The organism is Microbacterium sp. NPDC056044 (assembly GCF_042267145.1).
Taxonomy (GTDB): Bacteria; Actinomycetota; Actinomycetes; order Actinomycetales; family Microbacteriaceae; genus Microbacterium.
In genome coordinates this window covers 172,391-403,076 of the sequence record NZ_JBHJWZ010000005.1, presented here as the reverse complement: position 1 = coordinate 403,076, position 230,686 = coordinate 172,391, and the positions used below count along the sequence as shown (strand labels likewise).

The following is a 230,686-nucleotide window of genomic DNA, read 5'->3' as shown; positions in this document are numbered from 1 at the left end:
CGAACCCCGGCATCGGCTGCTCGGGGTCGAACTCGGGCGCCTCGAGCAGCACGTCGGGGTACTCCTCCACCCCGAACTCGCGTTCGGTGACGCCGGGCGCCTGCGCGAGCGGCGCCAGCGCACGGCGCGCGGCCTCTTCGTCGGTGCCGATCCACACCGCGGTGATCGAGGCGCCCGCGGGCGCGCTCGGGTCCATCGCGGGCACGTCCATGTACGTGACGGTGAGGTCGCGAGGGGCGTCGGCCATGAGGTCGCGCAGCGCGCGGATGACCGGCCGCGCGTCGCCGTCGATCCCGTACACCGCGAGGACGACGCCGTCGAGCGGATGCGCCTCGAAGTCGAACCTGGTGACGACGCCGAAGTTGCCCCCGCCGCCACGGAGCGCCCACAGCAGCTCGGGATGCGAGGCGTCCGTCGCCTCCACCACGTCGCCGCGCGCGGTGACGAGCTGCGCGCCCACCAGCTGGTCGCAGGCGAGGCCCCACGCGCGCACCATCCAGCCGATGCCGCCACCGAGGGTGAGGCCGCCGACGCCGACCGACGCGGTGTCGCCCGAGCTGATGCCGAGCCCGTGCTCGGAGAGGACGTGCGCGACCGAGCCCCACTGCGCTCCCCCGCCGACGCGCACCCGCGTGCCCTCGACCTCGACGCGATCGAGGGCCGAGATGTCGAGCGTGAGGCCGCCGGGCACCCCGCCCCATGCGCTGTGGCCGCCGCTGCGGATCATGATGTCGAGCCGCTCGGCCGAGGCGTAGCGGAGGGCGCCGCGCACGTCGTCGACGGTGGCGGCACGGATCACGGCGGCGGGCTCGCCGATGCCGGAGTGGAAGCGGCGGGCGGACTCCCACTCGGAATCGCCCGGACGGATGACGGTGCCGACGGAGCCGGCGCTGAGGTCGTCGTTGCTCATGACGGCCAGGCTAGGGGGCAGCGCCGACATCGGCCAGGGTCGCCCGCATCGGGTCCGCTCGCCGCGTCGGCATGTCGCCGGGCGGGCGTAGGCTCGCGACCGTGACGAGCATCCTCTACATCGGCGGCACCGGAACGATCAGCGCGGCGTGCGTACGCCGCTCCGTCCTGCTCGGGCACGACGTCGCGGTCCTCAACCGCGGCAGCGCCCGGCGCCCGCTTCCGCCGGAGGTCGAGCTCATCGAGGCCGACATCCGCGACCCCGCGGCCGTCCGCGCCGCGCTGGGTGATCGCCGCTTCGACGTGGTCGCCGAGTTCCTCGCGTTCGCGCCCGCGCACATCGCCACGGATCTCGCCCTTTTCGAGGGGCGCGCCGGGCAGTACGTCTTCATCAGCTCGGCCTCGGCGTACGAGAAGCCGCCGCGCCGGCTGCCGGTGACCGAGTCCACGCCGCTGCGCAATCCGTTCTGGCAGTACTCGCGAGACAAGATCGCCTGCGAGGATCTGCTCGTCGCGGCCCACCGCGAGCGCGGTCTGCCGGTGACGATCATCCGCCCCTCGCACACGTACGACGAACGGATGCTGCCCACCCTGGGCAAGTGGACCGACATCGCCCGCATGCGCTCGGGTCGCCCGGTCATCGTGCACGGCGACGGCACGAGCCTCTGGACGATCACGCACGCCGATGACTTCGCCGTCGCGTTCACCGGGCTGCTCGGCAACCCCGCCGCGATCGGCGAAGCCTTCACCATCACCGGCACGCACGCGCCGACCTGGAACCAGATCTACGGCGGGCTGGCCGAGGCCGCGGGCGTCTCGTCCCCCGACCTCGTGCACGTCGCGTCCGACACGATCGCCGCGTTCGAGCCCGAGCTCGGCCCGACGCTCACCGGCGACAAGGCACACTCCATGGTGTTCGACGTGTCGAAGGTGACGGGGCTCGTGCCCGAGTTCCGCACCACGATCACGTTCGACGAGGGCGCACGCCGCATCCTCGCTTACTACGACGCACACCCCGAAGCGCAGGTGGTCGACGAGGGCCGCGACGCGCTCTTCGATCGCATCGCGGCCCATGCGCGCTCGGCGGGCTGACCGCCCGCCGGAGTGACCGCAGCCGGGCTGACCGCCCAACGAATTGGCCGCTGCCCGGCTGACAGTCGACCCCAAGCCCGAGCCCGACCCCGACCCCGCGTCAGCGGGTGATGTCGCGCACCGTGCCCTTGTCGAGGCGCAGGCGGCGACGGGCGCGCCGCGCGACGGCCGAGTCGTGCGTCACGACGATGAGCGTGAGCCCCTCGTCGTTGAGCGCCTGCAGCACCGCGAGGATCTCGTCCCGCATGCTCTCGTCGAGGTTGCCCGTCGGTTCATCGGCCAGGAGTACGCGCGGGCGCTTGACGATCGCCCGCGCGATCGCGACGCGCTGCTGCTGACCGCCCGACAGCTCGCCGGGGCGGTGGTCGGCGCGTTCGGCGAGCCCCACGTGCGTCAGCGCCTCCGTCACCCGGGCCGCGCGCTCCTGCGTCGGCAACCCGAGCGGTTCGAGCGCCATGTCGACGTTCTCGTGCGCGGTCAGGGTCGGGATCAGGTTGAATCCCTGGAACACGAAGCCGATCTCGTGGGCGCGGATGCGGCCGAGCTCGCGGTTGTCCGCGGTCGCGATGTCGATCTCGCCGAGGTGCACGGATCCGGCGGTCGGACGGTCCAGCGCCCCGAGCAGCTGCAGCAGCGTCGACTTGCCGCCACCGGTCGGGCCCTGGATCGTGACGAAGTCGCCCGCGTCGATCGTGAGGTCGACGCCGGCGAGCGCCTTCACGACCCGGCCCTTCTGCGTGTAGGTGCGGGTGACGCCGGCGAGGCGGTACTGCGCCGGGGACGCAGCATCCGGAATCGAATTCGGCTCGGTGTGGATCATGGTCATGACGTGCTCTCCCGTCGGTGGGGTGGGTGCGGTCGGTGCGGTTCGAGTGGGACTGGTGTCGGACATCGGATGCCTCAGCCGACCGATCGCAGCGCTTCGGCGGGGCTGAGCCTGGCTGCGCGCCAGCCGCCGAAGGCGCCGGCGACCAGCCCGCCGAGGACGGCGATGCCGACCGCCGCGGCCACGACCCACAGCGTGACCGGCGCGGTGAGTACGATGTCGGCGCCTGCCGACTGCAGGGCGTTCCCGAAGACACCGCCGCCGCCCATCGGGCCGCCCTGGCCGCCGCCGGGGCGGAAGCTGTCGGCCGACGGCGCGGTCGAGATCGTCGGCGAGATGAGGTTGATCGCCACGATGCCGGCGAAGCCGATGACGAGGCCGATCACTCCGCCGATCGCGCCCTGCACGACGGACTCCCCCGCGACCTGGCCGACGACCCGGCCGTTCGACCAGCCGATGGCCTTCAGCGTGCCGAACTCGCGCGTGCGGCGCGAGACACCCGAGATCGTGAAGAGCACCGCGAGCACCAGCGCGACGGCCAGCACGATGAGCGAGAGCCACGTGCCGAGGTTCGTGATGAGCGCCGACGCGCTCGAGAGCGACCCCGACACGGTCGAGGCGAGATCGGCCTGCGAGCTCACGGTGGCGTCGGGCAGCTCCTCCTGGAGCGCGGCCTGGACCGACGCGATCGCGTCGGACGACTCCGCCTGCACGTACACGGTCGACACGACGTCGCCGGCGCCCGAGAGCTCCTGCGCGACGCCCAGCGGGATGTACACGTTCGAGGCGGTGTCGGCCTCGTCCGAGGTCGAGGCGACGATGCCGACGACCTCGAAGTCCTGCCCGCCGACGTCGATCGTGTCACCCACCGCCAGGCCGGCCGTCGAGGCGTAGGTCGCGTCGAGCACGGCCACGTGCTCGCCCTCGTCGGAGTCCGCGAGCGCGCGCCCCTCCGAGACCGAGACCGCCGACAGTGGACCGACGGCGTCCGCCGACGGGTCGATGCCCAGCACCGTGAACGAATCGACGCCGAACGAGCCGCCGCCGAAGCCGCCGCCCCCGCCCTCGCCCTGCTGCGGCGGCTGACCCTGCGTCGCCGCACCGGAGTCGCTCGACTCGTCGGGACGCTGCGGCAGCTCCCCCGAGAACGTCATGTTGGTGAGACTGAGAGCGGCGGATGCTGCGCCCACACCTTCGATGCCGGTCACCGTGTCGAGGGTCGAGGCGTCGAGCGTCGACCGCATCGGCTCGGTCACGAGCCGCGACTGACTGAGCTCGGTGGTGCCGTCGTCGGTCGTCGATCCGCCGTCCTCGCCGAAGTCGAAGCGGGCGGGGCCGCCCTCGCCCGTCTCCGCCTGGGCGCCGGTCACGGTGAGGTCGGTGCCGACGCCGTACACGGACTCGAGCGCCTGCGCCTGGGCGGCGCTCACCCCGGCGGCGAGCGAGTTCACGATCATCACGAGGGCGATCGCGATCGCGAGGCCGGCGGCCACGATGATCGTCTGCTTCTTGCGGCCGGCCAGCTCCCGCCGCAGATAGGTGAAGTACATGGGTCTCCTCTTGGCGGGCGGAATGCCGGCCGTCGCTGCGACGCTACGAAGCGGCGTGATGCGGCATCCCTGTGCGGACTATGAGTCCCTGATGACCGTGAGACGACAGACGGCGGACGAGACCCCGGGTGAACCCCACGGTCTCGTCCCGCAACTGTCGTCTCACCGAGGAGAGGTGGCCGATCTCACAGCCGGCGCATAGCGCGCTCCATAGGAATCGCATAGGTACGCGTCCACAATGGGACGCATGACCAATCCCGCACCCGCCCTGCTGCGTCCCGACGGCACGAACCTCCGCGTCCTCGTGGTGGACGACGAGCAGATGCTCACCGACCTGCTGTCGATGGCGTTGCGCATGGAGGGGTGGGACGTCCGCACCGCGGGCTCCGGCTTTGAGGCCCTGCAATCGGCGCGCGAGTTCGAGCCCGACGCGATGGTGCTCGACGTGATGATGCCCGATCTCGACGGCATGGCCGTGCTGCAGCGGCTGCGTCAGGCGGGCGACGACGTGCCGGTGCTCTTCCTCACCGCGAAGGACGCCGTCAGCGACCGCGTCGCCGGGCTCACCGCGGGCGGCGACGACTACGTCACCAAGCCGTTCAGCCTCGAAGAGGTCGTGGCGCGCCTGCGCGGACTCATGCGCCGTGCCGGCACCGCGCACGCCGCCGGCGCCGAGCCGATCCTCCGAGTCGGCGACCTGACCCTCAACGAGGACAGCCACGAGGTCGAGCGCGCGGGCACCGAGATCGAGCTCACCGCGACCGAGTTCGAGCTGCTCCGCTACCTCATGCGCAACCAGCGTCGCGTGGTCTCGAAGGCCCAGATCCTCGACCGCGTCTGGAACTACGACTTCGGCGGCCGCTCCAGCGTCGTCGAGCTCTACATCTCGTACCTCCGCAAGAAGATCGACGCCGGTCATGAGCCCCTCATCCACACCGTGCGCGGCGTCGGCTACATGATCAAGGCGCCGCAGTGACGCACGACACGACCACCCCCACGACGAGGGGGACGGATGCCTCGACCGGCGCGATCGCGCAGGTCGAGGCATCCGTCATCCCGGATCGGGAGGAAGAACTCCCCCGGCGCGCGCCGTGGACGCTGCAGCGCCGGCTCATCGTCACGGTGGTGGGGATCACGTCGTTCATCATGGTGCTCGTCGCGGTGGCGACCAGCGCGATCCTCGGCGGCGTGCTCGAGTCCCAGCTCGAGGCGGAGGTGAAGTCCGCGCAGCAGAGCGTGGAGTTCATGCGTGGCCCGATCGGAGCCGGCTACACGGCGGAGCAGGTGCTCGAGCAACAGCCCGCGCCCCGCCCCGGATTCTTCCTTGCCGTGGAATCGACGCCCGGTGAGCCCACGGCCGCTGTCGTCGATGCCCAGGGCGAGGTGGTCGCACTCACGGACGACCAGATCAGGTCGATCGCGGAGAGCATCAAGGGCCAGAACGGCCAGTTCGTCGTGACCGTCGATGGGCTCGGCACCTATCGCATCGAGGGTGTCCCGCTGGGCAGTGCCTTCGCGATCGTGGGACTGTCGCGCGCCGGCGTCACAGAGACCCTCACGCGCATGCTCATCACCATCGCGCTGCTCACCGTGGGAGGTCTGCTGCTGCTCTCGGTGGCCACCGCGTGGACGATCCGGCGAGGCCTCGCGCCGCTGCGCGCCGTCGCCGACACGGCGGGCCGGGTGTCGGTGCTTCAGCTCGACCAGGGCGAGGTGTCGATCGCCGAGCGCGTGCCGGTGCGGCAGGCCGACCCGCGCACCGAGGTCGGCCGTGTCGGCGCCGCGCTCAACACGCTGCTCGACCACGTCGATGAGTCGCTCACAGCGCGTCAGCGCAACGAGGAGCGCATGCGCAGCTTCGTCGCCGACGCCAGCCACGAGCTGCGGACGCCGCTCGCGTCGATCCGCGGCTACTCCGAGCTCTCGCTCACCGCGCTCAGCCGCGGCCAGGGCATGGCGCTCGAGACGACCGAGGCGTCGCTCGAGCGCATCCAGGCGCAGTCGCTGCGCATGACCTCGCTCGTGGAGGATCTGCTGCTGCTCGCCCGGCTCGACGAGGGCCAGGAGCTCGTCTACGGCACCGTCGACCTCACGCGCCTCGCGATCGACGCGGTCGGCGACGTCACGCCGACCGGTCCCGACCACGAGTGGGTGCTCGAGGTCGGCGATGAGCCCGTGCTCATCGCCGGCGACACCGGGCGCCTGCACCAGGTCGCCGCGAACCTGCTCGCCAACGCGCGCACGCACACACCGGCCGGCACGACGGTCACCGTGAGCGTGACGCGGGACGGCAAGGACGCGATCCTGCGCGTGCATGACGACGGCCCCGGCATCGATCCGTCGATCAAGGACGAGCTCTTCGAGCGCTTCTCCCGCGCCGACCGCTCGCGTGCGCGCCAGACCGGCGGCACCGGCCTCGGCCTCTCGATCGCCCGGGCCATCGTGGATGCGCATGGCGGCAGCATCCGTGTCGAAAGCAGCCCCGGCGACACGACCTTCGAGGTGCGGCTCCCCGCGCGCCCGGCCGACCCCGCGTCGTCCTGACCCCTTCCCGGTCGTCCCGCGGCACCTCCCCGTTTTCGCGAGAGTACAGCTGGTCGCCGAGAGGTAGGGAACCAACCACCCTCTCGTCCACCAGAAGTACTCTCGCCGGCGCGAGGCGCCAGTCCCGGGGCCAGGCCGCGGCGTCGGGCGAGACGCTGGGCCGTGACGCCCGGTCGTCCCGCGGCACCCCCGGTTTCGCCGAGAGTACAACTGGTCGCCGAGGGGTAGGGAACCAACCACCCTCTCGTCCACCAGAAGTACTCTCACCGGCGGGAGACGGCGGGCCGGGACGCCGGGCCCCGACGCTGGGCCGAGACGCAGGCGACGCCAGCGCGGGGCGGGTCAGTAGCCGCTGAAGGCGTCGGTCGTGATCGAGCGGGCCTTCTCGAGGGCGGGGGCGAGCTCGGCGATCAGGCCCGCAGGACCTGAGATGTACGCGTGGCGCGACGCGATGTCGGGGACCACGCGCACGAGCCCCTCGGCGTCCAGGCGCACGCCCTGCGCCCACACCCAGTGGGCGGGGAGGTCGGCGGGCCGGTCGCGCGTGAACACCACGACGCGGGCTCCGGATGCCTCGATCTCGTCGCGGTACGCCAGCTCCGACGAGTCCGACGCGACGTAGACCAGGACGACGTCGCGATCGATGCCCTTCGCCGTCGCCTGGCCGAGCTGCGACACGAACGGCGTCACGCCGATGCCGGCAGCGACCATCAGGATCGGCGCGGCGTCGCGCTTGGGGAGCAGGAAGTCGCCCCACACGCCGGTGATGGCGAGCTCGTCGCCCGGCGAGACCTGAGCGAGCGCCTTCTTGTACGAGCTCAGCGCCTTGGTGGTCTTGCCCTCCTTGAACGCGACCTTCACGAACGGCAGGTCGGCCGGCGCCGACGCGATGCTGAACTCGCGGCGCGTGCCGCGCGCGTCGGGGTGGCGGTGCGGCACCTCGAGCTCCAGGTACTGGCCCGGAAGGAACGCGAGCCGGTCATGCACGCGGAACGTGAGCTCCTGCACGGTGGGCGTCGGTTCGGAGCGCGCGACGAGCGTGAGCCGCACCGCCGTGCGGACGGCGAACGCGAAGGCGACGAGGTTGCCGACGAGGAGCGCGCGCTCCTGCCCCAGGGTGATGTCGCCGACGGCGATCGGCCAGCCGGCGAGCACCCCCACGACCCCCGCGACGACGAACTGCTGCCAGCGGCGGGGCGGCAGGGTCAGGGGCTCCGACAGCATGAACGCGCCGAGGAACAGGAACGGCGACGACCACAGCACCGGCCACAGCAGGTCGAGCACCTCGATCTCGAGCCCGGCGTCCTGGTACTGCGCCGACGTGCGGATGACCGCGACGGCCACGGCGACCACGAGGAACACGAGGATCACGCGCACCTTCTCGGTGCGCACCAGCACGGCGAGGCCCAGCAGGATCACGGGCGCGGCGAGCGCGGGCGTTCCCACCCACCATGCCGACGCCCCGAGGTCGGGCCACGCGAGGCTGAGCAGCGTCAGCACCGTCGCGCCGACGGCGGCGGGGTTGAAGATGTGCCGCCCGCGCCACGCCAGCACGTACTTCGACAGCGAGGCGACGGCCGCCGCGATCGCGATCCCCAAGAGCGGGAGCAGCTCGACCGTCGGCCGCAGCACGAACAGCAGGATGTGCGCCGTGATCAGCGACGATTCGAGGCGCCACGGGAGGTTGAGCACGCGCTGGGCCGCAGCATCCACTCCCACACACACCGCGGAGAGCACAGCCAGGGTCACGATCAACTGCAGGGGGTCGGGCCCGATGAGGCGCTGCTCGACGGGCAGGGCCAGATCGATGAGCGACAGCAGCAGCGCGACGCCGGCGAGCGCGGCGAGCGCGAAATACACGAGGCGGTACATCGACATGCGGCCGAGCACCGCGAAGACGCGGTTCCAGAGGGCAGTGAGGCCGGTCATCGGGTCACACCGCCTGGAGGGGCTCGAAGCGGCCCGCAGGCGGGAGGACGCGGATGCTGTCGCCGGGGCGTACGACGCCGCCCGCGAGCACGACCGACATGACGCCGGCCAAGCGTACGGTGGCACCGTTGTCGTCGGCGTAGACCAGTTCTTTCATGAGCCCTTCCGAGAGTCCGTTGATCTGCGCGCAGGGGTTGCGGAGCCCGGTGATCTCGATCACCGCGTCGTCGCCGAGCTCGAGCAGCGTGCCGCGTGCGAGGCCCAGCAGGTCGATGCCGGACGTCGTGATGTTCTCGCCCAGCGCGCCGGGCGTCACGGCGTGGCCGCGCTCGGCGATGTCGTCGAACAGCTCGGCGTGGATGAGGTGCACCTGCCGGAGGTTGGGCGTCGTCGGGTCCCGCTTGATGCGCGAGAGGTGCTGCACGGTGGCGCCGGCGTGCGCATCGCCTTCGACGCCGATCCCGGCGATCAGGGTGATGCTCTCGCGCGTCGGTTTGCTGAAGCGATGCGCGTCGTCGCGCGAGACGGCGACGACGTGTCCGGGGAGGGGCTCGGTCACCCCTAAACGCTATCTGCTCGCACGAACAGGTCGGCGCGGCAGCCGGGCGACCACTCGACGCGGCCGTCCGTGGTCATGCGCACCCACTCGGCGCCCCACTCGTGGGCGAGCCGCGGGCCGCCGTCGAAGAACAGCGCGGTCGCGATCGCGTCGGCCGTCATCGCGTCGGGCGCCACCGCCCACGTCGCCGCGATCGTGCGCACAGGCTGCCCGGTGCGCGCGTCGAGCACGTGATGCAGCGTCGCGCCCGTCGCCGAGGGCCACGCGCGCCGGTTGATCGCGGAGGCGCAGAGCGCCGCATCCGCCACCTCCCACACGCCGATCGCGCGACGCGGATCGAACGGATGCTCCAGCCCGATGCGCTGCGGACGCCCCCGCACGGCGAGGTCGCCGCCGGCGTCGACGGTGATGTCGCCCGCCTCGGTGTGCAGGAGCACGTCGAGCACGAGGTCGACGAGGCGCCCCTTGCCGAGCGCGCCGACGTCGATCAGGGCGGGCTCGCTGAGCGCGAGGCGACCGCCCTGCCAGGTGAGCCGCTCGCGCCAGTCGTCGGGCGCAGCGATCGGCCCCGCATCGTGGAACGTGTAGTGAGCGTCGTAGCCGAGCGACGCGAGCGATGCGCCGACGAGCGGATTCACCGCTCCCCCGGTCGCGTCCGCGAGGGTCGCGAGTGCGTCGAGCATCGCGACGGCGTCGGGCGGAGCCGGGATCGACCCGCCGGCGCGGGCGAGCGCGCTGACCTCGGAGTCCGGCCGGAACCGCGACCACGTCCGGTCGAACGCGTCGATCCGGGCCGTCACCTCGTCCTGCACGGGACCGGGCAGCTCCCGCTCGGTGACGATCTCCCACGTCGTGCCGATGGCGTCGAAGCGCCACGACGCCGCCGCGGTGCTCACGGGCTAGTTCGCCGCTTCGGTCTTGATCGCGTCGATGGCCTTGTTGAAGCCGCCGCTGGTGAGCGACGAGCCGGCGACGCGGCTGACCTGGATGTCGTCGATGTCCTGCCCGACGACCACGTCTGCGATGCCGCCGATGAACTGGCCCTGGTACTGCTCGGACTCGCGCTTCTGGGGGTCGCCCGTCACCTCGACGGCGGTGATGATGTCGTCCTGGAGGGTCACGGTGACGCTGATCGTCTCGACCGACTCGGGCGTCGCGTACGAGCCGTCGGCTGTGTACGTGCCGTCGGCGTAGGCGCCGGTGCTGGTCGAGCCGGTGTCGTTCGAGGAGGAGCCGGAGTCGCCCGACGACGATCCGGAGTCGGTCGTCGTCGGCTCCTCGGCCTCGGAGGCGGTCGCGGCGCAGCCGGAGAGGAGCGCGATGCCGGCGACGGCGGTGAGGGCCGCGCCGGCGCGGACGGGGCGGGAAGCGAGTGCGGTGCGGATCATGATGGTCCTCCTGGCTCGGGTCGGGCTCGTGACGTCGACGCGATTCATGCGCCTGACTGGATCCTTTCAACCGCTCCTATGAGCCGCCTTTGAGCGAGGCCGTAGACCGTGATGAGCCACGGCGCGCACGCAGCACCGCCTTCAGCACCTCGACGGCGAGGAAGATGCCGATCGACACGACGATCGGAAGGATCCAGGATGCTGCGGGCAGCGGTCGCGACTCGAACAGCACGTTCATGAACGGCACGTAGGTGTAGACCAGCTGCAGCACCACGAGCGCGAGCGCCGACCACCACACCACGCGGTTGCCGCGCAGCACGTCGATCGTGAGGCTCGAGCGCGTCAGGAACCGGCAGTTGAAGAGGAAGGCGAGCTGCCCGAAGGCAAGCATCAGAACGGCTTCTGTGCGGGCCACCTCGAGGTCGGCTCCCGCCGCATACACCCCGTAGAACACGCCCATCGCCGCGCCGCCGATGAGCAGCGACACGATGAGGATGAAGCCGAGCTCGCCCCGGTTGATGATCGGTCCGCCGGTGGCGCGCGGTGGGCGTCGCATGATGCCGCGCTCGGCCGGCTCGTAGGCGAGGGCGAGCGAGAGCGTGACGGCGGTGACCATGTTCACCCACAGCACCTGGACGCTCGTGAGCGGCAGCGCCAGGCCGAACACGACCGCGACCAGGATCACGAGCGACTGCGCGCCGTTCGTCGGCAGCAGGAACACGATCGACTTGCGCAGGTTGTCGTAGATGCGCCGGCCTTCGGCGATCGCGCTGCGGATCGTGGCGAAGTTGTCGTCGGCGAGCACGAACTCCGCCGCTTCCTTCGTGGCCTCGGTGCCCTTGATGCCCATGGCGATGCCGACGTCGGCGCGTGTCAGGGCCGGAGCGTCGTTGACGCCGTCGCCGGTCATCGCGACGACCTCGCCGTGCGACTGCAGCGCGCGGACGATGCGGATCTTGTGCTCGGGACTCGTGCGTGCGTAGACGTCGACGTCACGCACCACCTCGCGCAGCTGCTCCTGGCTGAGCGCCTCGAGCTCGGCACCGGTCAGCACCTCGGCGTCGGCGCCGGCCAGGCCCATCTCGTGCGCGATCGCGAGTGCGGTGCCCGCGTGGTCGCCCGTGATCATCTTCACGCGGATGCCCGCGGTGTGGCAGTCCGCGATCGCCTCGATCGCCTCGGGCCGGGGCGGATCGACGATCCCCCACAGGCCGATGAACTCGAGGTCGACAAGGTCGTCGAGCGCGAACTCCTCCGTCGTCGCGCGCACCGGCTTGCGGGCGGCCGCCAGGACGCGCAGGCCCTGCCCGCTGAGCGCCGCGACCGCGGCGTCCCACCGGGCGAGGTCGAGCGGCTCCGATCCGTCGGCGCCGCGCTGCGTCAGGGAGCGCTCCAGCAGCCGGTCGGGCGCGCCCTTGACGAGGATCGCGCGCGACACCTCGCCCGCATCGCCACCGGATCGCGCGCCCTCGTTGAGCGTCGCCATGAGCTTATTCGCTGAGTCGAACGGGATGACGGCGACCCGGCGCCCGCCGGCGCTGCCGACGCCGCCCTTGATCGCGACGGCCTTGAGCGCACCCTCGGTCGGCTCACCGACGAGGCTCCACGTGCCGTCATCACCGCGCACGATATGCGCGTCGTTGCACAGGGTCGCGATGGCGAGGATCGCGGCGAGATCGCCCCGGGGCGCAGCATCCATTTCCCCACTCGTCGGCACGATCTCGCCCTCGGGGGCGTAGCCGAGTCCCGTCACGTCGTAGTCGGCGAGCGGCGTGATGATGTGGCGCACGGTCATCTCGTTGCGCGTGAGCGTGCCGGTCTTGTCGGAGCAGACGGTGGTGACCGAGCCGAGCGCCTCGACCGCGGGGAGCTTGCGCGTGATGGCGTTGTGGCGGGCCATCTGCTGCACGCCGATCGCGAGGGTGATCGTCACCAGCGCGGGAAGGCCCTCTGGGATCGCCGCCACAGCGAAGCCGATGGCCGCCGAGACCAGCTCGTCGTACGGCATGCCGTGCAGGAAGCGTCCGATCATCATCATGACGGCCGCCATGCCGAGGATCACGACGGTGAGCACCCGGCCGAAGCTGTCGAGCTGGCGCGTGAGCGGCGTGGCCAGCGCGTCGGCCTCGTCGGCGAGGCTCTGGATGCGGCCGAGCTCGGTCGTCGGGCCGGTCGCGGTCACGACGCCCCGGCCCTGCCCGGCGCTCACGATGGTGCCCGAGAAGGCCATCGAGCCGCGGTCGCCCACCCCGGCGTCGGCGTCGACCGGGTCCGTCGTCTTCGACGACGGCACCGACTCACCGGTGAGCGCGGCCTCGTCGATCCGCAGCTGGTGCGCCTGCAGCAGCCGCAGGTCCGCCGGGACCTTGTCTCCGGGCATCAGGCGCACGACGTCGCCCGGCACGAGGTCGGCCGCCGGCACCGTCACCCAGCCGCCGTCGCGCCGCGCGCTGGCGTCGGCCGACAGCATCCCTCGGATCCCCGCGAGCGCCTTCTCGGCCCGCCCCTCCTGCACGTAGCCGATCACCGCGTTGATGATCGCGACCACCATGATCACCCAGAAGTCGAGCCAGTCCCCCATGAGCGCCTTGATGACGGCGGCGCCCAGCAGGATGTAGATCAGGGTGTCGTTGAAGTGCGACAGGAACCGCAGCCAGCCCGGCTTGCGCGCCGGTTCGGGCAGGCGGTTGGGGCCCGCGATGTCGAGCCGTTGCGCCGCGTCAGCGGTGGTGAGTCCGCCGGCGTCGGCGTCGAGATGCGTCAGCACGTCGTCCAGGGGCAGCGCCCACGGCCGCGCGACCGTCAGCCGCGCCTCATTCGGCGGTGCGGAATCCAGCGGCTGCGACATCCTTGCTCAGTCCCTCCGTCGCCGCCGAGCCGGTGTGTCGACCCGCTGCCGGCGTCAGGCGGCCCCGTCGAACATGCTGGTGACGGAGCCGTCCTCGAACACTTCGTGGATCGCACGTGCGAGCAGCGGTGCGATAGGCAGAATCGTAAGCGTCGGGAAGCGCTTCTCGGGCGGGATCGGCACCGTGTCGGTGACGACGACCTCGTCGATCGCCTCGCTCTGCAGGCGCTGCGCCGCGGGATCGCTGAAGATCGCGTGGGTCGCGGCCACGATGACCTTGACCGCGCCGTTCGCCTTGAGAGCCTCGGCGGCCTTGACGATGGTGCCGCCGGTGTCGATCATGTCGTCGACGAGGAGGCAGACGCGTCCGTCGACGGCGCCGACGATCTCGTTGACGGTGACCTGGTTCGCGACGTTCGGGTCGCGGCGCTTGTGGATGATCGCCAGCGGTGCGCCGAGGCTGTCGGACCACTGGTCGGCGACGCGCACGCGGCCGGTGTCGGGCGAGACGACGGTGAGGCGCTCGCGGTCCTCGGCGCTCAGGGTGTTCTCGAAGTACTCGAGCAGCACGGGCTTGGCGAACAGGTGGTCGACGGGGCCGTCGAAGAAGCCCTGGATCTGCGCGGCGTGGAGGTCCACGCTCATGACGCGGTCGGCACCGGCCGTCTTGAAGAGATCGGCAACCAGGCGGGCGCTGATCGGCTCGCGGCCGCGGCCCTTCTTGTCCTGCCGGGAGTACGGGAAGTACGGCGCGACCACGGTGATCCGCTTCGCCGACGCGCGCTTGGCGGCGTCGAGCATGATGAGCGTCTCCATCATCCACTCGTTGACCGGCGGGCCGAAGCTCTGGATGAGGAACAGGTCGCAGCCGCGGATCGACACCTCGAAGCGGGTGAGGATCTCACCCGACGCGAACGTGCGGTACTCGGTCGGCACGAGCTCCGTGCTCAGCTGTGCGGCGACCTCTGCCGCGAGCTCGGGGTGGGAGCTTCCTCGTGCGACCACGAGGCGCTTCTTCGTCTTCGCGACGAGTCCCGGGGCGATGTCGTTCGCCCGGTCGAGCTCAACGGTCTTCTTCTTGCGCGCCATCGTCCGCCTTCTGTGCGCTGCGGGCCTTGGCGGCGACATCCGCCGCTCCGGTACCCGGTCTGTTCTTCTCGACCCACCCCTCGACATTGCGCTGGGGGGCGACGCTGAGTGCGAGGGCGCCGGCGGGGACGTCCTTTCGGACGACCGCACCTGCACCGGTCTTCGCGCCGTCTCCGATCCTAACGGGCGCCACGAAGACGTTGTGCGAGCCGGTGTGCACCTCGTCGCCGATCTCGGTGCGGTGCTTCGCCAGGTCGTCGTAGTTCGCGGTGATGGCGCCGGCGCCGAGGTTGACGTGCTTGCCGATCGTGGTGTCGCCGATGTACGACAGGTGCGGCACCTTGCTGCCCTCGCCGATCGTGGAGTTCTTCGTCTCGACGAACGTGCCGATCTTGCCCTTGTCACCGAGGTAGGTGCCCGGGCGGAGGTAGGCGAACGGGCCCACGGTCGCCTTCGCGCCGATCACGGCGAGCGTCGCGTCGGTACGGGTGACGGTGGCGTCCTCCCCCACCTCGCAGTCCACCAGGCTCGTGTCGGGGCCGACGATGGCACCCGACGCGATCACCGTCGCGCGCAGGATGTGCGTGTTCGGCAGCACCGTGACGTCGGGCGCCAGCTTCGCGTCCACGTCGATCCACGTGGTCGCGGGGTCGAGGATCGTGACGCCCTCGAGCTGCCAGCGTCGCACGGTGCGCGCGTTGAGGATGCGGGCGGCCTCGGCGAGCTGCACCCTGTCGTTGACGCCCAGGGCGGCCGCGGCGTCCGGAGCCGTCTGCGCCGCCACGAGCAGGCCGTCGCCGCGCAGCAGCGCCACGACGTCCGTCAGGTACTTCTCGCCCTGCGCGTTCGCGGTGCCGACGAGTGCGAGCTCGGTGCGCAGCGCCTGCATCTGGAAGACGTACACCCCGGCGTTGATCTCGGTGACGGATGCCTCGTCCGCCGTCGCGTCCTTCTGCTCGACGATGCGCGACACGGCGCCGTCGGCGTCGCGGATCACACGGCCGTAGCCCGTGGCGTCGTCGAGCGCGGCGCTCAGGACCGTCGCCGCGACCGCGCGGTCGCGGTGCGTGCGCACGAGCGCCGCGAGCGTGTCGGCCTCGAGGAGCGGCACGTCGCCGCTCAGCACGAGCACGTCGCCGGCGAAGTCGCCGAGCGCGTCGAGCGCCACCTCGACCGCGCGGCCGGTGCCCGGGATCTCGTCCTGGTCGACCACGACCACGCCCGGCACGGCCTGCACCACGGCGTCCGCGACGAGGTCGCGCTCGTGGCGCACGACGACGACCACGCGCTCCGGCTCGAGCGCGATCGCGGTGTCGAGCACGTGCCCGACGAGCGGCCGGCCGCCGATGCGGTGCAGCACCTTCGGCGTAGAGGACTTCATGCGGGTGCCCTGCCCTGCGGCCAGGACGATGACGGCCAGAGCGTTGTCGCGGGTCGTATCGGTCATGCTCCGCCGCCAGGACTCGAACCTAGACCTCACAGCTCCAAAGGCTGTCGTGCTGCCATTACACCACGGCGGACCGCGGCGCTTCCGGGTGCCGGGCGCCGCCCGACAAGTCTGCCAGATGCCTCGTGCGCGCCCGCGCGCGGTCTCGCTCGCGCGCACGGATCGTGCGTTGTCTGCGAGGGCGCGGGGACGCAGCATCCATGTCGGAATAATGGGGGCATGACGGCGCAGAGCGACGAGGTGGACCGCATCGTCGAGGCGTGGACGACGCAGCGCCCCGACCTCGACTTCTCTCCCCTCGGCGTGCTGTCGCGCGTCGATCGGCTGTCGCGTCACCTCGACCGCGCGCGCCGCGACGCGTTCAAGCGCAGCGAGCTCGAGCCGTGGGAGTGGGACGTGCTGTCGGCCCTCCGCCGCGCGGGCGAGCCGTTCCAGCTGAGCCCGAAGCAGCTGCTGCAGCAGACTCTCGTCTCGAGCGGCACGATGACGAACCGCATCGACCGCCTCGTCGGGCGCCGGCTGGTGCGCCGCGAGTCCGACCCCGACGACGGCCGCAGCATCCTGGTGACCCTCACCGACGAGGGCAAGATCCGGGTGGATGCTGCGATCACACGTCTCGTCGATGCTGAGGCGCTGCTCCTCGACGCCCTGTCACGCGCCGACCGCGACCGCCTCGCCGCCCTGCTTCGCAAGCTCAGCCTCGGCTTCGACGCCGCGGACTGACGCGAGCTCAGCCGATCTGCTCGGTGAGCTCGAACCAGCGCTCCTCGACGCCGTCGCGCTCCTTCTCGAGCTCGCCGATGCGGGCCATCTCGGCGCCGAGGCCGACGTAGTCCGACTGGTCGTGGTCGGCGAGCGCCGTCTTCGCGGCGGCGATCTGCGTCTCGAGCTTCTCGAGGCGGCGCTCGAGCGACGCGACCTCCTTCTGCGCGGCGCGCAGCTCCTGCCCCGACAGCGCAGGCGTGCGGGATGAGACGGATGATGCGGCCGCAGCATCCGCCCCCTTCGACGTCGCGGGGCCGGCGGAGCGCTCACGTTCGCGCAGACGCAGGTACTCGTCGACACCGCCGGGGAGGTGGCGTAGGTGGCCGCCGAGGATCGCGAACTGCTGGTCGGTGACGCGCTCGATGAAGTAGCGGTCGTGCGAGACGACGAGGAGCGTGCCGGGCCACGAGTCGAGGAGGTCCTCGATGGCGGCGAGCATGTCGGTGTCGAGGTCGTTCGTGGGCTCGTCGAGGATCAGCACGTTCGGCTGCTCGAGGAGGATCAGCAGCAGCTGCAGGCGGCGCTTCTGACCGCCGGAGAGGTCCTTCACGGGCGTCGACAGCTGTGCCGAGGCGAAGCCCATGCTCTCGAGCAGCTGGCCGGGCGTGAGCTCCTGCGCCTTCGAACCGCTGCCGAAGGTGTAGGTGGTGCGCAGGCGCGAGATCACGACACGGACCGGGTCGTCGAGGTGCTCCTCGAGCTCGTCGAGACGCTGGGTGAGGGTGGCGACCTTCACGGTCTTGCCGCGCTTCACGCGACCGACGGTGGGCTCCACGTCGCCGGCGACGAGCCCCAGCAGGGTCGACTTGCCGGCGCCGTTCACGCCCAGGATGCCGGTGCGCTCGCCCGGCGCGATGCGCCACTCGACGGGGTGCAGCACCTCGCGGTCGCCGTACGAGACGCCGGCGTCGAGGAGGTCGACGACATCCTTGCCGAGGCGCGAGACGGCGAGCGAGCGCAGCTCGGTGGCATCGCGGATCTCGGGCACGTCGGCGATGAGCACGTTGGCGGCGTCGATGCGGAACTTGGGCTTCGAGGTGCGCGCCGGCGCCCCGCGGCGCAGCCACGCGAGCTCTTTGCGGGCGAGGTTCTGCCGGCGCTGCTCGATGACGGCGGCCTGGCGGTCGCGCTCGACGCGCTGCAGGATGTACGCCGCGTAGCCGCCCTCGAACGGCTCGACGATGCGGTCGTGCACCTCCCACGTGGTGTTGCACACCTCGTCGAGGAACCAGCGGTCGTGCGTCACGACCAGGAGTCCGCCCTGGTTCGCCGGCCAGCGGCGCTTGATGTGCTCGGCGAGCCAGGCGATCGCCTCGACGTCGAGGTGGTTGGTGGGCTCGTCGAGGAAGACGACGTCGTGGTCGCCGACGAGCAGTGCCGCGAGCGACACGCGACGGCGCTGCCCTCCGGAGAGCCCCGCGACGGGACCGTCCCACGCGAGATCGCCGAGGAGGCCCGCGATCACGTCGCGCGTACGCGCGTCGCCGGCCCACTCGTGATCGGGCCTGTCACCGACGACGGCCTCGCGGATCGTGAGCGCGTCGTCGAGAGTGTCGGCCTGGTCGAGCACTCCGACGCGCACCCCGCCGCGCACCGTCACACGGCCGCCGTCGGGCTCGAGGCGGCCGGCGAGCATCGCCAGCAGGCTCGACTTGCCGTCGCCGTTGCGACCGACGACGCCGATGCGGTCGCCCTCGTCGATACCGAGCGAGACGCGGTCGAAGACGACCTTCGTCGGGAACTCCAGGTGCAGGGCCTCGGCCCCCAGAAGATGTGCCATGTTCCCTCAAGGCTAGGCGACCCACTGCGCCACCCGGCGTCATACCGCGGACGCGATGAACGGCACAGGTTAGGCTAGGCATACCTAGCACGCGCGCGGACCCCACCTCTGCCGCATCGCCGCGCCAGGAGAAAGCCCCCCTCTATGACCGCGACTGCGCACGCCCTCGGCCTGTCCCTCCTCGGAGGGGCCCCCGACCACACCGCGCTGATCGCCGACGGCACGCGGATCGACTACGCGGAGCTGCGCGATCGGGTGCAGCGGCGCCGCGAGGAGCTCGGCGAGGTGCGCCGGCTCGTGATGATCGCCGCGGGCAACGCCGCCGAGCCGATCGTGACCTACCTCGCCGCGCTCGAGGGCGGGCACCCGGTGCTTCTGGTCTCGGGCGAGGACGACGGGGCATCGCGCGCCCATCGCGCCTCGCTCATCGCCCGGTTCGACCCCGACGTCGTCGCGCACGACGGCGGCTCGGGCTGGACGCTGGACGAACGCCGCCCCGGGAGCCGTCACGAGTTCCACCCCGACCTCGCCGTGCTCTCGAGCACGTCGGGCTCCACGGGCTCGCCGAAGCTCGTGCGGCTGTCGGCCGAGAACGTGCGCAGCAACGCGGCGGCGATCGCCGAGTATCTGCAACTCTCCCCCGCCGACCGTGCGGCGACGACCCTCCCCCTCCAGTACTGCTACGGGCTCTCGGTGGTCAACAGCCACCTGCTCAGCGGGGCGAGCCTGCTGCTCACCGACCGCTCCGTCGCCGACGAGGAGTTCTGGGTACGCGCACGCGCCCACGCCGTCACCTCGTTCGCGGGCGTGCCGTACACTTTCGAGCTGCTCGAGGCACGGGGCTTCGACGGCGACGACCTGCCGTCGCTGCGCTACCTCACGCAGGCGGGCGGACGGATGACGCCCGACGCCGTGCGGCGGTTCGCCCACCTCGGCCGCGAACGCGGGTTCGAGCTGTTCGTGATGTACGGGCAGACCGAAGCGACGGCGCGCATGGCCTACCTCCCGCCCGACCTCGCGATGACGCACGCCGGCGCCATCGGCCGGCCCATCCCCAGCGGCGCGTTCCGCATCGATGCGGAAGGCGGCGCCCAGTCGGGTGAGCTCGTGTACGAAGGCCCGAACGTCATGATGGGCTACGCGCACGGCCCCGAGGACTTCGCCCTCGGCCGCACCGTGACCGAGCTCCGCACCGGCGACGTCGCACGCCTCCGCACCGATGGGCTGTACGAGATCGTCGGCCGCATGAACCGCTTCGTGAAGGTGTTCGGACTGCGCCTCGACCTTGATCGCGTCGAGAGCCTCCTCGCCGACGAGGGGATCGAGGTGCGCGCGGCGAGCGCCGACGAGCGGCTGCTGCTCTTCGCGACCTCCGACCGCGCGGCCGCCCGGGCGCGGGAACGCGCCGCCGCTCTCACCGGCATGCCGGCACGGGTGATCGGCGCGTACGCGGTGACCGAGTTCCCCCGCACCTCCAGCGGCAAGCGCGACTACGCGGCGCTGGTGCGCTTCGCCGCGGTGCACGACCGCACCGCCACCGCGACCGAAGCGGCACCCGCCGAGCCGGCAGCGGTCACGCCTGAAACGGTGCGCGACCTGTACGCGACCCTCCTCGGCGAGCCCGACGCGGGCCTCGACGACACGTTCGCCGGCCTCGGCGGTGACTCCCTGAGCTACGTCGAGGTCTCGCTGCGCCTCGAAGACATGATCGGCGCGCTCCCCAGGGACTGGCCGACGCGCACCCCGCGCGAACTCGCACCACCGCCCTCGCACACTCCTGTCACGAACGGGGGGACGGATGCTGCGCCCGCAGGCGCTGCGGCGGCGCGTGCGGCACGTCCCTGGCGACGCCCCTTCACGTGGACGCGTCTCGAGACGCCGGTCGTGCTGCGAGCGGCGGCGATCTTCCTCATCGTCGCGACCCACGCCGACCTCCTCGCGCTGAAAGGCGGGGCGCATCTGCTCCTCGCGGTCGCCGGCTACAACCTGGCGCGATTCCAGCTCGCGCCCGTCGCGGGCACCGCGCGCCTCAAGCGCCTCGGACGCAGTGCCCTGCAGCTGGCCGTGCCGGCCGTGCTGTGGATCGGCGCGGTCGCGCTCGTCACCGGCCAGTACGCGCCCACGACCGTCGCGCTCGTGAACAACTTCGTCCCCGGCGACGGCCGGTGGAACGAGCAGTGGCAGTTCTGGTTCCTCGAGGCGATGCTCTGGTCGTTCGCAGGCGCGGCGGCCCTCTTCGGTATCCGCCGCATCGAGCGGCTCGAGCGCCGCGCGCCCTTCGGGTTCGCGTTCGTCGCGCTGGCGGTCGCGCTCGCCGCCCGCTTCGCCATCGCCGGCCCCACCGCGGAGTTCGTGGAGCGCTATTCGGCCCCGGTCGTGCTGTGGCTCGTCGCGCTCGGCTGGCTGGTGGCGCGCGCCGACACCACCGCCCGACGCGTGGTCGTGTCGGTGGTCGCGGTCGCGGCGACGTTCGGCTTCTTCGGCGAGCTATGGCGCGAGGCGATCGTGGCGGGCGGGGTCCTCGCCCTGATCTGGGTGCGGGCCATTCCGCTCCCCCGCCTCGCGGTGCCGCTCGTGGTCACCGTCGCGAGCGCGTCCCTGTTCGTGTACCTCACACACTGGCAGGTGTACCCGCCGTTCGAGCAGAGCGCGCCCTGGCTCGGGACGCTGCTGTCGTTCGTGGTCGGCGTAATCGCCTACCGGCTGTACGTGAGCGCCGGCGACCGCGTCGCCTCCGGCTGGGCGATGCTTCGCCGCGGGACGACCCCGCTCAGCCTGCGGCTGCGCCGCGCGTGACGATGCTGCCCGTCGCGGCGGACTCGCCCGACGCGGCGTAGAGCACCACGCCGCCCTCGACGATCACGCGCACGGCCGTGCCGGGCGCGAACGCGGCGGCGCGGTGCTGCGGCACCCGGTACATGAGCTCGGCCTCGAACTCGCCGGCGCCGACGCGCAGCCGCAGGTCGGCGGTGGATCCGGCGGGGCGCACCGCGACGACGGTGCCGTTGGCCACCGGAGCGAGTGTCGCCGCCGCCCCGTGCGCGGCGGCTGCCACGCGCAGCTGCGCCGGGCGCACCATCGCCCGCACGCGTTCCGCGCCGCCGGAGAGGTCGTGCCGCACGGCCAGCCGGCCGAACCCGCATTCCACGCCGTCGTCGTCGGACCGGGCGGGCACCACGAGCGCGTCGCCGAGGAACAGCGCGACGCTCGCATCGATCGGTGCGTCGTAGACCGCCATCGGGTCGCCGGACTGCACGAGGCGACCGCCGACGAGGACACCGACCTGGTGCCCGAACGACAGCGCCTCGTGCTGATCGTGCGTCACCAGCACGGCCGTCACGCCGCTGCGCTCCAGCACGTCGACCACCGCGTCGCGGGTCGCGGACCTCAGGCCCGTGTCGAGCGCGCTGAACGGCTCGTCGAGCAGGATCACGCCGGGGTTCTGGGCGAGCGCGCGCGCCAGGGCCACGCGCTGCTGCTGACCGCCCGACAGCTCGTGCGGCATGCGTGTGGCGAGGTCGGGGTGCAGCGACGCGAGCTCGAGCAGCTCGCGCACGCGGTCCGTGCGGCCCGCGCCGCGCGGAAGCCCGAACGCGATGTTGCGGGCGACCGACAGGTGCGGGAACAGTGCGCCGTCCTGCGCGACGTAGCCGATGCCCCGCCGGTGGGTGGGCACGGTCCGGCCGTGACCCGACAGCTCGCGGTCGCCGAGGCTGATCGTGCCGGCATCGGGGTCGACGAAACCGGCGACCAGCCGCAGCAGCGTGGTCTTGCCGCTGCCCGATGCGCCGACGAGGGCGAGGCGCGTGCCGCGGGGAACCTCGAGCGAGACGTCGCGCAGCACCTCGGTGCCGCCGTAGGCCTTCGACACGCCCTCCAGCCGCAGAGTCATCTGAGGGTCCTCCCCGTCGCGTGCGTGAACATGAGCGCGACCGCCGGCACCGACAGCAGCACCAGCAGCACCGCGTACGGCGCGGCGGCCGGGTAGTCGAGAGAGGATGCTGCGGACCAGAAGCTCGTCGCGACGGTGCTGGTGCCGGTCGGGGCGAGCAGCAGGGTGGCTGTGAGCTCGTTCGCCGCGCCGAGCGCCACGAGCGCCGCGCCCGCGCCGATCGCGGGGAGCAGCAGCGGCACGGTGACCCGCAGCCGCGCGGCGGCGGGCGGCACGGCGAGGGCGCGCGCGGCCTCCTCGAGAGACTCGGGCACCTGCGAGAGCCCCGCGCGCGGCGGGACGAGAGCCCGCGGCAGGAAGATCACGACGTAGGCCGCGACCACGGTGAACGCCGTCTGGTAGAGCGCCGGCGCAAACGCGAGCGTGACCGCGACGAACGCGAGCGCCACGATGATCGCAGGGAGACTGCTCGCGAGGTACGCCGCGCCCTCGAGCAGCCGCGACAGCCGGCCCGGGTAGCGCACCGCCAGCCACGCGAACGGTAGGGCGACGGCGATCGTGACGGCCGCGCCCGCCAGCGCGAGACCGAGCGTCTGCACCGCCGCGATGCCGACGTCGTCGAAGGCCGTGGCATCCGCCCTCATCAGCCACCGGACCACGCTCGTCAACGGCACCACGAGCGCGCCGGTCAGCACCGCCGCCACCGCTGCGAACGCCGGGACCGACAGCCGTCCGAGCGCGAGGGTCTCAGCGGGGTGCGGCGAACCGCCGCCGACGCGGGCGTAACGGGCGCGGCCCCGGGCCGCCGACTCGGCGCCCAGGAGGATCAGGCACAGCAGCGCCAGCACGAGGCCGAGGGCGGCCGCGTTGGGTCCGGCGAACATGCTCTCGTAGGCGACGACGATGGCCGTGGTGAACGTGTCGAACCGCAGGAAGGCGAAGGCGCCGTACTCCGCCAGCAGGTGCAGCGCGACCACGAGCGCCCCGCCGAGCACGGCGAGACGCAGCTGCGGCGCGACGACCCGGAAGAAGACCGCCCACGACCCCATGCCGAGCGAGCGCGCCGACTCTTCGAGCGCAGGGTCCAGGCCCCTGATCGCGGCGAGGGCGGGCAGGTACACGAGTGGGAAGTACGCCAGCGTCGCGACGAGCACCGCCGCCCACAGCCCGTTCATCGACGGGATGGCGCTGGCCCAGCCGTAGCTCGCGACGAACGCGGGGATCGCGAGCGGCGCGGCCAGCGCGGCCTTGAAGATCCCGCGCCCCGGGAGCGTCGTGCGCTCGACCAGCCAGGCTCCGCCCACGCCGAGGACGACCGTCGCGGGCACCCCGATCACCACGAGCAGCACCGTGTTGACCAGCAGCTCGGCGACCTTCGGACGGAAGACGAGGGCCGACAGCTGCTCCCACCCCATCGCGAACGCCGCCTGCACGACGTAGCCGATCGGGATCAGGGCCCCGAGGGCCAGCACCGCGACGACGACGACGAGCCCGGCGGGCGGGCGCTTCTCGTTCGTGCCGCGCGGGGGTGTCCGGGTCTGGAGCTGGGTCAGAGGAGTCCGGCTTCCGTCATCAGCTCGATGACCGCGGGACCGTTGAGGGTCGACGGGTCGATCACGGGCGCGTCGAGCTCCGCGAGCGGGGGCAGCTCGGGCTTGGCCGCCACGTCGGACGCGACCGGGTACTCGAAGCTGTAGCCCTCGCCGAGGATCTTCTGCCCCTGCTCCCCCGCGATGAACGCGAGGAACTGCTGCGCCTCGTCGGCGTGGGGCGCGTTCTTCAGCACGCCGCCGCCCGAGATGCTGACGAAGGCACCCGGGTCCTGGTTGCCGAAGTAGTGCAGCTTCGTGTTCGCGCTGTCTTCGGCCGCGGCATCCTGATCACGGAACCAGTAGTAGTGGTAGATGATGCCCATCGGCACCTCGCCGGCGTTGACCGCCTTCATGGTGACGATGTTGTTGCGGTACTCGACCGCGTTCTCTGCCATGCCGTTCAGCCAGTCCCGAGCGCCCTCCTCACCCTGGGTCGCGAGCACGGCCGACACGATCGCCTGGAAGTCGGCCTTCGCGGGCGCGGCGCCCCACTTGCCCTTCCACTCCGGATCGGCGAGATCGAGAAGGGATGCCGGGAGCTCGTCCTCCGAGATCAGCTCGGGGTTGTAGACCAGCACCGTCGAACGGGCGGCGATCCCCGTCCACAGACCCGACCCCGGACGGAACTGCTCGGGAACGAGGGCCAGGGTGGCCTCGTCCACGGGCGCGAACAGGTCCGCGTCTTCGACGAGCGACATCGCCGGCGAGTTCTCGGTGAGGAACACGTCGGCCTTGGAGGCTTGCCCCTCCTGCACCAGCTGGTTCGCGAGCTCGCTGTCGTCGCCGTTGCGGAGCACGACGTCGATGCCGGTCTCCTTCGTGAACGCGTCGGCCCACTCCTCGGTGAGCTGCTCGTGCTGCGCGTTGTACACGACGAGAGCGTCCGGATCGGCGGCCTTCTCACCGGCGGCGCCACCGGCGCACCCGGCGAGGGCGAGGCCCGCGAGCACGACGGGGACGACGAGGACGTGGCGCAGGCGCGCGGAAGGGCGAAGGCGTGAAGGCATGGGGAACCCCTCGAGAACAGACAGGTAAGGCTAGCCTAAAGCACCCGCCGTCCGTGTTTCGTCCGGTTCCCGTCCCCCCGTCGCTGCGGGCTGCTCAGTACCAGATGCTCAGGCGCGGCGCCGTGTGCCAGCCGAGCACGCGCGTCGCCATCGCGAGAGCATCGGATGCTGCGTCCGCGCCGCCGGTCACGCTCACGCGTCCGGCCGCGGCCAGGGTCGCGAGCGAGACCCCGCCCAGGTACGTGGCCGACAGCTCGGCGATGCCGAGCGTCACCGTCGCCGCGTCGGCGGCCTCGCCCTCACCGAGGAGCCGCACGCGGGCGGCGCCGCGCTCGTCGGCCTCGAGGAGATAGCGGCCCGCGGCGATGCCGAGCGGGTCGGAGACGTCGAGCACCAGCGTCCCGGGACCGCCGTAGCGACGGGTCTCGAGCGCCGCGACGACGTCGAGGATCCGCACGTACTGGTGGTCGCGCACGGTGACCTTGGCGGCACGCTGGTCGGCGATCATCCACAGCAGCGGCTCGGAGGTCGACAGCTCGCCCGCGTGCACCTCGGCGACGAGGTCGAGCTCGAGAAGGAAGCGCCACAGCGCCGCATACGCGTCGTCCGTCTCGGCGAGGAGGTAGTGGACCGAGACGGTCGCCTTCGTGAAGTCGTCGTGGTTCTCGCGGACGGCGTACACCGCGGCGCCGCGCACCTCGCCGTCGGCATCGGCATACTGCACGGCGCGCTTCTCACCGGTCTTCTCGGCCGCCGGGTTGGTGCCGGCGAAGCCGTCCCAGTGGCCTCCGGGCACGTCGATCTCGCCGGCCGTGCGGTGCCGTACCCGCTCGTGCAGGGCCGGCATCAGCTCGCGCACGCGGTCGCGGCCGATGAAGTCGATGCGCCCGGCCGGCTGCGGACCGATCCATGCGGCGCGCTTCGTCTCGATCGTCCACGAGGTGCCGGCCGCCGCCGGGGCGAAGCCGTAGCGGCCGTACAGCGGCGACTCGCTCACGGTGAGCATCGCCATCGGGATGCCCGACGCGTGGGCCGCGCGCAGTTCGCCCTCGAGCATCGCCCGCGCAATGCCCTTGCGGCGATGCGTCGGCGCGACGGTGACCGCCGAGATCGCGCACGACGGGATCATCGCCTCTCCCGGCACCGTCAGCTCGCCGAGCCACGACGCGATGGTCGCGACCGGCGCGTCCACCGGCGACTGCGGGTCGTACACGCCGGTGAGCCGGCGGTAGCCGCTGCGCTCGCGCGCTGCCGCGACCTGCTCCGCGGAGCGCTCGCCGTCCTGGAAGCCGCGCGCGACGGACTGCAGCCAGCCGACGTACTCGTCGCTGTCGACGGCGATGCGCTGGTACTCCAGTCCGTGGGCGGCCAGGCGCGCGGCGGATTCGCCGTCGACGGGTCCCGCGCGGAAGGCGCCGCGCTCGGTCTCGCCGACGCGGCCGTAGGTCTCGGTCGTGCTCATGGGATCTTCCTCTCCACGCCCGCGAGGGCTCAGGGCGGTATGCGGCCGACGGGCCGTGTCAGGTGACCACGCGGGCGCCGGAGACCGGCCCGTGCACATGGAGCGCCTCGTAGCCGGCGGCCGACAGCGTGATCTGCAGTTCGAGCGCCGACTCGGGGTCGACGGTCAGGAACGCCAGCGTAGGGCCGGACCCCGACACCATGCCCGCCAGCGCTCCGGACTCCTCGCCGAGCTCGAGCACGTCGCGCAGCTCGGGGCGCAGCGACAGCGCCGCGATCTGCAGGTCGTTGCGGGTGTGCTCGGCGAGTGCGATGGGGTCGGCGGCCCGGAGCGCGTGCAGTACGCCCGGCGCGACGGCGGGTACCCGGGCGCCCGACACGATGTCGGGCCGCGCACGCAGCTCGTCGAGGTGCGTGTACACCTCTGGCGTGGACAGCCCCGCCTCCGACGGCACGACGACCCAGTCGAAGCGTCCCTTCGCGAGCGCCGGACTCAGCTCGTCGCCGCGGCCGGTGCCCACGGCTGTCCCGCCCATCAACGCGAAGGGCACGTCGGCGCCGAGCCGGGCCGCGAGCTTTTGCAGCTCGGCGGTGCCGAGCTCGGCCCCCCACAGCGCGTCGCACGCGACGAGGGCGGCCGCAGCATCCGCCGATCCGCCGCCCATGCCGCCGGCGACCGGCACGTGCTTCACGATGTCGAGGTGCACGCCGCCCTCATGGCCGATGCGCTGCGCAACGAGCCGCGCCGCACGCACCGCGAGGTTGCGGTCGTCGGCGGGCACACCCGAGACGTCGACGGTGCCCGAGATCGACACCGTGAACTCGTCCGAAGGCGACGCCCAGACGTCCTCGTACAGCGACACCGCCTGGTACGCCGACGCCACGTCGTGGTAGCCGTCGTCCTGCACACCGCCGACCTCGAAGAAGAGGTTGAGCTTGCCGGGTGCCCGCACACGGACGCCGTCGGCGGCGAGGGCCTGGCTCACCGGTTCGCCGATTCCGCCCAGAGGTCCACGTCGATGCCGTCCGACAGCGCGTCGATGCGCTCCTCCTCCTCCATCGTGAAGGCCGGGCCCTCGAGCGCCTTGAGGTTCTCGTCGAGCTGCGCCGGGCGCGAGGCGCCGATGAGCGCCGACGCCACCACGGGGTCGCGCAGCACCCACTGGATCGCCATCTGCGCGAGCGTCTGCCCGCGCTCCTTGGCGATCACGTCGAGCGAACGCAGCGTCGCCAGGCCCTTCTCGCTCAGTGATCCGCTGGGCAGCGAGCCGCGCTGCTGCGCGCGCTGGGCCGAGCCGTCGCCGAGGTACTTGTCGGTGAGGAGCCCCTGCGCGAGGGGGGTGAACGCGATCGCGCCCATGCCCTCCTGCTTCAGCACGCCGGTCAGGCCGTCCTCGACCCAGCGGTTGAGGATCGAGTACGCCGGCTGGTGGATCACGAGCGGCGTGCCGAGGGAGCGAGCGACGGATGCTGCGACCGCCGTGCGCTCGGCGCTGTAGGACGAGATGCCGACGTAGAGCGCCTTGCCCTGCCGCACCAGGGTGTCGAGGGCGCTCACGGTCTCCTCGACCGGCACGTCGGGGTCGACGCGGTGCGAGTAGAAGATGTCGACGTAGTCGATGCTCATGCGCTTCAGGGACTGCTCGGCGCTCGAGATGAGGTACTTGCGCGAGCCGCCGTTGCCGTAGGGGCCGTGCCACATGTCGTAGCCGGCCTTCGACGAGATGATGAGCTCGTCGCGGTACGGCGCGAAGTCCTCGCGCATCATGCGCCCGAAGTTCGTCTCGGCGGTGCCGTAGGGCGGGCCGTAGTTGTTCGCGAGGTCGAAGTGGGTGATGCCGCGGTCGAACGCATGGCGCAGCAGCGCCCGCTGGTTGTCGAACGGGATGTTGTCGCCGAAGTTCCACCAGAGTCCGAGCGACACGGGCGGCAGCGTGAGGCCAGACGTGCCGACCCGACGGTAGTCGGCTCCGACGTAGCGGTCGGCGGCGGCGGTGTAGGGGCGGTGGAGGTCTCCGCCGCGGGACAGGTAGCGCTCGTCTTCGGTCACCGGTCCAGGCTAGCGAGGTCGGCCCATGCGCGCAGGAGGTGGAGGCGCGGCACACCGGCGAGCCCCGTGTCAAGGGTCTACGTCCGAAACGTCGCCGTAACGGACGCTCCTTATCGTGGCGACAGGCGCAGTCCGAGCGCGACGCCCACCGAGCGAGAAGGAGGACGGCATGACCCTGCTGTCTGTGCTGCCCCCGGCCACCGACCCGTGGAGCGTGCTCGTCGCGCGCACCGACGTGGTCCTCGAGCGGGGCATCCTCCACCTCGTGCACGACGACGTCTCGCCTCACGATGCGCGCGAGAGCGACCTGCTCCTCGTGGCCGACGCCCTCGAGGCCGCCGGCATCGCGTTCCTGCTCGTCCGGCACGACCGCACGGTGCCCGCGCTGGTCGTCGACGTGCGCCATCGCGCGGAGGTGCAGACGGCGCTGTCCACGGTGTGCACGCGCGAGCCGCTCTACGTCAAGGGCAAGGGGCGCGCGCCGCTGCTGGCGTGCGACGCGGCAGACGTGCCCGACGCGCCCGCGGCGGTGCGCGTCTACCGCCCGCGTCTCAGCCGCTCGGGCTCGCTGCGCTACGGCCCCTCGCTGGGCGTGCATCTGGAGTTCTGGCGCTTCGGCGACGACATGATCGAGGCACCGCGCGACAACGACTTGCTGCGCCGTCGCACCGCCACCGAGGACGTCGCGTACGCCACGGTCGAGCGCTACGGCCGCCGGTGGCGCACCGTCGAGGGCATGTTCGACCCGCACCCGCTCGAGGTCACCGAAGACATCGACATCGTCTTCTCGTGGGTGGACGGGTCGTCGAGCGACTTCCGGCGCCAGCGCGCGGCTCAGCTCTCGGAGTACGTGGTCGGCGAGGGCGATGACGGACCTGCTCGGTACCGGCACGTCGATGAGCTGCGTTACGCCCTGCGGAGCGTCCACATGTACGCGCCCTGGATCCGGCGCATCTTCATCGCCACCGACTCCCCCGCGCCCGCGTGGCTGATGGATCACCCGAAGGTGACGATCGTCCGCAGCGCGGAGTTCTTCGCCGACCCCTCGGTGCTGCCCACGCACAACTCGCACGCGGTCGAGGCTCAGCTGCACCGCATCCCCGGCATCGCCGAGCACTTCCTCTATTCGAACGACGACATGTTCTTCGGGCGGGCGGTGCAGCCCGAGCTGTTCTTCTCGCCGGGCGGGATCACGAAGTTCGTGGAGTGCGAGGTCCGCATCGGAGCCGGCGATCCCGCCCTCCACCGCAGCGGCCACGACAACGGACTGAGGGTCAACCGCGCGTTGCTCGGGGAGCGGTTCGGCCGCACGATCGTGCGCGACCTCGAGCACTGCGCGGCGCCGCTGCGCAGGAGCGTCATGGCCGAGCTCGAGCAGACCTTCCCCGACGACTTCGCCCGCACCGCGGCATCCCGTTTCCGGTCAGCGACCGACGTCTCGGTGACCAACAGCCTGTACCACTACTACGCGCTCCTCACCGGCCGGGCGATCGCGACGCGGGCGCCGCGTGTGCGGTACATCCAGACGACTGTCGCGGCGGGGCTGCGGCGGATGGAACGGCTCGAGGAGCGCTGCGACGTCGACATGTTCTGCCTCAACGACGGGGGCGAGGTCGAAGTCCCCGAAGAGGTGCGCGTGCGTGCGATCCGCAGCGCCCTGGAGCGCATGTTCCCGGTGCGGGCGCCGTGGGAGCGCGACGAGTTCAGCGCCGCACGGGAATCGGCTCGGTCGGCGCATCCTTCCGCACACCGCTGAAGGCCGCCACACCCGCCGCCAGCAGTCGCCGCTGCGCCTCTGCGGCGTCGATGTGCTCGAGCGTGCGGGGCGCGTCGACTGGCACGACCGAGTGCACGACCGTGTCGTCGTAGACGTGGACGAGGTTGAACGCCTGCGCGCCGTCCTGAGGGCGCGTGCCGCCCACGGGCACGGTGAGGTCCTGGGCGTAGCAGGTCGACGACGCCACCGACACCGGGATGCCGGCGAACGTCGCGAACGTCGAGTAGTGCAGGTGACCGGCGATGATCGCCCGCACGTCGCTGCCGCGCAGCACCGCCGCGAGCTTGCGCTGGTCGTGCAGCTCGACGCTCGCGGCGAGCGGCAGCACGCTCGGCACGGGCGGGTGGTGCATCGCGAGGATCGTCCCGAGCGGGGCGGGTGTCGCCAGCACCTCGGCGAGCCAGGCGAGCTGCTCGTCGCGCAGCTCACCGTGGTGGTGGCCGGGCACGCTGGTGTCGAGCGTGATCACGCGGAGGCCGTCCAGCTCGTCGACACGGTCGACGGGACGCGCGTCGGATGCTTCGTCGTAGAGGCCGGCCCGGAACGCCGCGCGATCGTCGTGGTTGCCCATCACCCACAGCACGCGCGTTCCGATGCGGTCAGCGAACGGCTCGACGAGCGCACGCAGCGCGGCGTAGGCGCCCGGTTCACCGAGGTCGGCGAGGTCGCCGGTGACGACGATCGCGTCGGGGCGGATGCCGCTCGCCTCGATCACGCCGATGGTGTCGGCGAGCCGGTTCGCGCCGTCGACCACGTCGAAGAGGCGCGGCGTCGAGGGCGCACGCAGGTGCGTGTCGCTGAGGTGCAGCAGGATGCGTTCGGGGGCCGGATACTCGGCGGTGCGCATGTCGGGTCACTCCGGTCCGCCGGGAGGCGAGGTGCCGTGTAACCGGACGGCGGACGCTCGAATGTTACCGGCATGTTTCGGGAGTTGCCCGACGACGCGGTGAAGATCCGCTGAATTTCAGCTGTCGGCGGCGCTCTGCGCCGCCTGCGCGATGCGCACGTAGTCCTCGATCGAGAGGTCCTCGCCGCGTGCGGTGGGCGCGACCCCCGCGCTCTCCAGAATCACGGATGCTGCCGCCGCCGTACCGCCGAGCACGCCGGCCGTCGCCTGCCGGAGCATCTTGCGCCGCTGCTGGAACGCAGCATCCACGATCGCGAAGGTGCGCTTGCGCAGCTCTTCGTCGCCGCGCGGCTCGGCGGCGCGATGGAAGCCGACCAGCACGCTGTCGACGTTCGGGACGGGCCAGAAGACCTGGCGCGACACCGTGCCCGCCAGGCGCCACGGCCCGTACCAGGCGGCCTTGACGCTCGGCGCGCCGTAGACCTTGGAACCGGGCGGGGCGGCGAGCCGCTCCCCCACCTCGGCCTGCACCATCACGACCCCGCGCTCGAGCGACGGGAAGTTCTCCAGGAAGTGCAGCAGCACCGGCACGCTGACGTTGTACGGCAGGTTGGCGACGAGCACTGTGGGGTCGCCGGGGAGCTCCGTGACGCGCAGCGCGTCGGCGTCGACGACGGTGAGCGCGCCCTCGGCGACGCCGTGCGCGGCCGCGGTGGCGGGAAGGCGCTCGGCGAGCCGGTGGTCGATCTCGACGGCGGTGACGGATGCCCCGGCCTCGAGGATCGCGAGGGTCAGCGACCCGAGACCCGGGCCGACCTCCACGACGCGATCGCCCGGCTGCACCTCGGCGACATGCACGATCTTGCGGACGGTGTTGGCGTCGACGACGAAGTTCTGCCCGAGCTTCTTGGTCGGCGTCACGTCGAGTTCGGCGGCCAGCGCGCGGATCTCGGCCGCACCGAGGAGTGTCACGGGCATGCGTTCACTGTACGGCGTGCGCGTGCGCAACCTCGGATCCGCAGGTGCGGATCTCCGGCGCGACACGCCGGTTCCGGATGCTGCCACCAGGCGTTTCTTCGCCCGGATCCGCTCCTGCGGATCCGATTCCGTGCGCCGCGCCCCCTGCCGCATTGGCGACCCGAACGCTAGCGTGACCAGCATGAACTCGACCGGATCGATTCCCGCAGACGCGTTCTCCCTCCGCAGTCCCTACGGACGACGAGCGATCGGCCTCTCGGTCGCGGCCGCCGTCGGCGGGTTCCTGTTCGGCTTCGACTCGTCAGTGATCAACGGCGCCGTCGACTCGATCTCGAAGGACTTCGGGCTCAACGACGTCATCACCGGGTTCGTCGTCGCGATCGCGCTGCTCGGCTGCGCGGTCGGTGCGATCATCGCCGGCAACCTGTCGGACCGGTGGGGGCGCCTGCGCGTCATGTTCATCGGCGCGATCATGTTCTTCGCGAGCTCCATCGGCGCCGGCCTCGCGTTCTCGGCGTGGGATCTCGCGTTCTGGCGGGTCATCGGCGGTCTGGGCATCGGCATCGCCTCGGTCGTGGCACCGGCCTACATCGCCGAGATCGCCCCGCGGCAGGTCCGCGGCGGACTCGCCTCGCTGCAGCAGCTCGCGATCACGATCGGCATCTTCGCGGCGCTCCTCTCGGACGCGCTCCTCGCGAACGCGGCCGGCGGCGCCGACAGCACGCTCTGGTTCGGGCTCGAGGCGTGGCGGTGGATGTTCCTCGTGGGCGTGATCCCGTCGGCCGTGTACGGCATCCTGTCGTTCACCGTCCCCGAGTCGCCGCGGTACCTGCTGTCGAAGGGCCGCGTCGACGAGGCCCGCACGATCTTCGCGCGACTCATGCCGCCCGCCGACCTCGACCAGACGATCCGGGAGCTCGAGACCGCGATCGAGACCGACCGCAAGAACTCCGGCGTCTCGATCCGCGGTCCGGTGCTCGGCCTTCAGCGCATCGTGTGGGTCGGCATCATCCTGTCGGTGTTCCAGCAGTTCGTCGGCATCAACGTGATCTTCTACTACTCGACGAGTCTCTGGCAGTCGGTCGGCTTCGACGAGAGCGACTCGTTCACGATCAGCGTGGTGACGTCCATCACGAACGTGCTCGTCACGCTCATCGCGATCTTCCTGGTCGACCGGGTCGGGCGGAAGCCCATCCTGCTCACCGGCTCCGTCATGATGACGCTGTCGCTCGGGCTCATGGCCATCTCGTTCCTGTTCTCGACGACCGACGCCGAGGGCGCGGTGGTGCTGCCGGCGCCGTGGGGCCCGATCGCGCTCGTCGCGGCGAACGTGTTCGTCGTCGGGTTCGGCGCCTCGTGGGGACCGCTCGTGTGGGTGCTCCTCGGCGAGATCTTCCCGAGCCGCATCCGCGGCAAGGCGCTCGGTGTCGCCGCCGGCGCGCAGTGGATCGCGAACTTCCTCATCACGATCTCGTTCCCCGCGATGTCGTCGTGGTCGCTGCCGCTCACGTACGGCATGTACGCGCTGTTCGCGGCGCTGTCGTTCATCTACGTCGCCTGGCGCGTGCCCGAGACGAAGGGCATGGACATCGAGCAGACCGAGACGCTGTTCACGCGCCCCGGACGCGGCAGAGGGGCCGCGGCCCCCGCTCCCGCCCCCGAGTGAGACGACAGTCGAGGGACGAGACCCCGGGTGAAGCCCAGGGTCTCGTCCCGCGTCTGTCGTCTCGCCCTCTGCCCTCTTAGGATGGCGGGATGCCTTCGCTCGGGGAATTGATCGCACCGCGGCGCCTCGGGACGGACTTCCGGTGGCTGCTCGCATCGTCGTGGACCAGCAACCTCGGCGACGGCATCGCCCTCGCCGCCGCGCCGCTGCTGATCGCGTCGCTCACGTCTTCTCCCGTGCTCGTCGCCGCCGGCGCCATGATGCAGTTCCTGCCCTGGCTCCTCTTCGGCCTTCTCGCGGGAGCCGTCGCCGACCACCACGACCGGCGCCGCCTCGTGATGCTCGCCAACGGGCTCCGGGCGGTGGTCGTGACCGTGCTGGTGGTGTTCCTCGTCACCGGGCAGGCCACCGTGTGGCTGGTGCTGGTCACGGCGTTCCTCTACGGCACGGCCGAGGTGTTCGCCGACTCGGCCGGCAGCACCCTGCTGCCGATGCTCGTGAAGCCGGCCGACCTCGGCATCGGCAACGCCCGCATGCAGGCGGGCTATCTCGTCGCGAACCAGCTCGCGGGGCCACCGCTCGGTGCCTTCCTCTTCGCGATGGGCTCGTTCTGGCCGTTCGTGCTGCAGGTGCTGTGCGTCGCGTTGGCGGTGCTGCTCATCTCGCGCATCGCTCGTACGCCGGTGCCCGAACACCCCGACTCCGGCCGCGGCACGAAGGCGCACGCCATCCGTGAGGGCCTGCAGTGGCTGCGCCACAACGCCCCGGTGCGCACGCTCGTCATCATCATCCTCGTCTTCAACGTCACGTGGGCGGCCCCCTGGGGCGTGCTCGTGCTGTACGCCACCGAGCACCTGGGCATGGGCCCCGTCGGCTACGGCGCCCTCACGACGGCCGCCGCGCTCGGCGGCATCATCGCGATCTTCAGCTTCGGCTGGCTCGAGAAGCACGTGTCGTTCTCGACGCTCATGCGGGTGTGCCTGTCGCTCGAGGTGCTCATGCATCTCGCCTTCGCGCTGACCACGGTGCCCGCGGTGGCCTTCGTCATCATGTTCGGCTTCGGCCTCTACGCGTTCGTCTGGGGCACGATCTCGACGACCGTGCGCCAGCGCCTCGTCCCGATGGAGCTCCAGGGCCGCATCGCCTCGGTCAACATGGTCGGCGTCTTCGGCGGCCTCGTGATCGGCCAGTTCATCGGCGGCGTCCTCGCCCAGCTCTTCGGGCTCACCGCCCCGTGGTGGTTCGCCTTCGGCGGCTCGCTCATCACGCTGCTGCTGGTGTGGCGCTCGATCTCGCACATCGCCGCCGCGAAGCCCGTGCTCGATGCGGACGAGGCCGAGCAGATCGCCGAAGAGGACGAGCCCGGCGCCGGCGGCAAGCCCCTCATCGACTGACCGTCGCCAGGACGGACGAATGGATGCTGCGGCTCAGGGCGGGGCGCTACGCCCGGACGAGCGCGGCCAGGCGGTCGCCGAGCTGCTCGAGCCGCGGGGTCCACGGGCCCGCCATCTCGCCCGCCGCGCCGCGCCGCAGCGCCTCGGCGAAGGGCACCCACGCGCTCTCGCACACCTCGGCGGGGTCGAGCGCGAGCACCGGGTCGCCGTCCACGCGTGCGATGTAGACGTCGAACAGCGCGGTGCGCTCCGTCAGCCGGCCGACGAGGCGGAGGTCGGAGGTGCCGACGAGGATGCCGGTCTCCTCGTGCAGCTCGCGCACCGCCGCCTGCGCGCTCGTCTCACCCGTCAGTGCGCTCCCCGCGGGGAACTCCCACGTGAGAGCCCAGTCCTTGACCGCGGCGCGGCGGGTCAGCAGCACGAGCCCGTCGCCGCGCACGACGCACACCGACGCGACGATGTGGAAGAGCCCCTCGGGGAACGTCGGGTCGCCCCGACGGTGCGTCCGCCCGATGGGTGTGCCCGCAGCATCCAACAGGTCCCACAGCTCGTCGTCCACCGCAGCCCCCGCGTCCGCTCAGTCCTCGAACGCCCCGTAGACCTCGAGCGTGTTCGCCGCGATCTGCGCGCACAGCTCGTCGACGTCGACACCGAGCTCGGCGGCCATGAAGCGCACCGTCACCGGGATCAGGTACGGCGCGTTGGGGCGGCCGCGATGCGGGGTGGGCGTGAGGAACGGGGCATCCGTCTCGACCAGAATGCGCTCGCGCGGGATCACCGCGAGCGCGTCGCGCAGGTTCTGCGCGTTGTTGAAGGTGACGTTGCCGGCGAACGAGAGGTAGTACCCGCGCTCTCCCGCGATACGCGCCATGTCGGCGTCGCCCGAGAAGCAGTGGAACACCGTGCGCTCGGGGGCCTCGACGCGTTCGAGCGTCTCGAGGACCGCCTCGTGCGCGTCGCGGTCGTGGATCTGCATCGCGACGCCGTGCTTCTTCGCGAGGGCGATATGCGCCTCGAAGCTCTCGAACTGCGCCGGCCGGCCGTCCTCGTCGGTCCGGAAGAAGTCGAGCCCCGTCTCGCCGATCGCACGCACGCGCGGCTGCGCGGCGAGCTCGTCGATGACGCTGATCGCCTCATCCAGCCGCCCGGCCGCCTGGTACGCGGGTGCCTCGTTGGGGTGGATGGCGACCGCCGCGAGCACGCGGGGATGGGATGCTGCGGCCCACGCCGACCAGCGGCTCGAGTCGATGTCGCCCCCGGCCTGCACGACGCCGATCACGCCGACCTCGCCCGCCCGCGAGAGCTGCTCGTCGAGCGACAGGCCGACGCCGTCCTCGATCTCGAGATGCGCGTGGTTGTCGTACACCGGCACTGCGAGCGGCTCGGGCGCCGCGGGATACGACACGTCGCGCGATCCCTTCTCGCGGGTGCGCACGTACTGCGACGGGTCGGAGCCCGCCGCGGGGTACGGCACCGGCGGTGTCGCCATCAGACCGACTGCTCGACGCGCGGGAACAGCGGCGCGAGGCCGTTGACGCTCGTGCCCGGCTTCAGCACGCCCCAGTCGCCCGCCTCGCGGATCGGCTGGTCCTGCAGACGCCCGATCGACTCGGCGGCGCCGAGTGCGATCCAGAGCTTCTCGGTCGACACCGGCATCACCGGCGAGAGCAGCACGGCGAGCGCGCGCAGGCCCTCGGCCGCCGTGTACAGCACGGTGCCCAGGCGCTCGCGCTGCGCGTCGTCCTTCGCGAGCGCCCACGGCGCGTTCTCCGTGATGTACAGGTTCAGCGCGTCGACGATGGTCCAGATCGCGTGGATCGCCTCATCGATGCGGAACCGCTCGATCGCGGCGTCGGCGTGGGACGCAGCATCCGCCACCGTCTTTTGGATGTGCAGATCGGCGTCGGTGTACGCGCCCGCCGGGGGCACGACGCCCTCGAAGTACTTCTCGATCATCGCGGTCGTGCGAGACGCGAGGTTGCCGAAGCCGTTCGCGAGCTCGGCCTGGTAGCGGGCCGAGAGGTCCTCCCACGAGAACGAGCCGTCCTGGCCGAACGCGATCGCCGACAGGAAGTAGAAGCGGTACGCGTCCGAGCCGAAGACGTCGGTGATCTCGGTCGGCGCGATGCCGGTGAGCTTCGACTTCGACATCTTCTCGCCGCCGACGAGCAGCCAGCCGTGGGCGAAGACGCCGCGCGGCACCTCGAGTCCCGCAGCCATCAGCATCGCGGGCCAGATGACGGCGTGGAAGCGCAGGATGTCTTTTCCGACGATGTGGTACGCCGGCCAGCGGCGGGCGAACTGCTCGGGGTCCTCGCCGTAGCCGATCGCGGTGGCGTAGTTGAGGAGCGCGTCGACCCACACGTAGATGACGTGCGACTCGTCCCACGGGAGCGGGATGCCCCAGTCGAACGCCGAGCGCGAGATCGACAGGTCCTTGAGGCCGTTCTTCACGAACGAGACGACCTCGTTGCGCGCCGACTCGGGGCGCACGAAGTCCGGCACCGTCGAATAGAGCTCGAGGAGCTTGTCCTGGAACTCGCTGAGCTTGAAGAAGTAGTTCTTCTCCTGGAGCAGCTCGAGCGGCTTCGAGTGGATCGCGCAGACCTTGAGGCCCTCGAAGGCACCGGTGCCGTCGACGATCTCGGACTCGGGCTTGAACTCCTCGCAGCCCACGCAGTACAGCGCCTCGTACTCGCCGGCGTAGATGTAGCCGCGGTCGTAGATCGCCTGCACGAACTGCTTCACGCGCTCCTCGTGGCGGGCCTGCGTCGTGCGGATGAAGTCATCGTTGGCGACATCCAGCGTCTTCAGCAGCGGGAACCACGCCTCGGTGACGAGCTTGTCGACCCACTCCTGCGGCGTGACGCCGTTCGCGGACGCGGCGCGCATCATCTTCTGGCCGTGCTCGTCGGTGCCCGTCAGCATCCAGGTGTCGTCGCCCGCCTGACGGTGCCAGCGCGCGAGCGTGTCGACCGCCACGGTCGTGTAGCCGTGGCCGATGTGGGGCACGTCGCTCGGGTAGTAGATCGGCGTCGTGATGTAGAAGGACGGGTGGCCGGAAGTCACCCGACGAGTCTAGTCAGCGCGGATGCCTCGGCCGCCGCTGTGACCGGACGCCGCCGTCCGCACGCCCGGAGGCGGCCGAACGTAACACTCGGGCGGGTTGTTTCGGACGCGCCGCCCCCGCAGTCCTCGCGCGTCAGGCGCTCTCGCGGACCACCAGCGTGGTCGGGAGCGTGAGCGGCGCGGGGCGACCGCCGTCGATGACCTCGAGCAGCAGCGAGACCATGCCGTCGCTGATGCGATCCCACGGCTGACGCATCGTCGTGAGTGCGGGTTCGTGGGTGGCGGCCAGCCCCGAGTCGTCGAATCCCGCGACGGCGATGTCGTCGGGGACGCGCAGGCCCGCCTTGCGGAGGGCGGTGACCGCGCCGGCGGCCATCAGGTCGCTGGCCGCGAAGACGGCGTCGATGTCGCGGCTGCGCTCGAGCAGGCGTGCCATCGCGAGCGCGCCGGACTCCTGGCTGTAGTCGCCCTCCTCGACGAGCACCGGGTCGAAGTCGTCGCCCATCGCCTCCTCGAAGCCGACGAGGCGGAACTTGCCGCCAGGCGTGTCGTGGGGGCCGGCGATCATCGCGATGCGCCGGTGCCCGCGCTCCTGCAGATACCGGGTCATCTCGCGGGCCGAGCCGATCTCGTCGACTGACACCGTCGGCACCTGCGCCTCATGGCCGAGGGGGATGCCGCAGCACACGGTGGGCACGCCGGCCTCGAGCAGTTCGTCGACCAGCGGATCGGACTCGTGCGACGAGATGAGGAGCACCCCATCGACATGACCGGCGCTCACGAAGTGTGCGACGTTCGCGCGTTCGGCCGGGGTGCCGGCGACCAGGAGCACCAGGGTCATCGAGCGCTGCGCAAGAGCCTCGGCGGCGCCGCGCAGCAGGAGTGCGAACGTCGGATCCTGGAAGAGCAGGTGCTGAGGCTCGGTGAGGAGGAACGCGAGCGAGCCCGCACGACCGGTGGCGAGGCTCCGGGCCGCGTGATTGGCGGTGTAGCCGGTGCGGCGGATGGCGTCCTCGACGGCGACGCGCGCGTCGGGCGAGACCCAATGCCCGCCGTTGATCACCCGAGAGACGGTTCCGCGTGAGACGCCCGCAGCCGCGGCGACATCGCGAATCGTCGGTTTGCGCCGCACGGACGTCGTCTCCTCCACGACGAGCGACTCTACCCCCGTGCGGACGCGAATGACGCGCCGACACGAAGGAAACTGTGACCGGTCACAGTTTCGTAACGCTTCCGGCCCGAGCCTGCGCCGAGGCATCCGTCCGGGTAAGACTGTGACCGGTCACAGCCGTTGCTGCGACCGACTCGCCGAGCAGGACGACCCTGCACCGACCCGATGGAGCGTCTATGACCTCGTCCGACCGCTGGCCCGAGATCCGGGGCATCGCCTACGGCGGCGACTACACCCCCGAGCAGTGGCCGCGAGAGGTGTGGCACGAGGACGTCGCCCTCATGCGCGAGGCCGGTGTCAATCTGGTCAGCGTCGGCATCTTCGCCTGGGCCCTCATCGAGACGAGCGAGGGAGTCTTCGACTTCGCGTGGCTCGACGAGCTGCTCGACCTGCTGCACGAGAACGGCATCTCGGCCGATCTCGGCACGCCCACCGCCTCTCCCCCGGCGTGGTTCTTCGCCGCGCACCCCGACGCCCGCGTGGTCTCGCGCGACGGTGTCACGATGGGCTTCGGCGCGCGCGGCATGGCCTCGCACGCGTCGCCCGCCTACCGGGAGGCGATCGTGCGCATCGCCTCGGCGCTCGCCGAGCGCTACGGCTCGCACCCCGCGGTCGTGATGTGGCACGTCCACAACGAGTACGGCGTACCGGTCGGCGAGGACTACTCCGCGCAGTCGGTGCGCGCCTTCCGCGGCTGGCTCCGCGAGAAGTACGGCACGCTCGACGCGCTCAACGCGGCGTGGGGCACCACGTTCTGGGGTCAGCGCTACGGCGAATGGGACCACATCGGCGCCCCGGCCGCGGCGCCTTCCGTCGTGAACCCCGCGCAGCGTCTGGACTTCGCGCGCTTCACCGACGCGCAGCTGCGCGGCTGCTTCGTCGCCGAGCGCGACGCGATCCGCGCCCACGCGACGCAGCCCATCACCACGAACTTCATGGCGAACCAGAGCTGGACGACCGACCTGTGGGCATGGGCCCGCGAGGTCGACATCGTGTCGGACGACCACTACCTGTGGGCGGCCGATCCCGAGGGCGAGATCGGCCTCGCGATCGCGGCCGACCTCTCCCGCTCGGTCGGTGGCGGCACACCGTGGATCCTCATGGAGCACTCCACGTCTGCGGTCAACTGGCAGCCGCGCAACGTCGCCAAGCGACCGGGCGAGATGGCCCGCAACTCCCTCACGCATCTCGCGCGCGGGGCCGACGCCATCCTCTTCTTCCAGTGGCGCGCGTCACGCTCGGGCGCCGAGAAGTTCCACTCGGCGATGATCCCGCACGCCGGAACCTCCTCCCGCGTCTGGCGCGAGGTCGTCGACCTCGGCGACGCGCTCGGACGCCTCGAAGAGGTGCGTGGCTCGCGGGTCGCGTCGGACGTCGCGATCCTGTGGGACTTCGAGTCGTTCTGGGCACAGGACCTCGAGTGGCGCCCGTCGGCCGACGTGTCGCACGCCGACCAGATCCGCGCGTTCTACGAGCAGCTGTGGCGCGACAACATCACGGTCGACTTCGCCCTGCCCGGCCAGGACCTCTCGGCGTACAAGCTCGTCGTGGCGCCGGCGCAGTACCTGCTGAGCGCCGCGGACGCCGCGAACCTCACCCGCTACGTCGAGGCCGGCGGCACGCTCGTCGTCTCGTTCTTCTCTGCCATCGTCGACGAGAACGACGCCGTGCACCCGGGCGGCTTCGTCGCACCGCTGCGCGACGCGCTCGGCGTCGTGGTCGAGGAGTTCCTTCCCCTCCGCGAGGGCGCTCGCCACACGGTCGGATGGACCGGCTCGACCGCGGAGACGCTCGTCGCGGACGCATGGCAGGAGGACCTCGTCCTGCACGGTGCCGACGTGAAGGCCACGTATGTCGACGGTCCGGGCGCCGGCAAGGCGGCGATCACGCGTCACGCGCACGGCACCGGGCACGGCTGGTACATCAGCACGCGATTGGATGCCGCGGGCCTCGGCACCGTCATGTCGGACGTGTACGCCGACGCCGGCGTCGCCCCCTCGGGCCACCCCGAAGGCCTCGAGGTCGTCATCCGCCGCGGCGACGACGCGGACTACGTCATCGCGATCAACCACCGCGACGCCGACGCCTCCCTCGCAGCATCCGGTGTCGAGCTCCTCAGCGGCGCGGACGTCGCCGGCGAGCTCGTCGTGCCCGCCGGCGGCGTCGCAGTCGTCCGCACGCCGCACACCCCCTGAACCACCCGAACCCTGCAACACCACATCACCGAAAGGGAAACCATGCGTAAGCAGATCGCACTCGGAGCGCTGGCGCTCACGGCAGCGGTCGTCCTCGCCGGCTGCGCCGGCGGAGGCTCGTCCGACACCTCCGACGACGCGGCCGACAGCAGCGCCGAGCTCGTCGTCTGGACCGACGAGGAGCGCCAGACGGCCGTCAAGGACGCGGCCAAGGCCTTCGAGGAGGAGACCGGCGCCACCGTCAAGATCGTCAAGAAGAACTTCGAGGACCTCCGCAACGACTTCATCGCGCAGGTGCCGACGGGCGAGGGCCCCGACATCACCGTCGGCGCCCACGACTGGCTGGGCGCGCTCGTCGCGGCCGGTGTCGTCGACACGATCGACCTCGGCGACAAGGCGTCGGAGTTCGAGCCCGTCGCTCTCGAGGCCATGACCTACGACGGTCAGCTGTACGCGCTCCCCTACTCGCTCGAGACGATCGCGCTCGTGCAGAACGTCGACCTCGTGGGCGCCGAGGCCCCCGCGACGTGGGACGACATGATCCAGAAGGGCCTGGCGTCCGGCGCCGAGCGCCCGTTCGTCATCAACACCGCCGGCGAGACCGGTGACGGCTACACGATGTACGGCTTCCAGACGTCGTTCGGCGCCCCTGTGTTCGTGCAGGACGCGTCGGGCTCCTACACGACCGAGGTCGGCATGGGCGGCGCCGCGGGCGAGGCCTTCGCGTCCTGGCTCGGTGCGAACGGCACCTCTGGCACCGGCTACATCTCGACCACCGTCGACTACGACATCAACAACGAGCTGTTCAACAGCGGCAAGGCGCCCTACACGATCCAGGGTCCGTGGGCGATCAGCGCCTACACCGACGTGAAGAACATCGCCGTGAACCCGATCCCCTCGGCGGGCGGCGAGACGGCCGCTCCGTTCGTGGGCGTGCAGGGCTTCTACCTCAGCTCGCAGTCGAAGAACGCGCTGCTCGCGCAGGAGTTCCTCGTGAACTACCTCGGCACCGAGGAGGCGCAGCGCGCCCTCTACGAGGCCGACCCCCGCATCCCGGCGTGGTCGACGCTGGCCACGGAGGTCTCGTCCGACCCGATCATCGCGGGCTTCCTCGCGTCGGCGCAGAACGGCGTCCCGATGCCGAGCATCCCCGAGATGGGCTCGGTGTGGGACCTCTGGAACGCGGCGCAGTCGCAGATCATCAGCGGCGCCGACCCCGTGTCGACGTGGAACACGATGGTCGCCGACGTCCAGGCCGCGGTCGAGGGCTGATCCCGGCCTGCTGAACCCGGCCACCGACGCGGTGGCCGACATGCTCCGGGAGGCGGGTGAGTGCCTCTCCCCGCCTCCCGGATCCCATCCTCTTCCCGGATCGACCCCGTCGATCCCCCTCACGCCCGGCGATGAGGCCCCGTGACAGGAGCAGACGCATGACGGTGGACGCCCCCACCCTCCCCCAGGCGCCGGCACAGACGCCGCCGCCCGAATCCCACGCCCGCCGCTGGCGCGGCCCGGGCTGGGGCTTCCTGGCGAAGCTCGCCCTGATGGCCCTCGTCAACGCCTTCGGCGTGATGACCCTGCTCAGCGCGTTCCGCGTCGAGTCGTGGGTCGTGTTCTCGGCGACGCTCGTGCTGCTCCTCGCCGCCGACATCGTCTACTTCACCAAGCGCGCGCTGCCGCTCAAGTACCTGCTGCCGGGCCTGGCGTTCCTGCTCGTCTTCCAGGTCTTCATCTTCGGCTACACCGCGTACATCGCCTTCACCAACTACGGCACCGGTCACGCGGGCACCCAGGAGCAGGCGGTCGAGGCCGCGCTCATCCAGGGCGAGCGCCGCATCGAGGACTCCCCCACGTACCCGCTCTCCGTCGTCGAACGCGTCGGCGAACTCGGCTTCGCGATCGTCGACGAGAACGGCGACGTGCTCGTCGGCTCGGCCGAGCAGCCTCTCGAGGAGGCCCGCGGCGGCGAGGTCGGCAGCGCCGGCGCTCCCACGGAGGTCCCCGGCTGGAACGTCGTGCCGCGCGCCACGGTCATCACCGACGCCGCCCTGCAGGAGCAGATCGCGAGCCTGCGCGTGCCCGTCTCCGAAGACCCCAACGACGGCTCGGTCCGCACGCGGGACGGCTCTTCGGGCGCCGTCTACGAATCGACGCTGGTGTGGGATGCCGCGGCCCAGACCATCACCGACACCACCACCGGCACGGTCTACACCGCGAACGACAAGGGCCTCTTCGTCGCCGAGGACGGCTCGGCGCTGCCCACCGGCTGGTACGTGAACGTCGGGTTCGACAACTTCGTCCGGCTGTTCACCGATCCCGCGCTCGCGCAGACGCTGCTGTCGGTCACGCTGTGGACGTTCGTGTTCGCGACGCTGTCGGTGGTGCTGCCGTTCGCGCTCGGGCTCCTGCTCGCGCTCATCTACAACGACGCCCGCCTCAAGGGCCGCCGATTCCTGAGGACGCTGTACATCCTCCCCTACGCCTTCCCCGCGTTCATGTCGGCGCTGCTCTTCCGCGGCATGTTCAACGCCGAGTTCGGCGTCATCAACGACCTGTTCTTCTTCGGCGCGAACATCAACTGGCTCGGGGACCCGTGGCTCGCGCGGGCGGCCGTCATCTGGGTGAACCTGTGGCTCACGTATCCGTACTACTTCCTGGTGTGCACCGGCGCGCTGCAGGCGCTCCCGCAGGACACCCTGGAAGCGGCATCCCTCGACGGCGCCGGCCGCTCGCGGCAGCTGCGCTCGATCATCCTGCCGCTCGTGCTCGTGGCCACCGCGCCCCTGCTGATCTCGTCGTTCGCCTTCAGCTTCAACAACTTCACCGTCATCTACATGTTCAACAACGGCGGCCCGGCGATCCCCGGCGCCCCGTACGCGCTCGGGGCCACCGACATCCTGATCTCCGCCATCTACGACATCTCCGGGGTGTCGGGCGGCGCCGCGGACTACGGCCTCGCGAGCGCGCTGTCGATCCTCGTGTTCGCCGTCGTCGGGGGCATCTCGGCGATCGCGTTCCGTCAGACCCGCAAGCTCGAGGAGTTCCAGTGATGTCCACCGCCACCGATGTCGCCACGGGACCGACCACCCGCACCCCCGGCGCGCCGCGCGACCGCCGCTCCGCGCGCCGACGCCGCTGGCTGCTCGACGTCGGCTGGAAGTACCTGCTCGCCGTCGTCGTGATCTTCTACGCGATCTTCCCGCTCGTGTACGTGCTGTCGGCGTCGCTGAACCCGAACGGCACGCTCGCCGCGAGCAACGCCCTCTTCAGCGTCGTGGACCTGTCGAACTACGCCGCCCTCGGCGAGACGAGCTTCTGGACGTGGGCGGGCAACACCCTCCTCATCGGCGGCATCGCCTCGGTGGGCGCCGTGCTCATGGGAGCGGCTGCCGCATACGCGTTCTCCCGCTTCCGGTTCTCGGGTCGCCGCGCGGGGCTCACCGGACTCCTCATCATCCAGATGTTCCCGCAGGCGCTCGCGTTCGTCGCGATCTTCCTGATGCTCCTGGGCCTCGGCGAGGTCGTGCCGGCCCTCGGCCTCAACTCCAAGATCGCGCTCATCTGCGTGTACCTCGGCGGCGCGCTCGGCGTGAACACGTTCCTCATGTACGGCTTCTTCAACACCGTGCCGATCGAGATCGACGAGTCCGCCAAGATCGACGGCGCCTCCCACGCGCAGATCTTCTGGCGGCTGATCTTCCCGCTCGTGACGCCGATCCTCGCGGTCGTCGCCCTGCTCGCCTTCATCGCGGCGTTCGGCGACTACATCATCGCCAAGATCGTGCTGGTCTCAGAGGAGAACTGGACCCTCGCGGTCGGCATGTACCAGTGGGTCTCGAACCAGCTCGCCTCCAACTGGGGTCTGTTCGCGGCGGGCGCCGTGATCGCCGCGATCCCCGTGCTCGTCCTGTTCCTGTCGCTGCAGCGCTACATCGTCGGCGGCCTCACTGCGGGGTCCGTCAAGGGCTGACCCTCAGCCCACCCCGCCAGATCAACGTCGATCGGAGAACTCACGTGTCTCACCACCCCCGACCCGCGCGCCTCGCGGCGGTCGCGGCATCCGTCGCCCTCGTCATCACCGGGTTCGCGGCGGCGCCTGCCGCCGCGAACGACGGCCCCGTCGAGGCCGGCATCACCGTGCCGAAGGTCGAGAACCTTCCCGCGGACTTCATCAGCGGCGTCGACGTGTCGTCGGCGATCGCGCTCGAGGAGTCCGGCGTCGTGTTCCGCGACGCGGCCGGGCAGCCCGCCGACCTGTTCGACGTCCTCGCCGCCGCCGGCGTCACCGATGTGCGCGTACGCGTGTGGAACGACCCGTTCGACGCGGCCGGCAACGGCTACGGCGGCGGTGACAACGACGTGGCTCACGCCGTCGAGATCGGGAAGCGGGCGACGGATGCCGGACTCGGCGTGCTCGTCGACTTCCACTACTCGGACTTCTGGGCCGACCCCGCGAAGCAGCAGGCTCCCAAGGCGTGGGCGTCGATGACCGTGGCCCAGAAGGCCGTCGCCGTGACGGACTTCACGACGGATGCGCTCGAGGAGCTCGAGACAGCCGGCGTCGACGTGCAGATGGTGCAGGTCGGCAACGAGACCAACAACGCCGTCGCCGGCGTCAGCGGGTGGGACGGCATGGCGCAGATCTTCTCCGCCGGATCGGCGGCGGTGCGCGCGGTGTTCCCCGACGCCCTCGTCGCGGTGCACTTCACGAACCCCGAGTCGAGCGGGCGCTACGCCGGCTACGCGGCGAACCTCGCGTCGCGCGGCGTCGACTACGACGTGTTCGCGTCGAGCTACTACCCGTACTGGCACGGGTCCGTCACGAACCTCACGGCGGTGCTGAAGAACGTCGCCGACACCTACGGCAAGAAGGTCATGGTGGCCGAGACCTCGTGGGCGTACACGCTCGAGGACGGCGACGGCCACGGCAACGTCATCGACCTCCCCGCGGAGGCCACGCAGTACCCGGTCAGCGTGCAGGGGCAGGCCGACGCCGTGCGCGATGTGATCCAGGCGGTCGCGAACGTCGGCGCCGCCGGCATCGGCGTCTTCTACTGGGAGCCCGCATGGCTGCCCGTCGGACCGCCGTCCGCCCTCGACGCGAACAAGGCCCTGTGGGAGGCGCACGGGTCGGGCTGGGCCTCGAGCTACGCCGGCGAGTACGACCCCGAGGACGCCGGCCAGTGGTACGGCGGCTCCGCGTGGGACAACCAGGCGCTGTTCGCGCACGACGGCACACCGCTCGAGTCGCTCAACGTCTTCGCCTACGCCCGCACCGGCGCCGTCGCGCCGCGCGAGGTCACGGCGGTCGGGCCGGTGAACCTGACGGTCGCCGAGGGCGATGCGGTCACCCTTCCCGCCAGCGTGACGGTGTCGTACAACGACGGCTCGTCCGAGACCCAGCCGGTCACGTGGTCCGACGCCGCGACCTGGATCGACGGCCCCGGCACCTACAAGGTCTCGGGCCTCACCGCGTCGGGCCTCGCGGCGACGGCAACGGTCGTGGTCGCGCAGAAGAACCTGCTGCGGAGCCCCGGCTTCGAGGGTGACAACGGCGCCTGGACGAAGACGGGCACGGGTCTCACCATCGGCGCGTGGGACGACCCGCGCACGGGCGAACGCTCCGCGCACTTCTGGGCCGCGAACGCCTACTCCTTCAACCTGTCGCAGCGCGTGGACGGCGTCCCCGCCGGATCGTACGTCGTGCGCGGCGCACTGCAGGGCGACGGAGAGGATGCCACGAGCAGCGTGCGCCTGAGCGTCTCGAGCGCGTCGGGCGAGGCATCCGCCCCATTCTCGATGGACGGGTGGCGCAACTGGTCGGTGCCGACCACCGCACCGATCGACGTCCCCGCGGGTGGCAGCGTGACCGTCACGGTCACCGCCGCCCTCCCCGGCGGCGCGTGGGGCACGATCGACGACGTCGAGCTGGTGCGCGCCACGCCGACCGGGGTCGACACCACCGCCCTCGCCGCGGCCCTCGCGGACGCCGAGTCCGTCGACCTGTCCGCTCACACGCCCGCGACCGCGGACGTGCTGCGGGCGGCGATCGAGCGGGCGCGGATCGTGCTGTCGGCGGACGCCCCGTCCGGCGCCGCCGTGGACGGTGCGACGACCGCCCTGGCCGAAGCGGTCGACGGGCTCCTGGTGCTCGACACCGCGAGCAGAGCTCCCGGACGCGGCGTCCTGTCGCACGACAACGGCTGGGACACCGGTCTCAAGGACGGTGCCTACGCCGTGCGCATGAACCTCTGGTGGGGTGAGAACGCGACGAAGCTGCGCGTGTTCGAGAACGGCGAGCGCATCGCCACGGTGGCGCTCGCGTACGGCGGTGTCGGCGCGCAGTCGGCCGAGATCCCGGTCAGCGGGAAGAAGAACGGCGTGTATGTCTACACCGGCGAGCTCGTGAACTCGAAGGGCACCACGGCGCTCCAGTCGGTCACCGTCACGGTGACCGACGCGTCTCCCGCGAAGCCCGTGCTGAGCCACGACAACCAGGACGGCGACGGCACGTACACCGTGACCGCCGACCTGTGGTGGGGCACGAACGCGACGAGCTACCGCTTCTTCGAAGGCGACACCCTCGTGAGCGAGGGCACGCTCGCCGCGGCGACGCCCGGCGCCCAGCGCGCGACGCTCGCCGTCACCGGCGCCGCGCGCGGCACGCACACCTACCGCGTCGTGTTCGCGAACGATGCGGGCGCGACGACGAGCAAGGACCTCGTGGTCACCGTGCGCAAGTGACCACGCGTCGGCAGCGCTACCCGCGGACGGAGAGCGCGGCCTGATAGAGCTCGCGGCTGGAGTGTCCGGTGAGCCCGGACACTTCGGCCGCGGCCTCCTTCAGCCGCATGCCGCCGCGCACCAGCTCGAGCACCTGCGTGACGGCGTCGGGGAACGCGACCCCGCGCGCGGGCGCCCCCTCCACGACGATCACGAGCTCGCCGCGTACGCCGGCCTCGGCCCACGCCGCGAGCTCGGCGAGCGGGCCCCGCGCGACCTCCTCGTGGAGCTTCGTCAGCTCACGGCACACCGCGGCCCGACGATCGGCGCCGAACCCGGCGGCCATGTCGGCGAGCGTGGCTGCGACACGCGACGGCGCCTCGAAGAACACCATCGTGCGCGGCTCGGAACCCAACGCGCGGAACGAGGCCGCCCGCTCCCCCGCCTTGCGCGGGACGAATCCCTCGAACGTGAAGCGGTCGGTCGGCAGCCCCGACACCGCGAGGGCCGTCACGACGGCGCTCGGGCCGGGGATCGCGGTGACGTCGACGCCGGCCGCGGCGGCCGCCGCGACGAGGCCGTAGCCGGGGTCGCTCACGGTCGGCATGCCGGCGTCGCTCATTACGAGCACGTCCTGTTCACGCGCGAGTTCGACGATCTCGGGCGCGCGCTCCTTCTCGTTGTGGTCGTGCAGCGCGATCAGGCGCGGCCGGTTGGCGATCCCGAGGGCGGTGAGCAGCCGCTGCGTCGTCCGGGTGTCTTCGGCGGCGACGATCGTCGCCTCTTCGAGGGCCTCGACGAGCCGCTTCGAGGCATCTCCCAGGTTGCCGATCGGGGTCGCCGCGAGGATGATCACGCCCTCAGCCTAAACTTGACCGGGTGACGGATGCCCCGCGCCTCGAGGCCGATCAGCCTGCCGCGCCGCTCCTGCGCCCCGAACGACCGAGCCTGTACGACCGGTTCGCCCGCCGGCTGAACGAGGACGCGCGCGCTCGACGGCTGTACCGGTGGCTCGGCCCCGCCATCGTCCTGGTCATCGCCGCCGTCCTGCGTCTGTGGAATCTGGCCGCGGCGCACGACCTGATGAACCAGTTCGACGAGACGTACTACGTCAAGGACGCCTGGACGCTGCTCAACCTCGGGTACGAGGCATCCTGGCCCACCGGCGCCAACGAGAGCTTCCTCTCGGGCGATGTGAACGTCTTCACCACCAACCCGTCGTTCGTGGTGCATCCGCCGCTCGGCAAGTGGATCATCGCGCTCGGCATGGCCGTGCTCGGCCCCGACTCGGGCTGGGGCTGGCGCATCACGACGGCGCTCCTCGGCATCGCGTCGGTGCTGGTGCTCATGCTCATCGCGAAGCGCCTCACCCGTTCGACGACGTTCGCCGTGGTCGCGGGCCTGCTCATGGCCGTCGACGGCCTCGCCATCTCGATGAGCCGCGTCGCACTGCTCGACACGTCGCTCACGTTCTTCGTGCTGCTCGCGTTCCTGTTCGTGCTCCGCGACCGCGAACGCACGATGACGCGCATCGCCGAGACCGTCGCCGCGCGCTACGACGGGGACGCACCGCCCTCCTGGGGACCGGTGCTGTGGAACCGGCCGTGGATCATCGCCGCGGGTGCCGCGCTCGGCGCAGCCAGCGCCGTGAAGTGGTCGGGCGCGTGGGTGCTCGCCGGTCTCGGTGTCTACCTGGTCGTCACGGACGCTCTCGCCCGCCGGCGCGCGGGGGTGCTGTTCTGGCCGACGGATGCGGTGCGCCAAGGCCTCGCGACCTTCACGCTGTTCGTCCCGGTCGCCCTCGTCGTCTACGTCGCGTCGTGGTCGGGGTGGCTGTTCACCTCAGGAGGCTACGGCCGCCAGGCCGGCAGCAACCCGCTCGAGAGCCTGTGGCTGTACCACGTCGCCATGTACAAGTCGACGGCGGGGATCACCTCGGGACACGCCTATGCCAGCCCGGCGTGGCAGTGGCCCCTGCTGTGGCGCCCCACCGGCGTCTACTACCACCACGATGCGCTGGGTGTGAACGGCTGCACGGCGCCGAGCGGCTGCGTCGACGTCATCTCGACGATGCCGAACCCGCTGATCTGGTACGCCGGCGTCGCTGCCGTGCTCTACCTCGCGTACCGCTTCGTGGTCGCCCGCGACTGGCGCTACGCGCTGGTGCTCACCGGGATCGCCGTCACCTACCTGCCGTGGCTGTTCCTGCCGCAGCGCACGATCTTCCAGTTCTACACGGTGCTCATCCTGCCGTTCATGCTGCTGGCGCTGACGTTCGCCCTGAAGGACATCGCGGGCCCGCCATCGGCCGGCTCCTATCGGCGGCTCACGGGGCAGCGTCTCGTGCTCGTGTTCCTCGGCGTCGCGCTCGCCCTGTCGGCGTTCTGGTACCCGATCATCTCGGCGATGACCGTGCCCTACGACTTCTGGCACATGCACATGTGGATCAACAGCTGGGTCTGACCCGTTCTCAGGCCTCGAGATCGGCGACCTCGGTGACCGGGAGCCGGCAGGCGAAGTCCCGGCAGTCGTACGCGGTCGGACGCCCGTCGCGCGCCGTCTTCTCGGCGAACAGCTCGAATCCGGCCCCGGCCCATTCGCGCGCCTGTTGAGGCGACACAATGCTGACGACATCGGAACGGATGCTGCGCGCCGCCGTCGCGAGCGCTGCCCGGGGGTCGTCGGTGACGACGACGACCTGCCGCGGCGGCCCGGCGAGGCCTGCCGCGACACGCAGCAGCGCGCCGTACGCGAGCGGCTGCGCGAGGGCCGCCGGAGCGTGGGCGGCGACGAGCCGCTCGGCGATCCCGCGGTAGGCATCCCCGGCGCCCAGCACCCAGAGCGCGGCGGCGGCCTCCGCGACCGATGCGGCCCCGGACGGCTCGTCGGCGTCGGAGGCGGCATCCGGTGCTCCGATCCCCTGCTGCGACAGCACGGGGTCGCCGCCGCCCGGCACGGCGATCCGGCCGTCGGCGCCGACGCAGGCGTCGACGAGCTCCCGCGCCCGCACCGCGTACGCGACGTCGCCCGTGGCGACGGCGAGGGCGAGGAGGCCCGCGGCGAGCTGGCCGTGGTCGGCGAGCGTGGCGTGCGCCCGCGACGGCACCTCGTCGAGCGAGGCGCGCAGCAGGCGGCCGTCGGCGGCGACGTTCGTCTCGAGCACGGCGTCCGCCGCCCATCGGGCCGCTTCGATCCAGGATGCCTCGCCCAGGCGCGCGCCGGCGCGCGCGAGCGATCCGATCGCGAGGCCGTTCCAGCCGCTGACCACCTTGCCGTCGACGGCCGGCGGCTCGAGACCGGCACGGTCCGCGGCATCCCGTGCGTAGTAGCCGCCCTCGCTGCGGGCCCCGTCGATCCAGGACTCCGAGTCCTGCGCGGCGCCGAAGCCGCCGGCCGGCTGCTGGAGCACGTCGCGCAGGAAGCCGGCGATGCCCCGAGCGACGTCTTCGCGGGCCGGTTCGGTGTCCATGGCGACGTCGAGGAGCTGGGCGTTGTCGGTCAGCATGCGCTCGTAGTGCGGAACGGTCCAGTCGGGCCGTGTGGCGTAGCGGAAGAACCCGCCCTCGACGGTATCCCTGAGCGGTGCCGCGGCCATCGCGGCGAGGGCGCGGTCGGCGGCGACGGATGCCTCGGCCGCATGCTCGCGGACGACCCGGGTCTGCAGGAAGCGCAGCGCCGTGGCCACCGGGAACTTCGGCGCGCCGGCGGCGGGATCGCCGAACCCGCCGTGGACCGGATCCTCCCGCGCGGCGAGCGCACGCGCGGCGTCGGCGAGGTCGGCGGTGGTCGGCGACGACGCGTCGGCGCCGGGCGCGGAGTCACGCACCTCCGCGAGCGCGCCGGCGACAGCATCCGCCGTCTCGTCGATCTGGTCACGCCGCTCGGTCCAGGCCTCGTGGACCGCCGCGAGCACCTGCCGGAACGCTGGCATGCCTGCGCGCGGCTGCGGCGGGAAGTAGGTGCCCGCGTAGAACGGCCTGCCCTCGGGCGTGACGAAGACGGTGAGCGGCCAGCCGAGGCTCGGCGAGAACGCCGACGCCGCCGCCATGTAGGCCGCGTCGACCTCGGGATGCTCCTCGCGGTCGACCTTGATCGACACGAAGTCCGCGTCGAGCTCAGCCGCCGTCGTCTGGTCCTCGAACGACTCCCGCGCCATCACATGGCACCAGTGGCACGTCGAGTAGCCGATCGACACCATGACCGGCACGTCACGGCGCCGCGCCTCGGCGAACGCCTCCTCGCCCCACGGAAACCACGCGACCGGATTGCCCGCGTGGGCTCTCAGGTACGGGCTCGTCGCTTCCGCGAGGCGAGGGTTCACGGCATCCGCTCCTCCCGCTCGTGAGCGGTCAGTTGACCTCGTCGGGGTGCGCGCTGACGCGACCCGTGCCGTCGCCCGGCTCCATCGCGTCGATGGCGGCGATCTCGTCGGCGCTCAGCTCGAAGTCGAAGACGTCGAGGTTCTCCTCGAGACGCTCGCGGCGCACCGACTTCGGGAAGACGATGAAGCCCTTCTGCAGGTGCCAGCGCAGCACGGCCTGCGCCGGCGTCTTGCCGTGCGCCTCGGCGGCGGCCGCCACCGGCGCCGCACCGAACAGGTCGTACTTGCCCTGGCCGAGCGGGCCCCACGACTCGATCTTCACGTCGTGGGCGGCGGCCCAGCCGGTGATGTCGCGCTGCTGGTGGGCGGGATGCAGCTCGATCTGGTTCACGGCCGGGACCACGCCGGTGGCCGACACGATCTTCTCGAGGTGCGGCACGAGGTGGTTCGAGACGCCGATGCTGCGCGTGAGGCCGGCGCCCCGCAGCTCGATGAGCTTCTCCCACGCGTGCAGGTAGTTGTCGCGCGCCGGGGTCGGCCAGTGCACGAGGTACAGGTCGACCTGCTCGAGCCCGAGCTTGGCGAGGCTCTCGGCGATCGCGGCGTTCGGCTCGTCGCCGTCGTGACGGTCGTTCCAGAGCTTCGTGGTGATGAACAGCTCGTCGCGTGCGATGCCGCTGGCCGCGATGGCCGCGCCGACGCCCTCTTCGTTGCCGTAGATCGCGGCGGTGTCGATGTGGCGGTAGCCGACCTCGAGCGCCTCGGCGACGGCCCGCTCGGTGTCGGCCGGCGGCACCTTGAAGACGCCGTAGCCGAGCTGAGGGATCGTGTTGCCGTCGTTCAGGGTCACGCTGGGGACTGTCATGGTCTCCAGCCTAGAAGTCGAAGTCGTCGTCCGGGTCATCGGCCGTCTCGAGGAGAGAGAAGGTGATCTCGATCGGCACGCGTGGCGGAGCGATGTCGTCTGGTGAAGCCAGCTGCGCGAAGACGGTCCGGGCTCCGCGCCGGCCCCGCCGCGGTGGTCGCCCCGGACCTTTGAAAGGAACCGCGCGATACTCCGGCAGCACGGCGAGCGGGTCGCGCTTCTCGCCGGCGTCGGCGTCCCAGCCGACGGCTCTCGAGACCTTGTGTATGAGATCGGCCACCACGCCCTCGAGCGTCTCGAACCCGCGACGGCTGAGGCGGTACCACCGCCAGCTCTCGTCGGCGCGGACGTCGACGCAGCCCGCGTCACGGAGGAGTCGAAGATGCTTCGATACCGCGGTGCGACTGATCCGGAACTCTCTGCCGACGACATCGGCCAGTTGGCCGGACGTGTGCTCGCCGCTCGCGAGAATCTCGATGATCCTTCGCCGCGCGGGTTCGGCGAGCGCTTCGAACGGGTGCATGTCTCGACGGTAGGTCCGCGAGGCGCTGACCGCGGGCGCCCTCGGGCGATCTGTCGATGACTCGGGTGCACCCGATGCATGTGGAGGAAGGGCCGGCGCGCGCGGCCGGCAGACATACTCTCCAGGGACCATTGAACTTCCGGTTCACACAGCCCATCGTCGGGTGCCGCTGCGCGTCTCATGTCATTCGCCGGAGAGGAGCGGGCGCGTCTCCACGTTCTGGCACGTCGGACCGGGGCAGGGTCGTGTGAACCGGAAGTTCAATGCCCTCTGGTGGACTCCGGTGTCCTGCGACACGACAGCCGCAAGGACTGTGTGAACCGGAAGTTCAACGCCTTTCTGAGAGTAGGTGTGCGCGGGGATCGCGTCCGGGGCGACGACAGGACGCGATACGATCGAAGGCTATGTCTGGGCCCGAACCTGTGATCTCGTACCCGCCGGAGCTCCCCGTCAGCGCCGCGCGCGACGAGATCGCGCGCGCCATCCGCGATCACCAGGTCGTGATCGTCGCCGGCGCGACCGGGTCGGGCAAGACGACGCAGCTGCCGAAGATCGCGCTCGAGCTCGGGCGCGCACGCATCGCGCACACCCAGCCCCGCCGCATCGCCGCCCGCACGATCGCCGAGCGCATCGCCGAAGAGCTGCAGGTGCCGCTCGGCTCGACCGTCGGCTACAAGGTGCGCTTCACCGACAAGGTGTCGGAGGACACCCGCATCGCGCTGATGACCGACGGCATCCTGCTCAACGAGATCCACCGCGACCGCCTGCTCCGCCGCTACGACATGGTGATCGTCGACGAGGCGCATGAGCGCTCGCTCAACGTCGACTTCCTCCTCGGGTATCTGCGGCGGATCCTGCCGAAGCGCCCGGACCTCAAGGTCGTCATCACGAGCGCGACGATCGACCCCGAGAGCTTCGCGAAGCACTTCGCGCAGCCCGACGGCACCCCCGCCCCGATCATCGAGGTGTCGGGCCGCACGTATCCGGTCGAGATCCGCTACCGCCCGCCGGCACGCCCGGCGAAGGGCGAGGACGAATCCGACGACGTCGACGGCATCACCTCGGCCCTGCGCGAACTCGACCGCGAATCGGCCGGCGACGTGCTCGTGTTCCTCCCCGGCGAGGCCGAGATCCGCGACGCCGCCGATGCCGTACGCGGCATGTATGCGAAGGATGCTGCCCCGACCGAGGTCCTCCCGCTCTACGGGCGTCTGTCGGCGGCCGAGCAGCACCGCGTGTTCGAACGGTCGCAGGTCGCCGGCATCCGTCGACGTGTCATCCTCGCGACGAACGTCGCCGAGACCAGCCTCACCGTGCCCGGGATCCGGTACGTCGTCGACACCGGCACGGCGCGTATCTCGCGCTACAGCAACCGCAGCAAGGTGCAGCGCCTGCCGATCGAGGCGGTCTCGCAGGCCTCCGCGCAGCAGCGGTCAGGGCGTGCCGGCCGCACGAGCGACGGCATCGCGATCCGGCTGTACTCCGAGGAGGACTTCGACACCCGTCCGGAGTTCACCGAGCCGGAGATCCTGCGCACGAGCCTCGCGTCGGTCATCCTGCAGATGCTGTCGCTCGGCTTCGGCGACATCTCGTCGTTCCCCTTCCTGACCCCGCCCGATTCGCGCGGCGTCAAGGCCGCGCTCGACCTTCTGGTCGAACTCGGGGCCGTCAAGACCGGTCGTGATCACCCGACCCTCACCGACCTCGGCCGCGAGATCTCGCGGCTGCCGATCGACCCGCGCTTCGCCCGCATGCTCGTCGAGGCCCGCCGCACGGGCGTGCTCCGCGACGTGCTCGCGATCGTCGCGGGGATGTCGATCCAGGATGTGCGCGAGCGCCCCGAAGACCGGCGCGACGAGGCCGACCGCCTGCACGCGCGGTTCACCGACCCGACGAGCGACTTCCTGAGCCTCCTGAACCTCTGGAATCACCTACAGGAGAAGCAGGCCGAGCTCGGCTCGAGCGCGTTCCGGCGCCTGTGCCGGGCCGAGCACCTCAACTACGTGCGGGTGCGCGAGTGGGCCGATGTGCACCGTCAGCTCAGCGCACTGGTGAACGCGCCGAGGAAGCCCGAGCCGGGCACCGCCGACCCCGACGAACTGCATAAGGCGATCCTGTCGGGCCTGCTCTCGCACCTCGGCATGCTCGACGAGCGCACCACGTCGAGTACAGCGGCCCGCGGTCGCACAGCCTCGGACCGCGCCGAGCAGCGGCGCGGCGCCGAGTACCTCGGCTCGCGCGGCACGCGGTTCGCGATCTTCCCGGGCTCGGGCCTCAAGAAGAAGCGGCCGACGGCCGTCATGGCCGCTGAGGTCGTCGAGACCAGCCGTCTGTTCGCCCGCACCGTCGCCGCGATCGACCCGGCGTGGGCCGAGCCCCTCGCGGGCGACCTCGCGAAGCGGTCGCTGAGCGAACCGCACTGGTCGAAGGCCTCGGGGGCGGCGTCCGCCTACGAGAAGGTCACGCTCTTCGGCCTCGAGATCGTGCCGAAGCGCCGGGTGCAGCTGGCCCGCTTCGACCGGCCCTTCGCGCGCGAACTGTTCGTGCGGCACGCGCTGGTCGAGGGCGAGTGGGACTCGTCGCACCTCGACAAGAAGCTCACGGCATTCGAGCGCCGCAACCTCGAGCTGCGGCGCCGGCTCGAGAAGATCGAGGAGCGCGAGCGCCGACGCGACATCCTCGTCGGCGACGAGGCCGTGTTCCGGTTCTACGACGCCCGGATCCCCCGCGACGTGTTCGACGCGCGCTCCTTCGAGGCGTGGTGGAAGGATGCCTCGTCCCGAACGCCGCGCCTCCTCGACATGACCGAGGCCGACCTCGTCGACGAGGCGTCGCGCGGCGACGAGCGCGACTTCCCCGCCCGCTGGACCCAGGGCGACCAGGTGCTCTCGCTCGCGTACCGCTTCGAGCCCGGCGCCGCCGACGACGGTGTGACGGCCGTCGTGCCGCTGGCGCTGCTCGCGCAGCTGCGCCCCGACGGCTTCGACTGGCAGGTGCCCGGCATGCGTGACGAGCTCATCACTGCGCTGCTGCGCTCGCTCCCCAAGTCCATCCGCCGTCACGTCGTGCCCGCCGCGGACTGGGCTGCCACGTTCTCCGCCGACCTCGCCGGCCAGGGCCCCGAGGGCAACAACGGGCTGCCGCCGACACCTCTGCGCGACGCTCTGGCCGCGCGCATCCAGCGCGTCGCGAGTCAGCCGGTGAGCGCCGCCGACTTCGAGATGGAGCGGGTCCCGGGGCACCTGCAGGTCTCGTTCCGCGCCGTCGACGAACGCGGACGCGCCGTGGGCTCCGACCGCGACCTCGCCGCGCTGCAGGCGCGGCTGGCCGACCGGGCACGGGCGTCGGTCTCGCGATCCCTCACCGCACCCGCGCGGGGCGGCCGTCCGTCGAACGCCCCCACGCCGCGCGGCACGCCTACGCCCGTGTCCGCCGACGGGGCGCGGCCCGAATCGACGTTCGCCGAGCGCACCGGCCTCACCGACTGGACGTTCGGCGACCTGCCCGACGTCGTCGACACGAAGGTCGCGGGCGGCGTCGTCCGCGGCTACCCCGCGATCGTCGACGAGGGCGCCTCGGTCGCACTGCGCATCGAGTCCACCCCCGATGCCGCGGCCCGTGCGACCACCGCCGGCGTCCGGCGTCTCGTGCTGCTGTCGGTCGCCTCGCCCTCGGCGTATGTGCTCGAACACCTGACGTCTGCCGAGAAGCTCGCGCTCGCAGCATCCCCGTATCCGTCCGCGAAGGCGCTCATCGAAGACAGCAGGGTCGCGGTCGCCGACGCCGTCATCGCGCGCACCGCTCCCGATGCGGTGGTGCGCACCCGCGCCGGCTTCGAGGCGGTGCGCGACGCCTTCTCGGGCGCGGTGGTCGACGAGCTGTTCCAGACGGTGTCGCTGACCGCCCGCATCCTCACCGCCGCGCGCGACGTGGAGCGCGCCATGCGCGACGCGAACTCGCTGACGCTGCTCGGCGCGCTGAACGACGTCAAGGGGCAGCTCGCCGGCCTGGTGTTCCCGGGCTTCGTGTCGCGCACCGGCACCGCGCGGCTCGCGCAGCTGCCCCGGTACCTGCGCGGCGCGCTCGACCGCGTGCGGACCCTCGCCGACAACCCCGGCCGCGACCGTCAGCGCATGACCGAGTTCGAGCGCGCGACGACGGTGTTCGCCGAGGCCGGCGGCGTGATCCCCCCGGCGGATGACGCCCCGGGACCGCTCGTGCACGCCCGGTGGCTGCTCGAGGAGTACCGTGTGAGCCTGTTCGCGCAGTCCCTCGGCACGGCCGAGCCGGTCTCGCTGCAGCGGATCCAGAAGTCCCTCAAGGAATAGCCGCCTCAACGACAGGAGTTGCCCCCGTCATGACCACCGCGATCGCGTATACCGAGTTCGGGGGCCCTGAGGTCCTGCACGAGATCCCCGTTCCCGAGCCGGTGGCGGGACCCGGCCGGCTCACGATCCGTGTCGCGGCGGCCGGGGTCAACCCGATCGACGGCAAGCTCCGCTCGGGCGTGCGCCCGTCGGCGGCGATCACCGAGCCACGGCGCGTGGGCGGCGACGGCGCCGGTGTGGTGACCGCCGTCGGTGACGGCGTCGACGGCTTCCGCGTCGGCGATTCCGTCGTCTTCGCGAGCGCCTTCGGCTCGTACGCGACAGACATCGCAGTGCCGGCGGAACACGTCTTCGCCCGCCCGCCGCAGGTGAGCGCGGCCGAAGGCGCGGCTCTCGGCATCCCCATCGGCACGGCGTACCAGGCGCTCCGCTCGCTCGCCGTGGGCAGCGGCGACACCGTGCTCGTGCACGCCGGATCGGGCGCCGTGGGCCAGGCCCTCATCCAGTTCGCCGTGCTGTGGGGCGCGACCGTCGTCGCGACCTCGTCGGAAGGCCGCTTCGACCGCGTACGCGAGCTCGGCGCGATCCCGGTCGCGTACGGCGAAGGGCTTGCCGAGCGCGTGCGCGCGGCGGCTCCGCACGGCGTGACCGTCGCCATCGACGCGGCCGGCACCGACGAAGCCCTCGACACCTCGCTCGAACTGGTCGCCGACCGTCAGCGGATCGCGACGCTGGTACGGGGACGGGATGCTGCAGCCCTCGGCATCCGCGCCTTCTCCGGCGGTTCCCCCGAGCCGCTCACCGCGCAGCAGCAGACCTGGCGCACCGAGGCGGTCCCCGTCGCGCTCGCCCTCATGGCGGCGGGACGCTTCGTGGTCGAACTCGGCCCGTCGTTCGCGCTCGCGGACGCCACCGAGGCGCATCGGCTGCTCGAGGCGGGCGTCTCCGGCAAGATCACCCTCGTCCCGTGACGGCGCCGCCGCGCCGGTCACACGGTGCCGGTGACCTCCGCAGGCGCCGAACCGGTCGCGATCGGGCGGCCCGGCGTGTTCGACCACTGGCTCCACGAGCCCGGGTAGATCCTCAGCTCCAGCCCGGCGAGTTCGGCCGCGAACACGGCCTGCGCGGCCGTCACCCCCGACCCGCAGTACGCCGCGGCGGTGACGCCGTCGCCGACGCCGACCGTGGCGAACAGCGCGCGCAGGGTCGCAGCATCCCGGAACCGCTCCCCGTCCATGTACGCGCCGGTCGCAAGGTTCACGGCGCCCGGGATGTGTCCGGCGACCGCATCGATCGGCTCGACCTCGCCGCGGAAGCGCTCGGCGGCGCGCACATCGATGAGCACGCCCGACGCGGCGAGCGCGGCGGCGTCGTCGATGGACAGCACGTGTTCGGCGATCGGAGTGAGCGAGACCTCGCCGGGCTCAGGGGTGACGGGTCCGGACTCGAGCGGCAGGCCGGCGGTGACCCAGGCGGCGAGGCCGCCGTCGAGGATGCGCACGTCGGCGACGCCGGAGCGGGTCAAGAGCCACCACGCGCGCGACGCGCCGAGCGCGCGGTCGTCGTCGTAGACGACAACGGTGTCGCCGTCGTCGATGCCCCAGCGACGCGCGGCCGCCTGCAGGGATTCGCGCGGCGGGAGCGGGTGCCGCCCCTCGTCGGCGCGGCCGTGCTGCGACAGCTCGGTCTCCATGTCGACGTACACGGCGCCGGGCACGTGGCCCGCGAGGTGCTCGGCGCTGCCGTCGGGTCGGTCGAGGCGGTAGCGCACATCGAGCACGTGCACGGCGGCGGTCCGGAGGAGTTCGTCGAGTTCTGCGGGGGTGATGAGCTGCGCCACCCGACCATTCTCGCGTGCCCGCGCGCTACTGCCTCCTGACCGGCGCGGGACCGCCCCCGCAACAGTTCGACACACGAAGCACCGCCCGAGGCACCGCGGCTCGACAATGGTGGGCATGCCTGAACAGACTCGTCCTGCTGCCCCTCGCTCCTTCGCGACGGCGCAGGTGCAGGCCGGGTACGACTCCGGCATCGCCGAGAACACCGCTGTCCCGTCGATCCACCAGTCGAACGGCTTCGAGTTCCGCTCGCTCGCCGAGGCCCGCGACCTGTTCGCGCTCCGCAAGGACGGCAACATCTACAGCCGTGCGGCGAACCCGACGGTGCTCGTGTTCGAGCGCCGGGTGGCCGAGCTCGAGGGCGGCATCGCTGCGGCGGGCGTGGCCTCGGGCCAGGCTGCCGTCGCCGTCGCTCTGCTTGCTCTCGCGAAGCAGGGCGAGCACATCGTCGCCGCACGGCAGCTCTACGGCGGCACGATCGACCTGCTCCAGGACACCTTCGCGGACTGGGGCATCGAGGTGACGTTCGTCGACCAGGACGACCTCGACGCGTGGCGCGCCGCCGTCAGGCCGACCACTCGTGCGCTGTTCGCCGAGTCGATCTCGAACCCGATCGCGCAGGTGCTCGATCTCGGCGCCGTCGCCGCCGTCGCCAGGGAGGCCGGCGTGCCCCTGGTGATCGACAACACCGTGGCGACCCCCTACCTGCAGCGCGCGAAGGACTTCGGCGCCGACATCGTGGTGCACTCCGCGACTAAGTTCCTCGGCGGTCACGGCACGTCGCTCGGCGGCGTCGTCGTCGACCTCGGAACGTTCGACTTCACCGCAGAGCCGGCGCGCTGGCCGCAGCTGACCGAGACCTACCCGCGCGTGCCGGACGGCAGCCTCGTGGAACGCTTCGGCAAGACCGGCTCGCCGTACATCGCGCTGGTCAAGACCAAGTACGTGCACGACCTCGGCCCGTCGCTGTCGGCGTTCAACGCCTTCCAGCTGCTGCAGGGCCTCGAGACGCTCGACCTGCGCATGGAGCGCCACACCGCGAGCGCGCTCACCGTCGCCCGGTTCCTCGAGACCCACCCCGCCGTCTCGCGCGTGCACCACCCCGGTCTCGAGTCGAGCCCGTGGCACGGGCAGGCGCAGACCTACCTTCCCGACGGCGCGAGCTCGGTGTTCGCGTTCGACCTGCCCGCGACGGGCGACGGCGAGGCCGACTTCCGGCTCGTCGAGGAGTTCATCTCCCGCCTCCAGGTGATCCGCCTCGTGGCCAACATCGGCGACGCGCGCAGCCTCGTCGCCCATCCGTCGTCGATGACGCACAGCCACATGTCGCCGACGCAGCTCGCCGAGGCGCACATCGGCCCGACGACGGTGCGCCTGTCGATCGGCCTCGAGGACGCCCGCGACCTCGTCGACGACCTGGCCCGCGCGCTCGACCACATCACGCTGACCGCCGACCGCGGCGAGCTCGCACAGGCCGCGACGGGCTAGTCGTTCGGGCGTCGGCGCCGTCACGCCGCTAGCCTCGTGTCATGACCTCGCCCTCCTCCCCTCGATGGGGGATCCTCGGACCGGGCGGCATCGCCCGAGCCTTCACCAGCGACCTGCGCACCGCCGGGCTCGACGTCGCCGCCGTGGGTTCACGGCGCCGCGAGACCGCCGAGGCGTTCGCCGCCGACTTCGCCATCCCGCACGCCCACGGTTCATACGAGGAGCTCGTCGCCGACCCCAACGTCGACATCGTCTACATCGCCACGCCTCATCCGGTGCACGCCGAGAACGCGCTCCTCGCCCTCGAGGCGGGCAAGCACGTGCTGGTCGAGAAGGCGTTCACCCTGAACGCCGCCGAGGCCGCGGCGGTGCGCGATGCCGCCGCCGAGCGGGGCCTGCTGGCGATGGAGGCGATGTGGACGCGCTACCTCCCCCACATGGTCCGCATCCGCGAGCTCGTGGAGTCCGGAGCTCTCGGCGAGATCCGCGCCGTCACGGCCGACCACACGCAGCGGCTGCCCTCCGACCCGGCGCACCGCATCAACGCGCTCGAGCTGGGCGGCGGCGCACTCCTCGACCTCGGGATCTACCCGGTCTCGTTCGCGTGGGACATCCTCGGCGAGCCGCTCTCGATCGCCGCGGCCGCCCGCATCGGCGATGCCGGGTCCGACACCGAGGTCGCGACGATCATGACGCACGCGTCGGGCGCGCTGTCGACGTCGATCTCGACCTCCCGCGGCGCGGGGCCCAACACCGCGACGATCATCGGCACCGACGCCCGCATCGACATCGACAGCGTCTGGTACCAGGCGACGTCGTTCCGCCTCGTCGGACCCGACGGCACGGTCATCGAGGAGTACCGCTCCGACATCGACGGCCGTGGCATGCAGTACGAAGCGCTCGCGGCCGAGCGGTACCTCGCCGAGGGCCGCACCGACTCCGATGTGCTGCCCATCGACGAGACCGTCGCGATCATGGCCACGCTCGACGAGATCCGCGATCTCGTCGGTGTCCGCTACCCCGGTGAGGAATGACATGCCCGACCTGCTGAGCCCCCGCGTGGCGGTGTACCTCGACTTCGACAACATCGTGATGTCGTGGTACGACCGCGTGCACGGCAAGAACTCGTACTCCCGCGACCGGCAGAAGATCGCGACGGATGCTGCGGACCCCGAGATCGCCGAGCGCCTGGCGGCCGCGACGATCGATGTGGGCGCCATCATCGACTACGCGACGTCGTTCGGCACCCTGGTGCTCACGCGGGCGTACGCGGACTGGTCGGCCCCGGTGAACGCCGAGTACCGGTCGCAGCTCGTGGCCCGTGCCGTCGACCTGGTGCAGCTCTTCCCCGCCGCGGCGTATGCGAAGAACGGCGCCGACATCCGTCTCGCGGTCGATGCCGTCGAGGACATGTTCCGTCTCCCCGACCTGACCCACGTCGTCATCGTGGCGGGCGACTCCGACTATGTGCCGCTGGCCCAGCGCTGCCGCCGCCTCGGCCGCTTCGTCGTGGGCGTCGGCGTGGCCGGGTCGACCGCGAAGTCGCTCGCGGCGGCCTGCGACCAGTTCGACTCGTACGACGCGCTCCCGGGCGTCGCGGCGCCGCCGTCGGGCAAGAAGGACGCCGAGCCGCAGCGCGCAACCGGAAGCCGGCGCGCGAAGCGCGTCACCGTCGACCCCACCGAGTCCCTGCTCGAGCGCGCGCTGCGCCTGGAGAGCGACAAGGAGGGCGTCGAGTGGCAGCACGCCTCGGCGGTGAAGAGCCTCATCAAGCGGCTCGACCCGTCGTTCAGCGAGAAGGCGCTCGGCCACAAGAGCTTCTCGGAGTTCGTGAAGGCCCACCCCGGCGTCGCCGAGGTCGACGAGTCGGGCAACATCGTGCTGATCCGCCTCGCCGCCGACCGGCGCTGAGTCAGGCGGGGGCGACGCGGGCGGGAGCCACGCGACCGAGGAACTCGAGGAGTCCGGCGTTGAAGGCGTTCGGCTGTTCGATGTTCGCGGCGTGCCCGTCGCGGGCGATCACCGCCGACTCGCCGTGGGGCGCGAGCGCCGCAGCGGCCGAGGCGTGCGAGCTCGGCCAGAACTCGCTCTCGGCCCCCGCGACGAACAGCACCGGCACCTCGGTAGCCGCGATCGCTGAGCGCCAGTCCGCTCTGGCGTGGTCGTTCAGCAGCGCGAGCTCACCGGGCGTGAGTTCCCGTTCGGCGCCCTTCATCGCTCGCAGCAGTCGTACGAGGCGCATCCCCCGCCGCCACAGCGGTATGCCCTGCCCGGTGCCGGGGATGCCCTCGGCGAAGTAGGTGTCGATGTTGTCGGCGGCGTAGCCGTAGAAGCCGTGCAGCCAATCGGGCGTGTTGAGCATCTGGGGCGTCTGGTCGACGCTCACCACCGCGGCGACCCGGTCCGCTCCCTCCTGCGCGAGGTACGACCAGATCGTGCTGGCGCCCATCGACCCGCCGACGAGCACCGCCTCGCGCAGGTCGAGCGTCTCCACGACGTCGCGCACGTCGCGTCCCCGCCGGGCCATGTCGACTCCGGATGCCGGTCGCTCGGCGTTTCCGTGACCGCGAAGATCGACGGCGACCACGCGGTACCCGGCGCCGGTGAGTGCGGGCAGCTGATACTGCCAGCTGGTGGCCGCAGCCTTGAACCCGGCGAGCAGCACCAGCGGGCGCCCGGCGGGATCACCGGACTCTTCGTACTCCAGCCGGACGCCGTCGTCGGCGCGGATCGCGGCCATGTCACTCTCCGTTCGGGAACGCCTTGCCGGGGTTGAGGATCGTGTCCGGGTCGAGCGCGTCCTTGATCGCACGATGCAGGCGCAGCACCGCGGGGCTGAGCTCTGCCGCCGCGCCCGGAAGCTTGAGCAGCCCGACGCCGTGCTCACCGGTCACGGTGCCGCCGAGCGCCCGGCAGTCGTCGACGATGCGGTCGAACGCGATCTTCGCGCGGGCCTTGGCGTCGTCGTCACCCTCCGGCGCGATGATCAGCGGATGCAGGTTGCCGTCGCCCGCGTGGGCGATGTTGGCGATCACGACCCCGGCGTCCGCGGCGGCCGCCTCGATGCGCGCGAGCATCTCGGGAACGGCCCCGCGGGGCACGCACACGTCCTCGGTCAGCACGGGACCGAGTCGTTCGAGCGCCGGATACGCGAGGCGACGTGCCGTGAAGAGCCGGTCGACCTCGTCGGGGTCGGCCGCCCGCTCGACGCGGCTGCCGCCGGCGGTGCGGAACAGCTCCGCGATCGCCGCGGCGAGCTCTTCGCCGCGGGCACCGGCATCGTCGACCTTGGCCAGCAGGAGCGCTGACGCCTCTTCGGGCAGCTCCCAGCCCTGCCACTCGGCGACGGCGTGCAGGCACGTGCGGTCGATGAGCTCCAGCGCCGAGGGCACGATGCCGGCCTCGGTGACGGCGGCCACCGCGCGCCCGGCATCCGTCAGTGTGCGGAAGTAGCCGACCACCGCGCGCTCCTCGCGTCCGCCGAGCGGACGGAGCTTCAGCGTCACGTCGACGACGATCCCGAGCGTCCCCTCGGAGCCGACGAAGAGTCCCGCCAGGTCGTAGCCGGTGACGCCCTTCGCCGTGGTGCTCCCGAGCTGCGCCACACTCCCATCGGCGAGCACGACGGTCATGCCGAGCACGTAGTCGCGGGTCACGCCGTACTTGACGCAGCAGATGCCGCCGGCGTTCGTCGCGACGTTGCCGCCGATGGTCGAGATCGCCTGGCTCGCGGGGTCCGGCGGGTACCAGAGTCCCGCTCCGGCGACGTGGCGGCGCAGATCGTCGTTGAGCACGCCCGCCTCGACCACGGCGTACCGCTCCGCGACGTTCACCTCGACGATCCTCGTCATCCGCTCGAGAGAGAGGACGAGGCATCCGTCCGTCGCATTCGCTCCCCCGGAGAGGCCGGTGCCGGCGCCGCGCGGCACGATGGGCACGCGGTGCGCGGCTGCGATGCGCACTGCCGCGACGACATCGTCGAGGGATGACGCGAACACGACGGCGGCGGGCAGCCCGTAGTCCGCCCACTCGGCGTCGTCGTGGCTCAGTCGCTCGCGGGTCTCGTGGTCGCTGGCGACGGCGTGCGGGGGCAGGGCGGCGCGGAGCGCCTCGACGACGGTGTGCATGGCGTACCGATGCTAGTGCGTGCCTCGAGCGGGCGGTCCGCGACGCCACGTGATCCCACAGCCGACCTGGGAAATCAGGGGTGGGATACAGTGTGAGCGTGGCACGCCGTCAAGCCCCGCCGGGCTCGCAGACCTCGCTCCGCGAGGCCAATCGCGCGCGTGTCATCGAGTCGCTCAAGCGCCACGGCCGTCTCACCCAGATCGAGCTCGCCGGCAGCACGGGCCTCTCGCCCGCCACGGTGTCGAACATCGTCAAGGAGCTGACGGCGTCGGGCCTCCTGCACACGTCGTTCACGACGAGCAGCGGCCGCCGGGCGACCCTCGTGTCGCTCGCCCGTCGCCTCGGCCTCGTCGCCGGCGTCCACTACAGCTCGCGGCACCTGCACCTCGCGATCGCCGACACCGCGCGCACCATCGTGACCCAGTCGTCGCTGCCGCTCCCCCTCGACCACCGCCACGACTCCGAGCTCGACCGCCTCGCGCTGCTGCTGGGCGACATGATGGAGTCCCTCGGCGGTTCCATCGGCGACCTGCTCGGCGTCGGGCTCGCGCTTCCGGCGCCCATCGATCCGCGCACCGGCATGGTGTCGACGCCCGGCCTGCTGCGCGGCTGGGAGAACGTCGATGTCGCCGAGAGCCTCGCGATCCGCATCGGGCGCCCGGTGCACGTCGACAGCGAGGCGAACCTCGGCGGCCTCGCCGAGGCGCGCGAGGGCAACGGGCGCTCCGCGGCGTCCTCCGTGTTCATCCGCGTCGGGCACACCATCAGCGCCGGGCTCGTCGTGAACGGCGACCTGTTCCGCGGGGTCAACGGCAAAGCCGGCCAGATCGGCCACGTCACCCTCGACGAGAACGGGCCCATCTGCCGCTGCAGCAACCGCGGATGCCTCGAGACCTACGCCGGCGGCCCCGCGCTGCTGTCGCTCTTCCCGCCGAGCGAGGGCATGCACCGCCTCGGCGACCTGCTGCACGCCGCCGAACTCGGTGACGGCGCCGCACGCCGCGTGATCGCCGACGCCGGCCGCCACATCGGCATCGCCGCCGCGAGCCTCTGCAACCTCTTCGACCCGGAGCTCATCGTGGTCGGCGGCGAGCTCGGCCAGGCCGGCGAGATCCTCATGGCCCCGATGCGCCATTCGCTCGAGCGCACCGCGCTCGCCTCCGCCGACGGACTGCCCGAGATCGTCGGCGCCTCGTTCGGTGAGTGGGCAGAGACGCGCGGGGCCATCGCGATCGCCCTCGACCACGTCACGGTCGACGCCCAGCTTCCGACGGCGCCGTCGCTGCCCATCACCGCATAGGCTCGTCCGATGCCCCGTACGCGACTGGATCGGCCGCGACGGCGCCCGAGCGGGCGTCGCGCGGCGGCCGCAGCATCCACCGTCCTTCTCATGGCAGCGGTGCTGTCGGCCTGCACCGGCGCTCCTGCGCCGGGCGCCACCCCCTCGGACGACACGATCGCCCTGCTGCTGCCCGACGCGAAGACCGCGCGCTACGAGACGTTCGACCGGCCGATGTTCGAGGCCCGCGTCGCGGAGCTCGGCGAGTACGACGTCCTTTACGCGAACGCCGACCAGGACGCCGCGAAGCAGCAGCAGCAGGCCGAGTCGGCGCTCGCCGCCGGGGCCGGGGTGCTCGTGCTCGACCCGGTCGACGCCAATGCGGCCGTGAGCATCGTGAACTCGGCCAACGCGAAGGGCGTGCCCGTCATCTCCTACGACCGGCTCATCGCCGGCGGCGACCTGGCCTACTACATCTCGTTCGACAACGAGAAGGTCGGCGTGCTGCAAGCCGCCGCGTTCGTCGAGGGCGTCGATGCCGAGCACGAGGGCAGCGGCATCCTGATGGTCAACGGATCCCCCACCGACAGCAACGCCGCGCTGTTCAAGCAGGGCGCGCACAGCATCATCGACGACAGCGGCCTGCGGGTGCTGGCCGAGTACGACACTCCCGGCTGGAGCCCCGAGAAGGCGCAGGAGTGGGTGTCGGGCCAGATCGCGCAGCACGGCGGCGCCATCGCGGGCGTGTACGCCGCGAACGACGCGACCGCCGGCGGCGCGATCGCGGCGCTCCGGGTCGCGAACGTGCAGCCCCTCCCGATCGTGACGGGCCAGGATGCCGAGCTCTCGGCGATCCAGCGCATCCTGACCGGCGACCAGTACATGACCGTCTACAAGGCGATCAAGCCGCAGGCGGAGCTCGCGGCCGAGGTCGCGGTGAAGCTCCTGCACGGCGAGAAGGTCACGGCCCCGCTCGAGATCCAGGGGACGCCGGCCACACTGCTCGACCCGGTGGCGGTCACGATCGACGACATCATGGACACGGTCGTCGCCGACGGCTTCTGGACGGTCGAAGACATCTGCACCCCGGCGTACGCGGATGCGTGCGAAGCGGCGGGCATCGGGTAGGGTCCTGACTCTGACAGGGGTCGGCTGGGGATCGATGAGGACGAGGCGAGGATGTCGATGACGCACCCGCGGGCGGGACGCCCGCGCGAACGCGTGCTGACGATGCGCGGCATCGGCAAGCGCTTCGGCGCCGTCAAGGCCCTCACCGACGTCGACTTCTGGGTCAACGAGGGCGAGGTCGTCGCCCTCGTCGGTGACAACGGCGCCGGCAAGTCCACGCTCGTGAAGGTGCTGGCGGGCGTGCACCCGCCCGACAGCGGCTCGATCGAGTTCGACGGCGAGCCTGTCGGCATCGACTCCCCCGCCGACGCGCAGGAGCTCGGGATCGAGACGATCTTCCAGGACCTCGCCCTGTGCGACAACCTCGACGTGGTCGCGAACCTGTGGCTGGGCCGCGAGCTGCGCGACGGCGCGACCCTCGACGAGGTCGACATGGAGCAGCGCACCTGGACGCTGCTGCGCGAGCTCTCGGCGAAGATCCCCTCGGTGCGCGTGCCCGTCGCCTCCCTCTCGGGCGGCCAGCGCCAGACCGTCGCGATCGCCCGGTCGCTCATCGGCGAGCCGCGCGTCGTGATCCTCGACGAGCCGACCGCCGCCCTCGGCGTCGCGCAGACCGCAGAGGTGCTGAACCTCATCGAGCGCCTCCGCGAGCGCGGCCACGGCGTGATCCTCATCAGCCACAACATGGCCGACGTCCTGGCCGTCGCCGACCGCGTCGTCGTGCTGCGCCTCGGCCGCAACAACGGCGTCTACAACGTCGCCGACGTCACGAGCGAGACGCTCATCGCGGCCATCACCGGTGCCGTCGACCACTCGACTCTGCGGCGTGCGCCGGAGCGGATGGATGCTGCGCCCCCGCCGCCGTCCGCAGAGCCGGCGGCCGACGAGCCGCCGCTGGACGAGCACACCGCCGGCGGCACCGTCATCCGCATGCCCCGCGCCGGCTCGCGCCGCACCCCTCGTCCCCGCGGGGACGGGGCCCGATGAGCCGCCACGGCGACGAGCGCCTCGTCGAGTCCGCACCGCAGGAGCGGCTGCTCAGCGGCAGCGGCATCCGTCACGCCGTCGAGGCGTTCGCAGCGCGCGTGCGCGGCGGCGATCTGGGGGCGATCCCCGTCGTGCTCGGCATCGCGGTCATCTGGACCGTGTTCTCCCTCCTCAACCCGGTGTTCCTCTCGAGCGAGATCCTCGTCAACCTGACCATGCAGTGCGCTGCCGTCGGCACGATCGCGCTCGGCGTCGTGCTCGTGCTGCTGGTCGGCGAGATCGACCTCTCGGTCGGCTCGGTCTCGGGCCTCGCTGCCGCGGTGCTCGCCGTGACGTTCGTGCAGCTGCAGTGGAACCTCGTGCTGGCGCTCGTCGCGGCGATCGGCATCGGCTGCCTCGTGGGCCTGGTGTACGGGTACCTGTACACCCGCTTCGGGCTGCCGAGCTTCGTGATCACGCTCGCGGGGCTCCTGGGTTTCCTCGGGCTTCAGCTCTGGGTGCTCGGAGAGACCGGATCGATCGCGATCCCGTTCGACTCATGGCTCGTGCAGTTCGCGCAGCAGATGTTCCTCCCGGCGTGGGCGTCGTACGTCGTGGCCGTGCTCGCGGTGGCGGCCTACGCGTGGTCGCTCGTGCGGCGGGCGCGGCGGCGGGCCGCCGCGAGCCTCGTCAGCCAGAGCTACGGCGAGATCGCGCTCAGAAGCAGCGTGCTGCTCGTGTTCCTGCTCGTGGCGACGTGGTACCTCAACCTCGACCGGGGTGTCGGCGTCATGTTCCTGTTCTTCCTCGCGCTCGTCGTGGCGATGAACTTCGCGCTCACCCGCACCCGCTGGGGGCGCGCCGTCTACGCGGTCGGCGGGTCCGAAGAGGCCGCGCGTCGGGCGGGGATCCGGGTGGACCGCATCTACCTCTCCGTCTTCGTGATGTGCTCGACGCTCGCCGCCGTGGGCGGCATCCTCGCCGCCGCACGACTCGCGTCGGCCAATCAGAGCTCGGGCACCGGCGACGTCAACCTCAATGCGATCGCAGCGGCCGTCATCGGCGGCACGAGCCTGTTCGGCGGCCGCGGATCCGCGTTCTCGGCCCTCATCGGGATCGTGGTGATCCAATCGATCTCGTCGGGGCTGACGCTTCTGCGTCTCGACTCCTCGGTGCAGTTCATGGTCACCGGCGTCGTGCTCGTGCTCGCGGTGATCGTCGACTCGCTCTCGCGCCGCACACGCGCGGCGACCGGTCGCGCCTGAACGCGACACGTCGCCCGCTGGCTTCACTTGGCGAACACTCTCAGCGGGAGCACAGGTTCTCAACCCCCTCCGGCGATGCGGAAACGGGTGTTTTCGGGCCGTTCTGACGCATTCTGCACGGTAAACGCTCTCTAGCGATCTTCACCAACGCTGTGCACCAGCCCTTGCCCGTGGCGTTGCCAAAGCGTTATGTTCAAGACTTGACGATAAGAATCCGTGTCGTCGATGATCTCATCAGCGCGATGAACGCCAGGGACGATCCTGGGGACTCGCCCGCTTCAATGACGAAAGGCAAGAGATGAAGAAGTCTTCGATCCTCGCCGTGGCCGCCCTCGCGGGCGCCGCCGCGGTGATGCTGGCCGGCTGCTCCAGCGGCAGCGGCAACGGAGGTTCGACGGACGGCGGAGGCGATGCCGCCGCCGACCGTGCGTGTGTGATCCTCCCCGACGCCGAGTCCTCGAACCGCTGGGAGGACTTCGACCGCAAGTACCTGCAGGAGGGCCTCGAGGCCGCCGGCTTCACGACCGACATCCAGAACGCGCAGGGCGACGTCAACAAGTACTCGACCCTGGCGGACCAGCAGCTGACCAAGGGCTGCGGCGTCATGCTCCTCGTCGACTACCAAGGCGCAGCCGAGGGCGTCGCCGAGAAGGCCAAGGCCGAGGGCATCCCGGTCATCGCCTACGACCGTCCGTTCACGGGCGCCGACTACTACGTGTCGTTCGACAACAACGAGGTCGGCAAGCTCGAGGGTCAGACCGTCCTCGACGGCCTCAAGACCGCCGGCAAGGACCCGGCGACCGCGGTCGTCGTGTACATGGGCGGCGACCCGACCGACGGCAACGCCAAGATGTTCCATGACGGCGCCGTCGAGGTCATGGAGGCTGCGGGCATCAAGGCCGCGGCGGAGCCTCCGGGGGTCTGGGACCAGGAGAAGTCGGCGACCAACTTCGAGCAGGCGCTGACCTCGCTCGGCGGCAAGGTCGACGGCGTCTGGTCGGCGAATGACGCGAACGCGGCGGGCGTCATCTCGATCCTGCAGAAGAACAACCTGACCGGCGTCGCGCTGTCGGGCCAGGACGCACAGGTCGGCGCCCTGCAGTACATCCTCCAGGGCTGGCAGACCGCCACGGTCTACAAGCCCGTCAAGGATGAGGCCACCGCCGCCGTCGACACCGCCGTCGCCCTGCTCAAGGGCGAGAAGCCGACGGCACAGGCCAAGCTCGATGACGGCACGCCGTACATCCAGGTGACGCCCAAGCTCGTCGGACCCGAGCAGGTCAAGGACGTCATCGCCGCGGGTGACGCCTCGTACGACGACGTGTGCACGGCCGACGTGATGGCCGCCTGCGAGCAGTACGGAATCACCAAGTAACTCCGTCGCCGCAGCGGGGGCGTCGCGTCGACAGGCGCGACGCCCTCGCCGCACACCAGGGGCGATCGGCCCCACGCGGTACACGCAAGGAAGCGAGCATGTCAGACACCATCACCACTCCCGCCGTCGCCGTCGGCGCAGAGCCCATCATCGAGCTGGTCGGCGTGAAGAAGTCGTTCGGCCCGGTCAGCGTCCTCAAGGGCGTCGACCTCAAAGTCCACCCCGGCAAGGTGACCGCCCTCGTGGGCGACAACGGCGCCGGCAAGTCCACCCTCATCAAGGGCCTCGCCGGAGTGCAGCCCTACGACGAGGGTGAAGTCCTCATCGACGGCCAGCACCGCGACCTGCACGCGCCTCGTGACGCCTCCGGTCTCGGCATCGAGGTCGTCTACCAGGACCTCGCGCTGTGCGACAACCTCGACATCGTGCAGAACATGTTCCTCGGCCGCGAGGAGCTCTCGTACGGCACGTTCGACGAGGGCCGTATGGAGAAAGAGGCCTCCGACACGCTGCGCTCGCTCTCGGTGCGCACCGTGAAGTCGGTGCGTCAGAAGGTCTCCAGCCTCTCCGGCGGCCAGCGGCAGACGGTGGCGATCGCGCGCGCCGTGCTCAAGAAGGCGCGCGTCGTGATCCTCGACGAGCCGACCGCGGCGCTCGGCGTCGCGCAGACCGAGCAGGTGCTCAACCTCGTCAAGCGGCTGTCGGAGCAGGGCGTCGCCGTGATCCTCATCAGCCACAACCTCGCGGACGTGTTCGAAGTCGCCGACGACATCGCCGTCCTGTACCTCGGCCAGATGGTCGCGCAGATCCCGACGTCCTCGACAACCCGTGACGACGTGGTCGGCTACATCACCGGCACCAAGACACCGAGTGGCGTGAACCTCATCGACACGTCCACCCTGCGCACCGAGGGAGCAGCGGAATGACCAGCAGCGTGACCCGGACGGAAGCCGGGCCCGACCCCATGGCCGGAGACATGATCGGCAGCGGCGTCGAAGGCGGCGTCGGCGACCAGGTGCGCGGCTGGTGGCAGCGCGTGCGCGGTGGCGACATGGGCGCTCTGCCCGCGATCGGCGGCCTCGTCGTGCTGACCGTGCTGTTCGCGATCCTGAGCCCGTACTTCCTCACCGAGCGCAACTTCGCGAATCTGCTCAACCAGGCCGCTCCCCTCGTGATGCTCGGCATGGCGCTCGTGTTCGTGCTCCTGCTCGGCGAGATCGACCTGTCGGCGGGCGTCACCGGCGGTGTGGCAATGGCGGTCTTCGTCGTCCTCGCCGTCACCTTCCACGTTCCGTGGCCGCTCGCGCTCCTGGTGGGGTTCGGCGTCGGCTTCGCGACCGGTGCCCTGATCGGCTTCTTCGTCGCGCGGGTGGGCATCCCCTCGTTCGTCGTGACGCTGGGTCTGTTCCTCGGCTATCAGGGCCTCGCGCTCCTCATCATCGGCGACGGCGGCCTCTACCGCGTGCAGGTGCCGGAGCTCGTCGCGCTGCAGAACGGCAACCTCCCGGTATGGGGCGGCTGGGTGATGCTCGCCGTCATCCTCGCGGTCTCGGCGGCGACGTCGTTCTGGGACCGCGTGCGCCGCACGCAGGCGGGTGTCGCGAATCGGCCGATTTCGCTGGTGTGGATCAAGCTCGGTGTCATCGCGGTCATCGGCGGGGCGTTCGTCTACATGCTGAACCAGAACCGCGGTGGCGCGCTCCACGCCGTCGAGGGTGTTCCGATGATCGTGCCCGTCGTGCTCGTGATCCTGTGGATCGGGACGTTCGTGCTCGACCGCACGAAGTTCGGACGCTACATCTACGCGACCGGCGGCAACGCCGAGGCGGCCCGCCGGTCGGGCGTCAAGGTGCGCTGGGTGAAGTGGTGGGCGTTCGTCATCTGTTCGGTGCTCGCCGTGGTGTCGGCCCTGTTCAGCGTCGCACGCGTCGGCACTGTCGACGCGACGGTCGGTCGTGACATCGTGCTGTCCGGTGTCGCCGCAGCAGTCGTCGGCGGCGTCAGCCTCTTCGGCGGGCGCGGTCGTCTGATGCACGCGGCGATCGGTGCGCTCGTGATCGCCGTGATCACGAACGGCCTGGGCCTGCTGAACCTGCCCGCCGGCATCAACCTGCTGGTGACGGGCGGCGTGCTGATCCTCGCCGCGACGGTGGACGCCCTGTCGCGTCTGCGTTCCGGCGGCGGCAGGATGTAGCGACCTCGCGCAGCGAGAAGGCGCCGGGCGGAAGCATCCGTCCGGCGCCTTCGTGTGCGTCAGCTCCGTGGCGATCGCTGGGCGATGACCTCGTCGACCCACGCCGGCACGAGCTCGCTCGCGAGGCCGGCCCGCGCCTCATCGAACGGCACTGCGGGGTCGCTGGGCTCGAGGTTCAGCTCGACGGTCCGCGCCCCGAACGCGGCCGCCAGTGCGACGTATCCCGCGGCCGGATACACCTCCCCCGACGTGCCGATCGAGACGAACACGTCGCACGCGACGACGGCCTGCTCGATGCGATCGAGCTCGTACGGCATCTCGCCGAACCAGACCACGTCGGGGCGCAGCATCCGTTCTCCGCATTCCGGGCACGGCGGGTGGTCGATGAGGTCGGTATCCCACGCGGGGCGGGAGCCGCACGCGAGGCAGAGCGCGCGGCGCAGCTCGCCGTGCATGTGGACGAGGTTGCGACTCCCGGCGCGTTCGTGCAGGTCGTCGACGTTCTGCGTGACCACGAGGAGGTCGTCGCCGATCGCGCCGTCGAGGCGCGCGAGGGCGCGGTGCGCGGCGTTCGGAACCACCGATGCCACGGCCCGGCGCCGCGCGTCATAGAACGCCTGCACGGTGTCGGGGTCGCGCTCGAATCCCTCCGGCGTCGCGACGTCTTCGATGGCGTGCCCTTCCCAGAGCCCGTCAGCGCCGCGGAACGTGGGAACGCCGCTCTCGGCCGAGATGCCCGCGCCGGTCAGCACGACGATGCGGTTCATCGCGCGGTGCCGGGCGCGACGTGCGAAAGCACCCGCTCCCAGACGTCGCCCAGGACGAGCCGCGTCTCGAGCTCATCCGTCCTCGGCACCATCTCGACGCGGGCCGACGGCAGGTGCTTCTTGAACCACTGCGCCGCCCCAGACGGAGCGGTCGGATCGGCCTGGCCGTTCATCAGGAGTGTCTTGGCCGCGATGCGATCGAGGGTCTCGGCGACCTCGCTCGCGCCGAGCTCGGACTCGGGTCGGGGGACGGCGACGAGCGCCAGCCTGTCGACGCCCTCGCCGAGATGGGCCGCGACCAGGATCGCGAGCTCGCCCGCCTCGCCGACTCCCACCAGACCCACCGGGCGCCCGTGCGACTCCTCAGCGATGAACCGCGCGATGACGCTCGCGGTCGCCTCTGCAGGGGTCGCGCCGCGGTACGCGGCAGGGTCGTCGATGTCGTCGACGGTGAGCCCCACCGCGACGATCCTCGCGTCACGCCGTGCGGTGGCATCGGGGCGTGGATCCGACAGGGTCGAGACGCCCGAACGCAGCAGCACGACCGTGCGCTCCGCCCCGGGCGCCCCGAAGCTGCGGTTCTCGTACGAGGCGTCGGGCGCGGGTCCCTTGGTCATGTCGAAATCCTACGTTCGGCTCGCGGCGGGCGTGCGGCGCCCGCTCGTCCGGCATCGGTGAGACGACAAACGACCGCCGAGACCGCGGGTCGTCCCCAAGGTCTCGGCGGCCGAACTGTCCTCGCGCCAGCGAGCGCGCGTCAGGCCATCAGCGGGATGGCGCCGACCAGCACGCCGACCGCGAGCATCGCGAGCGACACGATCGTGGCGCGCCACAGCACCTTCTTGTGGTGGTCGCCGAGGTTCACGCTGGCGAGCGACACCAGGAGGAGGATCGCCGGCACCAGCGGGCTCTGCAGGTGCACCGGTTGGCCGGTGATCGAGGCCCGCGCCATCTCGACCGGGGCGATCCCGAAGTGCTCGGCACTCTGCGCGAGCACCGGCAGGATGCCGTAGTAGAACGCGTCGTTCGACATGAAGAACGTGAACGGGATCGACAGGATGCCGGTGATCACGGCGAGGAACGGGCCGAGCGAGGCCGGGATCACGGTCGTGATCCAGGTGGCCATGGCATCGACCATGCCCGTGCCGTTCAGCACGCCGACCAGCACGCCCGCGGCCAGCACCATCGACACCACGCCGACGATGCTCGGGGCGTGCGCGACGATCTCATCGGCCTGGCTCTTGAGCTTTCGGAAGTTGACGACCAGCGCGATCGCGGCGCCGACCATGAAGACGTACGCGAGCGGGAAGATGTCGAGCACCAGCAGCACCATCACCACGATCGTGAGCGCCAGGTTGAACCAGATGAGCTTCGGTCGCAGCGTCGCGCGGTTCGGGTCGAGCATGGTGTCGGCCATCGCGGTGTCTTCACGGTCCACCACCGCGGTCGCCGCGGGCACGCCGCCGCGACCGCCGGCGAGGGTGACGATGTTGCCGGTGCGCAGCGTTGCACGCGCTCCCGGCTTCATGTCGGCGCCGCGGAAGATCCGGGGGCCGGCGAGCGAGCCGCCGTCGCCGAGGCGCGAGGCGTCGATGCTGCCGATGCGCTTGCGCTCCGAGAGGCCGAGGAACCACGAGAACGTCAGCGCGATGACCAGGCCGGCCGCGAGGGACGGCAGCATCGGCACGAAGATGTCGGTCGGCTGCAGGCCCAGCGCGGTCGCGGCGCGCACGGTCGGCCCGCCCCACGGCACGATGTTGAGCGTGCCGTTCATGAGGCCCGCCACGCACGTGAGCACGACCGGGCTCATGCCCAGGCGGAGGTAGATCGGCAGCATCGCGGAGGTGGTGATGATGAACGTCGTGGACCCGTCGCCGTCGAGCGACACCGCTCCCGCGAGGATCGCCGTGCCGAGCACGACCTTCGCCGGGTCGTCGCCCAGCAGTCGCGTGATCGCCCGGATGAGCGGGTCGAACAGCCCGACGTCGATCATGATGCCGAAGTACATGATCGCGAACATGAGGAGCGCCGCCGTCGGGGCCATGCTGCCGATGGCGTCGATGATCATGTCGCCGAGCCCGAGCCCCGCGCCGGCGAACAGGCCGAAAACGGTCGGCACGAGGATCAGCGCGACCATCGGCGTCAACCGCCGCGTCATGATGAGCGCCATGAAGACGAGCACCATGGTGAACCCGAGGGCGACCAGCACCCATTCGGGCGGGACGAAGGCCGTCGCGTAGCCTTCGTCGGCCTCGGCGGCCTGCAGGAGGAACGGTGCTGCCGCGTTCATGTCGACTCCTTCGTCGTGGGGTGCGTCAGGTCTCCGCACCGTTTCGCGGTGCGTCTGAGAGAGGTTAGGGTCGAGCCCCGGACGTGCGCGCGGTAAGTCGCATTCCCGCACGTTGTGCGCGTAGCGTGTGTTCTGCGCATTCTGCTCACGCGCGGTCCGCTCACTCACTCCCGGGAGGTGGCATGCGCTTCGCGACACGGCTGCTGCTCGTGCAGCTGGCGACGGTCGCCGCCGTGGTCGCCGTGTGCGCGCTCGTCTTCGGATGGCTGGGCGTGCGCCAGCTGCGCGCGGAGTCCGAGGCTGCCGCCCTCAACATCGCCCGCACCGTCGCGGAGGACCCCGCCGTCAAGTCCCTCGTCGCCGAGTTCTCGGCGGACCCGGGAACTCCCGATGCCGCCGACCTCCGTGACGGTCCGCTGCAGCGGATCGCCACCGATGTCGCGGACCGCACCGACGCGCTGTTCGTCGTGATCACCGACGACCACGGCATCCGTCTCGCCCACCCGAACCAGGACCTGCTCGGCCAGGTGGTCTCGACGCCCTTCGCCGAGGTGCTCGAGGGCAACGAGGTCGTCGACTGGGAGGTCGGCACGCTCGGCGAGTCCGCCCGGGCGAAGGTGCCCATCTACGCCGAGACCGGAGGCGCCCCCGCCGGCGAGGTCAGCGTCGGCTTCGAGCGTGCGAGCGTGTTCGACGACCTCCCCGCGCTCCTCACGACGATCGCGGTCGCCGCGGTGGGCGGCGTCGCCCTGGCGACACTGGCGACGCTGCTCCTGCGACGGCGCTTCGAGCGGCTGACCCTCGGACTTCAGCCCGAGGAGCTCGTGGCCCTTGTCCAGAACCAGGCCGCGGTGCTCGAGGGCGTCGGGGACGGCGTGGTCGCCCTGGATCCCGACGGCGTCGTCCGCGTGTGCAATGAGGCGGCGGAGCGGATGCTGGGACTCGACGATCCCGTCGGCCGCCGGTTCGACGAGCTGGCGTTGCCGGAGGACGTGCTCCGGGCCGTGCGCGAGGGCGCGACAGCGGTGGAGGCGGTCGTGGGCGACCGTGTGCTGTACCTCGACACGCGTCCGGTGCGCCGCGACGCCCGCGCGCTCGGCGAGGTCGTCGTGGTGCGCGACCGCACCGATGTCGAGGCTCTCGCCGGGCGACTCGAGACCGTCCGCGCCATGACCGAGGCGCTCCGCGTGCAGCGCCATGAGTTCGCCAATCGCCTGCATGTCGCATCCGGGCTGATCGACGCCGACCGCGTCGACGAGGCACGCGCGTTCCTCGGCGACCTCACCGAGCGCGGGGCGGTCGACTTCGCCGTGGCCGGCCTCGAGCGCGTGCCCGACGCGTTCCTCAAGTCGCTTCTGGGCGCGACGGGCGCGGCGGCGCGTGAGCGGGGCGTGGGCGTGCGGGTCTCCGACGACACGCTGCTGCTCAGCGAGGTCGCGCTGCCGGAGGACGTCGCGGCGATCCTCGGCAACCTCGTCGGCAACGCGGTGACCGCGGCGGTGGCGGGCGACGAACCCCGCTGGGTCGAGGTCGCGCTGCTCGGCGACGGCGACGAGTTGGTGGTCACGGTCGCCGACTCGGGCCGCGGCATCCGTCCGGTCGGAAGCGATCCGTTCCGCCGCCCCGGCTCTCGCCCGGCGGACCCGGGACTCGGCGACGCGGTGCACGGGCACGGCTTCGGTCTGCCGCTCTCCCGCGACCTCGCCCGCCGGCACGGTGGCGACGTGTGGCTCATCGACGCCGGCGGCCAGGGTTCGGGCGCCGTGTTCGGGGCGCGGCTTCCGGGCGCGCTGCGCATCGACGCCGCTGTCCCTCGAGAGGAGAACGCATGAGCCAGCCCATCCGTGTGCTCGTCGTCGACGACGACTTCCGCGTCGCCGGACTGCACCGCGACGTCGTGGCCTCCCGCGCCGGCTTCACCGCGCTGGACCCCGTGCATTCGATCGGGGCCGCGCGCCAGGCCGTGCGCGCCCACGCCCCCGACCTGCTGCTCGTCGATGCGTTCCTCCCCGACGGCGACGGCGTCGAGTTCGTCGCGGGCGTCGACGTGGACGCGTTCGTGCTGTCGGCCGCGACGGATGCTGCGACCGTGCGTCGTGCGCTGCGCGCAGGCGCTCTCGCGTACGTGACGAAGCCGTTCGAGGCCCGCGTGCTCGCGGAGCGCCTCGACCGCTACGCGCGCATGCGGAACCTCCTCACCACCGACCGCCCGCTCGAACAGGAGCAGATCGACCGCGCCCTGACGATCCTCCACGGCTCTGCGGAACCAGCCACCGTCGCCCGATCGGCGACGGAACAGCTCATCCTCGAGGGCCTCGGCGACGACGAGGCCTCCGCGGCCGAGGTCGCCGACCGGGTGGGCATCTCGCGCGCGACCGCGCAGCGCCATCTCGCCACGCTCGCCGCGCGCGGACAGGTCGAGGTGCGGCTGCGCTACGGCACCACGGGAAGACCCGAGCACCGGTACATCGCCGCCCAAGGATGACGGGGGCGGCGGTGGGCGCGGCCGTCACCCTCGCAGAAGGGCGCGGAGCGACTCGATCGTGTCGGCCTCGTCGGGGCGCTTGTCGGGGCGGTAGCCCTTCACCCGCGCGAAGCGCAGCGCGACACCGCCCGGGTACCGCGTCGACCGCTGCACGCCGTCGATGGCGATCTCGACGACCGTCTCGGGGCGCACGTGCACGGCGTACGCCGAGCGGTGGGTCTCGATGGTCGGGAAGTGCTCGGTCTGCCACTTCAGCGTCGCGTCGGTGAGGCCCTTGAAGGTCTTGCCCACCATCACGAAGCCGCCCGGTTCGCCGAAGGCGCCCTCCGGATCGCGGGCGCCCAGGTGCAGGTTCGACAGCTGCCCGGTGCGACGGCCCGATCCCCATTCGACCGCGAGCACGACGAGGTCGAAGGTGAGCACCGGTTTGACCTTGAGCCAGCTCTTGCCACGCCGCCCGGCGGCGTAGGGAGCGTCGAGCGCTTTGACCATGACGCCCTCGTGGCCCGCGGCGAGCGCCTGCTGTGAGAACTCCTCCGCCTTCGCGGGGTCGTCGGTGACGACGCCCGGCATGCGGGCGTCGCCGACGGCTCGATCGAGCAGCTCGAGCCGCGTGGCCAGCGGCTCGTCGATCAGGTCGCGGCCGTCGAGATGCAGGATGTCGAAGAACCACGGCCTCAGGACGGTGGCCGCCGCGTCGTCGCCCATCGACCCGAATCGCGACATGGTGTCTTGGAACGGCCGCGGCCCGCCGTCCTCGTCGAGCGACAGCGTCTCGCCGTCGAGGATCACCCGCTCGGCGGGCAATGCCCGCACCGCTTCGACGAGTTCGGGCACACGGTGCGTGATGTCGGCGAGGCTCCGCGTGAAGACGCGGACGTCGTCGCCGTCGCGATGCACCTGGATCCGCGCGCCGTCGAGCTTGTATTCGACGGATGCTGCGCCCCCGAGCGTCTCGAGCGCCTCGGTCGTCGAGCCCGCCGTCGCGGCGAGCATCGGCAGCACGCCGCGCCCCACCTCGAGCCCGACCGCGTCGAGTTCGGCGGGCGTGCCGGTGAGCGCGATGCGCGCCGTCGCGCCCAGGTCGCCGGACAGCATCGCGGCCCGCCGCACGATGGGCGCTGCGCGCTCGGAACCCTTGGCGATCGCGTCGAGGAGCACGCCTTCGAGGGCGCCGGTGCGAAGCTCGCCGATCATGACGCGTGCCAGGAAGTCCCATTCGTCGGCGGTGGCGGCAGTCGCGAGCGCGTCGAGCTCGGCGCGCCGGGCGAGCACGGAGCCCGTACCATCGGCAGCGGCAAGGCGGCTGAGCGACGCATCGACGTCGAGCACCGTCAACGTCGGCTCGTCCGTGTGGGTGACCTCGAGTCCCATCAGGCTGCGCCACCCGACACCGAGGCGTCCCTGCCGCGGGCTGGCCGTGAGGAACCCGATCGCGGGCCCGATCTCGTCGGGCTCAAGTTCACGCAGCAGCGCCGAGAGGACGGCGACCTTGGCCAATCGCGACGACGTCGCCGCGACCTCGCCCGTCGCGGTCACCAGCTCATTCAGCAGCACATCGGCATTCTGGCACCGGCCCCCGACACGTGTCCCCGGCGCGCGGGCATCGCAGACGCCGACCGCGATGCCGAACGCGTGCGGTTCTTCGCCAAGGGGCAGCCGTGCCTCCGGTCGTCGCCCCTCGGCAAGCGCTACGGCTGGGGCATCCACCACGACGACCAGGGTCGCGTGGCGCTCTATCCCGTCGAGTCCGACGAGTACCGACGGTTCGCCGACGACGCCGCACTCGCCCACACGCAGGCGATGCGCAGCGCCCGCCGCTAACGCGGGACGAACCGATCGCTCGTGCTCCACAACGCCCACGCGACGAGCAGCGGCTGCAGCAGGAGCCGGACGAAGCGCGCCCGATCGGTGCGCATCAGCGGCGCCGAGCGGCCCGTCCGCCATTGATGGACGTTGCCCGGGAAGACGGCCACGAAGAACCCGGCGACCGCCCAGCCGACGCGGCGACGCTCGGCGGGGAGTGCGACGAGCGCACCGCCGAGCATCAGTTCGACGACGCCCGACGCGACGACGATCGTGTCCTTGTCGGTGTGAAAGAGCCGCGTCGCCCAGTCCGGGATGACGATGCGGTAACCGCGTCTGCCCCACGTCAGATGCGACGCGCCCGCGGCCACGAGCAGCGCCGCGAGCGCCCACCGGGCGACGGCGCGCGTCACGCGGCGGCCTCTGCGACGGCGTCGATGAAACGCAGGTGGTCGTCGGCGCCGCCCGACGCCGTGATGACGCGCAGCACGACCTCGTCGACGGCCACGCGGTACGCGGCGATCCGGTCCTGCAGCTCACCCGGCCGGATCAGGGTGTCGCCGGCGCGGAGGTCCAGCCGCGCGAAGTTCGCGGCATACACGGGGTACCGGGCGTAGCGGGCCGCCTCTTCCTCGAGGGCCGCGACCGCCGCCGGGTCGGTCGCGGTGCGCACGTACAGCGCGACGTGTGCCGACGGAGCCGCCAATCGAGCCCGCGCCGCCTGTTCCGCCGCGACGCCGGGGGTGAGCCAGCTGAGCAGGAGTCCGTCCGAGGCCTCCGCCCCCGCACGCCGCATCCGCGGACCGAGCGCGCCGACCACGACACGCGCCTCGGTGCGCGCGCGGAGGGCGGTGGCAGCATCCGTCACGCTCTCGATCGCTCCGGAACGCAGCTGCCCCGCGCCGATGCCGAGCACGAGGCGGTCGGCGGAGAGTGCGGCAGCGCTCTCGAGGATCTCGTCGGGACTGCGCCGGTCGATCGGCAGCACGCCTGTCGCGAGCCCGAGCCGCTCCGTCGTGCCGGCAGCGGCCGCGAGCACTTCGAGGGCGTCGTCGCCCGGTGTGTCGTTGACCCACAGGGCGTGCAGTCCTGCGCTCTCCGCCGCTGCCGCGACGCGCGCGCCGGCCTCCGCGCCGGCCGCGGCAGCGATCCCGATCGACAGCGCCGCCGTCATGCTGCGGCCGACCGCACGAGTCGGGACACCTCGGCGGCCGCGCGGTAGAACTCGGCGATGTCGCCGCGGGACGCGGGCAGCAGCACGACGTCGTCGACGCCCGCGTCGAAGAAGCGCTGCGCTCGACCGGCGACCTCCGCCGGGTCGCCCCACAGCGCCCGCTCTGCGGGGTCGGGCTTGTCGCCCACGTCGGCGACGACTCGCGCCTCGGCGTCTGCGCCGAATGCCGTGACGACGTAGGCCACGACGTCGTGGTCTCCGGTGCGGCCGGCCGCCGCGCGTGCCTCGCGGATCGCCGCGGTCGCGACCGCGTACTCCTCCGCCGTGTGCCCGCTGTCGAGCACCGTGCCGTCGGCGACCTCGCCGCTCAGCCGCAGCGTCTTCGGGCCCTCGGCCGCCGCGTACACGAGCGGCGGCGCGACCGGCGGGTAGTCGAGGCGCACGTCGGTGAGCTTCACGTAGCGGCCGTCGGCGCTCACCGCGTCGCCGGCGAGCAGGCCGCGCAGCGCCGGCACGTACTCGCGCATGAGCGTCAGCGGCGAAGCGACCCGCGCACCCGCCTGCCCCATCCAATCGAGCACGCCGTGGCCGACACCAGGTAGCAGCCGCCCGGGGAACAGCCGCTCGACCGTGGCGATCTCCATCGCGGTGGCGGCGACGTTCCGCAGCGGCATCGGCGCGATGCCGATGCCGATGCGCAGCGCCTCCGTCCACGCGAGGGCCGCGCCCACCGTGGCGAACGCGGACTGCCGGAAGCAGTCCTCCCAGATCCACAGCTCGCCGAGGCCCGCCGACTCGGCGGCGAGCACCGCATCGCGGAACTCGTCGGGGCTGTGCGTGTACGGGTTGAAGATCGCGCCGATGCGGGTCATGTCACCCACTCTGTCAGGACACCCCGACACCGAGAAGCACGTACGCCACCTGGATGCGCGAAGAGGCGCCGAGCCCGAAGGCTCGGCGCCTCTCGGCACACGGTGTCGGATCAGGCGGCCACGGCGAACGGCGAACCTGCGACCACCGACAGGGCGCCGGCCGTAGCATCCACCGTCACCGTCCCGCCGTCGACGAGCGCACCCGTGACGAACAGGTCTGCGATGCGGTCGTCGACCTCGCGCTGGATGAGCCGGCGCAGCGGCCGCGCGCCGTACTCGGGCTCGTACCCGTTGTCGGCGAGCCACGCCACGGCGGAGTCCGTCACGACCAGCGACACCTCGCGCTTCGCGAGCCGCGCGTCGGACGCGCCCAGCAGCAGGCGGACGATCGACTGCAGCTGCGGCTTTTCGAGCTTGCGGAACAGCACGATCTCGTCGATGCGGTTGAGGAACTCGGGGCGCATCGCCTCGCGCAACTTGCCGAAGACGCGGTCGCGCAGATCCTTCTCCGACCCGAAGCCGGTCGTCCCTCCCCCGTCGGCGAGGAAGCCGATCGCACCGCCGCGCGACGCGAGGAACTCCGAGCCGAGGTTCGAGGTCATGACGACCACCGTGTTGCGGAAGTCGACGGTGCGCCCCTGACCATCGGTCAGACGCCCGTCGTCGAGCACCTGCAGCAGCAGGTTGAACACGTCGGGGTGCGCCTTCTCGATCTCGTCGAACAGCACGATCGAGTACGGATTGCGCCGCACGCGCTCGGTGAGCTGCCCGGCCTCGTCGTAGCCGACGTATCCGGGAGGGGCGCCGACGAGACGCGACACGGTGTGGCGCTCGCCGAACTCGCTCATGTCGAAGCGGATGACCGCGCCCTCGTCGTCGAACAGCGACGCCGCGAGTGCCTTCGCGAGCTCGGTCTTGCCCACGCCGGTCGGGCCGAGGAAGAGGAACGACCCCACCGGGCGACGGGCGTCGCCCATGCCGGTGCGGTTGCGCCGGACGGCCTTGGCGACCGCTGTCACCGCGTCGTCCTGCCCGATCACGCGGTCGTGCAGCTCGTCCTCGAGGGACGCCAGGCGCTCGCGCTCGGTCTCGGTCAGGCGGTTCACCGGGATGCCGGTGGCCCGGCTGATCACCGCGGCGATCTCGGGCTCGTCGACGATCGCCTCGGTACGCACGGCGGCACCTGCGGCGGTGGCACGCTCGAGGCGGTCCTGCACCTCGGCGATCTGGTCGCGGATCTGCGACGCCTCCTCGTAGTGCTCCGCCGACACGGCGGCGTTCTTGTCGGCCTCGAGGGTCGCGAGGCGCTCGATGAGCCCGCTCACGTCCACCTTCGACCCCAGCCGCAGCCGCAGTCGCGCGCCCGCCTGGTCGATGAGGTCGATCGCCTTGTCGGGCAGCACCCGCTCGGTCAGGTACCGGTCGCTGAGCTCGACGGCGGCACGCAGGGCCTCGTCGGTGTAGACGATGCCGTGGTGCTCCTCGTACGCGGACTTGAGGCCGCGGAGGATCAGCACGGCGTCCTCGACGGACGGCTCGCCGACGCGCACCGGCTGGAACCGGCGCTCGAGCGCGGGGTCCTTCTCGATGACGCGGTACTCCTTGAGCGTCGTCGCGCCCACCAGGTGCAGCTCGCCGCGCGCGAGGCGGGGCTTCAGGATGTTGCCCGCGTCCATGCCGCCGTCGCCCGCACCGCCGGCACCCACGACCGTGTGCACCTCGTCGATGAAGACGATCAGGTCGCCCTTGAGCGCCGAGATCTCGTCCATCGTCTTGGTGAGGCGCTCTTCGAAGTCACCACGGTAGCGCGTGCCCGCGAGCATCGCGGGCAGGTCCAGGGCGATGACGCGCTTGCCGAGCAGCTGCTCGGGCACGGAGCCCTCGACGATCGCCTGCGCGAGCCCCTCGACGATCGCGGTCTTGCCGACGCCCGCCTCGCCGACGAGCACCGGGTTGTTCTTGGTGCGGCGGCTGAGGATCTCGATCGTTTGCTCGATCTCGTCGGCGCGGCCGATCACGGGGTCGAGTTCGCCCGCGACGGCGCGCGCCGTCAGGTCGGTGCCGTACGTGTCGAGCATGGGGGTGTCGGATGCTGCGCCCTCCGGTGCAGCGGCGGTCTGCGTGGTCTCGCCCGGCGTCACGGTCTCACGCGCGCCCTGCATCAGGGCCTCGGCCGTCACACCGGCGCGTGCCAGCACCTGGCCGGCTGGCGTGTCCTGCGCGAGCACGAGCGCGAAGAAGAGGTGCTCGGGGTCGACGTACGTCGAGCCGGAGGAACGGGCGACCTGGAACGCGTGGAACAGCGCGCGCTGCACGGACGAGGTCACGACGGCCCCGTCGACGTCGGCCGCCGCCGTCGCGGCGGGAAGCCGCTCTTGTGTGGCACGTGCGATGGCGTCGGCATCGATGCCGAGGCGCTCGACGGCATCGCGCGCCGGCGCCTCGGTGACGAGGACGCGCAGGACGTGGAGGGCGTCGAGCTCGTGCTGGCCGCGCTCGAGGGCGAACTTGCCGGCGCGCTGCAGCAGCTCCTGCGTGCGGGCGCCGAGGTAGCGGCTCAGATCGATCGAGCGCTCGGCGCGGGCACGCTCGCCCGCGAGGTAGCGCGCCAGGAACTCGTCGAACGAGCTCGCGTCGTCGCCGGCCTGGGGGGTGAAGTCTTCGGGCATTCCATCTCTCCTGAAACTTGAGTGGAGGGGTGTCAAGTTTCGAACTTGACACAGGCATTGTCAAGTTCAACCCTTCTCCTGCCCAGGTATTCCCCAGCGGCGGATGTCGCACCCCCGGCGTAACGTTTTCGCCCAGGGGGACCCGCTTCACCAGACGAGAGGGAACACGATGGACTGGAAGATCGAGCTCATCCACGTGCCGGTGTCGGACGTCGACCGCGCGAAGGAGTTCTACGAGCGGATCGGCTTCCATGCCGACCACGACCAGACGCCTGTCGAGGGGCTCCGCTTCGTGCAGATGACGCCGCCCGGTTCGGCATGCTCGATCGCCTTCGGCACCGGGCTCGGCGGCACCCTCGAGCCCGGGCAGCAGAACACCATCCAGGTCGTCGTGCCGGACGCCGACGAGGCGCTCGCGCACCTGCGGGCGAACGGCGTCGAGGGGCGCGGTGTCGACGAACAGGACTGGGGCCGGTTCGTCCAGTTCGACGACCCCGACGGCAACACCTGGACGCTGCAGCAGCTGCCGGCGTGGCGCTGAGCCGCAGCATCCGTCATCGGCGACGCCCGATACGCGACTCGGCCGCCCCGCCTCCGAAGAAGCGTGGCGGCCGAGAGTGCGGTCGTCAGTGACGGCCGCCCGGCGGGCCCACGATGAGGAGCACGACGAACAGGAGCACGACGGCGAGGGCGATCAGCGCTCCCAGCACCCAGGGGTGGCGCAGGAACCACCGCAGAAGCCGGTCGTACCAGCTGCGATCGCGGGGGTCGTCGGCAGCCTCGAGGCGCCACGCTCCCGCGAGGCGGCCGCTGCGCTGCAGCCAGATCTCGGTCGGGATGGTCGCGTACGGGATGACGGCGCTCACGAGCGCCACCACCGTCGGGCCGACGCGCCAGCGGTTGTTCAGTGCGACGAGGATCACGGTCGCGGCATAGGACAGGAAGATGAAGCCGTGGATGCCGCCGCCGATGGTGACGCCGAGCGCCCAGCCGGTCGTCGCGCGGAGGATGAGGCCGGTGATCAGGAGCGTCCACGTGATCGCCTCGAGGATCGCGAGGGCGCGGAACAGAGTGTGGGGATTGCGGAACACGCCTTCAGTCTAACTGAAAGCCCTTCAGCCTTCCTGAAGGTTCGCTGGCCGCAGCACTCTACGCTTCCCCGGGGGCGAGTCCGAAGGGCTGTTCGTGCAGCCCTTCCAGCGCTGACGCGAGCGCCGGTGCCCCCGCGGCGAGTCCCTCGTCGAGCGCCGCGAGTCGCTGCTCGGCCGCCTGCAGCACCTCGCTCCCCCGCTCGGTCACGCGCAGGTCCGAGGCCGCACCCGCGTGTTTGGTCGCGTCCGCGACGAGCCCGTCGGCGACAAGCGTCTGCACGGCGGTGTGCGCCGACTGCACGGTGATCTGCGAGCGGCGCGCCAGTTCGCTGAACGAGATGCCCGGCGTCGCCTCGATGTGGGCGAGCAGCCCGTACTTGCGGGTGGTGAGACCGAGGTCGCGCAGCTGTGCGCCGAGGTGCGCATCCCACACCGCGGCCACGGTCAGCAGCGAGATGACGGGACTGATCGGACGGTCGGGCACCGTTGAATGCTAGTCCCGCTGCCGCGGGAGGGCACGCGTTCGGCAGCGGTTCCCGGAACGGGACGCCGCCCGCCCGGCTACCGTGGGACGGTGACCTTCTCGCTCGACGGCCTGCGCCGGTGGCCCGACGTCGAGGCCCCGGACCTCGTGGCGACGGATGCTGCGGACCGGCTGCTCCTCGACGAATCCGCGTCCGCCCGCGCAGGCGTCGACGTCGGCGAGCTCGTGGTGATCGGCGACGGCTACGGCGCACTCACGCTGGGCGCGGCGGCGGACGGCGGTCGTGGCATCCGCGTCCATCAGGATCCGCTCACCGGCGAGCGCGCGCTCGCAGCGAACGCCGAGCGCTTCGGCCTGCGCGACGCCTTCGTGTCGCTGCCGCTCGAGCCCGGACTGGTGCGCGGTGCCCGCATCGTGCTGATGCGGCTGCCGCGCTCGCTCGACGCGCTGCGCGACATCGCGGGGCTGATCGCTGCGCACGCGGCGGACGACGTCATCGTGTTCGCGGGAGGCCGCGTGAAGCACATGACAGTCGCGATGAACGACGTGCTGCGGGAGCGGTTCGCCCGGCTCGACGTGACCCTGGCGCGCCAGAAGTCCCGCGTTCTCGTCGCCCGGGAGCCGCAGGATGGCCGCGACCCCGTGCCGAGCCGGGCGATCCACGACGGGATCGTCGTCTGCGCCTACGGCGGCGCCTTCGCGGGAACGTCGATCGACATCGGCACCAGGTTCCTGCTCGAGCACCTCCCCTCGCTCGCCGACGGGACGGCGATCGACTTCGCGTGCGGAACCGGTGTGATCGCGGCGGCGCTGGCGCTGCAGCATCCATCTCTCCGCGTGATCGCGTGCGACCAGTCCGCGGTCGCCGTCTCGTCCGCCCGCGCGACGGCGGAGGCCAACGGTGTGGCCGACCGCATCGAGGTGGTCCGAGACGACATGCTCGGAGCACAGCCTGACGCGAGCGCGTCGTTCATTGCGCTGAACCCGCCGTTCCACTCGGGAGCGGCCGTGCACGAGGGCATTGCGCCGCGGATGTTCGCCGAGGCCGCCCGCGTGCTGCGCCCCGGCGGCGAACTCTGGACGGTGTGGAACTCGGGCCTGCGCTACCGCCCGGCGCTCGAGCGCGCGGTCGGCCCGACGCGGCAGGTCGCGCGCAACGCCAAGTTCACGGTGACGGCGTCGGCGCGTCGGTGAGATCGCGCGTCTACTCGCCGGCGTCGGGGGTCGACTCGGGCTCGGGCGTCGGTCCGAACAGCGCCCAGGCGCCGTCGCTGCACTCGTAGAACTGCACCGACGCGGTGTCGATGAACACATCGCCATCAGCCGTGCAGGTGTCCTCTTCGGGTGCTGCGGTGCCGAGCATCACCTGCGTGCCGGGCTCACCGGGAGAACCCGTCGGCCCCTGAGCCCCCTCAGCGCCCTGCGCTCCCTGCTCGCCCTGCGCGCCGGCCGGACCCTGCTCGCCGGTGAGATTCTCAGCCGCGGACGCCCGGATGTTCCCCACGAGGGTCCACTCGCCGTCGTTGAAGAGGTACACGTCGGACGTGTCGATGTCGATGTACACGTCGCCCTCGTACCCTTTGCCGCTCTCGGGAACTCCGGTGCCGGCGCGCACCGCGGATCCTGCGGGAAGGATCTCGGCGAGCGCGTCCTCGTACTCCGGCGACAGGGTGGCCGACGCGGACGGCTCCGGCGCCGGCGCGGGCTCCGCCGTGTCGACCGACCGCGCGAGCCAGGACCCGAGGAAGGCGGCGAAGAACGACAGCAGCACGAAGCCGAGGCCGAACCAGACGAGCGTGCCCCGGGTCACGGGCGGTGCCGCCGGAGCGGCGGCGGACACCGACGCAGGTTCCGTGGTCGGGTCCACGTCGTCGTCCACGGTATTCCCCTTTCACCGCGTGCATCTTCGGCGCCGGGCTCCCACAGCCTCGGCGTCGTGACTCAACTGTAGAAAGGCGGGCGCTCCGTGTCACCTGTTCCGCGGGAATTGGTCCGCGCATGCCGACGGCGCCGGGATGACCGGGGGGCCGACGCGAGAATGCCGGCGCCCCCGGTAGCCGTGAGCTCGGGACCCACGGCCGGGGTGCCGGACCGGGGCTCCGGCGCTATCCCCCAGTGAAGAGACAACGCCCTAGGGAATCTATTACGCGAGTTGGGGAGCTTTTCTGGAAAATCACCTCGTGGGCGTGAGCACGGCCGCGCGATCGAAGGCGCCGCGGAGGGTGTGGACCGCCTGCGCGATCGCGGCGGTGGTCGCCGCCGACGAGCGCAGCGGGTTGAGCATCATGAAGTCGTGGATGGTGGCGTCGTACCGCACGAGCGTCGTGGGCACGCCCGCCTCGATGAGCTTGCGCCCGTAGGCCTCGCCCTCGTCGCGCAGCACGTCGTTCTCGTCGACGATGAGCAGCGTCTCGGGCAGCCCCTTGAGCTCATCCGTCGGGGCCTGCAGCGGTGACGCGGTGACATCGCTGCGCTTGTGCAGGTCGGGCAGGTAGTTGTCCCAGAACCACGCCATCGCGTCCGCGCGCAGGTGGAACCCTTCCGCGAACTCGCGGTAGCTGGCCGTGTCCTGCCGCGCGTCGGTGACCGGGTAGTACAGCGACTGGTGGATGAACGCGACGTCCCCGCGCTTCTTCGCGAGGATCGCGAGCACGGCCGCCATATTGCCGCCGACCGAGTCCCCCGCGACGGCCAGGCGCGCAGCATCCAATCCCTTCTCCTCACCGTGATCGGTGATCCACCGCGCTGTCGCGTACGCCTGTTCGATGGCGACGGGATGCTGCGCCTCGGGCGATCGCGTGTACTCGACGAACACGATCGCAGCGTCGGCGCCCGTCGCGAGGTCGCGCACGAGGCGATCGTGCGTGCCGGCGTTGCCGAGCACCCAGCCCCCGCCGTGGACGTAGAGCACCGCGGGAAGGAGCCCTTCCGCACCGACCGGCTTGACGATGCGGACGCGGACGTCGCCGACGGCGGCGGGCACGGTGATCCACTCATCCTCGACATCGGGGAGCTCGATGGGCCCCGCCTGCACGTCGTCGAGGAGCTTTCGCGCCCCGTCGACACCGCGTTCGACGAGGGTGGGCGGGGCAGCGGCGGCTTCGGCGAAGGCGCGTGCTTCTGGTTGCAGGATGTGCTCGGTCATGTCGATGCTCCTCCGCGGGTGCGGTTGATGTCGGTCGGACTCGGCCGGCATGCACCGGCTTGAACAGGAAGACCGGGCGAGGTGCGCGGGTGTGACACCGATTCGCTGATCGCCCACCACGGCACCGGTGTGTCACGGATCGGATCTCTGCGCGGTCATTGCTGACGGGCGACCGCGGGCGATGCCCGACGCGGTCGGCTCTTCGCGGCGACCGCGGGCCGCAGCATCCGATCACGAAGGAGAGACCTATGGCGAACATCTCAGAGACCACCGATTCGGACCTGCGTGGAAAGGTCGCGCTGGTCACGGGTGCATCATCGGGAATCGGGCGGGCCACGGCGCTCGCGCTGTCGGGCGCAGGGATGCGCGTCGCCGTCGGTGCCCGCCGCACCGACCGCCTGAGTGCACTCGCCGACGCCGCCCCGGGCGAGGTGATGAGCGTGCCGCTCGACGTGACGAGCTATGACTCCGTCGCCGTGGCGATCGCGCAGGTCGTCGAGCGGTTCGGGCGGCTGGACGCGCTCATCAACAACGCCGGCCTCATGCAGAGCGGCATGATCCTCGGGGCCGACGTGCGCGAGTGGGAGCGCATGGTCGACACGAACCTGCTCGGCTCGATGTACGCCGTGCACGCGGCGCTGCCGCACCTCATCGAGACGCAGGGCCACATCGTGCAGGTCTCATCGACGTCCGGACGCATCGCATCCCTCGGCAGCGGTGTCTACGCCGCGACGAAGTTCGGGGTCAGCGCGTTCACCGAATCGCTGCGGCAGGAGGTGACGTCGCAGGGTGTGCGGGTCACGCTGATCGAGCCCGGCTTCGTCGCCACTGAGCTGACGAGCCACATCACCGACGAGACGATGCGCCAGGCCGCATCCGAGATCGCCGACTCGATGCGCACGCTCGAAGCCGACGACATCGCCGAGGCCGTGCCCTATGCACTGCGGCAGCCTGAGCACGTGTCGGTGAACGCCATCCTGATCCGCCCGACCGACCAGGTCCGGTAGCGGCATCCCTCAGAAACACGAACGCCCGCGGAAGGGCTCAGTCTGCCCGCTGAAGTCGGATGGCGGTGCAACAAGCCCAATCGCTCTCTATGCGCTCGGTTGGGGATGCGATGTCGAGTCGAGAACAAGCTGGAATCGTCCGGGGCCCAGACCCCCACCAAGGTGACGCTGATCCCCCGTTCATATGCGCACCGTCTACCGGGTAGTACCGGGGTGAGGGGCCGATGGTTCACTGACGGATGTCGCAGTGCGCGGCGCGCACCCCCACAGTGGCGCCGGGCAAGCCTCTTGCCTCTGGCGCAACTGCGACATCCTTGCCATCCAGCGCCACGCCCCCGGGCTGCGGCACCCCCACGGATGACACATCCGAAGGATGTCGGAACTCCCGTCCCTGCAACCGCCCGAGAACGTCGGTTCCAGACAAATCCGACATCTTCGGTCGTACGTGGCGCCCCGTGAAATGAGCGAACGGCTCGGCCGCGACCGGTGCTATAAAAAGCGTGTGCCTGGGGGCACGACACGCTTGAACGCGCAATCGAATGGGGAACCTGTGTCTGGATCCGACCTGTCTTCCGCCCCGGCCGCAGGCCAGCAGAGCGACTCAGTGGAGAAGTTCGCTGCCGACCTTCGTAGACTTCGCCTGGACGCGGACAATCCGACGCAGGCCAGGCTCCAGGCGGAGACGGGTATCTCGCGCAGCGTCCTCTCAGATGCCTTCGCAGGCCGGCAACTCCCTTCTGCACGGACCGTCGACGGAATCGTCCGCGCCTGCAACGGCGACATCGACGTCTGGTTGAGCAGGCGGGATGCGCTTGCGGGAATGAGCCGCGACAGCCAGGTCGATGCTGTCGCGAAGAGCACCGGCAAGCCGCGCGTGTCGGTGACCCGCGGCACGGCAATCGCGATCGGCGTCGGAGCGTTCGTCATCGGGGTTATCGCTTCAGCCGCGACCACGCTCGCCGTGTCCCCGCTGCTCGCGCCTCCTGCCGCGGTCGCTGAGGAGGGCCCCGCGATCCATGTGTCGACCGGTGAGGATCCTGCGGCAACCGAGTGTGTCGAAGACGCGCGCGTTGCCACCGGCGACACCCGCGCGGACAACTCCCTGCTCGAGATCGTCTGGTCAGACAAGTGCCAAGCGGGCTGGGGACGGATCACCCGCTACGACGGCCTTTACCAGGGCAACACCGTCACAATCGCGATCTATCCGGAGACGGCCGCAGACGGTCCGGACCGTCAGGAAGCGACCGAGCACGACGTCCAGGGCGCGTACACCACCCTCGTCGTGCGGCCGAGCGCGGACACTCTGCTGTGCGCTGAGGGCAGCTACACCGTCGACGGCAAGCGCATCGATCTCGGCGACCCCCTCTGCATCTGAGCGGGCCAGTGCGCTAAGCCAAGACACGCCGAAGACGGCGATCGTCGGTCAGTGACGACATATCTGGTCGACGACAGCATCTGCCGTCCGGCAGCAGTTCGCGGCGGCCTGAACAGACCGCGTCACGTCACGTCGAGCTCCTCGGCAACGACCTCGCCCGGCCGGCGGCATCGATGAGTGGCCAGATGTCGTCGGGCCATGCGTCCGTGTCCCAGCCGTGCTCTCGCATATCGGGATAGACGCCGGTCGCGACATCGTGGTCCACGAACCGGATCACATCCACGCTCACGCCCTGCGCGCGCATCAGGGCGATGCTGTGATCCATCAGCCCCTGCGTGTGGGATAGCTCGGGACTGCGCTTGAGGGTGCAGTTGACGTACACGGCGCGGAGGTCGTCATAGCTCGCAGGCGGGCTGGTCGCATCGGTCATGGCGCCGACGATCACCCGCAACGTGCGACCCGTCGAGTTGCTGAAGGTCAACCACGACGGGCTGTTCGCCGGGACGCGCGTACGGACACAGCTCCTATGGCCAGCAGGATCGTTCCGAGCGTGACCAGTGGCCAGAGCGCACCGCCGCCGGTGGCGGGCAGTGGCGCCTCGACCACGACGACCGCCTGTGCGGAGGCGGTCGGCTCACACGTGGGTCCCGCCGCGTCGACCTGGAGGGCAGGCGTGTCCTCGCACAACGGTTCGCCGGTCGGATCGGCGGCGGTGCCGGAGACGACCACAGTGTTGGTGGTGGTCACGTCGACGGTGGTTCGGCAGGTGAAGATCCAGGTCTCATCGAGAGAGTCCTCGAAGATGCTGGTTGGGGTGTCCAGCAGACCATCTCCGTCGAGGTCTCCGGATTCGTAGGTCACGGGTGCGCAGGTGTCATCTGCGATCCGTTCAGCGACGTCCACCAGAGGTACGTCGCCGGGGTTTCGGACCTCATAGGTGTAGGTGACAGCGCCACCCGGGGTGGTGATCGTCGGGTCAGCTGTCTTGGTGACCGCGATCTGCGGGTTGAAGGTCTGCACGTACTCGGTGTCGAATGCGAAGACCGGCAGCCGGAGGCCGAACGTGGTTCCGCCGATCGCGGCGACGCCGGCGAGGTTGGTGGTCGGCGCCGAGATCGTCGAGGCGCACTGGTAGGTCCACACCTCCGGTGGATCGCGGTCGAGGAGGTCGTCCTGGTTTCCGCCCGTCTTGCTGACAAGTGTCGGTGTCGCACACGAGGGCTGTGCCGGGAGCGCGATGTCGCCCAGCACGACCTCTGCGAGGACGTCGTCGGCAGCGACCGGGCTCTGCCCGACGTTCGTCACTTCGAAGCTGTACGTGACCTCGGTCCCGACGAGGACGAGGTTGTCACTCACGGACTTCACCAGGTCGATGGCGGGATCCAGCACCACGACCTCTGCCGTGTCGGTGGCGATGTACACGTTGCCCAGCGGGTCGACGCCCGCTACTCCGACCTCGTTGATGTCGGAGGTGTCAGGCGCTTCCGGAAGCGGGACTTCTCTGGTGCAGGTGTACTGCCAGGTTTCCGCCGCGCCGGAGTTCGCGCCGTCCAGGATGCCGTTCCTGTTGACGTCTCCGATGTTGAAGGTCTCATCGGGGGCGGCGGCGGGGACAGGCTCGAGCGGCGCGCACTTGTCGTCGCTCGGTCCGAGGACATCGAGGCCGACACCCCCGGTGTTGGCGACGTCGAAGGTGTAGGTGACGGAGCTTCCCACGCGCACGACGTCGGCCGAGGCGGTCTTGGTGATCGAGATGCTTGGCTGGATCACGAGGACCTGGGCGATATCCGTGTCGGTCTGCACCGGTCCCGTCACGACGGGATCCTCCGGGATGAACGGCGTGCCCGAGGCGGTTGCGGTGTTGGTGACCAGCCCGGACTCCGCGCCCACGGGCGGAGGCGTCGCCTGTGAACGACTGAGGGTGGTCTCGCAGGTGTAGACCCACACTTCGTCGACATCGAGGACGTCGTCACCGTTGGTGTCACCATCGACCAGTGTCAGTGGCGTGCACCTGTCGTCACTGGTGGTGACGTCCTGCAGCGGCACCGTGCCGGTGTTCTCGACCTCGTAGAGGTATTGCGCCGGTCGCACTTCTGGAACGTCGGGGCCGCTGACGGGTTCTGCGGAAGGGTCGAGGACCACCGGGACCAGCGCGGATTTGGTGACCTGGATGCCCGGTTGTACGACGTCGACGACGGCCACGTCTCGTCGTGTCAGCACCGCCCCCAGCGGGCTACCGGCGTCGACAGGCTGGGCGACGATGGTCGCGATGTTGATCGTGTGCTGGGTGATCGCGGACGCACAGCTGAACTGCCAGGTCTCCCCTGGGTTCAGCAGAGTGTCTGTGTTCACGTCGCCGACGTTGAAGCCGTCGACGTTCACCTGCGTCACCGGTGCGCACCGGTCGTCGCTGACCCAGCCGGGGTTGCCGGTGTCGTTGCGCAGATCGGCGGTGCCGTTATTGGTGGCGGCGTAGGTGTAGTTCACCGTAGTGCCTGGGAACACGATCGATTGGTCAACGGACTTCACCAACGTGAGTTCAGCGTCGAGGACAGCAACCTCGGCGTAATCCACATCGCTCACCGTCGGGTTCGGGTCAGGGAACACGGCACCCGTAGTCGGATCGACCGGCACTCCCGTCACTGTCGCGGTGTTCACGACGCTGGTGGTCGGTGCCGCGGAGCACGAATAGCTCCACGTCTCATCGACATCCAGGACATCATCGTCGTTACCGGTGACGTCATCACCGCGCTCTGGGGCTTCGCAAGGCGGGGTGTTGTCGGCGAGGATCACCGACTCGAGCGGTGTGTTCCCGAGGTTGGATACCTCATACGTGTATGTCACGGTACTGCCGGAGACGATCTCCACCGCCTTTCACCGTCGACGAGCTTCGTGAGCGCGATCCTCGGGACGAAGACGTCGACGTCATCGGTCGCGGCGTCGCGGACGACCGTGCCTGCGGGGTCGATGCCGGTGACGGTCGCGGTGTTCACGACGTTGACACCGGCGGTGAGACGACTGTTGGAGGTCCGCATCTCGCGGTCGCAGTACGCCTCCCACTGCTCCCCTGGATCGAGCAGCACGTTGCGGTTCAGGTCGCCGACGTTGAAAGCCTGGTTCGGGGGCGCCGCGAAGACCTGCTGCACCGGCGCGCACTTGTCGTCGGCGATGGTCGCGATGGTCAGCGGCGTGTTACCGGGATTGGTGAGCGCGTAGCTGGATCGGACGACGGCGGCGGGTGTGAGGTCGCCACGCACACTGGTCGGGCTGTTCACCTTGGTCAGCTCGATATCGGGCTCATAGTCGAAGGAGTTGTACACCGAGCAGGTGCCGATCTCGTTCCCGATTCCAGTGAGTGAGAAGGTCGCGGATCCGCCGGCGTCAGTGAGTTCACCGGTGACCACCCTCGAGTCGCCCACCACGTCCTTGAACTCGCATCGGAAGTCGTTGTTCGGGCCGGGTCTGCCGGGACTGAACCCGGATTCGAGCAGCTCTTCGACGAGCGCCGAGGAGACGGCGTCCTCGACGGTGGGCTCCCACTGGAACTGGGCGAAACCGCCTCCCGTGGTGGTCACCGTCGCGTCGGGTCCGGTGGCACCGGTAGGGAGCACCCAGTCGAAACCGCCCGAAACGGTCGGAGTGACGGTCATGTCCCAGCCGTCGGCGGGCAGGTACGTCGATTCTGTCGGGGACTGGGCGAACTTGCGGATCGTCAGCGACGGTGAGCACAGCTCCAGCACCAGGCCGCGCACGACAGCCGCGAGATTGTCGAAGTCGGCGATCAGCGCGACGTCGGTGGTCTCGATGTCGAAGTCGTCGATGGTGCGCGCCACGTCCGGGCCGGAGATCTGGGTGAGCCGCTGCACACTGGCCTGGTTCTGCAGTGCGGCGCCGACGCCGAGGGCGAGCATGCGCGCGCCGGTCTGTTTCACCTGGTTCGCGCGGGTCACTGCCCGGTCGAGGGTGATCGCCTCGACCTGCGAGGTGCGGTCGGTGCCCACGCCCACGTCGGGCGGAGGTCCCGGGCTGAACGGGTCACCCGCCTGGTTGAAGTCGTATGCCGTCGGGTCGCCGTCGGTGACATAGACCACCAGGTCGCCGGCATCCGTGGACGCCTGAGCAAGGGACTGATCCCAGTTCGTGTACTGGTTGCTCGAATTGGCCGACTGCCAACTGCTGGCCGACGACGGGTTGCCGCTGTTGTAGCGCTTGATCTCCACAGACGACGGACGCGGCGGAATCGGGTTGTAGTAGCCATTGATCGCGTTGCGGAACACCCCGCCGGTCAGAAGACTCGCCGACGTCACCGTCGCGCGCGCTGCCAGCTGCTGCGAGAGACTGGCGAACTGGATCACCCGCGCGGTGGACCCCGTGTCGGCGAACCCGTCGAGGAACGCCTCCGCTGCGGCGCGCACCGCTGACACCGCGTTGGACTGCTGCACCGAGCCGCTCGCATCCAGCACCAGCGTCACCCCGAGCCCGCACTGCGTCGGGATCTCGGGATTCGGCAACGGGTCAGCGGCGACGGCGGCGGTCGGCGTCAGGGCGACCAACGCGCCCCCGACCAACAGAGCCGCCAACGTCCCCGCGACAGCGCGACGTAACGGCTTCCTTGTCCGTTCCATGCGGACACTCTGACACCAACCGGCAACGACCGCCACAACAGAAACGTCGGTTCAGCCCGCGACCGACGTGACATCTCTGCGTTGCGGAAGCCGCTGTCCTGTTGCTCGCGTCGGCCGGGGTCAAACCTCGACACCACAAGAGGCGTCGTTGAAGCGCCACCCACAACTGGCCGGACGTCCACCTCGGGGACGCACTGGCCGCGCCACGGCGATGATGTCCGAACCCGCGATTCTGTAGTTGCGTCCTTACGAAGTGACTGGCAGCTCCCCGCAGACGATCATGCGACGGACGCTGTGTCCGGACAAGGGCCGCGAGCACCGCGGCCCGCACTGTACGGGACGCCGAATCGGACAACACCCTACCCAAATAGTGAACCGAATATTGGCTCTAATCAGGTGTTTATCTCAAAAGTCCCAGTCCTCGCCCCATAGGCGACGAATCCCGGAATCTCGCGGGTTCTGCAGCACAGCTTCTTGCTCGTGCCGCCTGCGTGCACTTGTGGCGATCTCGGATGAACCTTCAGCCGCGGTCGATCGAGTGGCGCGAGAAAAGGCTAATCGATCCAAGGCGTCGACTGGGGTGGGTGGACCCCACCCTGTCGCCTCGGCTCGTGCCCATGCGGGGTCCACGGAAGAGTCACCCGCGGATCGCGCGAACGGGCTCGCCGATCGGCCTCGTCGACTCACCGAAGTTCGTGACCGCCGCAACGACCGACCAACTCGATTTCCTCGACTCGCTCGCAGAGGATGCGACTACAGCTGGTTCGCCCTCCTCGTCCATGACAGCTGCCTCGCCGACGCCGGTGGACGCTCATGGACAACTTCGAGTGGATCTTCGGGTACGGCCCAAGGCTCTGTCTTCACGAGGTGGATCCTGGCGTCGGCGCCGGGGTCGTCGAACGCGGCGCCGACGCTCGCGACGACGGTGTCGAGCCGACCGAATCGCCGCGCCACGGCCTCGACGAGGTCGGAGAGAGCCGCGGCATCCGTCACATCCCATGCGACGCCGATCGCGTCGGCGCCCTGGCCGACGAGGTCCGCCGCAGCACGCTCCGGCTCGAACGAGGTCAGGCCGGCGAGCACCACGCGCGCACCCGCTGCGGCGAGCGCCTCGGCAGCCGCGCGGCCGATGCCGGTCGCGGCCCCCGTGACCACGGCGACCTGACCCGCGCACGAGAAGAGCCGCGCGGGTGCGAGCGGCGAGGATTCCATGTGCTCATCCTCGCGCGCGAGGCGCCGGCGCGGGTTCGGGGATTCCGATGCGCGGCATCAGCGGATGCCGGTTCCCGCCGGCGTCACGGCGGGCTAGCGTCGCGTCCATGACCAGGTATCCGGGGCTCGAAGGACGCACGATCGTCGTCACCGGGGCGGGAGGCGGCCAGGGCGCCGCACATGCGCGCGTACTCGCGGAAGCGGGAGCACGCGTCATCGCCACGGATGTGATGGATGCCGCCACCGCCGCCACTTCGGGCGTCGAGTACCGGCGGCTCGACGTGTCGGACGGGCGCGACTGGGCCGCGCTCGCCGCGTCCCTGACGGAACTCCTCGACGGCGAACCTCTCCGCGGCCTCGTGAACAACGCCGGCATCACGCATCGTGCGCGGCTTGGCGCCGTCGAGCGTGCGGACTGGGATCGGGTGCTCGCGGTCAACCTGACCGGGCCGATGTTCGGCATCCAGGCGCTCGCGCCGCTCATGGGCGCGGGCTCGTCGGTCGTGAACATCGGCTCGTCGGCGGCGCTCAATGCCCACTACCCCGTGGCGTACACGACGTCGAAGTGGGGGCTGCGCGGCCTCACCCATGTCGCGGCAACGGAGCTCGGGGCGCGAGGCATCCGGGTCAACGTCGTGCACCCCGGCTTCATCGAGACGCCGATGACCGCGAACGCACCCGAGGCGATGCGCGCGGCGCAGCTCGCCCTGACCCCGCTCGACCGCCTCGGGCAGGCGGACGAGGTCGCCGAGGCGGTCGCGTTCCTGCTGTCGGACGCCGCGTCGTATCTCACCGGAGCGGAGATCCCCGTCGACGGCGGTGCGACGTCGTCGGCGGGGGCCAAGTTCATGGCCGACCGCATCGCCGGCCGCTGACCCTTCAGGACCCGAGCGGGGTGCGGCCCTTCGCCCCGGGCGGCGCGCTCGGCGCCCGCGAGGATCTCCGAGTTGAAGAACTCCTGCTGCAGGATCACCGCGCCGTCCTGCACGCGGATCAGGTGCACGAAGGACTGCGGGTAGGGCTCCCCGAGGAACCGCGCCTCGTCGACCATGCGGCTCGTCACGAAGAACAGCCCGGCGTCGACGCAGTCGTGGATCACGAGGTCGGTGTGCACCACGCTCTCGAACATGCCGGCGTTCGCGTGGGTGTTGGCGACGATGTCGTCGCGGCCCTCCCACCGCGTCTTGGGCAGCTCGGACGGTGCGAACGGCAGCTCCTTCACGCCGTCCGGGTGCCACAGGGCGATCCGCTCGGCCGGGTTGTCGAGGTTCGAGGTGAAGAACGCCTCGACCACCGCGCGGTTCGCGGCGCGGGCCGCAGCATCCGTCATCGGGCGACCTCCTCGACCCGCGCCGCGTCCAGCTGCTCGACGAGCTTGCGGGCGCCACGGACGGCGATCGCGACGCTCATGAGCGTCGGGTTCATCGTGTTGGCCGTCGGGATCAGGGCGTTCCCGCCGACGACGAGGTTGTCGTAGCCCCAGACGCGCGAGTACGGGTCCGCGACCGACGTGCCGTCGTCGGCCGGCCCCATCCGCAGGGTGCCCATGTAGTGGAGGCTCGAGCCGTTCGGCAGCAGTCGCGGCTCGGCGACGAAGGCGCCGAGGGCGGCGCCGGCCCGGCGGACGCGCGCGGTGGCCTCGTCGAGCTCGGGCTGCTCGGCATCCGTCAGCGCGTACTCGATCGTCATGTTCGGGAAGCCGCGGTAGTCGAGCTCGCCGTCGTCGAAGGTGACGCCGTCCTCGACGCGCGGGTGCTTGCGCACGCCGTAGCCCATGTTCACGTAGCCCCAGCGGTTGCCCGCGGCGGGGTGGGAGGGGTCGAGCTGGAACGGCGGGTTCTCGGCGTACATCACCTGGAGCGAGAAGGGGTGCCCCGGCTCCGAGAACGGGATCCGGTTGACGGCCGCGACCGGGTCGGCCGCGTTCTGGGCGCGACGCGCGAGCTCGGCCTCGAACTCGCCGTCCGTGATCAGGGCGCTCATGCGCTCCTCGTCGAGGGCCACCGTCGTGATGACGACGTGGTGCTCGGTGAGGTAGCGCCCGAGGGCGCGGGGACGGATGCCGCTGGCCCAGAGCAGCTGCGGAGAGCGGAAGGCGTCGGCGGCAACGACGACGACATCGGCCGGGAAGAACGAGACCTCTTTCGTGCGGAGATCTTCGATGGTCACTCCGGTGGCCACGCCGTCCTCGGTCTCGACGCGCCGCACCAGCGTGAGATCGCGCAGCTCGAACCGCGCCGACTCCGGGGTGCCGGGCTCGATGAGCGGGCCGAGCACCGTGTTCGCGCCCGCCCACACCATGGAGCCGTCGGGCTGCGGGTCTCCGGCGACCGGCAGGGTGCCCACGCCGTAGCCGGCGGGCAGCTCGGCGCCGAACTCGTCGGTCAGGAGCGACCGGATCGCCGTCCCGATGGCCGAATCCGCGAACGCCGCCTGCTGCGCGTGCAGCAGGCCCTCGGCCGTCGAGATCAGATCCTCCCACTCGGTGTCGTCGATGAAGTCGACCTTCTCGCTGAAGGCCGGCCGCGGGATCGCACAGGTCCAGTGCGCGCCCTGGCCGCCGACGTTCGTCGCGGCGGCCGCCGCGGGGAAAGTGGCGGCGTGCGCGGATCCCGGCCCGCCGAAGTCGAGGAGGTGCGTCCCCTGCCGGGCCGTGAACATGCCCTCGACGACGACACCGGCGGGGATGCCGAGGCTCTCGCGGAACGCGCCGGACTGCGGCCCCTGCGACATCTCGCGGGCACGGGCCTTCTCGTCGGGGTCGGCGATGTTGCGGACGCTCTCCCCGGGGATCGCGGTGAGCTGCGGACCCGCCTCGAACATCACGACGCGCGCGTCGGGGCTGGTCTCGAGGATGACGCGGGCGTACGCGGAGCCGATCGGTCCGGAGCCGACGATGGCGACGGTGGGGGTGGACGACATGGGAGTACCTCTTCTGGTCACGCGGTGAGGGGTTCGGAACTGGGTGCCGGTGCGGGCTCGGACTCGGACTCGTCCGAGAGGCGACCGGCAGGAAGGAGCACGGCGGCGACGACGCCGGCGGCGTAGGTGACGGCGAGCGCCGCGAACACGGGAGCGAAGACGCCGCTGTAGATCCCGGCGACCTGGTTCTGCACCACGGCGGACGCGTCGTGGACGAACTGCGGCGTCAGGGTCGCGGCATCGAGCGACGACGGGAGCAGCGCCGCAACGCCGAAGCCGATCACACCGCCGATGATCGCGGTCGCGACGGTCGAGCCGACCTGGCGCACCAGGTTCACGGTGGCCGTCATGCTGCCGGTGTCGCGACGCGGCGCCGCGCTCTGCACGACCGCGATGACGAGACTCATGAACGCGCCGGTCCCGACCCCGACGACGGCCATGAGGATCATCGGCACCCACAGCGGCAGGCCCACCGGGAGAACCGACATGGCGAACAGCCCGGCGGCGCTCAGCACGGTGCCCACGATGCAGTAGACGCGGTAGTGGCCGGTGCGGCTGACGAGCCACCCGGTCGCGAGATTGCTCACCAGCATCCCGAACACGGTCGCGATGGGCACGAGACCCGACACCGTCGCGCTCGTGCGGTAGGCCATCTGGATGTACGTGGGCAGATACGCCGTGATCGAGAACAGGCCGATGCCGATGATGGCCGACAGCACTGTGCCGACCGCGATGGTCCGGTCGGCGAAGAGCCGCAGGGGAACCAGGGGTTCGGGCGCGCGCAGCTCGATGAGGAAGAACGCGGCGAAGGCCATGCCCGCCACGACGAAGGCGACGACGGATGATGCAGCCAGCGCGGGATCGCCGATCCACGTCACCGCGAGCACCAGAGCGACCATCGCGATCGCGAACGAGACGGAGCCGCCGACATCGAATCGGCGCCGGCCGAAGCCGGGCAGATGCGGCACGGCGACGAGGGCGAGCAGGAGGGCGGCGACGCCGAAAGGGATGTTGATCCAGAACACCCAGGACCAGCCCCAATAGTCCGTGATGAGCCCGCCGAGCACGGGGCCGACGAGGATCGCGACGGGGAAGGCGGCGCCGATGATCGCGAGATACCGGGGCCGCTCGCGCGGGGTGGTGACACGGGCCACGATCGTCTGCGACATCAGGTGCAGGCCCGCCGAGCTCATGCCCTGCACGACCCGGGCGCCGATCAGCTGCGGCATGTCCTGCGCGAAACCGCACGCGAGCGACGCGACGAGGAACAGCACGAGAGACACCAGGAACACGGCGCGCGGCCCCACCGCGTCGCCGAGCTTGCCGAGCACCGGCAGGAGGACGGTGCTCGCCAGCGTGTAGCCGACGACGACCCACCCCATCTGGGTGAGTGCGCCAAGTTCTCCTGCGACGGTCGCGAGGGAGGTCGACACGATCGTGTGGTCGAGGGCTCCGAGGATCGCGACCGTCAGAAGGGAGGCGATCAGGAGGCGAAGCCTCCACGGTGACATGCTCATACGCGTTCTGGCCCGTACGACCGGGCGATCGACGCGACGGGGTGTGCCCCTGGGCGGCCTCGCCACAGGGAACGGGCCAGCGGGGGCCCCGACGTCACTGTCGATTCTAGCCATGCTTTAGTCGAAAAGCAACTAAAGAATCAGGACCGCTGCCTTGCACGGGTGCGGGAGCGCGCCGCGGGGAGTGTGGGCGCGGGCAGCGCCGCGCCCACGGTCCCGACGAGCTCGCCGATGCCCTCGACGGTCATGCGCACTTCGTCGCCCTCGCGCAGGGCGGGGATCGTCGAGCCCCTGCCCCACAGCTCGCCGAGGCACCCGCCGTTGCCGACCGTGCCACTGCCGAGCACGTCCCCCGGGACGACCCGGGAGTTGCGCGAGGCGTACGCGACGAGCTCGGCGAACGGCCAGCCCATGTTCGACACGAGGTCCTCGCCGACGAGTTCACCGTTGATGCGCACCTCGGCGCGGATCGCGAGGAAGCCGTCGGCGTCGACGTACTGCTCCAGCTCGTCGGCCGTGACGATCCACGGACCGAGACTGGTGCCGAAGTCCTTGCCCTTCGCCGGCCCGAGGCGCACCTTCATCTCGCGCGACTGGATGTCTCGCGCCGACCAGTCGTTCATGATCGTGTAGCCGAAGATGCGCGAGGCCGCGTCCGCCGCGGTCAGGTTCGCCTCGCCGACCCCGGGGGCGTTGCCGACGACGACCGCGACCTCGAGCTCGAAGTCGAGGCGCTCGGTGACCGGCGGGGCGACGGGCTCGTCCGGGCCGAGGATCGTGTGCGGATTCGTGAAGTAGAACGTCGGCGCCTGGTACCACTGGGGCACGACCTCGCTCTTGCCGTCGACCGACGCGCTCACGCCCTCGACGTGCTCCTCGAACGCGACGAAGTCACGGACGGAAGCCGGCACCACCGGCGCCAGCAGGCGCACGTCGGCGAGCGCCGTGCCGGGCTCACCCTTCACCCGGCCGAACGCGGCGTGCGCAGCATCCACCCCCCCGGCGAGGATGTCGGCAACGGTCTGGCCGTCGGGGAACGGGACGACGCGATCGGCGACGACGAACCCCTCGAAAGGCTCGGGGACCGCGGAGCCGGCCGAGGCGCGGTCGATCCAGCGCGCGATCCTCATGCGGACACCTTCGTGCGCAGCAGCTCCTCGGCGTTGCCGGCGAGGATGCGGTCGGTGATCTCGGCCGGGAGGTCGGCGGAGCGCACGAACGCGACCGGATCGTCGAGTCCCATGTCGAACGGGAAGTCGCTGCCCAGCACGACTCGCGAGCCGCCCGCGACCTCGACGAGGTGTCGCACCGCGATCGGGTCGTGCACGACGGTGTCGAACCACAGCTTCTTCAGGTAGCTCGACGGCTCGTGCGCGCAGCGCCGCGCCTCGGGCCGCACCTGCCACGCCCGGTCGGAGCGGCCGATCGCGAACGGCAGGTAGCCGCCGCCGTGGGCGACGACGATCTTGAGCCCCGGGTGCCGGTCGAGCACTCCCGCGAAGATGAGGTGCGACAGGGCGACGGCGTTCTCGGTCGGCTGCCCGACCGTGTTCGAGAGGTAGAAGCGGTCGAGGCGCTCGTCGAGACTGCAGCCGAACGGGTGCAGGAAGATCACGCAGCCGAGCTCGGCGGCGCGCGCCCAGAACGGCTCGAGCCGCTCGTCCGACAGCTCCACGTCGCCGGCGAACGACGAGATCTCGACGCCCGCGAGGCCCCGGCCGAGCACGGCGTCGTCGAGATACTCGACGAGGTGCGCCGGATGCTGCAGCGGCACGACGCCGAGGCCGACGAGGCGGTCGGGCGCCTGGGCGACGTGCTCGGCGATGAGCCGGTTCGTCTCGCCTGCGATCCAGCCCGACAGTCCCTCGTTCGCCCACGGGTAGAAGTGGTTCGGCGAGACGCTGACCCACTGCCGGTCGACGCCCTGCTCGTCCATCGCCGCCAGTCGCGCGTTGACGTCGGTGAGCTTCGGGATCCGGGCGCCGATCATGGCGCCCGACGCCTGCAGGCTCTCGACGCCGTTGCGCCGGCGCTCGAGATCGGCGGCCGCGGCGACTTCCTCAGGCGCGCGGCGCTCGACCTCGGCGTGCAGCGCGGGCAGCAGCAGATGCGCGTGGACGTCGGCGATCATGCGGGCACCGCCATCTGGTGGGCGACGCCGAACATGAGCCCGGCGACGTCGGCATCCCGGACGCCGTCGAGCTGCCACTGGCCGAGCTGCACGGATGCCTCGACCACTGCCTTCGCGCGCGGCAGCCGGCGCGCGTGGAACTCGTCCCACAGCGCCGCGTCGACGGCGTCGCGTCCGGCGAGCAGCTCGGTGAGCACCAGCGCGTCCTCGAGGCCCTGCGCCGCGCCCTGCGCGATCGTCGGAGGGCACGAGTGCGCGGCATCGCCGATGAGCACGACGCGACCGCGGTTCCACGTTCCCTCGACGATGTGCTTCGTGAACCACGTGTAGTTCGCGTGCGCCCCGCCCTCGAGGTCAGCGCGGATCGAGTTCCACGGGCCGTCGTAGGCACGCGACTCCTCGAGCATGATGCGGGTGGCGTCCTCGTCGGAGATGTCGAAGCGGTCCTGCGCCTTCTCGACGAGGAACGCGTACATCGTGTCGTCGCCCGTCGGGGTGTAGCCGGCGATGTAGACCGGACCGCCGTAGTACAGCTCGCTGCGGACGACCTCGGCGGGCCGCGAGACGAACGAGCGCCAGATGCCCATGCCGGTGGGCTCCGGCTTCGTCTCGATGCCGATGAGCCCTCGGACGGCGGAGTTCAGGCCGTCCGCTCCGATGAGCAGGTCGTAGGTGCCGGCCGAGGCGCCGTCCACGAAGACCTCGACACCCTCGCCGCCCTGCTCGAGACCCGTGACCTTGGCGCCGAAGCGGACGTTCGCACCCGCCTTCTGCGCGTGGTCGAGGAGGATGCGAGCCAGTGCGGGCCGCGGCATCCCCATCGCCGCCGGATAGTCGGGTCCGCCGGTCTTGACGTCCGGAAGCTCGGCGACGATCGGCGCCCCCGGCCCGGGCGCGCGCAGGTTGAGCCCCTCGAAGGGGTAGCCGGCGGCGCGGATCTCGTCCCACGCGCCGAGCGCGTCGAACACACGCAGGGCGTTGCCCTGCAGCGAGATGCCGGACCCGAGCGCGCTGAGCTCGGGCTTCGCCTCGAAGACGTCGACCTCGACGCCGGCCTTGGCGAGCTGGATGGCGGCGGCGAGTCCGCTCACGCCGCTTCCGGCGATCGCGACCTTGTTGACTGCGGTCATGTCAGAACCTCTCTGTTCTTTGTCTTCGGGGGGATTACAGAATCGCGACGGGGTTGATCGGCGAGCCGACCGCCCCCGTGATCGGCAGCGGTGCCGCCGACAGCAGGAAGTCCCAGCGCCCGCGCGCCGCGCACGCGTCGGCGAGGGCGTCGAGATTCCACATCTCGCCGATCGTGAGTCCCATGTTCGGGATCACGACCTGGTGCAGCGGCTGGAAGGCCGGCGCGTCGAACTCGTTGGGCCTCACCTCGAAGCCCCACGTGTCGGTGGCGATCGCAGCGATCTCGGTGCTGTGCAGCCACCCGGCCGTGGTGAGCGACAGACCCGGCGCCGGGCCGCCGGCGTATTCGCCCCAGCCGTCGCGGCGGGTGCGCGCGTACTGGCCGGTGCGCACCAGCACGATGTCGCCGCGGCCGACCCGGCTCGAGGCACCCTGCGCGGCGATGGTCGCCTCGAGGTCGGCGACGGTGATGGCGTACCCGTCCTCGAGTTCGCCGGTCTCGGGTCGCAGGTGGCGGCCGACGTCGAGGAGGACACCTCGCGAGACGATGACGGATGCCGCGTGCTCGATGCCCGTGACGAGGTCGCCGTCGCTCGTGACGACGTCGCCCGCGCGCCGGCCGTTCCAGGCGTTGCCGTGGTCGAAGATGTGGCCGAGTCCGTCCCACTGGGTGGAGCACTGCAGCGGCATCGCGATCACGTCGTCGGCGCCTCCGATGCCGTGCGGGAAGCCCTGATTGCCGCGCTCGGCGTCGGTGCCGGTGTCCGTCATGGTGTGCACCGGGTTGGTGCGCCGGCGCCACCCCTGCTGCGGGCCGTTCGTGTCGAACGCCTGCGCGAGCGAGACGACCTCGCCGTCCTGCACGAGGGCGGCGGCCTCGACGCGCTTCGCGGCATCGATGAAGTTGAGCGTGCCGAGCACGTCGTCCTCACCCCAGCGTCCCCAGTTGCGGAACGCCTCGGCGCGGGCCGCGATCTCCGCCGCGGGATCTGCGCGGTCGAGATCAGCAGGGTCAGCCGAGGGCGCGGTCATGGCGCCACCCCCGGTGCGGCGTCGGTTGCCCGCCGCGACGGCCGCGCGCTCACGGGGGGCGCCGCGAGCTGAGGGCGCGGCGCGCGCACCGGAGTGCTGACGGTCGGCTGCCCCGGACGGATCTCGACCGTGGTCGTGCGCCCGTGTTCGACGATCTGGACGGTGATCATGCGGCTGCTCCTTCCCTGACGCACCGCACGGCCTGGGTTCCGAGGCCCGAGATGGACCCGGTCATGACGTCGCCGTCGCGGAGGAACCTCTTCCAATGCTGGCCGTTGCCGGCGGGACTGCCGGTGAGGAGGACATCGCCCGGGAGCAGCGGCATGGTCTGAGAGGCCCCCGAGATGAGCGCGGGGATGTCGAACAGCAGGTCGCTGGTCGAGGCATCCTGCATCACCACTCCGTTGAGCTCCAGGCGCACGTTCAGGTCTGCCCCGTCCACGAACGGCGCCGGCACGAGGAACGGGCCGGTCGGCAGGAAGCCGGGCGCGTTCTTGGAGCGGTACCAGTCGGTGCCGATCTCCTTCATGTCCTTGCGGAACACGAGGTCGCGCGTCGTCACGTCGTTCACGATCGTGTACCCGGCGACATGGTGCAAGGCGTCCTCGCGCGAGACACGGAACGCCTCACGGCCGATGACGACGGCGAGCTCGAGCTCCCAGTCGTGCACATCGCTGTATCCAGGGAGCGTGAGCGGCACGTCGTCGCCGACCACACACGCCGGAAGGCCGATGAAGAAGTACGGCTCGCCGTTCGCCTTGCGCTCGTCCATCATCTCGGCCGCGAAGTCGCGGGCCTGTTCAGGCGTGCGGTCGGTGTTCTGCGTCAGACCGGCAGCCACCAGCTCGATCACGTGCTGACGGTAGTTCGCCCCTGTCTGGAGCACCTGGCGCGGTTCGACCGGCGCAATCAGGATCACCTCAGCGAGCGGCATCCATCCTCCGTCCGCCTCTTTCAGCGCACCGAGGCGCTCCCAGTCGGGTGCAGAGAGGAACGCGTTCAGGTCGGGGGCACCGAGCTCGTCGGGTCCGAGCGGCCGGATGCGGCCGTCCGCGACAAGGCCCACGCGCGCGCCGGCGCCCTCGCGGTATCGAGCGAGGGCGTACGGGGCGTCGAGGCCGGCGGTCGGGTCGTGGTGTGTCATTGCGGGTTCTCGCTCTCCATCGTGCGGGAAGTGGTGCGGGGAGGAGCGGGATCGGCTCCGCTCCTCCCCGGGTCTGTCAGCCCTGGCCGTGCTTGGCGTACGGGTTCAGCAGGGCGTCCTTGATCTCGTCCGGAACGCCCTCCTCCGTCGCCGACGGGCCGTCGGCGGGCGGGAAGGACTCCGTCATCGACATCGGCATGGCGCTGTTGCGGTAGAAGTTGTTCGATCCCTGCGACGGCTTCCACGTGTTGGCCTCCCAGTCGGGCACGTAGTTGCGGTAGCCGCCGGTGTTGAGCTCGATGCGCAGGCTCGAGGGCTCGCGGTAGTAGAGGAAGTTCTGCTCGCCGATGCCGTGGATCGACGGGCCGTACTCGATCGGGTAGCCGTTCTCGCCGAGGACGTCGGCCGCGATGAGCAGCTCCTCGCGGGTGTCCACCCAGAAGGCGTAGTGGTTCACGCGGCCGGCGCGGGTCGAGCCGTCGAGGACGACGCCGAGGTCGTGCGACTTCTCGTTGGTCGTGAGCACCGAGAACACCGAGATCGGGGCCTCGTCGAGCTGTGTGCGAGCCATGAAGCGGAAGCCGAGCACGTCGACGTACCACTGGACGAACGCGTCGACGTCGCTGGTCGCGATCGTGACGTGGTCGAGCTGGCGCGGGGCGCCCGCGACCTTGCTGCGACGCGAGGGGCGGTCGGGGTAGATCGACGCGGCGTCGCCCTCGGTGTCGTGGTGGCGCGTGACGTCCCAGTGCAGGGTCAGCGAGTGGCCCCACGGGCCGGTGAACTGGTAGGCACGGCCGATCTTGTGGACGTCGATCCACTCGCCCTGGATGCCGGCGGCCTCGACGCGCTTCGCCGCCTCTTCGAGCGCCTCGGGGCTCGACGTGCGCCACGCGGCGGTCACGAGACCCGGCTCGTCGCCTGGCACGACCACGACCGAGTAGGCGTAGTAGTCGCCCCAGCAACGGAGGTAGACGGCGCCGTCGACGCGGTCGACGACGGTGAGGCCGACCTGGTTGACGTAGAAGTCGACGGATGCCTCGACATCCGGCGACGTGATGGCCACATACGACAGATGTGACAGAAGCTTGATCATCTTCGATCCCTTTCGGTGAGTCATCGGGGTGATCCCGTCAACCACTTTCGCCGAACTCTGGCATATCGAGGAATCCCATATCGGCTATCCCTCGGATCACCGACGTTTATGCGGGACGCGCAGAAAGCAGCGCCACGGAAAGACCCGTGTCATGGCGCAGATCCGCGAGATCGGAGGGCCGCTCGGCCGTGCGCACCGCCGAGATCGCGCGGCGCAACGCGACGCGCTCGGAGCTCTCGAAGCGCGCGGGAAGGATGCGTCGACCCGTGGCATCCGTGACGGCCACGACGGTGTCGAGATCCGCGTCGACCTCGACGCGTGTCGCGGCGATCGAGGTGATCCGCAGGCGACCGGGGGACGGTGCGCCCGGCTGCAGGGCGACGGCGATCGACACGGCAGAGCCCAGCCCGGATTCGAGGAGGGCGAGCACGCGGCCACCCCACGACTCCGTCGTCCGTGGTGCGAGCGGCGTGCCGGCGATGACCCGCGCCCACCCGATCGCGTCGCGTAACGCCGGACCGAGCGTGCGCGCGGGCGCATGGCACTCGACGACGAGCGCGCCGGGAGCCGGGAGCTCCTCGATCGACGCGCCCGCTGCGGCGACCATGTCGGCGCGGAGCAGCGGGCGCTCCACGACCACGGGGACGGCTCCGGCGAGCGAGGCGAGGGCATCGAGCGCCTCGATCGGGCCGACGGCAGGCCGCGCGACGACGACGGCCGCCGCGCCGGCGGTGATCGCGTCCGAGGCGACCACCCACCACGCGTCGGCCCCGGGGACGACGACGACGGCGCCCTCGACGTCACGGCTCGCGACTGCACTCTCGGGCAGCTCGGCCACCGCGACGCGGTAGGCGTCGAGGTCGGTGCGAACGGGCGTCGTCATGCTGCGGCTCCGATCAGCTCCGCCGCGGCGTCCGCCAGCCCCAGGGCGTAGCGGGCGTCGTCGAGCAGTTCGTCGTACTCCACCGGCAGGCCGGCGTCGAGCAGCTCCGCGAGGGCGCGCCACTCCGCGACGTATCCGTCGGCGGGATCGTGTGCGTAGATCGTGTCGCGGCCGTCCGCCGCGCGCACGCGCACCCGCGCTCCGCCGGCGTGCACGAACGGGGGCGGGAAGCTGACGTCGAGCCGATCGGAAGCCGTCGCGACGGCGATGCGCCAGAGCGTGTCGGCGCCCTCCGGGAGCATCACCGTCGTGAGCTGGACCGGGACCCCGCCGGCCACGAAGCCGACCGCGTACCCGAGCGGGGGCAGCGCCCGCGCGAAGACGACGCGCTCGAAGCGCGGGACGAGATCGCGCACGAGCGGCAGATCGTGGATCGCGAGTCCGGTGAGAAGCTGACGCACGACGCCGGCCGCCACCTCGGGGCGCGTGAGGTCGGGCCCGCCCCGCCCGCCCGCCGCGACGGGCAGCTCGGTGACGAGCTGGTGATACCGCGTGTTGGGCGCCAGCGCGAGCTGGACGGAGATCGAGATGACCGGCCCGCCCGACGCCGTGAGGTGATGTTTGGCCCGGCCCCACGCCGGGTCGAAGTAGTGATTCGTGCCGACGATGAGTGGCACGCCGGCGCGGCGGCACGCCTCGACGGCCTCTTCCGCCTCGGCGACGGTCGTGCCGATCGGCTTCTCGCAGAACACCGCGCGCTTGCCCGCGGCGACGGCCGCGATGATCTGCGCCGCATGCTGGGCGGGCGGGCTGCAGATCGCGACGACCTCCGCCTCCGGATCCGCCATGATGGCCTCGGCGCCCGTCGACGATCGGGCACCCACGCGCGCCGCGAGTGCGGCCCCCCGGCCGCTGCCCCCGTCGGCGACGTGCACGACGCGGAAGGCGTCGCTCAGGCGCGCGAGGGTCGGAAGATGCAGTGCCGCCACTCCGGGACCCGCACCGATGATGCCCACACCACGAGCCATGGACGCCTCCTTACTTCGGCTGGAAGCGTACCTAAGTGTGAAGTCGTTTGACTATAGATGTCACGATTTCCGTGTCCAATGCGCGGTGTTATGTAAGAATCGACCATGGCCAGAGAGTCCACGCTGCGGTTCGGCGCACAGACCGACGAGATGACGAGCCTTCTCCGCATCGTCAACATGGTTCGCACCGGCGAAGCCGCAACCCGTCCCGAGATCGGCCGCGTGACCGGTCTGGGCCGTGGCGTCGTGACCCAGCGCGTCGACCACGCGATCGAGATGGGCTACCTCGCCGACGGCGAGTTCGGCCCTTCGTCGGGGGGCCGCGCACCGCGCACCCTCCGCTTCCGCGGCGACGCCGGACGCATCGTCGTCTGCGCCCTCGGTGCACTCCACATCCACGTCGGCGTCGCACTCCTCGACGGCGACGTCATCGATCAGGAGCATTCGCCGTGGGACATCGCCCGCGGCCCCGCGGAGACGCTCGACAAGGCCCTGAGCATGATCGACGAGGTGCTCGCGCGCACCCCGGACGTGCCGGTCTGGGGCATCGGCGTGGGCGTGCCCGGGCCGGTGGATTTCGACAGCGGCCGCCCGGTCGCACCGCCGATCATGCCCGGCTGGAACGGCTTCGACGTGCGGCGCCGCTTCGAACAGCGCTACGACGCCCCCGTGTGGGTCGACAACGACGTGAACCTGCTCACGTTCGGGGAGCGCGCCCGCCGCGACGACGACCGCCTCGATCTGATCTACTGCAAGATGGGCTCCGGCATCGGCGCCGGACTCCTCTCGCACGGGCGCATCCACCGTGGCGTCAACGGCGCCGCGGGCGACATCGGTCACGTGCGGGTGCGGGATTCGGATGCCCTCTGCCGCTGCGGCAAGATCGGATGCCTCGAAGCCGTCGCCGGCGGATGGGCGATGATCCGCGACGCCCTCGCCGAGATCGAGGCCGGCGCCACGGGTGTGCTCGCCACCCGCGTCGCCGACGGCGAGGAGCTCACGCCCGAGCTCATCTCGATCGCGGCCGAGAACGGCGACGCCCTCGCTATCCGGCTCGTGCAGCGCTCGGCCCGCGTCGTCGGCGAGTCGATCGCCGCGCTCGTCAACATGTTCAACCCGTCCGTCATCGTGATCGGCGGCGCCATGGCCGGCGCCGGAGAGCTGCTGCTGGCCGAGGTGCGTCAGCGCGTCTACGAGCTGTCGCTCCCCCTCGCCACGCGCGACCTGACGATCGCGCAGTCCGTCAACGACCGGCGCGAGCCGCTGCGTGGCGGTGTCGAGATGGTGCGCGAGCAGCTCTTCGAGGTGACCTTCCCCCGCTGGTTCGGCGACGGGCGGCCCACGGTCGTGGCGATCCGCGGTGCGCTCGAAGCGGTGGCGTAGGGCTCTCGTCATTCGCCGACAACTTCTTCCAGAAATCGACAAAAGCGTGTAGCTTCCTGTCTGAAGCCGGCTCTTCCGGTGCCGACACAAGGGAGTGAACACGATGGCGTTGCCGCTGCTGCTCGACGATGCGCTCGTCGCGACGGATTCGGGCTTCGCCCTGCGCGTGAGCCTGCCGTGGATCCGGTCGATGCCCCTCGCCGCCGTGACCGACATTGCGGTGCAGGTCGACGGGGTCGCCGTCCCCGTCACGGTCCGGCGCGATGAGCGCGAGGTCGAACCCGACGCTCTCCGGGCCGAGCAGGGCTGGTGGTTCATCCAGGACCGGCTCGAACTGCGCGGCGAACGGATGCTGCCTCCCGGCGCCCACGACATCTCGGCGTCGTTCGTGCTCGTGGTGCCGTACCTCCAGGCCGGGCCGTCCGGCCCGCTCGCCCTGCCGTTCCGCGCCGAGCGCGCGCTGGAGCTCGGGGACGCAGCATCCACTCGCCCGCACTCGACCACGGACATCGTGACCGTCGAGGACCGGGCCGACGCTCCGCGCGACGACGTTCCCGCCGAGTGGGCCGTCTCAGCCAGTGCGTTCAACTGGACGCCCGAGGTGATCCGCGCCGAACGGACGGCCGACGACATCGCGATCGGCGTCGTCGCGGACGGCGTCGCATCGACCATCGAGATCGAGGCGGGTCAGGTGTGGCGCTCGTTCCCCGAGCCGTCCGACGCGGAGGTGGATGCGTTCCGCGAGCGTCTGGCCGCGGCGGGCGGCGCCGTGACGATCGTCGGAGCGAGCCTCGACGACTGGATCTCGCCGACGCGCCGGCGCACCGAGCAGGAGCGGCTCGCGTTCCTCGTGCCGCAGCTGCGGGCGGCCGCACGGCTCGGCGCGCGCGGCGTGCGCGTGCCGTTCGGTCAGGCGGAGCCTGAGCTCCTGCGCCTCGCCCAGCCGGTCCTGCACGAGTTGGACGTGGTGCTCTACGAGGAGATCCAGGGCCAGCAGACGCTCGACCAGCCCGCGGTCGCGGCCAACTTGGAGCTGCTGCAGGGACTCGATGATCCCCGCATCCGCGTGCTCGTCGACATCAGCCTGCTCATGCCCTCGCTGCCGCCGTCGTACCTCGACGAGCTCCGCCGGGGCGGCGTCGACGACGAGCTGGTGCACCGCCTCGAGACCGAATGGCGCGCGCCCGAGACCCACCAGGCCGTGATCGCCACGCTCCGGGAGGGACGCGTGCCGCCCGCCGTCCACACGCTCTTCATGAATCTGCTCGTACGGTTCGGTCGGTCGGGCGTCGCCGACCTCGAGCCGATGCTGCCGCTCACCGCCGGCGTGCACCTCAAGTTCTGGGATCTCGACGACGCCGACGGCCGCGTCTCCGCGCCGATCGCCGACATCGGGGCGGCCCTGCGTCGCACCGGCTTCACCGGCACCCTCACCAGCGAGTGGGGCGGCCACGAGTGGCTCGACGCCGATCCGGCGGCGACGACCCGCGCGCACCTCGCGCTCGCGCAGCGCGCCCTGTCGGCCGTGGGCACGGCCCGCTGACCGCGGGTCGCTCGACGACGCGAAGGGGCCGGACGCGACGCGTCCGGCCCCTTCGTCGTCCCGCGACTCAGCCCTCGTGGTTGTAGTACGGCCACGGCAGGAAGCGCCGCTCACCACGACGATCCGGGCCATCGAGCGTGATCTCGCCGATCGCCGCCCACTCGACGCCGCGCGGGAACATGCGGATGAACTCGATGCGGCGGAACGTGTCGATGTCGTGGCCGATCGTGATGGTGAACGACCGGCCGGCGCCGTACTCGTTGATCCAGGCGATCGGCTGATCCGTGTTCATGCCCGGAAGCGCAGCGATGCCCTCCGGCGGGATCGCGACCGGGTAGTGCGACATCGGCCACATCGGCGCCTTCTCATACGACTCGAGGTCGTCGTAGGTCGTGAGGAGCACCTGGGCGCCCTCGGCGATCTCGACGCCGGTGAGGATGTCGTCGCCGGTGACCGTCCACCGGGCGCTGATGCCCTCGGTGATCGCGTGCCGCGGCTCGACCGTGTCGAGCTGCGCCTCGCCCCACGGCCGGGGCCGCAGTCCCCCGGCGACGGTGAGGCGGGAGCCGCGCATGACGTTGTACTCGTCGGGGTAGCCCCAGTCGTCCTCCTGCGCGGCGGACCCGTGGAACCACACGATGCCTTTGCCGTCGTCATGGACGAACTTCAGGAGCGCAGCATCCGTCTCCGCTCCGAAGCCGACCGCCTTCTCGTGGTAGCCGTCGCGACCTTCGAAGACGACGATGACGACGTCGTACTTGTCGATGATGTCGGCGCCGAGTCCGCGCGGATCCTCGACGATGCGGACCCGGAAGCGCCCGGTGTCTTCGAGCAGGGTCGTGAGCCACTGGTTGTGCTGGCGGAAGCTGCGGAACTCGTTGTCGTGCTCGCGGGTCATGTGACCCGACAGGATGAGCGCGTTCAGGACATCGGTCATGCGGAACACTCCTTCGTGCAGGGCGTGCGAAGGCACGCCGAAGGGCGCCCCGGCGGATCCGGGGCGCTTCGGTCGAGGCCTAGTCGGCCTTGGTGGAGAACGCGGCGTCGAAGGCGGCCGCGGGCGGGGTGATGGCGTTGAGCTTGCGGACGAACGCGATGGCCTCCGGGGCGCCCTGCAGGCGGTCCATGCCGGCGTCCTCCCACTCCACGGAGGTGGGGCCGTCGTAGCCGATCGCGTTGAGCGCGCGGAACAGCGGCTCCCACGGCACCTGGCCGTGCGCGGTCGACACGAACGTCCAGCCGCGGCGCGGGTTGGCCCACGGCAGGTGCGAGCCGAGCACCCCGTTGCGGCCGTCGAGGTTGGTGATCGACTCCTTCACGTGCACGTGGAAGATGTGCTCCGCGTAGTCGAGCACGAACGCCACCGGGTCCAGCTGCTGCCACATGAAGTGCGAGGGGTCGAAGTTGATCCCGAAGCTCTCCCGGTGCCCGATCGCGTCGAGCGTCGCCTTCGTCGTCCAGTAGTCGTAGGCGATCTCGGACGGGTGCACCTCGAGCGCGAACCGCACCCCGACCTCCTCGAACACGTCGAGGATCGGGTGGAACCGGTCGGCGAAGTCCTGGTAGCCGGCGGCGATCCATTCGTCGGACGCCGGCGGGAACATCGCCACGGCCTTCCAGATCGACGAGCCCGTGAACCCGGTCACCGTCTTCACGCCGAGCTTCGCCGCGAACCGCGCCGTCATCTTCAGCTCTTCGGCGGCGCGCTGCCGCACGCCCTCCGGTTCGCCGTCGCCCCACACCCGGTCGTTCAGGATGTCGCGGTGCCGCTGGTCGATCGGATCGTCGCACACCGCCTGTCCGGCGAGGTGGTTCGAGATCGTCCCCACCTTCAGGCCGTTGCGCTCGAGGATGTCGAGGCGCGACTGCACGTAGTCGGCGTCGTCCCACCGGGACACGTCGATGTGGTCGCCCCAGCACGCGATCTCGAGACCGTCGTAGCCCCACTCGCCCGCGAGCCGGGCCACCTCCTCGAACGGCAGATCGGCCCACTGGCCGGTGAACAGGGTGATCGGACGAGGCATTGCTATCCCTTCACGGTGACGTCGGCATTGACGGAGACCCAGACGGAGTCGTGGGCCGAGCTCTCCTCGACGGCGGCGAGCACCCGCTGCACCGACAGCCCCTCGTCGAACGATGGGTGCGGGTCGGTGCCCTCGGCGATCGCCGTCACCAGGTCCACGACCTGGTGACTGAATCCGTGCTCATAGCCCAGCATGTGTCCGGCCGGCCACCACGCCGCGACATACGGATGCGACGCTTCCGTCACGAGGATCCGCGTGAAGCCCTGCGTCGACTCCGGCGCCGTCCGGTCGTAGAACCAGAGCGTGTTGAGGTCTTCGAGGTCGAAGCGCAGCGCGCCCTTGTCTCCCGACACCTCGATCGACAGGTCGTTCTTGCGCCCGGTCGCGAACCGCGACGCCTCGAACGACACCAGAGCCCCCGACTCGAGGCGCCCGGTGAACATCGCGACATCGTCGACGGTGACCTCGCCGTAGGCCTCGGCCGCGGTGCCCGACCCCTTCGACAGGCTCAGGGAGCGGTTCTCCCCCTCGAGCGGGCGCTGCTTCACGATGGTGTCGACGACGCCCGAGACGGCCGTCACGTCGAGCCCCGTCACGAACTGCGTCATGTCGATGATGTGCCCACCGATGTCGCCCAGCGCCCCGGAGCCCGCGTGCTCCTTCTGCAGACGCCACGCCAGCGGCATCTCGGGATCGACCAGCCAATCCTGGCGATACGCCGCGCGCACATGCGCGATCTTACCGACGGCGCCCTGCGCGATGAGGTCCCGGAGGAACGTCACGGCGGGCACGCGGCGGTAGGTGAATCCGACCATCGAGCGCACGCCACGAGCGGCGGCGCGGGACGCGGCGTCGGCCATCGCCTCGGCCTCCTCGACGGTGTTGGCCAACGGCTTCTCGCACAGCACGTGCTTGCCGGCCTCGAGCGCCGCGATCGCGATCTCGGCGTGCGAGTCGCCCGGCGTCACGATGTCGACGATGTCGATGTCGTCGCGCGCGATCACCTCGCGCCAATCGGTCGCCGACTCCGCCCAGCCCCACTGGGCCGCAGCATCCGCCACCGCCTTCGCATTGCGGCCGACGATCACGGCCATCTCGACGTCGTCGGGCAGCGAGAACACGTGCGGCGCCTGCCGCCAGCCCACCGAGTGCGCGGCGCCCATGAAGCCGTAGCCGATCATGGCCACGCGGAGCGTCATGCGAGCACGACTTCACGCTCGACCGGCACACGGTTGGTGACGTAGCGGCCGGGGCCGCCGTCGACGCCGGGCATGATCTGCATGTAGAGCAGGCGCATCGTGAGGACGACCTCGACGGTGAGCTTCTCGCCCGCGGCCGGCGGCGCCAAGGCGATCTCGACGTCGGGCCGGTCGGCGACGAACCAGAGCGTCTCGGACTGCTCGGGCAGCTCGTCGATCGTGTACGAGCGCCCCTGTAGCACGAAGCGCAGGTCCTCCCTCGGCACGGGGACGCCGTTGACGGATGCTGCGACATCATCGACCGCCGAGAGCCAGAGGCTGCGGTACCAGGGCAGCTGCACCGAGACCGCGATGCCGTCGTCGGTGCGGCGGACGTCCTTCTCGGAGAAGAGCGAGTTGTGGGTGGCCATGGCTGTTCCTTTCGCCGGCCTCAGACCGCTGCGCCGGAGCGGGAGGCGACGGTCTCTTCGATGGCACGGCGCATCAGCGCGTGCTGCTTCTTCACAAGGTCGATGGGGTCGGCCTCGCCGAGGTCGGAGAACGCGTGGCCCTCCCACTCGCTCGAGAGGTAGCCCTGATAGCCGCCCTCGACGAACTGGCGCACGATGCGCGGGATGTCCATCGCCGGCTCTTGGCCGTCGGCGCCGATGTCGTAGAACTTCGCGTGCACGTGGAAGATCTGCGGCATGATGTCGAGCCACTCCTCCGGCGGCACGAGCCCGTGCATGTTGAACGCGAGGCGCGTGAACGGACCGGCCTTGAGGAAGTCCCACCCCTGCGCCGTGAGGTAGTCCTCGAACTCCTGGTTGCGCACGTGCATCGGCAGCGGCTTGTGCCAGATCTCGTCCATCACCGGGAAGTACTCCTCCGGCATGTCCATCTGGCGGAGGGTGCCCAGCAGGCGCGGCGAGAGGCTGTGCATCGTCGACGAGAAGTCGGCGGTGAAGCCCAGTCGGTCGCTGTCGAGCTCTTCGTAGAGCTCGCGGATCTGCAGCACCTTGGGACTGTTCGGGCCCTCGGGCGCGTGGATCTCGTAGCCGAGCCGCTGGTCGTACTTCTCGGCGAGCGGCAGGAGGCTCCGCAGCAGCTCCTTGCCCGCGGAGCGGATCACGACCCTCTTGAAGCCCAGCGTGTGCGCGGTCTTCAGCTGCCGCGCGAGGAAGTCGTGCTCCTCGTCGGGCGTCATGTCGCGGTCCTTGCGGCGCCCCATATCGAGGTTCGTGCCGACGGCGCTGGGCTCGAGCTCGTACTTCTCGAGCGAATCGAACCACAGCTTGACGAAGGCGTCGTCGACGTCGGGGTAGGTGCGCAGCAGCTGTGCGATGTTGAACTCGACGCCCGGGCCGATGCCGTTCTCGGCGACGGCGGCGATGAGCGTCTCGGGCGTGTAAAGGCCTGCGGCGAACTCGCTCGTCATCGAGTAGAGGGTCGTGCCCAGACGGATGCCGGTGCCGGCGATGTCGGCGCTCATGCCTTCGCTCCCTCGGTGCTGGGCAGCCACTGGGCCAGCTGCAGACGTGCGGCCGCGGCATCCGTCACCATGCGCGAGCCGGCTGCCTGCGCAGCCGAGCGCTGCACAGCCTGCTCACCGGCGATGATGTCGAAAGGCGACTGCCAGTGGTTCCAGTGCCAGCCCTCGTACTCGCTCGAGATGGCGCCGTTGTAGCCGTTCTCGACGAGCAGGGTCACGAGGTCGCGCACCGGCACCGAGGGCTCTTCGCCCCTCTCGTCGATGCCGAAGAACTTGCCGTGCACGTGCGTGATCCACGGCATGATCTCGAGCCAGTCGTCCACGCGTGCCGGGCCGAACAGGCCGGTGCCGTTGATCGCGAAGTCGATGCCGAGGTCGGGGCGGCCGTTCTGCGCGGCGAGGCCGATGAAGCGGCCGAAGCGCTGGCCGTGGTCGGCCTGGTCGACGGGCGGGCCCTGCTCGTAGAACTCGTCCCACAGCTGGACGACCTTGCCGAGGAGCTCCTCCGACGCGCCGCGGCGGCGGTAGGCCTCGAGCAGCGACGGCGCGAAGCCGGTGACTGTGGCGCCCCAGTCCATCGTGAAGCCGAGGAACGGCGAGCCGACCTTCTCGTAGCGGTCGCGGAGGGCGAGGATGCGCGGGTGCGACGCGTACTGGTCGGCGTGCACCTCGAGGGCGAGCGTGACGCCGTACTCCTCGGCGATCGGCGCGAGCGCCTCCATCGAGTCGGGCTCGATCGAGATCTGCACGCGCGCGATCGGGAAGCCGAGCTTGGCGGCTGCCGCGATCTGGCGGCGCATGTACTCGAGCAGCTCGTCCTGCGTGAGCAGGCGGTCGCGGTGGATGCCGATGTCGGCGTTCACGGCGAGCGAGGTGGTGACGAGGCCGGTCTCGTCGACGAGGTCGCGGAACCATCCGGCGAAACGGTCGTCGATCTCGGGGAAACCGCGGAAGCTCGAGAAGCCGATGATCTCGAGACCCGGGCCGTAGCCGTCGGCGGCGACCTTGCGGATGAGGCCCTCGAGGTCGTACTCGCGGCCGTGGAAGGCGCGCGTGAAGCTGTACAGCGTCACGCCCTGGATGGGCGAACCCGGTCCCTGAGCCTGTCGAAGGGCGGTCATGCCGCCACCGCCTTTCGTGCGGTCATGGTCTTGGCGTCGTGCTCCTCGATGTGGAGCACCTCGTTCTCGCCGATGACGATGTACGGGATGTAGAGGGTGAGGCCGACCTCGACCTTGTGCTCGGCATCGCCGGCGAGCTCGAGGTCGCCCGAGAGCACGGCGGAGTCGGTCGGGAACCACCAGTCCTGGGTGTTCGGCACGAGCTCGTCGAAGGTGAAGGTCTGGCCGTTCATCCCCCAGCGGAGGGAATCGGCCGGCACCTCGACGCCGTCGACGGTGAGCGTGGCGCGGCCGATGCACGAGGCGGGCAGGGCGCGGTACCACGGCAAGCGAACCTCGACCGAGACGCGGGCGCCGTCGGTCGTGAGCGTTCCCTGCTCGATGATGCGATCGGGGATCACAGAGTCCTCCTTGACACTTACTTCTTGTTTCTACACTCTAATGTCGGATTTAGACATAAGCAAGAGTGCGAGCGATGTGGCGCGCTCCGCGCACCCCGAGCGCGACCGACGTCAGCGTGGGGTTGCACGCCGTCGCGGTCGGGATGACGCCGTTGCCTGCGACGAACAGCCCGGGCACGCCCCATACCTCGCTGTCGGGGCCGCAGACGCTCTGGCCGTCGTCGGTCTCGCCCATGCGGGTCGTGCCCTGGTAGTGCAGCGAGGCGCCGAGCGGCATCGTGAACGGCCGGTCGCCGATCGGCTCGCCGACAGCCTTCGCGAGCTCGACGATCTCCGCCCGTGCGCGATCGAGCACGGCATGATCACGGTCGGTGAGCGTGTAGTGCAGGCGCATCGCGGGCATCCCATACGAGTCCTGCTCGGTGTCCGAGAACTCGACGCGGTCGTCCCACTGCAGATCCTTGGCGCAGAACAGGCCGAGCCCGACGATCGATCCGGGGATCACAGGGTCGTCGTCCGCGAGCGGCACCGGCGAGGCGTCGAGCTGCATGATCTGCCCGTGGAACGGCATCTCGTCCGTGAACGGCACCCAGCTGACGCCGCTCTGCTCGGAGAGGGCTCCGGATGCTGCGATCCCGTCCTCTGCGGGCGGCTCGACGTCGCGCAGTCGCGAGGCGTAGACCACCTGCGTCTGGTCGTTGAGCATGCGGCCGAGCGCGGCGGGGCGCACGCCCGACGCCCACAGCACCTGCGGGGTGCGCAGCGCATCGGCGGCGACCACGACGGCGCGGGCGCGCACCTCGTGCACCTCACCGGTGCGGAGGTCCCGGACCTCGACGCCCGCCGCGCGTCCGTCCTCGACGAGCACGCGCGTCACGAGCGACTCGTCGAACAGCGAGAACCGTGGGTTCGCACGTGTGGCGTCGCCGAGCACGACGTCCGAGCCCGACCACACCAGCCGGCCGTCGTCGCGCCGGTGCACCGCGAGCGGCATGCGCTGCACGCGTGCGGCCTCGTTGCGGCCGTCGTCGACGACGGCGGCGAGCCGGTCGCGCACGAGCGCGGTGAACGGCGCCGCGTCGAAGGCATCCGTCGTCACGCCCAGGAGCCGATCGCCGTCGGCGAGCAGCTCGTCGAGGTCGTCGAGGAACGGGATGCGCTCGCTCCCGCCGGGCCGCGGGCACGCGCCGGTCCAGTGGGCCGCCATGCCGCCGACGTTGCTCGAGAACGCCGCGACCGGAAGCCCGTCCTCCCCGTCGACCTGGTAGCCGTCGGCGAGGAGGTAGGTGCCGGGGCGCGCGCGCCGCTCGCCCGACTTCACCGCGCCGGGCGAGTTCACCGTCGCCGCGCCCGCCCCGGGGCCCTCCGAGCGCTCCTGCGCCCGGGCGCGGAGCCCCGTGTCCTCGATGTTCTTCACGTGCGCACCCGGCGGGTCGGAGACCGTGGGCCCGACCTCGAACATCGCGATCGACGCATCCGGCGCCTCCTCGCTCAGGATGCGCGCGTACGTCGCACCGGCGGGACCGCTGCCGACGATCGCGACGTCGACCGAGGCGGGGTAGCGGCTCATGCCGTGACCGCCAGCTCACGGATGAGGGCGACGGATGCTGCGGACTCGACGGTCGGGTAGTACTCGAGGCCGACCGGCCCGTCGTAGCCGTTGGCGCGGAGGATGCCGAAGCGCTCCGCCCAGTCGAGGTCGCCGGTGCCCGGCTCGCCACGGCCGGGGGCGTCGGCGAGCTGGACGTACTTCACGAGGTCGCCCGCGTTGGCGAGCTCGACGGTCATGTCCTCGCCCTCGACGGCCGAGTGGTAGATGTCGTACAGCACGCCGAACCGCGGCGACGCGACGCCGCGGGCGACGTAGACCGCCTCGGCGGTGCGGTCCAGGAGCGAGCCGGGGTGGTCGACGCGCACGTTGACCGGCTCGAGCACGAGCGTGATGCCGGAGCCGTCGATCTGCGCGACGGCCCTCTGGTAGATCTCGATGAGCTTGTCGAGCTGCACCTGACGCTTCCAGCCGCCGAAGCCCGTGCCGCTGCCGACGACGATGCGGGGGCAGCCGAGGTCGGTGGCGATCGCGACGCCCTCGTCGAGCTTGCGGAAGAACTCCGAGTGGTCCCACGGCGGGATCATGAACTGCGTGCGCGGCTCCGCGAGCTGGGCGGTCAGCTGCGTGCCGGTCTCTTCGAGCGCGGCCTTGAGCGCCGGCAGATCCTTGGGCGTCGCCGGAGCGTCCACCCCGGTGGGGCCCCACATCTCGACGGCGTCGAACCCCGCCGCGGCGGCCGCGCGCACGCGGTCGTGGTAGTCGCCGGCCTCCGTGAAGAGGAGTTCGATGTTGGGTGCAAGCTGATACATGGGTGAGCCTTCTCTCGGTCCCCGAGCGCGTCGAGGAGTCAGAACATCGGGTGGTCGTGGACGGCGTGCACGGGGACCTGCTGCAGCACGTCCCAGTGCTCGACGATCCGGCCGTCCTCGAATCGGTAGATGTCCGCGACCGCGGCGTCCGCAGCGCCGGGTCGGGAGGCTTTCACGTGCACCATGGCGAGGTCGCCGTCCACGAGGATGCGCTGGATGTCGAACGTCGCCTCGGGCGATCCGTCGAACTTCGGGGTGAGCATCTCAATCGCCGGCGCGGGGCCGTCGCCGATGGTGGGGTTGTGCTGGATGTAGTCGTCCGAGACGAGGAAGGCGAACGCATCCGCCACACGCTTCTGCGTGTAGAAGAGGTCGACGAACGTCTCGAACGCCGCGCGGTTGTCGGCGCCCACGGCGGATCGGCCTCTCAGCCCTTCAGGCCGCCGGCGAAGCCCTGGATGAACTTCTTCTGGGCGAACATGTAGAAGAGCAGGATCGGGATCATCGAGATGATCACGACGGCGAAGATCTTGTTCCACGCCGATACGAGACCGCCGACGTACGTGTACATCGCGACGGGCAGCGTCTGGGTCGTCGAGCCGCCCAGGAAGATCAGCGAGTTGAAGAAGTCGTTCCAGACGATGAGACCCGCGAGGATCGCGACCGTGCCGGTCGCCGGTGCCATGAGCGGCAGCACCACCCGGAAGAACGCCTGCGTCGGCGAGGCTCCGTCGATGACGGCCGCCTCCTCGTACTCGGTCGTGAGGCCGCGGAAGAAGCTGGCGTAGAGGAACACCGACAACGGCAGCAGGATGCCGATCCACAGCAGGATCATGCCGATCGCGTTGCCCGTGAGGCCGACGGTGCGCGCCCCGATGTAGAGCGGCACGGTGCCCAGCTGAGCCGGCAGGATGATCGCGATGAGCACCAGGTAGAACGTCAGGTTTGTCCAGGCGCGGGTGCGACGGGTGATGACGTAGGCGGCGACCGAGCCGAACAGCACCAGCCCGAAGATGGCGCCCGCCGTGATGATCGCGCTGTTGAGGATCGCCATGGGGATGCTGTTGCGTCCGCCGGTGGTCAGGACCTCGATGAACGCGTTGAAGTCGAGCGACTGCGGCGGCGCCATGGCGCTCGTCGTCAGCGCCTCCTGGTCGGTCTTGAACGCGGTGGCGATCAGGAAGTAGAAGGGCAGCAGCCCGATGATCGTGATGATCCAGATGAGGACTTCCCGCACCGCGGTGAGCTTGGTGTAGCGGAACATGTCAGGCCTTTCGAGCGGCGTCGCGGTCGCGCGTCGCGTACTGCTGGAGGATCGCGAAGACGAGGATGATGACGGTCAGCACGAGCGCGAGCGCCGAGCCGAAGCCGAACTGGCCGAGCGAGAACGCCTGCTTGTACACCTGGGTAGCCAGGGTCTCGGTGGCGCCGGCCGGACCGCCGGCCGTGAGCGCGAGGATCTGGTCGAAGATCCGCAGGCCCTGGATGATGCCGAGCGTCGTCGCGATCGCGATGGAGGGACGGATGCCGGGGACCGTCACGTGCCAGAACCGCTTGAAGACGCCGGCGCCGTCGAGCGCGGCCGCCTCTTCGAGTTCGACCGGCACCGAGGCGAGGCCGGCCAGGTAGATCACCATGACGAAGCCGGTCTGCTGCCAGACGACCGTGAGCAGGATCGCCCAGATCGACCAGGTGGGGTCCGCGAGCCAGACCTTCTGCATCTCCTCGAGGCCGATCGCGGCGAGGAAGCCGTTGAGCGGGCCGTTGAACTGGAAGATGAACTTCCAGACGTACGCGACGGCGAGAGGGCTCAGCACGACGGGCATGAAGAGCAGCGTCCGCAGGATGTAGCGGGTCTTCAGCGTGCGGTTGATGGCCAGGGCGAAGCCGAGCCCGAGGATGTTCGTCAGGATGACGGAGCCGAACGCCAGGAAGAGCGTGTTGATCACGGCGCCGACCATGAGCGGGTCGTTGAAGATCCGCACGAAGTTGTCGAGGCCGATGAACTCCCAGTCCCCGAGGCCGGTCCAGTTCGTGAAGGCGAAGAAGCCTCCCGTCAGGGTGGCGACATAGTGCACCGCGATGACGAGGATGATGGCCGGAAGAGCCCACCACCAGTGCCCGTAGCTGATCAGCGGGCGGCGGCCGCCGCGGGGGCGCGGCGTGCGTCGGGCTTCGGGTGGCACCGTGAGGGTGCGCGTCGCGTCTCGCTCGATCGTCACTGTCATCTACTCTCTGACCTCGTCGTCATGCGCCCCTTCACCGGCGGCGTCACAGCCACTATCACACACTTGTGTCGGAAGCACACATTAGTTCTGGCAATACCGGATATAAGTGGTTCAGCACCCCGCCGCAGCCGGTTCCTCGCGCAGGATGAGGAACGTGGCCGAGTCATCGTCGAGCGCGCCCGAGGGCCTCTCCTTCCTGTGGCAGGACTTCGTCGACCCGCCGGACGAGGCGCGCCCGCGCGCCTGGTGGCACTGGATGGACGGCAACATCGATCCCGCCGGGATCGTGCGGGATCTGACCTGGCTGCACGATGTCGGCGTGCGCGGGGTACAGCTCTTCGACGGCGGCATGGGGGTTCCCCTCGTCGTGCCCGAACCGGTGCGGCTGGGAACGGACGCCTGGCACGACGCGATCCAGACGACGTCGCGCACGGCGTCCGCCCTCGGCCTCGAGCTCGCGGTGGCGACGTCATCGGGCTGGAGCGCCTCGGGCGGTCCGTGGGTGGGCCCCGGCGACGCCATGAAGAAGCTGGTGTGGTCGGAGTGCGTCATCGACGGCGGTGAGCGCCGCACTGTCGAGCTCCCGCCGCTTGCGGCGGTCGCCGGCACGTTCCAGGACTCGCCGCGCCCCGGCGCGGACTCCCGCGAGCCGTGGGCGGTGGACTGGCGAGTGGTCGCCCTGCCGGCCGTGCCGGCGCAGGAGGCGCTCCGGCCGGACCGGGTGCACGGCTCCGCCCCCGTCGACGACATCGACCGGCTCGTCGACGGCTCGTTCGACGGCGCCGTCTCGCTCCCCCGGGATCCCGACGCGTGGTCGTCGGCCTGGCTCGAGCTCGACTTCGACGAGCCCGTGACGGCCTGCTCGGTCACGCTCGGCTTTCCCGGGCCGCACGGGTTCGGCGCCGCGCCACCGCCCGAGGCGGTGCTGCAGGTGAGCGACGACGGCGACGCCTACCGCGATGTCGTCACGCTGCCCGCCACGACGGTGCCGGCGAGATCTGCGACGTTCGCCCCGGTCACAGGCGGCCGCTTCCGGCTCGTGCTGTCGGGCGCGAGCGCCGCCGAGGCTCTCCCGCCCGTCGCCGACGGTGTGCGACTCCCGCCGGTGCTGCGCCGCAGCGACGCCTTCCTCGTCTCCGAGTTCGCGCTGCGCTCCGGCGCGCGTGTGCACCAGGCCGAGGTGAAGGCCGGCTTCGGCGTCGCTCCCGACTACTACGCGATCGACACGACTCCCGCACCGGATGCTGCGTCGCCGGCTCCGTCCGAGATCCACGACCTCACCGCCCATGTCGACGGCGACCGCCTCACGTGGGACGCTCCGCCCGGGCGCTGGCGCGTGCTGCGGATCGGGGCATCCCTCACCGGCCAGACCAACGGACCGGCGCTGCCCGACGCCACCGGACTGGAGGTCGACAAGCTCGACGGCCGCCGCGTCGCGGCGTACCTCGAGCGGCATCTCGAGCGGTTCACCCCCGGCCGGTACGACGCCCTGCTCAGCGACAGCATCGAGGCCGGGGCGCAGAACTGGACCGACGGGATCCTCGAGCGCTTCCGCGAGCTGCGCGGCTACGACCCGACGCCCTGGCTGCCGACGCTCGCGGGGTATCTCGTGGGCGGAGCCGAGGCATCCGATCGATTCCTCTACGACTACAGGCGAACGCTTTCGGAATTGCTCGCGACCGAGTACTACGGAACCCTCTCCGCCGAGGCGCACCGCCGCGGCATGACGTACTACGCGGAGGCGCTCGAGGACGGGCGGCCGCAGCTCGGCGACGACCTGGCGATGCGGGCGCACGCCGACGTGCCGATGGGCGCCATGTGGACGTTCGATCCCGAAGCCGGTCCGCGGCCGACGTATGTCGCGGACCTCAAGGGCGCAGCATCCGTCGCGCATGTGCACGGCAGGCGGTGGACGGGCGCCGAGGCGTTCACGAGCTTCGACCGCCCGTGGGCCTCGTCGCCGCGGAGCCTCAAGCACGTCGCCGACCTGCAGCTCGCGCTCGGCGTGACACGCTTCTGCATCCACACGTCGCCGCACCAGCCGGTCGCCGCGCCGCCGCCCGGCATCGCACTCGCACCGTTCCTCGGGCAGGCGTTCACACGGAACGAGACCTGGGCGCAGATGGCGCGCCCGTGGATCGACTACCTCGCGCGGTGCTCGGCCGTGCTCTCGTCCGGCGAGCCGGCGGTCGACATCGCCGTCTTCGTCGGCGAGGAAGCGCCGGTGACGGGCCTCTACGACGCCGGCTTCGACACGACCGTGCCGGACGGCTTCGACTTCGACTACGTCGGCGCGGACGCGCTGGCGCTGCTGCGGGTGGAGGACGGGGAGCTCGTCGCGCGCGGCGCGCGCTACCGGGTGCTCCACCTCGGCGGCTCGAGTCGGCGCCTGACGAACGAGACGCTGCGCCGGATCGCCTCTCTGCTCGATGCGGGAGCGACCGTTGTGGGCGTGCGGCCCGAGCAGTCACCGTCCCTCGCCGACGACGATGACGAGTTCACGCGGCTGTGCGACGAGATCTGGGTCCACCCGCGCGCCCGCGGCCGCGTCATCTCCACGACGGATCTCGGCGCGGCCCTGAGCGCGCTCGGCATCTCGCCGCAGCTCGAGGTCGTCGGCGCGCGGCTCCGCACCATCGCGCGGGTCGTGGACGGGCAGCGCGTCACGTTCCTCGCCAATCCGAGCGCGGAGAACGTGACCGCACGGATCATCGTGCCCGCCGAGGTGGCGGCACTCAGCGCGTGGGACCCGGTCGCACTTCGCACCGCGCCACTGGTCGACGTCGGCGCGGGCGGTGACCGCCGGTCGTTCGAGATCGCGCTGGCGCCGTTCGGCTCGGTGTTCGTCGTGCCGGGGGGTCCCGGCCCGACGGCGGCCAGGGGGACCGTCGACCGTCGCACGATCGAGGGCGCGTGGACGCTGGAGCTTCCCGGCCGTCCGCCGGTCGCGCTGCCCGACGGACCACGGCTGTGGACGGACCTCGACGACGAGGCACAGGCGTTCTCGGGGACGGCGGTCTATCGCACGCGGTTCACGCTGACCCGGCAACCGGACGACGGGCGGATCACCCTCGAGCTCGGCCGCGTCGGCGACATCGCCCGAGTGGTCCTCAACGGCGTCGAGTGCGGGATCGCGTGGACAGCGCCGTTCCACGTCGACGTGACCGCGGCGGTGCGGGCCGACGACAACACACTCCAGGTCGAGATCGCGAATCCGTGGCGCAATCGACTCATCGCCGAGGCATCCGTCCCGACCGGCGAGATCTTCGCCCCGATGACCGAAGTGTTCGAGACGGACGCCGCACCGCTGGCCGCAGGCCTTGCAGGGCCCGTGGTCCTGCTCGTCGAGATGATCCCCTGATCTGGGTGAAATCGGGGATCACCGAGGCAATTGCCGCACATAAGCATCGCTAATGTCGGAAACCTACATATCGTGCGACGCTTGATGTGCGGCCCCGAGGCCGAGCCAGCAACCCGAGCTGGCGACAACGAAGTCACGAAAGGGTCGAAATGCCACAGCACACAGCCTCCCGGCCTCTCCGGTGGTCGCTTCTCGCGGCTCCCCTCGCCGGGGTCCTCATCCTCGCCGGCTGTTCCGGCGGCGGCGGCGACAGCGGCGGAGACTCCGGCGACTCCGCCGACAAGGGGTTCACGCTCATGGTCGCCGAGGCGAACGACGCCGACAACTACTACGAGCAGCTCACCGACATGTACACCAAGGAGACCGGTGTTCCGGTCGAGGTGATCCCGTACCCGTCGGACGCCTACAACACGCAGGTCACCACGCAGCTCCAAGCCGGCAACGCCGCCGACGTCATGATCCTCGCGCCCGGGACGGGCCAGCCGATCTCGGTGGTCACGCTCGCCGAGGCGGGCTTCCTCGAGCCGCTGGACGACACCAGCGCGGGCATCATCCCCGCGGGGAGCGAAGCGCAGTACACCGTCGACGACAAGGTCTACGGCCAGCCCACCGCGCTCGCCCCGGTCGGCCTCATCTACAACTCCGCCGGTGGCGAAGAGGTCGGCATCGACGAGTACCCGGCGACCTACGACGATCTCCTCGCGGCCTGCCAGACGGCCCGCGACGGCGGCAAGACCTTCACGGTGCTCGCCGGCGGCGTGCCGTTCAACACCGGCCTGTTCGCCCAGCTCATCTCGGCCACCCGGGTCTACGAGGGCACCCCGGACTGGAACGAGCAGCGGGCCGCCGGCGACGTGACCTTCGCCGACAGCGACGGGTGGCAGGAGACGCTCAACGACATCGTCGAGCTCAATGACACCGGCTGCTTCCAGGACGGCGCCGCGGGAGGAACGTTCGACAACATCACCGCCGGCATCGGCGGCGGCACCGCTCTGACCGCAGCGACGCCCGGTTCGGCCGCGGCCTCGATCGGCGGCGCCACCGGCCTCGACATCACGGTCCAGGCCTTCCCGCCGGCCGAGGGGCAGGAGCCCTTCACGCTCGCCTCGGCGAACTACGCCTGGGCGATCAACGCGAAGGCTGACGACGCCGTGAAGACCTCCGCGCAGGAGTTCCTCGACTGGGCTGCCCAGCCGGAGCAGGCCAAGACCTACGCCGACCTGGCCGGCTACGTGCCGATCACCGGTGTGACCGCCGACGACCTGCTCCCGAGCTACGCGCCGATCGGTGACCTGCTCGAGTCGGGCGCCTACACGGGCCTGCCGAACGCCAGCTGGCCGAACCCCGCCGTCTACGACGCGCTCGGCGTCGGAGTGCAGGGCCTCCTGACCGGCCAGAAGACGGTCGACCAGGTGCTCGCCGACATGGACGCTGCGTGGGGCAACTGACCTGCTGAATCCGCAGTGAACGATGCCGCCCGGGGCCCGCGCCCCGGGCGGCATCGTCATGATCCCCGACCGAATCTCAGCCGTACGCGACCCCGCGTGCCGCGACCTCCGAAGGAGCACGACGTGAACCGATCCGCCCGCGTGCAGCGGCTGCTCGCCGAGATGACCCCGGCCGAGAAGCTCGGCCAGCTGCAGATCGTGTTCCGTCCGCGGCACGACGACGCCGCGGAGCTCATCCGGGAGGGCCTCGGCTCGATCTTCTGGCCCCGCTCGGCGGCGGCGACCAACGCGCTGCAGCGGGTCGCGGTCGAGGAGACGCGCCTCGGCATCCCCGTGCTCGTGGGACTCGACGTCATCCACGGCCAGCGCACGATCGCGCCCGTCCCGCTTGCGCAGGCCGGGAGCTTCGACCCTTCGCTCGTCGAGGAGCTCGCCGCGCTCGCGGCCGCCGAAGCGCGCTCGGGCGGTGTCACGTGGACCTTCTCCCCCATGGTGGACGTGTCACGCGATCCGCGCTGGGGCCGCGTGGTCGAGGGGTTCGGCGAGGACGTCCACCTCACCGCTGTCATGGGCCGCGCGATGGTGCGCGGCTACCAGGGCGACGACCTCGCCGCCTCACACGCGATCGCCGCGACGGCGAAGCACTTCGTCGCCTACGGTCAGCCCGAGGGCGGCCGCGACTACAACACGGTCGACGTGTCGGAGCACCGGCTGCGCAACACGTATCTCGAGCCGTTCCGCGCGGTCGTCGACGAAGGCGCAGCCTCGGTGATGGCGTCGTTCAACACCGTCGCCGGCGTGCCGATGCACGCCAACCGGCGGCTGATGACCGGGGTGCTCAAGGACGAGTGGGGGTTCCCCGGCGTCGTCGTCGGCGATGCCGAGGGCGTGCGCAATCTGATTCCGCACGGCATCGCCGAGGACCTGACGGATGCCGCGTCCCGGGCGTTCCGCGCGGGGCTCGACGTCGAGATGGGCGGTGCGCCTTCGGACGTGGCCGACGCGCTGCTCTCAGCGATCGACCCCGCGCGCCTCGACGACGCCGTCGCCCGCGTGCTCGCGCTCAAGGAGTCGCTCGGTCTCTTCGACTCTCCGTACGCGAGCGAGCCGGACGAGCTCATCGCCCCGACCGGCGCGGGGCGAGCGCTCGTGCGGCGCGCCGCCGCGCGGTCGTCGGTGCTGCTCAAGAACGACGGCGCCCTGCCGCTCTCGGCGCCCGCGCGCGTGCTGCTGACGGGCCCCTACGCCGACTCGACCGATCACCTCGGCGCCTGGACGCAGTCCTTCGGCGCCCACGCCGGCTCCATCGCGGACGAGTTCGCGGGCCGTCGCCCTGACGTCGATCTGCGGGTCGTCCTCGGCGTCGACTTCCTCGGCGAGGACGCATCCGGCATCGCCGACGCCGTCGCGGCCGCGCGGGCCAGCGATGTCGTCGTGGTGCTCGTCGGAGAGCCCGGCGCGCTGTCGGGCGAGGCCGCCTCCCGCAGCGACCTGCGCCTGCCTGGCCACCAGGAGCAGCTGATCCGCGAGATCGCCGCCACCGGCGTTCCGTTCGCCGTCGTCCTCGAGACGGGACGCCCGCTGGTCGTCTCGGACTGGATCGACCTCGCGGGGACTGTCGTCGTCGCCTGGCACGGCGGCACCGAGGCAGCGGCCGCGATCGTCGACGTGCTGCTGGGTGACGCCGATCCCGCCGGGCGCCTGCCGATGTCCTGGCCGCGGTCGGTCGGGCAGATCCCGATCCACTACGCGCACGAGAGCACCGGTCGCCCCGCGACGAGCGGCGGATCGCTCACCACCGAGACCGCCGACATCGGTCTGCACGGCCCCGCGAACGTGCAGGACAAGTACACCTCGAAGTACCTCGATCTCGAGCTCGGCCCGCAGTTCCCCTTCGGCCACGGCTCGGGCTACGCGACGTTCACGCACGCGCCGGCCACACTGTCCGCGGCCTCGATCATCGGCGCCGAGCTCGACGCCGGCGCGACGCTGTCGCTGTCGGTCGAGGTCGCCAACGCGTCGGCGCGCGCCGGCGACGAGATCCTGCAGGTCTACGTCGAGGACGTCGTGGCCAGCGTCGCTCCGCCGGTCCGGCGGCTCGTCGCGTTCGAGCGAAGGACCATCGAGCCCGGCCGCACCACGGTGTTCGAGTTCGAGATCGGCCGCGATCAGCTGGGCTTCTGGGCTGTGGATGCTGCGCCCGCGGCGTTCATCGTGGAGCCCGGCCTCTTCCGCCTGCACATCGGCGCCACACTCGCCTCGACCCAGGCCGTCGAGCTGCGGGTCGTCTGAGTCAGCGGAGGGGCCGGTACCGGACGTCGCGGAACCGCACCGTCCCCGCGCCGGCCGCGTAGAGCGCCGGGCGCAGGCTCAGCAGGTCGCCCATGGTGTTGGCGTGGTACCCCGATGTCTCGTAGCGGATCGCGTGACGCACCCAGTCCCCGCCGGGCTCGCGGTACCAGCCCGTGACGATGTGCTCGTCGTTGCGGATCCGCAGCTGCAGACGACGCGCCTCGGGCGCCGGCTCGCGCCAGTGCGTGACGTGCCCGCCCGAGTAGCTCCGCATCCGTTCCTCGTCGATCCCCATGCCGCAGAACAGCCGGTCGTTGAAGAACAGCAGCAGCCCGCCTTCGGCCCCGTCGATCTCGACGTCGACCTCGACCTCGTACGAGTGGTCGCCGACGACGAGCGCGAGCGGCGACGTGTCGCCCGGCCCCGTTCCCTTGCCCGCGAGCACCAGACCGTCGTCGAGCGTGAGACGCGCGGCCTCCCCTGGCGAGGGGGCATGGAAGGTCCACCGCTCACCGAGACGCAGATGGGCGAAGTCGTCGTCGAACCCGCGGGACGGGGAGGGGACGGATGCCTCGGCCGGGGCATCCAGCTCGCCTCCGATGTCATCCAGAGCGGCGGCCGGCCAGCCGTCCTCGGTCCACGCGATGGGCTCGAGCAGGATCTGGCGACCGAGCGTGCGATAGCCGTTCTCGTACCCGTGCGAAACCATCCACCAGCTGCCTTCGCCGGTGGAGAGGATCGTCGCGTGTCCGCGCGACCACCACTTCTCGGAGGCGTCCTCGGTGCGGGCGACGGGGTTGTGCGGACTGTTCTGCCACGGCCCGTGGACCGATCGGGACCGCGCGACGATGACCATGTGCCCCGTCGGCGGACCGCCGGTACCGCCGACGGCGCTCACGAGATAGAACCACTCGCCGCGGCGGAAGAGCTTCGGACCTTCGAGCGCGTACGCCTCGGTGATCCACTCGTCCGGGTAGCGCCAGCCGTCGTAGACCTGCTCCAGCTCACCGACGGTCGCAAGGCCGTCGTCCGTCAGGGCGATGCGGCGGATGCCGTTGACGAAGAGGTACCGCTTGCCGTCCTCGCCGACGACATGGCCCGGGTCGATCGCCCACCGGATGCCCAGGTCGATCGGGTCCGACCACGGGCCTTCCATCGAGTCGGCGTGGATGACGAAGATCGCGGGCGCGTCGAGTTCCGACCAGGGCGCGGGGATGAACGGGATGTAGATGAAGAAGCGTCCGTCCACCTCCGCGATGTCGACCGCGAACGTGCTGCCGAGCGGCTCGGCGAGCGCCGAGCCCGCGTAGGTCCAGTTCACGAGGTCGGGCGACCGATAGAGCAGGAGCCCCGGCGCCGACTCGAACGACGAGTACGTCATCCAGTACTCGTCGCCCACCTTGATGACGGCGGGGTCGGGGCGGTCTCCGCCGAGGACGGGGTTGATGAAGGTGGGCCGCTCAGCCATGGGTCGCGCTCCTCGCCACATCGCGCTGCGCCGCGATGATCCTGTCTTCGAGGTCGTCCGTCTCGTCGCCCAGGCCGTGGGCGTCGATGTACTCGACGGTCGCGGCGAGGCCCTGCTCGACCGTCACCGATGGGACGAACTCGGGGATGTCACGCTGCAACTTCTCGGCGCTGAAGAGCATGTTGTGGGCGAACACGCTCGTCGCGAAGAGGAAACGCTGCCGGTCGACCGTCTCGAGCACCTGCGCGGGCACGCCGACCTGCTCGACCTCGCGTCCCACGACGCGCATCGCGGCCGCGTGGAACTCCTCCCACGTCGTGTGCTGCGGGTGCACGAGGTGGTACGTCTGACCGACGCAGTGCTCCTTGCCCAGCGCCCCGACGAACGCGAGCGCGGCGTCGTCGACGTGGAGGAGGTGGTGCGTCGCACGCCCGTCGCCGACTTTGATGATCGGCTTGCCGGCGCGCATCCGTGACACCCAGGTGCTGTCGATCCCGATCTGACGCAACGCGCGGCGTGGGCCGTACGTCGTCGAGGGGCGCATGATCGTCACGGGGAACCCCGAACCGTAGTGGGCCTCGAGCAGGACGCGCTCGGCGTCGGCCTTCGCCGCGGCGTACGGCACGGACGGCCTCGCGGGGTGGTCTTCGGTCACCGGCAGCCAGTCGAAACGCTCGCCGAGCACCGTCACCGTCGAGGTGTGGACGACGTGCCCGACGTCGCGGAACGCGCGGATGCTCGACCGCACGTCGGCCGGCGTGAACGCGATCACGTCGATCGCTGCGTCGAACCGGCCCGCCTGGACCGCGGACTCGAACCGCTCCTCGTCGTGGCGGTCGACGACGATCGTCTCGACGCCTTCCGGGGGCACCGCGGTTGCGCCACGATTGACGCACGTCACGTCATGCCCCTCGTCGAGAAGCCGCCGCACGATGCTCGTGCTGATGTTGCCGGTTCCACCGACCACCACGACCTTCATGACCGCGCCTCCGCGGCGAAACGCAGAGCGAGGCGGGCGAAGAAGTCCGCGAACAGCAGCCGGGTGTCGATGGTGTCGAACAGGGTCAGCGGCCGGGGTGCGGGATGCGGCCGGTACGTGCCGTCGTCAGCGATCCACGGAGCGTCCACGACGCGGAACGAGCTCGACTCCGTCGCACCCGTGCTGATCAGCACCGGCGGGCTGTCGCCCATCGGCCAGATCGCCCCGATCTTCGCGAAGTCGGGCGGGTTGTCGAAACAGCTGTAGAGCCAGGCGCCGAACTCGCCGGCGGCCTGCAGTTCGCGCTCCAGCTCCGCGATCGACATCAGGCACTGGCGGTAGACGTGCTGCGGCACCTGCGAGATGCGGATGCCCGACTCGTTGAAGACGAACTGGGCAGCCGCGACATCGAGCATGAGGTTGTACTCCCACGCGCCGTCCGGATGCGCGCCGCCGCCGATCCAGACGAGCTCCGCCCGGTCCGCGAGGGAAGGGTCGGCGCGCAGAGCCGAGGCGATATGGGTGAGTGGGCCGCCGGCAGCGATCACGAGCGGCAGCGGGTCGGCCCGTAGCGATTCCTCGAGGATGACGCGGGCGCCGTCGGTGGGCGCGGTGAGCTCGGCGAACGGCACCTGCACGTCGTCCGAGGCAGGGGGCGGATCGGCGATGCCCAGGCGACGCATCAGCTCCCGCGCGGCGTCGCGGGCGGGGCTCCCGTCGGGGTACGGCATTCCTTCCATCGCGATCGAGGTGCAGGTCACGCCGACGACCGGCGCAGCCTCCGAGAGGAAGTGGTGGGCGAGTGCGAGCAACCCGTCGGGGTCGCCCGCGAAGTCGTTGTCGACGATCACGCGCGCCCGCGCTGTCACGGGGATCCGCCGGTACTCGCGCCGCGAAGACTCGGTGTGACTCATCGCTTCCTCACCAGACTCGGAGCAGGGTGACGCGCGCGGCCCCGACGCGATCCACCGGAACGACCTGGAGATGCTCGTCCCCATTGAGGACGCGACCGGGTGCGATCCGGCCCTCGTCGAGGAGCAGTTCGACGACGGCGTCGACCTCCACCGATCCCTGAAGTGCGGCGAAGTCGAGCTTGACGCCCTGGCCGATGACGACGAGTTCGTCATCGGCCACGGCGAAGACCAGCGCGAACGGCCTCTGCTCGCCCGGCGTCGGCACGGGCTCACGCGGAAGCGTCTCGTCGGGGACGGGGAGGGCCTCCTCGGGAAGCTGCACGCCCACATCGAGGAGGAAGTCGCGAACGATGTCACTCAGCCCGCGGGCGCTCACCGTGAGGTCTCCGACCGTGGTCTCGGCAGGAGGGGCACCCCGCTCCACCACGACGGCGCCGATCCGTCGGGCTCGCTGAGCCTCGGCGATCTCCGGCTCGAAGGCGCTGAGGTGCGCAAGCATCGCGGCGACCTGACCCTCGGGGTTGGCTCCGTCGATGCCGAATCCCGACCAGCCGACCGCCCGATAGGTTCCGATGGCGCGGGCGAGCTCGCCCGCCCGCAATCTGCTCTCCGGCACGAAGAACGGCTGTGAACCGTTGGCGTAGGTCCGCATCGCCGCATCTGCGTCGTCCACGTAGATGTCGGGGCCGACGAGCGAGAGGGAGGCTGCCGCCGCGCGCCACACGTCGATGACGCGACTCGAGGGTCCGCCGCTCGGCCACTCACCCGGCTCATCCTGCCCGGGCTGCGGTCCCAGCCACGCGTTGGCGTACATCGGAATCCGCTTGACGGCCTGACCGCGCTCGGCGAGGTGCTGCACGTACGACGCGATCGACCACGCCATGAAGACCTCGTCGGCGCCCGAGCCGTCACCGAACACGTCGCCCCACGTACCCGCCTCACGCCGGCCGGCCTCCGCCCAGAGCGTGCGGAGCAGTGACCCCTCCTCGCCCTCGCGGGCGGCGGCGATCAGCGGGGCCGGCACGTCGCGACGCCAGGCATCCTCGGCGAGGTCGCTCCGGTCGCGGCTGTCGCGCAGGATCCCCGACTCGTTCTCGACCTGGACCAGCGCGACGACATCGGTGCGGTCGACCTCGGCGAGGTGGGCGATGAAGGCTTCGAACGCGGTGGCATCGGCATCGCGGAGCGCCTCGCTGAAGACCGAGAGCACGGGCGTCGGCATGACACCGGAATAGTGGAAGGCGCTCCCCCGGGTCTTGGCGTGCACGACGGCGCGCGGGAAGCGGGTCTGGTCCGCCCGCACCCACCGCGGCGCGTACGTCGACGTCGCGTTCTTGAACGCGCCGAACCACAGCAGCACGAGCTGCAGTCCCCGGCTGCGGGCTTCCTCGATCATCGTGTCCACGAGCGCGAAGTCGAACTCGCCCTCGCGCGGCTCGGTCAGCGCCCAGCTGACCGGCGCGAGCACGGTGTTCGCGTGCAGGTCCCGCGCGTGGGCGAAGGACTCGCGGATGGATGCCGTCGACGAGCTCGACGAGTTGTGCACCTGGCCGCCCAGCAGAAGGCGGAGCTCGCCGTCCTTGCGCAGACGCAGGTCTTCCCCGAACGACCAGGCCGAGCGCTCGCTCTCGGCGCTCATTCCGCTCCGCCGATCCAGTCCGCGATCGCCTCGACCGTCGGCAGGGCCGTCGGGTCGGCGGGCTCGTCGATGTGGCCGTGGTCGGCGCCGGCCTCCAGGCGGAGGGTGACGTCGATCCCCGCAGCATCCAACTGCCGCGCGAAAGCCTCACCCGACGGACGCAGATCGTCGGATTCGCACACCAGCACGAACGCCCGCGGGAAGCCGTCGACCGAACCGAGAGCGGCGAAGGCGTGCGGATCGCCGAGCGCCTCGACGGACCCCGCGAAGTTCAGTGCGAGGGCACCGTGCGGGGAGTCGGGATCGAGTTCCGCCGAGGCCGCCGGGCCGTTCGGGTGCACGACCGGGTAGACGAGCACGAGCCCGGCGGGCACCCGATCGCCGGAGTCCCGCAGCCGTGCGACGGCGCCCGCGGTCAGGTTGCCGCCCGCGCTGGCTCCACCGAGGTAAAGGCTGTCTGTGCCGAACAGCTCCTCCGCGTGCGCGACGGCGTGACGCCACGCGGCGAGCACGTCGTCCGAGGGTGCGGGGAAGTGCACGTCCCCGAGGCACTTGACGTAGTCGACCGCGAGCACCGGGATCCCGCGCGCCGCGAGCTCGAGCGCGACCCAGTGCGACTCCGGCATGTCGAGGTGGCCGCCGATGAACGCGCCGCCGTGCACCCACACCAGGGCGCGACCGGATGCCTCGGCCGAGGCATCCGTGTACAGCCGCGCCGGCACCGCGCGGGCGTCCCCGTCGATCGAGACGTCGCGCGTCTCGACGTTCGCGAGGCGGGGGAAGCGGCGCTTCAGCGACTCCGTGTCGATGTCGGGGCGCGGGTCGGCCGGCTCGCCGTGCTCGCGGAACATCCGGAGCACTTCGGAGAGCGGCAGCGTGCGGAAGTCGACCTCGGTGTCAGACATGGGCCGCCTGCACGGCGCGCATCGAGGCGCGGATGAGGTCGTGCTGCCTGCGGACGAGGAGCAGCGGGTCGACCTCGCCGAGCTCGGCGAACGCGTGCCCCTCCCACTCGCTCGACCAGTAGCCGCGGTAGCCACCTTCGACGAAGACGCGGACCAGCTCCGGGTAGTCGATGGCGGGCTCCTGCCCGTTTTCGTCGATGTCGTAGAACTTGGCGTGGACATGCTTGATCTGCGGCATGATGTCGGCCCACTCGCGCGGGTCGACGTGGCCGTGCATGTTGAAGGCGAGGTGCGCGAACGACCCGAGGCGGCCCGGGTCGAAGTCGCGGGACTTCAGGTAGCCGATGAACTCCTGCTGCCGCTCCTGCATGGTCGCGTCGGTGGCCCAGATGCGCTGCAGCTCGGCGAGCGCGTCGTCATCCAGGCCCGCGCGCTGCACGGCACGCAGCAGCGTCGGCGACATGCTGTGCATCGTCGACGAGAAGTCCGCGACGAACCCGAGCAGCGGCGAGTCGAGCTCGGCGTAGGTGTCGCGCACCTTCAGGATCGACTCGGCGTTCGGCCCCATCGGCGCGTGGATCTCGTACGCCAGCTGCAGGTCGAGGCGCTCCGCCACCGGCAGCAGCCGGCGCAGCAGCTCGGGCTTCGCAGACTGGATGCGCACCAGCGGGAAACCGAGCTTCTTCGCCCCCTGGAACATGAGCTCGCTGAACTCGAACTCCTCGTCCGGCGTCATGTCGCGGTCGCGCCTGCGGCCCATGTCGAGGTTCGCGCCGAACGAGCTCGCGTCGAAGCCGTGCTTGTCGAACGCGGCGCGCCACTGCGTGACGAACTCGTCCGACACGACCGGGTAGGTCGGCAGCACCTGCGACGCGACGATCTCGATGCCCGGGCCGATCCCGAGCTCGGCGACGCGGTCCAGCAGCCCGTCGAAGTCGTACCAGCCCGCACGGAACTCCGCGCTCGCGGAGTAGAGCGTCAGGCCGAGCTTGAAGGGGTCGTCCTCAGCCGCGGGCGGCGGAGGCGCGATGTCGGTCGCGGTCGCCAGGGGCGCAGCATCCGTGTCCGTCACTGTCAGCGTGAAGGACTGGCGCACGATGTTCGGCACGTACATGCCGGGTCCGCCGTCCTGGCCGGGCATGATCTGCATGTACGGCAGGCGCAGCTCGCCGAAGATCTCGACCTGGTGCTGCTCGCCGAGGGCGACGGGCTGGTCGAGACGTGCGACGAGGAGCGGATGCTGCTGCAGGAACCAGAGCGTCTCGCTCTGCTGCGACAGCTCGGCGATCGCGTAGCGCGTGCCGTCGATCTCGAAGGCCAGCTCGTCCGTGGGGATCTCGACGCCGTCGACGGTGAGGCGGAGCGTCGAGACGGACGAGAGCCACAGGCTCCGGTACCAGGGGATGGTGAGCTTCAGCGCGAGGCCGTCCGAGTGCGGGCGGAGGCTGTCTTCGGCGATGAGTCCGTTGGGCATGGTTCTCTCCGGTTTCGGGCGGTTCGTCAGAGGGTGGAGGCGATGGAACGGATGAGGGAGTGCTGGCGGCGCACCTGCTCGATCGAGCGCCAGGGGATGCGGTCACCCTCGTACTCGCTCGAGAGGTAGCCCGTGTAGCCGGCGTCCTTCAGGGCGCGGAGCACCGGCTCCCACGGGATCTGCTGGTCTTCGAGGTTCTCGTCGATGTCGTGGAACTTCGCCTGGATGAAGACGACGTACTTCGCGATGTCAGCGATGTCGGCGGGGTCGACCGCGATGCCGTCGAGGAACGCCGGGCGGCGGCCGGGCAGCTCGCCGGGCTTCAGCGGGATGGGGCGGTCCTGGAAGATGCCGGTGTCGAGCAGCAGCCCGAAATGCTTCGTCCCGGTGCGCTCGATGAGGCCGATGTAGTCGTCGACGACCTCGTGCTTGATCGGCGTCGGCGAGTGGATCTCGGGGCAGATGACGACGTCGAGCTCGGCCGCGAGGTCGAGCGAGCGCTCGACGGACTCGGTCCAGATGGGGTGCGGGATGAGGTCGCTCGAGACGACGCCGATCTTCGGCCGCACGAAGCGGAACCCCAGCCGCTTCGCGAGGCGGAGGTCTCGCTGGAGCATCGCGGCTCCCTGGGCGGCGGTCAGATCGCGCGCGTTCGCGCCGCTCGAGTGCAGGCGCGTGTCGATCCACGAGCCATAGTTCGTCGGCTCGAGGGAGTACTTCTCGAGCAGCGCGAACCAGCGGTCGATCCACTCGGTCGTGGGCTCGGGGTACCGCTCGATGTGGCCCTCGCCGAGGATCTCGACGCCGGTCGCGCCGACGTCGGCCACGGCGGCGAGTGCCGTCTCGAGGTCCATCACCGTGCCGTAGTCGGTCATGAAGCTGTAGAGGCTCACGCCGTACTTGAAGGGGCCGCCGTCCTCGGAGGAGGTGAGAGTGATGTGCCGCGAGACTTCGTACGTCGAGGGCTGGTGCTCCTGGGGGATGTACGACATGCGCAGGCGCAGCTGGATCGAGACCTCGTGCGTGCCCTCGGGCAGGCCGCCCGGGTGCGGCACCGTGACGATCGCGGCCTCCTCGAGCGGCCAGCGCACGCCCTCCGAGTCCCACAGCTCCTGCAGCGAGTAGGTGCGACCGGCGAAGGTCCACAGCGGCACGTCCGCGGGGACGTCGACGAGGTTCCCGACGCGGACCGCGACGCCGTCGATGAGGGATGCGGCCATGCCGCGATACGACGGCATGCGCAGACGGAACTGGAAGCCGGTGGCCTCACCCCCTTCGCGCACATTGCGGAAGCCGACGGACTGGATGAGATCTCTCTCGAGAAGCATCGATGCTCGCTCTCTGGGTCGGGACCGCGCTGTCGCGGGCCGGGAGTCCCTTCGAGAGTATCAGCGTTAGGCCTGATTGTGACATAAGTAAGTGTGATGCGCGCATAATCGCGACGCCGCCCGCACATCGTTGCGAACGATGCCACCTCCACGCCACATAGATTGCACGGATACACTGGGCCGAGGCATCCCGAACCCGGAGGAGCACACCGTCGTGTCCGATCAACCGCTGCTCTCCCGGCTCGATCTGAACCTCCTGGTCGCCCTCGACGCGCTGCTCACCGAGCGCAGCGTGACGCGCGCGGCCGAGCGGCTGCACCTGAGCCAGCCCGCGCTGAGCGCCTCGCTCGCGCGGCTGCGCACGCATTTCAACGACCAGATCCTCGCCCGCCGCGGCAACACCTACGAGCTCACCCCGCTCGCCTTGCGCCTCACCGAGCACACGACGACGGCGCTCGAGGCCGCACGCCGCGTCTTCGAGAGCCAGGCGACGTGGAGCCCGAGGGACTCGACCCGCGAATTCTCGATCTACGGCTCCGACTACGGCTTCGCCACCATCGGCAGCGAGGTGTCGCGCCTCGCGGCGGAGGCCGCACCCGGCGTGCGCTTCCGCTTCATGCTGCACAACCCGGCCATCGTCGACGACGCCCTCAACCGGCTGCGCTCCGCCGACGGCATGGTGATCCCGCATGGCTACCTCGTCGACCTCCCATACGCCGATCTCTGGCGGGACGGCTGGGTGGTCGTGGCCTCCGACTCGAACGAACAGGTCGGCGACGAGCTCACGATGGACGTCCTCGGCGCCCTGCCGTGGGTCTTCACCTACCAGTCGCGCACGGCCTTCACCTCGGCGGCCCGCCAGCTGCAGCAGCTCGGCATCGAGCCGCACATCGAGGCGGTCGTCGAGAGCTTCCTCGCGCTGCCGCACTTCATCGCCGGCACCAACCGCCTCGGCCTGATCCAGGCTGGGCTCGCCCACGTCGCCGAGTCCGTCCCGGGCGTGCGCACGCTGGAAGCCCCGTTCGACGCGACGCCCGTCGTCAACGCCCTGTGGTGGCACCCCGTCCACGGCCGCGACCCCGAGCACGCCTGGATGCGCGGCATCTTCGAACAGGCCGCGGCATCCGTGTCGAATCGCCCGACGGCCGGCCTGAGCGTGCCGGCCTGATCCCGCCCCAGATCTAGCCGAGCACCCGGCGGACGCTCCTTGTTTGAGGCAGCGCCGCAGTCCCTACTCCCGGGAGACCGCTCCGAGACCTCGTCCTTGGGTCGTCGCCTCGACGGCTTCGCTAACGGTCACAACGGCGCTGTCGGCGACGTTCGAAGTTCCGGCCAAATGCGCGCTCGCTTTGGCCTCGCTTTCAATCGTCGCCGACAGACGCCGAGGGAAGTCGGGTCAAACTTTCGGTTCTGCGCAACCCGCACTGCAGGAGCGCTCAATCGGGTTTTCTACATCAGAGATCCTGCGTGAATATGGGCTCTGATCAGGGGTTTTTCTCAGAAGTCCCAGTTCTCGTCGGCCGACGCGTCCAGGCCCGGAATCTCGCGGATTCTGAGGCACCGCTCTTGGCTCGTGCCCTCTGCGTGCCACTTGGAACAGAAAGCCGCTTCAGCACGGCGTCCGCGGTTCGAGCGGCAACGCAATAAGGCTAATCGATTGGAGCGGTGGCGCCTAGCTGCTCAGGCGTCCACCCGCTCAAGTCGCGCTGCGGGCGCGTAGCCTGGACTCCTCGGCCGGGGAAGGGAATCCCAATGGCCAGAGGACGAGCACCGCGACTTTCGAGAGAAGCCCTGCTCAACATCGAATTGTCAGCATTCTGCTCACGTCACAGGTACACGGCTGATCCAGGGCCAGTGGTCGAAGAGCTCCGCAGGCGCGCCGGCGACCGGACCGACATTCTCGCTGAGGTCGCCGGGCTGTGGTCGGGCTTCTACCGTGATGAGCACACGCAGACCCTCGCGGATGCCCTGACTGAGATCGAGGACGTTGGCTATTGGCTTGAACTCGGTCGGCGGCGACGCGGTCTGCAGCCGCACCAGACTCCGTGAACCATTGGCGCAACCCGCGCAGCGATCCGCAAACGGGCATCGCGCGAAGGTGGGACCTGCGCGGGCACGCGGTCCCATTAGCGGGATGAGTGAATCGAAACTACGCTGGCGGTCGCATGGCCCAACACGCCAGTGACGCACGGATGCGCTACGTGTTCGGGCACTTGTCACGAGTTCAGTTCACGGCTCGATCGGTCGTACGCGGTCACCGTAAGCGGTGTACAGAGCCTTGTTGTGGGCGTCTCCTTCGGGGAGGTTGGCGGACACGAAGACGGGCACGGTGCCATTCCGGGATTGCAGTTGCCGGCTGACCCCCTCCGCGAGCATCTGAGCGATGAGGATGCCTGTGAGGTTCGACACGGCGCCGATGCGGATGCCGTCGCCGAGGTCGATCGTGGCATCACCTGCCGGTGCGCAGTTGTCGATGACCACATCCGCGAAGCTGGCGAGGTTGCGCCCGGAGCGGTCGCGCGTCGCGACGAGAGTGTTGTGCGCACGGGAGGTGATCGCGATGATCGCGTGGCCGTTGCTGCGCGCGAGTTGCGCCATCTCGACGATCGCGGCGTTGATGCCGGAGTTGGAGACGATGACGAACGCGTCGGCCGGGTCCGGTGAAGCCAGTTCGTAGATCTGCGCCGCCAGGCCGGGCTGTCGCTCGTAGGTGGGGTCGAGGATCTCCTCGGCCGCGACGTCGCCGAACAGGACCAGGTCCTTGACTGCCAGCATGCCGACGGCGGCGAGTCCGCCGGCGCGACCCGCGAGCTCCAATGTGACAGCACGCGAATGTCCGGTCCCGAACGCCTGGATGATTCCGCCGGTCGCGATGGCGTCGACGAGGATGCCGGCGGCCCGGTCGATTGCTGGGCGTTGCGTGTCGAGCACCGCTTTGATGTGATCGAGCGCGACTCTGGGGTATTGAAGGGCGGTCATGGTGTTCCTTCGGCGACAGGTGTGAGGGATTCGAGCTCGAGCAGTTGAGTCAGTGCGGCTTGGACGACCATCTCACCACTGCCGTGTTCGACAGGGCTGACTACCGTCTCGTAGCTGACTGGTGCGTCTCGGTCAGGGAGGTACCCGAGGTACCCGTTGGTGTATCCGAGGACGATGACGTCGCCGCCAGTGTGCTCAGCGCGGATGCGTTCGCCGAGGTCGAGGTAGAGCTCGGCAGGGAGGGCGACCAGGCGTACCGATCCCAGCCTGATCGCTTCGACCGTGATGTCGTGCCTGTCGACCTCGACGGCCGATCTCCGCGCGGCCACCAGTGTTATGCCTTGGTCCAGGACGGCCTGCCGCCGGTCCGCGAAGGGGTCAGACGGCGCACCTGCCGACGACACGCGCGCTGGCACTGCTCGCTCGTTCGACGGGAGCGACAGCGTCCGGGCGATGGGCAGATCGAGGGTGTCGTCACCAGGCGTCCGGGCCGCCCATTCCGCGACGGCGGGGCGGAGTGCGGCGGCGATACCGGCGGCAAGCCGGTCGATCTCGGCGAGATCACGCCCCCGTCGAGTCGTGCGTGTGCTGATGTCACCGGCAGCACCTGTCGCCGCGACCACCCAATCCGCATCAGCCGCGAGCTCACGGCGCACGCCGCCGGCCAGGTCGGCGCTGGCGAACCTGTTCTCCGCGCCGAGCACGGTCGGGTGCACGGGTGTGACGACGAGAATGCCGAGACGCCGGTCTTCGCGGGTCCCACCCAATCGTTCGAAGACGAGGGCATCGACCGGCACGACCGGGCTGAGTGCCGGAGGGATGTTCCGGCGGCCGCCGATGTCGCTGACGTGGGTCCGTACGGCGCGCGCGTGGGCGGGCTGTTCACCTGCGATGGCGTGCCGCGTCGCCTCGTGCGCGGCCTGCACGATGCGAGCCGCCAACGTTTCGGGTGTCGATGCACCCCCGGGGAAGCAGCCGGCTTCTGGAGTCGAGTGGGCGTGGGTGGCGGAGAGCCAGAGGGCGGACACGCCGAGGTCCTGGACTCGCGCGCGGACGCGTTCGACGAGGTCGGTGTTCACGCAGACGATGTCGACGACGACGATCACCATCCGCCGACCGTCCTGGTGGATGCTGAGTGCGTGGACTTCTAGAGGTTCGAGCGAGCCGAGCGCGCCTCCAGAGCGGTCCGCGTAGCCGCCGAGCGGTTCGCCGGGGATCACTGGCAGAACCGTCTGCCCATGACCGACGGTCAACACGTCGGCACCGTTTTCCAGCCGTCCAATGCCCGCCGGTATGCCGAGACCTCAGGCGCCCCGCCGGCCGCTCGAGCGAGGCGGATTCCTCCGGCCAGTGCATCGCCCAGCGGTGTATCCAGCACGAGGCCGGCCTCGTCGAGGCGCGCGGCGACGAGACCGCGCAGCATCGCGTTCTCGTGTAGCAGTCGCCCGGTGTAGCTGATCGGTTGCAGCGGGGCATGCGCGGCGGCGACTTCGATCGTGGCGGCCAGATCCTGCGCGGCGTCGGCGAGGATTCCGGAGGCGATCTCGTCGCCATCCTTGGCTGCTTCGGAGACTCTGACGGCGAACGATGACACGAGCACCACCGTGGATTCCGCGCGATAGAACCGCTGGAGTGCGGCCAGCGACGTGTCGCCGCCCAGCGCCGTTGCGAAGTCGTCGGTGAGGCGGGTTGCCGGCCCCACCCGATCCCGTGCGGCCGCGGCCGCGCGCATCCCCGCGAGCCCGATGGCGTGTGCGCTGCCTCGGTCGCCGAGAGTGGGCCCCCAGCCGTCGAACGAGTACGACTCGCCCGCTTCAGAGATGGCCAGGACGATGGTCCCGGTACCGGCGCTGACCACGGTGCCGGGGCCGGCCACGGCTCCGGCGTGGGCCAGCAGGGCGTCATCTACGAGCGTTACCGGCGCTCTGAGCGTGCTTTCCAGCGCAATCCGCAGCGCGCGGCGCTGGTGCGGGTCGCCTGGGATTCCGGTGAGCCCGACGGTGACCGCGTCCAGGCGGTCAAGCGCGGCGCCAGGCATGCGGCTCCGGGCGTCGGCGACGGCGCCGGCCACGGCCGCGAGGACGGCGGCGTCGTCCTCAGACACCCCCGCATAGACGAATCCAGGGCCACTCCCGTCGACTTCGCCGTGCTCCGTCGAGACGCGGATGCGCAAGCCCGACTTTCCGCCGTCAATGGCGGCCACGACGGTCATTTGCTGATTCCCGCGGTCAGCCCCGACATGATCTGCTTCGATGCGAACGCGAAGACCAGCGCGAGCGGCAGCAGCGCGATGATGAGGCCGGCGAACAGCGTGCCTCGGTCGGCGGAGTACTCACCGAAGAACCTCGTCAGGCCGACCGGGATCGTGTACTTGTCGGTGTCGCGCAACAGGATCAGCGGGTAGAAGAAGTCATTCCAGGTGGGTGCGAACTGAAAGATGGTGACCACCGCGAGAGCGGGACGCACCAGCGGGAGCATGACCGACACGAAGATCCGGCCGTCGTTGGCTCCGTCCAGCCGGGCCGCTTCCTCCAGCTCCACCGGGAGCCCACGCATGAAGCCCATCAGCACGAACATGGTGAATGGGATGCCGCTCGCGGCATAGAGCAGGATGAGGCCGAGGTGGGTGTCGATGAGCCCGCCGGCTTGGAACATGTAGAAGATCGGCAGCAGTCCGAGCTTGGCGGGAACCATCAGCCCGGCGATGAAGAACGCGGCCAGGAACGCGCGGCCACGAAACTTCCGGCGGGTGATCACGAACGCTGCGGCGACGGAGACACTGACGCAGAGTGCGACGGAGCAGATCGTGATGAACACCGAGTTGATGAAGTAGGTGCCCAGCGACGCCGACTCCCACGCTCGGACGTAGTTGGACAGGTCGAAGCTGGTGGGCAGCGCGATCGGGTTCTGCAGGATCTCGTTGGTCGGACGCAGCGACCCGAGCACCACCAGCAGGATCGGTCCGAACGCGATGGCCGCGTACAGCCACAGCACCGCCTGCACCCCGATCTTGGTTCCCAGCTGCGAACGCTTCCGTGCGCGCTGAGCGGGTTCCCGGACTCGTTCCGGTGCGGGAGTGCGCTGGGCGCGCGGGGGCTGGAGGGTGGCGGTCATGAGACCTCCCTGCGTCGAAGGAATCGTTCAAGTGCGATGGCCACGCCGAACACCAGCGCGAACATCAGGACCGCCATCGCGGACGATTCGCCGATGGCGTTCGTTCCACCGTCGAAGGCGAGCCGGTAGTACAGGAGCCCCAGCACGTCCATGGACCCGGACGGGCCGCCCCCGGACCCGCCCAGGGCGTAGACCAGGTCGAACAGGTTGAAGCAGCCGATGAAGGTCAGCACGGTGATGATGCCGACGGCCGGCATGATCAGCGGGAAGCGGATCGACCAGAACAGGCGGCTGGGTGACGCGCCGTCCAGCGCGGCGGCTTCTTCGAGTTCTTGCGGGATGCCGCCGAGAGCTGCCCCGAAGATCAGCAAGGGTCCGCCGATCCATTGCCAGGCGTTGATGAGGATGAGCACGGGTAGTGCGGTGCCGGGCTGTCCGAGCCACGGCAGCGCCAGGGCATCCAATCCGATCGCTCGGAGGCCGGCGTTGATGGGCCCGAAGGTGGGGCTGAGCAGCATCGCCCAGAGGTATCCGACGATGAGTGGACTGAGCAGGTACGGCGTGGAGTAGAGGGTCTGGAACAGTCGCTTTCCGGTCGTGGTGCGGTGCAGCAGCACCGCGAGCCCCAGGCCGATGGTGTTCTGCACGAGCATCGTGCCGATGAAGAATAGGACGTTGTGCCAGAACGCGGCACCGATCTGCTCGTTGACGGGGTATCGGGTGAACAGTTCGATGTAGTTCCCCAGCCCGACGAACGCTCCTGCCGTGGTGCCCTTCCAGTCGAACAGGCCGTACACGAAGGCGGTGAGGATCGGGACGATGACCAGCACCGTGTACAGCACGAGTGCGGGGCCGCTGAACAGCGCGATCCAGCCGAAGGAGATGTGCTCGGGCGAGTAGCGGCCCCGCACTCGTGTCCGCGTCATGAGCGCGGAGTGAACCACTGGTCGACGCCCTGCTGGATCTTTCCAGCGGCGCCGGCGGCATCGATCTCACCCAGGATCAGGCTGGAGAACGACGACGAGGCCAGGTCCCACGCGGTCGGCGTTCCGCCCGAGAAGTACGCGTAGGTGATGTACGGGCTCGGCTCCGCCGCGTAGCCGTCCACGGCTTCGGCGAGCAGCTCGTCCGTCGGCGTCACGCCAGGCACGGGCGAGATCTGAGCGAGCTCGTCGCTGAACATCTGGCCGAATTCCGGGCTCGCCATCCACTCGACCAGTTCCAGCGCGGCTTCCTTGTTGTCGCTCGCGTTGGACACGCCGAATGAGCCGTCGACGTATCCGGGCACCGGTGTCCCGCTGCCGTCGGGGGCGGGCACGTTGAAGATGCCGAGCTCGAGGTCGGGGTTGGCCTTGCGGAAGTTCGCGAGCTCCCAGATGCCGCCCGGGAACGCCGCGGCCTGCCCCGACGTGAACAGGGCCTGCGCGTCTTCGTAGCTGGTGCCCTGGATGCTGTCACCCCAATAGTCCTGCGTGCTCGTCCAGGCGTCGACCGAATCCACCCACGGCTGGTCGGTGAACGTGGCGTCGCCGTCGAGCATCTTCTCGAGGTAAGGGGTGCCGCCGTAGGTGCCGGCGCCGAAGATCTCCTGCTCGATGGGGAGCATCCAGGTGTCGGTGACCGTATTCGCCAGCGGGGTGACGCCGCTGGCCTTGATCGTGTCGAACGCCTCGACCATCTCGTCCCAGGTCGCCGGCTCGTCGAGGCCGAGATCGTCGAAGATGGCGGTGTTGTAGATCACGTGCAGCGTCTGGATCGCGAACGGCACGCCGTACACGGCGCCGTCGGAGACGCCGCGCGCCCCGTCGAGCACCGAGGGGGAGAACTCATCGAGCCCGTCGATCTCGTCATCGAGTGCGACCAGGTCGCCGGACTCGACGCGCGGCTGCAACAGACCGTACGAGCGCAGCTGCGCGACGTCCGGACCGGACGCGTCTTTGAGGCCGGTGGCCAGGATGGTGTCGTACTCGGTGTTCAGGTACGGCACGTACTCGACCTCGACGCCCGGGTGTGCCTCTTCGAAGGTCTTGAAGATCTCCTCGTAGGTGGTGGCATCTTCCTGGCGCCACCCCCACACGGTGATCGTGGTGTCATCGCCGGCGGCGTTGCCGGCTCCTGCGCTGGGCGCGCAGGCGGTGATCGCGAGAGCGGCGACGGCGAGTGCGCCGGTAGCGAGGGTGACCCTTCTGATGTTCAACATGTGTTCCCCTTGGTGAGACGGCCACCGGGCTGGACCGGGGTCGTCGTGTGGTGGGTGATGCTCGGTGCGCTCAAACTAATACTGGTCTATACCGATTGTCAACGTTCCGGTATAGACCAATCTGGCACGGAGTCGCCTTAGGATTGCTCACTACGCGCGGTCGATGTCGCCGCGCGAGAGAGGTGACAAGACGTGGCACGCGCACGGCATTCGGACGGGCGCGACGAGATCGAAATACTCGCCGGCTTGGTCGTCGAGGAGTCGGGCGAGTCGGGCAAGGGTGAGCAGATCCGCCAAGCGCTTGCGGCGTTCGCCGCCTCCTCGCGCCCCGACACCCTGCTGCCCTCTGAACGGGTGCTCGCGGAGCAATTCGGCGTCGCGCGGATGACCGTACGCGGCGCGATCGACAGCCTGGAGGCCGCCGGGCTGGTGCGACGCGAGCCGGGCCGCGGCGCCTTCGTCCAGCACCCCCGACTCACCCACTCAGAGATCTTCCGATCCTTCACCGAAGACATGCGGTTCCGGGGCATGGAGCCCGGCGCCCGCGACTTCAGCTCCCTACTGGAGCCCGCATCCGCTCGGGTGGCGGCTGCCCTGGACCTGACCGAGGGCGACCCTGTCATCCGCATCGAGCGTGTCCGCACGGCCGACGGCACGCCGATGGCGCTGGAAACCACCAATCTTCCGCACGCCCGCTTCCCAGATCTGCTCGAGCGAATGACGGAGAACGACTCGCTCTACGAGCTGCTCGCCAGTGTCTACGGGGTGCGACCCGAGAACGCAGAACAGACCGTCGCGATCGACCGGCTGTCCGCCGCTGACGCGACGCGACTGGACACCGAGCCGGGCGAACCCTGCTTCGCCATCGAGCGCAAAGCCCACGACACCATGGGCAAAGCCGTGGAGTTCGGCCGCTCGCTGTACCGGGGCGATCGCTACGTCATCGAGATGCACGTGGGGCGCGCCGCCGACAGCTAGCCCGAACCGGACAGTTGACAGAAGAAACCGTCCTAGACCAGTATCGCCACCAGTGCGCCGCCATCGGAGCGGCCCTGGTCAGAAGGGCGATCCACGGTGAAGTTCTCCCGTCAACTCCCCCGCACCCTGCGGCTGTCCGCGGTCGCGGTGGTGGTCGCAGCCACCGTCACCGCCGGCCTGGTGGCCCCCGCCGAGGCCCATGAACCAGTCCTCGCATCGACGTCGGCGACCGGACCCACGATCCGGCCGACGCCGATGCAGCTGACCAGCAGCGGTCAGCAGGTGACGCTGCCCGCCACGGTCACCGTCGTCGCCCCGGCGAGCGCGGATCCAGCGGCGGTCGCACTCACCCGGTCGCTGCTCAGCGACGCCGGCACCGCGACGACCGTGTCGGCCACCGACCCCGGCACCGGTGCGACGGTGTACGTCGGCGGCCCGTCGGAGAACGCGGCGAGTGCGGCCGCGCTGAGCGCACTCTCGGTCAGCGGGCCCGCAGGTCTCGCCGCCGAGGGGTACGTACTGGCTGTCGGCACCGACACGCAGTCCCGGATCCGTGTCGTACTGTCCGGGATCGACAAGACCGGGACGTACTACGGGGCGCAGAGTCTGCGCCAGGTGATCACCCCGGGCAGTGGCGGCGCAACCATCTGGAAACTCACGGTCCGCGATGCGCCGGCGTTCAAGATGCGCGGCGGCATGCAGTCGTTCTACAGCCCGCCGCTGGACCCGCCGTGGACCCTGGCGCAGGAGAAGTCGCACATCGAATTCCTCGCCCGCAACAAGATGGACACCTATTTCTACGGGCCGTCGGCGGACGAGATGACCGGCCACTCATGGTCGACGCCCTATACCCAGACCCAGCTGGCGGCCATCGAGGAAGCCGTCGATCTCGCCGCGGCACGCCATGTGGAGTACATCTACCGCATCTCACCGCAGGCGCCGACGAACCTGTCCAACGGCATCTGCTTCACCGACCCGAATAGCTTCCCCACGCTGCAGGCCCGGTTCGAGCAGCTATGGGGCATCGGCGTGCGTCGGTTCACCGTGGCGTGGGATGACGTCGAACTGGAAGAGAAGTTCAACTGCCAGGCCGATAAGGACCACTACAACTCCGGCGCCTACGGCAACCTGGACCAGGCGATGGCCACCGCGCACGCGGAGATGGTGAACAAGGTGCAGGCGTGGCTGGACACCAAGCCGGGCGCACGGCCACTCCTGGTCGTTCCGACGGAGTACTTCGGCAACAGCGTGCGGGACTACCGCACCCGGCTGGTGCAGCTCATGACCCCGAAGGCGACGATCTACTGGACGGGCCCGGCGGTGATCTCGCCGACGATCACGCAGACCGATTTCAACTCCGCGAAGACCGCGTTCGGTCAGCGGCCGATCGCCGTCTGGGACAACTACCCCGTCAACGACTACGCCGACCGATTCAGCGCCGACCGCCTGCTGCTGGGACCTGTCGAAGGTCGCGCCGCGAGCCTCGCGAATTCCAGCGAGGGCATCACCTTCAACGCCATGCACCAGGGCGAGTTCTCGCAGCTTGCCCTGTTCACCGCAGCTGACTTCGCGTGGAACCCGACCGCGTACAACGCAGCCGCGTCGTGGGAGGCATCCCTCGCCGCTCTCGGCAGGACTCGCACGGCCGCGCTGCGCGCGTTCGCCGAGAACAACTACGCGTCCTCGCTCAGCGCGACCGAGTCCGCCGGCATAGTGGCGAAGATCTCGGCGTTCCGCAGCGCGTGGCAGTCCAACACCGGACTCGCTACCGCGGCGACGAACCTGACCGCAGCGTTCACCGCTCTCAAGAACAGCGTGGTCACGCTGCGCGAACCGGGTGCAAATCAGCTGCTCGCGACGGAGGGCAAGCCGTGGCTGGACAAGGCCAGCCTGTACGGCCAAGCCGGAGAGCTTGCGGTGGCAGCGCTGGTCGCGGAGAAGGCCGGGGACACCGCGACGATGAACCAGAAGCGGGCACTGCTGACGCCGCTGATCGCTCAGATCAGCGCAAGCACCGTCCGCATCGGCGTGGGCGTGCTGGATCCCTTCCTCTCGTTCGCACTGGCTCGCGGGACCGAGCTCGGAGATCTCTCCGGCACCGGACGTTCCGACCTGCTCGCGGTGATGGCCAACGGCACGCTCAACGCATACCCCAACGTGTCCACCACGAGCGGACAGTCCAACCAGGACGGCGCCACCGTCTTCGGTGCCGCCGCCAACGTCGGATCCGGCTACAGCACTGCGCGGCTGCCGATCGTGGGTGAGTTCTGCGGCGACCGGCGGCTCGACATCCTGCAGGTGGAATCGACCGGCGTGCTCCGCTACCGCGGCAACACCGGAGTGTTCGCATCCATGTACGGCACGCCCGTGCAGGTGGGTCAGGGCTGGCAGGGAAACCTGATGCTCAAAGCGACCGACCTCGATGCGGACGGACGCGCTGACCTGCTGGGTGTACTCGCCAACGGCGACCTGATGGCATACCGCAACACCGGCTGCACCAACAACGTGCCCGCGTTCGCCCCCACCGGGGTGAAAGTCGGTCAAGGCTGGTCGTCGTCGCAGCTGCCGATCCTGGGCGACCTGTGCGGCGACGGAGACACCGACATCCTCACGATCGACGGCGCCGGCAATCTCCGGGCGTTCAACAACAACGGCAGCTTCACCGGGTCGATGTTCCAGAGCACAGCCCTCATCGGCTCCGGCTGGGACGGCACGCTGCAACTCAACGCCGTGGAACTGAACGGTGACGGGCGAGCGGACCTGCTCGCCGTGCTCAGTGACGGTGGCCTCTACGCCTACCGCAACACCGGATGCAGCAACGGCATCCCCACCTCTGACGCCCGGGTCAAGGTCGGCGCCGGGTGGACGGCCACCAACCTTCCGGTCGTGACCGATCTCAACGGAGACTCGCAAGCAGACCTGCTCTCGGTCGACGCCGGCGGCCTCCTGCTCGAGAACGTGAACACCGGGGTCTTCACCGGGAACATGTTCACGCCGGCGAACCGCGTCGGTCAGGGCTGGCAGGGAGCGCTGTTCATTCTCTGAACTCACGATCGGGTGTGGCTGCTCGCAGCCACACCCGATCCAGCGCGTCCGCAAAAGCGAACGAGCGGGCAGCAGCCAGGCCACTCCACGCACCGGATCCCTGATCGGGCATTGCACGATGATGGGGCGTTCGCGCGCAGCAGCGATGTCCAAGCGGGCGACGCGGGATGGCCGCACGCGCTGAGGGTGCATACGCACGACGTCGGACCGTGGCGCGGGCGGGTTGTTTCTACCGCGAGGCTTGTAGTCGGGAGGCACGTGCCCGCTGCTACCTACTCCGGTGCGGGAGCGTCCAGATCATTCACCGTGATCGCATCCGCGGACGCCTCAATCGCGAACAGCGGCGGGTCGTCCCGCCCTTCGATTGCATCCAGTCTGAACATGTCGAGTTGGGTCTGACCGGTGTCGACCTCGTACTGCAGGAACTCCGCGATACCGTCGCGCACGTCGTCGGGTACATCGACGACCAACGGGATCGTTGTCACGAGCAGATCAGCCATACGTACCTTGCTCTGAGTCTTGCCGGTGCCGGATCGCTCGGGCAGGTCGACGGTCACGCGACCGGTTCGGGAGCCCGCGATTGCCTGGGCCACCTCAGCTGAACCCCCGAACGTCGCTGACACACCGCGCAGGCGTTCCGTGCTGATCGCGCCCTCGTCGTTCTTGACGCTGATGTGGTCGGGGCCCGAGTGGATGCTGACTTCGACCAGGTCTGTCTGCCGGGCGCGCTCGATGAACGCGTCCACGGACACCGCCGCCGCCGCTTCCTCGTCAACGTCGTTGAGATCCGTCTTCGCGCTTCCGAGCACCGCGAACAACTTCGGGGCCTCGAACGTGATGTGTCGACCGCGCTTGCTCCAGCGGAAGCGCGCTCCGGCGACAGCCTCGTCGAGTCCGAGCGGATCCGGCTTGACGATCGTGGCGCGTGCGGAGATGACGTCGAGGTTTGCTTGGATGAGGCTCTCCACGTTCGCAGAGGCGCCTTCGAAGTCGAGGCCCTCCAAGTCAGCCAGCGTGAGCCCGCGACCTACTCGCCGCCAGAAAGCGCGGTCATCGGTCCGCATGTATTTGACGAGGTAACTCAGCGACTCCATATTTAGCCGCCCCGACACGTCCGCTTGGCCCGGGAAGGTCGACAGCGAACCCTCGCTCCCCTCCCAGACTGCCTGCAACACGCGGTTCATCCGCCACGCCTGCTGCCCCTGCAAGCGGTCGCCAATGGTCTGCACGGCCCTGGCAGTGCCGTCCGATTCCACCTCAGCTGCCGCGACGAACCCGCGCTGCACCACATCAGCGAGTTCAACCGCCTCGTCACCGACGAACGATCCCCGCCCGCCCTGCGCCAGGGCATTGCTGAGCATATTGGCCGTTGAGTCGCTCTTCTTACGGTCGATCAGCTTCTCCAGGGCGGCGGGCTCCGTGAACATCGCGTCGCTTTCCGCTATCACCTCGTCCACATGTGGCTTAGCTTCCACGGACTCTGATGGTGTGAGGCCAAAGATTAGCGGGTCGGTGGAGTCGATGAGAGCCACGTCATCCACGAGGGCTTCGAGGTCGTAGGCCATGCGGAGGTAGACGCGGCGAGAAGTCGAGTCCGGCCACGTCAGGATGAAGTCGGGCGCGAAGGTGTGGTTGAAGTAGTCGGTTCGCTTTACGCGTGCGGTCGAGTCGAGCGCTGTCAGCTCCTTGGCCACAGCGTCTTTGACCCGGAGGATCGACGCGCTAGGGGAGGGGTCGAACAGGCCATCGTGAATCAGGGCGGCGAAGGCGGACCCGTCGGCCATCACTCCCCCCTCCTGGTCTCGTACGCCTCGATGACACTGCGGTGCTCCTTCGAGATGACGAGGGTCTCCTGCTTCTGCGAGAGCACAACCAGCCACAGTCTGCTCGCCACTGCCGACACCACGTCCTCGTTTACGAGAGGTGCCGCCATGGCCTCGTTGTCGGTGCCGAACACCCTCTCGTGGTGTTTGAGGACATGGGCACGTACGTAGTCCGCGGTTGTCAGCTTCGGCCAGTCTGTAATCGAGTGGGGGCTCCACGCGATCCACATGAAGTGGTCCGCTCGGGCAGGCATCTTGTCGTACGCCACGTAGCACTGCGCAAGGAACTTTGAATAGTGCTTCGGGAGGTCACTGGGTTCGGCGTAGTTCTTCGATTCGGCGAAGAACTCCTGGCCGTCGTACTCGCCGTACTTGAGTGTGCCGCCGAGGTCGAAGGAGAAGTTCTGCCCACCGTGCGGCCACGCGAAGGTCAGTTTGGCAACGGCGGGCGGGTTGGGATTGACCCACTGCGCGTTGACACGCGTGGTCGACTCGAGCCACCGCTTCGCACGCTGGGCGCCGTCCGCCCCCTTGGCCTGAGCCGACTCTCCTTCGATTCGGGTCATGCCCGTACATTAGCGAATTCTCATTCAGTGCCATGCATTGCGACACGAAGGCACGACCCGGCGGGTGCATTGGTGCTATCCCGGCGAGCATGCAGACCAACTCGAGCAGTGCTCGCATCACTTCGCGGCGCTCGTGAGTGAGATCGGACAAATGTGTAGCTGGTGAAGCCCTGGTACCGCGCGTCACGTGCCGCAGATGCTATCGGCGGCGATGCGACGCGCAGCCCGGCGATAATCTCGGGGCATGCCCCGAGCCAGCAAGAAGCTCATCTTTCGACCGCTCATGGTGATCGCGGGCGGGCTGGCGACGGCGTTAGCCCTCATACTCCCGGTGATTCAGATCGGCGGCTGGATAAGCGAGGAGGCCGTCTGGATCCTCTGGGCGACGATCGCGTCGCTTGTCGTCGCGATCGTTTTCCTGGCTGCTCGCCTTGCGGCTGTGACCGAGAACGTGGCCTCCGCATTGGATGAGGTTGTCGCAGGGGGTAAGAGGGCCGAGGACTTAGCGCAGGAAGTCGAGGAAGCCAGAGCCGCGCTGGATGCCTTCCGATCGACGGCACGACTGGAGCAGGCTCCCGACCTGGGCCCGCTCGATCAAGCCCTTGCCGACCAGCTCTATGCGTACGCGTCCAATCCGAAGCTGCTGACGACCCTCGGTTCGTTCTTCCCATATCAGATTCCAATGGAGCCGGTGGGGCTCATCGATGAGCTCGCGGAGCTTCCCATGACGCGGACGGCGCATGACGGAGAACTGAACCGGCACTTAAGTGCGCTTGCGGAAGCCGCTGAGCTCTGGCGCGGAAGGTTCCACAGAGTGGCCTCGGCTGACGGTGATTTCTACAGCACAAGGTTGCGCCATCACGTTTCAGAACGGGCCTATCAGCAGAACGCCACGATGACGGACGAGCTTGGCGATGCCGGATTTGATCTGCACGAGAAGCTCCTCGCGTACCAGAAGTACTACGCATCGCTGTAGCCCTGGCCAGGCACCCAAGGCCGCATAGGACACCAGCGCTTCTGCTTGGGCCATCCCATGCGGCTCAGAATGTTCAGCAGAGTCCCTTGCTCCCCACCGTTCGAGACCTCTTTCGGCAGGTCGCGGCCGCAGGAACACAACCCGAGCATGCGTGACCGGAGGCTAGTCGCCCATCGCTAGAGAAAATCGAGCAGTGACGGTTGGGCCGCGACGCTCCGTAATCGCCAACGCCAGCTCAGCTTTCGCGGCTCATGGCCCCGGTGCTGGTGACGGCTGCCGCGAGCTTCACGGTCTTACTCGACCGGCGCATTACCGTGCAGTTGGAAGAAGCGACTCAGGCCTGTGCCTCCCGGTCGCAAACGCGCACTGCGCGGGCCGCCGGTTATCATCCCGCTAAGGAGGCACCTTGGACATCGACCCGACCCTAGTCAATTTGCTCGTTTCATACGCGGCGAATGTCGGCGCCGACGCAACCCGTTGGGTCGCGGGCAAGTTCCGCCGCCGTGGTCAGGAGACCCCGGCCGAAACTCTTGCTTCGCTCAATCTGTCGGTGCAGGCGCAACTCACAAGTAACGGTGTCGCTGACACAGACGCCGAGAAGATTGCCTCGTTTCTACTCGAGACACCGATTCTCGGCTACCTCTTCATGCTGGTGAACGCCGCCCAGACTGGAGACTATGCCGGCCTGCCAGAGGAGGAGATAGCCGCTCTCCTGATGCTCGAAGCGGGCTTGTCAGAAGAAGCTGCACCCGCGGCGGCAGACATCGTGGCCGCCGTGCTCGGGGCAAGACCATCCCGTGCGCCCAACGGGCGCCGGGCAGCGCGGGGTTCCCGGAGTCGTCCTCTATCTGGAATCCAGCTATTTGGCGCGCAGGAGGCAAAGCGCCGGATGCTCGCCGGCATCGGTAGTCCCAGCCCGGTGGAGATACTGGAATACTCGGTGGCATTTCGTCGGGAAATGCACCGCAAGTATAGTCGCATCCAGTTGCAGCACCTCGACAACGGAACCGAGCAGCGGCTGGAGGATCTGTACGTGGAGCCGGATCTCCGCGTTAGGGAGTTCGATTCGCGAAATGAGTCCACAATTAAGCCGGCTCAGCTGCTCACGTCATACGGACGAACGGTGGTTCAAGGAGCGGCTGGGAGCGGCAAGTCAACCACAATCAGGCGCCTTGCCGCAGACGTCGCCACTGGCGTGAACACCGATCTTGTCCCGATAGTGGTTGAGCTGCGGAAATACTCGGCACAGCAGACGCTTGCGCCGCAGATCTTCCTCGATCACATCAAACAATCCACAACGCAGTTGATGCAGCAGGCGCCGCCCGCTCACTGGCTCGAGTACCTGCTGGTCACGGGTCGGGCCGTTCTCTTCTTCGATGGGCTTGACGAAGTGCTAAACGCCGGTACCCGAGCAGAGGTACGCGACGCAGTGCTCGCATTCGCGCAGTTGTTTCCCGCAACATCGATCTTCGTCACCAGCCGCTATACCGGGTACGACCTAGCGCCGTTCGATTGGACGGAGTGGGTTCACGTGGGCGTCGAGGACCTTCGAGAGGACCAGGTTCGCGAGTACGCCACGCGCTGGTTCAGCCTGAAAAGCGTAGCCGAGGATGCGGCAACTCGCGCAAGCAGCTTCGTCGAGGAGAGTCGCCGGTACGCGGCGGATCTCCGTGTCAATCCCCTCATGCTTAGCCTTCTGTGCAGCATCTACTACGCCCGAGGTGACATCCCACGCACGCTCCACGCTCTCTACGAGCGCTGTGCGGACATGATTTACCAGCAATGGAACACTATGCGGGGTATCGACGACCATCGAGCGTGGGACAAGGACGTCAGGCCGGTCCTTTATCAGGTCGCTCATTCGGTGCTCAGCAATGATGAATACATGAGCTTCGGCATTCCGCATGAGGAGCTCGTGACCGAAATCCGGCGCGCGTTCATCAGCAACGGTGCCCCGGATCCCGAGGACGCGTCGCGTCGCGCGCGAGAAGCCGTGCAGCTGTGGGCAGGTCGAGCTTGGATCATCACCACGGTGATGACTGACGAAGCCGGCCGCCTCCGTTATGGGTTCGTCCATCAATCCTTTCTGGAGTACTTCGCCGCGGTTTACGAAGTCCGCCGAGTCGACACTCCGGCTGAGCTCTACGCCAATCTGCGAAGTCGGCTCATCGAACTGAACGGTTGGACAGTCACCCAGATCGCTGTCTCGGTGATCGATGCCTGGAGGGATCACGGCGGCCAGCGCTTTCTCGCGGCCCTATTGGACGACGCGCAGGAGGCCTGTGATCTGGACGCATTCGCGCTGTTGCGGCTTGGTATCTCCCTCGTCTCGGTCGTGCCGATCCCACCGGACCAGCAAAGTGTCCTGGCGGACACTGGCGTTCGCTTTGTTGCGCGTTCGATCCTTCTGCCGGCGGGCGACTCCGCCGTCTACGCGGCCAATGAGGAGAACTCGTACAGAACTCGAGGCGCCGCTGACTTCGACATCGAAGAGGACGAGCCGAGTAGCGTCCCGACCGTGGAGCTCGGAGTGCGTGAGTCCGTGACCCTTCCGACCACTCGATCTGGTGTCGTGGCGAAAGACCTGAGTGCGTTGGCGAAGGACAACTCCTCGGCAGCGACCCTCATCACCGCGGCGACCATTCGTTGCATTGAAGACCAGAAGGATGAGGTCGTCACCGCAGCCCTGCTCCAGATCGCGATCCTCGCGTCAGAGAAGGTGTGGACCAACCCCTTGACGAAGCGGGCCAAGATCGCGCTGGCAACGCACGACCGCCACTGGGTCGTGAGCTGGATTGCCGCCCAGCTCCACATCATTCCCTTGGAGGATGCGGTGCAAGTTGTTCCGTGGCACGCGACGCTCCTGGTGCAGGAGTTGATCCTGACTGACGAAGTCGACATTTACGGCCCCGAGCCGTTCGGGCCGATCTTGAATGATTGTCTTGACGACGACGACTCGTATCGCTTGCTTGAGCGCATTGGTGCGTCACACAGTGACCGCTTGGCCAGAGGTATTCCGCTTCCAGCGGTCCGAAGGGACCTAATTGAGCGGAACTTCGTCTTCAGAGAACCTCCGAGCGACTGGCGTCAAGCGCGCGATCCCGACTCGTGGAGCGACGCATTCCTAGTGAGCTTCGCAATGATCGGCCGGCTGGCATCGATCGCATGGAAGAACGGGCACGCGCTAGGGGAGTCTCTAGATCAGTCGGGACGCCCGATCGCGATCCAGATCGCTGCCGCCTCCCTCGGGTGGGGGGCCGTGGACGAAGACGAGTTAGCGGCAGTTACCGAACCTCATCGATCGGCGATTCGGAGCATCCTGGCAGGTCCGGGTTTGACTTCAGACTAAATACGAAGCGTGACCGCGATGCGGCCCGGTCTCTGAGCGACCTCGTGCCGGGCGACCAGTCGGTGTCTGCACCAACTTGCTGCAACTCAATGGACGTTAGCCGGTGGGTACCCGCGCAATGTTGTCGAGTACGCAGCGAGGCGTGACCCCGACGCCGCGTGCGCGATGTGCGTACGTGAGCGGGCGCATGAGTGACCGCGCTGCTGACGCAGGCAGTAGGTGATGACCGCGACAAGCGCGCGTCGAACGCGAGCGTGCGAGCCTCTGCAACGGCCAACGGCTCGCGCCCGTCACGGCTTCTCGACGTTCACAACGAGCGGGCTGTGAAGGCCTCATCGTGGACAGCGCGCAGAGCACGACGCCCTTCATCCGTATCCATATCCTGCAGCATCGTCTCTTCGAGTAGTTGATCGTCGTTGAGTTCGATGACGCCATGCAGATACCAATAGAAGAGGGAGACGCCAGGCGTCAGCTCGCGGAACCGCCCATCCTCGTCAACTGCGGGATCGTCTTCATCCGGATAGGGCCTCGCTTGGGTGAACCAGGCGACCGCAAACGCCACGAGAGCTTCAAAGTGATCCTCGATGGCGTTCCCGACGGCCTCGGTCGTTTCGAGCCCGAGATCGATCAGTTCGCCGGCTCGCTCCTCGGCGTAGTCGTTTGCGATTGTGGCCGACAGACTCGCTCCGATCGCGTCAGCTATGGCGCGGTCAGCGCGTGCGATGGCGCTGTCCCCCGTGGCGAGCGCCCTTATCGAGTCGCGATCGACTGAGACTTCTACTCCGCTTTGGACGGCATCGGTAACTGTGGCAACATGCTCCGCCACCTTGACGGCCAGATCGTCGAAGCTATTGTCTGCGCTTTCGAGTGCCCCGGCAAGAATGGCGAATTTGCGGCGAAGGTGCGAGGGGATGCCCGGTTCGTACTTATAGCCCAGATCATGCTCGATCTCGGCCCAAGCATGTTGCAGGATGGACCGGACCTGCACCTCGAAACGAATATCCCGGTACGGCCCCCACTCGGTTAGGTCCGAACGAGGGGGCTTCAGAGTCAGCACTAGGTGGTACGACAGGTAGCCGAATCTGTCCGGGTCCAGGGTTGCAAGCTTGTCGACGGAACGCGACTCATCTACTTCGAAGTTGTCGCGCAGAACCTCCACCACTGTGTCTACGCCGCTCGCCAGATAGGTGATCACGCGAAGACCGAGCATGTCGTGGAGGTCGTTGTAGCTTCGGTACCTCCCACCGCTCTTGCCGATCTTCTTACTTGCGCTTGCCTCCGCCTTGAGCCGGTAGCGGACGTCCATGATCGGAACGCCGTCGAGCGCACCGACGAGCTCACGTATGAGTTGCGCAACCCGCGGGCCCATCGGCTCAAGGACAGCGGAAAGTCGCCTGTAGTCTTCGGGGTCGGGCAGCCTCACTCGCTCACCTTATCGACCCTCGTCCACGAGCCCTCACCTCCAAGTCGCGATGGCGACTTGGTCAGGGCCCGGGGGTCAAGCGATGGCATCTCGAAGCGGCGATCTGTGTCCCCCCTACGGACCCAATAGGCGGTCGCCCAGCGCGCGACGCGTTCACGGCGTCCGGCTTAGGGCCGATATTCGTCCCTGCGAGGCGGAAAGGGTTCGGGCGGAAGCATCGTCTGTGCATTCATCTGCTCGGGCGGTTTGGCCACCGATAGGAAGAAGCCGAGGGCCTTCACGAGCGTGTCGCCGATCACCGCGGCCACCCGCCAAGCCGGGGAACGATCGCGATCGGTCATGTCGCAAGCATCCATCATCGGGATGCCGACCGTCTAGCGGTCGGCGAAGTAGGAGGGCGCGATTGCCGGTCCGTATGCGAGCGCCTGTGTGGCCCCGCGCGGATGTGAACGCGGGCTAGGTGGGCTTTTCGGCGGAAGCTGGGAGCGGCCAACTCGGCTCATACCGGACTGATCGATGAGTCCGACCGCCCCTAAGCACCACGCGTCTACGCGCTTGATCCGCGAAGATGAATGGCGAGCGTCTGACGAGTCGGGTCGACGACCCGGATCCCAGGGCAGCGTGTTCGCCCTGGCGGAGCCGGCGCTATTCCGCCCCTGCCTCCGACAGCAATCTCCTGATCGTCTTCGCTCCTACTTTGTCGGCGCCACGGAGCTGTTCTGCGATCTGCTCGTCGTCGGCCACGAACCTCCGCCGCGTGTCTTCCAGGTCAGCGAGCAGCTTTCGTCCCCGAATGTAGGTGCTCATCCTCTCCTCGTACCGGTCCCGTGAGCGTTGCGCCAGCAAGTCGGCGTCAGCGATGGAGCTCCGCAGCTGGCGGCGTTCCGCCGTCGTCCCGGCATCCGAGATCAGGTGTCGGCGGCCCTCATCCGCGAGCCGTGAGCTCCTGCCGGCCAGGATCAGGTACTCCGCGGCGTCCATCAAGACGTTGTGCAGGAGTTCTCTTCCGCGGCCAACTCTGTAGTCAAGGTCGGCTCTGTACGCTCGCCGCTGTCGGAGAGATCGACGGATCTTCGGACTGAGTGCTGCTCGAAGAGAAACGCCGCTTGCCAGCGTCGCAGCTGCAACCACCTTCTGGATGGGCGTTACTGCCACGAAGAAGAATGCGTTGCCGATCGCGATGTACGCCCACCGCACCTCTGCGCCGTTGTCTTCGATGGCTCTCCCGGGCTCTCGCGTCAGCGCGACGAGCGCGTTCCCCAATGTGAGCAGTAGCGCACCCCACGTGGCGAACAGCCACATTCCCCAAAGGAAGCGGGTGACTGGCCGAGCCTGGGACTTCTTGCGGCCGAACCGGCGAGCGATCATCCTCGCTTCGAGCACGAGTGCGATCCCGAGTACGGGGACGAGTTGAGCAATCGCAGACCAGAACGCCGTCATCTCGCCGTAGGTATCCGCCACCAACGCAGGCTATCGGGCGCGCTCTCGCGTGTTCGGCGCTATCGCCCGGTGCTGCAGCGATATCGCTCGATTCAAGTCGGTTGGGTTATGGCTAGCATCCGTGTGTCGAGCGGGCGGCCAGTGCACCTGGTCGATCGAAGTGCCTGAGAACGGCGCCAGCGCCCGGTTCGCGGTCCTCTAACGCGCAGATGGTCCGAACGCGCCAGCCGCGAAACAGCCGGATTGCAGCGTCCTCGGGCTCGCGCGTATACCTGGCCCTGTGAGGTTGACCATGGAGGTTCCCCAATCGCACGTACACGCCCCTCCGGGTTCCTGCGATCACCGGCCAAGTCCTCTGGCGTGGACCGCACGCGCGTTGACCGACCCATGTTGCATGTTTTCAGTCGGAGTAGACACTGACCTGCGTGTTCGACGCGATGTCGTGAAGTGCCGCTCGATCAGTTGCTTCATCTGGTCCGCGTCGACGCTGCGCCGGGCGAGCACCAGGACGATTTCGCGGGCTTCCTGCTGAACGCGGCGCCGCAACTCGAACTCCACGTCGTAGGGCTCCTGCCCCCGTATTCGACGGGCGATCGAGTCCAGTTCAATCTCGTGACGAAGGCGATCCTGCTGTGCGCGGTACAACCGCGTGGCAACCTCCGGAAAGAATGCTCGTGCGAGATCTCTCGCCTTCGCAGCTCGCAACCGCCCTTGAAGCTCTTCCCCGGCCGCACAGAGTTCCTCACGGCTCATAACTCGCCGCCGCGCTTCAAGCACTGCAAGCTGCGCACGTGTCGGGCGGCGGAAGACCGACTCACCCTCGCGCCGCAGGCGCCGCAGTTCTGCCGAGGATCGGCGACGGCTGAAGAACGCTTGACTCGTCCGGTCATTTGCCCGGCGTTCGTTCGAGTACGTGCGCTGAGATCGGCGCGCCGGCAACCCCAGGCTCATCAATCGACTGCGCAGCCGGCTAGCTTCCCGTCCGCGGGCTCGCTGCTGATCGAGATTCGCCTGGTACCAACGCCGGTAGCCGTCGGGATCGCTCGTTCGCCGCCGCTCCGCAGCGATGCGCTGTTTCTCACGGACCGCCTCCGCATTCCGGTCATGCCATCGCTCAGATGCGCGACGCTCCTGCTCAGCAGCGCGTTCAGGGTGACGTTCTCGGAACCGAGCGCGGTGTTCCCTGACCTTCTCCGGATACTCGAGCCGGAAGCGGCGGGCCCGCGCACGCTCTGCCTCGCGATGCTCGGCATACCAGACGCGCCCTTGCTCCCGACGCTGCTCGACGAAGCGTCGTCGCTCAGCAGCGTTACGCGCCCACTTCCGGTTGTGGGCGGCTGCCCTCTCAGGATTCGCCGCCTTCCACGCACGGCTCGCCGCGAGCATCTGCTCACGGTGGGCCTCGTAGTACCGGCGGCCAGGCATGAACTATTCGCTGTCTTCGACCAGCCCGTAAACGAACTCGGTGAGCGCTTCGCGGTTTCCCGTCGGGTCGATGATGACCCGACTCACGATGTCGACAAGCGAGTCGCGATCGCCCTCAGCGAGTTCCCCTGCTTCTTCGAGCACCCACGAGACGTCATTCGCAAGCCGATAGTCGGGGTCATCGGCGTGGATCTCGGGATAGTAGAGCACGGCGAGGATGCCTGCTTTCTGGACGATCTCGTCTGCCGCATCACGGTTCATAACTAATGCTCTCAGGCTTCCGTTCTCGGGTCCCAGCGACTCAGCGAGGCTCACGCGGTGGACCCCCGCCAGAGGTCTCGCACACCCAGCGGGATGCCGCGTCGTCAGTGAGGTGCGCACCGCGGCCCTGCGTGAGCGCGCGGGCAAGGAGAACGTGGCTGTCGGTCCGCACGCGCGACCGCAGCCTTCCGTACTCGGCGGAAGAGATGCCCGGGGGTGAGCCACCGCCGTGCGACCAGAGTTCCGGAGCGCCGGACTCGATGATCAGTGCATAGCTCGAGTGGATACCCGTGTCACACGCTCGAGCGGGACACCTTCGCTCATCACAGCCGCGCGGGTCATTCGATGGATCTGGGCCTCACGCATCCGCACGCGCATGAGGCACACGAGACTCGCAGGGCCGACCGCGACGAACTTGAGCGCGTTCCACAGGAAGAGGAGAACGAGGAGGTTCAGCCAGCCGGGCGCGCCCTGCTCGACGAGTCCCACACAGAGCGCGGCTGCCACGAGGTACACGCCGGCAAGAAGCATCGCCGGCATCCCCCACTTCAGACCGCGCCGTGTGAAGACCGCGTAGAGAAGGATGTTCGTCGGCATGAACCGGCGCAGAAACGCGCGGAAACGGATGCCGAGCATCCAGATGACTCCGAACATGCGGCTGCCCTCCATGCGTTCGGCAACGAGAACCTGGAAGGACTGGCCGAAGGCCTGTCATACCGCCGCAACGAGCGGTGGCGCGTGAGAGGTTGCCTGATGAAAGAGTAGATCCGGCAGCGGACAAAGGAAAGGCCACGGGGCCATCACCGGCTCGGCGCCCCCATCTCACGTGCACGATCCCGCGTGCGAGACACCTGGTCAGAGCGCCGTGCCAGACGCTGCGCAGTTTCGATCGCAACACGCGCGCAAGCAGCATCCCAATCCTGAACGCTGCTCGTCGGAACGCCACCGAGTGGATGATGGCCAGTAACCCCGTACCTGTCGCGATACGCAGCGACGACACGGACCTGGCGTATCCACGGCGCACGGGACGAGCCCTGCGGCTCGAGGCCGAGTGCGTCGAGCCACTCCTGGCGTCGCGCAAGAGCGCCCTCTGTGAGCTGTTGGGCTCGGTGCTCAATGAGCGCCTTTCGTTCGTCCAGCGCGCGACGCATGTCGGGTGCCATCGGGCCAAGCGCCTCTGGGATGAGGCCGGCGATCGCTCGTAGCGCCTTCCGCCCGAACCCATGATGCGCCTCGGGCGCTGTCGCCTTCTCAAGGCGCGACAGCAGCGCGGCCGCGACATCGCCGACCCCATCGAAACCTCGTGACCGCACGAGCGCCGGCATGAGTTGCTCCACATCGTGGTGGTCGGCCTCGGCACGGCGAAGCGCAGCTGTCAGTGGACCGAACGCGTCCGAATCGATCACCGCCGAGGCCTCAGCGCTCCCGAGGCCGGCATTCCTGATCAGGGCAACCCAGCGGTCGTGCTGGGCTGCGGCTGCAATGGTTTCGTATTCCGCGGCAAGCTGTGCGACAGAGCCCCAGCGGTCCTGTTCGGCGCTAATCGTCTCGTGGGCAGACAGTTCTGCACCGACGTGCTGGACCACACCGTGAAGCACAGTCCGGGCGGTCACATCGTTCGGATCGCCCGGGTGCGGTCCGGCGTGGACCGCCTCTGGTCGGTCGACGGCGACGTAGGCAGTGTTCGCTTCGCGTCCGCGCGTCATGGCGACGTAGAGGCTCTCCCGGGTCATTCCTGATCGCACGAGCACGTGAGACGTATCCGTCGTGATGCCTTGCGCTCGGTGCGCCGTGAGCGCATAGCCGAGATCGACGTGTGCAGCGACATATGCGGATGGTAAGGCCACCGTCGCTCCCCAAGTTCGACCTGCTCGGCGCACGCGCATCCCGCCGTCACGGCGCAGCGCAATGACAATCCATCTGTCCCCGTTGCGTACCCACGTTCTTCCTGCGCGCAGGGTGCGGTCGTTGCGACGCGTGACCACGATGTCACCGATCGCAGCCGCGCTTCCCCCGTGCAACGAGACTTCGTCAGGTCCCGTGACCTCACCATCGAGGATCCGCTCGGCACGGGCGCGCACGTTGAGCGCTGCAACGGCGTCATTGGAATCCGCAACGAGGACGCTTGACTTGCCACGACGCAGGTCCTGACGCCATTGCGCGTACGCCGCGTCGATCATCGCGTTTGAATCGCCTTCAACGACCCGGTCGTGCTCCGCGTACGCATCAATCGCATCGTCATCGCCGTCGCGCAACTGAACGGATGCATCCTTCTCCCAGGCGTGGAGGAACCGGTGGATGTCGACGAGCTCGGGCACGTCTTCCCGATCGTGAGCGAGCAGAGCGAACGCGCCGCCCGCATCGACGGCCTGAAGCTGCGCGTGGTCGCCGACGAGCAGCACTTTCGCCCCGGCATCCGCGGCCATTGCCGTAATTCGATCCAGTGAGAGCGTGCCCGCAAGCGATGCCTCATCGACAATCACCAGTTGGCCCGCGGAGAAGACGTCGCCGTTGATCAGGTGATTGGTCCACCACTTGGCCGTGTTCTCGGTCGGGATGCCGAGTTCCTCAGCCAGCACATGCGCCGCACCGGCCGATGGTGCGAGCCCTACGACGGATCCAGGGCCATAGACGGTCTCCCATGAGTTGCGAAGCGCGCGCATCGCCGTCGTCTTTCCTGTCCCCGCTGCACCAACGAGGAGATCGACGGTGCGGCCCGAGTTGACGATCCGCTCGAGCGCCTCCCTCTGGTCGGAGCCGAGCGCAACGCGTTCTCGCGCCGCAGATGGGGTTTGCATTGTCGTCATACGCGGGGCGGTCGCGGTGCGAGAGCGGTCGAGCAGCCGAGATTCGGCCTCAAGCAAGAGCCTGGCCGTGAACACCGCGCTCTGGCGTGCGCGGAAGACGGAGGAACCGTCGACGCGCTGGAACGCCAACGGGCTCTCAGCGATCTCTGGCGGTGAGAGTCGCAGTGATGCGTTCTCGGCCGCGTCGGCGACGAGCTCGACGACCGATTCGCGATCGGATGCTGTCGCGAATCGCACAGGCATGGTTTGACGTGCAGCCTCAGCGATGAGGTTCCAGCGGCGCCACGTCGTCCGCTTGTCCGCAACTGCGATCATGACGCTCCTGCCAAGGGTCGCTAGATCCTCGGGCGAAACGTCGATTGCGCGCATCAGCATCGGCCGCTTGCTGTGCGTGATGAGCGCGTATGCCCACGCTGTTGCGTCGAACCCAAGCTCGTGCGTTGCACGCGAGCGCCATCCGGCCGTCAGTTCTGCGAGCGAGTGCAGTTGCTTCTCGGGACGCGTCGACAGCGTCGCCTGGGCGCGTAGCTTCATGATCGTTGCCGCGGCGGGACGGTGACCACGCGCTTCGACGAAGGCTGCGATCAGCCGGTCCGTCGCGTCTTCGATCGCGTGTGCCCGTGTGGAGAACTCGTGGACAAGCCCTTCGGAGACACCGGTGATCGCCCACGTCGTATTGCGGTCGCGGCCGAGGTCGCGCGCCTCCCAGTCGATGGCGAGTTCGCGCGCGAGCTCGTCGCTGAAGATCGCCTCGTGCAGTTCGGATAGCGCAACGACGGCTGCATGTATCGGGCGGCCATCCAGCGAACGCCATTTGCCATCGAGTGCGGTCTGCACCTTGTTGCTCACCACGACATGTGTGTGCAGATGCGGATCGCCCGCGCGGCTGTCGAAGTGATCGAAGGCCGTTGCGATGAGTCCGTTCACCTCGACCTGCGCAACCGCCCCGTCCCCAGACGTTGCACCAGTGCGCGTGCCCGCAACCTCGCGTTCCATGTACGCAACGACGTAGGCGACGGCCTGGTGGTGCGCGCGAGCGATGCGCTCCTGCGTCTTCGCATCGGCGACGGCCCACAGCACGCTCGCCGACTTCGGAATTGAGAAGGTGAAGTCGTAGCCCGCCACAGCACGCTGACGGGCGCCGCCAGCCTGCTCATCCTTGCCGTACTGCGGGTACGCGCGGCCGAGCGGTTCGCCGGTGAGCGGGTGCCGACCCATCCCGATCAGCAGCTGCAGCTGAGCTTCGGTGACGGTGTCTCCCCCGCGGATGCTGGAACTCAGTGCGTCGATACCGGCGCCCATCCACCGTCCGGGCGGGGTGCCTTCGGCACTGTAGTAGCGCGTGAGCGGGGTGGAAAGAGAGCGGGCTCCATCGCCAGCCGCCACAGTGCGGAGCAGGTACTTGTAGCCGTCGCCGGCGCTCATCACCCGCATCGAGACCGTCACCGCGGCACCCCCGCTCCTTGCCGGGGAGGTGCGCGCCCTCGATCTGCAAGAGGCGTGGCCGCTCTTGAGGAGCGTACCGAGGAAGGGGACGGGGCTCGGTCAGACCGACGGATTCCGAGACGTCAGCCAATCGGAGACGATCGTCTGCCAACGCTCGGGGTCGGAATTCCAGGTCATCGTGTGGGCCGCGTCGAATTCATTCAGTCGAACGAGATCCGGGCGGATTCCGGCCAGAGTGCGGGCGACGTCAATCGGCGCCGAATCGTCTCGCGTGCCATGAAGGATCAGCGTCGGCTTCGTCAGTTCGCTTGCTCGGGCTATCCAGTTCAGCGCGCCGAGCGGGATCGGCCCCGCGAGTCCGCTGGCACGAGCGAGGGGGGCCAGCGAGAGCCATGGCACCGCAAGCCAGCCCGCAACGGCGGGGAGACCCGCTCGCGCACAGTTGGCCTTCACGGTCGCGATCCAGTCGAGCACGGGCGACTCGAGGACGAGCGCATCGACGTGCACCGAGTGTGTTGGGTGCGCTGCGAGCTGCAAGGCGATGGCGGCGCCCATCGACCACCCGAAGAGGACTATCCGTTTCGCGCCGTGGTCCACGGCGTATTGAACTGCCACCGCGACGTCATCGACCTCGGTGGAACCCAGTGTGGACCGCCTGTTTCCGAGCCAGGGCCCCTCGCCGTCGTTGCGGTAGGTCACCACGAGTGACGTGTAACCGAGCGTGGTCGCCGCTCGTGCCCCGCGAACCGGTCCGGATCGGGAACTGCCCATGCCATGAATGTGAATGGCCCAGACCCCCGAGGACTCCCCTTCGATGAGCCAGGCTGGCGCGTCGCCCACATTAATCGACAAACGCACCTCCCCCGCGTCGAGGTCAGCTTCCGCGGGCGTCATGTAATAGATCCCGCTCCAAGACACGCGATCGCCGATCGCAGGAGCCAGACCGGCCGACAACTTCGTCACACGCCGCGCGACGCGATCCGGCCCTCGTTCCACGACGTCCGCCCCGAGCTGCGCCCATCCACCACCCTCGAACAGGAGAGTGTACGAGCCGCGGGCGACCGTCTGCCGGGTCCGATCGAGAACCACCACGACACCGGCGTCATCGATCTCGACCCCCCGAATCAACAGATCAAAGGTCCGCGCACCTGGCGGGGCGGTCAGCCTGCGAGCAATGGCCGCGCCGACGCCGAGTGCCGATGCGGCCACGGCACCCAGCATCCCTCCCACCATGCTCAACGTGCGCACTCGCCCGCCCCGATCTCTCGTCCACGACGAGAACTTCTCACCGCGCACTTGAGCCAAGCAGATGTGCCTCTGCGCGCTCGAGCAGTTGACGGTCCTCGCTGGTCGGATCAAATTCGACTCGTGGGTCAATCATCGCGTCCCGGATCTCGACCACCTCGCGATGAAGCACGATCTCGGGGTCCTCGAGCCGGATGGCGGTGGCATCCCGCTGCCTGAGTCCCGGTCGAACTCGAGTCGCAGCATCCCAGAGCGGAGTGAGTTGCCGAACGAAGATCTGAGTCTGCATCAGCCTCCTGCGCTCGCCCATGTAACGAAGAGCCGGCTGACCCGCCAGACCGACGCAGAGGAAGACGAAGGTGAGGAGGAACAGCGGAGCATACAAGATGCCGACCGCGACCATCAGATCGAGATTCCCGGCGAGATGAGCAATGTCCATAACGATCACGACGATGCTCAGTGAGACCCCGAGCACAGCTCCGATGATCAAGGAGCCCGCTGGGATCCGCTGAATGCCGGTGCGGAGTCGGAACTGTCGGATCGCGACCGCCGCCATGGCGGCGACGACGATGCCGTAGTAGGTGAACTGAATGATGGAGTACGCCGCCGCGGCCGGTTGGCCGCCGAGGTCGAGCATGAAGTTCGTTGTCGTCGAGCCCGTGTTGATGAGAGCGAAAGCAACCACCAGACCGACAAGTGCGACGACGAGGGTGACCGACCCGAGTGCGATTCGGACCGGAAGCGGCCGATACTCGGTAGCGCGCATGATGCCGCGACCGAGGAAGAAGACGCCGATCATCAAGGCGGCGTCCGCGATGAGGGTCCCGATGTTCGACCCACCGAAAAGCGCGTCGACGGGCGCGTACACGGCGTCAACGCTGAGCGTCATGGCGATTGCGATAGTGATGGCGGCATAGGTGATGCTGCGTTCGGTGCGCCGGCGGCGCAGGATCAGCAGGCTGACGACGAGCGCCCACATCAACACCGCAATGACGGCTTGGATCATCCGAAGATCTCCAAGTACCGCGACTCCGCAAACGCCGACCCACGGATCGCTGCGGCGAGGTGGTCGGCGAGCGACTCGGCGGCGACCTCGCTCTCGCAGTCGAGATCCTGCCTGGCGAGGAGCCGGCGACGCGTATGCGGCGGGATGTCAGGAAGCAGGAGGTCGTCCACGGAGCAGTCGTCGTCATCGCCGTGACCGAGGATCATATGCGCGAATTCATGGAGGACGAACTGCTGCCGATGAAGAACCGAGTCGCTGTGCGCATGGAGCACGAGATCCTCGAGGTCCTTGATGAGCCACAACGCGCAGATTCCGTCATGCTCGCCAAGTTCAGCGAGCTCGACGATCCGAAGCGTTCTCCCGCGGCGCTCCTGGAGCACTCCGACAAGCTCGTCGAAAGTAAAGGCGCTGCCCAGCGAGAGGTCTTCCACGGCCGTCGACACGGCCTGTTCGATGTTCACGTGTCTCACTCCCATCCGGGAGCATGCGCACGGAGGGTCGGCGAGGACCGACGTGGGCATTGCTCAGGTTTGGTTCATTTCCTCATCCAGAAACTTGCTGATCGCTTGGAGCGCCCTCGGCGAGACATCCCCCAACGTTCGAGCGGCGTAAGACTTGACGCGCGCTGCGCGCATCGAGCGGATGAGGTCGAGCTGAGCACTGACCTTCTCCGGCGTCTGTGCGCCTTCGTCCCCGAGCAGGAAAGGCGCGTCCACGTCGAAGAAGGCCGCGAGGCCGTCGACGATGATCGGGTCTCGGACGTACCGGTGTCCGTTGACCATGTACGTCCAGCGCGATCGCGAAAGGCTGGCTCCTCGCGACTCGAGAAATGCCGCGATCTCTGCGTAAGTCGGCTCGGCGCCCGACTCTGCGATGGAGACGTCGAGCAGGAGCCTGAGGCGTTTGGCCAGATCCTGCGCCGCTGCCTTGTTGTCGTCTTCCGTCATTCCGCTGGACCACCCTTCGCCCTCGGGCAAGGCAAGGCATCGTCGCTCGACTAGGTGTCACAACCATCGATTGGGCATGCTCAATGTACTCGTTGATCATGCTCAAGACAATGGTTGCGCATGCTCAAACCGAGTGCTAGACCAGAGTCAGGACAATTTGAGCATGCTCAACAGGAGGCGATGACAGCAAGGATCCCAGATGTGGGGCCAGCGCCCGACCTAGGCCGCTGGCTCTTGAACCGTCGCTTGGAGCTTGTACTCTGAGCCCTCGAGCCTGCACTCTCGCACTTTGATGACCCCGCTGAGGCGGTGCGGTCACGCGAGGTGCCTCATCTGCTCCCCATGGAGCACCTCAGTGTCATGGACGCGCCGCACGGAAGGCGCGTCGTCGCTCAGGAGAGGGTGCTCGTCGTGTCCGACCAGATGGCAAAACCAGACTCCGAATCAAAGCTGAACGAGTTGCACGAGCGACTCGTCCGCTCTGTCGAGGCTCTGATCGAGTCGGACGACTGGAAGCGAGCGCTCGAGTTCGCAGTTCATTTCCGCTCGCGTTCTTTCAACAACACGTTGTTGATCTGGGCGCAGCACGCGGCCGCGTTCGAGGCAGGAACGATCGCCGAGCCCACGCCGACATATGTTGCCGGCTTCAAGCAGTGGCAGGCGCTCGGCCGCAGCGTTTCAGCAGGCCAGCACGGTTACATGATCTTTGCCCCGCGGACAGCACGGTTCGCGACGACCACTCCCCTGGACGCCTCGTCATGGCGTCGGCTCGCGCCACGCGAACGCCCCCGTCCTGACGAAGCGGTGCGATCAGGCATCACCGGCGCACGGACCGCGTACGTCTGGGACATCGCGCAGACAAGCGGTCCACCCATCCCAGAAGCTCCGCGACCCGAGCTCCTTCGAGGCGAGGCACCTGCCGGTTTGTGGGTCGGGCTGGCAACGCTGGTCGAAGACGAAGGTTTCAGTCTGTCGATGGTCGCCGATGCGCCCTCCCTCGACGGCGCCAACGGACGGACAGACTTCTCTCGGAGGCATGTCACGGTTCGGGAGGACATGGATGCTGCCGCGCGGACGAAGACCCTGGCACACGAGCTCGCTCACATCCGCCTGCACGGGCCGGACCACCCAGCGCTCACACACCGCGGCATCGGAGAAGTAGAGGCTGAGTCCGTCGCGCTCATGGTCGCGGCCGCCCACGGGATGGACACGCAGGGTTACACAATCCCGTATGTCGCCGGATGGGCCACCGCTGTTCCTGATGCGGATGCCGTCGCCGTTGTCCAACAGACCGGAGAGCGAGTGCGGCGCGCAGCGGTCGCCATTCTCGACGCACTGCCCACTGAGCAGGTCAGTGCAGGCGACCCTCCCGGCCTGGATCGCCGCGGGCATACGCGGGAACCGGTTCGGCAGGCACCCTCCTCCGCTCCGCGTAACGCGGTGCCAGCCTCAGCCCGGAGCATCGCGTGAGCATCGCCGAGGTGCTGTTGGCCGTAGCGCATATGGACACGCACCGCGCGGCCATCCGATTCGCGGCCTCGGGGGTGCCGGTCTTCCCCTGCGAGCCAGGCGGGAAGCGACCGTTGACCGGGGCAGGATTCCTGGACGCCACACGCGATGTCGACCAGGTCGACGCATGGTGGCTCCGCTCGCCCCATGCCAACATCGGGATGCCCACTGGCACCCGGTCGGGTATCGATGTCGTCGACGTGGACGTTAAGTCCGACGGAACAGGTTTCGCCATGTTCCAGCGTGCCGCAGATGCAGGCTTGCTCGACGGAGAACTTGCTCGCGTTCGAACACCATCGGGCGGGCTCCACGCCTACTTCCCGGCCGGGCCGACTCCGCAGCGCTGTTGGCAGGCTGCTCGCTCCCACATCGACTTCCGCGGCGACGGCGGGTACGTCGTCGTTCCCCCTTCAGTCGCAATCGCCTCGAGCGGTGCGAAGCGGTACAGTCCTATGTCGCTCTCCACTGCTCCAACGCGGCCCGTCGATGCCAGCGCTCTCCGCGACTTCGTCGACCCGCGGCCCGTTCGCCAGATTAACCAGGGCGCTGCCGCAGTCAGCGGCGAAGTCCTCTCGCGGTGGGTCTCCCGCTTGCGAGAGGGCGAGCGTAACCACGGACTGTTCTGGGCCGCGTGCCGAATGAGCGAAGCAGGCGTGATCGCGGACGCCATTGTCGAGGTTCTCGGTCCGGCTGCCAGCGTCATCGGCCTCGAGCCGAGGGAGATCGAGCGAACCGTCTACTCCGCGTGCCGACACACCCACTCAAGCCAGGCCATCGCGGGCGTGAGCACGGTCGGCGACGCCCCGCCGCGATCACAACTGTCGACGTCGATGCGGAGCTTTCCATGAGCCGCGCAGGCGGTGGGATCCGGCTCGCGATGCTGACCGCGGTCGTCGGAACCGTCTTCATCGCGGGTGGCGCCTTTTGGCTGTCGTTCACCTCACTGGCCGACCTCGCCCGGCGCAGCGGTTTACGTGTCGAGCAGGCCTGGGCATGGCCTCTGATCGTCGACGGAATCATCGTCGTGGCGACGGTCGCCGTCGTCGTCCTCGCGGGGACTCGCGCGGCATGGTATCCCTGGATGCTGCTCTTCGCCGGCGCCCTGATCTCCGTCATCGGAAACGCTCTGCACGCCGTTGTCACCGCAACTTCGGAGGTGCCGCTCGTGCTCGCGGCTGCGGTGGCGGCCGTGCCGCCGCTCGTGCTGCTCGCCATCACCCACCTCACTTCGGTGCTTACCCGCCATGCGTCCACAGCGGCGCCCCACGAGTCCGCTATTGATGTCGAGCGCCGACCGGCCCGCGTTGCCGGCGAAGAGCTGGAGCTGCACGCGATCGCCGCGCAAGCTTCGAGCGCACTGGTCAAAGCAGGTAGGGACGATGCGGCGGAGCTCCGCGCATCCGGGTGGTCGAACCGCGCCATCGCCCAACGACTCGGCGTCCATCCTTCGACCGTCGGCCGCTGGCTTCATAACCAACTGCCCGCCGCAGTGGCACAGAACGATCTCGTAGAAGGGAATTGAGCGATGAACGAGACATCGGACATCGACGAGGAGGGCACCCTCAGGCCACTCTCAGAGCGCGAGGCGATGGAGCTGTTCGCGGACGACCAGCACGACCACGTCGGCTCCCATCGTGTACCGCTGAACCGCACCGGCTTCGATCGTGCCGCGGTCGAACAGCGCCTCCGAGAGGACGTCGAATCACGGCCCGGCGTCGCATGGGTTCGTCTGTCGGACCTGATCAGCTCCGGAACCGGGAGAATCGCGGGTCGCGGCATCGACTTTGAGGCGGAGCTCGCGCGCAGGCTGAGGCATCCAGCAGAGGTCGCTCGACAGGCGATCCACAATCGCAGCTCGTCGCTTCCTCCGCTCGATGCATTCGGGCGGAGCCGGTCGCGCGTCGCGCGAGACTCGCTCGGGCGGAGTTGATCAGGGATGTCCTTCTCCGGCGCGGACTCGGCCCCCTCGACAGACGAATTGCACGGCGTGCGCACCTCTCAGCCAGGAGGTGCTCGCATGTCGGAAGCAAGTCACGCCAAGAACGTCACTTTCAAAGACTCGGAAGGTCTTCGAGCGGTACTCGATCGCATGGACACTGCGGACGGCACGGCGTGGCAATCGGACCGTGAGGTCGCCGACCTCATGAGCTACGCGGCATCCCGATACGCCGCCCTCGCTCGCAAGCACGGGCTTGACCCGTGGGAGGCTGCCGCTGCAGCGTTCGATGCTATGCGGGCAACGTCGACTCGGCGTGCGGAAGACCCGTGGGCCATCGTGACACGTGCGGTGCAGGTCACGTGCATCGCCGAGGAACGGGCGCGCGGACTGATGTGTTCCGTCCACCAGGCGCGACGGCCCCGCTACTCGGTATTCCACGACGCCGAGCGATTCAGCGATCGAGAGAACGCCCTGGTCGACTACCACCCCGCGTTCCGAGTTCAACCACCCGACTTCGACGCGCCGGAGGAGTCAGCCGCGGTCGAATCAGCGATGGAAGACGCGATCGCGCTCTTTGCGCTGGTGGGCTGGCCGGCGGACATCGCTCGCGCCGGCGTCGAATACGTGTGCGTACGACTCGCTGACGCCACCTCACGCGCAACTGCTTTCGAGCAGCTCCGCCGAGACCACGCGGCTCGAGCACTGCTCGATGTTCCGCAGACGGCCTGGCGTGCGATGCTCCGTACGCTGCTCGGCAGCCCTGACCCAGTGCAGGAGCACACAGCGGTGGGCCGCGGCATCCTGCTCCGTCTCCTCATCGGTGAATCCCTGGAGTCACTGCTCCATGACGATCGCCTGCTTTCCGGGCTTCTTGAGAACGTGCCCTGCCGACGACCATGAATCAGCAGGGGCACATCGAGCTCGATCGGTCCGTCGACTCCATCCGCGTCGGGTCGCGGCACCGCGCCGACCTCGGTGACATCGACACTCTGGCCGAATCGATCGAGCGGCAAGGACTGCTGCAGCCCATCACGGTCACCCCCGAAGGGGTTCTCGTCTGCGGCGCACGCCGACTCGCCGCCCTCCGCCAACTCGGCGTCCGCAAGGTCAGTGTCTGGGTACGAGCCGGCATCTCCGACCGGCTGACTCAGGTGCTTGCCGAGCAGGATGAGAATGCCCTGCACAAGCCGCTGTCGCCGACCGAGGCGGTCGCGCTGTATCGCGAGTGCAAGGCACTTCTCGCAGAGGAGGCTGCGCGGCGCCAGATCGCATCCCGTTTCAGCACTACAGAGAAGCCCGTTCCGCCTGACGGCGCCGTTACGCTAACGGCACCGTCGAAAAGGAATGATGGCGACACCAGAACCCGGGCCGCGCTGCTCGTCACCGGTCGTCGGTCGTTCACAACGCTGGAGCGAATCGGTCGACTGCAGGACATCGCCGACGACCCATCGCTCCCTGCTGAGGTGCGCCACCACGCACAGGAGGAGCTCGATGCGGTCGAGGATGGCGCACCTGTGCTCCCGGCCTTCCGTCGGGTGAGTCAGGACCAGGTCCTCACCGAACTCGATGGGATTGCCCACTCGGCCGTCGAATCCTCTGAAGCGCAAGGAGCTGCTGTCCATGCAGCGGCGAAGATTCGCGCCGGCGTGGAGCCGTCGTGGGGTGAAGACCCAAAACAGTTCGCCGTGAGAGCACTGGGCCGGTCACAGCGACCCAACGCATCGACCAACACTCCTCAGCGAGCCTCAGCAGCTGAGCTCAAGCGTTTCGTCTTCACCTGGGGTGACCTCGTGGACTGGTGGGAGGATTTCGACCCGTCTGTCATCGCTGCCGGTCTCACGAGAGATGAGTGGCACCGCTTCGAGACAACCCTCGAAGGCAGTCTGCGCTTCGCGGATCGGGTCCGCGAGCTGCGCGACGAACCCCCCGCGACGTCGCAACGCGCGAGCTGATCTCGAGCCGAGGCAGGCCGCGCACACCTCTTCGTCGACAGCTGAATCGACTGGACGGGACATCTCATGCACGCTCAGCGCCGGCGCCGGATGTTCATCGCGATGGTGATGGTCGGCGCCGGCATCCTGGCTCTCTTGATCGCAGTCGGTGTGTACGGGCTCCTCCAAGGACCAGCGTCCGCTCGGACAGCGTCTTCGCCGACTTCAAGCGGAAGGACCGCACCCGCCGCGCCAGCGATCGGCGAACCAAAGACTCCAACCGCGAATACCAGCGCAGCGACTTTCGCTCGCACCGTGGCGCTCACGCTGTTCCGCTGGGATACACGCGGCTCGACAGGGCCGGCGGACTGGGCTCAGGCACTCATCGACGTCGCTGATCCGGAGGAGGCCGCGGGACTCGCCTCAGACGTCCGCACGTACCTGCCCTCCATCGAACAGTGGGAGCAACTCAAGCTCTACGGAACACGGCAGTGGCTCGCGATTCGTTCCGCAGAGGTTCCGGAAGCGTGGGCGACGGCCGTCGCGCAGGCAGCCCCCGGCCAGCTGCCTCCAGGGGCGATCGCGTACACGATCAGCGGCGTGCGGCATCGCGAAGGGATCTGGGATGAGGCTGTGATCGCAACAACATCCAGCGAAGTCACGTTCACTATCTTCTTGGCCTGCCCGCGCGAGGGCGATTGCAGTCTTATGCGTCTGTCCCGCTTGAACGAGCCGCTCGAGTAACACGATGTCGAAGCTTGTCGGCAGCCTTCTCGTCGTCGTACTCATGCTCCCGTCGTTCGGGTTGATCGTGGTCGCGACGCTTCTCAGCCCGGCGCTCACGTCTTGCTCGGCAAACAGCTTGGTCGTCGGACCGATTCCGGAGTCACTGACGGCGCGGACGCGCGACGGTCACTCGATCACTCTCAACAGGCAGCAGCTCAGCCACGCCGCCACGATCATGACAATCGGCGCTCAGACCGTGGGCGTCGGCCGCCCCGGAGTGGTCATTGCGTTGATGGCGGCTCTGACCGAGTCGACGCTTCGGATGCTGTCGAACGCGGTCGCCTATCCGGAGTCGGTAACGTACCCCAACGACGGCGACGGCTCGGACCACGATTCGCTGGGACTCTTCCAAATGCGACCTGCATCGGGGTGGGGTTCTGTCGTCGAACTGATGGATGCGTCTTACCAAGCGCGCGCCTTCTTCGGCGGCCCCTCAGGACCCAACGGAGGGTCGCCGCGCGGGCTCATCGACATCACTGGCTGGCAGTCGCTCGACCCCGGCGTCGCCGCGCAGCGGGTCGAGGTCAGCGCGTTTCCCGACCGCTATCAGAACTATCAGCCCGTCGCCGAGGCGATCCTTGACGCACTCAGCGCAAGACCGTCACCGACCGGCAAACAGGATGGAGTGCGCGTCCCGGAGACGACACGAATTGTGTTTCCGCTTCCGTCTGGCACGTACACCGACACCTCGAGCTACGGATGGCGCACCGACCCGTTCACGGGCGGGCGAAAGTTCCATGAAGGCAGCGACCTCGCCGCCGCAGGTGGCACTCCGATCCTCGCGATTGCCGACGGCGTGGTCACGTTCGCGGGTCGCCGCGGCGGGTTTGGAAACTTGATCATCGTCGAGCACACCGTCGACGGCGAACGCGTCGCGTCTTTCTACGCCCACATGAGGGATCACGGCATCAACGTTGCTGCCGGCAGCACCGTCACTGCCGGTCAACACATCGGTGACGTCGGGTCATCGGGACGCTCGTCGGGCACTCACCTTCACCTCGAGATTCACCCAGGTGGCCCGGCGCATCCCCCAGTGAACGCCGTCGAATGGCTCGCCAAACACCAGGCAGAAGGTGAGTCCGGCGGGACGGTCGTCCCAGCAGATTGCGTCACGACCGCACCATGAGAACCAATGTCTTCCCTGACTTCGGTGCCGTCGGCGGCGGCGCCGCCCAGCTTCGCGACATCGTCGGCGCCTTGATGATGTTCGCGCTCATCGCATCGGTACTCGTGCTGATCGTGTGTGCCGTGACATGGGCGCTGGCGACCGGGTACGGGCACTTTCAGACCGCCGCGCGGGCACGACTCGGCGTGTGGCTCGCATGCGGCACAGCGGTACTTGCCGGTGCGGCTGTCGCTCTCGTCAACTTCTTGCTCGGCGTCGGGGCGGGCCTTTAGTCACCTCGCCACCGGCGGCAGGGTTGGCGCTCCTTCCCTTCGACACCACTCCGAGCGGCGAGGAGCACCCCGTGATCGACATCGACCCGAACGCAACAGGTCTTCCAGGCATCGAGCAGCTGCGCGTCATCGTCGGCGCGGTGATGACGATCGGCCTCATCCTGAGCGTGCTCGCGCTTATCGTCGCGGCGATTGCCTGGGGGTTCGGCGCCAACTCGTCAAACCCCCATCTCTCCTCGCGGGGCAAGCTCGGCGTCCTCGTCTCATGTGGCGCGGCGATCGTCTGCGGTGCCGCCGTCACCCTCGTCAACTTCTTCTGGGGTGTCGGTCAGACCGTCTGACCAGCGCTGCGCGCAACCGAGGCCGAGTGCCATGAGCGTCTGCGATGTGCCGATCGTCGCCACCGTGTGCGATGCGGTGGGCGAGGGCACAGCATCCCTCATCACAGCTCCCTTCGACTGGCTTGCCTTTGCGATGGGGTCGGCCGCTGCATGGCTGTTCGAGGCAGTCTGGAGCGCGTTCGACAGCACAACGCTCGTCGATGTGAAGGCGCCTGGATACGTCGACGTGTTCAACGTGCTGTTCGGGGTCGCCGTCTTCGTCACGCTCATCTTCTTCTGCTTCCAGCTCATCTCTGGACTCATCCGGCGCGACCCCAGTGCGCTCTCGCGAGCAGGGATCGGCCTGGGCAAATCGATCCTGGGCTCGTTCATCGTGATATCGCTCACCGGTCTGCTGCTGGAGGTGACCGACCAGCTCGCGATCGGCATCGTTCACGCGACAGGAAACACGATGTCCGGCATCGGGGAACGCATCGCCCTGCTCGTCGCGGGCCTCGCCACCCTCAACATCGCGACTCCCGGAGTGGGCGCGATCGTCACGATCTTCCTGGCGGGACTCGCAATCAGCGCGGCAGCAATCGTCTGGTTCTCGCTCCTCATCCGAAAGGCACTCCTGCTCGTCGCTATCGTGTTCGGCCCAATCGCCCTGGCGGGTTCGACCTGGGATGCGACGAAGGGATGGTTCGGAAAGTGGACTGCGTTCGTCGTCGCGCTGATCCTCTCGAAGCTCGTGCTGGTCGTCATCTTCCTGGTCGCGGTGGCTCAGGTCGCGGCCCCTATCGATGCGGATCTGGCCTCGATCAGCGATCCGATCGCGGGGATCGTGCTGATGTTCATCGCCGCTTTTGCGCCGTACATCACTTACAAGTTCATCAGCTTCGTGGGCTTCGACATGTACCACGCGATGTCGAGCGAGCAAGAGGCCAAGTCCTCCCTCAACCGACCCGTTCCGGTACCGACAGGACCGATGGCGGGCAACGCAGCTCAGATCCTCAGCGCCACCGGAAGGAGAGGCGCCGCGACGCCGGGCGGAACCGCAGCCGGCGCGGGCGGTTCAGCTGGTGCGGGAGCCTCCTCGGCGGGGGCAGTGGGAGCCGGCATCGCGGCAGGTGCAGCTGTCGTCCACGACACGGCGACAGCGGGACCGAAGGCAGGTGGCGCCATCTCGGGGGCCGCCACAGCTCAGGGTCAGGATGCCAGCAGCTCGGGTCCGACCTCGCAGAACCCGCGCGGCGTCGGTCGTGTGCGTGAGGCTCCGCCCGGAGTCGCGGCGCCGGGGCACCACAACTCGGCACCCCGGCCACCAGTGAGAGTTCCGCCGCGACAAGGAGAGATGCGACCATGACCCGACAGGAACAGGGTTCGAGCTTCCAACCCGTGCCCGTCCAGTTCTCGCGGCTCACTCGCCGCGGCATCCTGCTCGGCCTTTCCCTTCCACAGCTCATCGGCGTCGCCATCGCGCTACTCACGATCGTCGTCGCGCTCTACATCTCGGGAGCCGACGCCGTCATGTGGACAGCGCCGATCTGGGTCTCGGCAACGGTTGCTTCGGCCGTCCCAGTTGGCGGTCGAAAGGTCGTCGAGTGGACGCCGACTATCGCCCTGTGGTGTCGGCGCGTGCTTTCCGGACAGCTCACCTATCGCAAGCGGATCGAGCGACCCCGCCCGGCAGGCACCCTCGCCCTCCCAGGCGACGCCGCGTGTCTCCGAGAATGGGTCGACGCCGAGTCCGGTGCGGTGATGATCCACGACCCGCACGTGCAGACCCTCACCGCAGTGCTCACGGTGTCGCATCCCGCTTTCGCACTGCTGGACCCCGCGGAACAGCATCGGCGGGTCACGGGGTGGGGTCGCGTGCTCGCGGGCGCATGCCGGTCCGGGCGAATCGCGCGATTGCAGGTATCCGAGCGGACGCTGCTCGATTCGGGTACTGGGCTCGACGAGTGGTGGGATCGGCACGGTGTGGACGACGCCGGCTGGGCCGCGTCGACCTATCGGGAGCTCATTGAACGCGCGGGCCCAGCAGGCGAGCGTCACTCGACGACGATCACCATCGCCCTCGACCTCCAGGCAGCGACCAGACCGATCCGCGCCGCCGGTGGAGGGATGCGCGGATCTGCTAGCATCCTCCGCCAAGAGATGGCCGCTCTGACCGCAGCGCTTCGCGCCGCAGATCTTGCAGTCGGAGAGTGGCTTGGTCCGGGCCAGCTCGCCGCGGTACTGAGGTCGGCATACGATCCGGCGAGCAGTCTCAGCCTCGACCGGCATCCGTCAATCGGAAGATCGCTTGCCGACGCAGGCCCCGTTGCCGTCGTCGAAAGCTGGGACCGGCTGCGCAGCGACACGGCGCACCACGTCGTTCTGTGGATCAGCGAGTGGCCGCGGTCGCAGGTGTACCCCGGGTTCCTCTCGCCCATCGTGCTGTCCAACGGTGTGCTGCGAAGCCTGTCCATTCACTACATCCCTGTGCGGTCGGATCGCGCCGCGCGCGACATCCGCCGAAAGAAGACGGAGCTTCTCAGCGACGCCCACCAACGCCAGCGCATCGGACAGACCGAGGATGCCGCCGCGACGGCTGAGTTCGAAGACGTCCTGCAACAGGAAGCCGACCTGACCGCGGGCCATGGCGTACTGCGAACCATTGGACTGATCAGCATCTCCGCTCCGAGCCAAGGGGAACTCGACGCCGCGGTCGCCACCGTCGAGCAGGCCGCGATCCAAGCGTCCTGCGAAACCCGTCGGCTGGTCGGTCAGCAGGCACAAGCATTCGCTGCCGCCGCGCTCCCCCTGTGCCGGCCCACATGAGCCGGCTTCCCTGCCTCAAAGAAGTGATTGGAGAACGTCATGGAACCTCCAGAGACAACCCGCCACGTCGCGGCCACCGCCTCGAGCGCGATGAAGGATCTCGCCAAAGCGACGATCGCCATCGACGACCCCGCCGACCTCTACCCGATCACCGGTGAACTCCTCGGATCGCTCCGCGCGCTCGTTCAGGTCGCCGACCAACTCGCTCACGCGCACATGCATCACCGTGGTCGTGCACGCACAGATGACGGTGACGCAGTCCTGGGCGCGCACGAGGCGGACGGCGCCACGTGGGCGCTGGTGCGAGCCCGCGAGCTCCTCGACGCAGCCGGGAGGGCCGCCGACCTGGCTTCCCAGGAATCCGGCCACATCGCATGGGTTCCCTTGGGGAGGAGCGAGCGATGGGTGAACGTCGTATTCCAGCAAGGTACCGACGTTGACGAGACACTCCATATCCTCAGGCGGTCAGGGACCAAGGCAGCGATCCGCCACCTCGCGCAGTGGGACTACGGCGACGAAACGACGGAGGCCGCCCTCGCCAACGGGTACGTCTATGAGGGGATCCCCAACTGCCCGACCGACCGGGTATCCGAAGACCGAGCATCCGGTTACGCGCTCATCCATAACCCGACCCTGAGGTACGTCTCTCTCCTGCGTCATTTCCCTTCCAGTGCGGACGACGTCGTTGGGGCGTCGCCAGAGATCGAAGCCCCAGCGGCCTCGGCACCTGCGTTCGCGGTTTCGAGGTGGATGCCGTCGCGTCGAAGCGGCAGCCGGGCGGTCGCAAGGAGCGTCTCATTATGAAGGAGGAGGAACAGCTGCACGCCAGCACGCTGATCAACCCGCACGGCGAAGTTCGCCATCAGCGCCGCGGCCGCGAGCGCGCCGCAGCTCGGATCCAGGCTGACGCTCGAAAGATTCACGCCCTCGAGTCGAAGGAACGGTGGGCCACCGAGCGTGCCCAAGCCCGGGCGGCAGCCTATCTTCCTGCTGCGGGTGAGCCGGGGCCGGTGGCACTGCGGACCCCGGGCCGCCTTCGCCTACCCAAGCATCAGGACACGTCCGCGACCCTCGCCGGCCATTACCCGTTCCTCGCCGAAGCCGGCCTGGGTTCAGCCGGCGTCTTCGTCGGCCAGGACCTCTACTCCGGCGGGTCCTTCGTGTATGACCCTTGGGTGCTCTACCAGCGCGGCCTCATCACGGCGCCGAACGTCGTGCTCGCCGGGATAGTCGGGTCCGGGAAGTCATCTCTCGCCAAGTCGCTCTACACCCGCTCCCTCCCGTTCGGGCGCCGCGTCTACGTCCCCGGTGATCCGAAAGGTGAGCACACCGCTGTCGCGGAAGCTGTCGGCGGTCGTGCAATCATCCTGGGCCACGGGCTCCGCAACCGTCTCAACCCTCTCGACGAAGGTCACCGGGCCTCCGCAGTGTCCGACTCGGAGTGGTCAGCACAGGTCGCCGCTCGACGCCGAGATCTGATCGGCGCGCTCGCCGAGACCGTGCTCGAGCGCTCCCTCACCCCGCTCGAGCACACCGCGATTGACCTCGCCCTCACGGACGTCGTGCGCAGCGCCGACGTGCCGATCCTCCCTATGGTCGTCGACCGCATCCTCTCCCCTGCCAGCGCAGCGGACCACGAGCCCCGGCTTGCAGAGGACGGCCGACTCGTCGGACATGCACTGCGTCGACTCGTGGCGGGCGACTTGGCGGGGCTGTTCGACGGTCCGTCGACCGTTCGCTTCGATCCCTCCCTGCCGATGGTCTCCCTCGACCTCTCCCGCGTCGCAGAGAACTCCACCCTCGTCTCCGCCCTCATGACCTGCTCGTCCGCATGGATGGAGTCTGCGTTGGCTGATCCGAGCGGCGGGCAGCGCTGGGTCATCTACGACGAAGCCTGGCGCTTGATGGCGTATCCCGCGTTGCTGCGCCGGATGGATGCCCAATGGCGCCTGGCACGACACTTCGGCATCGCAAACATGCTCGTCTTCCACAAGTTGTCCGACCTCGACAACGTGGGCGACTCCGGCTCCGCGATGCGCGCCCTCGCTTCGTCCCTTCTCGCCAACGCCGAGACCCGCATCGTGTACCGGCAGGAACCCGATCAGCTCGGAGCCACCGCCACCGCGCTCGGTCTAACCCGCACCGAGATGAACTTGCTGCCGACGCTCGGCACCGGCCAGGGCCTCTGGCGAGTCAAAGATCGCAGCTTCGTCGTCCAGCATCAACTGCATCCTGACGAACTCGCGGTCTTCGACACCACCGCCCGTATGACGGCGGCCTGACCGCAGGCGCACCCGACGCTCCTGCCTGACACAAGGAGGAACAATGTCCCACCCGTTCTCCGAAGACCGCCTCGCCCGTATCAGTCTGGCGGCGGCGTCCGAACCCGGCGACACAGTCACCGGCACCCTCATTGCTCGCGTCGGCGCGGTCGAGACCCTCGCGCTCATCACGTCAGAATCACCGCTGCCCACACCGATCGATACCGCCGAGGGAAGCCTCTGGCGGCGAAGGCTGGCGCCGCGGCTCGACCCGGGCCAGGTAGACCGCATCCGCGACGAGATGGAACGACGCGCGCTTACGATGCTCACGATCGAGGATCTCGCCTGGCCGGCCGAACTGCAGCAACTGGGGTCCCAGGCACCACTCGCCCTCTGGCTTAGCGGACAGACCAGCCGCCTCGAAGGCGTCACCGCGAGCCGCATCACTCTTGTCGGCGCCCGCGCCGCGACAAGCTACGGCGAACACATCACGATGGAACTCGCGGCCGACCTCGCCTCCCAAGGGCGGATCGTCTACTCGGGCGGCGCCTATGGCATCGACGGCGCCGCCCACCGCGCCGCCACGATGGCACATCCCGGCTCGACCGTCGCCGTCCTCGCGACCGGTCTCGACCGCGCGTACCCGGTCGGCAATCAACAGCTGTTCGAGCGTATCCATGACTCCGGCGGACTGCTCGTCAGCGAACTGCCGCCGGGCTCTGCCCCCACACGCTGGCGGTTCCTCCAGCGCAACCGCATCCTCGCTGCCCTCACTGGCGCCACTGTCGTCGTCGAAGCAGGCTACCGCTCGGGATCACTCAACGTCGCCAGCCAGGCACACGCTCTCGGAAAGCCGATCGGCGCCGTCCCCGGACCCATCACGAGCCCTGCCAGCGCCGGCTGCCACCGATTGCTTCAGGAAGGAACCGCGACCATCGTCACCGACGCCCGCGACGCCATCGACCTCCTGGACTCCACCAATAGCACTGGGCCCGACCGGCCGTTCAACTTCGCGGCAGCGACCCGTCGCCCGCTTCGCATCGAGACGGACCCCAGCCTGTGACCGCACTCGAACCCCGCATTAGTAGGACGAGACCATGAGGACTCCGAAGGCGTCGGTCAGCTACGGCGACGAGCTCACAAACCTCGGCCTCGGTGTACTCATCGCCGGCGCCGTCCTCGCGGCCCTGCTTCGCGGTGCAGGCTCGGCCGCCGCCTGGCTGACCGGCCTGAGCCAGCCCGCCGGCGGGATTGAGGCGGGGCTGGCTGTGCTGCTCAACCCCGGCGACCCCAGCTTCGCTCTGAAAGCGCCGAGCCTTGATCCGGTTGCCTACTGGATGTGCGCAAGCCTGCTCATCGCCGCAGCGGTCGGCATCAGCATCCTGATCTGGCGACTCGTACGCGGAAGAACTCGCAGAGCCGCCGACCCGCACCGCATCGAGGGAATCGCGGGCCGCGCCGACGTCGCGAAGGCCGCGTCACGAACGGCGCTCATGCACCGCGCTGCCCACCTGCGGCCATCCGTGATGAAGGCGAAAGCGACGGACGTCGGCTACCTCATAGGCCACGCATGGTCGGCCGCGGTCTGGGCGAGCGTTGAGGACTCGATTCTTGTCATCGGCCCGCCGCGATCTGGCAAGGGCGCCCACATCGTCATTAACGCGATCCTCGATGCGCCCGGCCCCGTTGTCACCACCTCCACCCGCCCGGACAATCTCACCGCCACACTCCGCGCACGCGAACGACTGGGTCCGGTCGCGGTGTTCGATCCGCAGCAGCTCGCCTATGGGGTTCCGGCGGGGCTGCGATGGTCTCCGATCCGAGGCTGCGAGAACCCGCTCACCGCCATGATCCGCGCCACCGGACTCGCCGCCGGCACCGGCCTCGCCGCCGGCGGAGTCGAGTCCGGCGGGTTCTGGGAGGCGAAGACCCGTACCGCCCTGCAGTCTCTCCTTCACGCAGCCGCACTCGCGCAACGACCACCCAGTGAACTCTTCCGCTGGACGCTCGACCCCGCGGCCGCATCCGACGCCGTCGCCATATTGATCAACCACGCCCGCGCGGCGACGGGGTGGGCTGACTCTCTGCAGGCGATGCTCGAGTCCGATCCCAGAACCCGCGACTCCATCTGGCAGGGGGTCTCGCTCGCACTCGGCGCGCTCGCCGATCCCCGTGTGCTCGCCGCCGTGTCGCCGGCCGAGGGCGAAGCGTTCGACCCAGAGTCCTTTCTCCGTAGTAACGGCACCCTCTACCTCCTGGCCACCGGTGCCGGCGCCAACAACTCGGCGGCCCTCGTCGCCGCGTTCGTCGAGGATGTCGTCGAATCGGCGCGACGGATCGCCGCCCGAAACCCCGGAGCCCGACTCGACCCTCCGCTCCTTCTCGCCCTCGACGAGATCGGAAACCTCGCCCCGCTCCCATCTCTGCCGACGCTCATGGCCGAAGGCGGCGGCACCGGAATCACCACGATGCCGGTGCTCCAATCGCTGACTCAAGCCCGCTCGAAGTGGAGCGACAATGCCGCGGGCGCGATCTGGGATGCCTCCATCGTGAAGGTCATCCTCGGAGGAGCGTCGAACTCGCGCGACCTCCAGGATCTCTCCACGCTCATCGGCGAGCGCGACGAGACCACGCAGTCGGTGACCGTCGGTGAGCGCGGCTCCCGCTCCTCGCAGCGATCGATCCGCCGGGTCGCCATCATGCCGCCCGACGTCATCCGCACCCTGCCCTTCGGAACCGGCCTGGTCATGTTCCGGGCCGCACCACCCATCGTCACGCGGCTTCGGACCTGGGCCTCCCGGCGGGATGCGAAGGTGCTGCTCGCCGACCGGTCAGGGCTCGAGACGCTGCTGCAACAGCATCCAGTGATCGTGGCAGATCAGATGCCAGTCGAGGACGATCCTACAGAGTAGGAGCGGCGTTCGGTCCGAACCGCCCGCACGGGGCGCCCCCGCTTCGGCTGCGGATCACGCCTCCATCCGAGTAGAGAGCGCCCGGGAATTCGGTCCTCGACGGCACCACGTGTGCACCTTCTGGGTAGAGCGGACCGCCTGGTTCGCCCCTACTCAAGGATCAGCCCGATGGCTCTTCGCACCCAGCAGTCCATCTCCGGCTTCATCGCCTCGGAGCCTCAGCATTCCACGATGGAGAACGGAGACACCCGTCTCTACGTCCGGATCGGTCAGCCGCATTTCCGGCGGAACGCGGATGGTACCTTCACCGAAATGGAGCCGACCTTCCACGACATGGTCGCCTACCGCGCCACCGCCGAACGAGCGCTAACTCGCTTTGCCAAGGGCGACAGCTTTGTCGCGGAGGGCTACACCCGCACGTATCCCATTGAGCGCGACGGGCAGGTCGTTGAGGCAGAGGAGTTCGTGGCCAAGAAGCTCGGCCACGACCTCGCCCGCACGAACTACGACGTCGATCGCTCGCGCCGGTCGGCCACAGCTGAACGGCAAATGCCGAGTCTTGGGGCGTCCCCGATCGGACCGAAGGCTGCGGTCTCAAGCGCCTTGGGCCTCTGAACGATCACGATGTCAGCCAGGTTCGCAGGTTCCGGCGAAGGCTACCCCGATCCACGGCTCGGCGGTGAGTCGATGGAGGACGTCGATGGATCCTCCAGGTCAGAGCCACCTCGCCCGGTGAACTGGAACCTGCTCACCGCCGAAGAAGCCGAGGTCGAGTGGGTGGAGCTCAACCGATGGGTGAACTGGCTGCGCCGAACTTATGGGCTCCCGGCATCCGTCGTCCCACCGTTCTGGCACCGGCATCCAGAGCTGGTCTGGGAGCTGTCGGCGCTGCACCTTCACTGGCTCTGCGCGTACGACCCCGAGCAGCACGGATCCGCGCCGCTCGGCTGGCAGCACGACTTCGCCTCCGCCCGCGAGCGCCTGCACGAGTGGGTGAGCACGTGCGGCACCCGGCTCGACAGAGATCGCCCGACACGGCAGACCTCCTGGCCGGGCGAGCCTCCGCCCGACGTCATCGAAGACATGGTCATTCCGGATCGTGACGAGGACTTCGTGATGTTCGTCCTCGGCGACCTTGAGCGAAGGCGCGAGGCGGTGCGACTCTTCTACTCGAACGTCGGGGGAGGGCGTCCAAGCAGTTTCTGATCCGTAGTCAAGCGGGAACTGCGGTCGATCCCTGATGGGATTGGGATCGATGCCCCGCGCTAGGGGCGAAGTTACACGGCGTGCCCGGATCGCACTCACCGCTCCTCGCGCGAGAACGATGACTGGCGCAGACGGAGGGATTTGAACTCCGTCCCACGACATCTGCCTCGTTCCAGCCCGATCCGCTTCGGCTTTTGCGCAGCACTCCGCAGGACTGCGCACATGAAGTCCAACCAGCTTCGCCCCGGATCCACGCCAGTCCAGCCAACCACGGGCGCGCTACGGGCGCGAAACGGCTGCATGTGTTTCTCGCCGGCGACGGCCAAGACGACCAACGCTCCGTGGGACAGGAGCCAATACCGTCGACCGCGCTTCATCGTGGGAGTTGACCGCAGCATGGTCTCGGAACACCGCAATCGCACCGTCGTCGCCGACTGCCCGCGCTTTCCGATCCGAGCCAAGCGGCACCGGGCCGAGATGCCGTTCAATCAGTGGCGACGAATCCCTCGTGCACCCATCGGTGGACGAGTCCCCGTACGCGACTCGCGCCGCTCCGACGGCGGATATTCCACCCCTGCCTTCCGGAGCATCACCCCGGTGCCGCCTGGATGAGTGTGCTCCCATCGCTGGCGGTCATACGGCCTTCGTGTAACGACCTCGTAAACACCGGCCCCAATAGTCGAGAACCCCTTGACGCGCGCTCGGAGTTAAGTGAGAGTTCTGTCTCAATACGGAAGTTCTTCGCAAACCGGAGTGTCTTCGCAGTTACGCCGAAGGAGCCGCAGTGAGTCAACGCACCCTCGAATCGCCCAGATCGCTGCGGCGGCGGGAAGCCACGCCGACGGCGACGCTGGCCCAGCCCATAAGAAGCGCGTCCGCGCGTCGCCCCCGACGTTCCTGGCGGACGCTCGCCCCCTACGTGTTCCTCGCTCCGTGGATCGTCGGCATGCTGGCGATCACGCTCGGCCCGATGGTCGCGTCGTTCGTATTGTCGTTCACCGACTACAGCTTCCTGGGCGATCCGGAGTGGGTCGGTCTCGAGAACTACTCGCGGATGTTCACCGACGACCCCCGGTTCTGGGCATCGATGGGCGTCACCTTCACCTACGTGCTCGTATCGGTCCCTCTCCAGTTGGCGTTCGCCCTGCTGATCGCGATGGTCCTGAACCAGGGCCTCCGGGGCCTCGCGTTCTACCGTTCGGTCTATTACCTGCCCTCGCTGCTGGGCTCGAGCGTCGCGGTGGCGATCCTGTGGCGCCAGATCTTCGGCGCCGACGGCCTGGTGAACCAGGTGCTCGGCGCATTCGGGCTCGAGAATCTGCCGAACTGGATCGGCACCCCCGAGTTCGCGCTCGGCACGCTGATCACGCTCAACGTCTGGACCTTCGGCTCCCCCATGGTGATCTTCCTCGCAGGGCTCCGACAGGTTCCGACCGAACTGTACGAGGCCGCCGCCGTCGACGGCGCCGGGCGATGGACGAAGTTTTGGCGCATCACGGTCCCGATGATCAGCCCGGTGATCTTCTTCAACCTGGTGCTGCAGATGATCGGCGCCTTCCAGACCTTCACGCAGGCGTACATCGTGTCGGGCGGCTCGGGCGGCCCCGTCGACTCGACCCTCTTCTACACGCTCTACCTGTACCTCAAGGCGTTCCGCGACTTCGAGATGGGGTACGCCTCCGCGATGGCATGGGTCCTCCTTCTGATCATCGGCCTGTTTACCTGGCTCGCGTTCGCGACGTCCAGCCGCTGGGTCCACTACGGAGAGGACTGACCCATGACGACGCTCGCCCCCGCTTCGACGAACCCCGCTGAGACCGCAATGCCAAACGCTCGGCGCAAACGTCGCTCGCGCGCCCTGACGATGAGGAGACTCATCGCCCACCTCGTCATCATCGGCGTCGGCGTCGTGATGATCTATCCGCTGCTGTGGATGGTGTCGAGTTCTCTCAAGCCGACCTCCGAGATCTTCAGCCAGCCGGGCCTGCCGACCACGTGGACGCTGGAAAATTACGCCCGCGGGTGGGATGCGATCGGCTTCCCCTTCGCCCTGTTCCTTGGGAACTCGGCTCTCATCGCAGGACTCTCCGTTATCGGCAACCTGCTCTCGTGCACGTTGGCCGCGTACGCGTTCGCGCGCCTGGAGTTCCGGTTCAAGAAGACGCTGTTCGTCGCGATGATGGCGACCCTGATGCTGCCGTTCCAGGTAATCCTCGTGCCGCAGTACATCATGTTCAACAACCTCGGCATGGTGGACACCTACTGGCCGCTGCTGATCCCCAAGTTCCTCGCTGTCGACACGTTCTTCATCTTCCTGATGATCCAGTTCATCCGGGGGCTGCCGCGGTCGCTCGACGATGCCGCCGCGATCGACGGCTGCGGACCGTTCGGGGTGTTCTGGCGCATCATTCTTCCGCTGATGCGGCCGGCCCTCGCTGTGACCGCTGCGTTCACCTTCATCTGGACGTGGAACGACTTCCTCACGCCGCTGCTCTACCTCCCGTCACGCGAGAAGTTCACCGTCCCGCTCGCTCTCAACGCGTTCCTCGACTCCGAAGGCGCCTCCCAGTGGGGACCGATGTTCGCGATGGCGTGTCTCTCGCTCCTGCCGATCTTCCTCATCTTCCTGTTCACCCAGAAGCAACTCGTCAACGGCATCGCCACGACGGGCCTCAAGTGACCCGCACCAGCCCACCCCTGCACGACCCACGAAAGGAAATCACATGACCCCTCGCAGACTCGGCGTCGCCATCGGCGCCGGCGCACTGACCATGACGATGCTGGCCGGTTGTTCCTCGTCCCCACAGCAGCCCGCGGCGACGCCGGAGCGTCCCGAGAAGGTCGATCTCACCGTCGCGGTCTGGGGCGGCGCCGAACGCGCCGACACCTACCAGCAGGCGTTGGACCTGTTCACCGAGTCCCAGGAGGGTGTCACCGCGACGATGGAGTTCGCGGACCAAGGGCCCTACTTCGAACGGCTCACGACGTCGGCCGCATCCAAGAACCTCCCCGACCTGTTCTGGGTGACCGACACCTACTTCGGACGATACGCCGACGCCGGAGCTCTCCTGGATCTGTCGCCGTACCTCGGCGAGCAGATCGACACCGACGCGATCGGCGAGAGCTGGTTGCCTTATGGCGAGTACGGCGACGGCGTGTACGCGCTGCCGTCGAACTTCAACGGCCAGGGTGTGCTGGTCGACCAGACGGTGCTCGACGCGCAGGGAGTCGAGTGGGATGTCGAGACCTGGGATGACCTCGCGGACCTCGCCACCGAGCTCGCGCGCCCCGGCGAGGGCTACTGGGGCATGACCGATCCGACAGTCGGCACCACGCAGCGCGGCTTCGAGTCGTGGGTGCGCCAGCACGATCAGGAGCTGTACGACGATGAGGGCCAGCTCGGCTTCGACGAAGACGTCCTGGTCGATTGGTGGCGGTACTGGGCCGACCTGCGCGACGCCGGCGTCATCCCGACTCCGGACGTGCAGCTGGAGAGCGAGACGCAGGGGCTCACCAACGATCTGCTCACCACGGGCAAGGCCGCCATCCGTCTGTCCAGCGCGACGCACCTGACCGCCGCCGGCAACCTCCGCGATGGCGGGTTGGCGCTGCACTCCTACCCTGAGCTGAAGGATGCCGCCGAAGACTGGCGGTTCTACACGCCGCTCCTGCTCGCCGCGGCCGCGAACACGCCGGCACCGGGCGTGGTCGCCGAGCTGATGAACAGCCTGGTCACGAGTCCCGAGTCCGGCGAGATCACGAAGATCAGCATGGGCACGCCGACGGCACCGGCCGTGAACGAGGCCATCCTGCCCCTGCTCTCGGAAGGCGACCAGCAGGTCGTCGAATACCTCAACGAGCAGCTCGAGTTCCCGACGCGGCCGTCCCCGACCGTGCCCGAGGCATCCCAGCAGTTCGCCGCCGAGCTCGCCCGCTACTCCCAGGAGGTCGCCTACGGCCGCATGACGCCCGAGCAGGCAGCCACCGCCCTGTTCAAGGACGCCGACCGCATCCTCGGCTGACCAGACCGCCCAACCGAAAGGAACATGCAGATGACAGCATCCGCCACCCGTCCCGCCCTCGCCGCAGAAGGCACCATCACCCTCCCGGCGTCCGCCGAATTCGTCGTGAGCGACGCGGTGCGGCTCGGCCGCACCTACGGCGACTTCACGGTCACCTACGTCGGACCGAACTTCCTCCGCCTCTTCGGCAGCGTCACCGTCGCCGCGCAGCCTGAGCGCAGCGCGCGGTTCCTCGTGCTGGACGAATGGACCGACGACGCCGCGCTCGACGATCTCGTGCGCCCCGAGGGAAGCCTCGCCGACCTGTTCGCCGCACTCGCGCTCGGACCGGAGGGTCCCTGCCGCTTCGTGGGAGAGTCGAACACCGTCTACCAGGAGGCGAACGGCGGCCGGTGGACCCCGCACTTCTACACGCGCGGGAACCGGCTCGGGTTCGGCGCGCTCCCCTTCGGCGACGCCGTCGGCTGGGAGCCGGGCGATGTCTTCCTGGCGGGGGTCCGGCTGTGAGCGGCATCGCGTGGCGCCGGGTCGAGGAGGTCGAGACGACCGAGCTGAAGCCGGGCATCGAGTACAGCCATCGCCTCATCACCGAGGCGGCGCAGGGCTCGTCCTTCAGCTTCCACATCACGAGCATCGCCGCCGGCTTCGAGCATGTCGCACGCGGTGACGGCGAGCATGAGAGCGTGCTCTACTGCCTCCACGGCGGATCGACCCAGACGCTGCCCGACGGCACGGTGCACCAGTTCCGACCCGGCGACGCCGTCTATCTCCCGAAGGAGCACGAGTACCACCACGTCGTCGGTCCTGCCGGCCTGGTGATGGCGGTGTCCTGCACCCCTTCCCGCTAGACCGAGCACTGGGGGCGGTGCGTCTGCCAAGACGCACCGCCCCTTCGCGTGCGCCATCGGGAGGCGCGACGCGCAACCGCAGCACCCGCCCGGACAGACGATGAAAAGCGGTGCATCCGTGAAGATGCACCGCCGTTCACGGTTCGTTGCGTCGGCTCCCGATGGGCCGCGACAGATCAGTCGACCGCGACAGCGCCCAGCCGTTGCTCGACCGGACGGCCGGACTTGTCGGCATCCCAACCCACCATCGCTCCGCAGAACGCCGCGAAGAGTCGGCGACCCGCCTGTTCCTCGGTCATCCCGACGGTGCGGAGCAGGTCGAAGATCTCGCGGGGATCGAACAGGAGGTTCCAGATGAAGAGTGCCTCGTCGCCGGGATCCTGGATGCCCAGTTCCTCGGCTGCCTCCGTGATCGCCGGCAGCAGGGCATCAGCCTGCACGGTCAGGTACTGGGTCGACGCGCGCAGGCGGGCGAGGTAGCCCTGCTCGGAACGTGTGTGGACCATGGCGCCGCCGTGCTTGACGACGAGCCGCACCCAGTGCTCGCAGATCGCCTGCAGCCGCACCAGCCCGTGATCCTCGCACTTGGTGCTGAAGTCGAGAAGCCGCTGGCCGACGTCGAACCGGAACTGGGCGAGGATCTCATCCACCGACCCGAAGTGGCGGTAGGCGGTGGCCGTCGACACCTCGGCTCGCTCCGCGACATCGATCATGCGTACGGAAGAGCCCTTCCGGGCTACGAGATACGCGGCTGCTTTGATCAGCCGCCGGCGGTTGCGTTCCGTATCGCTGCGCATCGCTCCCCTTCGCTCAGGACGATCGTAGTGCGGCCATTGCGGCGGCCATGCGTTCCACGCCCGCCACGATCGCCTTGTCGCCGGCGGCATAGGACAGCCGCAGACGCCCCTCTCCGCTCGGCCCGAACTCGGCGCCGGGTCGCACCGCCACCCCACGCTCGCGCAGATACGCGACCATGTCGACAGACGACAGGTCGGCGTCGTACCGCGGGAAGAAGTAGAAGGCGCCCTCGGGCTCGCTCAGCATGAGCCCCGGAACCGACGCGAGAGCGTCCCGCATCAGCGCGCGCCGCCTGACGTAAGAGTCGCGCATGCGCACCACGTCGGCGGCGCACTCATCGAGTGCCACCACAGCCGCGTCCTGCACGAACGTGTTGACCGATCCATTGAAAGTTCCGTGCACGCGCGTCGCGGCGGCGATGATCTGGGAGGGTCCCCAGAGGTATCCCACACGCCACCCGGTCATGGCGTAGCTCTTGGAGAAGGTCTGGCAATAGACCGTCCGCCCGTCGAGCGCGGGGATCTCCAGCGCCGATGTGAACGGGTCGGCCGTGAAGGTGAGCGTGCTGTACGCCTCGTCGGCGAGCACGATCGTGTCAGTGCCGTCGACCATGTCGGCGAGCGCTTCGAGCTCAGCGCGCGAGTGGACGATGCCGGTGGGGTTGCCCGGGTTGCAGAACACGAAGAGCCGGGCGCCGACGAGGGCGGCGCGAAGGGCGTCGAGGTCCCAGTGCAGGTCATCCGCGAGCGGAACGTGAACCGCGGTGGCGCCGGCCATCGACACCAGGTCGGCGTACAGCGAATAGGTGGGGTCGGGGACGACGACCTTGTCGCCGGGTCCGGCGATCGCGAGGATGGCGGCGGCGAGCCCGGCTGTACCGCCCTGGGTGACCAGGACGTCCGCCGGGTCGGCGTCGCGGCCCCGGAGCGTGCCGATCTCGACGGCGAGACGCTCGCGGAGAACACGCTCACCGGCAAGCGGGGCGTAGTGGGTGCGGCCACGGGATGCCGCGGCCAGCGCGGCCTGGACGATCCGGTCGGGGGTGTCGAAGTCGGGCTCGCCCATGGCCAGCGAGACCAGGTCTGCACTGGATTGCGGCTGCTGGACGCGGCGCGAGGTGGCTTCGACTCGCGCGACCGCGGGAGACGGCGCGAAGGCGGTGCGCGTGGTGAAGGTCTGGATGGTCACGCGCGCGTCTCCTCATCGGGTGCGGTGGCGGGCTGCAGGTGCTGCGGCGCGCCGAGCCAGCGGCTGATCTCGAGATCGACGGAGGTGTCGCGCTGCTTCGTCGGCGCGACGACGATCTCCTGCAGCACGGTGCGCTGCGGCAGGGTGGCCGCGAGGTGGACGGCTCGAGCGACGTCGATCGGCTGCACCATGTTGGCCCGCTCCTCGGCGTGGGGTGGCCGCGCCCGGTTGTCGAGGATCGGGGTATCGGCCTCTCCGGGCAGGACCGTGATGGCTCGCAGGCCTTCGCCCCGGAAGGTGGTGTGGAGGAAGGTCATGAAGTTGCGCACGCCGGCCTTTGCCGCACCGTAGGCCGCACCGCCCAGGAGGTTGGGGGTGGCGGCGGCGAGCGAAGACACCGTGATGATCGTGCCGGCGCCGCGCTCCAGCATGCCGCTCAGCACGGCCCGGCTGAGGAGGAAGACAGCCGTGAGATTGACGTCGATGACGGCGCGCCACTGCTCCTCCGGCATCCACTGCGGGTTGAGGACCGAGGACGAGCTGCCGGCGTTGTTGACGAGGATGTCGACCGGTCCGACCTGCGCAGCGACCCGGGCGATCAGGTCGTCCGCGGCGCCATCGGCGCTGACGTCGGCGACCTCGACGATCGCACGTCCACCGGCATCGGCGATGGTGCCGCGGAGCGACTCGAGCGGCTCTGCGCGGCGGCCCACGACCACCACGGTCGCCCCGCTCGCTGCCAGCAGCAGCGCGGTCTCGCGCCCCATTCCGCTACCCGCGCCCGTCACCAGGGCGACCTTGCCATCCAGTTCTGCCATTCGACTTCTTCTCTCAGCTTCCATCGTTCAGATATCAGATTGCGTTCTCGTATGAGACTACTGTCGCATTTGATCCAAGGGAATGCAACGATCGCGTCGCCGCCACGGGCAGCTCGAGCGAGGCGAAGGCGCTCATCGCAGCCGCCTGCAGGACCGCGAGGTCGGCTTCGAAGGACAGGGCTCTGGCGCGGCCGACCGCACGGTCCACCCAGCGGAACTGCAACGCCCGGCCGGGCCGGACCTGCCCGACCAGATCCTGCGAACGTCGGGTTGCGAAGCCGACGATCGGGTACCCCGCGGTAAGGGTGCGATAGCGGCCGAGAACGATCAGTTCGTCCGAGTGGGGGATCTCGATGGCGCCGATCGGGACGCCGTGGGAGAGGATCTCCCCCACATGCGACGGATGCAGCACGGGGCCGTCGAGTCGGATGCCGACGTGGTCGGAGCGGTTGTTGACGGTGTAGGTCGACTCTGCGAGAAGTTCGCGGATGCCGGGGACATCGTCGGTCTCGGCGCAGTCCACGATCTCGACGACCCAGTCGTGGTCCTCGCTCGCCGGCGTCGGAACGGGAAGCCGGAAGAGCGCGCGTCCCAGGTGAGGCTGGCGGATCGTGGTCACCGCGGTGCGGAGGTCGAGCGAGGCACCTGCGGTCAGCGCCTGGGCGAACCCCATCCGGGGATCGGGTGCGGCGCTGCCGAGGAAGCGACGGGTCTCGATCAGTCCGCCGATCGCGATGTAGGAGCGCGCGGCCGACTCGGCGGTCTCCACCCGGAACGTCGCACCGGCCGGCAGCGCGAGCGGCTGGCGCCCTTCGACGCGGCATCCGTCCATCTCGACGTTCCCGACCGATCCGGTGGCGCTGACCAGCACATCGGTGGAGGCGGCGAACTCGACCGCGCCCCCGAGCGATTCGATCAGAGGGGCGCCCTGCGGGTTGCCGACGAGGATGTTCGCTGTGCGTGCGGCGCCCTGATCGGCTGCGCCGCCGCGGGGCACGCCGAGGCGTTCGGTGGCCGTGCGTCCGAGGTCCTGGACGGTGGTGCGCCAGCCCACCTCGGAGAAGAGGAGACGGGTCTCGGTCATGGTGCGACCTCCAGGAAACGGCCGTCGAGGGATGCGGCTTCCGCCGACGAGATGCGGCGAAAGGCGAGTCGGTCGCCAGGCGCGAACGACACCGGCTCCACGCGGTCGATGTCGACGATCCGCAGCGGGGTACGGGCGATCACACGCCACCCGGTCGGCCCGGGGAAGGGCTGGATGATCGCGTTGCGTCCGGCGATCATGATGGACCCGGGCGGCACGTTGGTGCGGGGCGTCGCCTGCCTGCGCACCGGCGCCGGCACGTCGAGTCCGTCCATCATGGGCGCCATCGCGGCCGCGAGAAGCGAGACCGTGAGGGTGGAGCGCTCGAGGGTCGCGATCACCTCGTCGGGCGTCACGCCGAGCTCCTGGGCCACGTCTTCCAAGTCGGGCGCGGTCTCGGCATCGAAGACGATCGGCACGTCGAGGACGCGCGGCGGCCGTCGTCCGGCATCGCCCGGGTCTTCGATCCTGCCGAGGGCGCCCAGCGTGAAGGCCACCTGCTCGACCGAGGTCGCGAGCGGATCGAATTCGACCAGCAGCGACTCCAGTCCCGAGACGATGTCCTCCACGCCGGGCGGCAGCTCGGTGAGCACCCGTTCGCGGAACTCGCCGATCAGCCGTCGGCGTTCTCCTTCGTCGTGACTGCGAACGGTCACCATGACCGCACCGTCGCCGTACTCGGCGATCGCGAGGGGAAAAGCAGTCATGGTGTGCGCCTCCGTCAGCGGTTGACCAGTGCGGCCTTCTCGGCGAGCACCTCGCGCAGCCCGGTGGCGCGGATGCCCTCGGCCTCCAGCGCCGCGCGCAGCGCGGTGCCGTTCTGGAGCACGGTGGGGTGGTCGCCGTGCAGCAGCACGATGTCGGCGTCGTGCCCGAGCGGCACGGTGTTCCCATCGACGGTCGTCACGGTGCCCTCGCGCACGACCTGGGCGACACGGTCGCCGATGGCCTGGGGGTCATAGATGAGACCGCCCGGGTGGGAACGAGCGACGGGCCAGCCGTCGTCCCCGTACCCGCGGTCGGCGAGGAACACGTACCCGACCTGAAGGTCGCGCTTGCGGGACTCCTCGGCGAGCAGCCCCTGCTGGCAGATCACGATGTACGACGGGTCGTACGCGGCGACCGCGTCGGTGATCGCCCGGGCATGCTTCGCATCGGTCTGCGCGATGCTGCCCATCCGGCCGTGCGGGGCGACGTGGCTGATCGACCCGCCGTGCACCCGCGCGAAGGCGTCGAGCGCGCCGATCTGGTACAGCACGTCGGTGCGGATCTCGTCCTCGGATGCCTCGATCAGGCGTCGGCCGAAGCCGACCAGGTCGGGGTATCCGGGGTGGGCGCCGAGCTCGATGCCGCGACGCACGCACTCCGCGACGGTCTTGTCGATGACCCGGGGGTCACCGGCATGGAAGCCGCACGCGATGTTGGACGAGGTGACGAGGCCGAGGAGCGCCTCGTCGTCGCCGATCGTGTAGTTGCCGTAGCTTTCGCCGAGGTCGGCGACGACGGCTACCGAGTTGACACCCATGGGGTGCTCCTTCCGTGTGGTGCGGATGTTCTGCGTTCGAATCACTCGTCGCGCAGCGGCAGGCCGCGCGTCTCGCGGACGAAGATCAGCGCGACGAGCGTGATGATCGCCGTGATGATCGCGGCGAAGGCGGGCACCATGCTGTTGCCGGTCGCCTTGATGATCTCGGTCATAATCAGCGGCGCACTGCCGCCGAAGATGATCGTGGAGATGCTGAACCCGATGCTGTAGGCGCTGTAGCGGACGGTGGTCGGGAACATCTCGGTGAGGATGGTGTGGATGACCGCGGCCGTACCGGAGAATGCGAGGGCCATGATGATCGTGGCGACGATCGCGAGGCCGAGCTGGCCCGTGGTGATGAGCGCGAACGCCGGATAGGCGGCGACGGCGACGGCGACGGCCGAGGCGGCAAGGACCTTCTTGCGGCCGATGGCGTCCGACAGACGAGCCATCAGCGGGATCGCGATGACGATCGCGACGAGGCTGCACGCCGTCACGACCAGCGCCTGCAGCATCGTGAAGTTGTGCCCTTCCCCGAGCGACGTCTTGAGGTACGTCGGCATGTAGGCGAACAGCAGGTAGTAGCCGGGGCCGTTGAGAGCGGGCAGGAAGATCGCGAGGACGATCGCCGCGAGGGTCTTCTTCGAGGTGAACACACGCTTGAGCGGGTTCCGCTCCACCGAGTTGCGCTCACGCAGCGCTTCGAAGTGCGGCGTCTCCTCCATCTTGCGGCGGATGTAGAACCCGATGTAGCCGAGCGGGGCGGCCAGCAGGAACGGGATGCGCCATCCCCACGCCTCCATGGAGGCGTCGCCGAGGGTGGTGATGAGCACGGCTGAGAAGACGCTGCCGAACATCAGCGCGAGGAACGAGCCGACCGCGATGAAGCTCATCGCGAAGTTGCGGGTCGCGTTGTGGGCGTACTCCCCCACGAACGCCATCGCCCCGGCGACCTCGCCACCGGCTGAGAAGCCCTGCAGCACGCGCAGCAGGATGAGGATGATCGGCGCGGCGATCCCGATGACCTCGTGCGAGGGGATGAGGCCGATGCACGCGGTCGCGCCCGAGATCAGGATGAGCAGCGCGGCGAGCAGCGTGCGACGCCCGAGGCGGTCGCCGAGGTAGCCGCAGATGACGCTGCCGAACGGGCGGGCGATGAAGCTGACCAGGAATCCGATGTTGGTCAGGAAGAGGGCGCCGACCTCCGCCCCGCCCATGATGTTGATCGCCAGATACGTGGCGAGCAGGCCGTAGATGCCGTAGTCGTACCACTCGACGAACGATCCTACGGAGCCGGCGATGGTCGCCTTGCGCACCATCTTCCCGTCGGCGGTCACCACGGCTACCTGCTCAGTGCTGAGCGGAGTGGGTGCAGTCATTGCAGTCTCACCTTCGAAATCGAGCAACTCTCTGCGGTGCCGTTCCATGATACGACGACCGCACTGCGAGGTCTATTGCATCTGAGAATAGAGTTGCATTTCCATTTGGTCAAGCGTCATCCCGGATGAGCTGGGTGGGGTGACGTGCAACGAAGCTAGCTTCCCTTTGTTTCCAGCAGAATTCGGGCAACTGAGAACCTCGAACGCTCTCGGACGGCACTTGTGCATCCATGACGAGTGAGGCATCATCGACTTACGAAACGAGATTCTCTTCGCATTTTGACGATGGAGGCAAGGATGCTGCTCGACTCTCCACCCGCGGTGCAGGCCACCCCCCTGCTCGACGCGCATGCGCAGCTCCGTGGTGCCGTCGACGCCCTCGGCTACGGCGAAGACGTGTTCCAGATGCTCGCCACTCCGCGACGTGAGCTCAGCGTGGCCGTGCCCCTCCGCACCGACGCCGGCGGCATCATGACACTGCGCGGCTACCGGGTGCAGCACAACTTCTCACGCGGACCGGCCAAGGGCGGCCTCCGGTTCAGCCCCGGCGTCGACCTCGACGAAGTCCGGGCACTGGCGATGTGGATGACCTGGAAGTGCGCCCTCGTCGACCTCCCCTACGGCGGCGCCAAGGGCGGCCTCGCGATCGACCCGTCAGAGCACTCGACCGCAGAGCTCGAGCGCGCGACCCGCCGGTACACGAGCGAGATCCTCCCGATCATCGGCCCCGAACGCGACGTTCCCGCCCCTGACATCGGCACCGACGAGCAGACCATGGCATGGATCATGGACACCTACTCCGCCAACCACGGCTACACCGTGCCCGGAGTCGTCACCGGCAAACCGCTCAGCCTCGGCGGCTCCCTCGGCCGAGCCACCGCCACCTCTCGCGGTGTGGCCCTCGTCGCCCTGGCAGCCCTGGAACACATCGGCATCGGCGCCGGTGGCGCCACCGCCTCGGTCCAGGGCTACGGGAAGGTCGGCCGGGCGGCCGCCCGTTTCCTCGCCGAAGCCGGCGTACGGGTGGTCGCCGTCTCAGATCGTTTCGGCGGCATCCATCGCACCGCGGGGCTCGATGTCCAAGCGCTCGAGCGGCACGTCGACCTCCACGGCACCGTGCGGGGCTTCGACGGCGGCGACTCCATCGATGGAGCCGATGTGCTCACCCTCGAGGTCGACCTGCTGGTTCCGGCGGCCGTCGAGGGCGTCATCAACGAGACCAACGCCCGGAACGTGCTCGCACGGGTCGTGGTCGAAGGCGCGAACGGCCCGACCACGACGGCGGCGGATGCGATCCTCGCCGAGCGCGGCACTCTCGTCGTCCCGGACATCCTCGCGAACTCCGGCGGCGTGATCGTGTCGTACTTCGAATGGGCACAGGCGAACCAGACCTACCGGTGGGCGCTCGAGACCGTCGAAGACCGTCTGCGCACCCGCATCCTCGCCGCCTGGACAGAGGTGCTCGACGCCTCGCAGCGCCGCGGCACCAGTCTGCGCCGGGCCGCGATGACCATCGCCGTCGAACGCGTGTACGACGCCCACCGCAGCCGCGGGCTGTACCCCTGACCGTCAGAGAGGACCTGAAGAAATGACCGATACCAACATCACCGTCGCAACCGGTTGGGAGCGTCCCGCCGCAGAGACGCTCGCCGCGTTCGAGCGTCACTCCGTCGCCAACCTCGGCGACGCGCTCGAGCGCCTCGACATCGTCGACGGCGGCATCGCACCGATCTGGCAGGGCGCGCGGATCGTCGGCAGCGCGTTGCCGGTGCTCACCGTCGCCGGCGACAACAAGGCGGTGATCGACGCGCTCGATCACATCCATCCAGGCGATGTCCTCGTCATCAACGCGGGCGGCTACAGCGCTCGAGCCATCCTGGGCGACAACCTGGCGCAGCGGTTCGACCTGTTCGGCGCGACCGGTGCGATCGTCGACGGGTACGTGCGCGACCGCGACATCATCGAAACCCTGCGGTTCCCGGTCTTCGCACGCGGTCTCACCCCCGCCGGTCCCTTCAAGAACGGCCCCGGCCGAATCGGCGTGCCCGTCGCCATCGGCGGCGTCGTGGTCTCCCCCGGCGACATCATCGTCGCCGACGCCGACGGCGTCATCGCGATCCCCCAGGACCGCGCCCTGGAAGCGCTGGCCGCCGCGGATGCCATCGTGGCGCTCGAAGCCGCCAAGGACGCCGAAGTCGTCGAACTGCGCACCGCACGCGAGGCCGCCCGATGAGCGCGAGCACGCTCCGCGTCGTCGTCGCCACCCCGCTCGCCGACGACGACGCCGAACGCATCGTCACATTGGAACCGCGCATCGAGCTGATCCGCGACGCCTCCCTGCTCCCGCCGATGCGTCACGCCGCCGACTTCGCCGGCGACCCCGCCTTCCGCCGATCCAGCACGCAGCAGCGGGCGTTCGAGAAGCTCGTCGATTCCGCCGACGCCCTGTACGGCATCCCGGATGTCGACCCGAGGGCTCTCGCCCGCACCGTCCGGGCGAATCCCGAGCTGCGCTGGGTACAGACCATGGCCGCCGGCGGCGGCTCGCAGGTCCGCGCCGCGCAGCTGGAGCCCCGCGAGCTCGAACGCGTCGCCTTCACCACCAGCGCGGGAGTGCACGGCGGTCCGCTCGCGGAATTCGCGGTGTTCGGCGTGCTCGCCGGCGCGAAGGACCTCCCCCGGCTCGCCGCGCAGCAGCGGTGGCGCCGCTGGACCTCCCGCTGGGCGATGAAGCAGGTGTCCGACATGACGATCCTCGTGCTCGGGCTGGGCGGCATCGGCCGCGAGACCGCGCACAAACTGCAGCTGCTCGGAGCCCGCGTCATCGGGTTCAGCCGCTCCGGTGACGGCGCGCCCGAGGGCACCGTCGGTGAGCGGATCGAGCGACTCGGCGACCACCTGCCGCAGGCGGATGCGATCGTCGTCACCCTGCCCGGAACCACCGCCACCGAGTCGCTGCTGGGCGACATCGTGTTCGACGCCGTGAAGCCCGGCGTCATCGTCGTCAACGTGGGACGCGGCACCGTCATCGACGAACCCGCACTCACCCGCGCCCTCGCCGACGGGCGGGTCGGCTTCGCCGCCCTGGATGTCTTCGCCGTTGAACCGCTCAGTGGCGAAAGCCCACTGTGGGACCACCCGAACGTGCTGGTCAGCCCGCACACCGCCGCACTCGATCCGCGCGAAGAGCGCCGCATCGCCGAGCTGTTCGCCGACAACGCCGGCCGGCTGCTCGACGGCCGGCCGCTGCGCAACGTCGTCGACACCGTCGAGTTCTACTGAGGATCTTCATGACCGCATCACTGTTCGACCTTCACCTCAAGACCGCCCTCATCACCGGGTCCACCCGCGGCATCGGCGCGGCACTTGCCGACGGTCTCGCATCCGCCGGCGCCCACGTCGTCCTCAACGGCACCACGGCCGAGGGCGTCGCACGAGCGGTGGAACAGCTCGGCGAAGCCCACCCCGGGCAGATCTCGGGACGCGCCTTCGACATCACCGACGAAGCCGCCGTCGAGACCGCCGTCGCCGCGATCGAAGCCGAATCGGGACCGATCGACATCCTGGTCAACAACGCCGGCATCCAGCACCGCGAACCCCTGGTCGACGTCGCCGTCGCGGACTGGAACCGCGTCATCTCGATCGACCTCACCGCACCGTTCATCGTCGGACGCACCGTCGCACGGCGGATGCTGGAACGCCGGGCCGGGAAGATCATCAACGTCTGCTCCATCCAGGCCGACCTCGCCCGCCCCACCATCGCCCCCTACACCGCGGCGAAAGGCGGCCTGCGCAACCTCACCCGTGCGATGGCGGCGGAGTGGGCGGGGAGCGGACTGCAGATCAACAGCGTCGCCCCGGGCTACATCCGCACCGAGATGACCCAGGCGCTCATCGACGACCCCGACTTCAACTCCTGGGTCATCGGACGCACCCCCGCCGCCCGGTGGGGCGAAGTGCGGGACCTGATCGGACCCACCGTCTGGCTCGCTTCCGACGCGTCCGCCTATGTCAACGGCCAAGTCATCTTCATCGACGGAGGAATGAGCATTGTCGTCTGAACCAGCAACCCTCGCACCCGCCCAGGTGCCGGCGCTCCTCGCCTACAGCGCGGGCGACGTCCGAGTCGAGAACATCCCCGTTCCGAACGCGGCGGATGACCAGGCCGTCGTCCGCGTCGCCTACGGCGGGATCTGCGGCTCGGACCTGCACTACTGGAAGCACGGCGCCGCCGGGCAGTCGATCCTGCGCGAGCCGATGGTGCTGGGTCATGAGATCGTCGGGGTCGTCCAGACCGCGGCGGCCGACGGCAGTGGTCCCCCAGCTGGTACCCCGGTCGCGGTGCACCCCGCCCGCTACGGGCACTCCCCCGAGCGGTTCCCGAACGAGCGGCCGAACATCTCCGCGGGTGTCAGCTACCTCGGCTCCGCGGCCCGCCTGCCCCACACCGCCGGCGGCTTCGCCGAACGCATCGTCCTGCCCGCGCGGATGCTCCGCGAGCTGCCCGCGCAACTGTCCCTGCGTACGGCTGCGCTCCTCGAGCCGGCCAGCGTCGCATGGCACGCCGTGAGCCGCGCCGGCGACATCGCCGGAAAGCGGGTCCTGGTCGTCGGGGCCGGACCGATCGGCGCCCTCATCGTCGCCACGGCGGTCGCACGCCGCGCGGCCGAGGTCATCGCCGTCGATCTGCACGAACTGCCCCTGCGCATCGCGCGCGAAGTCGGTGCCGCGCGCACGATCATCGCAACGGACGCCGCCGCGGTCCAAGCCGTCGACGCCGACGTGGTCATCGAATCCTCGGGCAGCCACCGCGGCCTGGCGTCGGCGATCGCCGGGGCGACGCGAGGCGGCCGGGTCGTGATGGTGGGACTCCTCCCCGACGGAGATCAGCCGGTGCCGATCGCCACGGCGATTACCCGAGAGCTCGACCTGGTCGGCTCGTTCCGGTTCCACGACGAAATGGGCGAGGTGATCGCCGCCCTCGCCGCCGGGACGCTGAGCATCGATCCCATCGTCACGCACGAGTTCCCGCTCGACGCTGCGCTCACCGCGCTTGAGACCGCCGCCGACGCCTCGTCGTCGGGCAAAGTGCTGCTGAGGTTCTGACATGACACCGTTCGACTGGCACAGGTCTCCAATCGTGGTCGTGATGGGGGCATCCGGCTGCGGCAAGTCCACCATCGGACAGCTCCTCGCCGACCGTCTCGGAGTTCCGTTCGTCGACGCCGACGACCTTCACCCACCGGCGAACGTCGCCAAGATGAGCCAAGGCATTCCGCTGACCGGCGACGACCGCCGCCCCTGGCTCGAGACCGTCGGCTCCGTGCTGCGCCGCCACGAGGGCCGCGGTCTCGTCGTCGCCTGCTCCGCGCTGCGCGTCGTCTACCGCGACATCATCCGCGGCGTCGCCCCCTCCACGTACTTCGTGCACCTCGACGCGTCGTTCGACGTGCTGTCCAAGCGCCTCGTGATGCGCCCCGACCACTTCATGCCGGTCTCGCTGCTGAACGACCAGCTGCTCACCCTCGAACCGCTGCGCGTGACCGAGAGCGGCGTAACGGTCCAGGCAGACCAAAAGGTGGATCGCATCGTCAACGCCGCCGCTCGCGGCGTGAAAGCTCGAAAGGTGTACGCGTGACCCAGACCCGGATCTCGACGGATCAGGACCAGGCTCCTGACGAGGCGACGCAGACGCACCAGGTGGCGCCGGCTCCCGAGGACGTGGCCCGCCCGACCCCGGAGCCCGCGGGGACGCAGGGCACGGCGCCCGGCACGGCGAACATCGGCGTGGTGGGGCTTGCGGTGATGGGGTCGAACCTCGCCCGCAACCTCGCCAGCCGCGAGGGCAACACGGTCGCGGTCTACAACCGCAGCCGGTCCAAGACCGACGAGCTGACCGCGGCGCACCCCGAGGCCGAGTTCGTCCCCGCGTTCTCATACGAGGAGTTCGCCGCGTCGCTGCAGAAGCCGCGCGCCGCGATCATCATGGTCAAAGCCGGCCGCCCCACCGACGCGGTCATCGACGCTCTGGTCGAGGTGTTCGAGCCCGGCGACATCATCGTCGACGGCGGCAACGCCCTCTTCACCGACACCATCCGCCGCGAGAAGGCCGTCCGCGAGACCGGCATCAACTTCGTCGGCGCCGGCATCTCCGGCGGCGAGGAAGGCGCGCTCAACGGCCCCTCGATCATGCCCGGCGGCTCGGACGAGTCGTGGGTCACCCTCGGCCCGATCCTCAAGTCCATCGCCGCCGTCGCCGAGGGCGAGCCGTGCGTCACCCACGTCGGCCACGACGGCGCCGGCCACTTCGTCAAGATGGTGCACAACGGCATCGAGTACGCCGACATGCAACTCATCGCCGAGGCGTACGACCTGATCCGCCGCGGCACCGGCAAGAGCCCCGCCGAGATCGCCGAGGTCTTCGCCGAGTGGAACCAGGGCGAGCTCGAATCGTACCTCATCGAGATCACCGCCGAGGTGCTCCGCCAGGTCGACGCCGCCACCGGCCGGCCGCTCGTGGACGTCATCCTCGACCAGGCCGGCGCCAAGGGCACCGGCGCCTGGACCGTGCAGACCGCGCTGTCGCTCGGCGTGCCGGTCTCGGGCATCGCCGAGGCCACCTTCGCCCGCTCGCTGTCGAGCCACCCCGAGCAGCGGGAGGTCTCGCGCGACCTGCCCGGTCCCGAGGAGGGCCTGAAGGTCGACGACGCGGACGCGTTCATCGAGGACGTGCGCCTCGCGCTGTACGCGTCGAAGATCGTCGCGTACTCGCAGGGCTTCGACGAGATCCGCGCCGGCGCCGCCGAGTACGACTGGACCATCGACCTCGGCGCCGTGTCGAAGATCTGGCGCGCGGGCTGCATCATCCGCGCCCAGTTCCTCAACCGCATCGCCGACGCATACGACGCCCAGCCCGAGCTGCCGGTGCTGCTCACCGCGCCGTACTTCGTCGAGGCCCTCGGCCGCGCGCAGGGCGCGTGGCGCCGGATCGTGTCGGCAGCCGCGGGAGCCGGCATCCCCGCCCCCGCGTTCTCGTCGTCGCTGTCGTACTACGACGGCCTGCGCGCCGAGCGCCTGCCCGCCGCCCTCATCCAGGGCCAGCGCGACTTCTTCGGCGCCCACACCTACAAGCGCATCGACAAGGAAGGCACCTTCCACACCCTGTGGTCCGGCGACCGCACCGAGATCGAAGCCGAAGACACCCACTGACGCCTCGGCGAAGACGTGCGCCTCCCACAGATCCCACACGGGAGCCCGGCCGGATACGACCTCGGTTGTCGTGGGCGAGGTCAGTGCGCGTTCCAGGGCTCGCCTGACTACCTCACGTGCGTGGAGGCTGCCACTGCGAGGCGTGCAGACTTCGCGGTGAGCAGGCTGCCCCCCACACAGCCCCTCCTCCGCGAATCGACGACGACCGCGACCCTGCTAGCCCCAGAACACAATAGCCACCGCACCGGGCCGGTCCACGGCACAACCTGGGGCTACCAGCGCGGATGCCGTAGCAACGCCGCCTGCCCGAACTGGCGCAGAGGAGGAGTGACGTGCACCGAAGCACGTCGCCGCTACATCGCCGAGTACGGGGCGAGACGCGTGAAGGGTGGTGGGGCTACGATTGCTCACGGGACCTCGAACGGCTACCTGCTGGGGTGCCGCGACACACGCAGTTGCCCCGGCGACGCGCGAGGAAAGACCTGCTCAACCGCTCGCGCTGAGTACCGTCGCGATTTGGCGCGGGCCGCGGGCATCCCGCCGCGGCCCGAGTCGATCGACAGCGCAGAGGCTACGCGGCTCGTGCGAAGACTGCTCGAAACAGGTCTCTCGATCCGCCAGATCGCACGAGCGGCGGGGTGCGGGCGGACAACCATTGCCGACGTCGCAGACCCGAAACGATCGAACCGCACCCGAGTCTCCTTGCAGACGATGCGGAAGATCGTCGCCGCCGCTGTCCGGGCCAACATACCGCTGTCCGACGCGGGCGAGCTGTCCGGGTGAAGGTGCCGCCCGACGTCGGGCGGGTGGATGTCCGTGTGTCATCGGTTGGGCATCGGCCGCTCTAGTGGCCCCCGCAGCGCCTTCGTCTCAGGCGGTTCCGCCAGGGATGAGCTGAAGCGATTCTGCGGCGATCGATCCGCGAAACTCGTGGAGGCGATCAGGTGAACAACTGTCGATGCCGTGCAATCTGATGCGATGCCGACGGAACCTCACCGACACGGACGCGGCAACTGCATCCGCAATATATGAGCACGCACGCTAGGCACCGCTTGTGGGTTTCGATGACTGCGCCACTGTTAAGAAACATAATTGACCAAAAGTTCGGATCGCCTGTGCGTCGACCCGAACACCCCCAACGCCGCCGCAGCCCCCAGGCGGAGGCTCTCGAACGGGCTGCCGCACTTCGCGCCCTCTGGGACCAGTACAGCGCCGCTCCGCGGCCGACGAGAGCTTCTTGCGGGCGTGAGTAGCTTCTGGAGGCCACTCACGCCCTGGGTCACCCGCTCCCCTACCGGCGTCGATCCTCGAGCCCACCCGACGAGGCGCTCGGAGCGTGGGGTACGCTATTATTTAAACGCTTCATACTAAAGACCTTCGGGCCGGTTCAAGGAGGAACACGATGTCGAACGAAACCCCTCTCCCCGCAGCAATAGATCCCATGCTGGAATCCGATGCTCCCGGGCAGCGCCGAGTTAGCAAGCGGTTCCTCGCTGCACTTGTGTTCCTCACCATGAGCCAGTCGGTAGCGAGCGTCGGGCTGGTGCTGGTGTCCTGGCCGATCACCATCGCCGCGCTCGCGCCCGATCACAAAGCGCTGTTCCTGAGCGTGATCACCGGGCTGTATGCACTGGTCGTGGTGATTGGCGTTCCCGTCACCGGCATCCTCAGCGACCGTTGCACCTCCAGGTTCGGCATGCGACGGCCGTTCATCGCCGTCGGCGCAGGCATCAGCATCGTGGGCCTGCTGCTCATGGCTTATGCGCACGACATCGGGGCGCTGCTTGTGGGAGCTCTCATCCAGGCGGTCGGAAACGCCGTCGTAGCCGGCGGGACCGCCGCGCTCGTTCCGGACCAGGTGCCCGCTGCCACGCGCGGTCGCGCGCAGGGGCTGATCACCATCAGCCTCGCGATCTCCGGGCTGATCGCATCCATCCTCCTGCCTGCCTTCATCGGCAATCAGGTGATGTTGTTCGCTGTGCCCGCCGCGTTCAAGCTCGTGGCCGCGCTGTTGGTCATCGCGCTGCTGCGCGATCGGGTGCTTCGCCCGGAGGATCGTCCGACCGGTCCGGCTTTCCGCGGGTTCCTCGCCCAGTTCAAGGTCAGCCCGCGCGCGATCCCCGACTACTCCTGGGCGTGGATCGGCAAGGTCGTCGTGGTGCTCGGATCAGTCCTGACCACCACGTACGGCGTCTACTACCTGACGGACCACCTGAAGGTGGGTCCGGGCGCGCTGCCCGGACTGTTGTCCCTGGGCGGAGTACTCGGTCTTCTGACCGCGATCACGGGCGCGGCTTTGGGGTCCTGGATCAGCGACCGGTTCCGGATTCGCAAGAATCTCGTGCTGGTCGCCACAGTGCTGATCTTTCTCGGAGCGATGGTCGTGGCGTTCGCACCGGGTGTGCCGTACTACTTCGTCGGGCTGCTCATTATGGGGCTCGGCACCGGAGCGTACGGGCCCGTGGATGGAGCGCTCTTCATCGACGTCCTGCCTGGATCCGGTCGAGAGTCGGGCAAGTACATGTCGCTCATGACCGTCGCCGACCAGATCCCCCGCTCGTTCGGTCCGATTCTCGGATCTGCGGTGGTGGCGCTTGGGGCGCTGACCGCTCTCGGTGGCTACCCCACCGTCTACATGGTCGGCGGAGTGATCGCCCTCGTCGGCGGGCTCCTGGTCCGCAAGGTTCGCGGAAGCATGTGATCGGAGCCGTCCCACCTGTCCGCTCACAACCCCTATCTGGAGCCATGGCCAGCACGAACCCTCGTCGCCCTAACATCCTGCTCGTCTTCGCCGACGACCTCGCCACCTGGGCGATCGGCGCCTATGGTTCGCCGGATGCTCACACACCAATTCTGGATGCGTTGTCGGCTGCTGGCTGCACGCTCGAGAACTTCTTCTGCACCTCCCCTGTGTGCTCTCCGGCACGCGCATCCTTGCTGACCGGCCGGATTCCATCCCAGCACGGCGTGCACGACTGGATCCGCGGGGGCAACGCCGGACCCGATGCGATCGACTTCCTCGAAGGTCAGCCCGCGTTGCACGACGCACTGGCCGCAGGCGGTTATCGCTGCGGCATGATCGGGAAGTGGCACCTGGGGGCAAGTGATCGGCGCCGACCCTCCTTCGAGCGGTGGTACGCCTACGAAAAGGGCGGCGGCGTCTACTACTCAGCGCCGATGTACCGCGGATCAGAGCTGGAGCATCCGGAAGAATACCTGACCGACGCACTGGCGAACGAAGCGGTCGACTTCATCCGACAGGCCGGGAATGACGAGCGCCCCTTTTATCTGAATCTGAGCTTCACAGCACCCCACTACCCATGGGTCGACGCCCATCCCCAGGAACTACTCGATCTGTACGCCGACTGCACCTTTGACAGCATTCCGCGCGAGCCGTCCCATCCCTGGCTGCTGCTGCAGAATCCTGAGACGGCCGCTGCGATCAAAGATCCCGAGTCGAGCCTTCGCGGGTACTTCGCTGCTGTCTCCGGCCTGGACCGGGCACTCGGGCGCGTCTGGGCGGCGATCTCCGAGGCGGGATTGGACGCATCCACGTTGATCGCGTTCGTCGGTGATAACGGATTCAACACCGGACACCACGGGATCTGGGGGAAAGGCAACGGAACGCTCCCGCAGAACATGTACGACACATCCATTCGTGTGCCCGCCATCTTCGTCCAACCGGGCCGCATCCCCTCGGGTCGCCGCGACGATGCGATGGTCAGCGGTTATGACCTGTTGCCAACGCTCCTTGACTACAGCGGCCTCGACGAGCCGTCTGGCTCGGAGAACCTTCCCGGCATGTCACAGCGCGCGGCGTTGCTGGGGGACGGAAGCGGTGCTGATGCTCCAGTGGTGGTGTATGACGAGTACGGTCCGGTGAGGATGATCCGGGACCGCCGATACAAGCTGGTGCTGCGCCAGGGCGGCGGGCCCGACGAGCTGTTCGATCTCGCCGACGACCCTGACGAGCGTATCGACCTGATCTCTGATCCCGCGTATGCGGCGGTCCGTGATCGCCTGCGCAGCGACCTCACCGCCTGGTTCACCCTGTATGCCGACCCTGCTGTCGAAGGCCATCACTTGCCGGTGCTCGGTCTGGGGCAGAAGTTGCCGGTCCGCGGCAACGATCCTGCCACCGCTTTTGTGCCGATGGGTCCACCCGGGGTCGAACCAGTGCTCGAATAAGCCCCTTCCTGTCGCCAGCCTCGTACCACCACGAAAGGACCCCGTCCAATGCACTTCCGCTCCGACTTCCTCTGGGGAATCGCCTCCGCCGGCCATCAAGTGGAGGGAAACAACATCAACAGCGACATTTGGGCGATGGAGCAGGTGCCGGACACACCCATCGCCGAGCCCTCAGGTGATGCCTGTGACAGCTACCACCGCTACGAGGAAGACATCGACCTCGTGGCCTGCGCCGGCCTGAACTCCTACCGCTTCAGCACCGAGTGGTCGCGCATCGAGCCCGAGCCCGGCAAATTCTCACGAGCCGAACTCGACCACTACCGACGGATGGTCGACGCGTGCCACCAGCGAGGGATCGAGCCGGTCCTCACACTCAACCACTTCACCGTGCCCGCCTGGTTCGCTCGCGATGGTGCATGGAGCCAGGACGCCGCTCCGGCCCTGTTCGAGCGGTTCACCCAGCGCGTCGTTGAGCACCTCGGCGATGCCGTCACCTGGTGGGGCACCTTCAACGAACCCAACGCGGGCGCGCTGCTGCTCTCGTCGGGCGAACTACCGTTCGGTGACGTCGACCAGCACTCCGAGTTCGGACGACGCCAGGCTGCCCGCGCCGAGGCGTTCGCGCGACGGGTCGGCGGGAGCCCAGACGTGGCAACCATGGCGCTGCCGATCCTCGCGCCGCACGCGATCGAGAACGTCTTCGAAGCCCACCGACGCTCACGCGCTGTGATCAAGGAGCTCCTGCCGAACGCGATGGTGGGCTGGTCGATCGCAGTCCACGACTTCCAGGCCGCCCCGGGCGGCGAGGGCAGGGTCGCCGAAATCATGGCCACCGCGATCGAGCCCTTCTGGGACGCAGCGAAAGACGACGACTACATCGGCATCCAGACCTACACCCGGCAGGTGTTCGGGCCCGATGGTCGTGTCGAGCCCGAAGACGCTTCCCCACACGAAACGCTCACCGGATGGGAGTACTACCCCGCCGCGGTCGCCCACACCGCGGTTCAGGCCGCAGCGCACACTGGCCGTCCGGTACTCATCACCGAGAACGGCATCGCGACGTCGGATGACTCGCTCCGCGTGTCCTACACCGAGGAGGCGCTGAGCGCACTCCATGAGGCGGTCGCCGACGGGCTGGATCTGAGGGGCTATATCCACTGGATGCTGCTAGACACATGGGCGTTCGGAGGCGGCTACCGCATCCGCTTCGGCATGGTCGACGTCGATCGCCAGACGTTCGCTCGCACGCCCAAGCCGAGTCTGGCACGCTTCGGCGAATTCGCCCGTTCCGCAAACTGACCAGCCCCGTGTGCCGTCGCTTCCCTCTGCGGGGCGACGGCGCTCAGGCTGGATCTTCCGCATCTTTGAGGCAACGCGTCGAGCACGTCGTTCGAAGTGGCCCCGGGCTCGTCTTTGTAGAAGACTGACTAAGTGGCAAGTGTTGCACAGTTGCTCTTCCCTCTCCCAACCAGCGTCAGCGCCGCCACCCAGCAAGTTCTAAGCGCCCCGCCGGTTGCGCCGGCGTACCCTGCTCTCGACGACGGGAAGGGATGGCTCCGGGCACATCGACGCGGGTGATTCCGCCACGCTCGAATTCCTCCCTCCGGTTCCGGAGATTGTGCACGAGTCGATCAAGATGATCGACGGAGTCACGGTCTTCTGCCACCGCGGACCAGGGGTCCCCGAGGGAGGCCCGCTCTACTTCAACCTTCACCCTGGCGGGCTCGTCAACATGGGAGGTGAAGTGTGCCGACGCATCGGCGGCCTCAGCGCACTCACCATGGGCGTCGAGATCTGGAGCGTCGACTACCGGATGCCCCCGGAGCACCCCTATCCGGCGGGGCTCGACGACTGCGTCGCCGTATACCGCCACCTCTTTAACAGCTCTACGCGAGCGGCGCGAGCCTCGAGGATCCGTTCTTGTCGCCGCTCTTCGGAGACGTCACGGGCTTCCCCTCCACCCTGCTCACGACGGGCACGAGAGATCTCTTCCTGTCCAACACCGTGCGGATGCATCGCCAGTTGCGCTCGGCGGCTGTCCCCGCCGATCTCGTGGCGTTCGAAGCCATGCCTCACGCAGGCTTCCATGGCGCACGCCGGAAGACGAAGATCTCCGCGCGGAGATCGTCGCGTTCTTCAACCGTCACCGCGTCGATCACTCCGAGTGACGCGTCGACGGTTCGTCGACGAGTCCTACAAGCTCCCGTCACCTCGCGGAGCGGCGCGGCGGTGCTCTCTCCCGAGAACGCTGGACCGCGGAGAGGGCAAGCGCTTGCGACGCTAAATCTGCCCCCAATAAGCCAGAGGCCGGTACCGCTGACGCTTGGATGTCAGCGGTACCGGCCTCGCCAGTCGCGTCAGCGCGCCTCGGGGTACGCCAGGTCGGTGCGAGATCCCGCCTTCGGCGTGATCGTCACCGTGACGTGTTCCGCGTTGTTCTTCGCGACGATCTCGACCCATGCAGATGTCCGCTTGGACAGTATCTGCCCACCCGTGACCGCGACCTTATACCCATTCGGGTACTGCACTGCCGGGACGAAGATGCGAGTTGGCGCATCCTTGTTCTTCGCGAAGCTCTTGCCCGTCACCACCGATGCAGTCCCGTACGTGAGCGTCATGGTCTTCGTCGCCCGATCGAAGTCATACGACTCCGGCGTGCCAGCGATCTCGTGCGCGTACGGCACCGATGTCGCCTCCAGTCGGGGCGGCTTGACGTTGGACATCGTCGCCCCGCCCTTCGGGTCGATCAGCAGACCAGGGCACGGACCCGTGTTGCTGCCGTCGAGGTGGTACTCCCAGCTCGCCCACGACGCGAACGCTCGGCCGGCCGCGTCGACGACCCGTGCGTTATCGGTCGGGTCGTCGCCGCAGCCGAACTCGCTCATGAACGCCGGCTCGTTGCGCTGATCGGCCGAGGCGAGGAACCCGTACACGAGCTGCACGTTCTTCTGCCGCTCACATTCCGCCTGCTCCGCCGGCGTCAGGTACCGGTTTCCCCAGCCAGCGGCGAATCCGACGGTGCAGTAGAAGTGGAAGTTGTATCCGACCTGCTCGTCCTCGAAGAGCGGCATCGAATGCGGGATTCCGCTGCTCGGCGGGCCCTCGGGCCAGATGACGTGTTCGTTGCCGGTGCTGCGGACCGCGGCGATCATCTTCTCGTAGAAGTCGAACAGCTGGCCCTGTTCCCATCCAGGGCATGCCCCACCGAAAGCGGGGCATCCGGTGTCGGTCCCGGGAGAGGGTTCGTTGAACGGGTTGAAGCCGACGATGTTGCCGCGGTCGGGGTCTTCGTTCACCAGCTTGGCGATGTGCTTCCACAGGTTGATGAAACGCGTCTGGATGCCGACGCCGTCCGCGGCTGGCCTGTCTTCCCAGAAGGCCTGGAACGACGAGCCCGTGTCGGTACCCAGCGTCGCCCAGTCGGGCGCACCGCCTCTCACGTTCCACGCGTTGTGGTGGAAGTCGTACAGGACGCTGATCCCGTACTTGGCGAGCATGTGGTTCACGCCGAGCACGTGCTTCAGGTACTCCTCGTCATACTGGCCGGGAGCCGGCTCGGCGCCCTTCCAGATGAACGAGATGCGCGCGGTGGTGAAGCCCTGGTTGGCGAGGAACCGGGCGTCCTCCTCAGTCAGGAAGTCGGGCCAGAAGGACCCCTCCTTCTGAGCGATGTTCCACCCGTGCTCGACGATGACACGCCCCTGCGCGTCGACGAGCCATTTGCCTGCACGGGCCGGCGGAGTCGCCGCCGACCCGTCGTCGATGTGAGCGCGTGCTGCCACGCGCGGCTGCTCGACGGCGTTCGCCATTCCCGCGCCGCCTGAGAACAGACTGGCGAGCAGGACGGCGACACCGACAGCGGCGACACCTGTTCTTCTTTTCATTGCGTCTCTATCTCCTTTGATTTCGATCGGTACCTGCGAACGGAGGAGCGGTGCTTCAGCCACTAGTTCATAGGCAGCCCCTGCTTCTTGATGAGCGCGGTGAGCTGCGCCTGCATGTCGGCCATGCCCGCCTCGGGAGTCACGGTTCCGGCGGCGATGTTGGTGAGGATGGGCTCGGTGATGGTGAGCATGTCCGCGGCGAACAGGTAGCGGAACTGACCGGTCGCGCCCTTCGCCGAGTCGGAGTTGGCCTTCAGCGCTTCCTGCTTCGCGTCGTCCAGGGCGGACAGATCGACGTCGCCGCGGATCGGGATGCCGCCGTTGTCGGTGAAGACGGTCTGCGCGTCCTTCGAGGTGACGTAGTCGATGAAGTCGAGAGCGGTCTCGCTTCGGTCGTCGTCGAGGCCCGCGGGAACTCCCAGCGACCAGATGCCGCTCGAGGTGGCCGGCTCCCCGTCGGGGCCGTCCGGCAGGGGCGCATAGGTGATCTTGCCGACGACGTTGGAGTTCGCCTCGTCTTCCAGCTGCAGCGCCGCCGCAGGCACGAGGTAGCTCTGCGCAGCGTCGCCGGCCTGCACCGCGGCGAGGGCCTGAGCCTGTCCCATCGTGGTCGTCGCTTCAGGGCCGGTCAGCGCGAGCTCGCGGAACAGCTTGGCCGCGTCGATCGCCTGGGGTGAGTCGACGGTCGGCGTCCAGTCGGTGCCCTCGTCGGCGAACCAGGTGCCGCCGAGCGCGTTCAGGATCGGCTGGAAGTAGTAGCTGATCAGCGCGTATCCGCCGGTGGCGCCCTGCAGGGCGTAAGCGCCGCCGTACTTCGCGGCACCCTCCTGCTGGATCTCCTTGCCATTGTCGACGACGTCCTGCCAGGTCTCCGGGGTGTCCAGGCCGAGGTCGTCGTAGATGTCGGTGCGGTAGCTGAGGATCTGCAGGTTGCCGTTGATCGGGGCGCTCGTCAGCGTCCCGTCGGGAGTGAACGTCTTGGTCTCGGCGTCCCAGTACGGCAGCGAGTCGTAGGTGAAGATCTCCGGATCGAGTTGGTAGTCCGGGTCGATGTCGGTGAAGGGCCGCAGCCACTCGTGGTCGACGAAGTTGGTCATGTCGCTCTCGTTGATGAGATAGACATCGAAGACGTGCTTACCGCCCTGGATGTCGTTGACCATCTGGCCGACGAGATCGTTGTTCGGGAACTGCCGGACGTCGACCTTGTTTCCCGACTCCTTCTCGTACTCGGCGATCGCCGCCGCGTACCCCGGGTGCCACGGCCCCTGACCGGCCATGACGACCAGCGTCTCGCCACCCTTCCCACCCTCTGCTCCCCCGGTGCTGAGCCCTCCGCCGCTGCCGCCTTGGCTGCAGCCGGCCAGCGCGCCGACAAGCGTTGCCGCTGCGACACCGACCAGGACCTTCCGGCCGATGGCGCTCGAATTGTTCTTCATTGCTTCCTCCGTCATTGGATGGGTTCGTGCTGTGTTGAGTGCAGGCTGTGGCGCGCGGGCGGGTCAGCCTTTGACGGCACCGGCGGTGAGGCCGGCGACGATGTGGCGGTTGGCGAAGATCGCCAACGCGATGATCGGGACAGCCGCGACCGTTCCGGCGGCGGCGAGCTCGCCCCACGTGACCGTGTACGACTGCAGCAGGCCGGCGATTCCGACCGTGACGGGGGCGGTTTCGCCACCCGCGGTGAGGGTGAGTCCCATCAGGAACTCGTTCCACGCCATGATCGCCACGAAGATTGCCACCGCGGCCATCCCCGGTCGCACGATCGGCAGCACCACGGACAAGAACGTGCGGGACTCGGAGGCGCCGTCGACCTGAGCGGCCTCGCGCAGTTCGTCCGGCACGGCACCGAAGTACGACGCCATCAGCAGCAGGGCGAACGGCAGATTGAAGAACGTGTTCACAAGCACGAGTCCGAAGACCGTTCCGAGCAGGTTCAGATCCCCCAGGAGGATGTAGAAGCCCGGCACCAGAGTCGCGGGCGGGATGAGCGGGATGAACGCGGCGACCAGCAGGCTCGGCAGCAGCACCCACTTCGGCGGGTTCAGCTTCGCGATCGCATACCCGCCGATCGCGCCGATGGCGAGAGTCAGGACGACCGTTCCCAGCACGATGCCGACGCTGTTGGCGATCTGGCGCACGAAGATCTCGTCGGCAAAGAGCTGCTCGAAGTTGCCCAGCCAGAACGGGAAGTCCCACCGGGAGTTGACGATGGCGCGGTTCGGCAGGAACGCGCTGACGATCAGCCACGCGATCGGCACGACGGTGACGATCATCACCACCAGCAGCGCCATATCGATCCAGAACTTTGTGATGCCGCGAGTCATGCGCGTGCTTCCTTCCGTGCGCGCAGGGCGAGAACGACCCCGAGCACGATGGCGACGACCACGACGACGACCATGCTGTACGCGGCGGCCTCGCCGAACCGGAGATTCGTGAAGAAGAGGTCCTTGATGTACTGCGATACGAGCGTCGTCGCACCGTTGGGACCACCGGCGGTCAGCAGATACATCTCATCGAACGCCTTGATTCCCATTACGACGCGCACGATGGCGACGGCGCCGATCGCCGGGGTGATCAGAGGAAGGACGATCCGGAAGATCACCTGCCGCTCGCTCGCCCCGTCGATCCGAGCGGCCTCCAGCGTGGCCGCGTCGATGCCCGTGAGCGCGGTGTACATGAACAGGAACACCACCGGCGTCCAGTGCCATAGATCTACCGCGATCACCGAGGCCATCGCGCCGGAGCCCGTATCCAGCCACTGCTGAGGTGGAAGACCGAAGGTCGTCAGCAGTTTGTTGAGGCTGCCGGCCGTCGGGCTCAGGATCAGCAGCCACAGCAGACTGACCACGACCGGGGTGACGATAGCCGGCCAGATCAGGACGTTGCGGGCAAGGGGCAGGAGCCGAACCGCCTTGTTCACCAGCAACGCGAGCGCCAGGCCCAGAACGATGCTGCCGCCGGTGGTGACCGCCACGAAGAACACGGTGTTCCACATCGCCAGCCAGGACGTGGGCTCGCTCAGTACCGACGTGAAGTTCGTGATCCCGTTCCACGTCCAAGTGAATGTCGTTCCTTGGATTTCTGTCTCCGAGAAGGCCATCCGCACGACCTGTACCAGCGGATACGCGCCCAGGATCAGCACGAAGGCAAGGAACGGGATCAGGGCGAGAGACCGGCGGACCGGCCTGGTTGCGCGCCATCGGGGGCGGGCCTGAGGTTGTTCTGCGAGATCTTTCTCGGCGAGGAGTGTCGTTGCCATCTGTTTGCGCGTTTCGGGTCGGATTCGGGTTTCTGATGTCACGGGGCGTTCCTTACTCGAGGACCGGGACGGTTCCGGGAGGCGCCATGGGGACGAACACGTCTGAGGGCGCGTGGCCGCGCACGAGGGTGCGCTGCCCGAGACCGAGTACGGGGAGGTGCCTGCCGTCCAGCTCGGGGACGGTGTACCTCTCGAACCACTCCTCCATCTGGCTCTTGAGCTGGTCCCGGATCTGCCGGTAGCGAGGGTCGTCGAACAGGTTCTGGTCCTCGTCCGGATCCCGGCTCAGATGGAAAAGCTCACTCGGCTCCGGTGCGATGCGATCCACCAGCTTCCACTCGCCGGTCCGGATCATCCGGACGGGGCCGTACTCGTCGAACACGACGATCGGGTGGTTCGCACCTCGGGACGCGCCTTCCAACAGTGTCGTGAACGACGACCCGGGGAGTCCGGTGGGCACGGTCAAAGGATCCAGGCCGACGAAGTCCAGCAGTGTCGGGAGCAGGTCGTATCCGCTGAGGCTCTCCGAAATGCGCACGTCCGAAGGGATCCGCCGGGGATGCCGGAATATGGCAGGCACACGAACGGACGTGTCATACATGTTTTGCGGGAGCGTGCCGTTGCCCTTCCCCCAGACTCCGTGGTGCCCGGCATTGAAGCCGTTGTCCCCCACCAGCGCGACCAGGGTCTCCCCCGCGAGATCGAGTGCGTCGATCTCATCGAGAACACGCCCGAGAGCGCGGTCGAGGCCGGCGACGGCGGCGAAGTAGCCGCGAAGACTCGCCTCGGGGTCCTTGATGGCGGCCGCGGTCTCCGGGTTCTGCAGCAGCAGCCACGGGTGAGCAGGCATCCGTGGGATGTCGTCGAAAGTGGCATCGGCGAACAGGTCCACGAGCTCAATCGGGTGAGCGTCGACCCATGGGTAGTGCGGGGCGGTGAAGCTCAGGTTCAGATAGAACGGCCGCTCATCCTCGGCTGCGCCGCGAAGGAAATCGACCGCTTCCTCGGCGAGCACATCGGTCAGGTATGCCTCGGGATGCTCGAGGTCAGCTCCCCGATACACCGGGGCGCTGAAGTAGACGCCGCCGCCCTTCTCGTACGCGTACCACGTATCGAACGCCTCTCGCGGCGAGTCGCTCGCCCCCAGATGCCACTTGCCGATCATTCCGCATCGGTAGCCCGCGCCGGAGAGCACATCGTGCAGCGCTGTCTGACCATCGAGGAAGTCGATTCCTTCCAGACCCGCGTTGCCTCCACGCACCCAGTCGTGCACACCGTGCTGTGACGGGATCTTTCCTGTGAGTAGCGATGCCCGCGCAGGCGAACAGACCGGGGACGCGCAGAAGAAGTTCTCGGCGAGCATGCCCTGTGCGGCGAGTCGGTCGAGGTTGGGGGTGTGCGCGTCACGGGACCCATAGGCGCCGATTGCCCAAGTCGCCAGGTCATCGGCGAACACCAACACAACGTTCGGCCGCGGATCAGTACTGCTCGTCATTGAGATGCTCCATTTATTAAATGTCGTTGTCAATATAAGAGTGTCGTGTTTCGGTGTCAACAGTGCGCCATAATTGGGCCCATGACGATCTCTCCCGCGCCCCACCGTGACCGGCTTCTACGCCTGGATCACACGGCGATGCGAACTCACAACCTCGGGCTCGTCCTCCGCGCGGTGCGGGCGCGACCTGGCGTATCGCGGGCTGAGATCGCAGCGACAACGGGATTGACTAAAGCCGCAGTGGGCATTCTTGTGGGTGAACTCATGGCGTCCTCGCTGATCACCGAGCGTGAGCCCGCGGCCCACCTCCGCGGCCGTCCGGCGGCCCGGCTCTACATCGATGGCGCCCATCTGCTGGGTCTTGCGGTCGAGGTCAATCTCCATGGCGCCGGGCTGCTCGTGCGGCTGACGGCGCGGGACCTCGACGGAACCGAGGTCTTCGTCGGCGAGATGGAGACCGTGCGGCACGACGTTGACAGCGCGGTCGCCCTCGTCTCCGATCTCGTCTCCCGAGCAACTGAGCTTGCAGTGAAAACGGGCCGAAAGCTCATCGGCCTCGAGCTCGCGGTGCCCGCTTTGGTGGACAAGGCCGGCCAGGTCGTGATCAACGCCCCCGGCCTCGGGTGGCGTGAGGTTCATCTGCAGCAGGCGTTGCGCGAGTCAATGCCCGAGGTCGCCCTTCCTATCGGGATCAACAACCTCGCCACGTACTCCGCGATCGCCGAGGCGGAGGACGCCTACCGCGACACCGGGAACCTCGTGCACCTCGAGCTCGGCACCGGCATCGGCGCCGGAATCGTCGTCGACCATCAACTTCTCCGCGGGCGAGCCGGCGTGGTCGGCATCATCGGTCACGTCCAGCTCGACCCCGCCGGGCCCACCTGCACCTGCGGTCGTACGGGGTGTTTCGAAGCGTTCGCGGGGTTGTCCGCGTTGCTCGCGACTGCATCCGGACGGTGCGGTCGGACGCTGTCGAGGGTGGAAGACGTCCGCGCCGCCCTCCTCACCAGTGAGCTGACAGCAGCCGATCTGGAGCCTGTGTCGTTCGCCATCGGCGCCGGCACAGCCATCCTGATCAACCTGCTCGGCCCGGATGTCCTCGTGCTCGGGGGGTACATGTCGGACCTCGCCGAATGGTTGCTACCGCCGGTCGTCGACATCGCCAGGAAGCGAGTACTGGTGCCCGACCTCGGCGGAACCAGAATCGACCTCTCACCGTTCGGCCATGAGAGCGTCCTGCTCGGCGCGACAAGCAGAATCGCCTCCCGGGTGCTCTCGGATCCGACCCTGGTCATGAACGCGGACCTATGAGAGCCCGGCGCCGAGCGCTCCTCGGCAGCAACAGCAACCCTGCCCAGGCAGGAGACGAATGACCGAGCACGCCACCGGGCACTCCGCCTGCTGTGCACCGGCCGGCACGCAGTCCGCGCTGCTTCCGTTGCCTCCGGCCCCACCGGCTCTGCCAGGCAAGGGCGTCCGCGGCGATCGTCACCGTGTTACCCAGGCGTATGTCCCAGCACAGACCTTCCTCATGGGCGACGCGCGCGGCGACGAGAATCGTGGCGACGGTGAGACGCCTGTGCACCCGGTTGCTCTCGAGCGGTTCTCGATCGATGCCACGACCGTCACCAACGACGACTTCGCACGGTTCGTCGACGACAGCGGGTATCGGACCGAGGCGGAGGTAGTCGGATTCTCGGCGGTGTTCCACCTCGTGTGCACCGCATCCCCGGAGGACATCCTCGGTCAGCCGCCAGGAACTCCCTGGTGGTACGGGGTCCGAAACGCCGACTGGCGGCACCCTGGCGGTGCCGGATCCGACCTGGACGGCCTCGGGGATCACCCCGTGGTCCACGTGTCCTGGAACGACGCCATGGCGTACTGCGCGTGGGCCGGACGAGATCTCCCGACGGAGGCCCAATGGGAAGCGGCATCGCGGGGAGGCCTCGACGGGGCCCGGTTCCCGTGGGGCGAAGATCGTGGCGGTCAGAGCGGGCAGGCTCACCGCATGAACGTCTGGCAAGGCACCTTCCCTACGGTCAACACGCGCGAGGACGGCTACCTCGCCACCGCGCCGGTCCGCTCATACGAACCCAATGAGTACGGTTTGTGGCAGACCGTGGGCAACGTGTGGGAGTGGTGCGCAGACTGGTGGGACCCGAGGTACTACGCCTCGTCGCCCGTTGCCAACCCCCGCGGCCCCGACCGGGGACCGGCCCGTGTCGTGCGCGGTGGCTCATTCCTCTGCCACGACTCCTACTGCAACCGATACCGGAACGCAGCGCGCTCGTCGAACACGCCCGATTCTTCAATGAGCAACACCGGGTTCCGAACCGTCTCCACATCGAGAGATTCACAATGAGCGATCGCCGGACACGTCGGCCATCTTCCGTCTATCGGCACGGCACTGAGCCGGACCCTCGCTTCAGCCTTGCGAACGAACGCACCTATCTCGCCTGGATACGCACATCGCTCGCGTTTCTAGCCGGCGGTGTCGCTCTCGAGGCGCTGGGGCTCTCCCTACACCCGGGCTTTCGCCTCGCAGCGTCCGTGCTACTCATCGTGGCCGGCATCCTCACCCCCCTGCAGGCATGGATCGGTTGGGCGCGAACCGAACGGGCACTGCGTCTCGATCGACCGCTGCCTTCCGCGCTGCTCTCGGTGCCGATCGCGGCCGTCGTCATGATCGTGGGGGTCCTGGTGTCGCTGGGGATACTCTTCGCATGAGTGCCCCCCGCTCCGAGCGCCCCTTCGATGCTGGCCTCCAGTTGGAGCGCACCGCACTCGCGTGGCGGCGAACAGGGCTCGCCCTGGCGGTGGGTGCGCTGCTCGCCGTGCGGGTACTCCCCGGACACTTCGGCGCGTGGGTGCTCATTCCGGCAGGTAGCGGACTCGTCCTATCGGTGGTTGTTGCCGCCCACGCCCAGTTGCGCTACTTAGCGGTCCATCGACGGCTAACGTCGTCGGTGGAAGACGACCGAATCCCGCTCTTGGACGGCCGGCTCCTCATCTTCGTGACCGCCTCGATGCTCACAGTCGGCGCCTCCCTTCTCGCGGCGGTGCTGATCACAGCACTGTGACCACATCCGCCGAGACGTCGTCGAGAGCATTCATGCTCATCACAGCCAAGCCGTGTTAGCGTCGCCCATCTATGCAACATCAACTGCATAGATCCTGGTGGCCGTACACCGCAGCCGACGATCTTCGACCAGAACTGAGGTGACTCTATGGCGCGACCCGCGATTCGCCGCCACGCTGCTCGCTGACAGCGGCCGAACGCAGCGCGCAGGCTCCGCCGATCCCAGACGGCATGCGCGTAGCAGACGGCCGGACGTGAGGCATCCTGGTCATCGTCGCCGTCATAGCGATCGGCATGGCCTGATCGTCCAGCCGCGGCTGCTTGATCTCAACGCTGCCGACCGCTGAGTGGCCTCCCGCCACGTGTCTTAGGAACCCCAAATGCTGATCGTTACCTTGTTCCTCGCAGTGCTGCTCCTCGCGCCCACAGTCGAATTCGCATACAACCTCGGAGGGATTCCGGCGGCGGCCGGCTACCTGCTGGTTGCGGCAACGACGGCCGCGATCATTGGATCCAAGCGGCGATGGCGACCGTCTCCGGCGGACTCCGACCGGCGGAGCTGACCGGCTCGCCAGCCGCGGACGCTCGGGCGTGCCCAGAGCGCCCGCGGCTGGCCTAGGGCTCAGGCGGTGACTGTGGCGGTTTCCCCGGCAAGTTCGATCTGCGCCAGGAACCGATTGCGCTGAGCTTGCGTCTTGTAGTTGGCGGAGTCGAGGACGCAGTCCGGGCACCAGTGCCCTCCGGTGAGGATCAGTCGGGGACTGCCGGTGAAGGTATGACCGAAGGCGCATTGCCACGTCAAGGCGGTGGCGATGTCACCGGCAGTGGCCTCTGCGGTGAGCAGCGTGCCGCCGCGAAAGTCTGCGACCTCGCTGTAGGTTTCGGTGTCCCACTGGCTGGTCGGTTGGGACTCGTCGTAGCCGAGTTCGTAGGTGTGCGGGATCCGGTCGGGACGTGGCGGCCAGAATGTCTCCCACCCCCCGATCGCCTCCCACTCCTTGCGGGACCCGAAGAACGCGTCGATTCCAACGCGGTCCGCGTCCCGGATGTACGCCATGGTGCCGCGATTGCGAAGCGTCAGTGGTTCCATGATGAGCTTCTTCACCAGGGCCGCTGGGACTTTCCCCGCCATCCTGAGTTTGGGGTTCGCCGCGATGGCACGGCTCAGCGCCTGGTCGAAGGTGTCCTGGCGGAAGGGGACGAGCTCTTCGAGACGGTCGGAGTCGGTGTACCACTGGCCGTGGAAGTTCTGCGTGGCGAACCAGTTACGGTCGTACCACTGTCGGACGTCCTTCACCCCCAGTGCGGCCGTCATGCGCGTCTGGAGCTCCCAGTTGGTGAGCCGCCAAGCTTCACCGCCGCCGATGTTATAGATCCCGCCCCAGAACTCCTCGGGTACCTCAGGCTCGCAGATGTTCGCCATGAGGCGGGCGGAGTCCTCGACCGACACCCACTCCATCACCCCGGCGAAAGGCGAGTGCGTCATGATCGGGTCGCGGATCTCCAGCACGCCGGGATGGAAGATGCCGGTCTGCCGCAGCCATGCCCAGCGCGGCAGTCCCGAATCGACCAACTCCTTCTCGGCGGCGATCTTGCTCTGGCCGTATTCGTCGAACACCGCCACGCGCAGAGGGTCCCCGACGCGACCCCAGTGGTGCGGCGGATTTCGGTCGCCTGTCTCGGCGACAGTCCCGATTCCCACGACCGCGATGGCGGACGGGTCGGGCTGCGCCTTCACGGCGCGGATGATGTTGCGGACGCTGCCGACGTTGACTCGCGTGGCCAGTCCAGGGTTGTCGTCGACGGCCGGGGAGACCGCAGCGCCGACGTGCAGGACGTAGTCCGCACCGCGCACGCAACGCTCGACGGCGGCGTAGTCGATGAGATCGCCGAAAACGACGTCGAGGTTGGCCATGTCTTCGTAGGCACGGATGGCTGCGGTATCACGGGCGCTCGGGAGCACGAGCGCGACGACGTCGAACCTGTCGGCACGGCTCTTGAACTCGTCGAGGATCCGAGTTCCCCAGTTGCCGGCTGCGCCGGTGAGAAACACTCGTTTGCGGTCGACCATCTTTCGGCCTTTCTGTCTGTTGGGAGCACGTTTGCCAGCACACCCAACGGTGATAAGCCGTGCTCAGGACGGCTGGCGCGGGCTCATGCCCGCCCTGGTGTAGGTGGCGTCGATGGTGCGCATCATCGCGACGGAGTCGGCGAGGCCCGAACGGAGTGGTTCGCCGTCTCTGACCGCGTCGCGGAATGCGCGTAGCTGGAAGGTGTAGCTTGGGGTGCGCTCGGGCGGGATCGGGGCACAGAACTGAGCCGAGGCGTGCTCGATCGCACCCAGCGTCCCGCCAACGATGAGGTCGCGCAGCTGCCCGGCGAGCGGGGGATAGAGCGAGTGGAGAGCTTCCATCACGACGAGACCCGAGTCCTGCACAGCAGCGGCCACGGCGCCTGCCTCGTGCCCGTTGGCGGTGAATGGCTTCTCGACGAGGACGTGCTTGCCCGCCCGGACGGCGGCGACCGTCCACTTGCCGTGCAGCGAGGGAGGTAGCGGAATGTAGACGGCGTCAACTTCGGGGTCGGCGAGGAGCCGCAAGTAGTTCGCGTGCACCCGCGGGATCCGGTGCTTGTCAGCGTATGCGAGGGCTCGCCCAGGTGCCCGGGCGGCGATGGCCACGACCTCCACATCAGAGGTCGACGTGGCAGGGCGAAGCAGAGCTGTCGCGGTGATCCGCGCCGCTCCGAGGACGCCGATGCGCAACGTCACCGCCTCGGTCCCTTCGCACCGCCGCGGCCGAGGGGCGTTAGAAGATGCTTGCTGCCACCCGCGCCGGCGAGAGCACGATCCAGAGCGGGACGAAGCACAGTGAGCCACTCGCTGTAACCGGCGCCGGTGAGATGTATCCGATCGCGGGTGAGCTCTGGACGAAGTTCTCCTCGTGCACCGCACATGCGGGACCAGGCGTCGACGTACTGCATCCCCGCGGCGGTCACCATTTCGTCGATGTGCTCGTTGAGCGTCTGGACTCGCCCGGCGAAGAAGCGATCGCGGGGGAGCACCCCGGTCACGACCACCGGCGCCACGGGGACAACGCGACGGATCGCGACGAGGAGTTCCTGGTACTGCTCGGCGATGTCCGTCACCTTCCGGGATCGCCCGAAGCCGGTCAAGTCGTTCGTACCGACGAGCAGGCTCACCGCGCTGGCGCCAGACAGGGCGATCGGCACACGCGCGGTGACCTCGGCGACGGTCTCGCCGCCGACACCTCGGTTGAGCACCGAGAGATCGGGAAACCACTCATCCCACAGACCCTGCTCGGTGATGCTGTCCCCGAGGAACACGACCTTTCCGTCTGCCCTCGCTGTGACCTCGAATCGGGAGCGTCGCGTCTGCGGGGCGGGCGACATGGTCACCCGCCCGATCAGTCGCATCAGCGGCATGGGATCAGCTCAGCGCGGGCTCGAGCTCGTCATTGAGAACTGCGCCACGCGAGGCTGCCACGCGTCCCAGCCAGGCGAGGCTGGGCTTCGGTGTGCGGGCGAACGTCTCGCGGTCGAGTGCGATCAGTCCGAAGGTCATCGCGAAGCCGGAGTGCCATTCCCAGTTGTCGATGAGCGTCCAGTGGATGTAGCCGAGGACCTCCGCGCCTGCCTCGCGTGCCTCGGCGAGTCCTTCGACGGCGCCGCGGGTGTAACGGATACGAGCGTCATCGTCGGCGGTGGCCATGCCATTCTCGGTGACGAGCACCGGCACGCCGGTGTAGGCAGCTGCGGCAGCGACGGTGTGGCCGAGCGCCGGCGGGTAGTACTCCCACCCGGTCAGGAACGTGTCGGAGGTCTCCTCAGGAACGATTCGACCTTCCGGCCCGTACACCTCGCGTGTATAGGTCTGCACGCCGACGAAGTCGTCCTCGCGGGCTGCGGCCCAGTACGGATGGATCGCCTGCGCGAGGATCGCATCGCGTCGGGCCTCTCCCCCGGGCAGGGCCTGGAAGTCATGCACCGCGATCGACCAGCCCACTTTCGACTGCGGTGCGATCTGCTTGATCGCCGCGCGCGCGAGCCGGTGGGCGGTGAACACGTTCTCCACGGCATTGGGCGCGAGCACCGGGATCGCCATTGAGGCCACGCCGGCCGTGCCACCGACACGAGCGGCGAAGTCTGCCATCAGGCCGCGCTGTGCTTCAGCGAGATCGTCTGCTGCGGCGCCGAGCGGCAACGAGCCGGTGGCGAGGAGGAGAGCGCCGGCGTTGGGCTCGTTGAAGGTGATCCACCACTGCACGTCGTCGCGGAGCGCATCGACGGTGTAGCGCACGTACCGCTCGAACAGGGCGGCCGCGTGCTCCTGACCCCATGCGCCGTCCCGGGCGAACCAGGAAGGGGTGGTGAAGTGGTTGAGGGTGACGACCGGGGTGATGGCGCGCGCATGGCAGGCGCGGATCATGCGGCGGTAGTGCTCGAGCTCGGCGCGGGAGAACTGTCCGACCTCCGGCTCGATACGGGACCACTCGATGCTGAACCGGTAGGTGTTCAGCCCTGAATCGGCCAGCAGTTGAATGTCTTCCTCGTACCGGTGGTAGCTGTCGCAGGCGTCGCCGGAGGGCTCGGCGAACGGGGCCGCGGTCACGTGCTCCATCGCCCAGATGTCGGAGCGGATGTTGTTGCCTTCGATCTGGTGGCCGGCGGTCGCAGCTCCCCAGAGGAAGCCGTCGGGGAAGGTGGGCATGATTACTCCTGAGTGTTGTTAGGCGAGTACTTGGTGGCCGTGGTCTCTGCGGCCGCGAGAAGACGAGTGAGCCAGGCTAGGCGGGTTGCGCGTGCAGATCGTGAGATCTGGGCTTGGGGAACCATGCCGTCGAAGCCGTGGTAGCCGCCGGCCCACAGGTGCAGGTCGGTGAGGCCGCCCGCCTGGCTGATCCGGGTGGCGTAGTCGATCGCTTCGTCGCGGAAGGCATCCGCGCCGCCCACATCGATGAAAGTCGGCGGCAGCCCCGATAGATCGGCCGCGAGTGCAGGAGAGGCGTAGGGCGAGACCGCGGCGTCGCCGGTGGAGCCGAGGAGCGCACCCCACCCGAAGATGTTGGAGTTCCGGTCCCACATGCCCGCGCCCTGGAGCAGGTGCATCGATGGAGTGTCGCTGCGGTGATCGAGCATCGGGGCGATGAGCAATTGGCCGAATACGGCGACTGATCCGCGGTCGCGGGCCAGGAGTACGGTCGCCGCGGCGAGCCCGCCGCCGGCGCTCTCGCCGGCGACGATCAGCCGGTCTGCGGGGATGTCGAGCTCGGTGGCGTGCTCTGCCAACCAGGCAAGGGAGGCGTAGCAGTCCTCCACAGGGATGGGGTGGGGATACTCGGGGGCGAGGCGGTAATCCACAGATACCACGGCAAGTCCGAGGGGGTCGGCGTAGTCGAGCATCTCGTCGACGCCGTTGACGTAGCTGCCCAGCACCATGCCGCCGCCGTGCACATAGAGTATGGCGGCTCGATGCGGCACGCCTGCCGGTCGGCAGATGAGCAGTGGAATGTCGCCGCCGTCCAGGCCCGGCACAGCGGCCATTTCGACATCGAACTTCCCGGCGCGAGAGAAGTGTGCGGCGGGCGCCCCAGGGATCCCCGGAAACCCGGCGCGGATCGCGGCGTAGTTCTCCGAGCTCAACGAGGGGAGGCCGCCAGGGACAACTGCATGCAGCGCGGAGAGGGTTGGGGCCAGTTCTGGATCGATTGCGGGGGCGGGACCGGTCAGGAACTCAGCCATGCAGCGCCCCGACGAGGAAGTCCAGGGACCGGTCGACCTCGGTCAGCACGGTCCCCCGGTTGAGATGGCCGTGCACCATGCCCGCGGCGAGATAAGTCGTCACCGGCACACCGGACTCGTCGAACTGACGCTCGAGCAACTCGGCAGAGGAACGTAGATCGTCGTACTCCGACACGACGATCGTGGCAGGGGGCAGACCCGTCAGCACTCCCCCACCCGGAATCGCGTCTGTCGGAATGTCGGTGATCCGACCGACATAGTTATCGACCATCCACTCCACATTCGACGCCGGGGTTCGGAGCGCCGCCGGCAGGATCGCCAGGTCGGCGGCGATCTCGACAGAAAGGCCCGGGTTCGGAAA

Annotated in this window: 196 protein-coding genes, 1 tRNA gene and 2 pseudogenes (2 of these 199 cut by a window edge); 87 read left to right on the top strand and 112 right to left on the bottom strand. The window is 69.2% G+C overall.

Going from position 1 to position 230,686, the window contains the following annotated elements:
* A protein-coding gene (locus ACFC1I_RS16615; RefSeq protein ID WP_376011775.1) for an FAD-binding oxidoreductase crosses the window boundary here: on the bottom strand, positions 1-910 show its 5' portion. The gene continues 434 nt to the left of window position 1, outside the view; 910 of the gene's 1,344 nt are visible here — the first part of the coding sequence; the start codon lies at positions 908-910; its stop codon lies off the left edge, out of view.
* Positions 911-1,011: 101 nt separating this feature from the next.
* Here ACFC1I_RS16615 and ACFC1I_RS16610 point away from each other — a divergent pair, with 101 nt between their 5' ends.
* The gene (locus ACFC1I_RS16610; RefSeq protein WP_376011772.1) at positions 1,012-2,001 is read left to right on the top strand and encodes an SDR family oxidoreductase; all 990 of its coding nucleotides are present in this window, start codon (positions 1,012-1,014) and stop codon (positions 1,999-2,001) included.
* A 100-nt stretch (positions 2,002-2,101) separates the two neighbouring features.
* On the opposite strand, the gene ACFC1I_RS16605 is transcribed toward ACFC1I_RS16610, so the two are convergent.
* Both ACFC1I_RS16605 and ACFC1I_RS16600 read right to left on the bottom strand, forming a co-directional pair.
* The gene (locus ACFC1I_RS16605) at positions 2,102-2,827 is read right to left on the bottom strand and encodes an ABC transporter ATP-binding protein (protein ID WP_376011769.1); all 726 of its coding nucleotides are present in this window, start codon (positions 2,825-2,827) and stop codon (positions 2,102-2,104) included.
* Positions 2,828-2,901: 74 nt separating this feature from the next.
* Positions 2,902-4,377: an ABC transporter permease gene (locus ACFC1I_RS16600; protein ID WP_376011766.1), complete on the bottom strand. Its 1,476-nt coding sequence runs from the start codon at positions 4,375-4,377 to the stop codon at positions 2,902-2,904.
* Positions 4,378-4,624: 247 nt separating this feature from the next.
* Between ACFC1I_RS16600 and ACFC1I_RS16595 the strand changes: the two genes are divergently transcribed.
* Together ACFC1I_RS16595 and ACFC1I_RS16590 are read left to right on the top strand one after the other, a co-directional pair.
* Positions 4,625-5,353, top strand: a complete 729-nt coding sequence (locus ACFC1I_RS16595) for a response regulator transcription factor (protein ID WP_376011764.1) — start codon at positions 4,625-4,627, stop codon at positions 5,351-5,353.
* Complete coding sequence (locus tag ACFC1I_RS16590) at positions 5,350-6,921, top strand: sensor histidine kinase (protein ID WP_376011761.1); 1,572 nt, start codon at positions 5,350-5,352, stop codon at positions 6,919-6,921. Before ACFC1I_RS16595 ends, ACFC1I_RS16590 begins: the two co-directional genes overlap by 4 nt.
* 342 nt (positions 6,922-7,263) lie before the next feature.
* On the opposite strand, the gene ACFC1I_RS16585 is transcribed toward ACFC1I_RS16590, so the two are convergent.
* The 8 genes from ACFC1I_RS16585 to ACFC1I_RS16550 all read right to left on the bottom strand — a co-directional run bounded on the left by ACFC1I_RS16585 (position 7,264) and on the right by ACFC1I_RS16550 (position 16,254).
* Complete coding sequence (locus tag ACFC1I_RS16585; RefSeq protein ID WP_376011758.1) at positions 7,264-8,850, bottom strand: FAD-dependent oxidoreductase; 1,587 nt, start codon at positions 8,848-8,850, stop codon at positions 7,264-7,266.
* Between the two features lie 4 nt (positions 8,851-8,854).
* The gene (locus ACFC1I_RS16580; RefSeq protein WP_376011755.1) at positions 8,855-9,409 is read right to left on the bottom strand and encodes an MOSC domain-containing protein; all 555 of its coding nucleotides are present in this window, start codon (positions 9,407-9,409) and stop codon (positions 8,855-8,857) included.
* A gap of 2 nt (positions 9,410-9,411) precedes the next feature.
* Positions 9,412-10,305, bottom strand: coding sequence for an FAD:protein FMN transferase (locus ACFC1I_RS16575; RefSeq protein WP_376011753.1), 894 nt, complete (start codon positions 10,303-10,305; stop codon positions 9,412-9,414).
* A gap of 3 nt (positions 10,306-10,308) precedes the next feature.
* On the bottom strand, positions 10,309-10,797 hold the full coding sequence (locus ACFC1I_RS16570) for a hypothetical protein (protein WP_376011750.1): 489 nt from the start codon (positions 10,795-10,797) through the stop codon (positions 10,309-10,311).
* A gap of 76 nt (positions 10,798-10,873) precedes the next feature.
* Positions 10,874-13,645, bottom strand: coding sequence for a cation-translocating P-type ATPase (locus ACFC1I_RS16565; protein WP_376011747.1), 2,772 nt, complete (start codon positions 13,643-13,645; stop codon positions 10,874-10,876).
* 54 nt (positions 13,646-13,699) lie between these two features.
* On the bottom strand, positions 13,700-14,734 hold the full coding sequence (locus tag ACFC1I_RS16560) for a ribose-phosphate diphosphokinase (protein WP_376011745.1): 1,035 nt from the start codon (positions 14,732-14,734) through the stop codon (positions 13,700-13,702).
* On the bottom strand, positions 14,709-16,181 hold the full coding sequence (gene glmU, locus ACFC1I_RS16555; RefSeq protein ID WP_376011743.1) for a bifunctional UDP-N-acetylglucosamine diphosphorylase/glucosamine-1-phosphate N-acetyltransferase GlmU: 1,473 nt from the start codon (positions 16,179-16,181) through the stop codon (positions 14,709-14,711). The genes ACFC1I_RS16560 and glmU overlap by 26 nt, the downstream gene beginning before the upstream one ends.
* A gap of 1 nt (position 16,182) precedes the next feature.
* A tRNA-Gln gene (locus ACFC1I_RS16550) sits at positions 16,183-16,254 on the bottom strand.
* Between the two features lie 146 nt (positions 16,255-16,400).
* Here ACFC1I_RS16550 and ACFC1I_RS16545 point away from each other — a divergent pair.
* On the top strand, positions 16,401-16,904 hold the full coding sequence (locus tag ACFC1I_RS16545) for a MarR family winged helix-turn-helix transcriptional regulator (RefSeq protein WP_376011740.1): 504 nt from the start codon (positions 16,401-16,403) through the stop codon (positions 16,902-16,904).
* A 7-nt stretch (positions 16,905-16,911) separates the two neighbouring features.
* Here ACFC1I_RS16545 and ACFC1I_RS16540 read toward each other — a convergent pair whose 3' ends face one another.
* A complete protein-coding gene (locus ACFC1I_RS16540) occupies positions 16,912-18,726 on the bottom strand; it encodes an ABC-F family ATP-binding cassette domain-containing protein (RefSeq protein ID WP_376011737.1) in 1,815 nt (604 codons plus the stop codon).
* A 144-nt stretch (positions 18,727-18,870) separates the two neighbouring features.
* On the opposite strand from ACFC1I_RS16540, the gene ACFC1I_RS16535 reads away from it, so the two are divergent.
* A complete protein-coding gene (locus tag ACFC1I_RS16535) occupies positions 18,871-21,522 on the top strand; it encodes an AMP-binding protein (protein WP_376011734.1) in 2,652 nt (883 codons plus the stop codon).
* Here the strand turns inward: ACFC1I_RS16535 and ACFC1I_RS16530 are convergent.
* From ACFC1I_RS16530 to ACFC1I_RS16505, 6 genes are all read right to left on the bottom strand, one after another.
* Positions 21,497-22,618, bottom strand: coding sequence for an ABC transporter ATP-binding protein (locus ACFC1I_RS16530; RefSeq protein ID WP_376011732.1), 1,122 nt, complete (start codon positions 22,616-22,618; stop codon positions 21,497-21,499). The two genes, ACFC1I_RS16535 and ACFC1I_RS16530, sit on opposite strands and share 26 nt — an antisense overlap.
* Positions 22,615-24,090, bottom strand: a complete 1,476-nt coding sequence (locus ACFC1I_RS16525) for an ABC transporter permease (RefSeq protein WP_376011730.1) — start codon at positions 24,088-24,090, stop codon at positions 22,615-22,617. The genes ACFC1I_RS16530 and ACFC1I_RS16525 overlap by 4 nt, the downstream gene beginning before the upstream one ends.
* Before the next feature lie 77 nt (positions 24,091-24,167).
* The gene (locus tag ACFC1I_RS16520) at positions 24,168-25,217 is read right to left on the bottom strand and encodes an iron ABC transporter substrate-binding protein (RefSeq protein ID WP_376011727.1); all 1,050 of its coding nucleotides are present in this window, start codon (positions 25,215-25,217) and stop codon (positions 24,168-24,170) included.
* A gap of 94 nt (positions 25,218-25,311) precedes the next feature.
* Positions 25,312-26,679 (bottom strand): GNAT family N-acetyltransferase, encoded by a 1,368-nt coding sequence (locus ACFC1I_RS16515; protein WP_376011725.1) that lies wholly within the window; start codon positions 26,677-26,679, stop codon positions 25,312-25,314.
* Between the two features lie 58 nt (positions 26,680-26,737).
* Positions 26,738-27,664 carry a 4-(cytidine 5'-diphospho)-2-C-methyl-D-erythritol kinase gene (locus ACFC1I_RS16510; protein ID WP_376011722.1) on the bottom strand — a complete coding sequence of 309 codons (927 nt, stop codon included), beginning with the start codon at positions 27,662-27,664 and terminating at the stop codon, positions 26,738-26,740.
* Positions 27,661-28,728: an aldo/keto reductase gene (locus tag ACFC1I_RS16505; protein WP_376011719.1), complete on the bottom strand. Its 1,068-nt coding sequence runs from the start codon at positions 28,726-28,728 to the stop codon at positions 27,661-27,663. The genes ACFC1I_RS16510 and ACFC1I_RS16505 overlap by 4 nt, the downstream gene beginning before the upstream one ends.
* A gap of 169 nt (positions 28,729-28,897) precedes the next feature.
* Here ACFC1I_RS16505 and ACFC1I_RS16500 point away from each other — a divergent pair, with 169 nt between their 5' ends.
* Positions 28,898-30,484, top strand: a complete 1,587-nt coding sequence (locus ACFC1I_RS16500) for a stealth conserved region 3 domain-containing protein (protein ID WP_376011716.1) — start codon at positions 28,898-28,900, stop codon at positions 30,482-30,484.
* On the opposite strand, the gene ACFC1I_RS16495 is transcribed toward ACFC1I_RS16500, so the two are convergent.
* Both ACFC1I_RS16495 and rsmA read right to left on the bottom strand, forming a co-directional pair.
* Positions 30,432-31,352, bottom strand: a complete 921-nt coding sequence (locus tag ACFC1I_RS16495; RefSeq protein ID WP_376011714.1) for a phosphodiesterase — start codon at positions 31,350-31,352, stop codon at positions 30,432-30,434. The genes ACFC1I_RS16500 and ACFC1I_RS16495 overlap by 53 nt on opposite strands.
* 117 nt (positions 31,353-31,469) lie before the next feature.
* A complete protein-coding gene (gene rsmA, locus ACFC1I_RS16490; protein WP_376011711.1) occupies positions 31,470-32,330 on the bottom strand; it encodes a 16S rRNA (adenine(1518)-N(6)/adenine(1519)-N(6))-dimethyltransferase RsmA in 861 nt (286 codons plus the stop codon).
* Between the two features lie 181 nt (positions 32,331-32,511).
* Between rsmA and ACFC1I_RS16485 the strand changes: the two genes are divergently transcribed.
* A complete protein-coding gene (locus tag ACFC1I_RS16485; RefSeq protein WP_376011708.1) occupies positions 32,512-33,996 on the top strand; it encodes a sugar porter family MFS transporter in 1,485 nt (494 codons plus the stop codon).
* A gap of 89 nt (positions 33,997-34,085) precedes the next feature.
* Positions 34,086-35,390 carry an MFS transporter gene (locus ACFC1I_RS16480; RefSeq protein ID WP_376011705.1) on the top strand — a complete coding sequence of 435 codons (1,305 nt, stop codon included), beginning with the start codon at positions 34,086-34,088 and terminating at the stop codon, positions 35,388-35,390.
* Between the two features lie 46 nt (positions 35,391-35,436).
* On the opposite strand, the gene ACFC1I_RS16475 is transcribed toward ACFC1I_RS16480, so the two are convergent.
* The 4 genes from ACFC1I_RS16475 to ACFC1I_RS16460 all read right to left on the bottom strand — a co-directional run bounded on the left by ACFC1I_RS16475 (position 35,437) and on the right by ACFC1I_RS16460 (position 39,609).
* Positions 35,437-35,949, bottom strand: a complete 513-nt coding sequence (locus ACFC1I_RS16475; protein WP_376011702.1) for an NUDIX domain-containing protein — start codon at positions 35,947-35,949, stop codon at positions 35,437-35,439.
* A gap of 18 nt (positions 35,950-35,967) precedes the next feature.
* Entirely contained in the window at positions 35,968-36,879 is a 912-nt protein-coding gene (locus ACFC1I_RS16470; protein WP_376011699.1) for a TatD family hydrolase, read from the bottom strand.
* The gene (metG, locus tag ACFC1I_RS16465; protein WP_376011696.1) at positions 36,879-38,459 is read right to left on the bottom strand and encodes a methionine--tRNA ligase; all 1,581 of its coding nucleotides are present in this window, start codon (positions 38,457-38,459) and stop codon (positions 36,879-36,881) included. Before metG ends, ACFC1I_RS16470 begins: the two co-directional genes overlap by 1 nt.
* Before the next feature lie 133 nt (positions 38,460-38,592).
* Positions 38,593-39,609: a LacI family DNA-binding transcriptional regulator gene (locus ACFC1I_RS16460; protein WP_376011693.1), complete on the bottom strand. Its 1,017-nt coding sequence runs from the start codon at positions 39,607-39,609 to the stop codon at positions 38,593-38,595.
* 197 nt (positions 39,610-39,806) lie between these two features.
* Between ACFC1I_RS16460 and ACFC1I_RS16455 the strand changes: the two genes are divergently transcribed.
* From ACFC1I_RS16455 to ACFC1I_RS16435, 5 genes are all read left to right on the top strand, one after another.
* Complete coding sequence (locus tag ACFC1I_RS16455; protein WP_376011690.1) at positions 39,807-41,825, top strand: beta-galactosidase; 2,019 nt, start codon at positions 39,807-39,809, stop codon at positions 41,823-41,825.
* Positions 41,826-41,867: 42 nt separating this feature from the next.
* On the top strand, positions 41,868-43,097 hold the full coding sequence (locus ACFC1I_RS16450) for an extracellular solute-binding protein (protein ID WP_376011688.1): 1,230 nt from the start codon (positions 41,868-41,870) through the stop codon (positions 43,095-43,097).
* Positions 43,098-43,255: 158 nt separating this feature from the next.
* The gene (locus tag ACFC1I_RS16445; RefSeq protein ID WP_376011685.1) at positions 43,256-44,875 is read left to right on the top strand and encodes an ABC transporter permease subunit; all 1,620 of its coding nucleotides are present in this window, start codon (positions 43,256-43,258) and stop codon (positions 44,873-44,875) included.
* A complete protein-coding gene (locus ACFC1I_RS16440; RefSeq protein ID WP_376011683.1) occupies positions 44,875-45,795 on the top strand; it encodes a sugar ABC transporter permease in 921 nt (306 codons plus the stop codon). Before ACFC1I_RS16445 ends, ACFC1I_RS16440 begins: the two co-directional genes overlap by 1 nt.
* Before the next feature lie 44 nt (positions 45,796-45,839).
* Positions 45,840-48,569, top strand: coding sequence for a glycosyl hydrolase 53 family protein (locus ACFC1I_RS16435; protein ID WP_376011681.1), 2,730 nt, complete (start codon positions 45,840-45,842; stop codon positions 48,567-48,569).
* Between the two features lie 16 nt (positions 48,570-48,585).
* Here the strand turns inward: ACFC1I_RS16435 and rsmI are convergent, their stop codons facing one another.
* The gene (gene rsmI / locus ACFC1I_RS16430) at positions 48,586-49,404 is read right to left on the bottom strand and encodes a 16S rRNA (cytidine(1402)-2'-O)-methyltransferase (protein WP_376011679.1); all 819 of its coding nucleotides are present in this window, start codon (positions 49,402-49,404) and stop codon (positions 48,586-48,588) included.
* Positions 49,405-49,427: 23 nt separating this feature from the next.
* On the opposite strand from rsmI, the gene ACFC1I_RS16425 reads away from it, so the two are divergent.
* Positions 49,428-51,011 (top strand): dolichyl-phosphate-mannose--protein mannosyltransferase, encoded by a 1,584-nt coding sequence (locus ACFC1I_RS16425; protein WP_376011676.1) that lies wholly within the window; start codon positions 49,428-49,430, stop codon positions 51,009-51,011.
* A 7-nt stretch (positions 51,012-51,018) separates the two neighbouring features.
* Here the strand turns inward: ACFC1I_RS16425 and ACFC1I_RS16420 are convergent, their stop codons facing one another.
* From ACFC1I_RS16420 to ACFC1I_RS16410, 3 genes are read right to left on the bottom strand one after another with little or no spacing between them, the layout of a single operon-like run.
* Entirely contained in the window at positions 51,019-52,869 is a 1,851-nt protein-coding gene (locus ACFC1I_RS16420; RefSeq protein WP_376011674.1) for a thioredoxin domain-containing protein, read from the bottom strand.
* Between the two features lie 28 nt (positions 52,870-52,897).
* On the bottom strand, positions 52,898-53,734 hold the full coding sequence (locus ACFC1I_RS16415) for an aldo/keto reductase (protein ID WP_376011671.1): 837 nt from the start codon (positions 53,732-53,734) through the stop codon (positions 52,898-52,900).
* 10 nt (positions 53,735-53,744) lie between these two features.
* Positions 53,745-54,257, bottom strand: coding sequence for an ArsR/SmtB family transcription factor (locus tag ACFC1I_RS16410; RefSeq protein WP_376011668.1), 513 nt, complete (start codon positions 54,255-54,257; stop codon positions 53,745-53,747).
* A gap of 404 nt (positions 54,258-54,661) precedes the next feature.
* Between ACFC1I_RS16410 and hrpA the strand changes: the two genes are divergently transcribed.
* Together hrpA and ACFC1I_RS16400 are read left to right on the top strand one after the other, a co-directional pair.
* Positions 54,662-58,585 carry an ATP-dependent RNA helicase HrpA gene (hrpA, locus tag ACFC1I_RS16405; protein ID WP_376011666.1) on the top strand — a complete coding sequence of 1,308 codons (3,924 nt, stop codon included), beginning with the start codon at positions 54,662-54,664 and terminating at the stop codon, positions 58,583-58,585.
* 29 nt (positions 58,586-58,614) lie between these two features.
* Complete coding sequence (locus ACFC1I_RS16400) at positions 58,615-59,556, top strand: zinc-binding alcohol dehydrogenase family protein (protein ID WP_376011663.1); 942 nt, start codon at positions 58,615-58,617, stop codon at positions 59,554-59,556.
* 17 nt (positions 59,557-59,573) lie between these two features.
* On the opposite strand, the gene ACFC1I_RS16395 is transcribed toward ACFC1I_RS16400, so the two are convergent.
* Positions 59,574-60,425 (bottom strand): sulfurtransferase, encoded by an 852-nt coding sequence (locus ACFC1I_RS16395; protein WP_376011661.1) that lies wholly within the window; start codon positions 60,423-60,425, stop codon positions 59,574-59,576.
* A 115-nt stretch (positions 60,426-60,540) separates the two neighbouring features.
* Between ACFC1I_RS16395 and ACFC1I_RS16390 the strand changes: the two genes are divergently transcribed.
* Genes ACFC1I_RS16390 through ACFC1I_RS16380 form a run of 3 tightly spaced genes read left to right on the top strand, consistent with a single transcriptional unit; the run spans position 60,541 to position 63,822 of the window.
* The gene (locus tag ACFC1I_RS16390; RefSeq protein WP_376011658.1) at positions 60,541-61,911 is read left to right on the top strand and encodes an O-acetylhomoserine aminocarboxypropyltransferase/cysteine synthase family protein; all 1,371 of its coding nucleotides are present in this window, start codon (positions 60,541-60,543) and stop codon (positions 61,909-61,911) included.
* A 41-nt stretch (positions 61,912-61,952) separates the two neighbouring features.
* Entirely contained in the window at positions 61,953-62,945 is a 993-nt protein-coding gene (locus ACFC1I_RS16385) for a Gfo/Idh/MocA family protein (RefSeq protein WP_376011655.1), read from the top strand.
* Between the two features lies 1 nt (position 62,946).
* Entirely contained in the window at positions 62,947-63,822 is an 876-nt protein-coding gene (locus ACFC1I_RS16380; protein ID WP_376011652.1) for an NYN domain-containing protein, read from the top strand.
* A gap of 1 nt (position 63,823) precedes the next feature.
* On the opposite strand, the gene ACFC1I_RS16375 is transcribed toward ACFC1I_RS16380, so the two are convergent.
* A complete protein-coding gene (locus ACFC1I_RS16375; RefSeq protein ID WP_376011649.1) occupies positions 63,824-64,651 on the bottom strand; it encodes an alpha/beta fold hydrolase in 828 nt (275 codons plus the stop codon).
* 1 nt (position 64,652) lies between these two features.
* Positions 64,653-66,038 (bottom strand): FAD-binding oxidoreductase, encoded by a 1,386-nt coding sequence (locus tag ACFC1I_RS16370; protein ID WP_376011646.1) that lies wholly within the window; start codon positions 66,036-66,038, stop codon positions 64,653-64,655.
* A 98-nt stretch (positions 66,039-66,136) separates the two neighbouring features.
* Here ACFC1I_RS16370 and ACFC1I_RS16365 point away from each other — a divergent pair, with 98 nt between their 5' ends.
* From ACFC1I_RS16365 to ACFC1I_RS16335, 7 genes are all read left to right on the top strand, one after another.
* A complete protein-coding gene (locus ACFC1I_RS16365) occupies positions 66,137-67,339 on the top strand; it encodes an ROK family transcriptional regulator (protein WP_376011643.1) in 1,203 nt (400 codons plus the stop codon).
* 9 nt (positions 67,340-67,348) lie between these two features.
* A complete protein-coding gene (locus ACFC1I_RS16360) occupies positions 67,349-68,446 on the top strand; it encodes a sugar ABC transporter substrate-binding protein (RefSeq protein WP_376011641.1) in 1,098 nt (365 codons plus the stop codon).
* A 51-nt stretch (positions 68,447-68,497) separates the two neighbouring features.
* Positions 68,498-69,433 (top strand): ATP-binding cassette domain-containing protein, encoded by a 936-nt coding sequence (locus tag ACFC1I_RS16355; protein WP_376011638.1) that lies wholly within the window; start codon positions 68,498-68,500, stop codon positions 69,431-69,433.
* On the top strand, positions 69,430-70,677 hold the full coding sequence (locus ACFC1I_RS16350) for a sugar ABC transporter permease (RefSeq protein WP_376011635.1): 1,248 nt from the start codon (positions 69,430-69,432) through the stop codon (positions 70,675-70,677). The genes ACFC1I_RS16355 and ACFC1I_RS16350 overlap by 4 nt, the downstream gene beginning before the upstream one ends.
* Before the next feature lie 298 nt (positions 70,678-70,975).
* The gene (locus tag ACFC1I_RS16345) at positions 70,976-72,052 is read left to right on the top strand and encodes a sugar ABC transporter substrate-binding protein (RefSeq protein WP_376011633.1); all 1,077 of its coding nucleotides are present in this window, start codon (positions 70,976-70,978) and stop codon (positions 72,050-72,052) included.
* Positions 72,053-72,150: 98 nt separating this feature from the next.
* Entirely contained in the window at positions 72,151-72,978 is an 828-nt protein-coding gene (locus tag ACFC1I_RS16340; protein ID WP_376011630.1) for an ATP-binding cassette domain-containing protein, read from the top strand.
* Positions 72,975-74,246: a sugar ABC transporter permease gene (locus ACFC1I_RS16335; protein WP_376011628.1), complete on the top strand. Its 1,272-nt coding sequence runs from the start codon at positions 72,975-72,977 to the stop codon at positions 74,244-74,246. Before ACFC1I_RS16340 ends, ACFC1I_RS16335 begins: the two co-directional genes overlap by 4 nt.
* A 59-nt stretch (positions 74,247-74,305) precedes the next feature.
* Here the strand turns inward: ACFC1I_RS16335 and ACFC1I_RS16330 are convergent, their stop codons facing one another.
* The 3 genes from ACFC1I_RS16330 to ACFC1I_RS16320 form a co-directional block, all read right to left on the bottom strand.
* Positions 74,306-75,013 carry an NAD-dependent deacylase gene (locus ACFC1I_RS16330; protein WP_376011625.1) on the bottom strand — a complete coding sequence of 236 codons (708 nt, stop codon included), beginning with the start codon at positions 75,011-75,013 and terminating at the stop codon, positions 74,306-74,308.
* Positions 75,010-75,630, bottom strand: a complete 621-nt coding sequence (locus tag ACFC1I_RS16325) for an alpha/beta fold hydrolase (RefSeq protein WP_376011622.1) — start codon at positions 75,628-75,630, stop codon at positions 75,010-75,012. Before ACFC1I_RS16325 ends, ACFC1I_RS16330 begins: the two co-directional genes overlap by 4 nt.
* A gap of 140 nt (positions 75,631-75,770) precedes the next feature.
* Positions 75,771-77,303, bottom strand: coding sequence for a CitMHS family transporter (locus ACFC1I_RS16320; protein WP_376011619.1), 1,533 nt, complete (start codon positions 77,301-77,303; stop codon positions 75,771-75,773).
* Positions 77,304-77,485: 182 nt separating this feature from the next.
* Here ACFC1I_RS16320 and ACFC1I_RS16315 point away from each other — a divergent pair, with 182 nt between their 5' ends.
* The gene (locus tag ACFC1I_RS16315; RefSeq protein ID WP_376011616.1) at positions 77,486-79,135 is read left to right on the top strand and encodes an ATP-binding protein; all 1,650 of its coding nucleotides are present in this window, start codon (positions 77,486-77,488) and stop codon (positions 79,133-79,135) included.
* Positions 79,132-79,788, top strand: a complete 657-nt coding sequence (locus ACFC1I_RS16310; RefSeq protein ID WP_376011614.1) for a response regulator — start codon at positions 79,132-79,134, stop codon at positions 79,786-79,788. The genes ACFC1I_RS16315 and ACFC1I_RS16310 overlap by 4 nt, the downstream gene beginning before the upstream one ends.
* Positions 79,789-79,812: 24 nt before the next feature.
* Here ACFC1I_RS16310 and ACFC1I_RS16305 read toward each other — a convergent pair whose 3' ends face one another.
* Entirely contained in the window at positions 79,813-81,345 is a 1,533-nt protein-coding gene (locus ACFC1I_RS16305; protein WP_376011611.1) for an ATP-dependent DNA ligase, read from the bottom strand.
* Here ACFC1I_RS16305 and ACFC1I_RS16300 point away from each other — a divergent pair.
* Entirely contained in the window at positions 81,334-81,612 is a 279-nt protein-coding gene (locus ACFC1I_RS16300; RefSeq protein ID WP_376012100.1) for a DUF6157 family protein, read from the top strand. The genes ACFC1I_RS16305 and ACFC1I_RS16300 overlap by 12 nt on opposite strands.
* Here ACFC1I_RS16300 and ACFC1I_RS16295 read toward each other — a convergent pair.
* The 4 genes from ACFC1I_RS16295 to ACFC1I_RS16280 form a co-directional block, all read right to left on the bottom strand.
* Positions 81,609-82,007: a hypothetical protein gene (locus ACFC1I_RS16295; RefSeq protein ID WP_376011608.1), complete on the bottom strand. Its 399-nt coding sequence runs from the start codon at positions 82,005-82,007 to the stop codon at positions 81,609-81,611. The two genes, ACFC1I_RS16300 and ACFC1I_RS16295, sit on opposite strands and share 4 nt — an antisense overlap.
* Positions 82,004-82,768, bottom strand: coding sequence for an LLM class flavin-dependent oxidoreductase (locus tag ACFC1I_RS16290; RefSeq protein WP_376011606.1), 765 nt, complete (start codon positions 82,766-82,768; stop codon positions 82,004-82,006). Before ACFC1I_RS16290 ends, ACFC1I_RS16295 begins: the two co-directional genes overlap by 4 nt.
* Positions 82,765-83,640, bottom strand: a complete 876-nt coding sequence (locus ACFC1I_RS16285) for an LLM class flavin-dependent oxidoreductase (protein ID WP_376011603.1) — start codon at positions 83,638-83,640, stop codon at positions 82,765-82,767. Before ACFC1I_RS16285 ends, ACFC1I_RS16290 begins: the two co-directional genes overlap by 4 nt.
* A 110-nt stretch (positions 83,641-83,750) precedes the next feature.
* Positions 83,751-86,309, bottom strand: coding sequence for an ATP-dependent Clp protease ATP-binding subunit (locus ACFC1I_RS16280; RefSeq protein ID WP_376011600.1), 2,559 nt, complete (start codon positions 86,307-86,309; stop codon positions 83,751-83,753).
* 169 nt (positions 86,310-86,478) lie between these two features.
* On the opposite strand from ACFC1I_RS16280, the gene ACFC1I_RS16275 reads away from it, so the two are divergent.
* Positions 86,479-86,850: a GNAT family N-acetyltransferase gene (locus tag ACFC1I_RS16275; RefSeq protein ID WP_376011598.1), complete on the top strand. Its 372-nt coding sequence runs from the start codon at positions 86,479-86,481 to the stop codon at positions 86,848-86,850.
* Positions 86,851-86,935: 85 nt separating this feature from the next.
* Here the strand turns inward: ACFC1I_RS16275 and ACFC1I_RS16270 are convergent, their stop codons facing one another.
* The gene (locus tag ACFC1I_RS16270) at positions 86,936-87,400 is read right to left on the bottom strand and encodes a DUF3817 domain-containing protein (protein WP_376011596.1); all 465 of its coding nucleotides are present in this window, start codon (positions 87,398-87,400) and stop codon (positions 86,936-86,938) included.
* Positions 87,401-87,458: 58 nt separating this feature from the next.
* A complete protein-coding gene (locus ACFC1I_RS16265; RefSeq protein WP_376011593.1) occupies positions 87,459-87,884 on the bottom strand; it encodes a MarR family winged helix-turn-helix transcriptional regulator in 426 nt (141 codons plus the stop codon).
* A gap of 90 nt (positions 87,885-87,974) precedes the next feature.
* Between ACFC1I_RS16265 and ACFC1I_RS16260 the strand changes: the two genes are divergently transcribed.
* Positions 87,975-89,078 (top strand): class I SAM-dependent methyltransferase, encoded by a 1,104-nt coding sequence (locus ACFC1I_RS16260; RefSeq protein WP_376011590.1) that lies wholly within the window; start codon positions 87,975-87,977, stop codon positions 89,076-89,078.
* Positions 89,079-89,088: 10 nt separating this feature from the next.
* On the opposite strand, the gene ACFC1I_RS16255 is transcribed toward ACFC1I_RS16260, so the two are convergent.
* Together ACFC1I_RS16255 and ACFC1I_RS16250 are read right to left on the bottom strand one after the other, a co-directional pair.
* Positions 89,089-89,763, bottom strand: a complete 675-nt coding sequence (locus ACFC1I_RS16255) for a hypothetical protein (protein WP_376011587.1) — start codon at positions 89,761-89,763, stop codon at positions 89,089-89,091.
* Positions 89,764-90,057: 294 nt separating this feature from the next.
* Positions 90,058-91,029 carry an alpha/beta hydrolase gene (locus tag ACFC1I_RS16250; protein ID WP_376011584.1) on the bottom strand — a complete coding sequence of 324 codons (972 nt, stop codon included), beginning with the start codon at positions 91,027-91,029 and terminating at the stop codon, positions 90,058-90,060.
* Between the two features lie 248 nt (positions 91,030-91,277).
* On the opposite strand from ACFC1I_RS16250, the gene ACFC1I_RS16245 reads away from it, so the two are divergent.
* Both ACFC1I_RS16245 and ACFC1I_RS16240 read left to right on the top strand, forming a co-directional pair.
* The gene (locus ACFC1I_RS16245) at positions 91,278-92,036 is read left to right on the top strand and encodes an SDR family oxidoreductase (RefSeq protein WP_376011581.1); all 759 of its coding nucleotides are present in this window, start codon (positions 91,278-91,280) and stop codon (positions 92,034-92,036) included.
* Between the two features lie 604 nt (positions 92,037-92,640).
* Complete coding sequence (locus ACFC1I_RS16240) at positions 92,641-93,411, top strand: DUF2690 domain-containing protein (protein WP_376011578.1); 771 nt, start codon at positions 92,641-92,643, stop codon at positions 93,409-93,411.
* 127 nt (positions 93,412-93,538) lie between these two features.
* On the opposite strand, the gene ACFC1I_RS16235 is transcribed toward ACFC1I_RS16240, so the two are convergent.
* The 4 genes from ACFC1I_RS16235 to ACFC1I_RS16220 all read right to left on the bottom strand — a co-directional run bounded on the left by ACFC1I_RS16235 (position 93,539) and on the right by ACFC1I_RS16220 (position 99,248).
* On the bottom strand, positions 93,539-93,841 hold the full coding sequence (locus ACFC1I_RS16235; protein WP_376011575.1) for a hypothetical protein: 303 nt from the start codon (positions 93,839-93,841) through the stop codon (positions 93,539-93,541).
* Between the two features lie 47 nt (positions 93,842-93,888).
* Positions 93,889-96,279 carry a hypothetical protein gene (locus ACFC1I_RS16230; protein WP_376011572.1) on the bottom strand — a complete coding sequence of 797 codons (2,391 nt, stop codon included), beginning with the start codon at positions 96,277-96,279 and terminating at the stop codon, positions 93,889-93,891.
* Positions 96,252-97,964, bottom strand: a complete 1,713-nt coding sequence (locus tag ACFC1I_RS16225) for a hypothetical protein (RefSeq protein WP_376011569.1) — start codon at positions 97,962-97,964, stop codon at positions 96,252-96,254. The genes ACFC1I_RS16230 and ACFC1I_RS16225 overlap by 28 nt, the downstream gene beginning before the upstream one ends.
* Positions 97,965-98,789: 825 nt before the next feature.
* Positions 98,790-99,248 (bottom strand): SDR family NAD(P)-dependent oxidoreductase, encoded by a 459-nt coding sequence (locus tag ACFC1I_RS16220; RefSeq protein WP_376011566.1) that lies wholly within the window; start codon positions 99,246-99,248, stop codon positions 98,790-98,792.
* A 107-nt stretch (positions 99,249-99,355) separates the two neighbouring features.
* Between ACFC1I_RS16220 and ACFC1I_RS16215 the strand changes: the two genes are divergently transcribed.
* Positions 99,356-100,123: an SDR family NAD(P)-dependent oxidoreductase gene (locus ACFC1I_RS16215; RefSeq protein ID WP_376011563.1), complete on the top strand. Its 768-nt coding sequence runs from the start codon at positions 99,356-99,358 to the stop codon at positions 100,121-100,123.
* Positions 100,124-100,574: 451 nt separating this feature from the next.
* Here ACFC1I_RS16215 and ACFC1I_RS16210 read toward each other — a convergent pair whose 3' ends face one another.
* The 11 genes from ACFC1I_RS16210 to ACFC1I_RS16160 form a co-directional block, all read right to left on the bottom strand.
* Complete coding sequence (locus ACFC1I_RS16210; protein WP_376011560.1) at positions 100,575-102,170, bottom strand: GMC oxidoreductase; 1,596 nt, start codon at positions 102,168-102,170, stop codon at positions 100,575-100,577.
* A gap of 17 nt (positions 102,171-102,187) precedes the next feature.
* Entirely contained in the window at positions 102,188-103,687 is a 1,500-nt protein-coding gene (locus ACFC1I_RS16205) for an MFS transporter (RefSeq protein WP_376011558.1), read from the bottom strand.
* 140 nt (positions 103,688-103,827) lie between these two features.
* Positions 103,828-104,817 (bottom strand): fumarylacetoacetate hydrolase family protein, encoded by a 990-nt coding sequence (locus ACFC1I_RS16200; protein ID WP_376011555.1) that lies wholly within the window; start codon positions 104,815-104,817, stop codon positions 103,828-103,830.
* Complete coding sequence (locus ACFC1I_RS16195) at positions 104,814-105,818, bottom strand: amidohydrolase family protein (protein ID WP_376011553.1); 1,005 nt, start codon at positions 105,816-105,818, stop codon at positions 104,814-104,816. Before ACFC1I_RS16195 ends, ACFC1I_RS16200 begins: the two co-directional genes overlap by 4 nt.
* The gene (locus ACFC1I_RS16190) at positions 105,815-106,948 is read right to left on the bottom strand and encodes an FAD-dependent monooxygenase (RefSeq protein WP_376011550.1); all 1,134 of its coding nucleotides are present in this window, start codon (positions 106,946-106,948) and stop codon (positions 105,815-105,817) included. Before ACFC1I_RS16190 ends, ACFC1I_RS16195 begins: the two co-directional genes overlap by 4 nt.
* A 34-nt stretch (positions 106,949-106,982) precedes the next feature.
* A complete protein-coding gene (locus tag ACFC1I_RS16185) occupies positions 106,983-107,981 on the bottom strand; it encodes a cyclase family protein (protein WP_376011547.1) in 999 nt (332 codons plus the stop codon).
* The gene (locus ACFC1I_RS16180; protein WP_376011544.1) at positions 107,978-108,151 is read right to left on the bottom strand and encodes a hypothetical protein; all 174 of its coding nucleotides are present in this window, start codon (positions 108,149-108,151) and stop codon (positions 107,978-107,980) included. Before ACFC1I_RS16180 ends, ACFC1I_RS16185 begins: the two co-directional genes overlap by 4 nt.
* Entirely contained in the window at positions 108,148-109,125 is a 978-nt protein-coding gene (locus ACFC1I_RS16175; protein ID WP_376011541.1) for a fumarylacetoacetate hydrolase family protein, read from the bottom strand. Before ACFC1I_RS16175 ends, ACFC1I_RS16180 begins: the two co-directional genes overlap by 4 nt.
* A 76-nt stretch (positions 109,126-109,201) precedes the next feature.
* Positions 109,202-110,221: a VOC family protein gene (locus ACFC1I_RS16170; RefSeq protein WP_376011537.1), complete on the bottom strand. Its 1,020-nt coding sequence runs from the start codon at positions 110,219-110,221 to the stop codon at positions 109,202-109,204.
* A 106-nt stretch (positions 110,222-110,327) separates the two neighbouring features.
* Positions 110,328-111,104, bottom strand: a complete 777-nt coding sequence (locus ACFC1I_RS16165) for a hypothetical protein (RefSeq protein ID WP_376011534.1) — start codon at positions 111,102-111,104, stop codon at positions 110,328-110,330.
* Positions 111,101-112,132, bottom strand: coding sequence for a Gfo/Idh/MocA family protein (locus ACFC1I_RS16160; protein ID WP_376011532.1), 1,032 nt, complete (start codon positions 112,130-112,132; stop codon positions 111,101-111,103). Before ACFC1I_RS16160 ends, ACFC1I_RS16165 begins: the two co-directional genes overlap by 4 nt.
* A gap of 105 nt (positions 112,133-112,237) precedes the next feature.
* Here ACFC1I_RS16160 and ACFC1I_RS16155 point away from each other — a divergent pair, with 105 nt between their 5' ends.
* Entirely contained in the window at positions 112,238-113,515 is a 1,278-nt protein-coding gene (locus ACFC1I_RS16155; protein ID WP_376011529.1) for an ROK family protein, read from the top strand.
* A gap of 103 nt (positions 113,516-113,618) precedes the next feature.
* On the top strand, positions 113,619-115,058 hold the full coding sequence (locus ACFC1I_RS16150) for a hypothetical protein (protein ID WP_376011526.1): 1,440 nt from the start codon (positions 113,619-113,621) through the stop codon (positions 115,056-115,058).
* A gap of 67 nt (positions 115,059-115,125) precedes the next feature.
* Here ACFC1I_RS16150 and ACFC1I_RS16145 read toward each other — a convergent pair whose 3' ends face one another.
* The 12 genes from ACFC1I_RS16145 to ACFC1I_RS16090 all read right to left on the bottom strand — a co-directional run bounded on the left by ACFC1I_RS16145 (position 115,126) and on the right by ACFC1I_RS16090 (position 125,863).
* Positions 115,126-115,995, bottom strand: a complete 870-nt coding sequence (locus ACFC1I_RS16145) for a ThuA domain-containing protein (RefSeq protein WP_376011523.1) — start codon at positions 115,993-115,995, stop codon at positions 115,126-115,128.
* Positions 115,996-116,074: 79 nt separating this feature from the next.
* The gene (locus ACFC1I_RS16140) at positions 116,075-117,082 is read right to left on the bottom strand and encodes a sugar phosphate isomerase/epimerase family protein (protein ID WP_376011520.1); all 1,008 of its coding nucleotides are present in this window, start codon (positions 117,080-117,082) and stop codon (positions 116,075-116,077) included.
* Positions 117,083-117,084: 2 nt separating this feature from the next.
* Positions 117,085-118,281, bottom strand: a complete 1,197-nt coding sequence (locus tag ACFC1I_RS16135) for a Gfo/Idh/MocA family protein (protein ID WP_376011517.1) — start codon at positions 118,279-118,281, stop codon at positions 117,085-117,087.
* Entirely contained in the window at positions 118,278-118,691 is a 414-nt protein-coding gene (locus ACFC1I_RS16130) for a DUF6379 domain-containing protein (RefSeq protein WP_376011515.1), read from the bottom strand. Before ACFC1I_RS16130 ends, ACFC1I_RS16135 begins: the two co-directional genes overlap by 4 nt.
* Before the next feature lie 20 nt (positions 118,692-118,711).
* Positions 118,712-119,752 carry a sugar phosphate isomerase/epimerase family protein gene (locus ACFC1I_RS16125; protein ID WP_376011512.1) on the bottom strand — a complete coding sequence of 347 codons (1,041 nt, stop codon included), beginning with the start codon at positions 119,750-119,752 and terminating at the stop codon, positions 118,712-118,714.
* A complete protein-coding gene (locus ACFC1I_RS16120; protein ID WP_376011509.1) occupies positions 119,749-120,873 on the bottom strand; it encodes a sugar phosphate isomerase/epimerase family protein in 1,125 nt (374 codons plus the stop codon). The genes ACFC1I_RS16125 and ACFC1I_RS16120 overlap by 4 nt, the downstream gene beginning before the upstream one ends.
* Complete coding sequence (locus tag ACFC1I_RS16115; RefSeq protein ID WP_376011506.1) at positions 120,870-121,274, bottom strand: DUF6379 domain-containing protein; 405 nt, start codon at positions 121,272-121,274, stop codon at positions 120,870-120,872. The genes ACFC1I_RS16120 and ACFC1I_RS16115 overlap by 4 nt, the downstream gene beginning before the upstream one ends.
* A gap of 49 nt (positions 121,275-121,323) precedes the next feature.
* Complete coding sequence (locus ACFC1I_RS16110) at positions 121,324-122,844, bottom strand: GMC oxidoreductase (protein WP_376011503.1); 1,521 nt, start codon at positions 122,842-122,844, stop codon at positions 121,324-121,326.
* Complete coding sequence (locus tag ACFC1I_RS16105; protein WP_376011500.1) at positions 122,841-123,635, bottom strand: TIM barrel protein; 795 nt, start codon at positions 123,633-123,635, stop codon at positions 122,841-122,843. Before ACFC1I_RS16105 ends, ACFC1I_RS16110 begins: the two co-directional genes overlap by 4 nt.
* A gap of 38 nt (positions 123,636-123,673) precedes the next feature.
* Entirely contained in the window at positions 123,674-124,048 is a 375-nt protein-coding gene (locus tag ACFC1I_RS16100) for a nuclear transport factor 2 family protein (protein WP_376011497.1), read from the bottom strand.
* 14 nt (positions 124,049-124,062) lie between these two features.
* Positions 124,063-124,899 (bottom strand): carbohydrate ABC transporter permease, encoded by an 837-nt coding sequence (locus ACFC1I_RS16095; protein ID WP_376011494.1) that lies wholly within the window; start codon positions 124,897-124,899, stop codon positions 124,063-124,065.
* A gap of 1 nt (position 124,900) precedes the next feature.
* Positions 124,901-125,863 carry a carbohydrate ABC transporter permease gene (locus tag ACFC1I_RS16090; protein WP_376011491.1) on the bottom strand — a complete coding sequence of 321 codons (963 nt, stop codon included), beginning with the start codon at positions 125,861-125,863 and terminating at the stop codon, positions 124,901-124,903.
* Between the two features lie 154 nt (positions 125,864-126,017).
* Between ACFC1I_RS16090 and ACFC1I_RS16085 the strand changes: the two genes are divergently transcribed.
* The 3 genes from ACFC1I_RS16085 (at position 126,018) to ACFC1I_RS16075 (ending at position 132,964) form a co-directional block, all read left to right on the top strand.
* Positions 126,018-129,224, top strand: coding sequence for a glycosyl hydrolase (locus ACFC1I_RS16085; protein WP_376011489.1), 3,207 nt, complete (start codon positions 126,018-126,020; stop codon positions 129,222-129,224).
* Positions 129,225-129,373: 149 nt separating this feature from the next.
* Positions 129,374-130,672: an extracellular solute-binding protein gene (locus ACFC1I_RS16080; protein ID WP_376011486.1), complete on the top strand. Its 1,299-nt coding sequence runs from the start codon at positions 129,374-129,376 to the stop codon at positions 130,670-130,672.
* A 123-nt stretch (positions 130,673-130,795) separates the two neighbouring features.
* Entirely contained in the window at positions 130,796-132,964 is a 2,169-nt protein-coding gene (locus ACFC1I_RS16075; protein ID WP_376011484.1) for a glycoside hydrolase family 3 N-terminal domain-containing protein, read from the top strand.
* A gap of 1 nt (position 132,965) precedes the next feature.
* Here ACFC1I_RS16075 and ACFC1I_RS16070 read toward each other — a convergent pair whose 3' ends face one another.
* The 7 genes from ACFC1I_RS16070 to ACFC1I_RS16040 are packed head-to-tail and all read right to left on the bottom strand — an operon-like array spanning position 132,966 to position 141,671.
* Complete coding sequence (locus ACFC1I_RS16070; RefSeq protein WP_376011481.1) at positions 132,966-134,432, bottom strand: family 43 glycosylhydrolase; 1,467 nt, start codon at positions 134,430-134,432, stop codon at positions 132,966-132,968.
* A complete protein-coding gene (locus ACFC1I_RS16065; protein WP_376011478.1) occupies positions 134,425-135,411 on the bottom strand; it encodes an NAD-dependent epimerase/dehydratase family protein in 987 nt (328 codons plus the stop codon). The genes ACFC1I_RS16070 and ACFC1I_RS16065 overlap by 8 nt, the downstream gene beginning before the upstream one ends.
* Positions 135,408-136,325, bottom strand: a complete 918-nt coding sequence (locus ACFC1I_RS16060; RefSeq protein WP_376011475.1) for a nucleoside hydrolase — start codon at positions 136,323-136,325, stop codon at positions 135,408-135,410. Before ACFC1I_RS16060 ends, ACFC1I_RS16065 begins: the two co-directional genes overlap by 4 nt.
* 7 nt (positions 136,326-136,332) lie before the next feature.
* Positions 136,333-137,964, bottom strand: a complete 1,632-nt coding sequence (locus ACFC1I_RS16055) for a DUF5597 domain-containing protein (RefSeq protein ID WP_376011472.1) — start codon at positions 137,962-137,964, stop codon at positions 136,333-136,335.
* On the bottom strand, positions 137,961-138,869 hold the full coding sequence (locus tag ACFC1I_RS16050) for an alpha/beta hydrolase (RefSeq protein WP_376011469.1): 909 nt from the start codon (positions 138,867-138,869) through the stop codon (positions 137,961-137,963). The genes ACFC1I_RS16055 and ACFC1I_RS16050 overlap by 4 nt, the downstream gene beginning before the upstream one ends.
* Complete coding sequence (locus ACFC1I_RS16045) at positions 138,862-140,343, bottom strand: DUF6379 domain-containing protein (RefSeq protein WP_376011466.1); 1,482 nt, start codon at positions 140,341-140,343, stop codon at positions 138,862-138,864. The genes ACFC1I_RS16050 and ACFC1I_RS16045 overlap by 8 nt, the downstream gene beginning before the upstream one ends.
* A gap of 26 nt (positions 140,344-140,369) precedes the next feature.
* Positions 140,370-141,671 carry a DUF6379 domain-containing protein gene (locus tag ACFC1I_RS16040; RefSeq protein WP_376011464.1) on the bottom strand — a complete coding sequence of 434 codons (1,302 nt, stop codon included), beginning with the start codon at positions 141,669-141,671 and terminating at the stop codon, positions 140,370-140,372.
* Between the two features lie 214 nt (positions 141,672-141,885).
* On the opposite strand from ACFC1I_RS16040, the gene ACFC1I_RS16035 reads away from it, so the two are divergent.
* Positions 141,886-142,839, top strand: coding sequence for a LysR family transcriptional regulator (locus tag ACFC1I_RS16035; RefSeq protein ID WP_376011461.1), 954 nt, complete (start codon positions 141,886-141,888; stop codon positions 142,837-142,839).
* A gap of 653 nt (positions 142,840-143,492) precedes the next feature.
* Here ACFC1I_RS16035 and ACFC1I_RS16030 read toward each other — a convergent pair.
* From ACFC1I_RS16030 to ACFC1I_RS16000, 7 genes are all read right to left on the bottom strand, one after another.
* Positions 143,493-143,708 carry a hypothetical protein gene (locus ACFC1I_RS16030; RefSeq protein WP_376011458.1) on the bottom strand — a complete coding sequence of 72 codons (216 nt, stop codon included), beginning with the start codon at positions 143,706-143,708 and terminating at the stop codon, positions 143,493-143,495.
* Positions 143,709-143,900: 192 nt separating this feature from the next.
* Positions 143,901-144,650 carry a sugar isomerase domain-containing protein gene (locus ACFC1I_RS16025; RefSeq protein WP_376011456.1) on the bottom strand — a complete coding sequence of 250 codons (750 nt, stop codon included), beginning with the start codon at positions 144,648-144,650 and terminating at the stop codon, positions 143,901-143,903.
* Positions 144,647-145,906: a hypothetical protein gene (locus tag ACFC1I_RS16020; protein WP_376011453.1), complete on the bottom strand. Its 1,260-nt coding sequence runs from the start codon at positions 145,904-145,906 to the stop codon at positions 144,647-144,649. Before ACFC1I_RS16020 ends, ACFC1I_RS16025 begins: the two co-directional genes overlap by 4 nt.
* Complete coding sequence (locus tag ACFC1I_RS16015) at positions 145,900-146,862, bottom strand: N-acetylglucosamine kinase (protein WP_376011450.1); 963 nt, start codon at positions 146,860-146,862, stop codon at positions 145,900-145,902. Before ACFC1I_RS16015 ends, ACFC1I_RS16020 begins: the two co-directional genes overlap by 7 nt.
* The gene (locus ACFC1I_RS16010; protein WP_376011447.1) at positions 146,859-147,764 is read right to left on the bottom strand and encodes a carbohydrate ABC transporter permease; all 906 of its coding nucleotides are present in this window, start codon (positions 147,762-147,764) and stop codon (positions 146,859-146,861) included. Before ACFC1I_RS16010 ends, ACFC1I_RS16015 begins: the two co-directional genes overlap by 4 nt.
* Positions 147,761-148,690 carry a carbohydrate ABC transporter permease gene (locus ACFC1I_RS16005; RefSeq protein ID WP_376011444.1) on the bottom strand — a complete coding sequence of 310 codons (930 nt, stop codon included), beginning with the start codon at positions 148,688-148,690 and terminating at the stop codon, positions 147,761-147,763. Before ACFC1I_RS16005 ends, ACFC1I_RS16010 begins: the two co-directional genes overlap by 4 nt.
* The gene (locus ACFC1I_RS16000) at positions 148,687-149,964 is read right to left on the bottom strand and encodes an ABC transporter substrate-binding protein (RefSeq protein WP_376011442.1); all 1,278 of its coding nucleotides are present in this window, start codon (positions 149,962-149,964) and stop codon (positions 148,687-148,689) included. Before ACFC1I_RS16000 ends, ACFC1I_RS16005 begins: the two co-directional genes overlap by 4 nt.
* Positions 149,965-150,156: 192 nt before the next feature.
* Here ACFC1I_RS16000 and ACFC1I_RS15995 point away from each other — a divergent pair, with 192 nt between their 5' ends.
* A complete protein-coding gene (locus ACFC1I_RS15995; RefSeq protein WP_376011439.1) occupies positions 150,157-150,942 on the top strand; it encodes a GntR family transcriptional regulator in 786 nt (261 codons plus the stop codon).
* Positions 150,943-151,038: 96 nt separating this feature from the next.
* A complete protein-coding gene (locus tag ACFC1I_RS15990) occupies positions 151,039-153,987 on the top strand; it encodes a beta-N-acetylglucosaminidase domain-containing protein (protein WP_376011436.1) in 2,949 nt (982 codons plus the stop codon).
* A 272-nt stretch (positions 153,988-154,259) separates the two neighbouring features.
* Here the strand turns inward: ACFC1I_RS15990 and ACFC1I_RS15985 are convergent, their stop codons facing one another.
* Both ACFC1I_RS15985 and ACFC1I_RS15980 read right to left on the bottom strand, forming a co-directional pair.
* The gene (locus ACFC1I_RS15985) at positions 154,260-155,771 is read right to left on the bottom strand and encodes a hypothetical protein (protein WP_376011433.1); all 1,512 of its coding nucleotides are present in this window, start codon (positions 155,769-155,771) and stop codon (positions 154,260-154,262) included.
* Positions 155,771-156,376, bottom strand: a complete 606-nt coding sequence (locus tag ACFC1I_RS15980; RefSeq protein WP_376011430.1) for a hypothetical protein — start codon at positions 156,374-156,376, stop codon at positions 155,771-155,773. Before ACFC1I_RS15980 ends, ACFC1I_RS15985 begins: the two co-directional genes overlap by 1 nt.
* A 244-nt stretch (positions 156,377-156,620) precedes the next feature.
* On the opposite strand from ACFC1I_RS15980, the gene ACFC1I_RS15975 reads away from it, so the two are divergent.
* Positions 156,621-157,352, top strand: coding sequence for a hypothetical protein (locus ACFC1I_RS15975; RefSeq protein WP_376011427.1), 732 nt, complete (start codon positions 156,621-156,623; stop codon positions 157,350-157,352).
* 406 nt (positions 157,353-157,758) lie between these two features.
* Complete coding sequence (locus ACFC1I_RS15970) at positions 157,759-160,701, top strand: NACHT domain-containing protein (protein WP_376011424.1); 2,943 nt, start codon at positions 157,759-157,761, stop codon at positions 160,699-160,701.
* Positions 160,702-161,008: 307 nt separating this feature from the next.
* On the opposite strand, the gene ACFC1I_RS15965 is transcribed toward ACFC1I_RS15970, so the two are convergent.
* The 3 genes from ACFC1I_RS15965 to ACFC1I_RS15955 all read right to left on the bottom strand — a co-directional run bounded on the left by ACFC1I_RS15965 (position 161,009) and on the right by ACFC1I_RS15955 (position 163,585).
* Positions 161,009-162,124 carry a GTP pyrophosphokinase family protein gene (locus ACFC1I_RS15965; RefSeq protein ID WP_376011421.1) on the bottom strand — a complete coding sequence of 372 codons (1,116 nt, stop codon included), beginning with the start codon at positions 162,122-162,124 and terminating at the stop codon, positions 161,009-161,011.
* A gap of 167 nt (positions 162,125-162,291) precedes the next feature.
* Positions 162,292-162,465, bottom strand: coding sequence for a hypothetical protein (locus ACFC1I_RS15960; protein ID WP_376011419.1), 174 nt, complete (start codon positions 162,463-162,465; stop codon positions 162,292-162,294).
* Between the two features lie 304 nt (positions 162,466-162,769).
* Complete coding sequence (locus ACFC1I_RS15955) at positions 162,770-163,585, bottom strand: hypothetical protein (protein WP_376011416.1); 816 nt, start codon at positions 163,583-163,585, stop codon at positions 162,770-162,772.
* A gap of 426 nt (positions 163,586-164,011) precedes the next feature.
* On the opposite strand from ACFC1I_RS15955, the gene ACFC1I_RS15950 reads away from it, so the two are divergent.
* Both ACFC1I_RS15950 and ACFC1I_RS15945 read left to right on the top strand, forming a co-directional pair.
* A complete protein-coding gene (locus ACFC1I_RS15950; protein ID WP_376011413.1) occupies positions 164,012-165,256 on the top strand; it encodes a hypothetical protein in 1,245 nt (414 codons plus the stop codon).
* A gap of 339 nt (positions 165,257-165,595) precedes the next feature.
* A complete protein-coding gene (locus ACFC1I_RS15945) occupies positions 165,596-166,015 on the top strand; it encodes a hypothetical protein (protein WP_376011410.1) in 420 nt (139 codons plus the stop codon).
* 35 nt (positions 166,016-166,050) lie between these two features.
* Here ACFC1I_RS15945 and mobF read toward each other — a convergent pair whose 3' ends face one another.
* From mobF to ACFC1I_RS15920, 5 genes are all read right to left on the bottom strand, one after another.
* Positions 166,051-169,482: a MobF family relaxase gene (gene mobF, locus ACFC1I_RS15940; RefSeq protein WP_376012097.1), complete on the bottom strand. Its 3,432-nt coding sequence runs from the start codon at positions 169,480-169,482 to the stop codon at positions 166,051-166,053.
* A 120-nt stretch (positions 169,483-169,602) separates the two neighbouring features.
* Positions 169,603-170,724 carry an alpha/beta hydrolase family protein gene (locus ACFC1I_RS15935; RefSeq protein WP_376011407.1) on the bottom strand — a complete coding sequence of 374 codons (1,122 nt, stop codon included), beginning with the start codon at positions 170,722-170,724 and terminating at the stop codon, positions 169,603-169,605.
* Positions 170,725-170,788: 64 nt separating this feature from the next.
* A complete protein-coding gene (locus ACFC1I_RS15930) occupies positions 170,789-171,754 on the bottom strand; it encodes an MAB_1171c family putative transporter (protein WP_376011404.1) in 966 nt (321 codons plus the stop codon).
* The gene (locus ACFC1I_RS15925) at positions 171,751-172,215 is read right to left on the bottom strand and encodes a hypothetical protein (protein ID WP_376011401.1); all 465 of its coding nucleotides are present in this window, start codon (positions 172,213-172,215) and stop codon (positions 171,751-171,753) included. Before ACFC1I_RS15925 ends, ACFC1I_RS15930 begins: the two co-directional genes overlap by 4 nt.
* A 63-nt stretch (positions 172,216-172,278) precedes the next feature.
* Positions 172,279-172,701: a hypothetical protein gene (locus ACFC1I_RS15920; RefSeq protein WP_376011398.1), complete on the bottom strand. Its 423-nt coding sequence runs from the start codon at positions 172,699-172,701 to the stop codon at positions 172,279-172,281.
* A gap of 342 nt (positions 172,702-173,043) precedes the next feature.
* Here ACFC1I_RS15920 and ACFC1I_RS15915 point away from each other — a divergent pair, with 342 nt between their 5' ends.
* The 23 genes from ACFC1I_RS15915 to ACFC1I_RS15805 all read left to right on the top strand — a co-directional run bounded on the left by ACFC1I_RS15915 (position 173,044) and on the right by ACFC1I_RS15805 (position 194,659).
* The gene (locus ACFC1I_RS15915) at positions 173,044-174,171 is read left to right on the top strand and encodes an ArdC-like ssDNA-binding domain-containing protein (protein WP_376011395.1); all 1,128 of its coding nucleotides are present in this window, start codon (positions 173,044-173,046) and stop codon (positions 174,169-174,171) included.
* Complete coding sequence (locus ACFC1I_RS15910; RefSeq protein ID WP_376011392.1) at positions 174,168-175,058, top strand: bifunctional DNA primase/polymerase; 891 nt, start codon at positions 174,168-174,170, stop codon at positions 175,056-175,058. The genes ACFC1I_RS15915 and ACFC1I_RS15910 overlap by 4 nt, the downstream gene beginning before the upstream one ends.
* Positions 175,055-175,732: a DUF2637 domain-containing protein gene (locus tag ACFC1I_RS15905; RefSeq protein ID WP_376011390.1), complete on the top strand. Its 678-nt coding sequence runs from the start codon at positions 175,055-175,057 to the stop codon at positions 175,730-175,732. The genes ACFC1I_RS15910 and ACFC1I_RS15905 overlap by 4 nt, the downstream gene beginning before the upstream one ends.
* 3 nt (positions 175,733-175,735) lie before the next feature.
* A complete protein-coding gene (locus tag ACFC1I_RS15900) occupies positions 175,736-176,140 on the top strand; it encodes a hypothetical protein (RefSeq protein WP_376011388.1) in 405 nt (134 codons plus the stop codon).
* Between the two features lie 87 nt (positions 176,141-176,227).
* Complete coding sequence (locus tag ACFC1I_RS15895; RefSeq protein WP_376011386.1) at positions 176,228-177,049, top strand: hypothetical protein; 822 nt, start codon at positions 176,228-176,230, stop codon at positions 177,047-177,049.
* Positions 177,046-178,101 (top strand): ParB N-terminal domain-containing protein, encoded by a 1,056-nt coding sequence (locus tag ACFC1I_RS15890; protein ID WP_376011384.1) that lies wholly within the window; start codon positions 177,046-177,048, stop codon positions 178,099-178,101. Before ACFC1I_RS15895 ends, ACFC1I_RS15890 begins: the two co-directional genes overlap by 4 nt.
* 294 nt (positions 178,102-178,395) lie before the next feature.
* A complete protein-coding gene (locus ACFC1I_RS15885) occupies positions 178,396-178,824 on the top strand; it encodes a hypothetical protein (protein WP_376011382.1) in 429 nt (142 codons plus the stop codon).
* Between the two features lie 4 nt (positions 178,825-178,828).
* Positions 178,829-179,992, top strand: a complete 1,164-nt coding sequence (locus tag ACFC1I_RS15880; RefSeq protein WP_376011379.1) for a M23 family metallopeptidase — start codon at positions 178,829-178,831, stop codon at positions 179,990-179,992.
* The gene (locus ACFC1I_RS15875; RefSeq protein ID WP_376011376.1) at positions 179,989-180,264 is read left to right on the top strand and encodes a DUF6112 family protein; all 276 of its coding nucleotides are present in this window, start codon (positions 179,989-179,991) and stop codon (positions 180,262-180,264) included. The genes ACFC1I_RS15880 and ACFC1I_RS15875 overlap by 4 nt, the downstream gene beginning before the upstream one ends.
* A 71-nt stretch (positions 180,265-180,335) precedes the next feature.
* Entirely contained in the window at positions 180,336-180,605 is a 270-nt protein-coding gene (locus ACFC1I_RS15870; RefSeq protein WP_376011373.1) for a DUF6112 family protein, read from the top strand.
* Positions 180,606-180,636: 31 nt separating this feature from the next.
* Entirely contained in the window at positions 180,637-181,950 is a 1,314-nt protein-coding gene (locus ACFC1I_RS15865; RefSeq protein ID WP_376012094.1) for a conjugal transfer protein TrbL, read from the top strand.
* Complete coding sequence (locus ACFC1I_RS15860) at positions 181,947-183,410, top strand: SCO6880 family protein (RefSeq protein ID WP_376011371.1); 1,464 nt, start codon at positions 181,947-181,949, stop codon at positions 183,408-183,410. Before ACFC1I_RS15865 ends, ACFC1I_RS15860 begins: the two co-directional genes overlap by 4 nt.
* Positions 183,411-183,449: 39 nt before the next feature.
* On the top strand, positions 183,450-184,214 hold the full coding sequence (locus ACFC1I_RS15855; protein WP_376011368.1) for a hypothetical protein: 765 nt from the start codon (positions 183,450-183,452) through the stop codon (positions 184,212-184,214).
* Complete coding sequence (locus tag ACFC1I_RS15850) at positions 184,211-185,692, top strand: ATP-binding protein (RefSeq protein WP_376011365.1); 1,482 nt, start codon at positions 184,211-184,213, stop codon at positions 185,690-185,692. Before ACFC1I_RS15855 ends, ACFC1I_RS15850 begins: the two co-directional genes overlap by 4 nt.
* Before the next feature lie 43 nt (positions 185,693-185,735).
* Positions 185,736-186,734, top strand: coding sequence for a DNA-processing protein DprA (dprA, locus tag ACFC1I_RS15845; protein WP_376011362.1), 999 nt, complete (start codon positions 185,736-185,738; stop codon positions 186,732-186,734).
* A 34-nt stretch (positions 186,735-186,768) separates the two neighbouring features.
* Complete coding sequence (locus ACFC1I_RS15840) at positions 186,769-188,583, top strand: TraM recognition domain-containing protein (protein WP_376011360.1); 1,815 nt, start codon at positions 186,769-186,771, stop codon at positions 188,581-188,583.
* A gap of 168 nt (positions 188,584-188,751) precedes the next feature.
* Positions 188,752-189,198, top strand: coding sequence for a single-stranded DNA-binding protein (locus ACFC1I_RS15835; protein ID WP_376011357.1), 447 nt, complete (start codon positions 188,752-188,754; stop codon positions 189,196-189,198).
* Positions 189,199-189,270: 72 nt separating this feature from the next.
* Positions 189,271-189,789, top strand: a complete 519-nt coding sequence (locus tag ACFC1I_RS15830; RefSeq protein WP_376012092.1) for a hypothetical protein — start codon at positions 189,271-189,273, stop codon at positions 189,787-189,789.
* An 817-nt stretch (positions 189,790-190,606) separates the two neighbouring features.
* Complete coding sequence (locus ACFC1I_RS15825; RefSeq protein WP_376012089.1) at positions 190,607-191,563, top strand: carbohydrate ABC transporter permease; 957 nt, start codon at positions 190,607-190,609, stop codon at positions 191,561-191,563.
* Positions 191,564-191,653: 90 nt separating this feature from the next.
* Positions 191,654-192,469 carry a carbohydrate ABC transporter permease gene (locus ACFC1I_RS15820; protein ID WP_376011355.1) on the top strand — a complete coding sequence of 272 codons (816 nt, stop codon included), beginning with the start codon at positions 191,654-191,656 and terminating at the stop codon, positions 192,467-192,469.
* A gap of 43 nt (positions 192,470-192,512) precedes the next feature.
* Positions 192,513-193,811 carry an ABC transporter substrate-binding protein gene (locus ACFC1I_RS15815; RefSeq protein ID WP_376011352.1) on the top strand — a complete coding sequence of 433 codons (1,299 nt, stop codon included), beginning with the start codon at positions 192,513-192,515 and terminating at the stop codon, positions 193,809-193,811.
* 30 nt (positions 193,812-193,841) lie between these two features.
* Positions 193,842-194,318, top strand: a complete 477-nt coding sequence (locus ACFC1I_RS15810) for a hypothetical protein (RefSeq protein WP_376011349.1) — start codon at positions 193,842-193,844, stop codon at positions 194,316-194,318.
* The gene (locus ACFC1I_RS15805; RefSeq protein WP_376011346.1) at positions 194,315-194,659 is read left to right on the top strand and encodes an ectoine synthase; all 345 of its coding nucleotides are present in this window, start codon (positions 194,315-194,317) and stop codon (positions 194,657-194,659) included. The genes ACFC1I_RS15810 and ACFC1I_RS15805 overlap by 4 nt, the downstream gene beginning before the upstream one ends.
* 176 nt (positions 194,660-194,835) lie before the next feature.
* Here the strand turns inward: ACFC1I_RS15805 and ACFC1I_RS15800 are convergent, their stop codons facing one another.
* The 7 genes from ACFC1I_RS15800 to ACFC1I_RS15770 are packed head-to-tail and all read right to left on the bottom strand — an operon-like array spanning position 194,836 to position 201,451.
* Positions 194,836-195,456 (bottom strand): TetR/AcrR family transcriptional regulator, encoded by a 621-nt coding sequence (locus ACFC1I_RS15800; protein WP_376011344.1) that lies wholly within the window; start codon positions 195,454-195,456, stop codon positions 194,836-194,838.
* 13 nt (positions 195,457-195,469) lie between these two features.
* On the bottom strand, positions 195,470-196,645 hold the full coding sequence (locus tag ACFC1I_RS15795; RefSeq protein ID WP_376011341.1) for a pyridoxal phosphate-dependent aminotransferase: 1,176 nt from the start codon (positions 196,643-196,645) through the stop codon (positions 195,470-195,472).
* Positions 196,642-197,463, bottom strand: a complete 822-nt coding sequence (locus ACFC1I_RS15790; protein WP_376011338.1) for an SDR family oxidoreductase — start codon at positions 197,461-197,463, stop codon at positions 196,642-196,644. Before ACFC1I_RS15790 ends, ACFC1I_RS15795 begins: the two co-directional genes overlap by 4 nt.
* 34 nt (positions 197,464-197,497) lie before the next feature.
* Entirely contained in the window at positions 197,498-198,547 is a 1,050-nt protein-coding gene (locus tag ACFC1I_RS15785; RefSeq protein WP_376011336.1) for a biotin-dependent carboxyltransferase family protein, read from the bottom strand.
* Positions 198,544-199,254: an allophanate hydrolase subunit 1 gene (locus tag ACFC1I_RS15780; RefSeq protein WP_376011333.1), complete on the bottom strand. Its 711-nt coding sequence runs from the start codon at positions 199,252-199,254 to the stop codon at positions 198,544-198,546. Before ACFC1I_RS15780 ends, ACFC1I_RS15785 begins: the two co-directional genes overlap by 4 nt.
* Positions 199,255-199,268: 14 nt before the next feature.
* Entirely contained in the window at positions 199,269-200,072 is an 804-nt protein-coding gene (locus ACFC1I_RS15775) for a LamB/YcsF family protein (RefSeq protein WP_376011331.1), read from the bottom strand.
* Positions 200,073-200,113: 41 nt separating this feature from the next.
* Positions 200,114-201,451: an MFS transporter gene (locus ACFC1I_RS15770; RefSeq protein ID WP_376011329.1), complete on the bottom strand. Its 1,338-nt coding sequence runs from the start codon at positions 201,449-201,451 to the stop codon at positions 200,114-200,116.
* A 297-nt stretch (positions 201,452-201,748) separates the two neighbouring features.
* Here ACFC1I_RS15770 and ACFC1I_RS15765 point away from each other — a divergent pair, with 297 nt between their 5' ends.
* The 13 genes and pseudogenes from ACFC1I_RS15765 to ACFC1I_RS15705 form a co-directional block, all read left to right on the top strand.
* A complete protein-coding gene (locus tag ACFC1I_RS15765; protein ID WP_376011327.1) occupies positions 201,749-203,017 on the top strand; it encodes a Glu/Leu/Phe/Val dehydrogenase in 1,269 nt (422 codons plus the stop codon).
* Between the two features lie 22 nt (positions 203,018-203,039).
* On the top strand, positions 203,040-203,684 hold the full coding sequence (locus ACFC1I_RS15760) for an RraA family protein (protein WP_376011325.1): 645 nt from the start codon (positions 203,040-203,042) through the stop codon (positions 203,682-203,684).
* Positions 203,681-204,733: a D-2-hydroxyacid dehydrogenase gene (locus ACFC1I_RS15755; RefSeq protein WP_376011323.1), complete on the top strand. Its 1,053-nt coding sequence runs from the start codon at positions 203,681-203,683 to the stop codon at positions 204,731-204,733. The genes ACFC1I_RS15760 and ACFC1I_RS15755 overlap by 4 nt, the downstream gene beginning before the upstream one ends.
* An 8-nt stretch (positions 204,734-204,741) precedes the next feature.
* Positions 204,742-205,512 (top strand): SDR family oxidoreductase, encoded by a 771-nt coding sequence (locus ACFC1I_RS15750; RefSeq protein ID WP_376011320.1) that lies wholly within the window; start codon positions 204,742-204,744, stop codon positions 205,510-205,512.
* Positions 205,502-206,557, top strand: coding sequence for a zinc-binding dehydrogenase (locus ACFC1I_RS15745; RefSeq protein ID WP_376011317.1), 1,056 nt, complete (start codon positions 205,502-205,504; stop codon positions 206,555-206,557). Before ACFC1I_RS15750 ends, ACFC1I_RS15745 begins: the two co-directional genes overlap by 11 nt.
* 1 nt (position 206,558) lies before the next feature.
* Positions 206,559-207,089: a gluconokinase gene (locus tag ACFC1I_RS15740; protein WP_376011314.1), complete on the top strand. Its 531-nt coding sequence runs from the start codon at positions 206,559-206,561 to the stop codon at positions 207,087-207,089.
* A gap of 83 nt (positions 207,090-207,172) precedes the next feature.
* Positions 207,173-208,660 carry an NADP-dependent phosphogluconate dehydrogenase gene (gndA, locus tag ACFC1I_RS15735; protein WP_376012086.1) on the top strand — a complete coding sequence of 496 codons (1,488 nt, stop codon included), beginning with the start codon at positions 207,173-207,175 and terminating at the stop codon, positions 208,658-208,660.
* A 15-nt stretch (positions 208,661-208,675) separates the two neighbouring features.
* On the top strand, positions 208,676-209,443 hold the full coding sequence (locus ACFC1I_RS15730; protein ID WP_376011311.1) for a helix-turn-helix domain-containing protein: 768 nt from the start codon (positions 208,676-208,678) through the stop codon (positions 209,441-209,443).
* A 619-nt stretch (positions 209,444-210,062) separates the two neighbouring features.
* Positions 210,063-211,361: an MFS transporter gene (locus tag ACFC1I_RS15725; protein ID WP_376011309.1), complete on the top strand. Its 1,299-nt coding sequence runs from the start codon at positions 210,063-210,065 to the stop codon at positions 211,359-211,361.
* A gap of 44 nt (positions 211,362-211,405) precedes the next feature.
* Positions 211,406-212,848 carry a sulfatase-like hydrolase/transferase gene (locus tag ACFC1I_RS15720; protein WP_376011307.1) on the top strand — a complete coding sequence of 481 codons (1,443 nt, stop codon included), beginning with the start codon at positions 211,406-211,408 and terminating at the stop codon, positions 212,846-212,848.
* Positions 212,849-212,896: 48 nt separating this feature from the next.
* On the top strand, positions 212,897-214,147 hold the full coding sequence (locus tag ACFC1I_RS15715; RefSeq protein ID WP_376011304.1) for a glycoside hydrolase family 1 protein: 1,251 nt from the start codon (positions 212,897-212,899) through the stop codon (positions 214,145-214,147).
* Between the two features lie 337 nt (positions 214,148-214,484).
* Positions 214,485-214,748 (top strand): annotated as a pseudogene (locus ACFC1I_RS15710) (alpha/beta hydrolase); the annotation flags it as partial.
* 20 nt (positions 214,749-214,768) lie between these two features.
* Positions 214,769-214,915, top strand: a pseudogene (locus ACFC1I_RS15705) (alpha/beta hydrolase); the annotation flags it as partial.
* A gap of 290 nt (positions 214,916-215,205) precedes the next feature.
* Here the strand turns inward: ACFC1I_RS15705 and ACFC1I_RS15700 are convergent.
* The 5 genes from ACFC1I_RS15700 to ACFC1I_RS15680 all read right to left on the bottom strand — a co-directional run bounded on the left by ACFC1I_RS15700 (position 215,206) and on the right by ACFC1I_RS15680 (position 221,519).
* Positions 215,206-216,732 carry a cellulase family glycosylhydrolase gene (locus ACFC1I_RS15700; RefSeq protein ID WP_376011301.1) on the bottom strand — a complete coding sequence of 509 codons (1,527 nt, stop codon included), beginning with the start codon at positions 216,730-216,732 and terminating at the stop codon, positions 215,206-215,208.
* A 62-nt stretch (positions 216,733-216,794) separates the two neighbouring features.
* Positions 216,795-218,168, bottom strand: a complete 1,374-nt coding sequence (locus tag ACFC1I_RS15695; protein ID WP_376011298.1) for an extracellular solute-binding protein — start codon at positions 218,166-218,168, stop codon at positions 216,795-216,797.
* A 63-nt stretch (positions 218,169-218,231) separates the two neighbouring features.
* The gene (locus ACFC1I_RS15690) at positions 218,232-219,056 is read right to left on the bottom strand and encodes a carbohydrate ABC transporter permease (RefSeq protein ID WP_376011296.1); all 825 of its coding nucleotides are present in this window, start codon (positions 219,054-219,056) and stop codon (positions 218,232-218,234) included.
* The gene (locus ACFC1I_RS15685; protein ID WP_376011293.1) at positions 219,053-220,033 is read right to left on the bottom strand and encodes a carbohydrate ABC transporter permease; all 981 of its coding nucleotides are present in this window, start codon (positions 220,031-220,033) and stop codon (positions 219,053-219,055) included. The genes ACFC1I_RS15690 and ACFC1I_RS15685 overlap by 4 nt, the downstream gene beginning before the upstream one ends.
* 10 nt (positions 220,034-220,043) lie before the next feature.
* Complete coding sequence (locus tag ACFC1I_RS15680; RefSeq protein WP_376011291.1) at positions 220,044-221,519, bottom strand: sulfatase-like hydrolase/transferase; 1,476 nt, start codon at positions 221,517-221,519, stop codon at positions 220,044-220,046.
* Between the two features lie 48 nt (positions 221,520-221,567).
* Between ACFC1I_RS15680 and ACFC1I_RS15675 the strand changes: the two genes are divergently transcribed.
* The 5 genes from ACFC1I_RS15675 to ACFC1I_RS15655 all read left to right on the top strand — a co-directional run bounded on the left by ACFC1I_RS15675 (position 221,568) and on the right by ACFC1I_RS15655 (position 225,128).
* Entirely contained in the window at positions 221,568-222,797 is a 1,230-nt protein-coding gene (locus ACFC1I_RS15675; protein WP_376011288.1) for an ROK family protein, read from the top strand.
* A 58-nt stretch (positions 222,798-222,855) separates the two neighbouring features.
* On the top strand, positions 222,856-223,848 hold the full coding sequence (locus ACFC1I_RS15670) for a formylglycine-generating enzyme family protein (RefSeq protein WP_376011285.1): 993 nt from the start codon (positions 222,856-222,858) through the stop codon (positions 223,846-223,848).
* Positions 223,845-224,213 carry a YidH family protein gene (locus tag ACFC1I_RS15665; RefSeq protein ID WP_376011282.1) on the top strand — a complete coding sequence of 123 codons (369 nt, stop codon included), beginning with the start codon at positions 223,845-223,847 and terminating at the stop codon, positions 224,211-224,213. Before ACFC1I_RS15670 ends, ACFC1I_RS15665 begins: the two co-directional genes overlap by 4 nt.
* Positions 224,210-224,566 carry a DUF202 domain-containing protein gene (locus tag ACFC1I_RS15660; protein WP_376011279.1) on the top strand — a complete coding sequence of 119 codons (357 nt, stop codon included), beginning with the start codon at positions 224,210-224,212 and terminating at the stop codon, positions 224,564-224,566. The genes ACFC1I_RS15665 and ACFC1I_RS15660 overlap by 4 nt, the downstream gene beginning before the upstream one ends.
* 379 nt (positions 224,567-224,945) lie before the next feature.
* Entirely contained in the window at positions 224,946-225,128 is a 183-nt protein-coding gene (locus ACFC1I_RS15655; RefSeq protein ID WP_376011276.1) for a hypothetical protein, read from the top strand.
* A gap of 59 nt (positions 225,129-225,187) precedes the next feature.
* Here the strand turns inward: ACFC1I_RS15655 and ACFC1I_RS15650 are convergent, their stop codons facing one another.
* The 6 genes from ACFC1I_RS15650 to ACFC1I_RS15625 form a co-directional block, all read right to left on the bottom strand.
* Positions 225,188-226,636 (bottom strand): NAD-dependent epimerase/dehydratase family protein, encoded by a 1,449-nt coding sequence (locus tag ACFC1I_RS15650; RefSeq protein WP_376011273.1) that lies wholly within the window; start codon positions 226,634-226,636, stop codon positions 225,188-225,190.
* 63 nt (positions 226,637-226,699) lie between these two features.
* On the bottom strand, positions 226,700-227,335 hold the full coding sequence (locus ACFC1I_RS15645) for a Gfo/Idh/MocA family protein (RefSeq protein ID WP_376011271.1): 636 nt from the start codon (positions 227,333-227,335) through the stop codon (positions 226,700-226,702).
* Positions 227,332-227,910: a GDSL-type esterase/lipase family protein gene (locus ACFC1I_RS15640; protein ID WP_376011268.1), complete on the bottom strand. Its 579-nt coding sequence runs from the start codon at positions 227,908-227,910 to the stop codon at positions 227,332-227,334. The genes ACFC1I_RS15645 and ACFC1I_RS15640 overlap by 4 nt, the downstream gene beginning before the upstream one ends.
* A 103-nt stretch (positions 227,911-228,013) precedes the next feature.
* Positions 228,014-229,294, bottom strand: a complete 1,281-nt coding sequence (locus ACFC1I_RS15635; protein ID WP_376011267.1) for a glycoside hydrolase family 1 protein — start codon at positions 229,292-229,294, stop codon at positions 228,014-228,016.
* 2 nt (positions 229,295-229,296) lie between these two features.
* On the bottom strand, positions 229,297-230,325 hold the full coding sequence (locus ACFC1I_RS15630; protein ID WP_376011264.1) for an alpha/beta hydrolase: 1,029 nt from the start codon (positions 230,323-230,325) through the stop codon (positions 229,297-229,299).
* Positions 230,318-230,686, bottom strand: the 3' end of a protein-coding gene (locus ACFC1I_RS15625; protein WP_376011262.1) for an alpha/beta hydrolase fold domain-containing protein. The gene runs 564 nt beyond the window's last position; 369 of the gene's 933 nt are visible here — the last part of the coding sequence; its start codon lies beyond the right edge, outside the window; it ends in the stop codon at positions 230,318-230,320. Before ACFC1I_RS15625 ends, ACFC1I_RS15630 begins: the two co-directional genes overlap by 8 nt.

Excerpts from the sequence above, each read along its gene's own strand:
- ACFC1I_RS16605 (WP_376011769.1), bottom strand. The coding sequence starts at position 2,827 with ATGACCATGATCCACACCGAGCCGAATTCGATTCCGGATGCTGCGTCC.
- ACFC1I_RS16600 (WP_376011766.1), bottom strand. The coding sequence starts at position 4,377 with ATGTACTTCACCTATCTGCGGCGGGAGCTGGCCGGCCGCAAGAAGCAG.
- ACFC1I_RS16595 (WP_376011764.1), top strand. The coding sequence starts at position 4,625 with ATGACCAATCCCGCACCCGCCCTGCTGCGTCCCGACGGCACGAACCTC.
- ACFC1I_RS16585 (WP_376011758.1), bottom strand. The coding sequence starts at position 8,850 with ATGACCGGCCTCACTGCCCTCTGGAACCGCGTCTTCGCGGTGCTCGGC.
- ACFC1I_RS16570 (WP_376011750.1), bottom strand. The coding sequence starts at position 10,797 with ATGATCCGCACCGCACTCGCTTCCCGCCCCGTCCGCGCCGGCGCGGCC.
- ACFC1I_RS16565 (WP_376011747.1), bottom strand. The coding sequence starts at position 13,645 with ATGTCGCAGCCGCTGGATTCCGCACCGCCGAATGAGGCGCGGCTGACG.
- ACFC1I_RS16560 (WP_376011745.1), bottom strand. The coding sequence starts at position 14,734 with ATGGCGCGCAAGAAGAAGACCGTTGAGCTCGACCGGGCGAACGACATC.
- glmU (WP_376011743.1), bottom strand. The coding sequence starts at position 16,181 with ATGACCGATACGACCCGCGACAACGCTCTGGCCGTCATCGTCCTGGCC.
- ACFC1I_RS16545 (WP_376011740.1), top strand. The coding sequence starts at position 16,401 with ATGACGGCGCAGAGCGACGAGGTGGACCGCATCGTCGAGGCGTGGACG.
- ACFC1I_RS16540 (WP_376011737.1), bottom strand. The coding sequence starts at position 18,726 with ATGGCACATCTTCTGGGGGCCGAGGCCCTGCACCTGGAGTTCCCGACG.
- ACFC1I_RS16535 (WP_376011734.1), top strand. The coding sequence starts at position 18,871 with ATGACCGCGACTGCGCACGCCCTCGGCCTGTCCCTCCTCGGAGGGGCC.
- ACFC1I_RS16530 (WP_376011732.1), bottom strand. The coding sequence starts at position 22,618 with ATGACTCTGCGGCTGGAGGGCGTGTCGAAGGCCTACGGCGGCACCGAG.
- ACFC1I_RS16520 (WP_376011727.1), bottom strand. The coding sequence starts at position 25,217 with ATGCCTTCACGCCTTCGCCCTTCCGCGCGCCTGCGCCACGTCCTCGTC.
- ACFC1I_RS16515 (WP_376011725.1), bottom strand. The coding sequence starts at position 26,679 with ATGAGCACGACCGAGACCTACGGCCGCGTCGGCGAGACCGAGCGCGGC.
- ACFC1I_RS16500 (WP_376011716.1), top strand. The coding sequence starts at position 28,898 with ATGACCCTGCTGTCTGTGCTGCCCCCGGCCACCGACCCGTGGAGCGTG.
- ACFC1I_RS16495 (WP_376011714.1), bottom strand. The coding sequence starts at position 31,352 with ATGCGCACCGCCGAGTATCCGGCCCCCGAACGCATCCTGCTGCACCTC.
- rsmA (WP_376011711.1), bottom strand. The coding sequence starts at position 32,330 with ATGCCCGTGACACTCCTCGGTGCGGCCGAGATCCGCGCGCTGGCCGCC.
- ACFC1I_RS16485 (WP_376011708.1), top strand. The coding sequence starts at position 32,512 with ATGAACTCGACCGGATCGATTCCCGCAGACGCGTTCTCCCTCCGCAGT.
- ACFC1I_RS16480 (WP_376011705.1), top strand. The coding sequence starts at position 34,086 with ATGCCTTCGCTCGGGGAATTGATCGCACCGCGGCGCCTCGGGACGGAC.
- ACFC1I_RS16470 (WP_376011699.1), bottom strand. The coding sequence starts at position 36,879 with ATGGCGACACCGCCGGTGCCGTACCCCGCGGCGGGCTCCGACCCGTCG.
- ACFC1I_RS16455 (WP_376011690.1), top strand. The coding sequence starts at position 39,807 with ATGACCTCGTCCGACCGCTGGCCCGAGATCCGGGGCATCGCCTACGGC.
- ACFC1I_RS16450 (WP_376011688.1), top strand. The coding sequence starts at position 41,868 with ATGCGTAAGCAGATCGCACTCGGAGCGCTGGCGCTCACGGCAGCGGTC.
- ACFC1I_RS16445 (WP_376011685.1), top strand. The coding sequence starts at position 43,256 with ATGACGGTGGACGCCCCCACCCTCCCCCAGGCGCCGGCACAGACGCCG.
- ACFC1I_RS16440 (WP_376011683.1), top strand. The coding sequence starts at position 44,875 with ATGTCCACCGCCACCGATGTCGCCACGGGACCGACCACCCGCACCCCC.
- ACFC1I_RS16415 (WP_376011671.1), bottom strand. The coding sequence starts at position 53,734 with ATGACAGTCCCCAGCGTGACCCTGAACGACGGCAACACGATCCCTCAG.
- ACFC1I_RS16410 (WP_376011668.1), bottom strand. The coding sequence starts at position 54,257 with ATGCACCCGTTCGAAGCGCTCGCCGAACCCGCGCGGCGAAGGATCATC.
- hrpA (WP_376011666.1), top strand. The coding sequence starts at position 54,662 with ATGTCTGGGCCCGAACCTGTGATCTCGTACCCGCCGGAGCTCCCCGTC.
- ACFC1I_RS16400 (WP_376011663.1), top strand. The coding sequence starts at position 58,615 with ATGACCACCGCGATCGCGTATACCGAGTTCGGGGGCCCTGAGGTCCTG.
- ACFC1I_RS16390 (WP_376011658.1), top strand. The coding sequence starts at position 60,541 with ATGCCTGAACAGACTCGTCCTGCTGCCCCTCGCTCCTTCGCGACGGCG.
- ACFC1I_RS16385 (WP_376011655.1), top strand. The coding sequence starts at position 61,953 with ATGACCTCGCCCTCCTCCCCTCGATGGGGGATCCTCGGACCGGGCGGC.
- ACFC1I_RS16380 (WP_376011652.1), top strand. The coding sequence starts at position 62,947 with ATGCCCGACCTGCTGAGCCCCCGCGTGGCGGTGTACCTCGACTTCGAC.
- ACFC1I_RS16375 (WP_376011649.1), bottom strand. The coding sequence starts at position 64,651 with ATGGCCGCGATCCGCGCCGACGACGGCGTCCGGCTGGAGTACGAAGAG.
- ACFC1I_RS16370 (WP_376011646.1), bottom strand. The coding sequence starts at position 66,038 with ATGCACACCGTCGTCGAGGCGCTCCGCGCCGCCCTGCCCCCGCACGCC.
- ACFC1I_RS16360 (WP_376011641.1), top strand. The coding sequence starts at position 67,349 with ATGCCCCGTACGCGACTGGATCGGCCGCGACGGCGCCCGAGCGGGCGT.
- ACFC1I_RS16355 (WP_376011638.1), top strand. The coding sequence starts at position 68,498 with ATGTCGATGACGCACCCGCGGGCGGGACGCCCGCGCGAACGCGTGCTG.
- ACFC1I_RS16350 (WP_376011635.1), top strand. The coding sequence starts at position 69,430 with ATGAGCCGCCACGGCGACGAGCGCCTCGTCGAGTCCGCACCGCAGGAG.
- ACFC1I_RS16345 (WP_376011633.1), top strand. The coding sequence starts at position 70,976 with ATGAAGAAGTCTTCGATCCTCGCCGTGGCCGCCCTCGCGGGCGCCGCC.
- ACFC1I_RS16340 (WP_376011630.1), top strand. The coding sequence starts at position 72,151 with ATGTCAGACACCATCACCACTCCCGCCGTCGCCGTCGGCGCAGAGCCC.
- ACFC1I_RS16335 (WP_376011628.1), top strand. The coding sequence starts at position 72,975 with ATGACCAGCAGCGTGACCCGGACGGAAGCCGGGCCCGACCCCATGGCC.
- ACFC1I_RS16330 (WP_376011625.1), bottom strand. The coding sequence starts at position 75,013 with ATGAACCGCATCGTCGTGCTGACCGGCGCGGGCATCTCGGCCGAGAGC.
- ACFC1I_RS16325 (WP_376011622.1), bottom strand. The coding sequence starts at position 75,630 with ATGACCAAGGGACCCGCGCCCGACGCCTCGTACGAGAACCGCAGCTTC.
- ACFC1I_RS16320 (WP_376011619.1), bottom strand. The coding sequence starts at position 77,303 with ATGAACGCGGCAGCACCGTTCCTCCTGCAGGCCGCCGAGGCCGACGAA.
- ACFC1I_RS16315 (WP_376011616.1), top strand. The coding sequence starts at position 77,486 with ATGCGCTTCGCGACACGGCTGCTGCTCGTGCAGCTGGCGACGGTCGCC.
- ACFC1I_RS16310 (WP_376011614.1), top strand. The coding sequence starts at position 79,132 with ATGAGCCAGCCCATCCGTGTGCTCGTCGTCGACGACGACTTCCGCGTC.
- ACFC1I_RS16290 (WP_376011606.1), bottom strand. The coding sequence starts at position 82,768 with ATGACGGCGGCGCTGTCGATCGGGATCGCTGCCGCGGCCGGCGCGGAG.
- ACFC1I_RS16285 (WP_376011603.1), bottom strand. The coding sequence starts at position 83,640 with ATGACCCGCATCGGCGCGATCTTCAACCCGTACACGCACAGCCCCGAC.
- ACFC1I_RS16280 (WP_376011600.1), bottom strand. The coding sequence starts at position 86,309 with ATGCCCGAAGACTTCACCCCCCAGGCCGGCGACGACGCGAGCTCGTTC.
- ACFC1I_RS16275 (WP_376011598.1), top strand. The coding sequence starts at position 86,479 with ATGGACTGGAAGATCGAGCTCATCCACGTGCCGGTGTCGGACGTCGAC.
- ACFC1I_RS16250 (WP_376011584.1), bottom strand. The coding sequence starts at position 91,029 with ATGACCGAGCACATCCTGCAACCAGAAGCACGCGCCTTCGCCGAAGCC.
- ACFC1I_RS16245 (WP_376011581.1), top strand. The coding sequence starts at position 91,278 with ATGGCGAACATCTCAGAGACCACCGATTCGGACCTGCGTGGAAAGGTC.
- ACFC1I_RS16235 (WP_376011575.1), bottom strand. The coding sequence starts at position 93,841 with ATGACCGATGCGACCAGCCCGCCTGCGAGCTATGACGACCTCCGCGCC.
- ACFC1I_RS16220 (WP_376011566.1), bottom strand. The coding sequence starts at position 99,248 with ATGGAATCCTCGCCGCTCGCACCCGCGCGGCTCTTCTCGTGCGCGGGT.
- ACFC1I_RS16215 (WP_376011563.1), top strand. The coding sequence starts at position 99,356 with ATGACCAGGTATCCGGGGCTCGAAGGACGCACGATCGTCGTCACCGGG.
- ACFC1I_RS16210 (WP_376011560.1), bottom strand. The coding sequence starts at position 102,170 with ATGTCGTCCACCCCCACCGTCGCCATCGTCGGCTCCGGACCGATCGGC.
- ACFC1I_RS16205 (WP_376011558.1), bottom strand. The coding sequence starts at position 103,687 with ATGAGCATGTCACCGTGGAGGCTTCGCCTCCTGATCGCCTCCCTTCTG.
- ACFC1I_RS16200 (WP_376011555.1), bottom strand. The coding sequence starts at position 104,817 with ATGAGGATCGCGCGCTGGATCGACCGCGCCTCGGCCGGCTCCGCGGTC.
- ACFC1I_RS16195 (WP_376011553.1), bottom strand. The coding sequence starts at position 105,818 with ATGATCGCCGACGTCCACGCGCATCTGCTGCTGCCCGCGCTGCACGCC.
- ACFC1I_RS16190 (WP_376011550.1), bottom strand. The coding sequence starts at position 106,948 with ATGACCGCAGTCAACAAGGTCGCGATCGCCGGAAGCGGCGTGAGCGGA.
- ACFC1I_RS16185 (WP_376011547.1), bottom strand. The coding sequence starts at position 107,981 with ATGACCGCGCCCTCGGCTGACCCTGCTGATCTCGACCGCGCAGATCCC.
- ACFC1I_RS16180 (WP_376011544.1), bottom strand. The coding sequence starts at position 108,151 with ATGATCACCGTCCAGATCGTCGAACACGGGCGCACGACCACGGTCGAG.
- ACFC1I_RS16175 (WP_376011541.1), bottom strand. The coding sequence starts at position 109,125 with ATGACACACCACGACCCGACCGCCGGCCTCGACGCCCCGTACGCCCTC.
- ACFC1I_RS16170 (WP_376011537.1), bottom strand. The coding sequence starts at position 110,221 with ATGATCAAGCTTCTGTCACATCTGTCGTATGTGGCCATCACGTCGCCG.
- ACFC1I_RS16165 (WP_376011534.1), bottom strand. The coding sequence starts at position 111,104 with ATGACGACGCCCGTTCGCACCGACCTCGACGCCTACCGCGTCGCGGTG.
- ACFC1I_RS16160 (WP_376011532.1), bottom strand. The coding sequence starts at position 112,132 with ATGGCTCGTGGTGTGGGCATCATCGGTGCGGGTCCCGGAGTGGCGGCA.
- ACFC1I_RS16155 (WP_376011529.1), top strand. The coding sequence starts at position 112,238 with ATGGCCAGAGAGTCCACGCTGCGGTTCGGCGCACAGACCGACGAGATG.
- ACFC1I_RS16150 (WP_376011526.1), top strand. The coding sequence starts at position 113,619 with ATGGCGTTGCCGCTGCTGCTCGACGATGCGCTCGTCGCGACGGATTCG.
- ACFC1I_RS16145 (WP_376011523.1), bottom strand. The coding sequence starts at position 115,995 with ATGACCGATGTCCTGAACGCGCTCATCCTGTCGGGTCACATGACCCGC.
- ACFC1I_RS16140 (WP_376011520.1), bottom strand. The coding sequence starts at position 117,082 with ATGCCTCGTCCGATCACCCTGTTCACCGGCCAGTGGGCCGATCTGCCG.
- ACFC1I_RS16135 (WP_376011517.1), bottom strand. The coding sequence starts at position 118,281 with ATGACGCTCCGCGTGGCCATGATCGGCTACGGCTTCATGGGCGCCGCG.
- ACFC1I_RS16130 (WP_376011515.1), bottom strand. The coding sequence starts at position 118,691 with ATGGCCACCCACAACTCGCTCTTCTCCGAGAAGGACGTCCGCCGCACC.
- ACFC1I_RS16125 (WP_376011512.1), bottom strand. The coding sequence starts at position 119,752 with ATGAGCGCCGACATCGCCGGCACCGGCATCCGTCTGGGCACGACCCTC.
- ACFC1I_RS16120 (WP_376011509.1), bottom strand. The coding sequence starts at position 120,873 with ATGACCGCCCTTCGACAGGCTCAGGGACCGGGTTCGCCCATCCAGGGC.
- ACFC1I_RS16110 (WP_376011503.1), bottom strand. The coding sequence starts at position 122,844 with ATGAGCCGCTACCCCGCCTCGGTCGACGTCGCGATCGTCGGCAGCGGT.
- ACFC1I_RS16105 (WP_376011500.1), bottom strand. The coding sequence starts at position 123,635 with ATGTATCAGCTTGCACCCAACATCGAACTCCTCTTCACGGAGGCCGGC.
- ACFC1I_RS16095 (WP_376011494.1), bottom strand. The coding sequence starts at position 124,899 with ATGTTCCGCTACACCAAGCTCACCGCGGTGCGGGAAGTCCTCATCTGG.
- ACFC1I_RS16090 (WP_376011491.1), bottom strand. The coding sequence starts at position 125,863 with ATGACAGTGACGATCGAGCGAGACGCGACGCGCACCCTCACGGTGCCA.
- ACFC1I_RS16080 (WP_376011486.1), top strand. The coding sequence starts at position 129,374 with ATGCCACAGCACACAGCCTCCCGGCCTCTCCGGTGGTCGCTTCTCGCG.
- ACFC1I_RS16070 (WP_376011481.1), bottom strand. The coding sequence starts at position 134,432 with ATGGCTGAGCGGCCCACCTTCATCAACCCCGTCCTCGGCGGAGACCGC.
- ACFC1I_RS16065 (WP_376011478.1), bottom strand. The coding sequence starts at position 135,411 with ATGAAGGTCGTGGTGGTCGGTGGAACCGGCAACATCAGCACGAGCATC.
- ACFC1I_RS16060 (WP_376011475.1), bottom strand. The coding sequence starts at position 136,325 with ATGAGTCACACCGAGTCTTCGCGGCGCGAGTACCGGCGGATCCCCGTG.
- ACFC1I_RS16055 (WP_376011472.1), bottom strand. The coding sequence starts at position 137,964 with ATGAGCGCCGAGAGCGAGCGCTCGGCCTGGTCGTTCGGGGAAGACCTG.
- ACFC1I_RS16050 (WP_376011469.1), bottom strand. The coding sequence starts at position 138,869 with ATGTCTGACACCGAGGTCGACTTCCGCACGCTGCCGCTCTCCGAAGTG.
- ACFC1I_RS16045 (WP_376011466.1), bottom strand. The coding sequence starts at position 140,343 with ATGCCCAACGGACTCATCGCCGAAGACAGCCTCCGCCCGCACTCGGAC.
- ACFC1I_RS16040 (WP_376011464.1), bottom strand. The coding sequence starts at position 141,671 with ATGCTTCTCGAGAGAGATCTCATCCAGTCCGTCGGCTTCCGCAATGTG.
- ACFC1I_RS16025 (WP_376011456.1), bottom strand. The coding sequence starts at position 144,650 with ATGACCGCCCTTCAATACCCCAGAGTCGCGCTCGATCACATCAAAGCG.
- ACFC1I_RS16015 (WP_376011450.1), bottom strand. The coding sequence starts at position 146,862 with ATGACCGTCGTGGCCGCCATTGACGGCGGAAAGTCGGGCTTGCGCATC.
- ACFC1I_RS16010 (WP_376011447.1), bottom strand. The coding sequence starts at position 147,764 with ATGACCGCCACCCTCCAGCCCCCGCGCGCCCAGCGCACTCCCGCACCG.
- ACFC1I_RS16005 (WP_376011444.1), bottom strand. The coding sequence starts at position 148,690 with ATGACGCGGACACGAGTGCGGGGCCGCTACTCGCCCGAGCACATCTCC.
- ACFC1I_RS16000 (WP_376011442.1), bottom strand. The coding sequence starts at position 149,964 with ATGTTGAACATCAGAAGGGTCACCCTCGCTACCGGCGCACTCGCCGTC.
- ACFC1I_RS15985 (WP_376011433.1), bottom strand. The coding sequence starts at position 155,771 with ATGGCCGACGGGTCCGCCTTCGCCGCCCTGATTCACGATGGCCTGTTC.
- ACFC1I_RS15980 (WP_376011430.1), bottom strand. The coding sequence starts at position 156,376 with ATGACCCGAATCGAAGGAGAGTCGGCTCAGGCCAAGGGGGCGGACGGC.
- ACFC1I_RS15975 (WP_376011427.1), top strand. The coding sequence starts at position 156,621 with ATGCCCCGAGCCAGCAAGAAGCTCATCTTTCGACCGCTCATGGTGATC.
- ACFC1I_RS15960 (WP_376011419.1), bottom strand. The coding sequence starts at position 162,465 with ATGACCGATCGCGATCGTTCCCCGGCTTGGCGGGTGGCCGCGGTGATC.
- ACFC1I_RS15945 (WP_376011410.1), top strand. The coding sequence starts at position 165,596 with ATGGATCTGGGCCTCACGCATCCGCACGCGCATGAGGCACACGAGACT.
- mobF (WP_376012097.1), bottom strand. The coding sequence starts at position 169,482 with ATGAGCGCCGGCGACGGCTACAAGTACCTGCTCCGCACTGTGGCGGCT.
- ACFC1I_RS15935 (WP_376011407.1), bottom strand. The coding sequence starts at position 170,724 with ATGCTGGGTGCCGTGGCCGCATCGGCACTCGGCGTCGGCGCGGCCATT.
- ACFC1I_RS15930 (WP_376011404.1), bottom strand. The coding sequence starts at position 171,754 with ATGATCCAAGCCGTCATTGCGGTGTTGATGTGGGCGCTCGTCGTCAGC.
- ACFC1I_RS15920 (WP_376011398.1), bottom strand. The coding sequence starts at position 172,701 with ATGACGGAAGACGACAACAAGGCAGCGGCGCAGGATCTGGCCAAACGC.
- ACFC1I_RS15915 (WP_376011395.1), top strand. The coding sequence starts at position 173,044 with ATGGAGCACCTCAGTGTCATGGACGCGCCGCACGGAAGGCGCGTCGTC.
- ACFC1I_RS15905 (WP_376011390.1), top strand. The coding sequence starts at position 175,055 with ATGAGCCGCGCAGGCGGTGGGATCCGGCTCGCGATGCTGACCGCGGTC.
- ACFC1I_RS15900 (WP_376011388.1), top strand. The coding sequence starts at position 175,736 with ATGAACGAGACATCGGACATCGACGAGGAGGGCACCCTCAGGCCACTC.
- ACFC1I_RS15895 (WP_376011386.1), top strand. The coding sequence starts at position 176,228 with ATGTCGGAAGCAAGTCACGCCAAGAACGTCACTTTCAAAGACTCGGAA.
- ACFC1I_RS15890 (WP_376011384.1), top strand. The coding sequence starts at position 177,046 with ATGAATCAGCAGGGGCACATCGAGCTCGATCGGTCCGTCGACTCCATC.
- ACFC1I_RS15880 (WP_376011379.1), top strand. The coding sequence starts at position 178,829 with ATGTCGAAGCTTGTCGGCAGCCTTCTCGTCGTCGTACTCATGCTCCCG.
- ACFC1I_RS15875 (WP_376011376.1), top strand. The coding sequence starts at position 179,989 with ATGAGAACCAATGTCTTCCCTGACTTCGGTGCCGTCGGCGGCGGCGCC.
- ACFC1I_RS15865 (WP_376012094.1), top strand. The coding sequence starts at position 180,637 with ATGAGCGTCTGCGATGTGCCGATCGTCGCCACCGTGTGCGATGCGGTG.
- ACFC1I_RS15860 (WP_376011371.1), top strand. The coding sequence starts at position 181,947 with ATGACCCGACAGGAACAGGGTTCGAGCTTCCAACCCGTGCCCGTCCAG.
- ACFC1I_RS15855 (WP_376011368.1), top strand. The coding sequence starts at position 183,450 with ATGGAACCTCCAGAGACAACCCGCCACGTCGCGGCCACCGCCTCGAGC.
- ACFC1I_RS15850 (WP_376011365.1), top strand. The coding sequence starts at position 184,211 with ATGAAGGAGGAGGAACAGCTGCACGCCAGCACGCTGATCAACCCGCAC.
- dprA (WP_376011362.1), top strand. The coding sequence starts at position 185,736 with ATGTCCCACCCGTTCTCCGAAGACCGCCTCGCCCGTATCAGTCTGGCG.
- ACFC1I_RS15840 (WP_376011360.1), top strand. The coding sequence starts at position 186,769 with ATGAGGACTCCGAAGGCGTCGGTCAGCTACGGCGACGAGCTCACAAAC.
- ACFC1I_RS15835 (WP_376011357.1), top strand. The coding sequence starts at position 188,752 with ATGGCTCTTCGCACCCAGCAGTCCATCTCCGGCTTCATCGCCTCGGAG.
- ACFC1I_RS15830 (WP_376012092.1), top strand. The coding sequence starts at position 189,271 with ATGGAGGACGTCGATGGATCCTCCAGGTCAGAGCCACCTCGCCCGGTG.
- ACFC1I_RS15820 (WP_376011355.1), top strand. The coding sequence starts at position 191,654 with ATGAGGAGACTCATCGCCCACCTCGTCATCATCGGCGTCGGCGTCGTG.
- ACFC1I_RS15815 (WP_376011352.1), top strand. The coding sequence starts at position 192,513 with ATGACCCCTCGCAGACTCGGCGTCGCCATCGGCGCCGGCGCACTGACC.
- ACFC1I_RS15810 (WP_376011349.1), top strand. The coding sequence starts at position 193,842 with ATGACAGCATCCGCCACCCGTCCCGCCCTCGCCGCAGAAGGCACCATC.
- ACFC1I_RS15800 (WP_376011344.1), bottom strand. The coding sequence starts at position 195,456 with ATGCGCAGCGATACGGAACGCAACCGCCGGCGGCTGATCAAAGCAGCC.
- ACFC1I_RS15790 (WP_376011338.1), bottom strand. The coding sequence starts at position 197,463 with ATGGCAGAACTGGATGGCAAGGTCGCCCTGGTGACGGGCGCGGGTAGC.
- ACFC1I_RS15785 (WP_376011336.1), bottom strand. The coding sequence starts at position 198,547 with ATGACCGAGACCCGTCTCCTCTTCTCCGAGGTGGGCTGGCGCACCACC.
- ACFC1I_RS15780 (WP_376011333.1), bottom strand. The coding sequence starts at position 199,254 with ATGACTGCTTTTCCCCTCGCGATCGCCGAGTACGGCGACGGTGCGGTC.
- ACFC1I_RS15775 (WP_376011331.1), bottom strand. The coding sequence starts at position 200,072 with ATGGGTGTCAACTCGGTAGCCGTCGTCGCCGACCTCGGCGAAAGCTAC.
- ACFC1I_RS15770 (WP_376011329.1), bottom strand. The coding sequence starts at position 201,451 with ATGACTGCACCCACTCCGCTCAGCACTGAGCAGGTAGCCGTGGTGACC.
- ACFC1I_RS15765 (WP_376011327.1), top strand. The coding sequence starts at position 201,749 with ATGCTGCTCGACTCTCCACCCGCGGTGCAGGCCACCCCCCTGCTCGAC.
- ACFC1I_RS15760 (WP_376011325.1), top strand. The coding sequence starts at position 203,040 with ATGACCGATACCAACATCACCGTCGCAACCGGTTGGGAGCGTCCCGCC.
- ACFC1I_RS15755 (WP_376011323.1), top strand. The coding sequence starts at position 203,681 with ATGAGCGCGAGCACGCTCCGCGTCGTCGTCGCCACCCCGCTCGCCGAC.
- ACFC1I_RS15750 (WP_376011320.1), top strand. The coding sequence starts at position 204,742 with ATGACCGCATCACTGTTCGACCTTCACCTCAAGACCGCCCTCATCACC.
- ACFC1I_RS15740 (WP_376011314.1), top strand. The coding sequence starts at position 206,559 with ATGACACCGTTCGACTGGCACAGGTCTCCAATCGTGGTCGTGATGGGG.
- ACFC1I_RS15725 (WP_376011309.1), top strand. The coding sequence starts at position 210,063 with ATGTCGAACGAAACCCCTCTCCCCGCAGCAATAGATCCCATGCTGGAA.
- ACFC1I_RS15720 (WP_376011307.1), top strand. The coding sequence starts at position 211,406 with ATGGCCAGCACGAACCCTCGTCGCCCTAACATCCTGCTCGTCTTCGCC.
- ACFC1I_RS15715 (WP_376011304.1), top strand. The coding sequence starts at position 212,897 with ATGCACTTCCGCTCCGACTTCCTCTGGGGAATCGCCTCCGCCGGCCAT.
- ACFC1I_RS15700 (WP_376011301.1), bottom strand. The coding sequence starts at position 216,732 with ATGAAAAGAAGAACAGGTGTCGCCGCTGTCGGTGTCGCCGTCCTGCTC.
- ACFC1I_RS15695 (WP_376011298.1), bottom strand. The coding sequence starts at position 218,168 with ATGAAGAACAATTCGAGCGCCATCGGCCGGAAGGTCCTGGTCGGTGTC.
- ACFC1I_RS15690 (WP_376011296.1), bottom strand. The coding sequence starts at position 219,056 with ATGACTCGCGGCATCACAAAGTTCTGGATCGATATGGCGCTGCTGGTG.
- ACFC1I_RS15675 (WP_376011288.1), top strand. The coding sequence starts at position 221,568 with ATGACGATCTCTCCCGCGCCCCACCGTGACCGGCTTCTACGCCTGGAT.
- ACFC1I_RS15670 (WP_376011285.1), top strand. The coding sequence starts at position 222,856 with ATGACCGAGCACGCCACCGGGCACTCCGCCTGCTGTGCACCGGCCGGC.
- ACFC1I_RS15665 (WP_376011282.1), top strand. The coding sequence starts at position 223,845 with ATGAGCGATCGCCGGACACGTCGGCCATCTTCCGTCTATCGGCACGGC.
- ACFC1I_RS15660 (WP_376011279.1), top strand. The coding sequence starts at position 224,210 with ATGAGTGCCCCCCGCTCCGAGCGCCCCTTCGATGCTGGCCTCCAGTTG.
- ACFC1I_RS15655 (WP_376011276.1), top strand. The coding sequence starts at position 224,946 with ATGCTGATCGTTACCTTGTTCCTCGCAGTGCTGCTCCTCGCGCCCACA.
- ACFC1I_RS15650 (WP_376011273.1), bottom strand. The coding sequence starts at position 226,636 with ATGGTCGACCGCAAACGAGTGTTTCTCACCGGCGCAGCCGGCAACTGG.
- ACFC1I_RS15635 (WP_376011267.1), bottom strand. The coding sequence starts at position 229,294 with ATGCCCACCTTCCCCGACGGCTTCCTCTGGGGAGCTGCGACCGCCGGC.
- ACFC1I_RS15630 (WP_376011264.1), bottom strand. The coding sequence starts at position 230,325 with ATGGCTGAGTTCCTGACCGGTCCCGCCCCCGCAATCGATCCAGAACTG.